We start from the raw sequence: 225,797 nt of genomic DNA on the forward strand, positions 1-225,797 counted from the left end.
GAAAAACGCGGGGCGATGGTCGGCCTGCTCGACGCCGACATTCACGGGCCGAACATCCCGCGAATCCTGCCGGTCGAGAGCGAACCCGGCGTGACGCCCAACGAAGACATCGTCCCGCCCCGTTCGGACGGCGTCCGGGTCATTAGCATGGGAATGATGACGGAACAGGAGGACGATCCGGCGATCCTGCGCGGTCCGATGGTCAACAAGTTCATGCTGAAGTTCTTGGAGGGCGTCGAGTGGGGTCGACTGGACTACCTCATCATCGACCTCCCGCCGGGGACGGGTGATGCGACGCTGAACCTCTTACAGTCGATGCCGGTGACCGGTGCGGTCGTCGTCACGACGCCCCAGGAGATGGCGCTCGACGACACCCGCAAGGGGATTCAGATGTTCAACAAACACGACACGCCGGTGCTCGGCGTCGTCGAGAACATGAGTTCGTTCGTCTGTCCGTCCTGTGGCGACCAGCACGGCCTGTTCGGCACCGAAGGGGCGAAGACGATCGTCGACAAGTACGACGTCCCGCTGCTCGGCCAGATCCCGATCCACCCCGACTTCGGTGCGGAGGGCAGCGAGGGGGCGATCGTCAAGGACGACGAGAGCGAGGTCCAGGAGACCGTCGAGAACCTCGTCGCGGAGGTCTCCGACCGCATCGGCGAAACCAACCGCCGCACGGTCGCCGACAACGTCGAGGGCGGCCCGGAGAACCAGCTCCCAACCGAACTCGAGGACTAACGGCCCCTATCGCGTCGGTTCGAGCGGCGCAGTGGACCGAGAGTATCGGGCGACGGCACTCAGGGCTCTTCTTCGACTTCCCACTCGAGGGTCACCGTAATCTCTTCGCGCGGACCGCCGAGCATCGGTGATCGCTCCTGTACCTCGATGCCGTACTCGAGTTCCGGCGCGGGCGACAGTTTAAGCATCTTGTTGCCGACACGGACTTCGGCAACACCGCCGCTTCGGATCTCCTGTGCGAGCTCCTGTACCAGATCCGCTGCCTCTTCCCGCGAGACCTTCTCTTCGGTGTTCGTTTTCTCTCCCATAGCAAAACGACCACCGAACGAACATAAATAGGTTGGCCGGGAATCGGCAGGCACGACTTTGGTGACGGCCGTTTGCGGCCAGAGCTACCAGATCTCGAGACGGAGTCGAGTCGACAGGAACGAACGAAGCGACGGCGTCGGCAACTCAGGGTGCTGTCGGCGGCTCCGGATCGTCCTCGAGCAGCGAGCGGACGTACTTCGTCACGTGGTCGTCGATTCGGCGCTTGTAGCCGGCCTGTCGGGCGAGGCGGTCGAGTTCGCGAGCGACGAGGCTACCGTACTGGACAGCCTTCTTCTCGCGGGAGGCGACCTCCTCGGGGAGGGAGTCTGCGGCGACGCGACGGAGCGCGCGTTTGCGCTCGGTCTCGTCGGCCAGCAGTTCGTCGGGCAGGCGGAGCGCGGCATCGACGACGGTGTCGTGGAGGAGGGGAGCGACCGGCTCGAGACCGGTCGCTTCGATCGCGTGGACGTCCCGCGGAAGCTGCTCGGAGAGCGTCGCGATCTGTTCGCGGACGGCCTCGCGGGTCGTCTCCGCTTCGACGCGGTGGTCGAGACGGACGACCTTCTCGTAGCCGCCGAACAGTTCGTCGGCACCCTGGCCCACCGCCAGCGCGTCGAAGCCGTCGGCGGCGATGCGCTCCCCGACGAGATATAGGGGGAGGGCGATCTGAATGTCCATCGCGTTCGTACGGCCGGTCGCGCGAGCGAGGTCCGGCACCGCTCCCTCGAGGTCGGCCGGCTCGAGATCGACGACGGTCAACTCCCGCCCCATCGCCTCGGCGGCCGTCCGCGCGGCCTCGATGTCGTGGCAGTCGGGGAAACCGACGACGTACAGGGGGGCGTCGAGTAACTCGGCGACCAGCGCCGAGTCGACGCCACCCGAGAAGGCGACGGCGATATCGCGGTCGGTGTCGAGCGCGTCGTCGGCCGCGGTTTCGATCGCCGCGGCGAGTTGCTCGAGTGCGGCGTCGTGGTTCGTCTCCGGCTCGGGATCGGGGAGCGTCCAGCGACGTTCTGGTTCGGCGTCGGGGATCGTCAGGTCGAGCGCGTTCCCGGCGGGGAGGAGTGTCGGGTTCTCGAGGGACGTCGGTTCGAATGCCCAGTCGGCGGCTGGTGTGTTACTATCTCTCTCGCGGTCGACGTACACGGGCACGCGGCCGAGTACGTCGCGGACAAGCGTGCCGTCGAGTTCGCCGGCGAAACCGGTCGTTCCCGGCAGCGGATCGCCGCTCTCGAGGGCGTCGCGAATGATGTCGGGGTCGGCGCCGCGAAGCATCATTGGAAGAGCCCCAGCACGCCGTTTCGTACGCGGCGGGTGACACCTCCTGCAGCCTGTCGGAAGCTGATATGCCACGGCGTTCGTTTGCCCTCGACGGTGGTCTTCCCCTCGCGAACCGCCTCGAGAATGGCGTCGGCGGAGCGGTCGTCCGCCTCGACGCGGGTGACAGCCTGACCGACCATTTCGCTAATGTGGGCGTCGCTGCCGGCGGTCATCGGCAGGTCGTGGGACTTAGCGAACCGTTCGGCCTGTCGGTTCGCGCGGCCGGTAAGCAGCCGCGAGTTGTAGACCTCGATCGCGTCGCCCTCGGCGAGTTGGTCCCGAGAGATGCGGGCCATCACGCCGTGGCGCGACTCCTGGAAGGGGTGGGGGATCACCGCGAGTCCGCCTTGTTCCCAGATGGCCTCGAGCGTCGATTCGTAGGAGAGGCCGGGCGGCACAGCGTCCTCGAGTCCGAAGCCGAGGATGTGGCCGGCCTTGCTCGAAATCTCCATGGCGGGGATGCCGACCAGTCCGTACTCGGGGGCGCGTTCGGCGGCCTCGAGGCTCGCGTCGATCTCGTCGTGGTCGGTGACGGCGATCGCGTCCAGACCGACGGCCTGGGCCTGTTCGAGGATCAACTCGACCGAGTCTCGGCCGTCGTAGGAGAGCGCGGAGTGAGCGTGGAGTTCAACCGACAGCACGGGTATATCTCGGTAGTTCGTGTGGGCCGATCAAAAACAACTCGGTACATGATAGCTCTGCGAGAACGAAATGAGTGGTGTTCACACGGCTCGGCCGGAACCCCTCGAGACCCTACTCGTCGATGTCGAGTTCGACCAGCTCGAGCGATCGGTCGAGGTGACAGACCTCGTGTGGTGGGTCGCCGAGGATGTTGCGAATGCGGTACTCCTCGTCGAACTCGACGGCGTCGGGTTCGCAGTACTCGTGGCTCGGGCACTCGACGTAGGGACAGGGACCGGAGAGACTCGCTTTGCTGCCGGCGAACGCTCCCTTGGAGGGAATGTTCGCACGAACGGAGACGGGTTCGACCTCGACGGCGCGGACGCCGCCGTCGTGCATGGCGCACTCGAGGGTCTGGGCGTTCTCCCGGACGGACGTGATCTGGTACTTGGTATCGGGCTGGAGGTTGAGACACTGACTGCGATACGGACAGCCGGCGCAGGCGTCGGCCTCGCCGTGGTAGACGAACTCGGTTCCCGGGTCGGCGAGCCGGGTTCCGACGAGCGTAACGGTCGACATACGGATCTCTACTTCGCGACGCCGGTTAAGACTCACGTGTCGACTTGTCGACCAACGGATCGCCGGCCGCCGCGCTCGTCGCGATGGCCGGCTAGGCGAGTCCGCTCTCGGAATCGCCGTCTCCGACCGTGCCCGTCAGCTCGTCCAGTCGATCGAAGTACGCCTCGCGGGGCACCTGATAGAGTCCGCGGTAGTCGACCTCGCCGGCGTCGAACGCTTCGGCGAGGTCGAGCGCACGCTCGAGCGCCTCGCCGCGCGTCTCGAACCGTTCGTTGTCGGCGGAGACGTCCGGCTCGAGATAGAGGGTGACGTACCAGTCGTTGGTCGGACGGCTGGTCGGGTTAGTTCCGGGGCGACGGGTGCGTTTTCCGTGGGTCAGGTACAGTGTGGGGAGACAGGCCGCCGGAAAGTCGTCGGCGTTGAAAACGTCCGGTCGATACGCGAGCACGAGGCGGCCGTCGTCGCCCTGACTCCAGACGGTCCACGCGTCGGGGAGCGACGAACGCAGCGATTCGGGATCCGCGTCGGTCTCCGAGTTCGTCATACGTGGCAGTAGGTCGGGCGGTCCTAAAGCCTCGTCGTCGCTGGGACTCGAGGCAAAGGTATGCGGTGTGTTTACATGACGAGCGCGCACGAGCGAAACCGGCCGCTGCAGGCCCGGAACTTATGCCGTCGATCGACTAAAATGTGGTGTGGTAGCGTGGGACAATATACATTCCACCCAGGTGTTCGGTGGAATAATATTCTGATAAATATCTTTTGGGGCCAAATTTAAGTACCTGGATTACTCACTCATTAAATACTATCGGTATCCGTTCGCCGGACCGATCCACTCCGCGCCCGTCCCCGGCGCGCCGTTGTCCGAGCCTCTGAGGAGGTCGTCGCGCAACGTGAGTGGTGATCGATCACATATGGCACGACAGACCGCCGCCCGCCGCAGTTCGGTTCGTTTCGAGAGCGAGTTACTCCCGAAGCCTGCCGACTGCCGTGACGATGTGTGGTCGATGGTGACACGGCTCGACGGATCCCGACGGTTTGACCGCGACGAGAGTGGTGGTCGAACGACGTCCGCTCCGACCACTCCGTGTGATCACGGACGATGCAGACGGGGGAGATCGCAACTGGCAATGATACCATGACCGGTGACATCGAGACACTCGAGACGCTCAGTACGGATTACAAGGAATCGATGCCCGCAGACCTGCGGGAGACCAAGTCCTTCGACTGGTACTTACAGGAGTGCTACGAGGACGCAAAGATCACCCGCAACGCTCACCAGCGCGTCGCGGACATGTTCGACTACTACGGGACGGCTTACGACGAGACGGAAGGCGTCGTCGAGTACCTGCTCGCGAGCGAGGATCCCCTCGGCGACGGCGAGAACACCTTCTACGGGAAGGTGATCCACCAGTCGATCCACGAGTTCGTGAACAAGGTGAAATCGGGTGCCCGCCGGCTCGGTCCCGAACGGCGTATCAAACTCCTGCTCGGACCGGTCGGCTCCGGGAAGTCCCACTTCGACAAACAGGTCCGCAAGTATTTCGAGGACTACACGCTCCGCGAGGAGGGACGGATGTACACCTTCCGCTGGACCAACCTCTGTGATGTCATCAAGGACCAGGATCCCTCCGACGATACCGTCCGGTCGCCGATGAACCAGGATCCGCTCGTGCTCCTCCCGCTCAAGCAGCGCCAGCGCGTGCTCGATGACCTCAACGAGCGACTCGATGCGCCGTACACGATCCAGAACGAGCAGGCCCTAGACCCCGAGAGCGAGTTCTACATGGACCGACTGCTGGCGTACTACGACGACGACCTCCAGCAGGTCTTAGAGAACCACGTCGAGATCGTCCGCTTTGTCGCAGACGAGAACAAGCGACAGGGCCTCGAGACGTTCGAACCCAAGGACAAAAAGAACCAGGACGAGACGGAGCTCACCGGCGACGTCAACTACTCGAAGATCGCCATCTACGGTGAGAGCGACCCGCGCGCGTTCGACTATTCCGGTGCATTCTGTAACGCGAACCGCGGGATCTTCAGCGGGGAAGAGCTCCTGAAGCTGCAGCGCGAGTTCCTCTACGACTTCCTTCACGCGACCCAGGAGCAGACGATCAAGCCGAAGAACAACCCCCGGATCGACATCGACCAGGTGATCGTCGGCCGGACGAACATGCCCGAGTACAAAGACAAGAAGGGCGACGAGAAGATGGAGGCCTTCAACGACCGCACCAAGCGGATCGACTTCCCCTACGTCCTCTCCTACGAGGACGAGGCCAGCATCTACGAGAAGATGCTGAACAACGCCGACGTGCCGGATATCAACGTCGAGCCCCACACCCTGGAGATGGCGGGGCTGTTCGGCGTCCTCACGCGGGTCGAAGAGCCCGACACCGAGACGGTCGACCTCCTCTCGAAGGCCAAGGCGTACAACGGCGAGATCGACGAGGGCGACGACATCGACATCAAGAAGCTCCGCGACGAGGCCGAACAGAAGGCCGAGATCGGTGAGGGTATGGTCGGCGTCTCGCCCCGGTTCATCGGCGACGAGATCGCCGAGGCGATCATGGACTCCAAACACCGTAGCCGCGGGTTCCTCTCGCCGCTGACGGTGTTCAACTTCTTCGAGGAGAACTTAGAGCACCACGGCTCGATCCCCGAGGAGAACTTCGAGAAGTACTACCGCTACCTCGAGACCGTGCGCGAGGAGTACAAGGAGCGAGCCATCGAGGACGTCCGTCACGCCTTGGCCTACGATATCGACGAGATCCAGCGCCAGGGCGAGAAGTACATGGACCACGTGATGGCCTACATCGACGACGATACCATCGAAGACGAGTTGACCGGCCGCGAGCAGGAACCCGACGAGACGTTCCTCCGTTCGGTCGAGGAGAAACTCGACATTCCCGAGGACCGCAAGGAGGACTTCCGCCAGGAAGTGTCGAACTGGGTCTCCCGTCGCGCACGCGAGGGCGAAGCGTTCAACCCACAAGACAACGAGCGCCTGCGCCGCGCACTCGAGCGCAAACTCTGGGAGGACAAGAAGCACAACATCAACTTCTCCGCGCTGGTCAGCGCCAACGAGTTCGACGACGACGAGCGCTCCTCGTGGATCGACGCGCTGATCGAACAGGGCTACTCCGAAGGCGGCGCGAAGGAAGTGCTCGAGTTCGCCGGTGCGGAGGTTGCCAAAGCCGAGATGGATTGATATGACCGGAAACGACTACGTCACCGAGGCCGACCGCACCTTAGAGGAGACCTACGAGGAGCCGATGGACCTCGCGACCTACGTCGATCGGATCTTCGCGAACCCGACGATCGCCTCCCACGCCTCGAAGTACCTCCTCGAGGCGATCGAGGCGGCGGGCACTCGGACCGTGGTCGAGGAAGGCGAGGAGAAAGAGCGGTATCGCTTCTTCGACGACCCGCACAACGACGGCGAACACGCGATCCTCGGCAACACCGAGGTGTTGAACGGGTTCGTCGACGACCTCAGATCGATCGCTGCGGGCCGAGCGAAAGACGAGAAGATCATCTGGTTCGAGGGTCCCACGGCGACGGGCAAATCCGAACTCAAGCGCTGTCTGGTCAACGGGCTGCGCGAGTACTCGAAGACTCCCGAGGGTCGCCGGTACACGGTCGAGTGGAACGTCACGACGGCCGAAGCCGAAGACCGCGGTCTGAGCTACGGTAGCGGCGACCCCACGGCGAGCGACGACCAACACTGGTACGAGAGCCCCGTCCAGGCCCACCCGCTGTCGGTGTTCCCAGAGGAGGTCCGCGAGCGAGTGCTCGACGACCTCAACGGCGATCTCGATGACCACGTTCCCGTTCGGGTCGACGCGAAACTCGACCCGTTCTCCCGGGAGGCGTACGACTTCCTCGAGGAGCGCTACCGCCGCGACGGTGAGGAAGCGCTATTCTCGGCGATCACCGACGACGACCACCTGCGCGTGAAAAACTACGTCGTCGACGTCGGCCAGGGCGTCGGCGTCCTCCACAGCGAGGACGACGGCCCGCCTAAAGAGCGACTCGTCGGCTCCTGGATGCACGGCATGCTCCAAGAACTCGACTCGCGCGGGCGCAAGAACCCGCAGGCGTTTTCCTACGACGGCGTCCTCTCACAGGGCAACGGCGTCCTCACCATCGTCGAGGACGCGGCCCAACACGCCGACCTGCTGCAGAAACTGTTGAACGTCCCCGACGAACAGTCCGTCAAACTGGACAAGGGAATCGGGATGGACGTCGACACGCAGATGCTGATCATCTCGAACCCCGACCTCGAGGCCCAGCTCAACCAGCACTCCGACCGGAACGGGATGGACCCACTGAAGGCGCTCAAACGCCGGCTGGACAAACACCAGTTTGGCTACCTGACGAACCTGAGCCTCGAGTCGGAGCTGATCCGCCGCGAACTGACCAACGAGTCCGCCGTCTGGGAGGCCGAGAGCTACGAGGAACTCGAGGAGCGGATCCGTGAGCCGGTTCGCGTCTCGGTCAAGGATCAGGGTGGCGACACGCGAACGGAGGAGTTCGCGCCCCACGCGATCGAAGCCGCTGCGCTGTACGCGGTCGTGACGCGACTCGACGAGGAGAACCTGCCCAACGGCCTCGATCTCGTCGACAAGGCGCTGATCTACGATCAGGGCTACCTGCAGGAAGGGGACACGCGACGCGAGAAAGACGACTTCGACTTCAACGGCGAGGCCCACGACGGTGAACACGGGATTCCGGTTACCTACACGCGGGACACGCTCGCGGAACTCATCCAGACCGATCGGGATCGCCACCACTCCGAGCTAGCAGTCGAGGACGTCGTGATGCCGCGAGACGTGCTGAACACGATGGCCGAAGGGCTCGCGGACGCCCCCGTCTTCTCGACGGGTGAGCGCTCGGAGTTCGAGAACCGGATCGTTCCCGTAAAGAACTACATCTTCGATCGCCAGGAGAGCGACGTCATCGAGGCGATCATGCACGACAAGCGCGTCGACGAGGAGACCGTCGCCGACTACGTCGAACAGGTCTACGCCTGGGAGACCGACGAGCCGCTGTACAACGACCGCGGCGAGGAGGTCGAGCCGGATCCGCTGAAGATGAAGCTCTTCGAAATCGAACACCTCGGTCGCTTCTCGGAGGCCGAGTACGAGGGCAACCTCCCCCGCGAGAGCGTCCGGAACTTCCGGCGGGAGAAGGTGATCACGTCGCTGAACCGCCACGCCTGGGAGCACCGCGACGAGGACTTCTCGGTCGAGGACGTCGATCTCACCGCGATTCCGGTGATCAAGAGCGTCCTCGAGAGCCACGACTGGGACGACGTCCAGCGGACATTCGAGGACTTCGACCCACGTCAGTGGGACAACCCGCCGAGCGAGACGGAGACGGCGACCGTCAAAGAGCGAACGATCGACACGATGGTCGACCTCTTCGACTACTCGGCGGCCTCGGCCGAGCTAACCAGCCGACACGTTATGGGACAGGTGAGCTACAGATGGGACTGAGAGACGACCTCGAACGATTCCGTGAGGTGGGCGAACAGCGACGCGAAGATCTGGCTGACTTTATTCAGTACGGCGACCTCGCCGGCGGCCGCGGATCGATCCAGATCCCGGTCAAGATCGTCTCGCTGCCGGAATTCGAGTACGACCAACGCGACAAAGGCGGCGTCGGGCAGGGCGAGGACGGCACGCCCCAGCCCGGCCAGCCGGTCGGAGAGCCCCAGCCCCAGCCGGGAGACGACGACGGCGAGGATGGCGAGCCCGGCGAGGAGGGCGGCGAGCACGAGTACTACGAAATGAACCCCGAGGAGTTCGCCCAAGAGCTCGACGAGGAGTTAGGGCTCGACCTCGATCCGAAGGGGAAGAAAGTCGTCGAGGAGAAGGAAGGCCCCTTCACCGATATGACGCGGACCGGTCCCAACAGCACGCTCGACTTCGAGCGGATGTTCAAGGAGGGACTCAAGCGAAAGCTCGCGATGGACTTCGACGAGGAGTTCTTGAAGGAACTCTGTAAGGTCGAGGGCATCGAGCCGCGCGAGGTCTTCGAGTGGGCTCGCGGCGAGAGCCTGCCTGTCTCGATGGCGTGGGTCGAAGAGGCCCACAGCGAGATTCCCGACGAGGAACGCGGCACGTGGGCCTCGATCGAGGAAGTAGAAGAGAACGTCGAACGCGAGTCGGTCCAGCAGAAGATCCGCCGCGAGGGGATCAAACACGTCCCCTTCCGCCGTGAGGACGAACGCTACCGCCACCCCGAGATCATCGAGGAGAAAGAGAAGAACGTCGTCGTGGTCAACATCCGCGACGTCTCGGGCTCGATGCGCGAGAAGAAACGCGAACTCGTCGAGCGGACGTTCACGCCGCTGGACTGGTACCTCCAGGGCAAGTACGACAACGCCGAGTTCGTCTACATCGCCCACGACGCCGACGCCTGGGAGGTCGAACGCGACGACTTCTTCGGCATCCGTAGCGGCGGCGGGACGAAGATCTCGAGCGCGTACGAACTCGCCAACGAACTGTTAGAGGAGTACCCATGGAGCGACTGGAACCGGTACGTCTTCGCGGCTGGCGACTCGGAGAACTCGAGCAACGACACCGGCGAGCGCGTCATCCCGATGATGGAGCAGATCGACGCCAACCTCCACGCCTACGTCGAGACCCAACCCAGCGGCAACGCGATCAACGCAACCCACGCCGAGGAACTCGAGCGACACTTCGGTACCGACGCCGAGGACGTCGCGGTGGCGTACGTCAACAGCAAGGAGGACGTGACGGACGCGATCTACGAGATCCTCTCCACGGAGAGTGACGACAATGAGTAAACGCAACTCCAACGCGGATCGATTCCGCAAACAGGCGATCGCCGCCGATCTCGAGGAACCGGTCGACGAGGCAAGAAACCTCGCCGTCAAACTCGGCCTCGAGCCGTACCCCGTCAAGTACTGGATCATCGACTACGACGAGATGAACGAACTCATCGCCTACGGCGGCTTCCAGAGTCGCTACCCGCACTGGCGGTGGGGGATGCAGTACGACAAACAACAGAAGCAGGGTCAGTACGGCGGCGGGAAGGCCTTCGAGATCGTCAACAACGACAATCCGGCCCACGCCTTCCTCCAGGAGTCGAACACGATCGCCGACCAGAAGGCCGTGATCACCCACGTCGAGGCCCACTCCGATTTCTTCGCACAAAACGAGTGGTTCGGCCTCTTCACCAGCGGTCGGGCCGACGACGATCAGGTCAACGCAGCCGCGATGTTAGAGCGCCACGCTCGCGCCATCGACGAGTACATGTCCGATCCGGAGATCGACCGCGCGGAGGTCGAGAAGTGGATCGATCACTGCCTGAGCCTCGAGGACAACATCGATCAGCACCAGGTGTTCAGTCGGCGACTGGAGATCGACGGCCCTCGCGACGACCTCGACGACGACATCGCGGAGAAACTCGACGAACTCGGGCTCTCGGACGAAATCAAGGGTGAAGTGTTCGACGAAGAATGGCTCGAGAAACTCGAGGAGCGCGACGAGTCCGTTACCTTCCCCGAAGAGCCCCAGAAGGACGTTCTCTCGTTCGTCCGCGAACACGGCAAGCAGTTCGACGACGAGGCGGGTCGGGCGGCCGAAATGGAAGAGTGGCAACGAGACATCCTCGACATGATGCGTGCGGAGGCGTACTACTTCGCCGCCCAGAAGATGACGAAGGTGATGAACGAGGGCTGGGCTGCCTACTGGGAGTCGACGATGATGACCGACGAGGGGTTCGCCGGCGACGACGAGTTCATGAACTACGCCGACCACATGGCCAAAGTGCTCGGATCCGGCGGGCTCAACCCCTACAGCCTCGGGATGGAGCTCTGGGAGTACGTCGAAAACCGGACGAACCGCCGGGAAGTCTTAGAGCGCCTGCTCCGCGTCGAGGGCGTCTCCTGGCGCAACCTGATGGACGTCGTCGACTTCGAGGCGGTCTTAGAGACGCTCGAGCCGCCGGACGCCATCGCGACGATCACGCCGGAGACGCTCGATCGACTCGAAGAGGTTCCCGACGAGTGGGTCGACCGCGAAGCGCTCGAGCAGGCGCGGGATGGCGAGATCGACGTCGAGCAGTATCCGTGGAAGGTGCTGACTACCGAGGGGTTGGCCCGTCGCCACTACTCGCTGGTCAAGCGCCAGCATCGCGGGTTCCTGACTCGGGTGAATCAGAACGATCTCGAGCAGATCGGTCGCTACCTCTTCGACGACGCGCGCTACGAGACCGTCGAGGAAGCGCTCGCGGACGTGGCGTTCGCTGCTGGCTGGGATCGGATGTACGACATCCGCGAGAGTCACAACGACGTCACGTTCCTCGATGAGTTCCTCACGACGGAGTTCATCACGGAGAACAACTACTTCACCTACGAACACTCCCAGGCCACGGGGCAGTTCCACGTCGCCAGCGACGCTGCCGAGGACGTCAAGAAGAAGCTGCTCTTGCAGTTCACCAACTTCGGGAAGCCGACCATCGCGGTCTACGACGGGAACTACAACAACGCGAACGAACTCCTGTTGGGCCACCAGTACAACGGCGTTATGCTCGATCTCGGGCAGGCCAGGGAGACCTTGAAGCGGATCTTCGAACTCTGGGGCCGTCCCGTGAACCTGCTGACGATCGTCAAGGATGTCGACGAACACGATATCGAGGTGGCGAAACGGCGCAACAGGGAGCCCGAACCCGAAGAGCGCGGCAAACTCATCCGATACGACGGCGAGGATGTGACGATCGACGACGTTCCGTGGGAGGAGGTCGAACACCTCTCGGCCGACGACGTCGATTACGACACGAAACCCGACGAGTGGCTCGCCTGACCGTTCTTTCGACCGTTTTCGACCGCAGTAAACACTCGGAAGGCTTTTGCCGACGATCGCACATGCTCGGGACGTGATGGATGGGGAAGGGGGCGAGGCAGTTGAACAGCGACGAGTCGACGCTGACTCGTTCGATCTGCCGTCAGTCCTCGCACAACTGGATAGACGCGAACCGACCGACCAACGAGCGGCCGTCGAAACGATTCGCGACACGCTCGACGAGCGTCCCGGCGACTGCGTGCCGACAGTCCCGAAGCTCCGCGCACTGCTCGAGCAGCCAGCGCTCGAGTTTCACGAGTCGGTGGCGTACTGCCTGGCCGAACTCGCGGCCGAGTCGCCCGCTGACGTCGCGCCGTCGGTCGGCGTGATCGTGTCCTTCGTCGATGAGCATCCGAACCGGCCGGCGACTCGAGAACTCCTCCGGTGTTTGGCCGTCGTCGCCGACGAGCAGCCGTCGGCCGTGGTCGAGCATACGGCTACGATCGCGGACGTGGTCGACCGCCGGTCCGGCTACGACGACTGGGGACTCCGCGCGATTCAGCAGGTGTCGCGGACGACGCCGACTGCGGTGCACTCCGCGCTCCCGGTACTCACCGACGCGCTGGCGGCGGATCCGGAGACCAACGGCGTTCCCGTCCTCCCGACGCTGGGTCGGTTGACTCGATCGGAGACACCCCCGGAGCGCCTCGAGTTCGTCGAGCAGGCGATCGCTCTCGTCGACCACGACGACCTGCCGCTTCGACGCAACGCCATCGGCTGTCTGGCGGATGTCGCCAACCGCGCACCCGCGGCGGTCGAACCGGTCTGTGACGACCTCGGTGGAGCACTCGAGTCGGCGGATCCGGAGACGCGTGCAAACGCCGCCGTGTTGCTCGCCCGGGTCACCGCGGCAACGGATCGGGAGATCGGTCCCGCCCGAGAGCCGCTGCTCGAACTGCTCTCCGACGAGTCCGACCGAGCGCGGGCGAACGCGTGCGTCGCGCTCGGACACGGGCGCGTCGAGGCGGCCACGGATCGACTCGAGGCACTGGCAGCCGACGATTCGGCGTCGCTCGTCCGCGAGCGGGCCGACTGGGCGCTTGACCGACTCTCCTGATTCCGTCTTCGACTCCGGCGACCGTAACGCAGTGGTGTCTGGCCGACGAGAAGTCGCATATGACACGAGAGCTATTTTCCGTCGAGACCGACGCGCGGCTGACGACCGTCGACGTAACTGATCGGATCGCCGCGGCCGTTCCCGCTGACCTCGAGTCCGGGACGGCGACGGGGTTCGTCGAGCACACGACGGCCGGATTGATCGTCCAGGAGAACGAGTCGCGGTTACGCGGGGACCTCGAGTCGTTCCTCCGGGAGCTGGTTCCCGACGAGGGGCACGCACACGATCAACTGGATGGAAATGCGGATTCACACCTCCGAGCGGCGCTGCTCGGACCGGACGTGACGATACCGGTCGAAGACGGCAAGCTGGCGCTCGGAACGTGGCAGTCGGTACTGCTGGTCGAGTGCGACGGGCCGCGCACGCGGACGGTGTCCGTGACGACCGTCGGCGAGTAGCCTCCCGGGGTGCTCAGACTCGAATCGGTCGGTCCGCCGAGACGCAGTCGACGCCGCGCCACTCGAGCAGCTTCGCCGTAATACGACGCTCGAGCGACCACGCATGAATCTCGAGGTCGACCGACTTCGCTCGCGGGACGAGATTCGTCGTGAGACACCGCCAGTAGTTCGCGCCGATGACGTCGCAGTCGAGTTCGACCGCGGTCGTGACGGGCGTCTCGAGGCGGCGACTCACCAGCAGCCCCGTCGGCTGGCTGCGATCGACCTCGCGGATCGCCTCGAGTTCGGGCAGCAGAAAGGAGGTCGTGACGACGCGATTTTCGACATCTTCGATGGCCTCGAGGACGTCCGCGGCGATTCCGGTGGCCTTTATTTCGAGGTTAACTTCGACCTCCGGCGGAAGGGCCTCGAGCATCGCTTCGAGCGTGGGGACGCGTTCGCCGGAGCCGAGGACGGTGAGGGTCTCGAGTTCCTCGAGTGTGGTGTCGGCGACCGTCCCGTTGCTCCCGGTCACGCGGTCGATCGTGTCGTCGTGGATGACGACGAGTTCGCCCGACCCACACCGTCGAACGTCGAACTCGACGGCGTCCGCGTACTCGGCGGCCGATCGAATCGCTGCGATCGTGTTCTCGGGGGACGTGGCGGCAAAGCCTCGATGAGCGATCAGACGCATTCGGTGGGACAACGGCCGCAAGCGGCTTTAGTGGCTCGTTCGCTTCGAGACGCCGCGGCAGCGCCATCGGCCCGATCGACCGTCGCCCCGGACGGCTGCCGTCCAGCGATTCTCGGCGACACCCCGACGTGAGTTCCAAATTAGTTAGCAAGTACGGTTAAAGGCGTATCGGGGCTACGGGGAAACGATTACACTCCCCGATGCACCAGACACGAGTACGTCGTACTACCGCTAGGTGATGATCGAGTTATGACCGACCGAATCGACGATCCGATCACCGTTCTCCTCGTCGAGGACAATCCGGGCGACGTTCGACTCATACGGGACGCGTTCGAACAGCTCTCGACCGAGACGACGATTCACGTCGCTACCGACGGTGACGAGGCCCTCGAGTTCCTCACCGAGTGCCGGGACAGCGATCCAGACTCCGTCCCCGACCTCGTCCTCCTCGATCTGAACCTCCCTCGGATGACCGGCCTCGAGTTCCTCGAGACGATCAAAGACGACGCGACGCTCGCGCGGATTCCCGTCCTCGTCCTGACGAGTTCCGAGGCCGTCGAGGACGTCCTCGACAGCTACGAACTCTCGGCGAACGCCTATCTGACCAAGCCGACCGATCCGGATGAGTACGCGGCGATGGTCGAGGCTGTCGCGGAGTTCTGGCTCCAGAAGGCGGCGTTGCCACCGATCTTTTCGTAACGCTCGCTGCGGCTGTGCGTCGAGTGCCGTGTTTCCTTTCCGCGCGTCTGCAGTCTTGCCCGGCACCGGCAGGCCACCCCGAGATTAATCCGGCGGGCCGTGGCAGTGACGGTATGCCTTCGACCGAGTTTGATGTCGACTTCGACGGAACCGTTGCGGTGATCACGGGCGCGAGCGGGGCGCTCGGAAGTGCGGCGGTCGACCGCTTTCGGGCGGCCGGCGCGACCGTCTGCGCCGTCGATGTCGTCGCACCCGACGACGAGGACAGCTTGCTCGAGCCGGACGACCGAACCCACTTCTACGAGGGGGATCTGACCGACGAAGCCGACGTCGAGCGACTCGTCTCGGCTATCGTCGACGATCACGGCAGGATCGATCACCTGGTGAACATTGCAGGCACCTGGCGCGGCGGCAACCCGATCGAGGAGACCGAACTCGCCGAGTTCGACCTCCTCATGAACGTCAACCTGAAGACCGCGTTTCTGGCCGCGAAACATGCACTGCCGCACCTACAGGAGAGCGAGGGCTCGATCGTCAGCGTGAGCGCGCGGTCGTCGCTCGAGGGCGGCGAGGGCGATGGTCCCTACCGAATCACCAAGGCGGGAATTCGGCTGCTAACGGAGACGCTGGCCGAAGAGAACCGCGGCACGGTTCGAGCCAACTGCGTGATGCCGAGCGTGATCGACACCCCGATGAACCGCGAGATGATGCCCGATTCGGATCACGACTCGTGGGTCGATCCGTCCGAGATTGCAGAGGTAATGGCCTTTCTCTGTAGCGACGGTGCGTCAGTGACCAGCGGCGCGGCTGTGCCTGTGTACGGCGACGCGTGAAAGAGACGGCTCACTTGATGGCCGTTAGAGGTAGCCTTCCTCCTGCAGCCAGCCGTAGAGCTGATCCGGCTCGGTTCCGGTGAGGAACTCGACGTACTCGACGACGCCCAGCGCCAGCGTGACCACGAGGACGACGAGAATCGGCACGCGAATCGCCCAGATCCAGGCGGTACCGAGGGAGCCGAGGTCGCCGATCCCTTTCTCGAGTTCTCGGACGGCGAGTTTCGGCGTGATCCAGCCGACGAGGATGACCAGCATGAGCGCACCGAACACCAGCAAGACGCCGTCGGCGAAGCCGTCGAGCAGGTCGAGGAAGATCAGGTCGTAGGTGACCGGCACGCCCAGCAGGTAGATGACCCCACCCATCCCGAGCGCCGCCTTCCACCGTTCGACTCCCTTTTCGTCGATGACGTAAGCCGTTACGACCTCGAGCAGGGAGATCGCACTCGAGAGGGCGGCGATGGCGACGGTGCCGAAGAAGAGAAGCCCGATGAGATGGCCGCCGGGAATCGTCGCGAACGCCTCGGTCATCGAGACGAAAATCGCACCGGGACCACCATCGCCCGGCTCGGTGATACCGGCCGAGAAGAAGATGGGGAAGACGACCAGTCCGGTCAGGAACGCGATCCCGGTGTCGAAACCGATGATCGCCGTCCCGTCTTTGGCCAGATTTCGGTCCTCACCGAGGTAGGAGGCGTAGGTAATCATCACGCCCATCCCGAGCGAGAGCGTAAAGAAGGCCTGGCCGGCCGCTGCGGGGAGCAGTTCCATCCAGTTGTCGGCGATGACGCCGAACTCCGGTGAGAGATAGTACTCGTAGCCGGCACCGGCTTCGGGGAGCGTAAAGACCCAGACGGCCATCCCGACAAGCAGGACGACGATTGCGGGAACCATCACCTTCACCGCGAGTTCGATCCCCTGTCGGATCCCAAGCGCGACGACCCCGATGGTCACCGCCATGAAGATGGTGTGGAAGAAGAAGGCGTCCAGTCCGACCGACAGGTCGCCGAACATGAGAAGCGCCGCCGGCTCTCCGACTTCAGCCGCGGCGTCCTCGTAGCCGGCGAGGTGACTCGCGTAGCTCCCGCGCAAGCCCTCGAGGAAGTAGCGGATGAACCAGCCGGCGACGACGCTGTAGAACGAGAGGATGACGAAGCCGGTGACGATGAAGATGCCGCCGACGTACTTCCAGGCGTTACCGCCCAGTTCGATCAGCGCGCCGACCGGGTTTCGTTCGGTCTTCCGGCCGACGACGAACTCGACGAGAATCGCCGGGAAGCCGACCAACGCCACGAACAGAAGGTAGACGAGCAGAAACGCCGCACCGCCGCCTTCTCCCGTAACAAACGGAAACCGCCAGATGTTTCCTAATCCTACCGCGCTCCCGACCGCGGCGAGGATAAAGCCTGTTCGCGTCGCCCAGGTTTCGCGTTCTACCATACGGCAGCCAATCCAACCCACTTTTAAATGCCTTACTAGACATTGGAATTATCATATGAGAGTTGTCACCTCGGGTCGCTCGCTCGAGCGGACGGGACGATTCCGACAGCCCGTTGCAGGCTACTATTTTCATACGACAGGTCTATTGGTACCAATTGGCACGACTGCCAACAGTCGAAGAGCTATCAGTCGTACTATGTCTATTCCCGTCCGGTAAGTTACCGGTGAGTGCATCCCGGGAGCTGTCCGTTTTGAGGGTTCGTCGCCCTTCGATCAGTCGTCTGGCTGAACGAAAACGTCCGATTCGCTTGTCCACCGCCGAATTCAGGCTGTCAGGACGGCGACCACCGACGTGCTACCCCAGAATTTCGGATTGCGTTTCGGCTGTCAACAACAACCGTTCCCCACCACAACATATAACACACCTACGCAGAATCTAGCGACCAGAACGGAGGTTTGTGAATGTCTACCGTCGATACAGTAATCGATCGTGGCCGGGGGATGACCACCGAGCAGTTACTTCTGCTCGTCGTCGGACTCGGCGCGTTCCTGTTGCTCGGAGATCTGATTATCGGAATCCTCAACGGAACGTACAGTATCTCACGTGTCGCTCGATACGTGGTGGAAGGAACGCTTTACGGACTAATCATCGGGCTCGCAGGGATCGGGCTCTCGATGACCTACAGTATCCTCAACTTTGCGAACTTCGCACACGGGGACTACGTTACGTCGGGGGCGTTTTTCGGGTGGGGTGTTACCTATCTCGTTGCCGGCTGGGGGGCCGCTAGTTTCGGTCACTTGGTGCTCGTCGCCCCACAACGCGGCGTCGGTGGCGCACAACTCGAGATCGCGATCACCTCGACACCGTTCGCGATTATCGCGGGGCTACTCGTCGCCGGCGTCGGCACGGCCCTGTTCGTGTATCTGATCGACCGGATCGTCTACAAGCCGATGCGCGGCTCGGGTGGGATTCCGCTATTGATTACGAGTATCGGGGTCGCCTTCGCACTCCGCTATCTCATCGTGTTCGTCTACTCGAACCGCACGCGCGGAACGACCCTCGGTGGACTCCCCTCGTTCGATCTGCTGCTGGTCGACGGCTATGTCTCCATCGACGTCCACGACGGCACGCTGATCGTCGCCGCCGTGGCGCTTATGCTCGGCGTCCACCTGATGCTCCAGCGGACGAAACTCGGGAAGGCGATGCGAGCGATGTCGGACAACCGGGATCTCGCGCTCGTGACCGGGATTCCGACCGAACAGATCATTCGCTGGACCTGGATGATCGGTGGCGGGTTAGCCGGGAGTGCCGGCTACCTCATGGTGCTGTGGACGGGAACGATCGACTGGCAGTTCGGTTGGCTGCTCCTGTTGTTGATCTTCGCCGCGGTGATCCTCGGTGGGATCGGGTCGATCTACGGCGCCATCTTCGGCGGTCTGATTATCGGGATCAGCATGCACCTGTCGATGGTGTGGCTCCCCGGCGGTGACTTTACGACCATCACGGCGTTCCTGATCATGATTCTCGTCTTGATGATCAAACCATCCGGTCTCTTCGGAGGGAAGACAACAGCATGAGTACGAACACAACGGACAGGCGAGCCCAACTGGAATCGCTCTGGGAACACGATGCCGTCAAGATCCTCGCGGTCTTCGGCACGATCTACATCACCTACGCGCTGGTCGGCCTCGCGTTGGGTTACTCGCTCGACGGGATCGTCAACACCCTGCGGCGGATGACGTACCTGATCGCCGTCTACGGGATGGTGACGCTCGCGCTGAACCTCCACTGGGGGTACACCGGCCTCTTCAACATCGGTATCGCCGGCTTCATGGCGGTCGGGTTGTACGTCACGATGATCCTGGCGAAACCCGCCGATCCGACCGGTGCCGCCCAGTACGCCGGACTCGGACTGCCGATGCCGATCGCCATCATTGGCGGCGTCGTCGCCGCCGGACTCGCCGGACTGATCGTCGCGATTCCGGCGCTCAGGTTACGCGCTGACTACTTCGCGATCACGACGATCGCGTTCGCCGAGATCGTTCGGCTCGGGATCACCTCCGGGGCGTTACAGGAGTTTACGATTTTCGGCACCCAACTCGGCACCGGTGGCGGCCGCGGACTCATCCGGAACTACGACGACCCGATGAACGTGATCTTCGAACTCGAGGTGTTCAGTTCGTTCGTCGATCTGACCAACAGTTTGTTCGGGTTCGGGCCGACGCAGGCGCGGGCGCTCGCCTATTCGATGGTGTTGGTGCTGGTGCTCGTCGGGATCTACTGGCTCATCCAGCGAACCAGTCGGTCGCCGTTCGGTCGCGTGCTGAAGGCGATCCGGGAGGACGAGGAGGCGGCCCAGTCGCTCGGCAAGAACACGAACCACTTCAAGATCAAGGTGTTCGTGCTCGGTTGTGCGCTAATGGGGCTGGCCGGCATCCTCTGGCGCTTCCGCCGAACGGGTGTCACGCCGGAGGCGTTCCGCCCGCACGTGACGTTCTACATCTGGATCGCGCTGATCATCGGCGGCGCGGGCTCGAACACCGGCAGCGTGCTCGGGTCCGGGCTGTTCGTCGCCGTCCTCTTCGAGGGGCCGCAGTACTTCCGCAGACTCGTCGATCAGGTCATCACGTTCGGCGACGCGCCGAATACGTTCGCCGGCTCCGTCGCACCGATCCTCTCGGGAGACCCCGCGCCGTTCGTGCGCTACACCTTCGAGGAGTTCCGGACGCTCCAGTTCGTCCTGATGGGCGTCGCACTCATCTTCCTCATGCATCGTCGGCCCGAAGGATTACTGGGCCATCGTGAGGAAACGGCGGCGGCCATACCGTTGACGAGACGGCCAGGCGACGAGAGCACCGCCGGTCGCGGGGGTGATTCGTCGTGAGCGACACCGAAATCGAATCCTCGGAGCTACCGGACGATGCTGTCGATCCGGAACCGCAACGAAACGACGTCGAACTGTCCGTCGACGGACTCGTCAAACGCTTCGGCGGGATTACGGCAGTCGACGGCGCGAGCTTCGAGGTCGAATCCGGCGCGATGACCGGACTGATCGGTCCGAACGGGGCCGGGAAGTCGACGACGTTCCACTGCATCACGGGTATTCACCGCCCGGACGCTGGCACGGTGCGGTTTCAGGGACGGGATATCACGGGTATCAGACCCTACGAGTGTGCCGACTACGGACTCGTCCGAACGTTCCAGATCGCCCGCGAGATGGCCAACATGACGGTCCTCGAGAACCTGATGCTCCCGGCACAGAATCAGTTGGGCGAGCAGCTCTGGCGGTCGGTGCTGCCGTTCGCCCGCCAGGAGGTCGAACGGGAGGAACGCGAACTGCTCGAGCGCGTCTGGGAGGTCCTCGAGTTCTTCGAGATCGAACACATCGCCGAGGAGAAGGCGGGCAACCTCTCGGGCGGGCAGCGGAAACTGCTCGAGATGGCGCGGGCGCTGATGATCGAGCCGGAGATGCTGTTGCTCGACGAGCCGTTCGCAGGGGTCAACCCGACGCTCGAGCACAAACTCCTCGATCACATCCACGAACTCCGCGAAGAGGGCTACACCTTCCTCATCGTCGAACACGACATGGACCTTATTATGGAGAACTGCGAACGCGTTATCGTGATGCATCAGGGGTCGGTGCTGGCCGAAGGGGCACCCGAGACGATCACGTCGAACGAGCAGGTTATCGAGGCTTACCTCGGAGGTGAGGTCTGATGTCGATGCTCGACGTCAGCGGGCTCGACGCAGGCTACGGCGACCTGCAGATCCTGAGCGACATCGACCTCGCGGTCGCCGAAGAGGAGTACGTCGTCATCGTCGGCCCCAACGGGGCCGGGAAGTCGACGGCGATGAAATCCGTCTTCGGGCTGACGACGTACATGGGCGGCTCAGTCGAGTTCCGAGAAGCGGAGATTACCGGCCGCACGCCCGACGAGATCATCCACGAGGGGATCGGCTACGTCCCGCAGAACGACAACGTCTTCGCGTCGTTGACGGTTGAGGAGAACCTCGAGATGGGCGCGTACATCTTAGACGAGGTGCCCGAAGATGCGCTCGAGAGCGTCTACGACCAGTTCCCCATCCTGCGGGAGCGAAAGGACCAGAAGGCGGGCTCGATGAGCGGGGGCCAACAGCAGATGGTCGCGATGGGCCGTGCGCTGATGCTCGATCCGGATCTGCTGTTGCTCGACGAGCCGAGCGCTGGGCTGGCACCGGATCTGGTCGACGAGATGTTCGATCACGTCGACGCGATCAACGACAACGGGACGGCACTGCTCGTCGTCGAGCAGAACGCGAAGAAGGCGCTCCGACGCTGTGACCGGGGCTACGTGCTGGTCCAGGGCCAGAACCGCTACGTCGACTCCGGCGACGCGCTGTTGAACGACGAGGAGGTTCGCCAGCAGTTCCTCGGCGGGTAGTCGTCGTTCGATTCGGCTCATCCTGTTTTAATCGCAGATCGCTCGCTCACCGCGAGTTGCCACGCGGTCCCGCGCTGTAGTCCACCAGTTAACCGCGGTGTCGAAACCGGACGAACGTCGCTGTGGCTCGAGCAAGCCGTACGCCGACGCAAAAGAAATCGGATCTGTTCTCGGTCGTCGCTTACTCCGACAGTGCGGACTCGAGTTCGCCGCTGTAGGAGCCCTGCTCGGATTCGAAGGAGACCTGGTTGAGTCCCTCGCCGCCCTGTTCGTCTTCGAAGGCGCTCACGAACTGCTCGGACAGTTGCTGGCCGTAGTCGTTGTTGACGTACAGTGTCGCGACCGTCTCGGCCTCGAGACGGTTCGCGGCGACTTCGGCCATAACCTGCCCCTGCAGTAGGTCGCTGGGAGCAGTTCGGAAGAAGTAGCCGTCGTCGTCGATGTTCGAGAGGCTGAGCGCCGTACTGGACGGCGAACACTGGACGACGTTCGCACTGCTGCTGTCCCCGACGAACGAGACGGTGTTCCCGGACGACCCCGCGCCGACGATCGACGGATAGCCGGCGTCGATAAGCGCGCCACCGTTGCTGATGGTGGTGTCTTCGTCCGTCTCGGTGTCCTCGGCCTGCAGATCGATGTCGAAATCGGTACCGTCGAACTGGTCTGCGGCGAGTTCGCCAGCTTGAGCCATCGGCGTCCCGAGTTGTCCCAGGTCACCCGTCTCCGGGAGCAACATGGAGACCATCACGTCGTCGCGGTCCGTTCCGCCGGGGGAGTCGTCGGCCATCTCACCGTCGGGATCCGATCCCTCGAACGTGACCGTATCGACCGTCTCGACGCCGTCTCCACCGAGTTCCCAGATGTCGTAGGCCGCCTCCGCCGGGTCGCCGACGTCGTCGAAGTCGACGGTACTCGAGGCACCCTCGTAATTGATATCCTCGCCATCGGCAGCCGCTGCGGCCGCCTCCTCGAGTTCGCCCGGTCCGTACTCGTCGCCGTTGGGGTTCGCGATCCGTCGCATCTGGCCGCGGATCGCTTCGCCGTCGTTCTCGCCGGCCGCGATGTTCGCCAGGATACACACGGCGACGGCGTCGAACGTGTGTGCGGTGAAGACCCCTGGGGTCGCGTCGTACTCGTCCTCGTAGAGGTCGGTGTACGCCGCTTCGTTCGGCCCGTCCGAGGACGGACCCGTCCCGGTGACGTTCTCCATGTCGTTCCCGACTTCGTTCGGGAGGTCGCCGTCTTGCATCCCGTCCGGAACGATGATTTCGGTTCCGTTGTCGTGGTCGGAGTAGAAATCTCGGAAGATCTGAATGCCGCTCTCGGGATAGCCGATGATGTTCAGGACGTCCGGTCCGTCACCGCCGACCTCGTCTTCGTCCCCGATACAGCCGGCGAGGCCGACCGTACCAACAGCGCCGATACTACCGAGCACCCGTCGTCGATTGAGTCGCTGCACCATGGGTAACAGTGGCAACAACTCCTATATATGTCTTTTGTGAACGGTATACATGGTTTCTGAGTGTGGGATTAACATCTCGAATATCTGTACTATTTTCACTTGATCTTCGATAATCGCTCCGAATATCTAATTTAGCTGCGCTGGCTGCCGAATAACTCGCGAAATGGATTCCACGTAGCTTCGTTGTGAACTACCCTACTCTACTCGCTCACGACTGACGCCGTTCGCTCCTTGAGGGGAGGGCTTCCTGCTTCCATGACGCGCTTTGCAGACACAGGCGTATCCACAGGGAGCGCAGTCTCCACAGGCGTTGATTCGGAGTAAACCACTCCTACGTCTTCGAGGCCGCGAGAAAGAATATTCCACGCCGCGTTCGCGTCCCTGTCCGCCTCAAACCCGCATGAGGGACAGGAGTGTTCACGGATCCACAACGGCTTCTCCGTCGAGACACCGCACGACGCACACTCTTTGGTCGTCCCTCTCGGGTTGACCGCGACGAAGTGCGTTCCCTCCCGCTCACACTTGTATTCGAGCAACGAGAGGAAGGTTCGCCATGCGGCGGAGGCGGTATTGCGGCTGTTTGACGGTGACTCCACCATCCCCTTCACGTTCAGGTCTTCGACCGCTACGAAGTCGTACTCCCGAGCGTAGTAGTTCGAGAGTTTGTGCAGGAAGTCGCGGCGCTTCCGGCGGAGGTCAGCATGACACTCCGCAACGCGCCGTCGTTGCTTCTCGTAGTTGTTCGACCCGTGTTGCTTCCGCGAGAGTTTCCGGTGCTCGCGCTCCAAGCGTTCGCGCTCGTCGGAGAGGTCAAGCGACCCGACTGCCGTGCCGTCAGTGTCGTGGGCGTACTTGAGAATCCCCACGTCGATACCGACGCACTTCTCGGGACTCTCGGGCGGTTCGGGTGGCTCGCGGTCCATTTGGATACCGAACGTGGCGAACCACTCGCCCGTCGGTTCCTTTTTCACCGTGACTTGCTTGAGCTTCGCGTCGTCGGGGATGGCGCGGTGAAGCCGAATCGGAATGTCTGCGAGTTTCGAGAGTGACAGGACAGTCTGACCGCCCTTCTTGTCGAGCTTGAAGCCAGACTGACTGTACGTGAAACTGCGAAACTCCCGTGGCGGCTTCCAGTTGAGTTGACCGACACCGTATCCGTTCTTCTTGAGCGCCGAGAGTCCTTTCAGGTTGTCGAACAGGCGTTCCACGACGGTTTGGAGAACCTTCGAGTACACGTCGGAGAGGCCGTCCCACCACTTCTTGAGGTCGGGCAGTTCCGACCGTAGTGTGGTCATGGACGGCAGTTCACCGTGTTCGTCTTGGTACTCGTTGAGGCGGTAGAGCGTGTGGTTGTACAGTTGCCTACAAATATCGCGGTGACGGTCCAACTCCTCGCGGTGGGCGTCAGACGGTTTGAGGCGGTATTTGTAGGCGTAGTACATCCGTTACTCTCGTTCCTCAATCAGTTCGTCCAACTGCTCGCGGACGAACGACGAGAGGTTGAGGTGTTGGTCCTCAATCCACTCATCTTGGTCCTCCCGAATCGTGATTGTCTTCCGTTTCACCGTAATGCACGGTATGCACGTTGCACGCATAATGGTTTTGGCGAGACGTTGGCCTGTGGGCCGAGCGTCGAACGTGTATGAAAACTGTGCGGCGCTGTATTCCCTCCCTGCTCGCGCCTTCCCTTTTCGGTCGGCGCTCGCTGAGGAAAGGGGCTTAGCGCCTCTATTCAGCTAACCCGACAACATGGGTGATATTCACACACATGGCTGGGATAATACTACGAGTTACCGAACGCTTTTGAGGAACGTGGTCGTTTCCTCGGGCAATGAACGGGAGGGTTCATGAATGACCATGGAGGATCGGATCGACGAACTCGAGAAGCTTCGCGAAGAGGCCCGTCTCGGCGGTGGCGAGGAGCGAATCGAGAAACAACACGACAAGGGGAAGATGACCGCTCGCGAGCGGATCGACTACTTCCTCGACGAGGGGACCTTTACCGAGTTCGACCAGCTTCGGACCCACCAGACCAGTCAGTTCGGGATGGAAGAGAAGAAGGTGCCCGGCGACGGCGTCGTCACGGGCTACGGCGAGGTCAACGGGCGCACGGTCTTCGTCTTCGCCCACGACTTCACCGTCTTCGGCGGCTCGCTCGGCGAGGTCTTCGCCGAGAAGATCTGCAAGGTCATGGATATGGCCATGGAAGTGGGCGCGCCCATCGTCGGACTGAACGACTCCGCGGGCGCTCGCATTCAGGAGGGCGTCAAGAGCCTCGCCGGCTTCACCGAAATCTTCCGCCGCAATCAGGAAGCCAGCGGCGTCGTCCCGCAGATCTCCTCTATCATGGGACCCTGTGCCGGCGGCGCGGTCTACTCGCCGTCGATCACCGACTTCATCTTCATGGTGAAAGACACGAGCCACATGTACATCACCGGGCCCGGCGTCACCAAGACCGTCACCGGGGAGGAAGTCACACATGAGGAACTGGGCGGCGCGATGACCCACGCCGGGAAGACCGGCGTCGCCCAGTTCGCCTGCGAGAGCGAGGAACAGGCCTTAGACGATATCAAGCGACTGCTCTCCTATCTCCCCCAGAACAACGTCGAGGACCCGCCACGCGTCGAGCCGTGGGACGACCGCGACCGCCGCGACGAGGAACTCAAGTCGATCGTGCCGCCAAGTCCGCAAAAGCCCTACGACATGACCGACGTCATCGACAGCGTCGTCGACGAGGGCTCGTTCTTCGAGGTCGCGGACAACTTCGCCAAGGAGATCGTCGTCGGCTTTGGCCGTCTGGACGGCCGCTCGGTCGGGCTTGTCGCCAACCAGCCCCGCGTCAACGCCGGCACGCTCACCGTCGACTCCTCGATGAAGGGATCGCGATTCATCCGCTTCTGTGACTCCTTTAACATCCCCATCGTCACCTTCGTCGACGTCCCCGGCTACATGCCCGGGACCGACCAGGAACACCGCGGAATCATCCGACACGGTGCGAAACTCCTCTACGCGTACTCGGAGGCGACCGTCCCGCTGCTTACCGTCATCACCCGGAAGGCCTACGGCGGTGCCTACTGCGTCATGGCCTCTAAAAATCTCGGCGCTGACGTCAACTACGCCTGGCCGACCGCCGAAATCGCGGTCATGGGTCCCCAGGGTGCGGTCAACATCCTCTACCGCAAAGAACTCGCCGAGTCCGACAACCCTGACGAGTTGCGCGACGAACTCATCGAAGAGTACCGCGAGGAGTTCGCCAACCCGTACACTGCAACGGACAAAGGCTTCCTCGACGACGTCATCGTCCCGACCGAGACCCGACCGCGGCTGATCGACGACCTCGAGATGCTCCAAACCAAACGCGAACAGAACCCGGACAAGAAACACGGAAACATTCCCCTGTAACGCATGGCATCCCAGAAACAGGCAGATGCGGCCGGTGCGGGTCAGTCCGCGACGGACGAGGAAAGCGGGACGGCCGCGAGAGTGCTCCCCGCCGACGTCACCCTCGAACTTCCCGACGATGCGAACGACGAGGAGGCCGCGGCCATCGCAGCAGCCGTCGGCGCACATCTCCACGACCACGCGCTGGCGGTCGCCGCAGCGGCGGCCGCGGACGGCGAGGAGACGTGGGACGAGAAGCGCTGGGCGTTCGCGGGTCGGATTCGGGCCCAGCAGTCACGGACCGTCCGCGTCCCGCGTGACGCGCCGACGAACGCCTGGTCGGCTGCCGGACGAACCGATCTGTTCTGACGCGGAGTCAACCGCTGTCTTTCTGTACGCTTGCCCCTCGAGTTCGGCCTCGCGCGTCTACCGTCTTGGGAATCAATGAATGCAATTAAGAGACCCCACACACAACCCCCGAGCATGGCCACGGAAACCGAGTCTACGACGGATATGGGTGTTGGACTGGCGCTCGCGCTCGGCGCAGTCGCGGCGATCGGTGCACTGTTGATGTTTGTCGGTGCACCAGATATGACGGCTGCCTGGGGGTTCGCGGCGGCAATGGTCTTTAGCTCGCTGGCGGTCGTCGGCATCCACCTTTACTGGGACTGACCCTCACACCGGTCGAAACGCCGGTGACAGTCAGCGCAATCGACCTGAAACGGCCTATAAAAGTTAAGAGCAACGACGCCCTAGAGACAACCACGGACGATGACCGACTACTCCAACGAAGAGCAGCGAATTCTCTCACACCTCCGAGAGAGCGCCGCCCGAGGTGAACAGTACTTCCGGGCGAAGAACATCGCGGACGCGATCGGATTGTCCTCGAAACAGGTAGGTGTCCGTCTCCCCCACCTCGCGGAGAAAGCCGACGAGGTCGACATCGAAAAGTGGGGCCGTGCCCGTTCGACGACCTGGAAAGTCACCATTAGTTAAATCCACGTACACACGCGATTTCGCGTGTCCGGACGTCATCCCCGCTCGGTCCACGGTCTTTTTAATAGTGACTCACGCTAGTAGAGCCATGACTGTACGGGTCGACCGTTCGTTCGAGCTGTCGGCATCACCCGAACGCGTCTGGGAGTTCATCGCCGACCCGGAGAACCGGGCTCAGGCAATCAGCGTCGTCCAGGAGTATACCGCCGACGACCCTGAGGGTCGGCGAGTAACCTGGCACGTCGAGTTGCCGATCCCGCTCGTCCGCAAGACCGTCGCCGTCGAGACCGAGGATGTCACGCGCGAGCCACCGGAGTACGTCGAGTTCGTGGGGAAATCGAAGGTAATGCGGGTCACCGGGAAACACGAGATCGTCGAGACGGAAGACGGGGCCCGCCTCGAGAACAACTTCACCGTCGACGGAAAACTCCCCGGCGTCGAGAAGTTCTTCAAGCGGAATCTGGACGGGGAACTCGAGAATCTCCGCCGGGCGCTAGAGCGGGATATCGAGCGGACCCGGTCGGAGGAGTCGTGATGGCGGCCTCGACCGCGGACGGACTCCGGGTCGCGCTCGCCCAGATCGAGGTCGAACCCACCGAGGTCGACGCGAACGTCGAGCGAGCCCTCGAGGCGGTCTCGAGCGCCGCCTCCCGCGGCGCGGATTTGGTCGCGCTCCCGGAACTGTTCAACGTGGGGTACTTCGCGTTCGACAGCTACGAGCGCCTCGCCGAGCCGTTCGAGGGGGAGACGTTCACGCGACTCCAAGAAGCCGCGGCCGAGCACGATATTTCTGTCCTCGCGGGGAGTATCGTCGAGGATCTGGCGGCCACCGAGGCCGTCGCAACGCCCGCCGAAGCGGGACTCGCGAACACGGCCGCGCTGTTCGACTCCAACGGCGACCGTCAACTCGTCTACCGGAAACACCACCTCTTTGGCTACCAGTCCGCCGAGTCGGAACTGCTCGTCCCCGGCGAGCGCATCGAAACCGCCGAAATCGGCGGCGTCACCGTCGGCGCGACCACCTGTTACGATCTGCGATTTCCGGAGCTCTACCGACGGCTGATCGACGCCGGCGCGGAACTGGTGCTCGTGCCGAGCGCGTGGCCCTATCCGCGGATCGAACACTGGGAGACGCTGTCGCGTGCCCGCGCGATCGAAAATCAGTGTTTCGTCGCGACGATCAACGGCTCCGGCGAGTTCGACGACGCCGACGCGACCTTACTCGGCCGCTCGACGGTCTACGATCCCTGGGGAACGACGCTGGCCTCAAGCGGTGACGAGCCGGCGCTGGTCGTGTCCGATATCGATCTCGGCTCGCTCGAGCGCGTGCGCGAGGATTTCCCGGCGCTCCGGGATCGGCGACTGTAGTCTCGAGATGCGCAATCGACGATCGCGACCGACCGAGCGCGGGCGAAACCGTCAGGCGACGAGACGATCCCGCGACCGCTGACTTTTTATCCCGTGGCGGCAATCGTTCAAGTGCCGGTTGACAGGCGCTTTTCACGTCACGACCGGCACTGCGCGTCGCTCCGGCCCGTCGCTCGCTCGTCTCCCGGGAACGAGCGACTCACTCCGCCCCACGTCTCGCCCACTCCCTCGTCCACATCCCTTTCGGACGAACTAACTCGAATTCGAGTACATAGCCGTTGCCCTATCCATCCAGTGGCGACCCGTTGCGAAAAAGTAACGTAGCCGGTTCGCGTCTGTTTTGCCAGGAATGTTCAGGAAGGTTCTCGTCGCGAACCGAGGGGAGATCGCTGTTCGAGTGATGCGAGCGTGCGAGGAGTTGAATATCGGCACGGTTGCCGTCTACTCCGACGCCGACTCGGACGGCGGACACGTCCGCTACGCCGACGAAGCGTACAACGTCGGCCCGGCCCGGGCGGCGGACTCGTATCTCGATCACGAGGCCGTCATCGACGCCGCACGTCGCGCGGACGCCGACGCGATTCACCCCGGCTACGGCTTCCTCGCAGAGAACGCCGAGTTCGCGAGCAAAGTCGAAGCCGCAGAGGGGATCACCTGGATCGGTCCACAGAGCGACGCGATGGAGTCGTTGGGCGAGAAGACCAAGGCGCGGACGATAATGAACGAGGCCGACGTGCCGATCGTTCCCGGCACGACCGACCCCGTCACCGATCCCGAGGAGGTCAAAACGTTCGGCGAGGAACACGGCTACCCGATCGCTATCAAGGCCGAAGGCGGCGGTGGCGGCCGCGGGATGAAGGTCGTCTGGGACGAAAGCGAAGTCGAGGACCAACTCGAGAGCGCCCAGCGCGAGGGCGAGGCCTACTTCGACAACGACTCGGTCTATCTCGAGCGATACCTCGAACAGCCACGTCACATCGAAGTCCAGATCGTCGCCGACCACCACGGCAACGTCCGCCACCTCGGGGAGCGCGACTGTTCGCTCCAGCGGCGTCACCAAAAGGTCATCGAGGAGGGGCCGTCGGCGGCCCTCTCGGACGAACTGCGCGAGAAGATCGGCGAGGCCGCCCGTCGGGGCGTCTCCGCCGCGGAGTACACCAACGCCGGTACCGTCGAGTTCCTCGTCGAGGAGGAAGAGCGCGAGCCGGGCGAACTGCTCGGACCCGACGCCAACTTCTACTTCCTCGAGGTCAACACCCGAATTCAGGTCGAACACACCGTCACCGAGGAGATCACGGGCATCGATATCGTCAAGCGCCAGATTCGAGTCGCCGCCGGCGAGGAGATCGACTTCGAGCAGGACGAAGTCGACATCGACGGCCACGCGATGGAGTTCCGAATCAACGCCGAGAACGCGGCCAACGACTTTGCGCCGGCGACCGGCGGCACGTTAGAGACGTACGACCCACCGGGCGGCGTCGGCGTCCGCATGGATGATGCCCTGCGACAGGGCGACGACCTCGTCACCGACTACGACTCGATGATCGCGAAACTCGTCGTCTGGGGCGAGGACCGCGACGAGTGTATCGAGCGCTCGCTGCGCGCCCTGCGGGAGTACGAGATCGAAGGGATCCCGACGATCATTCCGTTCCACCGTCTGATGCTGACCGACGAGGAGTTCGTCGCGAGCACGCACACGACGAAGTATCTCGACGAGGAGATCGACGAGAGCCGCATCGAGGAGGCCCAGGTACAGTGGGGCGGCGACATCGGCGACGGCGGAAGCGGTGACGACGAGGAGACCGTCGAACGCGAGTTCACCGTCGAGGTCAACGGCAAGCGCTTCGAGGTCGAACTCGAGGAACACGGCGCGCCCGCCATCCCGGCCGGCGACGTCGACGTCGGCGGCGGTGCCCAACCGCCACAGCCCGCGGGCGGGGACAGCGGCGGAGCAGACCTCGAGGGCAGCGGCGAGACGGTCGACGCAGAGATGCAGGGGACGATCCTCGACGTGAACGTCGAGGAAGGCGACGAGGTTGCCGCCGGCGACGTGCTCGTCGTCCTTGAGGCGATGAAGATGGAGAACGACATCGTTGCCTCCAAGGGCGGCACCGTCACCGAGATCGCCGTCGAGGAAGACCAGAGCGTGGATATGGGCGACGTGCTGGTCGTCCTCGAGTAGGGCGATATCGGTCTCGAGTAGCGCGTCTATTTCTCACGAGTTGCGTCGTCTCGATCGATTCGGCGCGTTCGGCCGGCCGATGAGTCGTTCTCGGAATAGAGTGGAATTGGTTTCGGGTTCCGTCAGTGAATATGTGCGGGCCAGCTGTGAAGAGGGGAGGCTCGAAACGGCCGTTGCACGCGGCCTCGAGCGATCTCCGTTCGACGCCGCTGCGACGACACCGTCTCGCCCGGTCGTCTTCGGACGATCGGTGCGCAGGTGACACACCGGACGATCGGTTCGGGTGGATCCGGAGCGACACCGGATTCGGGGTGGTGCCCGACTCCGGCGTCTGACTGGTCAGTCATTGGTGTTCCGGCCACCCGCCGACCCGTCCTCGGTCACGGTTGCGACGGCTGGTATCGTTCGCGGACGCCGAGTGTTCTACTACGAGAACGTCTCGAACGCTACGCGCCGCGTTCCGTTCGCTCTTCCCTCGCGTGGCCGTGAATCGAGCTTCGCCGTACGCTCACGGCTTTGCCGTTCGCGTCTTCGAGACTCTCCCGAGAGTCGGGATTCGCTCTGCTCACCTCGATCCAGCACGTGCCGTTGCACGTGGTTCTGTCCGCGGCGTTTCTCCGGTCAATCGCCGCATATCAGGGCTGGCGGTCGCTCGGCCGTATCGAGGGTACCGAGGCGCATCGTCGGCTATCGACGACGATCGGTTGAATAGCTCTCCGTCGTTCTCGTCGGTCGGGAACACTGCCGAACGGGTTCGGTAGGCGGGTGGGAAGTTCCCACGCGATGGGAGTTTCAGTGAAGGCTCTTCGGCCGGGTTCCCTACGTGTCCGCATGGTCGAGAAGGCACGACGAGAGCGCGTAGCTACCGATGATCGGGGAAATCCGACACAGCAGTGGGACGTGTTCTGCCGGGACGAGCCCGACGAGCCGCTGCGTCACGTCGGCAGTGTGGCCGCCGCAAGCGGGACGGAAGCCCACGAACACGCCTCGAGGCTGTTCGGCTGGTCCGCCGTCGACGTCTGGCTCTGTCCGGCCGACGACGTGGAGCGCTACTCGACGCGGGGGCTCGAGTCGGACGCGGACGAACCGCACGACCGAGACGACCCCGACGAGCGCGACGAACCGCGCGTTTACGAGGAGACCGAAGGCGAAGCGCGCGATGAGGAGAAACGGGTGACCGACGCGTGATCTCGATCAGCAAACTCCTCTGTGACCTCGACGCCGAAGGGGACGGCCTGCGCTACGACGCTGCGGCCGACTCCTCGAAGCCCCAGATCACCGAGGACAAACAGCGCAGGCCGGTCGTCGTCTGGAACGCAACCCGGCGGTGTAACCTCTACTGCTCGCACTGTTACGCCGGCGCGGATCTCGAGGCCGCGCCGGGCGAGTTCTCGACGGGCGAGGCGAAGACGTTCCTCGCACAACTCGCCGACTACGGGGCCCCCGTCGTGCTCTTTTCGGGGGGCGAACCGCTCGTTCGCGAGGATCTGGTCGAACTCGTCGATCACGCCGCGGATCTCGGTCTCCGGCCGGTGCTCTCCTCGAACGGCACGCTGCTCACGCGCGAGAAAGCCGCGGCGCTGCGGGACGCTGGACTCCAGTACGCCGGCATCTCGGTCGACGGACTTCCCGAACGAAACGACCGATTCCGAGGGCAAGACGGCGCGTTCGAGGCCGCCGTCCGCGGCATCGAGAACTGTCTCGAAGTCGGGCTCAAGACCGGGCTACGGTACACGATCACCGAGGCCAACGCGCCCGATCTCGAGGGCGTCGTCGACTTGCTCGCCGAGAAGGGGCTCGACCGGTTCTGTTTCTACCACCTCGATTACGGCGGCCGCGGGGCCGATATCGTCGATATCGATCTCTCTCCCGAAAAGAAACGCGAGGCCGTCGAGCGAGTCGCGGACCTCACGCTCGACTACCACGACCGCGGCGAGGAGATCGAGACCCTGTTGGTGGGCAACTACGCCGACGCCGCCTTCCTCGTCGAGTACGCCCGCGAGGAGTTCGGCGAGGCGAAAGCGCAGGCCGTCTACGACCACCTCGAGCGAAACGGCGGCGACCCGACGGGCGAGCGAATCGCCGACGTCGACTACGCGGGCAACGTCCACCTAACCCAGTTCTGGCAGGGCTACAGCCTCGGCAACGTCCGGGATCGGCCGTTCGGCGAGATCTGGGAGGACGAGTCGAACCCGCTCTTACACGCGCTTCGCAATCGCGAGGAGCACCTCACTGGGACGTGTGCGGACTGTCAGTACCAGTCGATCTGTCGCGGCGGCTCCCGACTGCGTGCGCTGGCAACTACCGGCGATCTGTTCGCCCCCGATCCGCAGTGTTACCTCCACGAGGGCGAACGGCGCGGCGATAACCACGTTTCCGGCGGCGTCGCGGACTGAAATCGGGGCACGAGCGGGGCCGCGTCGGATCCAAACCGTTGCTCCGAACCCGTTCGGAGACCGGCTCAGCAACAGAACATGAACGGGTAGATGAGGGCCACGCGGTCGCCCTCCTCGAGTTCGGTCTCGAGCCCCTCGAAATGTTCGTTGAACCGGCCGTTGATGCAGACGCGAGCGAACGCTCGGGTTTGCTCGCCTTCGGGGTTCTTGCGCCAGGTGCCGGGCAGTTCCTCGGGCGCACGCGCCCAGCCGTGGGCGGTCGCCTCCGCTTCGGTTTCCGCGATAAGCATCTCCTCGACGTCGTACTCGGCGAAAAAGGCCTCGAGGAAATCTCGAAGCCGGTCGCCCGCGAAGGTGTACTCGAGTTCGTGGGTACCCACGGCGTCGCGAACGTGGCCGGTGCAGCGGACGGTGACGGTCGTTTGCCCTCGCTCCTGTTCTCGCGCGTCTTGGTGAACCTGCTCGGCGATCATATCCGTCCGTACGGCCGCGAGCCGCAACCGTCCGTCCCCGAATATGTTCGGACGAAACTGGGCGGCGGTGGATTCCCGATTGTCGGATGTCAACTGCTTTGGGGTCAAGCACCGTGGCATCCGCCTTGCTGATCTGTGAACTCCGCCCGCAGGACGGAGCGGTCGTCGGCGTCGACGGCGTAGCGAAATCGGCCGCTTGGGTGCCGCCGATCGAGGTTGAGGGGCGCGAGGTTGTAGCCGAACGTTGCATCGTAGACGCCGCGTTCTTCGAACAGGGCTCGAGTGAGGCGGTGAAAGGCGGTGCGATCGTCACCCGTGAGTACGGCGTGTCCCTCGAGGACGGATGGATTCCGGAATGTGCTCGGGAGCGAACGCGTCCCAGTTGCCGAACCCGTCGGTGTCACGGTTCATTCCGGCCGTCGAAGATGGATCTGTGGCGAATGGGTTCATCACGACTAATCATGGAGTCGGAGCGTTCCAGTAGTTCGACCCGAACATATTCGCGAAACTGCTATCGCAATGACTCCCTGTATGATGAATATACCTCTCTCGATAGTTTAGGATATTAGTTATATACTTATTCCAAACCTTATTAAACTAGTAATATATGCATTAGTGTACAGTACTGTCCTTTACCCACCACTGCTGTCTAACAAGGAGACGTTGGGGCCAGAGGATTTATAACCAGCGACCGTAAGAGTCTCGCCAATGCTACTCTCAGTCGACCGATCGGATACTGCTGCAGTCCACTCAGTCAGTTTTGATGTAATTGCCGCAATAGCCGACCGTGAGGGTGTCGACCCGATGGATATCGAACCGCCGGAGTACGAAGCGCTGTACGATGCGATCAACCCGGAAGCCCTCGATGCACTTTTTGCACCGCGGGAGGACGGGAGCCCTCGAGCCTCCGGTCGCGTCGAATTCCCGTTCTGTGGCTATCTGGTCGTCGTCTCGAGTGATGGTGACGTGGACGTCGAAGAACTGGACAACGGCCGATAAGGATCGGTATCGAGACGGTTCACCGTCGCCGCTGATCGACGCACCTCAGTCGCCGGCCCCGTCGATTCGAGTCCGCCACTCGCTCGGAATCGGTTCGGACTGCCCCGTCTCTCGATCGACGAGCACCTGGACCGTTCGCGCCGTCGCGGCCGGTTCGCCGTCGGCTCGAATCTCGTACGCCATCGTCAGACTCGAGGTTCCCAGTTTCGACACGCCTACGGCGACGGTGACCTCGGCATCGCTCTCGATCGGCCGAACGTAGTCGATTGTAAGGCTCGCGATCACGGTTCCGATGTCGGTCAGGGAGACGCCGATGATCTCCTCGAAGTACGCCTCTCGGGCCTCCTCGAGGAACGTCGCGTAGATCGCGTTGTTAACGTGGCCCATGAAATCGAGATCGCGGAGGCGAACGTCGATACCGATCTCGCACTCGTAGCCGATGTCTTGATCGTCTTTCTCGTCGAACGCTTCGTTCATCGGTTCCTTCAACCGAGTGCAGCGTCCTATACGTACTTGGTACGATCCAGACGGTCACGACGATTCCCGGAGGCTACAACGACACCTGCTCACTCGCCTGCACAGGCCGCTTCGAAGACGGTCTCGTGAAGCCGATCCGTGACGATCTCCATCAGCGGTTCCATGTTCTTCGTGTCCGCACGGTTGTACTCGACGAGCGTCTCGAGTGCCGCCTCGTCGCCGCGTTCGTACTCGTGCCAGAGCCGAACGGCGTCGCGCCCGGAGAGATCCGGCATGTCTCGATCGATTCCGAGATCCTTCTCGATGGCCTTCAGTCCGCCGTCGAGCCCGATCTTCTTGCAGGGGTACATGAGATCGACGTGTGGCGTCATCACATCGATGTCGTAGCAGGTCTCGAGGAACGGCACGTCGAAGCGCTGGCCGTTGAACGTCACGAGCAGCGAGGACGTTTCGAGTTCGTCCTCGAGCCGTTGCCCCGTCAGGTCCCGCCCCTGGACGAAGGTCTTCGTCTCGCCGCCGCGGTGGACGCTGACGGTCGTGACGTCGTTACGGCTCGCGTCGAGACCGGTCGTCTCGATGTCCAGAAAGCAGGTGTTCTCGCGGACGTTCTCGTAGCACCGCCAGCGACTGGCCGCCGGCAGCGCTTCCGTGAAGACGGAGACGTCGCCGCGCTCGAGGTGGGTTCGGCCCTCCTCGATGAACGACTCGATCCGGTCGGCGACCGTGTCGCCGACGACGCTGCCGTCGAACTCGTCCCAGTGGGTGATCCCCTGTTGCCACAGCTTGCGTTCGGTGGTTTCCCCGACGCCGCGGACGGGAATGAAACTGTTCTCGATTCGCACACCAGTGTCAGGGGGCCGAGCGAACTAAAAGCGATTGGATCGCTCCGAGGGACCGTCGACCGCGGGCCGGACTCGAGTCTGTCGTCCGATATCGAACGTACATGCTGTGGATGGATTGTATACTGGCTCCACTGACATTTTCTCGGGAAAGTTGACTGGAAACTAATCGCGGATTGACTACAGCTGATTTCGATCAGTTACCGTCGGAGTCTGGAATCTCGATGACGATTCGGTTCCGTCCGATACGCACGTCGCCGTCGGGTGTCGACTCGCGGTCCGCAAAGCTCCGCACCTGGTACTGGAGCAACCGTTTCGTCGAGCCGCTGATGTCGACCGTTTCCGTGTCGAACTCGAACAGTAACTTGTCCCCTACGCTTCGGAGTGCGAGGGCGATGTCCCAGAGCACGACGACGCCGAAAAAGATGAGCGCAAGGAAGACAGTTACTGCAGCCCTACGAGAAGCTGAATGTCAAGATCGACCATATATGGCACTCTGTAATTTGATAGGTCGTTCGATATATAGACCCTCTGCCGTAACACCAATAACACTGGACTGAGACCGTTTAGAACGGTCATTACAGGCGATTTCGTTCGGTGAGGATTCGACTTTCGATCCGACGTTTCACACTCGAGCGCCGACTGTCTCGTACGACTAGTATTCGGGCCGGAGTTAACAGCAAGGATTTATTTTCCCCTAATTCACACAATAATATATGAATTCGTCTAAGATAATTGGTTTGGGATTCATGTTAGTTGGCGTTCTAATTCTCATTAGAACTTGGGTTTCAGGGACCATTCACTTGGGAACAGAAACCGGGACTGGATTACTAATTATTATTGCTGGGTTGTCAGTGCTGTTTCAATCACAACGCAATCCACCTTTTTCAGACAATAGTATGACGACATCCGCCATAATCTCTGCAATAATACTGCTTATAATTGTTATTGTGGTTCAGATCATGCTATCGATATGAGGGGATTACCAAAAATGAACGGTAATTGAAAATCGAGTAGGGAGATGAGCGAATCGGCACGGTCCTGAAGCTCGACAGACAACATTCCGCTGATGGACCCGAGTCACAGTCGGCGAGGTGGACTCGACCGACCGGATTTTTGCACCCGGCGTCCGTAGGCCAGCTATGGCCGATCACGACGACGAACTCGAAGACGCCGTCCGCGAGCTCACACGGACGATTGACGACCTCCGGGCGGAACTCGAGTCCACGCAGCGCCGTCCCCGACTCCGGCCGCCGGCACCGCGACCGCCGACGCCGCGGGACCTCCTCCGTTTTGCCGACGAGATCGCCATCCCCGCCGCGATCGCGGTCCTCGAGACCAGCGTGCGGGCGCTCGAGGGGTTCCAGCGGGCGCTCGAACTCACCCGCACCGAACGGGAGGTTCGCGACCGAACCACGGAGGCCGCGGACAGCGCCGGCGAACGGGCGAACGCGTTGCGCCGGACGACGCTCTCACAGCTCGATACCGTATTAGCCCAGCTTCAGCGAGCGACGACCACAGAATCCGATACGTCGAACGAGCAACTCGACGAACTGCTCGCGCGGGCCCGCGCCCTACGGGAGGACGTCGACAGCCGACTTCGGGACGTGGACGACGGCCTCGAGCGAACCGACTCCTCGACGGACGCGATTCGGATCGACATTGACGACGGCGACATCGACGGCGCCGGGAGTGTAGACGAAAACGACGAGTCGACGCGGGACGACCCGGGTTCGCGCGTCGACGTCGACGCCGAACTCGAGACGCTGAAAGATCAGTACGGCTCTGAGAAAGCGGACTCGAGCGATGCGGACCGCGCCAAGGAGGACGAACACGCTGCCGGCGAATCCGATGCTGACGATGGCGACGACGATTCTACCGGGAGCGACGAAGACGACGCGAGCGATTCAGAACGGTCCGATTCTTACGGGGACGATGCTGAGGAGAACAGTGCTGGCGATGATCCCGATGCAAACGGTGGCGGAACCGACAGCGATTCCGACTCGTAGACCGGTTCGAACCACGGTCGGAGCGAAGCTCCTCCCTGATTCGGCTCGGCTTTAGTCTGCGTCTGTCGTTCAGGGGTGTTCGCGACAGAGCACAGGGTTCAGACCGGTTCGAACCGATACCCGTCCCAGTCTTGGCTCTCCGGCTCGCGGATGCCGGCCCCAGGTTCGCGCAGTTCGTCGACGTACACCGGTTCGACCTCGTCGCCAGTTTCGATCTCGTCGGTCGTGGCCTGTCCGATCGCGCGGACCGATTCCCCTTCTATATCGAACTCGACGATCGCGAGCGTGTTCGGTTCCCGGACGCCCGGCGGCGTCGCCATGCTCGTCGTCCAGGTGATTACTTCGGCGCTGTACTCGCTGAGATCGATCGTCTCCACCGGCTCGGAGCCGCCGGGTCCGCGCGGGTGACCGGGGTAGCTGATCGAACCGTCCTCGTATCGCGTGGCTTCCATCGTCATTGTCCTGTCTCCATGATAGTCGTGATAACGCAGTTCCCGAACCCGCCGACGTTACAGCAGAGCCCGACGTCCGCGTCGACCTGTCGCGGCCCGGCCTCACCGACCAGCTGCTCGTAGATTTCGACCGCCTGTGCGACGCCGCTGGCACCGAGCGGGTGCCCCTTCGACTTGAGCCCGCCGGAGGTGTTGATCGGCAGTTCTCCCGTATCTCGCTCCGTATACCCCTCCTCGACTAACTTCCACGCCTCGCCCTGCTCGGCGAAGCCGAGTCCCTCCATCTGTAGGAACTCGAGGATGGTGAACATGTCGTGGAGTTCCGCGACGTCGATGTCGTCGGGGCCGTAGCCACTCATTTCGTAGGCCCCCTTCCCGCTCTCGACGACGCCGCCCATGACGGTCGGATCCTCGCGCTCGTGGACGACGTGCGTATCCGTCGCGCCGTCGATGCCCGAGACGACGACGTAGTTGTCGGTGTACTCCTGAGCCACGTCCTCGGGACAGAGCATCAACGCCGCCGAGCCGTCTGTGATCGGACAGAAGTCGTACAGCCGCAGCGGGTCGGCGACGATCGGCGACTCCAGTGCGGTCTCCTCGTCGATTTCCTTCCGGAACTGCGCGTGGGGGTTGTCCACGCCGTTCTTGTGGTTCTTGACGGCGACCTTCGCGAGACTGTCCCGGGGCGCGTCGAAGCGCTCTAAGTAGTGACGCGCCGTCAGCCCCGCAAAGGAAGGGAGCGTGACGCCCGTTTTGTACTCGACCGGGTGGGTCAGCGACGCGATGACATCCGTTGCTTCGCCGGTGGTCCGGTGGGTCATCTTCTCGCCGCCGACGAGCAGGGTCATGTCGCTGGCCCCGCTGGCGACCGACTGCCAGGCGGCGTAGATGCCGGCCCCGCCGGACGAACTCGTCTGGTCGACGCGCTGGGTGTACGCCGGCATCGCGTCGAGGTCGTGGGCCAGGGCGTTCGGTACGCCCGTCTGTCCTTCGAACTCGCCACTGGCCATGTTCGAGACGTACAGGTGCTCGACGTCCGCGGCGTCGACGCCCGAATCCTCGAGGCAGTCGATCCCGGCCTCCGCGAGGAGATCCATCACCCACTCTCCCTCGCGTTGCCCGAACTGGGTCATCGAGGCTCCGATGATTGCAACACGTTCCATAGTTGTCCAGACTCCGGGATCGCGTTAAAATATTTGGGTAGTAGAATCTTTGGACAGAGGGATACTATCCAAGCAAATACTTTCCGTTAGCCCTGCTATTAGACTCTATTCCAAATGGCGAGATGTTAAAGAATGCTGTGTAGAGGTCGAATAATAGGAATAGATATATTCCAGTATCATGGTGGTGTAGTATTGACAGAAGCCAGCTCTCTATCCAGACGAACTGCTCTGGCCGTTCTCGGTGGTCTTTCAGGTACTGGTGGCGGCTACGCCGTGTGGCGTCACAACCACTCCGACAACGAAGTGCATTTGTTGTTCCTTCGGCTGATCAATTCGTGGAGCGCAGAACGGAGTTTCGAGGTCGAACTCGTCCGGAACGACGAGCGGGTGTTCGACGAGACGTATTACGACGTTCCTGCGTACGGGTCTGACCGGGCGCGTGCTGATGACCAAAACCCCAGCACCCACCTGCTCGAACCGACGTGGGACGAGGGGCCCGCTACGTTCGAGCTTCGTGGTCGGTTTGTCGATCAGGAGGACGACGATTGGCAGACCGTCTCACCTGCCGACGCTGGCGGCGAATACATCGGGATCGACCTCCAGTTCTGGGAGCAACAGATCCTCGGCGGCTTCTACACCTTCGAAACCGAATCCCAGCGAGAGACCGCTCGAGAGTTCGTCGAAACCGAACTCGAGCGCCAATCCGATCGGGACCGGTACGGAAGCGAACCCTGACCGTCTCCTGTGTTCGGCGACGAGTCGGTGATTGTGGGCCGACGAGACTACGCGGATTCGGCGGCGGTCGCCCGCAACTCCGTCGCGCGCGAGCGGGCCTGTTCGATGATCGCAGGCCGGGCCTCGAAGGAGACGACGACATCCTCGTCGCCGTAGGTAACGTCGTCGACGTTCGCGTTGTCGTGGATCCACGAGACCACGCTCATCGTGTCGTCGGTCATCGGCAGGAGAAGGCGTTCTTCCTCCCATTCCGGAAGTTCGCGGTCGATCCGCTCGAGCAGCTCCTCGACGTTCGTCCCCTCCATGCCGCTGACGGTGACCGGGTTCGGCGCGAGCGACGAAAGGGCCTCGCGTTTCTCCGCGAGTTCGTCGTCGTCGACTGTATCGATCTTGTTCAACACCGTGACGATCGGCGCCTCGTTGCGCTCGTAGAGGGTGTCGTGGCAGGTGACGAGCTTCTCGTGGATCTCATCGATCGGTTCGCTGATGTCGACGACGAGCAACACGAGATCGGCCCGGTAGACCGAGTCCAGCGTCGACTTGAACGACTCGACGAGCCAGTGGGGGAGGTCGCTGATGAACCCGACCGTGTCGGTCACCAGCACGTCCCGTGGTTCGATGGACGCGCGTCGGGTCGTCGTCCCGAGCGTCGTGAACAGCTTGTCCTGGGACTCGGCCGTCGCGTCGAGATCGGGGTGGAGGTCCTCGTTCTCCTCGACGGTGAGGTCGTCGGCCAGCTGTCGCAGCAGCGTCGACTTGCCGGCGTTCGTGTAGCCCGCGAGCGCGACCAGATCGAATCCGGAGTCCCGGCGGCGCTCTCGGCGTTGCTCCTCAGTCTGCTCGATCTGCTCGAGTTCGTCTTTGATCCGGCTGATCTGGGCTTTGATGTCCCGTTCGCGGCTCTCGTCGTACTCTCCCAGCCCCATGAAGCCGGGATGTTCGTCGCGCTTGGCGAGGCTGGTTTTGGCCTCGGCGCGGGGTAGTTCGTACCTGAGTTCGGCCAGTTCGACCTGCAACTGGGCCTTGCGCGTCTGGGCGCGCTGGCCGAAGATCTCGAGGATTAGGGTGAACCGATCGATGACCTCGACACCGTCGGGCAGCAGCTGGCCGAGGTTGTACGTCTGGTAGGGCCCGAGTCGGTTGTCGAAGATGACGGTCGTCGCTTCCGTGGCGACAGCGACCTCGGCCAACTCCTCGGCTTTCCCCTCGCCGAGCTGGAGGGCCGCGTCGGCCCGCCGCGACTGGGTGACCTCTCCGACGACGGTGTACCCCGCCGCTGCGGCGAGGTCGCGGATCTCACTCGTGTCGGGCGTTCCGGAGTCGACGCGTTTGGCGATGATGGCGTTCATGCGGATGGGATGACGTGGGGGGAGTTCGGGCGTCGGTGCTCGTCTGCTCGCGAGACGGGACACTCGTCGACCCGGCGAGCCGTCGCTCGTGTGCACTGCTCGCGCCGACGCTGCAGACGACGCGACGGATGCCCGACCACGCTACGGATGCCGGTCGAACACCTCCATTGGCTGGACGATACTCATAACTACCCGTACGCGTCCGATCGTCTTGAATCCCGTGCACGATGCCGTCTTGCGGTTCGCTCGTACTCACTCGACCGATCGCTCGTACTGGTATCAGTTCGGGGTCGAACCGCTGACTACACCTTATATATCAGAATAACAGATCCTCAGCCAACCATAACAGTCATTGTACCGCACTCGAATACGAAGCCGTGATGATAGACGTCGATCCGACGACCCTCGGTCTCGAGTTTGGGGGTGGAGCGGTCATCGGGGCAGTACTGGGATTCGCCACGAAGCAGGTCGCGACGCTCCTCGCCCTCGTCATCGGTGTCCAACTGATGGCGTTTCGCTACCTCGAGTCACAGGAGATCGTGACCGTCGACTGGAGCCGTCTCACGGCCGGCCTCCTCGAGACGCAGGAACATGCACAGAACGAGATTCACTGGCTCGAGTCGGTGCTCTCGATGGTCTCGGTCGGTGCGGGCTTTACCAGCGGCTTCCTGATCGGCTACCACCGGGGCTAGGGCTCGGTTGAGAACGCGACCGTTTTCTCGGTCTATCGCGTCTTCAAATCGTCCTTATCCTTGATGATCTCCGTCTCCGCCTTTCCGCTCGAGTGTTCGTTGACAACGTCGAAGAAGTCGTTTTGCATTCCCGCGGGGAAGGTCACGACGCCGATCCAGGAGCCGTCGGGCTGCCACTCCTCGCGCTCTAAGTCACCGAACTGACGGACCTTCGCCTGCGCGCTGCCGGCGTATTCGGCGGGAATCTGGGCTGCGATCGTCACCTCTTCGAACCGAATCGGAATTACGGGCCGCAGCGCGTCCAGCGCGTCGTCGACCTGCTGTTCGACCGGTTCCATCGGATCGACGGTGAAGCCGGCCTCCTCGAGTGCGTTCTCGATACGATCCGGCGGATGGGGCGCGTTGTCCATCTGCGGGTTAACCGCGTTGCGCGTGATGGTGTCGATCAACTGTCTGCGTTTTTGCTCTTGCATCTCACGGCGCTGGTCGGCCGTGATCTGAATCTCTCCCTGCTTGATCACGTCCGGGATGATCTCGAGCGGGTCCGTCGTCTCGAAGACCTTCTCGAGGTCCTCCTCGGCGGGGCGGTCGCCGCGCGAGGCATCCTCGAAGACGTCTTCGGCGGCGATGACCTCCTCTAGGTCGCCGTCGAACTCGTCGCGTTTGATTGAAAGCGCCGCATCCGGGTCTACGAGCACTTCAAAGCGCGCCCCGTGTGACTCGAGTCGCGCCGTCACCGCCTCGTCGAGCGATATCATACCAGGGAGTACCCCCGGCCGCCTAAAAGAGCTTTTCCTGACGGCATCCGACGCGACGGCCGCCGCGACCGGCGTCGGATCGCTGCGTTCGATCGGGGCCGGGGACGGAGTCTCGATTACTCGGCGTCTTCGTCGTCCTCACCGTCGTCGAGGAGATCGTTCTCCTCGAGGTGGGATTCGATCTTGTCGTGGTCGAACTGCTCGAAGGATTCGCTCTCGATGTCGATCGTCGCGAGCCCGACTTCGTTGGGAAGCAGCGAGCCCTCGTTGACCGACGCGAGCGCGTCGAGGGCGAGCGCGATGCCGCCGTCGAGGTCGGCTTCCTCGTCGTAGTTCTCCTCGAGATACTCCTGCAGTTCGCCGCGGTCCGAGCCGACGGCCAGGGCCTTCCACTCGTATGGGGTCCCCGACGGGTCGGTTTCGAACAGGCGGGGTTCGCCGTTGTCGATGCCGCCGACAATCAGTGCGACGCCGAACGGTCGGGCGCCGCCGACCTGCGTGTACTGCTGGATGTGGTCGGTGACTTCCTTGGTCAGCGTCTCGACGCCGATGGGCTCGCCGTAGCGCAGCTGGTTGACCTGCGTCTGACGGCGGGCGAAGTCGATCAGCTGGCGCGCGTCGGCCACGTGGCCGGCGCTTGCGATCCCGACGTGGTTGTCGGCCTTGTGAATCTTTTCGACGCTCGAGTCCTCGAGCAGCGGGGAGGGGACTCGCTTGTCGACGGCGAGAACGACGCCGTCTTTCGTACGGACGCCGATACTCGCTGTTCCTCGTTTGACCGCCTCGCGGGCGTACTCGACTTGGTAGAGTCGGCCGTCCGGCGAGAAGATCGTGATACCTCGGTCGTATGCCTGCTGTTGTTGTTGTCCCTGCATAGTCTCACACTAAATCGTAATCGAGGTCTGTCGCGCCCGCAAACGCCTCATCGAGTCGCACGTCTGCATCGCATTCCCGCAGGACGGCGACTCGCTCCTCGTTCCCGAACACGACGTTTCTCTCTTTCGAATCTTGCCGGCGTTTACCTAAATAGTTTTCTTCAGCGGCACGGATCGTGCCACTGATACCGCGAAGACGAATTCCGACCGGAGAGCCGTCTATACCGTCGATACAGGCGACGGCCGCGCGAGCCGGTTCGGTCTCCCCCCGTCGGACCCGAACGATCGCTTCGCCGAGTCCGTCGGCGAACTCGAACCTGACGACCGTCATATCGGCGCGAGCGCTGCCCGGATCACCGAGCAGGTTCTGGGCCGCGTACCAGCACTCGCGCTGGAACGTCCGCCGATCGATCGACGCATCGGGCCAACTCTCGATCTCGACGGCGAGGTATCGCCAGCGCGGCTGGAGGTGCTTCGGGAGGTGTTTCATGCGTCCGCAGGGGCCTCGTCGTCCGCGTCGTCACCGGGGACGCCGTCGGACTCCGTCGGCATCCGCTCGGCGACCAGGACGCCGACCTGATCGTGGACGCGTTCGACCGCGGTCAGCGAGAAGCCGGCGTCGGTGAAGGCGTCGGCGAGGGTGCCGACTGTCGCCGGGTCGTCGACCTCGGGCGAGTAGAACGGCTCCTCGGGATCGGGCTCGCCGAAGAACATCACGTCTCCGAGGACGAATTTTCGTGGCTCGAGGCCCGCGATGACTTCGATCGCCTCGCGTTTTTCCTCGTCCGAGAGGTGATGGAGTGCGAAGTTCGAGGTGATCACGTCGACGTTGCCGTCGTAGTCGGGCTTGCGGAAGGTACCGCGGCCGAAATCGAGGTTCTGGAGTCCCTCGGACTCGGCCTTCGCTTCGGCTTTGGCCATCATGCCCTCGCTGATATCCCGGCCGACGACGCGCTTCGCGTCGGGTGCGAGCGCGAGCGCGATCGCACCAGTTCCGGTACCCAGATCGAGGACGATGTCGTCCTCCTCGGGGGCGGCGTGCTCGATCACGAGATTCGCACAGGCCCGATACTCGTCGGAGTTCGAGTCGTCGTACTCGCCCGCTTGCTCGTCGAATCTGGCCGCGTGATCCTCAAGGCTCTTCTTCATATCTCCCTCGTTCGACCCCCGGCTCAATGAACGACTCGGACTGGATCTCTCGATTGCGCTCAGCCAACCGCCCCCACTCTGCGAGCCCGTTCTCGACAAACTCGTTCGAGAACCCCAGTTGCTCCCCCACGGCGATCAGTTCGCGAGGAGCGCGCAACTCGAGGTGCGAAGCGGGGTCCGCGCTGACGACGTACGGCGCGTCGTAGTAGTCGACGATCTCTTTGAGCTTTCGCAGCGACTGAATTTCCCTGACCCGAGCGCCGCCGCTCTTTCGGAGGACGCCCGAGAGGGAGAACTCGAGGCGAACGCCGTTCTCGACGGCGGCTTTCACGAGGACGTGGTTGATATCGCCGCGGTCGGCCATCGGATGGGCGAGCACGTCGAGTTTGTCGTTCTCGACCGCGAACCGATTCATGTCGTTGGTCCCGCCGTGGAGCGCCACGATGGTCTGATCGGTGCGATAGTTTCCGACGGAGCCGCCGGCCTGTTGCGGGCTGTCGGCCCGGATTTCGACGCCCTCGACAACGTCGATGTCGTACTCCTCGCGGATTTCCGCGGCTTCGTACTCGGCCCGCGAGCCGTGGTGGTTGCGGACGACCACGCCCTCGAAGCCGTAGTCGGCCGCCGTCTTGGCGAGTCTGGCGACCGTGCTGTCTCCGTCGGGATGGGCGTGGACGGCCTCGTACATACACGGATCGTCTCACGGCGGCGACTTGGGGTTTGCGCCATGTGCTGAGGAAATTGCAACGGAGTCGAATGGCCGGGAGCACGCCCGAACGACTGTGAGGGCGTGCGACCCGGGGGAGGGCAGGCCGTCACCCGACGCTTACCGCGAGCGGGCCGACGACTGATGTGAGTGAGGACTGAAAGGACGAACGAACGGGAGGAGGAGTGCTTTTCATCGAAGTTTTGCCGAGGGACATCGCGGCCGCAACGGTTTGCGGCCGCGATAGACCGTCGTTCGAGACGGCTTCGCCGTCTCGTGATCACGAAAGACGCTTCGCGTCTTTCGGACGACAGCGCAAAAGTTCGGTTCTAGTTGAGAATCGACTGTGCGACCGTCGCGAGCTGGCCGTTGTCGGCCTCGTTGAGTCGGTCGTCGCCGATCTTGAGACGGAGTCGCGGTCGGCCGACGTCGATCGGGACCTTCTCGGTGTCGATGAGCCCCATATCCTCGAGTTTGGTCTTCGTTCGGCTGAAGGTCGCCTTGGAGGCGATACCGACGTCCTCGCCCCACTTGCTGATGTCGTAGAGGAGCGCTTCGTTCTTCGCCGCGACGAGCAGCGAAATCGTCACTTCGTCGAGCCCGTCGCCGTCACCACGGGCAGTCTCGAGCGAGTTGAGGATCGCCGGGAAGTCGTCTTCGGCTTCGGGGCTGATCTCGTCGGCGAGCGTCTCGCGAACGGCCGTGATCGGCGGTGTTCGGAGATTGAACTGGGAGGCGTCGTCCCAGCGATCGGCGTACGTGTCGAACGTATCGTCGACGAAACTGTCGTCGTCGGTGACGAGGCCGCCGACGCGGTCGCCAGCGTGGACGACGGCGATGACGCGGTCGTCGGTGACGAGCAGCGAGTTCTCGGGGGCCTCCTCGAGCGTTCGCAGCGCGAGTGCGTCCTGGCTGATGAGGTCGGCGGCGTTCGAGGCGACGATGAAGTCGTCCATAACGTCTTTCAGCGTCCGTTCGTCGGCGAGCATGTGTACCGTCGGCAGGTCGCCGTCGAACGCGGTCGCGACTGAAACGAACTCTTCGATCGCATCTGCGGACGGGTTGACCATGTATACGTCCCCTGACGCCTCCTCAAGGATGGAGTCGAGGATATCGTCAATTTGGTGGTTGAGTAAATTCGAGGTCATGTCTATACAGAAGTAAGCGTTAGCAAAGCACTTAATTTTGTTGGCCGATTCACCGCTACAACTTGAACTCTATCGAACTTTGCGGTAGGATTTGTCGATTCTTTCATCGAATTTTCAGTGTGCTTTCAAGATACAATGACGATCGTGTAACACAATTGCGGCGGAGTCGTGCGGTGTGCGACCGTCTCTATCGACTGTGCGGGTCACGCTCGGTTCGATGCCGATCGCGATAAACAGTCGCCGTGCTATTCGGTTAGGGCCCGCTGTAGGTGCTGACCCGGTTGAAAACGTTGAAATCTCCGCCCAATGATGCCATGACTGTCGCTGTATCGTACAGTGCGGTACTGACCTCGAGTATGAGCATCGGTTCCATACGGTATCCAAGTGCATGGCTACCTATTTAACTATACTGTGCTGTTTAAAAAATCGCCACACACTACAAACGAATGATCAGTGGGCCCGTAGTATTGGTCGAAAGCGGCCAGTCGCTGACGGACAGCATTCGATCGGTTGCCGCGAAACGATCGACGCGTCCGGCATCCAAGGATGGAAACTCTGTTCCCCCAAACACGCGGCAGGGTTGGACTCGCCGAAACGTTCTCGGATACGACGGTAAATTGAGCGCGAGCGTGCCAGTTACTGATCCACTATGTATATGATTGTGTCGGCCAAAGGCGGTGGCATGCGTGACACGTACACCTGTTCTCGAGACGTGGCGGTCGATGCCGTTGACCAGTTGTCGCAAGCGACGACGCGGTCGGAGCGGCTACGGGCGAAACGGGTCACGACCTACAGCGGGCCGTGACAGCCTTCCCGGCCAGAAAACGAGTTTTTCGCCCGTCCAGCAGGTGATCAGCGGTCGAACCGCTCTGCGAGTTCTTTCGACCAGTAGAGATCGCCGTCGTAGATGACCGACGCATCGGTTTCGCGGAGTAAGGAGTGGACGCCGGACTCGGAGAGCGTGAAGTTCGACGTCCCACCGGAGAGATACGCATACTCGTTGTCCTCGGTGTGGGGGAAGTAGTACGACCCCGTCACTCGCGTCGAGTAACAGTCGAACGTGGCCAGATACTGGTCGGTATCGAGTTCCTCTAACGTGATGGTGATCGGCAACTGGTGTTCGCCTTGCCCAAGCGAGTGGGTCCCGTCGCCGACGACCGCGTAGTCTTTCCCCATCATAATACGCCGGCGTGCAAGTCCCATCGCGCGCTCGATACTGAATCCGTGGACGAGCAGTTTGGCGAACGTCGACCCGACCTTGATCGCGTGATCGTTCAACACCTTCGTGAACGTGACCGCGCCGGCGACGCTTCCCTTCTCGATCAGCCCCATCCCCTCGTAGTAGGAGCCACACGCGTTGAGGAAGAACGTCTGTACGTTACACTGGCCCAGGCTGTCGGTCGAGAGGTAGCCGTCCGGACAGCGGAGGCCGTCGGTCTCGCAGTGACCGATGTAGTGGACGAAGTCGTGGTCGTTCTCGAAGGCGCGGGCGAGGTCAGCCGTCGTCAGCGACTCCTCGACGGTCACGTCCATTGTCAACTCCTTGGAGCGCTGCCGGTAGATCCTGGCGACGTCGTCGTGCTCGCCGGCCATCTCCGGATCGTTCAGGACGACGCAGATCGAGGTCGAATCGCTCGAGCGCTCGATGAAGTCGAGTCGGTTGTGGTAGGCGTCCAGCGTCGTTTTGAAGACATCGATGGGAACGCCGTCCGCCAGCCACCCGTGTACTCGGCCGTTTCGGAGTTCGGGTTTGATGATATCCACCGATGCGACTTTGCCGGCGCTCGCCCTGTCGAGCCCGGCGGTGCCGGGCCCGGAGTCTCGACTGCCGCCGCGGTAAAAGTCCTCCAGCGATCGTTCGACCAGCTCTCGCCCCTCGAGTTCGGAGGTTCGGGGGGTGTAGATCATGCTCAGGCGATCGAGCAGGAAGGGAAGCGACTCGATGCTCTCGTACGTCGGCGAGACGTACGTCGAGAGGTGCCAGTCGGGGAGTCGGTGCTCGATCGCCGCGTAGGGGACGTCGAGGTAGGTTGCGAGTCGCTCCTGTGGGCCCGCCTCGTACAGTTCGTCGGCGTCGAGTCCGAGCACCTCGAGGACGCTCAGCTCCGCCAGATCGGTTCCGTACGGGCCGGCGTTGCGCACGAGACAGTCGAGGAAGAACACCTTACGGAGCAGCCGCTCGACGTCGCGCTCGAGCCCGGGCATCGGCGAGAGGGGTTTTTCGATCGCGTGCTCCGGAACCCGAAGCGTCGGCCGAACGGGGGTGGTCCCGCGGTGATTGCTAGTCCGGACGGTCGCCTGAAGGTAGTAGGCGAGCGGGGCGGTTACGAACAGCGATTCGTACTCCGGTGGCACGACCAGTTCGATGCCCGACTCGGAGAAGTCGTCGCGAATACAGTCGGGGATCTCGAGCGCGTCGCCACATTCGAGGAGCGACGGATGGCCACGGAGGGTCGGGTAGGTTCGGTCCGGCCCGTCCGTCTTGTGCGAGGCGGCGAGGTGAGAGATCCCCGCTGCGAGCCCGTCCGGTGTGTCCGGGACGGTGATTGTCCCCGCGGGGAGTTCGTGGTGGCTCCGGAAGCCGACGATGACGCGGATCCGATCCGGAAACGTGACGACGGTCTCCTCGAAGCTGTCGGTCTTTTGGATCGTCGCCGCGCCGGAAAAGCGGAGATAGGTCTTGATCTCCGTATCGATGTCGACGACGTACTCGCCGGGCGGGAGCGAGAGTGGCGAGCCGTCGGGGTCGAGTTCGTGTTGCTCGTCCGAGCCGAGCGAGAACGCGTAGACGACGGCGTGGGGGAAACGGAGTTCGTCCGTGGTCACGACCGCGGTTTCGTCGACCGGGCGCTGGATATCCGGACCGGGACCATCGACGACGAGTTCGCCACCCTGGACCGACAACTCGGTGTTATCGGCGTCCGTGACGCGGAGCGTCCCGTCGTCCATCGCCCACTGTATCATTCGGTACGCTGAATGTTCCTCCGGTAAGTTAGTTGTATCGGGTGGGGGAACGAACGGGAAATCGGTCGGTCGTCAGCTGGTCGAAGACGTCCGTCACTCTCGGACTCACGCAGTGGCTCTCGAGCGGTCTTCGACCTGTTCCAGACGCGCGAGTAGTGGCTCCACTTGCCGAAGACGGGTACACTTATGCGGACGCCAGACCGCACATCGAACATGGACCACGAGCACGTTCGGGACGTCGATCCCGCCGTCGCCGATGCACTCGAGGGAGAGGTAGATCGCCAGCGAAACTCGCTGCAGATGATCGCCAGCGAGAACCACGTCAGCGAGGCCGTCATCGACGCGCAGGGAAGCGCGCTGACGAACAAGTACGCCGAAGGCTATCCCGGCTCCCGGTACTACGGCGGCTGCGAGTACGCCGACGAGATCGAACAGCTCGCGATCGACCGCGCCCAGGACCTGTTCGGTGCCGAGCACATCAACGTCCAGCCCCACTCGGGGACACAGGCGAATCAGGCCGTCTACTTCGCGATGCTCGAGCCGGGCGACAAGATCCTCTCGCTGGACCTGACCCACGGCGGCCACCTGAGCCACGGCCATCCGGCAAACTTCGTCGGCCAGTTCTACGAGGTCGAACAGTACGAGGTCGACCCGGACACCGGCTACCTCGACTACGAGGGCCTGGCCGAACAGGCCGAGGAGTTCGAACCCGATATCATCGTCTCGGGCTACTCCGCCTACCCGCGGGAAGTCGAGTGGGAGCGCATCCAGGAGGCCGCCGACAGCGTCGGCGCGCTCCACCTCGCCGACATCGCCCACATCACGGGGCTCGTCGCCGCGGGCGTCCACGACTCACCCGTCGGCACCGCCGACTTCGTCACCGGCTCGACCCACAAGACGATTCGTTCGGGTCGCGGCGGCATCGTCATGTGTGACGAGGAGTACGCCGACGACATCGACTCGGCGGTGTTCCCCGGCGGACAGGGCGGCCCGCTCATGCACAACGTCGCCGGCAAGGCCGTCGGCTTCAAAGAGGCGCTCGAGCCGGAGTTCCTCGAGTACGCCGAGCAGACGATCGCGAACGCGAAGGCGCTCGGCGAGAGCCTCGTCGACAACGGCTTCTCGCTGGTTTCGGACGGCACGGACAACCACCTCGTGCTCGTCGACCTCCGCGAGAGCCACCCCGACACCTCCGGCGGCGACGCGGAGGAGGCGCTCGAGGACGCCGGCATCGTCCTCAACGGGAACACGGTCCCCGGTGAGACGCGCTCGCCGTTCGACCCGTCGGGCATCCGCGCGGGGACGCCCGCGCTGACCACCCGTGGCTTCGACGAAAATGACTGCCGCCAAGTCGGCGATCTGATCGCCCGCGTGATCGACGCGCCGGAGGACGAGTCGGTCATCGACGAGGTCCGCGAGGACGTCCAGTCGCTGTGTGACGCGAACCCGCTATACGAGTAGGAACTCGCGATAGAACCCATTAGTCACGCGAAATTGGATTTTGATTCTCCGAGCCGCGAACGCCCGCTCGTGAGGCTCGCCCGTCCGTTACACGACGGGAGTGAGACGTGTCGATCTCGAATCACCGTTTCTCGAGTATCGCTCGCCACTGAGTCTCTCCGTACCTGGTCGCGACGACAGTCCACGGCGTCCCGATCGTCGCTTCTCGAAGCCGGTCGACGCTGAACACGCGGAAGAGCAGCGTTCGGCCCACGTCTCCTTCGTACTCGCAGTGATACACTCGATGGGCGAGCCCGCGCGCCGGATCGTCCCGGTAGCCGAAGACGTCGCCCGCGGCGTTGGGCCCCGGAACGTAGTTGTCGAGGACGGCCGCGGCGTCCGGCGCGGTCACGTATGCGAGGTCGTCGAGAAATCGACGGACTCCGTCCATCGATCCTGCCAGTCCAACCTGCGTCCCGATCGAGTGGGCCGACCGAAACCGGTCGCGGTCGAAGTGGTCGCGGAGCGAAAACATGTCCACCGGACGGGCGTCGTTCACGCCGCGATCCCGCATGGTTTCGACGAGGTGGTCACTGACATCGATCGCGACGGTCTCGAATCGGTCCTGGTAGTAGAGCGCGTCTCGCCCCGCACCTGCACCTAAATCGAGCAACGGGCCGTCCAGCCATTGGTCTCGCCACGCGCTGTCGTCGTGTTCTCCGAAGTACCAATCCTCGATCGCGTGCTCGCGAACGGCGTCGCCGTCACGGTCGAAGAGCGGCACCTCCTGATCGCCGAGGTGGTGGTCGCGGATCGCGCGACCGAACGGATCAGCTGCCATCACACCGTGTGACACAGACGCAACTGGCGTAAAACCACGCTGAGTTGTGATACCGATTCGCGTCGCATTCGAATTCGTATGGCAGAGTAGACGAAGACTTGGCCGTTAGAGTCGATCCTGTCAGTCGCCGGCACGCGGCTTTTCAGCCGCCTTGCCGTAGCGCGGCCGATGTCGATCGATCCGGCCGGAACGATTCTAGACGACGACCGGCTGCTCGAGTTCCGGAAGACCGAGACGACGACGGTCGGCGAACTCGCCCTCGAGGTGTCGCCGGTCGCCGACGCGATGGGCGCTGAGAGCGACGAGCACGTGACTGGGGGATCGACGAGTACGAGGACGAGTCGATGCTCGTCGTCACCGCCGAGCGCGATACCCACGAGTGGGAGGTCTCGGAGGCGGGCACGTCCGACCGAAGCTAACAGGGGAGAAAACGGCGCTTGAAAGATCACTCCGTCAGTCGCCGCTGTCCGTATCGCTGCTGCCGATCGACTCGTGTTTGTGTAACAGCGCCATCTTGTCACGGAGGTCTTCGCCCTCTTCGCCGTACGTCCGGATCCGATAGACGTACAGCAGCGAGACCAGCGCGATCCAGCCGAACTGCACGCCGAGTGCGGTCGGCGCACCGAGTGCGACGAACACCATGAATATCGCCGAGACGATGACGTTTCCGACGGCGACGACCTTGAGCACCGGCATCGGCAGCTTGTAGAACGAGTACTCGTAGCGATCCGGGAATATCTTTGGCAGATTCCACAGCGCAACGCCGCTGATCATGAAGCTGATGAAGATCCCGGTGACGGTGATCGTCACAAGCCAGTCGAGTACGTCGACCGCGAGTATCCCATCGAGTGGACCGGTCAGTGGCGCGATGAGCAGCGGCGGCGCCGCGAGTAACAACAGCGCGCGGTTCGGCGTGCCGAACCGGTCGCTGATACCGGCGAAGAAGCCAGGGATGACCTCGTCTCGAGCCGCGCGCATGATGGTTCGCGAGTAGGACGTGTACAGCGTGTTGGTCGTCGTTGCTGCGGCGACGAGTGCGCCGAACGCGACGAACGCGATGGCCCAACCGGGCATGATCCCCTCTGCGACGGCCGCGAGTCCGCCTTCGACGGGTTCGCCGTCCTCGCCGATAATCTCCTGCCACGGTACCGCACCGATCAGCGCCACGATGATGCCGATCGTCAGAACCGCGACGAGCGTCATCCCAGCAGCTAACACCCGCGGGATGTTCTTCGCTGGATTCTCGAGTTCCTCGCCGATCTCGATTATCATCGCGAAGCCCTGGAACGGGATGTACAGGGTTACGGCGGCGAGGAAGAACGGTGCGTAGCTGTCGGCGAACGGCTCCCCTTCGCCCTCGGGGAACAGAGGTTGGAAGTTCGAGACGTCGAAGGAGGTCAATCCGCCGGCGATGAACGTGACCATCGCCGCCATCAACAGGCAGACGAGCACGATTTGGACGTTCGCGGCCAGTCGCACGCCGACGTAGTTGAACACCAAAAAGGCCCCGAGAAGGAGGTAGACCGAGAGCAGCGTGGGCAGATCGGCGAAGACGGGGACGTACTCCGCGAAGCCCAGCGCCGCAAACAGGATGTACGCCCACACGGACATGATGGGTACTGCAACCCCCAGGAATCCCCAGTACGGCCCGACGAGCCGGGAGGCGTAGACGTACGCCCCGCCGGCAACCGGAATCGCGCCGCCGAGTTGTAACAGCAACAGGATGCCGAGCACCATCGGGATGATCGACAGTAAAATTGCGACGATGATACTCGGTCCGGCAACGACTGCCATCTGGGTCGGCACGATGAAAATACTCATTCCCACCGCCGTCCCGATCAGCAGTGCAACCGCGGCAATCGGTCCGATCTTCTCGTTGATTAGTTTGAATTCGTCTCCCGACATCGATAGTCTGTCAGAGTATGACACCCAGGGGCTCTTTAAAATACTCATTCTTGGAGAAACACGCTTACCGTTTTTATCCAAACAGCCGCTCGAACGAATCGGTGTTATCTCGTGCGGCGTTGATGACTATTTGCGTTCGAAAAGTATCTGAGGATAGAGAGGAAGCCGGAAGGCGTTGTCCCAGTCGCCGTCTACTGGGATCGTCGGCGGTACCAGCCCGTCCAAAGTCAACCAGCTTGACTCTCCACACCGTCTCTTCATCCACAACTGGGCCTCGAGGAGCCGTTCGGCTGACCGGTTCACGTAGGTTTTTGTAGACGTATCATGTCAGCAACTCTCATGGGAAATGATGTAGCGACGGCGATGTATCGAAACAGAACCGACGCCGTCACGACCGACCGAGGCGACGGACAGGCGGTCGTCTTCGCTCACGGAACGCTGATGGATCGAACGATGTTCCGGCCGCAACTCGAGGCGATCGCTCCCGACTACCGGGCGGTCGCCTACGATTTACGCGCACGGACGGATCAGTACGCGCCGGGATACGATCTCGACGATCTGGTCGCGGACTGTGACGCCCTGCTCGATGGGATCGGCGAGGAGAGTGCCGTCATCGGCGGGATGTCGATGGGCGGATTCATGGCGCTACGGTTTGCGCTTGCCTATCCCGAGCGAGTCGACGGGCTGATCCTGATCGACTCGATGGCATCACCGCACGAGGCCGCAGAACAGGAGACGTACGGCCAACTCGTCGAACCCCTCGAAGGGTCGACCGATCCGACCCCGCGGTCGCTGGCGGAGGGCGTCACCGGCTACCTCTTCGGCGAGACGACCCGCGAGGAAAACCCCGAACTCGTCGAAGAGTGGGTCGATCGCTGGGCGACCTATCCCGGCGCGGCGGTCTACAACGAACTCCACTCCTGGCTCGAGCGGCCCGACGTCACCGAACGACTCTCCGAGGTCGACGTGCCCGTCCTCATCGTCCACGGCGAAGAGGATCCCTCGATCGACCCCTCGCGAGCGGAACCGATGCTCGAGGAACTCCCCGACGCCCGCATGGAGCGGATTCCGGCGGCCGGTCACACCTCGAACCTCGAGTGCCCCGAGCCGGTCAACGAAGCGATTCGATCGTTCCTCGACGAGCGATTCTGACGGCGGAAGTATACACTCATGTGCATATTTCCGGTATTTCGATACTGATTCTGCGCACGAACCCGAGGGTTGATTAGCCTCGCGGACGCCCACTCGAACAATGACGGAGATCATCGACGGCAACGCCGTCGCGAGCCAGATTCGTGACGATCTGACGGACGCGATCGAGACGCTCGCCGACGCAGGGGCACGACCGGGACTGGCGACCGTCCTGATGGGTGACGACCCGGCCAGTCAGACCTACGTGAACATGAAACAGCGCGACTGCGAGGAGGTCGGCATCGAGAGCATTCACGTCGATGTCGACGGGGACGCCCCGCCCGAAGAGCTGTACGAGACGATCGCCGATCTCAACGACGATCCGGAGGTCCACGGCTACATCGTCCAGGCACCCGTTCCAGATCACGTCGACTACCGCGAGGTCATCCGCCGCGTCGATCCCGCGAAGGACGTCGACGGCTTCCACCCCGAAAACGTCGGCCGCGTCGTCGCCGGCGACGCTCGGTTCCGACCCTGTACGCCCCACGGCGTCCAGAAGTTACTCGAGAGCGCCGGCGTCGGAACCGAAGGAAAGGACGTAACGATCGTCGGCCGCTCGGATATCGTCGGCAAACCCCTGGCCAACCTGTTGATCCAGAAAGCCGACGACGGCAACGCGACGGTGACGGTCTGTCACTCCCGGACCGAGAACCTCGCCGAAAAGACCCGGAGCGCGGACATCGTTGTCGCCGCCGCCGGGGTTCCCGAACTGATCGACGGCTCGATGATCGGCGAGGGAAGCGTCGTGATCGACGTGGGTGTCAATCGCGTCGATGCCGACACCGAGAAGGGCTACGAACTCGTCGGCGACGTCGAGTTCGAGAGCGCGAACGAACAGGCCAGCGCGATCACGCCGGTTCCCGGCGGCGTCGGTCCCATGACGCGCGCGATGTTATTGTATAACACGGTCAAGGCCGCGAGCATGCAGGCGGACGTCGACGTCAAGTTGCCCTGAGACGCGGTCAATTCGACTCGGTTTCTCTTACCCGCTTCGAGTTCGTCGCATTCCGGATTCGATCGCTTGCCGGAGTTCGTGTGGCTGTTCCGATCCGAGAAAGATCGCCGGGCCGTTCGTCCGGTGTATTTCGACGCCGTCGCTCGCGTTCGGGCGATATTCCCAGCCCCACCGCGTCCGCCGGAGCCCGTACTGATAGGCGCGACGCTCGCTCCGCCGGACGGCTTCGATCTCCTCGAACGAAATGTAGCGTTCCGACCAGTGGAACGGGGTAAACCGAAAGTACACACCGTCGTCGCGGACCGTCGTTCGGAGCGTCGATCGAAGAATCAGCGGAATCGGCCCCATGACGGCCACGACGACGAGCCCAGCCGCCCGAAGCGTTGGCCCCCCGGTCTCGAGGACCGCGACGAGGGCGACCACGAGCGCCGGTATCGAGAGCGCGACCAGCGCCGGACCGAGCCAGGAGGGGAGCGACTGGTGTTCTTCGAACGTCGGGTCCGTCCCGGTCGGTCCGCGCTCGATCGCCACGCCGATCAGCTACTCCCGTCGAACTCGAGTCCCTCCAGTCGGTCCTGTGCCTGCGAGAACGCCACCTCGTCGCCGCGCAGCCCGTTCGCGAGGTCGCGGGTCGCCTCGATCAGGCGGTCGGCCGTCCGGGGGTCGACGTCGCCCTCGAGCATCCGAATGCGGGTGACGTGTTCGCCGAGGGTCTCGAGAGCGCTGCGCTCGGCGGTCGTCAACTCACGGTCTTCCACCCAGGTTCTGACATCGCGGCGGTACTTGCGGACGGCGTTCGCGTACGCGAGGCCGCGGGCAGCGCGAAGGGAGGGTGGAACCTCCGCGGCGGGCGGGCGCTCGCCAACGTCGGATTGAGGCTCCGACGAGGATCGTTTCGCGTCACTCGACTCACCATCGTCGGCGTCGCGAAGCAGGGAAAGGAAGTAGAGCTCTTCGCGTTCCTCGAGACGCATATCTCGGGCCACGATGTCGGAGACGTGGAGCAGTTCGCTGGCAGCTAGGTAGCTGTCGTCGAGGTCCCGGAGGTCGCCGGCGCTGATGAATCCGCGACGGCGGATGTACTCGCGACACGCCTCGCGGGCGCGATCCGCGAGATCGTCGTTCGAGACCTCGTCGATGGCGTTACGAACCGCCGTGAGGTCGAACACCACTGGCATATCGGTGTGTTCGGTTCGGTCGTCGACGCCGACGCTGCGAAGGTTCCCACAGGCTGGACAGCCGACGCTGCCCGTCTCGTAGTACGACCAGCGGGTCCCACACTCCGTACACTCTCGCTCACCCCGTATTTTCATGCGTGACCGTACGGACAGGACACCAAAAACCACACCGGAGTCGAGCGCTTGGACTTGCAGCGCTCTGGCCTGCGCCCGTCGGCTCGAGTTGAGCACCGCTTTCGACGGGACTACCGCCCCCTGATGAACAATCCGGCCGCGGAGATGCCGCCGACCCCGATCGTGAGCCAGTACGTACTGAGCCGATAGATGAGTGCGACGGTCAGGGCAGCGGCTGGCTCGAGCGACCCGAGTGTGGTGAGTCCGGCCGTCACGATCGCCTCGACACCGCCGGTCCCGCCGGGAGAGGGGACGACTGATCCGAGTTTTCCGAGCGCGACGACGATAGCGACGACGGGAAGCGTGAGGTGATAGCCCAGTGCGATCGCGCCGATATACACCGGGAGCATCAGGAATGCCATGCCGAGGTGGGCGTAGACGGACGCGATTACGAGGGTCCGTTTGTCCGCGGTTATCGTCTCGACCGTCGTATAGAACCCGTCCAGTCGCGACCGAACGGCACCGTCAGAGAGCTGTTGATCGAACCGGTCGGTAAATCGACCGACGATGCGACGACCGACTCCGGCGATCCCGAGGACGAGCCTGTAGACGACGATCGGTCGACGGACGCCGACGAATACGAGTGACGCGACGACGACGAACAGAACAGCGAACGCGGTGAGCTGGGTGCTCATTCCGGTTCCGATTGCGCCACCGGCGGCGATCATCCCGAGGGCCAGAAAGCCGAACGTGTAGTAGGGGACGTAGTTCAGCAGATCGGCGGAGATGATACTCGCGAGTCCGTCCTCGTAGGCCATCTCACCGTCGCGCGAGACCAGATAAGCGACGAACGGCTCCGTCGCGAGCTGGCCGTACGGCGTCGCGTACTTGACGAACATCGCCGTCAGAAAGATGCCGGCGATTCGACTGCGGGGCATCGTATCGTCCACCAGAGAAATAAATCGCTCCCAGACCAGCCCGCGAAAGGTCAGTGCGAGCAGTCCGGAGAGAAGCCCCAGACCCAACAATCGAAAGTTGGCCTTCGACAGTTCCGCGACGATGTCCTGACTACCGACGGCGCGAACGAGGAGGGCGAGGAGGGCGACGGCGAACACGAAACCGAGGGCGATCCGACGCTTCACGACGTGAACATTGCACTGACCCTACAACTATGTTATGAATGCGTCGGCGGTCGTACTCTACGGCGCTAACCGATACTCAATCGATAGACGGCTTCGACATCGATCCACGAACGGAGGCCTCGCGAACGTCGTCTCCTGACTGACGATTTCACCGGTCCAGCGGGAGTTACCCGCCGAACGATTCTCGCCCGATGACGGTCACGCGTTCTGTGGTTACGTTCAACACGTCATTAACGGGCGGCAGTTGCAGGCCGCACTGAAACCAACGGAAAGGTCCTATCCAGAGATATGTCCGATTCAGAACTGAACCGACGCAAGTTCGTTGCCGCAGCAGGTACCGCAAGTGCACTCGTCCTCGCTGGCTGTGCCGATGAGGGCCCCGGTGACGAAGAGGAAGAAGAAGATCCGGAGATGGACGACGACGAGCCTGAGGAGGAAGAGCCGGAAGAAGAAGAAGAAGACGATCCAATGGAGGATGACGAAGAGGAAGAAGAGGACGACGCCGAGACCTATACGTTGACAGTCACCGTCGAAGATGAAGACGGCGAGCCCGCCGAAGGCGCGACCGTCGAACTCGACGAGGCCGACGACGACCTCCTCGACGACGATGACGAGGACGACGAAGAAGACGACGACCTGATGGACGACGACGAGGACGAAGACGACGAAGAGGAAGCCGAAACTGACGCGTCCATTCAGGACGACGACGACGAGGAAGATGACGATCTGATGGACGACGACGAAGACGAGGAGGACGATGACGACGAGGAAGACGACGACCTGATGGACGACGACGAAGAACACGACTTCCCGCTCGAGGAGGAGACCGACGAGGACGGGGAAGTCGAGTTCGAAGATCTCGAGGACGGCGAGTACACGGTCACCGCCGAACACGACGGCGAGGAAGCCGAGGACGACGTCGAGATCGACGGCGACGACGAGGAACTGACGCTGACGCTCGGCGAGGAAGCCGAGGACGACGACGACGATGACGAGGATGACGACGATCTGATGGACGACGACGACGATGACGAGGACGACGACGAAGACGACGGACTCTGATCGGGAGAGCTGTCGACACTCGAGCGCACGTCGCGGAACCGCACGAATTCGGGCAGCCGATTGACTGACCGGCTGCCGTGTCTCATCGATTTTTTCGCACGATCGATCGGCCAGCGGCTGCTGTCTGAATAGCTCCTCGGAACAGACTGTTTCGGGGTCGGAACGGAAGTGGTTCCCGTGACGTTCGAGGCATCGATCGTGAGCCACCCTGCGTCGAACAGTTCTTGTGAACTGTTTGCACAACTGTTGTTGGATCGAAACCGGCGGCTTCAGGGTGAAAGCGACGGGAACAGTCTCGAGGAACGATCCTAATCCGGTGTTGGTCCATCGACACCGACTGTTACTCCCCGTTTCGAACGAGTGATGCTCGTCGCTGGTGACGGCTGTTGCACTGTCATCGAACGCCTGTCGGTGGATTCCGGTCCGGCAAGCCCGGTCACGGCGACCTTTTTTCTGTTCCGCACGCGTATCGACTACCCATGCGAGACGAAGAAGAAATCCGCGAGCAGTACGAGTACCTCACCGAGCACCTCGAGAGCGAGGAAATGCGCCACGACGGTGTCAGAGAGATGTTTACCTACTACAAACGGGCGATCGGCTGGGTCCTCGAGGAGGAGCACATCTAATCGTTCGGAAAAGCAGACGTATCATCAGCCCGGTCGGTGTCGTTACCTTTAAGTACACTCGGCAAAATCGTTCACCTGACGCTTCGCTTGGAGGGCCGAAGCGTCAGCGGGGACCAATTCAGGGCGGCAAGCGATCGCGTGGCATTTTTCCGCCACGCGATTTGCTTTCCTGTTTCAACGGCTACAAACCGAACAGCGCTAGCCTCGTTCGTCGGCGAACGCGCGACGATTCGAGCGGCGAGATTCACGTCTCGCTATTATAATAATACCGAAATGATTTGACTGGACTGTAAACATGAACCGCACGTTACCTAACTTCCGCCGAGAACCCATCATAGCCGTTATCATTCGGTTTTGCTCCAGAAATCGATTCTCGACGGTAATATCCCGGTTTCCATCGAAACAACCCGATAGCCTTATTAAAATTCGACAGTAAGTGCAATTGGTACTTTCCCAATGTACGACCTGACAGGATTCCAGCGCGACCTGCTGTACGTTATCGCCGGCGAGGATGAGCCCCACGGACTGGCAATCAAAGAGGAACTCGAGCAGTATTACGAGAAGGAGATCCATCACGGCCGGCTCTACCCGAACCTCGATACGCTCGTCGACAAAGGACTCGTCGAGAAGGGACGGCGCGACCGGCGGACCAACTTCTACACGCTCACGCGTCGCGGCCGACGCGAACTCGAGGCCCGTCGCGACTGGGAAGGACAGTACGTCGAACTGTAGGCCGTGGTACGGTCACGAACGACCACCGCGACCGTGGGATTGCTGTGCGGACTGGCAGTGAGCGTCGCTGCCTGGGTGTACTTTGAGACAATTCTGTTCTTTCTGTTCCTCCCGTTCGTTCCGTTCGTCTTCGGGTGGGGCCGCTCGAACGGGACGGCCGAGCGGTCCCGTCGGCGAACGACGAAACGGTGTCCGGCGTGTTCGTTCCGGACCACGAAAGCGTCCTTCGAGTACTGTCCGCAGGACGGGCGGCGATTGCACGAGGAGTCAGAGTAGTGCTCGAACGATCCTGTACGTGATCGGTGGCGTAGTGCGACGCTGCCGACCGACCGTCACTATCACTATCGCCGGTTTGCAGCAAGAGGCGTCGACACCGACGACTCCGGCAGGCCGCTTATGTATGCTCGTGGTGAACGTTCGGGAGTGAACGAGGTTACGTTACAGCTCGCGGACGCGCCGCTGGACGAGACCGTCGTCCGGCTTGCGCTGGCCGGAGCGCTCGGGATGTTCCTCGGTCTCGAGCGCGAATGGTCCCAGAAGTCGGCCGGGATCCGGACGTTCTCGCTGATCAGCCTCCTCGGCGCCGTCTTCACCCTGTTAGCATCTGAAACCGAGATCGGTGAAGGACTGCTCGTGCTCGGTGGCCTCCTCGTCATCGTTCAGGGCGTGTTGCTGGCCGTGCAAGGGCTGTTGGACGAGGACGGCGAAACCGGGCTCTCGCTGACGACTTCGGTGTCGATGCTCGTCGCCTATGGGATCGGCGCACTGGTCGCCGCCGGGTTCATCCTCGAGGGCGTCACGGTCGCCGTGCTCTCGTCGCTGTTGCTCGTCCTCAAGCGCGAACTTCACGAGTTCGCGTGGGGCCTCTCCCGCGAGGAGATGCGCTCGACGACCGAGTTCGCCATCCTCGCGTTCGTCGTTTATCCGCTGTTGCCCGCCGAGTGGAGCCCCGAAATCGCCGGGATCGTTATCCCGCTCGAGCCACAGGTGATCTGGCTGATGGTCGTCGCCGTCGCCGGAATCGGGATCGTCAACTACGCGATCGTCTCGACCTACGGCGGCCGAGGGATCGCGGTGACCGGTTTCTTCGGCGGGCTGGCCTCCTCGACGGCCGTCGTCGGGACGATGCTCGATCACGTCCGTCAGCGTCCCGAAGCGGCGTCGTACGCCGTCGCCGCAATCTTACTCGCGAACGCGGCGATGGCCGCGCGAAACCTCGCTATCGCGGTCGGCTTTACGATTGACAGCGGTTCCGACGTTCTCTTCGAGGCGATCATCCCGCTCGGGGCGGTCATCGTAATCGCGTTCACCATCGCGGCCACGACCGCCGACTGGCGCGAGTCAGGGCCGATCGAACTCGAGAGTCCGTTCTCGATGAAGAACGCGCTCGCGTTCGGCGCCGTCTTCCTCGTCGTGCTCGTCTTCGGGTCGCTCGCGGAGACCTGGTTCGGCACGCTCGGCTTCTACGCGACGGCGGTCGCGAGCGGCTTCGTCTCGAGTGCGGGCGCGACAACCTCGGCCGTCGTCCTCTACCGCGGCGGGCAACTGGGTGCGGCCGAGGCGACCATCGCCATCCTACTCGCGACCGTCTCGAGCATCCTGGTCAAGACGCTGCTCGCGTCGACGTCGCCGAACCACGACTTTCGAAAACAGGTCGCAGCCTACAGTGCACTGCTCCTCGTCGGCGGCGCGCTGGCGTCGATTATCGTCGTCATCTAGAACTCGAGTCCGCACGCTGCTCCCGGTCGTCGTACGAAAGCCTCGGCCTCTTTTCGCTCCCGTGTGAACGCGTGGTACGATGCTCGGAGCACTCTCGGTCGGCAAAAAGGCGGTGTCGTTCGGCTACAAACGCTACGGCGTCCCGGGAGCGGTCGCCTCGGGCGGGGCCGTCCTGCTCGGCTACGTCGCCGTCCGGCGCGCCCTGCAGGCCGCGACGGAAGCTGACGAAGACTCACTCGGCGCAGCTATCGACGCCGAATCGCTCGAGGCGGCGATCGATCAGGATGGGGTGCAAGCCGTCACGAATGTCGGAACGATCGACGAGGCGATCGATAGAGAGCAACTGCGCTCGAACGTCGACATCGGCACCGTCCAGTCGGACGTGGAGTCGTCGATCGAAGAGAGAGACGAGTTCGACGACGAGTACGAACAGGGGCCGAGCGAGGAATAGTCCGAATTCTATCGGCGAGACGCCGTCACCGGCCGGTCGAACTATTCTCCGCGGAGTTCGTTCATGTGATCGATCCGCCGCTGGACGAGGTCCGGTTTGCCGATGTCGTGGCGCATGTGCAGTCCCTCGTCGCCGGCGACCGCGAGGGCGTCCTCCGCGATTTCCTCGGCCTCGGTGATCGAGTCCGCGAGACCGACGACGGCGAACGAGCGCGAGGTCGTCGTGTAGATGCCGTCGTCGCGTTCGTCCACGCTGGCGTAGTAGAGTAAGGCGTCGCCGGCGCTCTCTTCATCGACCTGCACCTTCGCTCCCGCCTCGGGGTCCGTCGGATAGCCCTCCGGCACGGCGTACTTGCAGACAGTGGCCTGGTCGGCGAACTCGAGTTCCGGCGGGGCCTCACCGTCTCGAGCGGCCGTCAACACGTCGAGGAAATCGGTCTCGAGGACGGGCAGGGTGTTCATCGCCTCGGGGTCGCCGAAGCGGGCGTTGAACTCGATGACTTTCGGGCCCTCGCTGGTAAGCATGAACTGGCCGTACAGAATTCCGCGATAGTCGTCGAGAGCGTCGACGGTCGCCTCGATGATCGAGACGGCTTCCTCGTAGTCCGCTTCGGTCATGAACGGCAACTCGTTCGTCGCGTCTGAGTAACTGCCCATCCCGCCCGTATTTGGACCCTCGTCGCCCTCGTAGGCGCGTTTGTGGTCCTGGACGGCGGGGGCGGTCTCGAAGGCTTCGTTGGCGACGAGCGCCTGGATAGTAATTTCCTCGCCGATGAGTCGCTCCTCTAAGACGATCCGATCGTAGTCGGAGTCCCGAATGTATGCCTTCCCCTCCTCGGGCGTGACCTGATCGCCGATGACTTTGACGCCCTTCCCACCCGTGAGACCGGCTGGTTTGATAACCAGATCGCCGTCGTAGTCGTCGATGAAGTCACACGCGGCCTCCATATCGTCGAAGGTCTTGAAGTCGGGACAGCCCGGGATGCCGTGTTCTTCCATGAACCGGCGCTGGAAGGCCTTGTCCGTCTCGATCCGAGCGTCATCCTCCTTCGGGCCGAACGGGTAGATGCCCGCGGCCTCGAGTTCGTCCGCGACGCCGGCCTCGAGGGGCGCCTCGGGACCGATGACGGCGATCGTCGCATCGACGTCCTCGGCGTAGTCGACGACGGCCTTCGGGTTCGTCGTCTCGAGCGTCTCGAACTCGGTCGCGATCCGAGCGATCCCCGGGTTTCGGTTCCCCGCGCAGGCGTAGAGGTCGGCCTCACTGTCCGCTAACGCGCGAGCGATAGCGTGTTCGCGGCCACCGCCGCCGATCAGGAGCACGTGCTCTCGCATGGTCGATAGCGGAACGCACGAACCTGTAAGCGTTGCTCTTTCTCCGAGCGAAAACTAGCCACGGTCGTGGATATGTCTGCGTTCTCAGGACTCACTGCCGACCCGATTCGCTATCGTCCACGAGAGGTCGAGGACGACGGCGAACAGAACGGCGGCCCCCAACCCGACGAGGACCTCGTCCGTTACTCGTGCCGCCAGATACACCGCCAGTCCGGCCACGAGGATCCTGCTAACTCGATCCGCATTCCACTCGAGCAGCGCGGAACGGAGGGCGGACATAGCTCATTAATGTGTCTGCGGGGACATTACTTCTGTGATACGAACTCAGGCGTAGAACAGCGGCGGCCGCCGGTCGCCACCGTACTCCTCATCGGGGAGATACTCCTCGAGTGCGTCGACATCCTCGTTCCCGAGCAACTGGTCCAGGACGTCCACCGCAGCCCCGCGATGCAGCGGCTGATTGTCGTTGCCACACTGTTCGTCCATCACGCAGGCCGGACAGCCGCCGGCGTTCCCGCAGTCGCAGTCCGCGATCAGCTCTCGAGCCCGTGTTGCGACGGCCTCGTAGTTCTCGTAGATCGCTCGCGCGAACCCGAGACCGCCCTCGATGCCGTCGTAGATGAACCAGCCGCTCGCGGGCGTTCGCTCGAGGCCACCCGCGATCTCTCGTACCGTCGCCTCGGCGGCGGCGATGTTTTGGGGGGCGTCGCCGTCGCCTCCCGAAGCGCCGAACTGGGGATCCGCGTCGCCGTTCGCGTCGACCTCCTGATCGAGATGCGAGTCGATCGTCAGCGTCGCCAGCCCGCCCAGATCCCGCTTGTCGACCATCAACTCGAGCGGGGCCACGCCGATCGTCGCGTGCTCTGCGGCGTGGAGCCCGCCCGCGTAACCGAGGTGGGCCGTCCCAGCGAGGCCGTCCTCGAGTTCGGGCACCGAGTGAGATCGATATTTCTCTATCAGCGCGCGCTCGACGGTCTGGGGCACCTCGAGCCAGCACAGTTGCGTCTCCATCGACAACGGCGGGTTCTCGGTCGGGATTGACTGCTCTTTCTTTTTCCCGCCGTGGATCGCAACCTTGTCGTAGGTGCCGTGATAGACCAGTACCCGGCCGCTCCCGAAGTGCAGGGTAAAGTCCCCGATATCGCGGGACTCCTCGGAGACGGCGTCGAGGACGGTCACGTCGGTTCGCGTGCGCGTATAGTACTCTACATTCGTCGGCCGGAGCGTGACCGAGGGCCGCGGCGAGCCGTGGTCGACATCGATAATTTCGTACTGCTGGCCCTGATGGAGTCTGACCGCGCCCTCGTGGAAGTCCCGCAGAACGCGTTCCTTCGCGAGCGGTTCCATCTCCGGATCCGCCTCCCTGTCGACGCCGTCGGCGAGTTCCACCTCGTACTCCTCGCCCGCCGTCGCGTACAGCGAGATTGACTGCTGGGGACGTGGCGGCCCCGCGTAGGAAACGCCGGTCTCGAGTGCCCCCGTCAACTGCCCTGCGCGTCGCCACATCTCGACGGCTCGCTCGAGGCGCTCGCGGTCGGCGAACCCGCCAGCGTCCGACTCGTCGACCGCGAGTTCGTCGGCCGCACAGCGCAGGTGCTGAGCGAAGACCGCGTCGTTGTCGATGTCGACCACGGCGTCCTCGACGTCGTTCTCGAGCAGGTAGTCCGGATTGTTCACCACGTACTGGTCGAGCGTGCGGTGTTCGGCGACGAGCACCGAGAGGGCCCGCTTCGCACCCCGGCCCGCCCGACCGATCTGCTGCCAGAACGATTGGCGCTGGCCAGGGTAGCCCAACTGGACCGTCGCGTCCATCGCACCGATGTCGATCCCCAACTCGAGGGCGTTCGTCGAAGCCACGCCGTCAAGAATCCCTGTCTTGAGCTGATGTTCGGTGCCGTGGCGTTTCTTTCGCGAGTGGCCGGCGTGGTAGGGTTCGATTGCACTCCCGCGGTCGGGATTCGTGTAGTAGTGGTTGTCGTGGCGGTGTTTCGACGCGCGCTTGACGGAGAGTTCGGCGAGCTTTCTCGAGGGAGTAAACAGCAGCGTTTGGGCGTCCTGATAGGTCAGATGCGAGAGTAGCCGCGGGGCCTCGACGGTGGCTGGGACGCGCTCGAGAACGGCGTCTTCGGCTTCTCGCTCGTCGTCTGTGTCTTCCTTTCGCCACTCGTCTCGGTCGTCAGTCGAGTCGTCTCGTGCCCGTACCGGTGGATTCCAGAGCACCAGATCCCGCGGGCCCGCCGGGGAGCCGTCCTCGTCGACCACGGTGACGGGTTCGTCGACCAGCGCGGCGGAGTGTTCGCCTGGATTGCCGATCGTCGCGCTCGTGAGGACGTACTGGGGATCGGCGTCGTAGTACGAAAGCACCCGTTTCAGCCGCCGGACGATCCACGCGACGTGCATGCCGTGGACGCCGGTGTAGGTGTGGGACTCGTCGATCACCAGCAACTCACACGACGAGAGAAAGCGCGCCCAGCGGTCGTGGTCGTGGAGGTAGGTGTTCACGCCCGCGAAGTTCGTGATGATGACATCGGCTTCCTCGCGGATCTGCTTGCGATTCTGGCCCCGTTCGGTGTCGCCGTCGTAGACCCGGACCGTGATCTCGAGGCCCAACTCGTCGAAGAGATCGTTCAAACTCCGTTCCTGATCCCTGGAGAGCGCTTTCGTCGGATACAGCAGGTACGCGGTGGACTCCCCGCCTCGAGCCCGCGCCTCGAGGTAGTTCCGAGCAATTTGGACCGCGTAAACGCGTGTCTTTCCGGAGGAGGTACTGGTCGCGACGCAAACGTTTTCGTCGCGTGCGAGCGCCTCGAGCGCGTCGGCCTGGTGGGTGTAGAGATCGTGCTCGAGCGGGCCGGCGAGTTCGGGCCGAAGGACATCCGCACTCGGCACCGTCTTGGCGGGTCGACCGGATCGCTCGAGGAGTGAGATGTCCTGGTCGTTTCGGTAGCCTGGGAAGGTGTCGACCAGTTCGTCGCCGGTGACCGGGACGTTCGCCTGTTCGTCTGGGTGGTGTTCGCTCATCGTTAGAAATCACTCAATCCGGTCTGTTCGCCGTCGTCGGTGTCGTTCGAGGGACGCGAGGCCGCCGGTCTATCCGACGAGTCCGCGTCGGTGGTTTCCGTGGCCGTCCGACGCTCGTTGGCCTCGGAGTCCGAGAGCGAAGGTAATTCGGCCCGCGGCGCGTCCCGAAGACACTCGTAGACGTGCCACAGCGCCCGACAGTCGTCCTCGCAGTAGTCCTCGTGGCGATCCCACTCGAGTGGCTCGCCCGTTCGCACGAATCGCTGGTAGGCCGCCGCCGTCTGGGCGCCGTCGAGCCCGGTACCGGCATCCTCGTAATCGAGCGCGTCCGAAACAGCCTCGAGTTTGTTCGTCCGCCCGGGCAGGAGCGCGTTGTCGTTGGCGACGGCCCAGAGATAGAGATCGAACTTGGGGATCGACTCCCACTCGTCGACGTAGTAGGGAACGTGACGGGCGATGAACGCTCCGAGGTGTCGGTAGTCGAACCGCCAGCCGTTCCACGTGAGCAGCGCTCGATTGGGGTGGACGCCCAGCAGCCAGTCACAGAAGGCTTCGAGAACCGATCCCGGGTCGGACGGATCGTCCCGCTCGACGAACGCGCGGTACTCGTCCGTCGCGGGATCGTAGACGCCGACCTGCCAGATGATCGTCGGTGAGAGCCCGTCGGTCTCGATGTCGACGCAGAGCGGAGGCGTGTGCCAGCTCTCGCCGGGCAGAGATTCGTCCGTGAGCCGATGCGGTTCGCCCGTCTCGAGGACCGTCGCGTGCCGGTGCATCGTCCGCGCTCCTGTCTGGCCCACGCCCGGGAGGGCGGCCAGCGTCTGGACGGGGGTCTCGAGGAGTTCTGTGCGGCTCGTCACTCCGCGATCGGCGAGTCGCTCGGCCGTCTTCGGGCCGATTCCGGAGACGGCCTCGAGGCCGAAGTTGGTGATCTTGTGCGTCTCGACGCCCTCGATTCCGTCGATGGTGAGCGTTAGACTCGCGATCGACTGTCGCTGGTTGTATCCCTCGACGGGACCTGCCCCCTGGACGCGAACGGAGACACAGTCCTCGTCGAGTGGCTCGAGAGCGCCGATCAGGTCGTGATCGACGCCGCGGACAGCGCCCGTTTCCGCCTCAAGGTGCCACAACTCGTCGTATCCCGCCGGCTCGCTGCCCGTCAGGACGGTCGTGACTTGACCAGTCGGCAACGCCGCAGCGAGTGTCGCTGCGCCTTCGAGGGTCGTCTCGAGGGCCGTCGGGCGTACGGTCGTCGTCACGTCGTCGCAGACGAGCGCAACGATACCGGGGTGTTCAGCGAGCACATTCGAGACGCTCTTCGACTGTGGGTCGAGGGACCTGATTCCGGTAGCCACGGCGATCTCGAGGGTACCACCGGCGATTTCCTGTCGGTGAAACGGAGCCTCGCCGCCGGTCTCGAGCGGCGGGTGAAACGCCGGCGCGTCGAACGCGCTGCGAGCCCGGGCGAACGCCTGCGGTTCTCGAGACGGGCCGAGCACCCAGACGGCGTCGGGCTCGAGGGTCGCCTCGAGATCCTCGAGCGTCGCGACGTGTCGGTCGGCGATCGCCGAGGGCGGGAGGGCGAGGAGGGTAGCGCCGTCTCGAGCGGTCATCGCTCGTCGGAACGCGCGGGACGACAAAGAGGGTTTGGACAGCGGAGTGAAAGTGAAGCGACTCGACCGGTGCCGAATCCACTATGTAGGGTCGCTCCAAATGAGGCCACAATGCAACAGTATCTGGATCTCGTCGACTCGGCTCTCAGCGGGGGCGCGTACAAGCCCAATCGGACCGGCGTCGACACGATTTCGGCTTTCAGCGAGCACTACGAGGTCGATCTGCAGGAGGGGTACCCCCTCTTGACGACCAAGCAGATGGACGGCTACCGTTGGAACTCGATGCTCCACGAGGTCTGCTGGTATCTCTCCGGCGAGGAGCACATCAAGACCCTCCGGGAAGAGACCAAGATCTGGGATGCGTGGGCCGACGAGGAGGGGAGACTCGACACCGCGTACGGCCGCTTCTGGCGACGGTATCCGGTTCCCGAACAGAGAGCGCAACTCGAGGGCGAGACGTGGCCCGACGAGAGCCACCAGTGGGTGACTGAGGAGGACGACGGGGGGAAGACCTTCGACCAACTGCAATACATCGTCGACACGCTTTCCGATTCGCCGAACTCGCGCCGACTCGTGGTCAACGCCTGGCATCCGGCCAACGCAGCCGTCTCGACGCTACCGCCGTGTCACTACTCTTTCGTGTTCAACGTGCAAGGCGACCGATTGAACTGCCACCTCACCCAGCGTTCGGGCGACATCGCGCTCGGCGTCCCGTTCAACATCGCGGCCTACGCGCTCCTGACGAAGGTCGTCGCCCAGCAGACCGGTTTCGAACCGGGGACGTTCGCTCACACCGTCGTCGACGCCCACGTCTACTGCGGCCGCGGCGCACGCGGGGAGTGGTACGCCGACAACCTCGAGGGACTCCAGACGCGGCTGGCCGACGCCGACGCCAGCGAGGACTACCTCGCGGTTCGCGAGTGGCTCGAGACCGAGGCACCCGCCGAAGCCGACGGCGACGAGCGCCTCGATCACGTCCCCGGCCTGCTCGAGCAACTGTCTCGAGAGCCGCTCGAGCGCCCGACGCTCGAGGTCGCAGAGACCTCGATCGACGACCTTCGCTACGAGGATGTCCACCTCGAAGACTACGAGTCCCACGACGGACTCGAGTTCGCGGTCGCAGAATGAGCGAGACCGAATCCCCGGCTCTGGAAACTGACCGCGAACTCGTCGGCATCGTCGCGGTCGCCGAAAACGGCGTCATCGGGAAGGACGGGGACATGCCGTGGCACATCCCGGCGGATCTTCAGCACTTCAAGAAGACGACGATGGACCACCCCGTCATTATGGGGCGGGTGACCTACGAGGGCATTCTCGAAGTCCTCGGCGAGCCCTTGCCGGGCCGGACGACGATCGTGTTGACGAGCCGCGATCTCGAGACGCCCGAAAACGCCGTGGTCGCAGGGAGTCTCGAGGAGGCTCTTGAAAAAGCCGACGCCGCCGCGCGCGAGCGTCACGACGACGCCGACCGACTCTTCGTCGCCGGCGGCGCGACCGTCTACGAGCAGTTCCTCCCCGCGCTGGATAGGTTGGTCGTGACCGAGATTCACGACGACCCCGACGGCGACACGCGGTTCCCCGACTGGGATCGAGACGCGTTCGAGACCGTCTCTCGAGACGAACGCGACGGATTCGGGTTTCTCGAGTACGCCCGTCGCGAGTGAGACGGCATCGAATTGGACGGCTCTTTGAAATTTACAGGGAGACCAGGGCGACTGCCTTGGGGTCGTACGGAAATCGAAGATTCCCGTGACTGAGCGAATCAGAGATTCGCGATGTCCGCGAAGCCTACAGCTTCGCTTGATGACGAGACGCTCTACGTCTCGAATCATTTGCCCCGGAGGTACTTTACGATCGAGGATTGCTTTTCGAAGCCGTGCTGAATATAGAGGATGAGTCAGCACACGCTGAATTCACTGTCTGTATCGTGTTACAAACGACGTGGCCGACTCAGAAAATGTGTTCAGCAGCGAGGTCAAGCGGTGTCGGTCGCGGAGCTTGGATTATCCACCACTGGTCAGATAAAGATAAGTCGCACAGACAGCAAGCACTGCTTCAGCAGCTTTTGTGATCACCGCGAATGGGTTGAGGTTTCCTTGCATGTAGAAGGCTTCTACTCCCCATCCTTGTACCGGAAAGAGTGCCAGAATCGTTACGATCGCGTATAGTGCCGCGACGAGGAACAACCACCGTCGCCAAAACCGGGTTACATAAAGAATAGCTCCTCCGATAAACCCGAGGCCGTTGAGGATAAAGAGAACGGCGAGTAGCAGGCTCATTTCGATCGCGTTCGTCGATGCCACCAAATGTAGTATACCCGTTATGAGTGCCATGAAAATGGCGAGATACCCGATCGGGTTGGACGGGCGGTTGAAAACCGATTCTGGATTCGCCGTATGGCTTGTTCCCATATTCACAATACTGTACACACATTGATGTAAAAACTGCTGGTTCAATCATCGAACCACGAAAGTGGTGACTCATTTTGAACGAGAAGTGTACGTATACGGACGGAAAACGCTAAATATCCGTTTCAAAATCACGCTCATAACAAGTTATGAAAATATCCCCGTGTTGCATTCCAGAACCACTCGTACATCGCTATTCAGCCTCCATGTATGACTGCTGACTACGCGCCGTGCATTCAGCACGCTTCATATATCAACTACCAGAAGTTTCAACAGAACCAATTAGACGGGATCGCCCTTTTCAGGACAGCTCCTCCCGATTGCGCATCGGCAGCTCCATATCATAATAGAATATTAAGAATACAACCACACACCAATACCGTCAAATACGGGGGTATTAGTATGTGTTACAGCGGATTCTCGGGAGATTCAAAACCCCCCGGTGCGAAGTCCCCCTATGGCAATTGATGAGTTCTCGGACGCGATCCGGGAGTTTGAACACGACGGCGAGACGTACAAGATGGCAGATCTCACAGTACTCGAGGAGCAGGGGCTCTGTGACCTCGAGAAACTGCCGGTGAGTATCCGCGTGCTGCTCGAGGCGGTCCTCCGAAATGCGGACGGCGACATGATCTCGGCACAGGACGTCGAAAACGCGGCCTCCTGGCAGCCCGAGGTTCCGGACGTCGAGGTTCCTTTCCAGCCGTCCCGCGTGGTTCTTCAGGACCTGACCGGCGTTCCGGCGGTCGTCGACCTCGCGGCGCTCCGATCGGCCGCGGACCGCGCGGACAAGGACCCCTCGATCGTCGAACCCGAAGTGCCCTGTGACCTCGTGATCGACCACAGCGTACAGGTCGACTACTTCGGCAGCGAGGACGCCTACGAACAGAACGTCGAACTCGAGTACGAGCGAAACGAAGAGCGATATCGTGCGATCAAGTGGGCCGAACAGGCCTTCGAGGACTTCAACGTCGTCCCGCCGGGGACGGGGATCGTTCACCAGGTCAACTTGGAGCACCTCGGCGAGGTCGTCCACGCGCGCGAAGAGGACGGCGAGCAGTGGCTCCTGCCCGACACCCTCGTCGGCACGGACAGCCACACGCCGATGATCAACGGCATCGGCGTCGTCGGCTGGGGCGTCGGCGGGATCGAGGCCGAAGCAGCCCTTCTGGGCCAGCCGATCACCATGACCCTCCCCGAGGTCGTCGGAGTCGAACTCACGGGTGAACTCCCCGAGGGCGCAACCGCGACGGACCTCGTGCTCCACATCACGGAGAAGCTCCGCCAAGTCGGCGTCGTCGACAAGTTCGTCGAATTCTACGGCGACGGCGTCTCTCAGCTCTCGGTCGCCGACCGCGCGACCATCTCGAACATGTCGCCCGAGCACGGCTGTACAATCTCTATGTTCCCCGTCGACGAGAAGACGCTCGACTACCTCGAGCTGACCGGTCGCGACGAGGACCACATCGAACTCGTCCGCGAGTATTTGGAAGCACAGGGCCTGTTCGGCGACCACGATCCGGAGTTTACCGAGACGGTCGAGTTCGACCTCGGCTCCGTCGAGCCCAGCCTCGCGGGCCACAAGAAGCCCCACGCTCGCATCCCGATGGGCGACTTAGACGAGCACTTCCCGACGCTGCTCGAAGAGCAGGGCGTCATTCCCTCGGGTGCCGCAGAGAGCGACGGCGGACTCGTCGCGAAAGAACAGCCCGGACTCGACGAGAAGATCCCCGTCACGCTCGAGGACGGCACCGAGGTCGAGATCGGCCACGGCTCCGTCCTCGTCAGCGCGATCACGAGCTGTACGAACACCTCGAACCCGTCCGTAATGGTCGCGGCCGGCCTGCTCGCACGCAACGCACTCGAACAGGGCCTCGACGTCCCCGACTACGTCAAGACCAGTCTCGCACCCGGCAGCAAGGTCGTCACGGAGTACCTCAAACAGGCCGACCTGCTCGAGGACCTCGAGGGCTTGGGCTACCACGTCGTCGGCTACGGCTGTACGACCTGTATCGGTAATGCTGGCCCGCTGGCGGAGCCGATCGAGGCCGCCATCGACGAACACGACCTCTGGACGACCAGCGTCCTCTCGGGTAACCGGAACTTCGAGGCCCGAATCCACCCGAAAATCCGCGCGAACTACCTCGCCAGCCCGCCGCTGGTCGTCGCCTACGGCCTCGCGGGCAAGATGGACATCGACCTCGAGACCGAGCCGATCGGCACGAACGACGACGGCGAGGAAATCTTCCTCGAAGATATCTGGCCGGATCCGGAAGAGGTTCGCCAAACGATCCACGAGAGCGTCTCCGCCGAACTGTTCAAAGACAAGTACGCGAGCGTCTTCGAAGGCGACGACCGCTGGGAAGCGCTCGACGCACCCACCGGCGACGTCTACGAGTGGGATTCGGAGTCGACCTACATCCGCGAGCCGCCGTTCTTCCAGGACTTCCCGCTCGAGGAACCCGGCGTCGAAGACATCGCGGACGCGCGCTGTTTACTCACGCTCGGTGACACGGTCACGACCGACCACATCAGTCCGGCCGGACCGTTCAGCGAGGATCTGCCCGCCGGCCAGTGGCTCTCCGAGCGCGGCGTCGAACCGTACGAGTTCAACACCTACGGCTCCCGCCGCGGGAACCACGAGGTCATGATGCGTGGCACCTTCGCGAACGTCCGCATCGAGAACCAGTTGTTAGACGGGAAGGAGGGTGGCTACACGATTCACCACCCGACCGAAGAAGAGACCACCGTCTTCGAAGCCTCCGAGCGCTACCGCGACGAGGACACGCCGCTCATCGTCATGGCCGGCGAAGAGCTCGGGACCGGCTCGAGTCGCGACTGGGCAGCCAAAGGGACCGACCTGCTCGGCATCCGCGCGACCATCGGTCAGAGCTACGAGCGGATCTACCGTGACAACCTCCTCGGCATGGGCGTCCTGCCGCTGCAGTTCGAGGACGGTGAGGGCTGGGAGGAACTCGGCCTCGACGGCTCGGAGTACTTCGACATCAAGGGACTCGACGACGGCCTCGAGCCGAACGCCGAACTCACCGTCGTCGCCGAGGACGACGACGGCGAGACGACCGAGTTCGACGTGACCGCACAGGTCGGCACCCCCGCCGCAGTCAAGTACGTCGAAAACGGCGGCGTACTTCACCTCGTGCTCCGCCGCATGCTGACGGAGTAAAGGACTCGAGTCTCGGCCTTTCGCGTTCATTTTTCCGCCGATCGATCATCGCGGTATCTTACCGGTCCGTTTCCTGATTTATTCCTAAATAATGAGTGTAGTATATATCCGCTGGAAGCGTTCATACTACCTGAGGAATAATGTCAACAGAAACTACTGAGGAGTCGTACGCCGAGTTCCCGCTCGATGTCGACTGGCAACTGATCGGGATCACCGGCGGTATCGTGGCAGTACTCGGCGTACTCGCAATCGCGTTCCCCCTCGCGACAGGGCTCTCCGTAACCTACGCGCTGAGTGCCCTCCTCATCGTGAGTGGACTCGTTCACGGGGCGGCCGCGTTCTCGAACCGCGGCTGGAGCGGCACGGTCTGGCAACTCGTGCTCGCCGCCGTCGCCGTCCTCGCGGGTATCGTCCTCCTCGCGAATCCGGTCCTCGGACTCGCGTCGCTTACCGTCCTCGTCATCGGCTACTTGCTCGTCGACGGACTGGTGGAACTCGCCGCGAGCATCCGGATGAGCGGGCAGGAGGGGAGAGGCTACATCGCAGCTAGCGGGGTCCTCTCGCTCGTCCTCGCCGGATTCCTCTGGGCCGGATTCCCCGCTGACTCGGCCTGGGTCGTCGGGCTGCTCGTCGGCGTGAGTCTGCTCATGACCGGGTTCTCGATGGTCCTCGTCTCCATGTCCGGTCGCCGGATCGAGAAAGACCTCGATGCGGGCGTGGTCGGATCGCGAAAGGCTTGAATCGCCATTTTTTCGTCGAACCGATTTCGACGTGCCGTCTCGGTTGCTCGTCAGCCAGATTGTTGTCGGCGGGGCGATCGAGCCAAAAATTGATGTCCGGCTCCGTGACGGGTTCGCGTACCCCGCGTTTTTACAATCGCCGTTCGTAGAAGACCCTATGACCAACCCGACCCAGCGCAATCGGCTCGATGAAGAGGAGAGCCCCTATCTGCGCCAGCACGCGGACAACCCCGTCAACTGGCAGCCGTGGGACGACCAGGCCCTCGAGGAAGCCAGAGAACGCGACGTGCCGATCTTCCTCTCGATCGGCTACTCGGCGTGTCACTGGTGTCACGTCATGGAAGACGAGAGCTTCGCGGACGAGGAGGTCGCCGACCTGCTCAACGAGAACTTCGTCCCGATCAAGGTCGATCGCGAGGAGCGCCCGGACGTCGACAGCATCTACATGACCGTCGCCCAGCTCGTCACCGGTCGGGGCGGCTGGCCCCTCTCCGCGTGGCTCACGCCCCAGGGAAAGCCGTTCTACGTCGGGACCTACTTCCCGAAGGAGGCCAAGCGAGGCCAGCCCGGCTTCCTCGACGTCCTCGAGCAACTCGCGAACTCCTGGGAGCAGGACCGAGACGAGGTCGAGAACCGCGCCCAGCAGTGGACCGACGCGGCGAAAGACCGACTCGAGGAGACGCCCGACTCCGTGGCCCAGGCGGAGCCGCCCTCGAGCGAGGTGCTCACTACGGCGGCCGACGCCGCGCTCCGGAGTGCGGACCGCCAGCACGGCGGTTTCGGCTCCGGCGGGCCGAAATTCCCTCAGCCCTCGAGACTCCACGTCCTCGCCCGCGCGTACGACCGGACGGGTCGCGAACAGTTTCGCGAGGTACTCGAGGAGTCCTTAGACGCGATGGCCGCGGGCGGGCTATACGACCACGTCGGCGGTGGCTTTCACCGCTACTGCGTCGACGCCGACTGGACGGTCCCGCACTTCGAGAAGATGCTGTACGACAACGCGGAGATTCCGCGCGCGTTCCTTGCGGGCTATCAGCTGACGGGCGACGACAGGTACGCCGAGGTGACGGCGGAAACCCTCGAGTTCGTCGATCGAGAGCTGACCCACGAGGAGGGCGGCTTCTTCAGTACGCTCGACGCCCAGAGCAAGACGGAAGACGGCGAGAAAGAGGAGGGCGTCTTCTACGTGTGGACACCGGACGAAATAAGCGAGGTGCTCGAGGAAGAGACGGACGCGGAACTGTTCTGCGCCCGCTACGACATTACCGAGTCGGGCAACTTCGAGGGGACGAACCAGCCCAACCGCGTCCGTTCGATTCCGGATCTCGCCGACGAGTTCGACCTCGCGGAAGACGATACCGAACAGCGACTCGAGTCCGCCCGCAAAGCACTGTTCGAAGCCCGCGAACGACGCCCGCGCCCCAACCGCGACGAGAAGGTACTCGCGAGCTGGAACGGCCTGCTGATTAACACCTGCGCCGAAGCGGCGCTCGTCCTGGGCGAGGACGAGTACGCCGAGATGGGCGTTGACGCCCTCGATTTCGTCCGAGAACGGCTCTGGGATGCGGACGAGGGGCGTCTCGCACGGCGCTACAAGGACGGGGATGTCAAGGTCGACGGCTACCTCGAGGACTACGCCTTCCTCGCTCGCGGTGCCCTCCGGTGTTACGAGGCGACCGGAGACGTGGATCACCTCGCGTTCGCGCTCGACCTCGCGCGAACCATCGAGGCCGAGTTCTGGGACGAGGAACGCGGAACGCTCTACTTTACCCCCGAGAGCGGCGAGTCGCTCGTCACCCGACCCCAGGAACTCGACGACCAGTCGACGCCGTCCGCGACCGGCGTCGCGCTCGAAACCCTGCTCGCACTCGACGGTTTTGCCGCCGACGAAAACTTCGAGAAGATCGCGTCGACCGTCCTCGAGACCCACGCAAACCGGATCGAGGCGAACTCGCTCCAGCACGCCTCGCTCTGTCTCGCCGCGGATCGACTCGAGGCGGGCGCACTCGAGATCACCATCGCCGCGGACGAACTCCCCGCGGCGTGGCGCGACCGCTTTGCGGCGGAGTACCGTCCCGATCGGCTGTTCGCCCTTCGACCGCCGACCGCGGAAGGGCTGGAGTCCTGGCTCGAGCAATTAGGACTCGAAGAGGCCCCCGCGATCTGGGCCGGTCGCGAGGCCCGCGACGGCGAGCCAACGCTGTACGTCTGCCGAGATCGGACGTGTTCGCCGCCGACGCACGATATCGAGGACGCGCTCGAGTGGTTGGGCGACAACGCTAACGCTGTCGAATCGGATAGCACATCGCTCGACGAGCCGGAGAGTCCGTTCTAACGTCGATCGCTGCTGTCACTCGCGAGCATGTGAAAAAACGGTACCGAAACGGCGGTCTCGAGTCGAGTCTAGAGCTCTTTCTCAAGTTGCTCGGCTAACCAGATCGCCGGCGGGAGATCCTCCGACTCGACAAATCGCGTCACTGCTTCTCCGTCGTCGGTCTCGACGACGACGGTCGGGATGTACTCGATGTCGTATTCGGAGACGCCGGGGCCCTGTTTGTCCTTGTCGAGCGCAAACTCCTCGATTCGGTCGTCTGGGACGCCGGCAGCCTCGAGTGCGGCCCCCAGATCCGGAAGCAGTTTCCGGCAGTCCTTACACCAGTCGCCGCCCCATACCTTGTATACCAGTTCGTCGTTGTGCGCTGTGAGCGTGTCGACAGCCTCCTGGTAGGAGGCTTCGTCCCACGTCGGATTCGGCTGCATGGTCTCGAGACTCATAGCCGGAGGTAGTGAGTCCGGGGGCTTAACGACGGTGTTTGTGGCAGGCCGTTCGCTCGGGACGACGGCGTTCGTCCGATATCTCGTACGGAAGAGACGGGTCGAGGACCCGACCGACAGTCCGAAGCAATTTTCACACTAACCACAAACATTATCACTATGGTATTCGACTCGACCGCTCACTCGGATCACGAGCAGGTATCGTACTTTACGGACCCCGAAACCGGGCTACAGGCGATCGTTGCGATCCACGACACGACGCTCGGACCGAGCCTCGGCGGGACGCGAATGCTCGATTACGCCTCCGAAGATGCCGCCCTCGAGGACGTGTTGCGACTCTCCCACGCGATGACGTACAAAGCGGCCGCGGCCGACCTCCCGCTGGGCGGCGGAAAAGCGGTTATCCTCGGCGATCCCGACGATCTCTCGAGCGAGGCCCTGTTCGAGGCCTACGGCCGGGCCGTCGACTGTCTCGCGGGCCGCTACATCACGTCGGTCGACGTCAACTCCGGCGTCGAGGATATGGACGTGGTCGCTCGAGAGACCGACCACGTCGTCGGAACGAGCGATGGGTTGGGCGATCCGTCGCCGATCACGGCTCACGGCGTCTTTCACGGAATCAGAGCCTGCGCGGAGTCCGTCTACGGAACGCGGTCGATGGACGGCCGCGATGTCGTGATCCAGGGGCTCGGTAAAGTCGGCCGATCGCTCGCCGAGGAACTGCTCGCCGACGGAGCCTCGGTAACGGTTACCGACGTCGACACCGAGGCCGTCGATGCATTCGCCGAGGAGTACGACGTCGAAACTATCGATCCAGAAGCGGTCTACAGCCAGTCTTGCGATGTCTTTGCACCCTGTGCCGTCGGCGGTGTTGTCAACGACGAGACGATCCCGCAACTCGACTGTGACATCGTCGCAGGCGGGGCGAACAACATCCTCGCCGAACGACGACACGCGGCCGTGCTTCGGGAGCAGGACATTCTGTACGCCCCGGACTACGTGATCAACGGTGCCGGGCTGATCACGGTCGCCAAGGAGTATCTTGGCGGGACCCGCGAGGAAGCCTACGAGGAGGCGGCCGCACTCGGTGACCGGCTGCTCGAGATGATCGAACTCGCCGACGAGCGGGACACGACGGTGCTCGACGCGGCCGACGCGTACGCCGAAAACCGCATCGAGGGCGGCGAACGGATGCCGACGATTCCGACGTAACTCGACTTCATTTTCGCGATCGCGTTTCGAGACCGTGCCGATCCCGATATCCGATACACCGGCACGTCCTGCCAGTGTCCAGCATCGGTTTATGGCTCGACTCCCTAGGTGTTGGCAATGAAAGGGAGTATCCTGGACACGATCGGCTCGCCGCTCGTCCAGGTCGACTCGCCGGAAGGCGTGACCGTCGCCGCGAAGGTCGAATCCTTCAATCCCGGCGGCTCGGCCAAAGATCGGCCGGCCCTCCAGATGATCCGGGCGGCCGAACGCGACGGCACGATCGAACCCGGCGACCGGCTCGTCGAACCGACCAGCGGAAACACTGGAATCGGTCTCGCGCTGGTCTGTGCGGCCCGAGACTACGATCTGACGATCGTGATGCCGTCGGACAAATCCGCGGAACGTCGCCGAATCATGGCAGCCTACGGCGCCGACCTCGAGTTAGTCGACGGCAACATGGAAACGGCCCGCGCTCGAGCCGACGAACTCGAGGCGGAGGGTGCGATCCAGCTAGGCCAGTTCGAGAACCCGGCAAATCCCGAGGCTCATTACCAGACGACCGGGAACGAGATCGTCGAACAGGTCGGCGACCGCGAGATCGACGCCTTCGTCGCCGGCGTCGGCACCGGCGGCACGATTTCGGGCACCGGCCGCCGACTCCGCGAGGAGTTCCCGGAGATGGATATCGTCGCCGTCGAACCGGCCACGAACGCCGTCCTCTCGACGGGCGAGGCCGGCGACGACGACTTCCAGGGGATGGGACCTGGCTTCGTCAGCGACAACCTCGATCTCGACCTGATCGATCGCGTCGAGACCGTCGAACTCGAGGAGGCCGAAGCCGAGTGTCGTCGCCTCGCACGCGAGGAAGGCGTCCTCGTCGGCCAATCCAGCGGCGCGACGAGTCTGATCTCACAACAGATCGCTCGCGAAATCGCCGAGCCTACCCTCGACTGTCCCGAGGTGCCGGGCGCGTTCGACGAACCGGCCGCGACGCCGGAGCCGGACGGTGGCGAACAACTCGACGACTGCCCGCTCGTCGTGACTGTCTTCTGGGACAGCGGCGAGCGATACCTCTCGACGGGGCTGTTCGACTGAAAACGCCTCGAGCGGGGCGAACACCCCCGACTGGTTGCACGATGAAATGGGGTGCCCCAAACACCAAAACCGCTCTTTCACCTTGGCCAACGTACTTTACCCGTCTCCGTCTACGTCATCAGTGATGACGGAGTCCTCCAGACGAACGCTACTGTGTGCTAGTGCCGGCCTGCTCACCCTCTCAGCCGGCTGTCTCGACGAATTCGGCGGCGCGACGAGCGACGACAGCCCGGCGGACGACGATTCCGATGGGAACGGTCCGGGGTCCAGTGGTAATGAGACCGACTCCACTGCTACCGGGGATCTCGAGAGCACGGACAACGTGTCCTTCGACCACACGGACGTGCCGATGGAGCCCGAAGCGACGCTCGTCACCAGCGCGGACCGCGCCGACAGATGGCTCGACGACCACGAGTTCGCCGACGACGTGATTCCCGAGTTCGTCGAGGAAACGTTGTTCGAGGAGTCGGTGCTGATCGCCCTCGAGAGCGACGCGCCGACCCTCTGTTATGAGATGGTACTCGAGGAGGTAACGCTCGAGGAGACCGACGAATCCGACGACGGCGACGCTCAACTCTCGCTCGACGCAGCGGTGATCGACGAATCCGACGACGATGAGGTGTGTGCACAGCAGATGATCGCCGTCGGTCAACTCGTCCGCGCGACGTTCGACGGCGAACCCGCGACCAGCGCGTCGGTGACGATCGACGATGCCGACGGTGAGACACACGAATTTACCATCGACGTCGAGAGCGATAGCGACGAGTCTTGATCGGACCGACTCCGTCTGGATGACAGCTCAAGGTGCGTGTTCGGCTTCGGTGAGTCGAACGACCAGCGTCTCCTCGACATCACGAAGGTCGTACTCCGGAAGTTCGCCGTCGGTTCGGCGGACGTACAGCGGTTCGACGAGACGCCACTGCGAGCCGACGAACCCTACAGTATCGCTCGACTCGGTTCCGTCGGCCGGACTCGAGTCGGACTCGCCGTCGGCATCCGGGTCACTCGTCTCAGCCGACTCGGCCGATGCCGTCGCCGCTCCGGCAGGGGTCCCACCGTCGCTCGCCGCGCTCGACTGTTCCGTGCCGTCCGGCTCCGGTCCGACTCGCTCGAGACCGTAGATCTTGCAGAACTCGGCCGTTTCGGCCGATTCGACGGCGCCGTTGCGGAGTTCCGTGGCGAGCGGCCGCGAGAGCCACTCGTCGTCGCTGACGCTGGGTTCCTGGACGAGCGCTTCGTCGACGAAGCGAGTGAGATACCAGTTCAGGTCGTTCAACAGCGAGATAGCAGCGCCGACGCTGACCGTCTGGAGGGCGATCGAGTTCTCGAAGGGGCGCTCGAGGTCGTACGTCGAGAGCGCCTCGCGGGACGTCTCCCGGGAGAGGAGTTCGTACTGGAGGTTACAGTCGGCCGTCCCGATGAGACAGACGCGCGTCACTGGTTTTCCTTCGGTGCGTCGGCGTAATGTGGGTTTCGCTCCCCGTCGGGAGGGAAGCGAACCGAAGTCGATCAGTCGTCGCTCGCGAACCTGTCGATGTGTTCGACATCGAGGTTGCTGACCGGTACGTCCTGCCCGATCGTGAACTCGGAGGTCGCGCCGCAGTCGTAACATTCGATGACGATCTCGGTTTCGTGAGCGAGAATCCCAGCGTCCGTGTCGCCGCTGCAGGCCGGACACGAAAGCCAGTCCTGAAATCGGTAATCGACTTCTGTCATGCGCTTCTATCGAGCGGGTAATCACTCGAAATCCGAGTAGTCCGCCGTTGACCGATCAATTCGTTTTTGTGGGGTGGGCTACTCAGTCGAAATCCGCGACAGACGATAACAATACTCGCCGAAGAATCTTTTCGTTGCCGCGGCGAATCCGATCGGAGAGCGCTTGACGGCTGATGTCGAGCTCCGCCCCCAGTTCGTCGAGATCGGCCTCGCTCGGCGTCTCGAAGTAGCCGTTTCGGAGCGCGAGGACGAGCGCCTCGCGCTGTTCTTCGGAGAGGCCAAAGCGGTGGCCGCGATCCGAGTCCTCGGTCAGCGTGTACGTTCGCTCGACGTGGACGGTGATCTCGTGGTCCGTCAGATAGTTGTAGAGCGTCGTGAGCTTCTCGTGGTCGTTGAACCGCAGGCGGAACATCCAGTTCCCGTTCGCGCGGCCCTCGAGGACGGTCGCCTCCGTGGCGGCGATGCCCGTCAGCAGGCCGTCGTCGTCGTGGTCCTCCCATTCGATGCGGTAGAGGCCGCTCTTGCCGATCCTGTCGACGGCTAACAGCTCCTTGACGTACTTGCTCCCCCGAACCGTCGACTCGAACGACGGCAGGTCGTTGCCGGTCGCCCAGACGAACGGCATGATCTCGTTCTCGGTCGGGACGATGCGCTCGAGTTCGAGGACGACGTTCGGCGTGCTCGACAGGGCCTGCCCGAGAACGAACTCCTCCGGTTCGATGGAAAACTCCAGAATAACGCTCATACCGACTCAACCCGCGCCACCATCGTAGCCGTTGCTATCGTGGCGATGCGTGAGACTACGGCTCGACCAGTTCGGCGTTTCGAGCGGCTTCTTCGGCCCGCTCGAGCAGGTCCTCGGGTTCCGCGTTCAGGAGCGGCTCCAGACGAGCGTTCGTCTCGACGCGATCCGGTGCGACACGATTACAGCCGGCGTTGATCGTCGAGTCGGTGTAGGTGCCGATCTCACGGGCCCTCGCAACGATGTCCTGCTTGTCCAACGTCAGCAGCGGGCGGTGGATCGGCAGGCGAGCGGCGCGACTCGTCACGCCGAGGTTCCGGACGGTCTGGCTGGACTTCTGTCCCACGGCTTCGCCGGTGACGATCCCGTTAGCGTTGACGCGCTCCGCCAGTGTCTCGGCGGCCCGGTAGAAAAAGCGACGCAGGGAGAGCATTCGCCCCTGCTCCATCTCGCTGACCAGCAGATCCACCGTCTCGCCCCCCGGAATCTTGTACACTTGCATGTCGAAATTGGGCGCGTACCGCGAGAGCTTCCGTACGGTTTCCATCGCACGCGCCTCGTGGTCGATACCGCCGTAGGCCCCGAGATCGACGTACGCCGGCACGATGGGACAGCCGCGTTTCATCATCTCGTAGGCCGCGACCGGCGAGTCGATGCCGCCGCTGACAAGCGCGATCACCGGCTCTTGAGCGCCGAGTGGCAATCCGCCAGGACCCGGAACGTGCTCGAGGTAGACGAACGCGAACTCCTCGCGTACCTCGACGCCGAAGGTGATGTCCGGATCGTCGAGGTCAACTTCGGGGTGGAACTCGTCTTCGACGGCCTTCCAGATGGCCGTCCCGCCCTCGCGGGCGAGGTCCTCGCTGTCGTAGGGGAGCGTCTTATCGGCCCGTCGGGCGTCGATCGCAAAGGTTCCGCCGGTGTACCGTTCGCGGGCCGTCTCGACGAGTGCCTCGAGGATGCGATCCTTTTCGGTACTGACGACCAGTGCGGGGCTCGCGGAGACGATTCCGAACGCGTCCGTTGCGGCCGCGGTCGCCTCCGCGACGGACGCTTCAGTGGTGTGAATCAACGGTCGGTTCCACCGCTGTTCGACGTCGCCGGGGATCGAGCGGTCGGCCAACAGGGCCTCGAGGTTTTCGACGAGGATCTCCTCCATGTACCGCTTGACGGTGTTGCTCTTGGTGTTGACGTCACCGTGACGGAGGAGGACGGTGTCGGCTCCCGGCGGGTGCATAGGCGGAATAGACGGGCGGGGCTATAAGGGGATTACGAGGGACGGACGAGAGCCGAGTCACGGAGTCGAGTCAGCTGACATCTCGGACGGACGGATGACCCGTGAGCTACCGGCGGCCGGTGAGCTTTCGGTAGGCCAGTTTCGGGAGCTGTCCGACGACTGCCGGAAACTCGAGTCCCAACTGGGCGTTTCCGTCCGCCGTATCCCAGTAGGTCCGGCCGGTGGTCAGCTTTCCGCCCTCGAGACGGACGGTCGACATCCCTCTGAGGATCAGCTGACGGCCGGTCGGCGGAATGCCCTCGAGCGGCCCGTCATGGGTTCCCGTGAGCGTCCACTCCACCAGCACGACGTCGTCGTCGGCGACGACCGACTCGGGCAGGACGTGAAAGTCAGGAAAGGCGGCTTCCGTCGCTCGGAGATACTCGCGGAACTCGCGGGGCCCGCGAACTGGTTCTGAGAGCATCGGATCCGTGTACGTGAACGCGTCGTCGACGAACTCCGGGACCCTGTCGAACTCGTGGTCCTGCCAGAGTGCGGTCACGTAGTCGTGGACGATGCGTTCGTTCTGTTGGGGGATAGCGTCTACTTCCATAATTTCATTCGGGTACGTTCGGGTTTCTCGCGGGCTCTCGGCGGCGAACGGCCGCTCGAGGAACGTCACGGGGCGACGAGAACGTACACGTCTACAGGCGCTCTGAAGCGTTAACCCTTCCTTCGGAGAGCCGCATCCGTCGCGTCGGCTAGCTAACCGATTCGCTGATCGTCGGACTCAGGCGTCCGGTGTGGGAGTAAATTCCGACGAGCAAGACGACGCCCGCGAGCATCGGCACGACCGCGCTGACGCCGTAGATAATCTCGAAGCCGACGACGTCGACCAGCGGGAGCGAGACGAGCGGGCCGAGCCCGCCCCCGACGTCGCCGAGGACGTTGTTCGTCCCCATCGCACGACCGACGCGCTCCTCGGGCGTCAGGTCCGCGAGCAACGCTGTCAACGGCCCGCCGACGCCGCCCTGTCCGGCACCGATCAGGAGACACGCGAGGACCAGCACCTCGAAACTCGAGCCGAACGCCAGAATCACGAAGCCGACGCAGGACGTGATCAGAAAGCCGATCATGACGGGGACGCGCGCGCCGACCGAGTCGCTCAGGTAGCCGCCGCCGAGCGTGAACACCGCGCCGGCCAGCACCGTCAGCCCCATCAGCATCCCCGATGAACCCTGCGCGTCGAGTCCGAAGATGGAGACGGCACGGACGTCGAGCAACAGGACGAGCGTCGAGAAGAGGACGCCGATGTACGCGAAGTAGAGCCCGAAGTTGACGAGCCCGATCGTCAGCGCCGGGACGCTCGTATCCACGTCCCAGGGCTTGACCGACGTCTGTTCTTCATCGACGTGGGTCTCGGGAACGATCAGATAGGCGATGATGCTCGCGAAACCGGCGAAGGCGGCCGCGAGGACGAACGCTTCGACGTTTCCCCAGACGTCGCTGACGACGCCGCCGAGGACGAGTCCGGCGGGGAAGCCGAAAGTGATGCCCGCCCGGACGATGCCCATGCTGGTCCCCCTCGAGTCGGCCTCGCTCACGTCGGCGGTGATCGTGTACGCGGTCGCGAAGACGAGCGCACTGCCGATCCCCCAGAGGATGCGGGCGATCATGAACCAGAACTCGGGCATCGGCGAGAGGATCGCGACGACGTACATGAACGTCGCGACGCCCTCGATCGCCAGTCCCGCGACGAACGGTTTTCGGGTGCCGATCCGGTCGACGAGGATCCCGGCCGGCGCGTTCGCGACGAGGCGCGTGAACCGATTCGCGCTCAGAATGAGGCCGACCATGAACGCCGAGATGCCGAGCACCTCGCCCAGATTCGGCAGGATCGGGAAGATGACGCCGCCGCCGAAGCCGACGAAGAAGGTACTCGCGACGACGGCGAGGACGATCCGGTTCGAACTGACAGAGGGGGTGCTCACTGGCGATCGCTCTCGAGTGCTGTGTCGATCCGTAACTCGCTCGGTTGTGCGAACGGGGCTGTGGCTAAAGGGCCTATCGAAACCGGTGATCCCTCGGGGCGAAGGCGTCCTCCTCGTTGTGCTCTCTGTGCCCTCGAGACCGAGTGCAGTGTTGGAGATCCAGCTGCCCGGTCCCAGTCACTCGGAGTCGACTATTCGTTATATACGTTGCCTCGGTGACAGAACGGGTACGATGTTCACACAGCGAGGCGACCGGTTCTGGACCTACGAGGAACCCCTCCGGTTTTTCGGCGTCGAACTCGGGCGGATCATGTCCGTAATGAAGCTCTCGAGCGGCGGCCTCTTCGTCCAGTCGCCGGCGGAACTGACTCCGGAACTGAAAAGAGCGCTCGACGACCTCGGCGAGGTCCGGTTCGTCGCAGCGACGAGCAAACTCCACGGTCACCTGTACATGGAACAGTACAGGGCCGCGTATCCGGACGTCGAACTACTGGCCGCCCCCGGCCTCGCCGCACGTCGGACCGATCTGCAATTCGATCACCTACTGGGCGATACGCCCGATCCGCGGTGGGGTACTGATATCGATCAGGCGGCGATCGTCGGCCACCGGTGGCTCACCGAAATCGCCTTTTTTCACCGTCCGAGCCGGACGCTCATTCTCGGCGATGTCGGCTTCCACATCGGCGAACGCAGCCCACTGAAGACCCGTCTCGTGGCCCGCACCCTGCGCATCTACGAGCGGATCAGCCCGCCGATCGAGCTCCGGCTCACGATCACGAACGAGGCGACGTTCCGGCGTTCGATACGGGACGTTCTCGCGTGGGACTTCGACCGCGTCGTGCCCGGTCACGGCGAGATCGTCGATTCCGGGGGAAAACGGGCGGTTCTCGATGGCTACGACTGGCTGCTCGAGTAACGGTCGGAAAAACGCGACTCTCGGGACCGACGCTTAGAACGTCGTCAGTTCGCCGTCGATCACGCGACGCGTGATTCCGGTGACATCGGCGAGTTCGGCGTCGACGATCGCGTTGACCTCGTCCTCGACGTCGCCGAGCGCGACGCCCTCTTCGGTGACGACGTGGACGTCGGCGACGTGTGGCTGGTCGATCGGACGGCCGATCTGGGAGAGCAATCGGACGCGCAGGTCGCGGATGCCGTCGACCTCGCCGACGACCTCCTCGGCGATTTCGGTCGAGAGCAGGTTGTAGATCTTCCCGATGTGATTGACCGGGTTCTTCCCACTCGTGGCTTCCATCGACATCGAGCGGTTGGGTGTGATGAGTCCGTTCGCGCGGTTGCCGCGGCCGACGGAGCCGTCGTCGCCCTGCTCGGCGGAGGTGCCCGTCACCGTGAGATAAATCGAGCCTTCGTCGTAGTCGTCGGCCGTGTTGACGTGGACGTCGACCGCGCGGTCGGTGTGTTCGTTCGCGACCCCCTCGACGAACTCGCGGACGGACTCGACGGCGTCGATATAGGCGTCCAGATCTGCGATGTGCTCGTCGACCATCGCCGCGGCGACGGTGACGTCGATCTCGTCGCCCTCGCGTTTGCCCATGATTTTGACGTCCGAACCGACGTACGGATTCTTCTCGGCGAACTCGCCGTTGAGTCGGTGTTCGGCCTCGAGGACGATCTGTTCGGTTTCGGTCAGGGGCGCGTGGCCGACGCCGAAACTCGTGTCGTTGGCCATCGGGACGCTCACTTCGTCCTCGCCGAAGACCTCCTGCAGATCGCCGCTTCCCTCGCCGAGTTTAACGTCGACGATGATGTCTTCCCCGAAGGTCAGCTGGGGGATCGTCTCCTCCAGGTACTCGCGTGCGGCGCGCAGCGCGATGGGCTCGGCCGGGATGGTCTGGCCTTCGTAGTGTTTGGTCGCGCGGCCGACGATCAGCAGATAGATGGGATCGACGACTTCACCGCCGCCAAACGCGGGTGCGGCCTCGCCGGCGACGAGCTGTGTCTCGTCGGTGTTGAAGTGCAACACTTCGCCCACGCGGTCGATGTACTCGCGAGCCAGTGCGCCGGCGACGGCCTCGGCGATGCCGTCACAGATCGAGTCCGGGTGTCCGATTCCCTTCCGCTCGACGATCTCGACTTCCTGGTCCTCTACTGCCTGACGGTCGATCGGCTCGACCCGAATATTCCGCTCACTCATTACCGGGAATTGGGGGACAGGCGTTCTATAACTTGCGGAAACAAAATCGAAACGAAAATGTTTGGAAGTAATACGGGTTGCCCGTCCGAGCGCCGGATACGTGCATCTACCGTGACTCGGCGATGTCAGGACTCGAGCAACAGTCCCAAATACGACGTCCGAAGCTGCTCGCCGGGATCCAGTTCGAGTCGCTCGAGGACGTCGTACGCCCCGTCGCGCGCCGACTCGAGGTCGGCCTCCGTCTCCACCTCGGTCTCGACCTCGACGTACTCGCCGACGCCGTCAACGGAGTCGAGGGTGATCGTGTAGTCGTACTCGCCGTTTTCGAGGGCGAAGCGCTCGCGTTCCTTGCGGACCGTCGCGGCGGGCTCGAAGCCGAGGTTCGTCAGGACGGCGTTCATCGTCTCGCCGTCCTCGACTGCCGTTTCGTGTTCCTCGCGGCTCTTGGATTGCTCGTCCAGCAGGGGTCCCTTATACGTGATACGCGTCTCGTCGCTGCCAGCCTCGGGATTCGACTCCCGACGGATTCGAAGGGCTTCGTCGGTCTCGACGAACGAGCGGTGGGGCGCGTCGTAGTACGTATCCTCCTGGACGATTGCCCGCTCGCGGGTTCCATCGCGGGCCTCGAGCCGAGTCCTGACCGCCTCGAGGTCCGCCGGAACCTTCACTTCGACTTCGTACATGGACGGAGAGACGAAAAGCGGTCGTAAGTATCGGTCGCTCTCCGTCTCGCATGAAAACGTGTACCTTAAATGTAGACGGCGGGACGTACAACGTATGACCGAGGAACAGGAGGCCGAGCTCGAGGAGCAGGCCGATGACGCCGACGCAGAAGGAGACGAGAGCGCCGAGGAAGCCGAGGGGCTTCAACACGGCGACTTCGTCGAGATCGACTACACCGCCTACACCGCAGAGGGTGACCAGCTGGTCGACACGACCGACCCCGAAGTCGCCGAGGAGGAGGGTGTCGACGACCAAGGTCAGGAGTTCAAGCCGCGAACGATCGTGCTGGGTGAGGGCCACATCTTCGAGGGCGTCGAAGACGCACTCACCGGCAGCGAAACCGGTGACACCGGTAGCGTAACGATCCCCGCCGAGGAGGCCTTCGGCGAGCACGACCCCGACGACGTCCAGACCGTCAGCGCCGAGAAAATCGACGAGGACGACCGCTACCCCGGTGCGAACGTGCAGATCGACGGCCAACAGGGCTACATCAGCACGATCATCGGCGGTCGCGCCCGCGTCGACTTCAACCACCCGCTGGCCGGCGAGGACGTCGAGTACGAGTTCGAGATTCTCGAGGAAGTCGACGACCGCGAACAGCAGGCCGCCGGCCTGTTCGAGATGTACCTCGGGATGGAGCCCGAACTCTGGATCCAGACCGATGAAGTCGAAGAGGAAGTTCCCGTCGAGCCCGACGAGGACGACGAGGACGCCGAGCCCGAGTTCGAGACCGAGACCGTCGAGAAGGAGACGGTCTACCTCGAGGCCACGCCCCAGATGACCATGAACCAGCAGTGGATGATGGGCAAACAGCAGATCGGCCAGCAGATCATCGACCAGATCGGTGTCGACCGCGTCATCGTCCAGGAGACCATCGACGGGATGGGCATGGGCGGAATGGGCGGCATGATGGGCGGTATGGGTGGCATGGGCGGCGGCGACATCGAGGAGGCCCTCGAAGACGCCGACGTCGACGCTGACGAAATCGTCGAAGAGCTCGAAGGCGCCGAAGAGTAACGTCGTTCGTCCGGTTCGATTTTCGTATAGTAACAACTGGAACTGGTTACACACCGATCGCACTATCCGCGGTTCTCGCTCACTCCGTACGCTCCGAACCGCTTACGCTCCGAACCGCGCGGCCGTCGTGCGATCGGGTGTGCACTGACTTCCAGTGGCTACTATATTTTCCCGCTCGAGCACCGGCTCCCGATCCGATCGGCACTCCGGGCACAGAGTCGAATCGGTTCGCGCCTTCACTCTCGCTTTCGTTGGACCCTGTCACAACCTGAAATCGTTGGTTACTCGATAGCCGATTCTCATGTCGTCCAGTCAGATCGCACAACTCAGCGGCCCTGCTGAAGTAAGCCTCTTTTGTTCACGGAATAAACAATAAGTTGTTTCGTCGGTACCTGTAAGGTCTAATTACTTCAGTGACGAATACCTTGAGTTAATTATATTATCCTACTCGATCAAGGAACAGTCGCAATGTCCGAAAGCAAATCCCAGATCCGAACGTTCTTCGCCGAGCATCCGCGACTGATGGGCGTCCTGTTCGCAGCGTGCGTACTACTTTCACAGGCCGGCACCGCCGTTGCCGGGAACGGTGGCGGAACGTACTGAGAGTCGAGACAGCGTTCTTTTGTCACATGTAGCTAAACCGGTCGTCGGTCGACCAGCAGTGCTCACCGTCGTACTCGACCGCGATCTCCTCGAGTCCTAAAAACCGAGCGAGTGCGTCTCCTGAGAGGTCGATCGGGGGTAGTTCCTTGCCCGCGAGATAGTGTCGATCGACGCCGTCGAGGTAGGGAATGTACTGGGCGCCGACGCCGCTGTCGACGTGGTAGAGCTGGAGGAAGAGCCGATAGCGCCCGTCGTCGATCGGTTCGATGCGACAGCTGTTCGGAACGATGCTTCCGGATTGTCCGACGGCCAGGCCACCGTCTCCGACGACGATGTACTGGTTGCCGACGAGTCGGTACGACCGCGCCATCGCGACCGCGGACCGAAGCGTGAACCCGTTGTTCAGGAGTCGGGCGACGAACTGTCCCACGGCGATCGCGTCCTGATTTCCGACCTCGCTGAGCGTGACGATGCCCCCGACGCCGCCGCTCTCGATCACTTGCGTTCCGATCTCGTACGATTGACAGCCGTTGATGAGAAAGGCGTCGACGCCGACATCCGCGAGGGTACTCGGGTCGAGCATGCCGTCGCGACAGACGAACGCGTCGTCCTCGACGTGGCCGACGTAGTGCAAGAAGTCGACGTCCTCGGCGAAGAGCCGCCGCAGTTCGTCGCCGCTGACGTTCCGATGGACGGTTGCGTCGAAGGGAAGTTCCTCGCGGTCGCCGTACAGGCCGTCGTCGGTCGCCTCGAGTTCGGCCGCCATTCGCTCGTCGTTACAGACGATCGTTACCTCGACGCCGTCACCCGACGGGGTCCTCTCGAGTCCGTTCTCGAAGCCGGCTTGGAGGAGTTTGTTCGCGCCGATCGGGATCCCCTCGCCGAGCCACGCCCGCTCGAAGGCGTCGACCTCGGGGATCGAAACGTACGAATCGATTCCCCGGTCGGCCGCTGACTCGCCCTCTCCGGAGCGGGGAGTCGATCTGGTGAAAGCCTCGATCTCGCTCGGGATCGACGGCGCCGTAGCTGGCTCCGGATTCGTGGGCAGCGACCGAACGCTCGCGAGTTCGTAGGCCAGATACGGGAGCGCGGTCGCGTTCTCGGCAGCTGACGACGTGTACGTGACCAGCCGCCATCGGGGAACGAGATCCGCGACGGCGTCGAACGGAATCGAGAGGGCCGTGGCGAGTCGGTCGGCCAGTGGCTGCTCGTAGAGGTCGTCGAACGCCAGTTCGAGGCGGTCCGCGACGCACTGGCGCTCGTACAGTTCGACCGGATAGAACCCCTCCGTTCGGGTCACGCAGTCGATAAAAAAGACGTGCTTGAGAACGCGGTCGACCAGCCGATCGAACGTGTACTCGGGGCGGTCCAGCGAGTACTCGAAGCCGCGGTCGGTCTCGATTCGCGGCCGAGAACCCGTCTCGACCGTTGCGCCGAGATAGTAGCCGAGCGAGCAGATCGTATAGAGGGCCGATCGCTCCGGTGGAACGACGATCCTGACGCCCGTGTCGGGGGTCTCGAGTGCGTCAGGAATTCGAACGTCGTCGGCCAGTGCGAGCCGCGGCGGGTGACCCCGGAACGACGGCAGCGAGCGCTCGGGGCTGGTCGTCTTCAGCGCGGAGCCAAAGGTCGATACGGCCCGCGCCAGATCGTCCGGATCGGCGGTCGTCTCGACCGTGGTTGCGGGCCGTTCGTGGCGCGAACGCGCACCCAGTCGGACGGTCGTCGCCTCGCCGAAGTGAAACGCCAGGCGGTCGTCGGACGACGCGATGGTCAACTCGCCGTGGACGCGAACGTAGAGTTTGATCGGCGCCATCAACTCGACGAGGTACGTCCCGTCGGGCAGCGTTTCGTAGGCGTAGTGTTCGGTCTCGAGCAGCATCTTCCCCTCCGGATCGCGAACGTACGTCGGAACGACGAAGGGGAGGACCAGTCGTTCGGTCGTCACCGCGACAGCGGCGTCGACCGGGAAGTAGAAGTCGTCCGTTTCGACCGCGGTCGGCGTGACCCGTTCCGACAGCCGGATCGGGCACTGTCGGTTCTCGATCGGATCGACGACCGTGAGTCCCGGTCTGTCGTCGGCCGGCTGAAACGTCGGTGTCAGTGTCATTCGTCGAGGATCGTCGTCTCGTCGGCTTCGGATCGTTCGTTCCGGTCGATCAGCGACCGTCGACGGGCCGGTCGGGTCGTCACGTTGCTACCGCGAGTCCCGCAACGCGAACCAGTCGGTCGTGTAGTTGCTCTCGTGGAGGTGCCAGCGCTGTTCGGCGCCGGACTCCCCGACACGGAGTTCAACCGTCGCGTCGAACAGTGCCTCGAGTTGCCGAACAGTCTTCGACGATCGCTCGATCGGAAGGACGTAGTGTCCCAGCGCTGAGACCGCTTTGACCGACTGGCAGACGGACTCGAGAAACCGCTCGGTCACCTCGACGTCTCGGTCTTCGACGATCGGGCGCAACGAGTCGACGCAGAGACGGATTGTAGCTGGGTTCGGCTCAGTTTCGGCTGCCGTGATCATCCGGAGCGCCGAATCGATGGCGTCCTCGAGACCGTCGATGTCGTCGGGTTCGGCGGCGATTCTGGGCGTCGGACCGATATCAACAGTGGAATGGCTGCCCACAGCAGACCGTGCGGTTGCCGCGTAGTCGACGACCTGCGCCGTCGATGCGTCTTCGGGGGAGAGTCGCGTGTAGACGACGTCGATATCGCGATCGAGCAGGGCGAACAGGCGGCGTCGGTCGCGTCCTCGGTCGCCCATGAGGCTGGTGCTCGCGACGTCGACGAGGTCGTCCGGGACGGCACCGACGACCAGTACGTTGCCCCCGACTCGTTTCAGTCGCCTGAGCGTCGAGCCGGCAGCGATCGTTCCGTCCGGGCGCACGACGACATCGTATCCGAGCGTCGAGAGCCCGACGGTCGCGCCCGACCGCGGTGCGCCGTTCCGTCGGCGTCCGTTGAGTCGTTCGACAGCGTCGAGATCGATGGTGTCCGCAATCGCCGACCGGATGTACGCCCGATCGTGATCGGTCTGCGCGGCGACCGCCGAGACGACCCGAACCGTTGTGTCGTTCTCACGGGCGACGTCGACGTCGGATACGTGGGACCAGTCGTCGATCGCCGGCAGTTCGTCCGAGTCGGAGAGAGTCACTCGGCCGTCGGCGGTCATCCGAACACGCTGGTTCGCGTAGGAAAACGTGACAACCGGCCACGCGCCGCGATTCGACTGGTCGCCGCTCTCGAGGAGGTCGTCGAGCGCGTCCGGATCGACGGTCTCGTTCAACTGCGGGAGTTCCATCGGTGAGACGCCGGTTTCGTCCGCGACCCGTTTCACCACCGCCACACCGGACCGCATCTGCACTCCCCCGTCCATAACCCGGCGACGGGAGAACTGGTCCCTCCCGCCCCGAGAGGTATCCTTCGTCATCTGGATCTGCGTAGGCGTGGCGCGTACGAATAGTTCGTGCATAGTTTCACGGAGAACATGAACCGTGAAAATTAGGAAACGGGTGAAACGTACTGTACGTCACGTCGTTTCGTCTCTTTTCCTTTCGGATACGTCAATTCGGTATTCTCCTAGTACGTTTATTACCGTCCCGGGACTGGCTACGAATATATGGTCGATTTCAGCCCGGAGGATACGGGCGGGCGATCCTCGACGCGTGACCGCCGCTTCGACCCCCCATCCCGGTCCGAACGCGGGTCGCCGATCGACGAGTTGCTCGTCCTCCTCAGTCATCAGCGCCGGCGCGACGTGCTGTACTACCTCAGCGATCATGAGGTCGCCAGTCTCGAGTCGCTGGCGGCGACGATCGCCGCGAACGAAGCGGGGGTGGCTGCGGAACGAGTCTCCGCCGAGCGGCGCGAGTCCGTCCTCATCGATCTCTACCACAACCACCTGCCGAAACTGACGGATCGAAAGCTGGTCGAGTACGACCACCGTAGCGGGGCAATCAGGTGGTCTTCGCCACCGGCGCTGTTCGACGAACTCCTCGAGTGCTGTTACTCCCTCGAGTCGACCGACGGGTCAGCGACGGATGACGGGTCGGAGACGGACGACGAGTCCGACACGAACGGCACCTGACGACCGCTGTCGCCGGCCCGCTCGCTCGGCAGGTACGGCCCAATAGCGACCGGGAGGTGTCCGCGTTAGGTCTACTCAGGCGATATCCCGGCTCGTGTCGATCGCCACCTCTTCGGTCAACTCGAGTTTGATCGCCTCGGTCGGCTGGGCGCCGCCGCGGAACTTGGGAATCGTGAGGTGATTCTCGAGTTCGCTGCCGGCCGTCTTGGTCCGGAGATGGAAAACGGCGTCGGCGGCGTGGATCGTCCGCGTCCGCCCGTTGGGGACATCGGTGCCTTCCAGACAGTGTAACACTGCGATCGAACCGGTCTCGAGCATCTGTGACTTGAGTTCGTTGAGAAAGGTGACGTACTCGTCGGTGTCGGCGTGTTCCAAAACGTCTATCGTGTCGATGATGAGATTTGCCCCGTCGGGGAGTGCACCGATGAGACGGGTCGCCTCCTCGAGCGGGTCGTCGCTGGTGACGTGTCGGACGGTCGGACTGCCGACCTCGGAGGGTGAGGCCTCGATCGCGTGACGGACGGCGTCGTCCGATCGCTCGGTCGAGAGATACAGGGTGCCGCGGGCGGCCGTGAGTTCGTAGAGGAGCAGCTCCGATTGGCTGGCCGGCTGGGCGGTGTATGCGACGATACACCCCGGCGGTAACCCGCCGTCGAGTTTCCGATCCAGCACGTCGATCCCGGTATCCAGTCGACCGACCATACAATTGTGACCAGTAGCCACAGCGCCCGCATAACTCTTTGGCTTCGAATTAGTTCTTAGAAACAAATCAGTTTGTCCTGTAAATATAGTAGCCACTGAAAGGCAATGCGCGCCTGATCGCACGATGGCAGCGCGGTTCGGAGCGAACGAAGTGAGCGAGAACCGCGGGAATGCGAATACGCGGGATCAAAGATCTCGCGGACCATGCGAACGAGCAGTGCGCGGCGCTACGCGCCGCGACTGCCGAGACGAGCGCGGAACCGAAGGTTCCGCGAGCAGTCGAACGGGTGCGTGGCACCCGTGAGACGACAGCGGGGCCGTCTCGCAGCGCCCGTGAGCAGACGATGAGCCCTGCGAGCCGTGAGCTGTGCGATCAGTGTGTAAATTGTTTCAGTTGTTACTATATACTGGTGTTCGCCTCTCCACCGACGCCCGAGCGCAGCGCTGCGGGCTGCCATCGACGCGCTCTGTGGATGTTCGATACGCAGCGAACTGATCGACGGTTGACCCTGCAAGAGATGGTCCGTCCCGGGGTCGTCCTGACGACGCCGAATGGAGAGATTCAAGGGCTCGGCAGGAGCCAACACGAACGAATGCGACACGATCACCTCATCACGAGCAAACAACTCTCGCGGGCGGACATCGAGACCGTCCTCGACCGGGCGGCCGAAATCGACGCCGATCCGTCGGCCGTCGCCGACCGTCACGCGAACCGATTGCTCGGCCTGCTCTTTTTCGAACCGAGTACGCGGACGAAGATGAGCTTCGAAACCGCGATGAAACGCCTCGGCGGCGACGTCGTCGACATGGGTTCGGTCGAATCCTCGAGCGTCAAAAAAGGCGAGACGCTCGCCGACACCGTCCGAGTCATCGAGGGCTACGCCGACGCGCTCGTCTTGCGCCACCCCAAGCAGGGCGCGGCGACGATGGCCAGCGAGTTCGTCGACATCCCGCTGCTGAACGCCGGCGACGGCGCGGGCCACCACCCCACGCAGACGCTGCTCGACCTCTACACGATCCGCGAGAACGCCGGGCTCGACGACCTCACCATCGGCGTCATGGGCGATTTAAAGTACGGTCGGACCGTCCACTCGCTGGCCTACGCGCTGACGAACTTCGACGCGCGCCAGCACTTCGTCAGCCCCGAGAGCCTCCAGTTGCCTCGCGAGGTCGTCTACGACCTCCATCAGGCCGACGGCGCCGGCATCCGCGAACACGACTCGCTCGAGGAGGTCCTCCCCTCGCTCGACGTCCTCTACGTCACCCGCATCCAGCGCGAGCGGTTCCCGGACGAACAGGAGTACCAGAAAGTCGCCGGCGAGTACCAGATTGACATGGAGACGCTCGAGGCCGCAAGCGACGACCTGACCATCATGCATCCGCTGCCGCGGGTCGACGAAATCGCGCCGACAATCGACGAGACCGAGTACGCGGCCTACTTCGAGCAGGCGCACAACGGGGTGCCGGTACGGATGGCGCTGCTCGATCTGTTCCTGCAAGACGGAGGTGATGGCGATGAGTAATGGAGGTGACGAGCGCACGAACGCCGGCGACTCCGACGGCGGCAACGATCACCAGTTGCGCGTCAGCAAGATCCGCAGCGGCACCGTGATCGACCACGTCCGCGGCGGACAGGCGCTGAACGTGCTCGCGATTCTCGGCATCGACGGCAGCGAGGGCGAGGAGCTCTCGGTCGGAATGAACGTCCCGTCGGATCGACTCGCGCGCAAAGATATCGTGAAGGTCGAGGGTCGGGAACTCAGTCAGGACGAGGTCGACGTGCTCTCGTTGATCGCGCCGGACGCGACGATCAACATCGTCCGAGACTACGAAGTGATCGAGAAACACCGCGTCGATCGCCCCGAGATCGTCGAAGACGTGCTCTCCTGTCCCAACGCGGGCTGTATCACGACCGGCGACGAACCGGTGACGTCCCAGTTCGAGGTGCTCGACGACGGCGTTCGCTGTGCGTACTGCGGAACGATCGTCCGCGAGGAGATCGCGTCGCTGATCGACACCTGACGGGTGAAATTTGCCGACGACTGAAATCCGGTAAACCGTTCTTCATTTCTAGAGAACTATCCAGAATATCTAAGTGGGCTGCAATGTAGTGTCTACGTGTACATGTCTCGTACAGTCAAAATCCTGGTCGCCCTGTTCGTTATCGCCGTCCTCTGGAAAGTCGTGCTCAGCGGCTCCTCCGACGTCGATATCGAAGAGGTCGACTACGATCCAGTCGAGTAAGGTATAGTAGCCACTGAACGTCACTGCATATCTGACCGCACGACCGCTGTGCGATCAGCGTGTACATCGTTTCAGTTGGTACTATCGAGAACCGTTCGATTCCGAACGGCTTACGGATGCGGCGCCGTACTCTGAAGTATGTACGGCGTCGTCACGCGCAACGCAGACGAAGTCCGCTGGCCGGAGTTCGACCGCGGCTTTTACGAGGTCAAAGATGTCACCGGCCGGTCCGCCGAACCGATCGAAGACGGCGTGAACATGGTGTCCTGTTTCGGCGACAACGCCGCCGCGGACGCCGACCCGTCGCTGGTCGCCGTCGACGACCTCGGACGGCCGGCCACGCGTGACCGGACGTACTTCGATTGGGCCTACATCTGCCCCAGTCGACAGGACTACCGGGAAGGCCTGTTCGAAATTATCGACGACTGCGTCTCGGCCAACGAGGACGTTCGTCTCGACGATATCGGCTTCCCGCGGGCCGAATACTGTCGCTGTGGCGTCTGCGAGGAATCGTTCAAGGCAAGCGAGTACGACGACCGCTTCGAGTGGCGCGCCGCCGTCATCACCGAGTTCGTCGAGGAAGCCGTCGAGCGCATCCCCGGCACCGTCTACATGACGCTCTACCCCGATCCCTACCCCGGTCACCTCTACGAGCGAGCGGGGATCGACCTCGAGGCGCTCGAAGAACACGTCGACGAGTTCGTCGTCCCGCTGTACGACATGGCCTACGAAACGACCTACTGGCTCGAGACCATCGCTCGGGGCTTTGAGAGCGCGCTCGAGACGCCATTCAATATCGAATTGTACGCGGTAAACATCGATATCGACAACCTGATCCACGCCACCGAAGTCGCTGACGCCTACGGGAAGGACGTGTTCTTCGGCTACGAGGCGAGCAACGCCCGGGGGGCGCTGCGACGCATGCAGGCCGACGAGCGCGACGGCGTCACCCACGGCGAGCCGGATTCGGACTCCTAACCGAGCTATCGAGACGCGTCAACGGACAATTACTGCGTGGTTCGCCCGTGTCGTTCACGGTGACACGCGAGCACGCACGGAATCGCGATGGTTCGAACTGCTCGAAGTGACAGTCGGTGCTCGTGATCATTGTCTATCGTTTCTCGCAGTCTCTGGAGTGTGGCGCGTCGTTTCGATAGTTCGTCTCACTCTTCCGCGTGGAACTGACGGCGACCTTTATTGGAGCCTCCGTCTCCCTGCTGGGTGAGCGAGGATCGACGATCCTCGAGTGATTTCCGATGAGAGACAACCAGCAATCCGCCCAGTCCCAGCACGAACCGACCGAACAGCTTCAGCAGTCGACGATGAACCAGGGCCAGGCGGCCATCGAACAGGCGATCGACCTCCAGCGGAACATCGCGCGAATGACCCTGAGCGCGATGCAGTGGCAGGACACGGCCCAGAAGCAGGGTTTCGAAATCACGAAGTCGATGATGCAGGGGTTCCCAGGCCGGCGGTTCACCCAGTCGATGATGGAGAGCTATCTGCAGGGGCTCGAGGCCGTCATGCCGGAGATGGAACGCGCGATGGAGAAGGGAATGCAGGCGGCCACGCAAGCCCAGCCGGGGCAGGGCCAGCAGATTGGAACTCGGCACCAGTCCAGTCAACGGATGGGGCAATCGGGCCAACAGTACGAAAGCCAGCAGCCGATGGGCGGTCAGCACCAGTCGGGACAGCAGTTCGGCGGCCAGATGGGCGACCAGCGGTCGACTGAACGGATGAGTGGCCAGCAGATGGGCGGCCAACCCCAGTTCAGCCAACCGACGAGCCAGCACACCCACCAGCAAGAGCAGCAGTACCCCCAGACTGGCGAGTGGGTCTCGCAAGCGGGGACGTACGGCGGTGAAGCGTCTGGATCGGCCAGCCAGCAACGATCCCAGCAGATGGGCCCCGGCAGCCACTCCGACCAGGAATCCCAGCCTCACGCCGAGCGTCAATCTCAGCCTCGGCCCGACGAGTCCCAGTCCCAGCCGACCGACGCGGGCTCCCAACAGGGACAGTTCGGCCACGAGACACGACAGGGATCGCAGCCGCAGCAACACGGCGGTGACCAGCCGACTCGAGGACGCGAGCAAGAACACCGTCAGGATCGGGGGTTCGGCCAGTCGATGCCGCCACAGCAGTCGTCGCAGCCTCGCAACGAACGAGGCCGGTACTCACAGCGAATCGATACGGGCCACCATGAGTCCGAGCGGGGTCGGCAGCGACAGCCGATCGCTCAGGGACAGCGCGACGGTGGCTCCGATTCGGGCGAGTTCGACTCGTCCGACGAGGAGATCGACCGCGACTTCGACCAGGAGGAGATGCCACAGGACGACATGGAGGTCTCCGCCGAGCGAGGACGGGACGACACCGACGACGAAGCCGACGAACAGGAAGAGTAGCGACGCCCGCCGCTTCCACCTGCGTTAGTCCTGTCGACGGACTTCCTCGGCTCTCACTCTTTTTTAATGGGCTCGGTGGGTCGAACCGTCATACCGTTCGTCCTCTCGTGAGACGTTAGTCTCCTCGAGCGGTCGATCGACAGTCGTTGTCCAGTCGAACAAAAAGAACGGGTTCGAAGGCGGCTCCCGATGGTGACTCGAAACGATACGGGATCGGAACTACCGGGTGTCTCGGTCGTCGAGGACATCGTCATCGTCGTCGTCCCCGATGAGGTCGTCATCGTCGTCAGTGAGTCCCTCGTCGTCGTCCCCGATCAGATCGTCATCGTCGTCACCAATGAGATCGTCATCGTTGTCGTCGGTGAGGCCATCGTCGTCGTCACCGATCAGGCTGTCATCATCGTCGGTAAGGCCGTCGTCATCGTCACCAATGAGATCGTCATCGTTGTCGTCACCGATCAGACCATCATCGTCGTCGGTGAGCCCATCATCGTCGTCACCGATGAGGTCGTCATCGCTGTCGTCGGTAAGGCCATCGTCGTCGTCACCGATCAGGCTGTCATCATCGTCGGTAAGGCCGTCGTCATCGTCGCCGATGAGATCGTCGTCGCTGTCGTCGGTAAGACCATCATCGTCGTCGCCGATCAGGCTGTCATCGTCGTCAGTGAATCCGTCGTCGTCATCGTCACCGATGAGGCCGTCATCGTCGTCACCGATGAGGTCGTCGTCGCCTGCCCCAGTTCCGTGATCCGTATCGGTGCCGGCGCCCGCCGCGCCAGCACCGGTTCCGGTATCCGTGTCGTCCGATCTGGTCGAGCCGGCGTCCAGGTCCGAGGCGCCGCCGGTACTGGTCGAGCCGCCGCCGGAGCTGCCGGCGAGGTCGCTCTCGAGGTGGACCTCGTCGCTCGTCACCTGGGCTACCGAGCCCTCCTGGAGCGGGTACGTGTCTTCGTCGGTACCACCCCAGCCGAGTTTCGCTTTGATCGTGTCTGCGATTCCGGGGTCCGGTTCGACGTGGGCTGTGCCGTGTTCGACGTCCGCGACGAGACCGACTTCTTCGCCGTTTGCGTTCACAACGGTCTTGCCGATGTCGTCGTCGGTAAACTCTGGAGACATTACACTCTACTAGACGGCGAACCCGTGGAAGTTGGTGGTGCTTGCGGTGGCTTGCGGTTCGAGTAGTGACACGTTCCGTGTCGGCTCCGATCGAACTCCGGATCCGACGTATTGGTCCGTTTACGTATCGAATTCGGGATCGCGGCCTTCGAGGAACGCCGAGACGCCTTCCTCGTGTGCCTCGGAGGTTCGAGCCTGCACCTGCAGGAGGTTCTCGTAGTCGAGGGCCTCCGACCAGTGGCGACCCATGTTCTCGTGCATCGCCTGTTTCATCATGCCGACGATCTCCGTCGGCCGGTTTCGCAGTTGGTCGACGGTCTCCTCGACGTGCTCGTCCAGTTCGTCGGCCGGGACGGTCTCGTTGACTAACTCGAGGTCTGCCGCCCGCTCGGCACCGAAGAACTCGCCGGTGAACGCGAGTTTCTTCGCGGCCCGGAGACCGATAATGTGTGGCAACATGAACGTCCCGCCGGTGTCGGGAATGAGGCCGACGCGGACGAACGCACAGGAGAACGTCGCGTCCTCGGCGGCGTAGGCGATGTCCGCGAGCGCGACGACCGCCAACCCGGCACCGATGGCGTCGCCGTTGACCTTCGCGACGATTGGGACGGACGACTCGAGCATCGCTTCGACGACCCGTCCAAAGCTATCGGTGACGGATTCGTAGGCGTCCCGCGCCGAAGCCGGGCCCTCGGACAGCGCCTGCAGATCGCCGCCGGCGCTGAACGCGTCGCCCTCGCCCGTGAGGACGATCACGTGGTGTTCTTCCGGCGAGGCGTCGTCGATCGTCTCGGCGAGCGTGACGGCGGTCTCTCTCGTCATGGCGTTGAGCGCACCTGGTCGGTCGAACGCGATCCGCAGGATTCCGTCGTCGGTGTCGACGTGCATGACTCGACAGTGATTGGCGCGCGACATAACGGTACTCGTTCGCAGCCGTGGCATCGGCCGCCGGAGCGCAGTCGCTGAGCGATCGGCTGGGAACGAACGTTCGTGAAAACATCGACTGTCGGAATGCCGGATGGAAGCCGGCGTCGTGCAGTCTCGAGCGATAGCTGTCGGCTACCCGGGGTCGGTTCAGTCGGACGGCATCGGCGGGGCGACGGTCTCGTCTTCGGAGACGTTCAGCTCCGAAGTGACGAGGGCCCGGTAGGCGCGGCGGAGTCGCTCCGAGAGCGCCTGATGGGAGATCCCCAACTCCTCGGAAAGCTCCTGCATCGATACCTCGCGCGGGATCTCGAAGTAGCCGTGGTCGATCGCCGCGACGAGCGTCTCGTACTGGCGAGCGGTGAGACCACACTGGGAGTGGCTCTCCTCCGCCAGATCGAACAGCCGAACGATCGTCGGCGCGACATCCTCCTCGTCGAGTCGGTCGTAGAGTGAACTCACGCTCTCCCGGTCGGTGAACCGAATGCTCAGCAGCCACGTGCCATTCGAGGCCGACGCGCTCAGTATCGTCCCGCGCTCCTCGATGACGAGATCGAAGACATCGGCCGTGTCCGGTTCGAACTCGATGTCGTATAGCCACCGATCCTCGTCGCTGTTGATCAACGCGTGGCCACCGATCGCGGTGGCGTCGTCCAGTGCCTCCTCGACGGCGTCCTGTGACGGACCCGACAGCCAGAGGCCGTGACCGCTCGAGGCGATCACTCGCTCCATCTCACAGGTGAGCGATGGGACGGCCTCGAACAGCTCGCCGGCGCCAGTTCCCTCCGCGGGAATCTCGATGTCTGCAATCGATGTCATGATTCTCAATCACTGCTACAACGACGATCCCAATAACCCCACTTCCAAAGGGATTAGCCGCGACGAAGCCGAATTACAGTTCGAATGGTTGGTTCCGAACCGAGGTTATTCACGCTATCTTATCAGAAAACTAGTACTGGTGACGAGACGTCCCGACGCGTGGGAGTACAGCGACGGGTGGGACAGTACCGAACCCCCATCGAATGATCGGGATCTGATCGGTCGCGATAGAGTCGGCTGCCAGAAGGTCCAACCTGAACGAATCGTCGTTAGCGTTCGTCACGTTTGAGCGACTCGTCGTCGGAACGGTCGTGAGCAGAAATCGGCTCGAGCGAGCGGATCGTCGCCACGAGGTCGTCGACGGCATCCGATCCGCGACCGACGATCTCGCCGCCGACGGCGGACGGGTCTCGGTCACCGACGAGAATCGTCGGCAACGGAGCCGCCGAGAAGCCCTCGACGACGACGAACGTGTAGCCCCGGCGCTCGAGGCGCGCGAGCGTGCTCTCGAGCGCTTGCAGTTCGGAGTCGTCGGCGTCGGCATCGTCCGTACCGAAGAGGTCGCTACCGTCGAGCGAATCGAGCGGGTCGCGTTTCCCGCGCGTGCTGATATCGAAGGTGAGTTCGGGGGTAACACCGACGACCGTTTCGGCACCCGCAGTTCTGTGGCGATGCGTATCGGTGCCGGGCGTATCGATCTCGATATCGTGATGGATCGATTTGACGGTCGCGATGCGCCCGTGCTCGGCCAGTTCCGGAACGAGGGCCTCGACGAGCGTCGTCTTGCCGGAATCGCTCGGGCCGGCGAGACAGACGATTCGGAGCGACGACCCGTGACTCATACACTCACACGCTCGATTAGAGACACGAACACAAGAGACGTTCGACAGGACCGTCGGGAAATTGCAAGCTACCTGACTCGAGTGTCCGTGTCGCCCGCTCGGTCAGTACGGCCCGTTGCGATCGCCTCGTGGCGGCTGTGGTTCCGGCGACCCCTGACCGCCCTGTTGTCCGTCCGTCGGCGACGGCGTCGTTCCGCAGATCTCACACGAAATCACCCTCGTCGGTATCGGTGAAGCCCTCGAGCAGTTGCTCACTGATCGGGTCGCTGCTGGGGATCTGGACCTCCCGCACGCGGTCGACGACCGCGCGTCTGATCTCATCGTCGGTCTCGGGTGGCTCGGCAGACATAGGTGAGCGCTCGACCCGGAGCGACCAATCCGCACGCACCCGCTCGGGTAGCCGCGTTCGGTCCCAGCGATCGCTCACGACAGCGATACAAAAAATCGGTAGAACGCGGTCCGTAATCGCTCCCTACGTCGGCGCGAGGTGATCACCGTTGCGAACACAGACGCAGTCGCGGTGGGTGACGACGACTGTGTGATCGTCAGTCGCGAATTCGACGCTGACAGTACTCTCAGTCCCCTCCGCGTGGGTGAGGAGACTGTCCAACGCTTCGGTCTCGACCTGTTCGTAGAGCGGCTCGAGTTCCCTAATCGGAACGTTCTTTATGACAGATAGTCCCCGCAAAATCATGTGTGTGACCGATTCTGATTCGTCACGCACGGTCCGAATCTCCACACGGTCGTCGTCCGGCCGACGGCTGTGGTTGTGGTGGACCATATCACTTCTCGTGACCGTCCGGGAAAGAGGCTTGTCCCAAATTGAACGGGTATCGGTTCGATTCGGGTGACAGAATTGGGAAGCCACAGCGTCAAAACGCCAGCATACCAGTTCCGTTGTGAAGTTAGAACAATTCGACGCGGATGCCGTCGTCCTCGAGTTCCGCGGCGAACGCCTCGGCGTCGGTTTCGATCGGCTCGAAGGTGTCGTAATGCTCCGGCAACACCAGGTCGGGCTCGACGCTGCGAGCGAAGTCCGCGGCCTCGTGGCGGTCCATCGTGAAGTGACCGCCGATCGGCGGCACGAACACGTCCGCCGTGATCGACTCGTGGTGATCGAGGAAGTCCGTGTCCGACGGGCAGAAGATCGTCGTCTCCTCGAGGTTGAGGAGGAGTCCGATCACTTCGCCCTCGGCGTGGAACGGGGAGCCGTCGTCGTCGACGTGTTCGCCCTCAGGGTCGTTGTAGGCGGGTACCGACTGCACGTCGATCCCTTCGACGGTCGTCTCGCCCTCGTGGGGGAGGTCGACTACGTCGTACGAGAGGTCGCTCGTGTCGACGGCCTCGAAGACCGCGACCGTGACGGCGTCGCCGGCGACCGCCTCGATCGCCTCCGGATCGTAGTGATCGAAGTCGTCGTGGGTGACGAAGATGATGTCTCCGTCACCCGGTTCGTCTTCGAGGACTTCGCTCCACGGATCGATGTAGATGATTCGCCCGTCCTCCGTCTCGAGTCGCTTGCTCGCGTGGCCGATCCGCTCGAACGTGAGTCCCTCGTAGGTGGTGGACATGGTCACTCGAGTGTACGCGGGTTTCGGCCTTATAGGTCGGTGGCTCCGGCAGAAGAGTGTGTTCGTGTGCGGATCTGTTATCCCGCTGACCGTCACTCGACAGCTAATCGGGGTGTCGAGCCGAAAAAAGCGAAACTCGAGTGTCAGTCACCGCAGTCGTTCTGCTCGGTGACGATGCATCCGCTTGCGCTGCCGCCTACGGTCGTATCAGCGTCGTCATCGTCGCCGTTACCGCCGCCGATCGGTGGTCCGCTGCCGGCGTCGTCGTCATCTTTGTCGTCTTTCTCGTCTTCGTCACCGTCGTCTTCACCCTTCTCATCGTCGTCCTTCCAGTCGTCTTTGTCCGACTTGGAGTCATCATCCTTCTCGTCGTCATCCTTCGCATCGTCGTCCTTCTCACCATCTGTCGGCTCTACCGTACCGTCCGGGTCCGGTTCGTCGTCCCCATCCGGGCTATCGTCCATCTCCGGTTCCGGGTCGTCAGAACCCGTGATGGTGGTGTAGACAACGGCGCCCGATATCGTGACTAAGACCACGACGAGCCCGACTATCAGGCTCTGTCGTCGCATCTTAACCGTCGTACTCGTCTACTTCAGTCTCGGAGACGTCGACTGTGATGAAGTACTCGCTCGACGTCCAGTCCTTTTCTTCAGACCAGGCGTTCTCTCCGTCGGCAGACACGTTTGCGTGCGTGGATCCACCGTAGCTCGAGTTTGCGACGAAATCGAACGTGTCGCCGTCGAACTCGTCTTCGTCGACGTAGAACACGAGCGTCTCGCCGTCTTTCGTACCATCGAACTCTGGAACCTCGTCGAAGTCGTCCCGCTCTTCGTTTTCGCTGAAGAAGCCTTCTTCAGAGGACCAGTTGACCTGGAAGTCCCAGGTGCCACCCTGATCTACGTCGAATCCGAGGCCGAGGTTGGCTTCGTTTTCGTCTTCATCGGACCATGGCTCTTCGAGTTCGACCGTAAAGACGCGCTCGCCTTCATCGTGACGCCCGTAGACCGAGAGAACGCCCTCTTGATCAGCGTCGTTACCGTTCTCGGATTCGTTGTTCGGCGACGTCCCGATAAACTCGCTACTGACGACTTCACCACTCGCGTCTCCGCCGGTGTTAGCATCCTGATGGAGGTTGTTCATGATGACTTCGAGGTCTGCGTCAGTGTTTCCAACGACGTTATCGTCAGCGTTGGTCGTGACCGTAACCTCGAGGCGGAGATCGACGTCTTCTGTCGTGTTTGATTCGCCGTTGTTGTCTTCCTCGAAGTGATCAGCACTGATTCCGGAGTGTTCGAGAACGTCTCCTTCGAGCGTTTCATCGAGAGAAACATTGTTCTGGCTTTGGCCACCGATACTCGCGATAGTATGGCGCCCGTCTTCGCCACCGATCGCTTCGGCGTTGCCGTCAGGGTCGATAGCCTGGAGTTCGACAGTAGCTTCGACAGCAGGGTCATTGAGCCCTTCGTATGAGAACTCGATGTTGTCTGCCCATACTTTGATCTTGTCGATCGATCCGTCGTCGCTCGTTCCTTCGATTGTTTCTGCGGAGAACGTGTGATCGCCGACTTCTGCGACGGCACTCCCCGGCATGAGGACTGCGCCACCGATTGCTGCTGCGCCAATACTCCCCGTTCCGATCATGAATTTGCGTCTATTCATTGTTTGTTCGGTATTTGTGTCATCGCGCCCCCCAGCGCTCGACAACTCGAGTCCTGCGTGACCAGGGTGGAGTCGAAACCCGCTCGAGCCCACTGCGATCCCGATAGTCAGATTTGGTGACTATCTTTTTCTCATGATTGCCATCGGCGACTAGCAATGGAACGAACCCATACTTATCACTCGGTCTGCAGTTCTGCTGATGATATTCAGGAAAAGATATTAATACAGCTAGCAATGATCGAGCGCGTTTCTGCTTCCGAATCAACGCGAATCGTCGACAGCTGCTACGTACCCGGTAAAAGAGGGTTTGCACTACCGACCGCTACTTGTGGCTGGTTCGCCAGTGGAGGCTGTCCCCCGCTTCGCAATCGCTCGGTGATGCTGTCACTCGAGCGTCTCCTACACCTCCACATCCGTGGTCGACGCGGGCTCGAGTGTCGTCGGCCGGCCACGGACGCCGGGTTCGGGCCGACGAGCAACGGGCCAACGGCCGTCGACCGAACCGTAGGCGGTGCGCTAACCGAGACGTGATTCCTGCTGAATCGGTCCTCCACGTCAGCACAACTGTTTCGTTCCCCGCGTGAGTCCGCCTATTCGCTTAGTGCTGGGGTAAGTGCTCGAGCAACCGCGACGCCGAAATCGCTTCGACCGTCCGAGAACCCACCGGAGACCGTTGTTCGACCCGTTCGAAAACTGCGACAGTTTCGGGACGGATTACGTCGAATATACGTAATAACCCCCGTTGTGGAGCGGTGGACGTGACTTCAGACGATTCACGCAGTCGGCGGATTGGGCGGCGATCGTATCTGAGAGGGAGTCTCGTCGGATTCGGGATGCTATCGGTCACCGGCGTGGCGGTCGCAGACGAGTCCGAGGACCAGTGTCCCGTCGACGAACCGGACGAGTCCGGAGAGCGGGAGGAACCGAACGAAACCGAAGAACGGGAGGAGACCGAGGAGTCGGACGAAACCGAAGACCAAGACGCGATCGAGGCGCAGTACGAGACCGTCGTCGACGTCGTCGAAGCGGGCGCGGATCCCGAGGGGAACGAATCGATCACACCGGTGTTACGGGAGGTCGTCGACGACGATACGCTCCTCGAGTTCCCGAATGGACGATACTACGTGGACGAGCAATTACGGTTCACCGGGTTCGAAAACGTCGGGTTCGTCGGCGAGAACGCGACGCTGGTTCCGGCAACGTACCACGAGTTCGACGGGCCGCAGTATCGCCTGTTCCGACTGGGGACGAGCGACGCTCCCGGTCGCGACCTCCGGTTCGAGGGCTTCGATGTCGACCAGACGGCCGACGAAACGGGGATCCGGGTCATCAACGCCGAAGTCGAAGACGGTCTCCTCGTCCGGGACGTCACCATCCATGGCGTCCACGACAGCGGGACCTGGGGGCCGGGACTGTTCAACGTTACCGAACCCGACGGCGAAGGGGTGGTCACCCGGTTCCGCGCGGAGGACGGTGCCGTCCACGTCGACGAGACGCCAAACGCGGGGAACAGGTGGCGCGGCGCGACCGGCATCATCGTCAACCCGGCCCACCGCGGAACGATCGTCTTTGAGGACTGCAACCTGGGCGGGTTCCCCGACAACGGGTTGTACTCGTCGAACGAGACCGGGCGCGTCGGTGTCGACGGCGGCCGGTTCCGGAACAGCACCACCGCGTCGATCCGCCTCAGCGGGACGGAGGGCCGGATCAGGGACGCGACAGTCATCGTTGACGATGACCCACACGACTCGAAGGGCCAGCACGCGATTCGACTCGACGGCGGGGGTCAGGCACTCGAGAACGTCACCGTCGACGTCCCACAGCCCAACGGCGACGCGATCAGAATCATGAACGACGTCAACAACGCCTCGATCTCGAACTCCGAACTCACCGTCGGCGAGCGGCCGAACGCCGGAGTTCGAATCGATCCCGAAGCGGGAGCGACGACTCTCGAGGACGTCGCTATCGACATCGACGGCAGTGCCAACGCGGTCCGAATCCTCGGCGGGGATGCCGACCCCGTCGTCCTCGAGGACGTCCGGATCACCGGCGACGCGGCGGGAACCCGAAACCGCCACGCGATCTTCTGTGAACGATCCGGCTGCCGGTTCGTCGGTCTCGACGTCGAACAGGTGGGCGGCGACAGTCGACGCGGCCTCGAACTGCGGGGATCGGAGTACGTCGTCGCCGACAGCGAGTTCGTGACGACGCACACGCCGATCGTCGTCAACGGCGGAGACGACGTCACGATCGAGGACACCGTCGGACGATCCGTCGGTGATGGGTACTCCCTTCGTATCACCCGTGATTCCGGGATCGTCGGCCTCGAGGGCAACGAGTTCCCCGACGGCGTTCGAGACGACCGGTAACGGCGGCTCGAATCGCCGTCCCGAGCCGGTGAGTTGCAGTCCCGATTCGGCACCGCTCTGGAGAAATTCGCGGCCTCGTAGAGCGTTGACTGTATCGAGTGGGTGAGGATAATTGTTCGGTTGACACTCATTTTTAGCTGCTATTTGGAGGTAATAGAATCCAGATACAGTCGATTGATTATATAACCGCCGAAGAATTGGACACGCTTTTATAGAAGAATAATGGCGTTAGGACAAGTAGTCATGGAGCCAGAACCACGCCTCGACGCTACCGCCGGAAGTAACTCACCGACCAGCGTCCACCACGATTTCACGGAGGTCCAGACGGCTTCTCTCGCGGTCATCGAGACCGTCGCGGCCGTCACAGGGACGGACCCGATCGAGCTACCGCCTCTCTACGACGCCATCGATCCGGATGCACTGAACTCGCTTTTCGAACCGCACGAGCGTCGAACTGACTCGGATCTCTGCGTCGAATTTTCGTACAACGGGTTCGACCTCGTCGTTCGCGAGGGTCCGGAGGTTGTCGTTCGACTCGAGGACTGAGCAGTTTTGATGCGGTCATCGTAGGTGCCGGATCGCTTTTCGCGTACGTGCTCGAAGCAGGAGCGAGCCAGCTGGGATTGTGAATATGCTCAGCAACGCTCGCTACGCTGTGCCGTTTTCGTCTAGTTCAAATCACGACTGATCCACGACCCGCCCCTCGCGAATTTGTGCGCAGCAGAGTAGCGGGGCGGGCGCGATTATGAACTACGCCGAGACGGTCCTGCTCGCTCGTTTCACTCGCTGCGCGGGCTGCGACTCGTCTAGTTCAAATCGCTCTAGCCGCTTTGCTCCTCGCGTGATTGCTCGGAGCAAAAGCGGGCCGGGCGCGATTATGAACACACGGTCACACGGTCGCTCACTCCGTTCGCGCTGCGTGTTCCCTGCGTTCAAATCACGCCGGTTCCGTTGCTGTCGGCTCACGATTTTGTTCGCCGACAGAAAGCGGGCCGGGCGCGATTTGAACACGCGACCGTCTGATTAAGAGTCAGACGCTCTCCCTAACTGAGCTACCGGCCCTGTACCTGCGACTTTTTCGTGGGCAGGGATATACGTTTCCCTTAGACGGCGTTGTGGCAGGCGTAACCATACGTCAACCGGCTCACAGCGTACGTGCCCGCCGTACGACGGCGGTTCCGCCACGAACGCACATTCGCTACGTAACAATCTTCGGGAGCGTTAAGTGCGGTCGGTCCGACCACACGTTCAATGAGTACGGGGGTTACGATCTCGTCGATCTCTGACTACGCGATCTTGGGCTGTGGGAGCGTCGGCTACGCCGTCGCGGAGGAACTCGTCGAACAGGGCAAGGACGTCCTGATCATCGACCGCGACGAGAGCCGCGTCGAGTCGCTCCGCGATCAGGACTTAGACGCTCGCACGGCCGACATCCGCGAACCCGAAACCGCCGACCTCGTCGCCGACCGCGACGTCGTCCTCATCCTCGCCTCCGACGTCGAATCCAACAAACAGGCGGTCGAACACGTCCGCGCCGTCGACGACACCCAGTTTCTCGTCGCCCGCGCGAGCGATCCCGTCTCCGGCGACGAACTCGAGGAGCTCGGTGCCGACATCGTCATCAACCCCTCCTCGGTGATCGCCGAGTCCGCGCTTCGGGCCCTCGAGTCGGGCGAACTCGAGTACAACGCAGGGAAGCTCGCCCAGTTGTTGGAGGAGACCTCCGAACGTCTGGCCATCGTCACGCAGGACAGTCCGGATCCGGACTCGATCGCGAGCGCGGCGGCCTTACAGGCCATTGCCAGCCATCTCGGCCTCGAGTCCGACATCATCTATCTGGGTGACGTCGGTCACCAGGAGAACCGCGCGTTCGTCAATCTGCTGGGGATTGATCTGGTCCAGTGGGACGAGATCGAGGATCACACGGTGTACGACACCGTCGCGCTGGTGGACCACGCGACGTCCTCGGAGATGGATCTCTCGGTGGACATCATCGTCGACCACCACGAACCCGAGGAGGAGTACGAACCCGAGTTCGTCGACATCCGGCCGAATATGTCCTCGACGTCGACGATCATGACGAAGTACATCCAGGAGTTCGACATGAACGTCTCAGAGGAGGTCGCGACCGCGCTCCTCTACGGCATTCGGGCTGAGACGTTGGATTTCAAACGCGACACTACCCCCGCCGATCTCACCGCTGCGGCGTATCTCTACCCCTTCGCGAACCACGACACGTTAGAGCAGGTCGAGTCGCCGTCGATGTCCCCCGAGACGTTGGACGTTCTCGCCGAGGCGATCACCAACCGGGACGTTCAGGGGAGCCATCTGGTCTCAAATGCCGGACTGGTTCGCGACCGCGAGGCGCTAACCCAGGCCGCCAGCCACCTACTGGACCTCGAGGGTGTCACCACCACGGCGGTCTTCGGCATCGCTGACGAAACCATCTTTCTCGCCGGTCGCTCGAAGGATATCCGCATCAACATCGGCAAAGTGCTCGAGGACGCCTACGGCGAGATGGGCGAGACGGCGGGCCACTCGACGCAGGCCAGCGCGGAGATCCCGCTTGGCATCTTCACCGGCATCGAAATCTCGGAGGATACGCGGGATACGCTGCTCGAGTTAACCGAAGAAGCGGTCAAACGGACGCTGTTCGACGCGATGGGCGTCGAGGGCAGTGAAGGGTCGAACGGGAACTGACGAGTCGATTCCGGTTGAAGTAGCCGTTCTTCGATCTCTCATTGCCGACAGCGGTACGCACGAAACGGATGCGAGTCGCTCACCGTGCTATCGACGGGCAACGAACAGTGTGAACCGCGCTTAAGCGATTAGTTCGTCCTCTTCCTCGTCGGGCTTGCGGACGCGCTCGACGACGTCGTTGATCAGAATAACGTCACCGACGGCACGGACCCAGCGGTAAGGGACGATGACGCCCTGTCCGCCGCGGGATGCGTCGGTGAACAGCTGGTTGTTCAGGTCGCCGAGTGCGAGCCCGGTGACGGTCTGGCCGTCGACGTTCAGGCGGAGGTCCTCGACTTCGCCGACGAAGACGCCGTTGTTCGAGTACACCTCGCGTCCGACGAGAGAGGTAATTTCTTGCGGAGTGTCGTCCATGTCTGGGTTCATGCGTGGTGGACTCTTAACTTTTGGTCAGACATGACAGTCATCGGGAGCGGGTCACACGGGGTGGCCGGCTACCGGTCGGATCGAGTGCTGGCAAAAACGGAGAAGGGGCGTCTCGCTACTCGAGGTCGAGAATCTCGTCGATGGCCGCGTGATCGGACAGCAGGTCCTCCATCCGATCGACCGTCTCCGCGTCGCGCGTGCGCCCGCTCCGGACGATGTCCTCGGCCCGCTCGACCGTCGTAAGCGTGTCCGTCTGCACCGAGAGAATCGGTAGCCCCTGGTCCGTGGCTTGCCCGATGATCGCGCCGGACGGTCGGTGGCCGCCAGTCAGAATGAGACAGCGAACGCCGGGGGCCTCGAGCGCGGCCGTGTGGATCTCCGCGCGGTCGCCACCCGTGATCACGGCCGCGTCCTTCGTCCGCCGGAAGTGACGCAGGGCGCTATCCGGCCCCATCGCGCCGACGCTGAACCGTTCGACGTAGCCGTCCGTGTCACCCTCGACGAGCGTCGTCGCGCCGAGTGCGTCCGCCAGACCGGCGACCGTAACGCCCGACAGCGTCCGTTCGCTCGGCACGACACCGAAGACCGGAACCCCTCGGCTCTCGAGGAATGGGACGACATCGGTCTCGAGCGGATCGTACGCCGCGTCCGCGACATCGTTGAAAACGACGCCTGCCAGCCGGTCGCCGAAGGTATCAGCCGCGGCCAGCACGTCGTCGATGTCCCCGGGAACCGCGTAGGGGGCGACGAGGACGACGCGAGCGTCCAGCAACGCGGCGATGTCGACGTCGGTAAGGTCGACGATCCCACCGATATCGTACTCGCCACCGCCCTCGAGAAACAGCCGGTCGCGGTCGGCCGCGAGCGTCTCGAACGCCTCGACGACGCGCTCGCGGAGCTCAGCGGGATCTTCGCGGCCGCGCATCGCCTGTTCGACAAATGTCGGCGAGTAGACAATCGGCTCAAGATCGTGCATCTCGGCCTCGAGATCGAGCAGCTCTCGAGCGAGCATCGGATCCTCGTCGAGCGTCTTCCCGACGTTGCTCTGCAGTCGGGTCCCCTTGGGCTTCATGTAGCCGACGCTGTCGCCCTCTCGCTGGGCGATGCGGGCCAGCGCGAGCGTGATCGCCGTCTTGCCGGTGCTCTCCGCGAGCGAGGCGACGAGGATCGCGTCGGTGTCTCGCTCGCTCGCGGCGTCGCTCGTTGCGGCCGCGGTCGATTCGTTGTCGGTCGTCTCCGGGTCGGTGCCGGTTTCTGGGTCGGTACGGGTCTCGGGGTCAGTGGGTGGGTCCGTGGGTTCGGTGTCGGTCATGCTTTCTCCGTATCGTCCGTCTCGAGCGTCTCCGTGTCGACGGTTAGTCTGAGATCGATCGCCTGTACGCCGTTCGGTCCTGCCACGAGCGGGTTCACGTCGAGTTCGAGGATCGACGGAAAGTCGGTCACGAGCTGTGAGAGCCGCTGGATCGTCTCGACGACCTGCTCAGTGTCCGCCGGCTCGCGGCCGCGAGCGCCGCGTAACAGCGGAGCGGCCTGAATCTCGTCGACCATCGCCCGAGCTTCGTCGGCTCCGATCGGGGCGACGCGAACCGAGGTGTCCTCCAGGATTTCGACGAAGATGCCGCCGAGACCGAACAGCAGGAGGGGACCGAACTGCGGATCGCGATTCACGCCGACGATCGTCTCCGTAGCGGTGTCGAGATCGACCAGTTCCTGGACCTGTACGCCGAGGATCGCCGCGTCGGGTTGGTAGTTACGCGCTCGAGCGACGAGATCCTCGTAGGCGTCGTAGACGTCGTCGTTCGCGACGCCGACTTTGACGCCGCCGATGTCGGACTTGTGGCTGATGTCGGGGCTGACGATCTTCATGACGACGTCGCCCTCGATCGACGCGGCAATCTCGCGCGCCCGCTCCGGATCGTCGACGATCTCGCCGGCCGGGATTGGAATGCCGTACGCCTCGAGCAGGTCCATCGACTCGACGCCGAGTCGGTTGTCGTCACGTCGCGTGGCCCGCTCGAGGATCTCGCGGGCCCGTTCGCGGTCGACATCGAAGCGTTGGGGGTCGTCGATCGTTCGCTCGCGAATATCCCGGAAGCGGGCGAGCGCGTCGAGCCCCGAAACCGCCCGCGCGGGATCGAAGTAGTTCGGAATGCCAAACTCCCGGAGGACCTCCTCGGCGGCCCGCGCCCGCTCGCCGCCCATCAGACAGGTGACGACGGGCGTGTCGTGGTCTTCGCGTTTCTCGATCACCGTCTCGGCGAGTTTGTCGTACTGGAGGACAGCAGTTGGCGCGCTGACGACGACGGCGCTGCCGACGTTCGGATCGCCGAGTGCGATGTCGAGCGCCTCACCGAAGCGTTCGACGTCCGCGTCCCCGATGGCGTCGATCGGGTTGTAGACGTTGGCCTCCTCGGGCATTCGTTCGGTCAACGCGGCGATCGTCTCGTCGGTAAAGGTCGCCATCTCAAGGCGCGAGTCGCCAACCGCGTCGGTCGTGAGCACGCCGGGGCCGCCCGCGTTCGTGACCACGGCGACGCCGTCGTGGTCGGGTTCGGGAAGCCCCGACAGCGCCCGCGCGTAGTCGAACAGCTCCTGGACGGAGTTCGCGCGGATCACGCCGGCCTGCTCAAGCCCCGCCTCGTAGGCGCGCTCGCTGCCGGCGATCGCACCCGTGTGTGAGGAGGCTGCCTGTGCGCCGGCGTCCGTTCGTCCCGACTTGACGAGGACAATCGGTGTATTGTCGGTTACCTCGCGAGCGGCGTCGATGAACTCGTCGCCGTCGTCGATTCCTTCGAGGTAGCCGATGATGACGTCGGTCTCCGGATCCTCGCCCCACTCGCGGACGAAGTCGGTTTCGTCGAGGACGGCCTTGTTACCGAGCGAGACGACGTCTTGAAAGCCGATCTCCTGTTCGTTGGCCCAGTCGAGGACGGCAGTGATGAACGCCCCCGACTGGCTCATAAAGGAGATCGACCCCTCGAGCGCGTTCTCGGGACCGAACGTGGCGTTCATGCCGTTCGGCGTCGACATGATACCGAGGCTGTTGGGGCCGACAACGTTGAGATCGTACTCGTCGGCGACCGCGCGGAGTTCGCGTTCGCGCGTGGCCCCCTCACTCCCCGTCTCGGCAAAGCCGGCCGTGATAACGACGACGTTCTCCGTTCCGGCCTCGCCGGCGTCCCGCAAGGTTTCGATCACGGCGTCGGGGGGAACCACGACGACCGCCAGATCGATCGGCGGCGCGCTCGACACGTCTGCGTAGCACTCGATCCCCAGTACCTCGTCGCGCGTCGGGTGGATCGGTACGACCTCGCCGTCGAACTCGTCGCGCAAGTTCTCGAGGATCGCACGACCGACGGCACCCTCGCGGTCGGTCGCACCGACTACGGCGACGGATTGGGGATCGAAGAGTGCGGATAACCGTCCCATCGTTCGACGAGTCGGGCCGCGACGGATTAAAAGCGTCCCCTGCTCCCACGGTCGGGGAGTCGGTCCCGATCTGCTGGCGGCTCATGCGGTGTGCTGTACGTCATTTCCGGCGGGACCGCGAGCGTCCTGCGGTTGCACCGATACGTCGGTACAGCAAACCGTATCAGTGCATCGAGAGCGCGGCCGATCGTTCCGAGAAGACGACTGCGAACACGTAGATGAGGATCGCGACGACGATGATCGATCCGCCCGACGGGAGGCTCTGGCTGATCGCGAACGCGAAGCCGCCGAGTACCGAAACCTGTCCGATCAGGATCGAGAGGTAGAGCGTCTCCCGAAAGCTGCGAGCGATCTGCGAGGCCGCTGCGACGGGAATCACGAGCATTCCGGCGACGAGGATCACGCCCAGTACCTGCATCGCGCCGACGACCACGACCGCGGTCATGACGACGAGCAGGGTGTTGTACCAACCGACGTTGAGCTGGGCGACCCGTGCGGCCTGTTCGTCGAACGTGATAAAGAGCAGCTGTTTGTACGTGAGCGCGACCACGCCGACGACGACGACGCTCAACACGGCCATCAGGCGGGCACCGCCCGCGGTGACGACCGCGAGGCTACCGAAGAGGTAGGCCTCGATGTCGATGGAGACCGGAACGGTGCCCCGGCCCCAACTGATGAGCAAGGTCCCGACGGCGAAGCTCCCGCTGAGCATGATCGCGATCGGCACGTCGCCGAACGTATTCGTGCGTTCGGTGAGCCACTGGACGGCCAGCGCGCCGAGGATACTCACGACGAGCGCGATGAACAGCAACGATCCCTCGAGTCCCGTACTCCCCGATCCGAGCCCGGTTACGCCGATTACGATGAGCCCGACTGCGACGCCGGCGAATGCCGTGTGCGCGAGCGTCTCACCGATCAGGGCCATCTGCCGGTGGACCAGATAGGTGCCGACCAGGGGCGCGACGATCCCGATGAGAACGCCGGTCGCGATCGATCGCCACATGAACGGGTGCTGGAAGACGTTCGTTCCGAACCCGTAGTCCATCCACTGGCCGACGATCATGACCTGTTCGAAGACGAACCCGATGCCGGGATCGATCCCCGTCGCCGAGTAGAACGTCTCGACGACGGAGTACGAGTCGGCGTACGGATACAGCCGGAGCCAGTCGAGCGCGATGAACCCGATCATCACCGCTGCCAGTAGGCCAACCACGACGATCCCGAGCAGTTGGAGCAGGCGGAACGGATCGGCCGCAGCAGCCGGTGTCGTAGTGGTCGTACTCGAGACATCGGGGTCGACGGCGTGGTCTTCGCCTTGACTCATTGCTCACTCATCGGTCAGTGGTGGTGGTGGACGACCGTGCCCGTCGTCCCGTACGCTTCGGCCAGCGCGTCGCTCTCGACGAACGACTCGGTGTCGCCGTGGTGGTACAGTTCGGTGTTGATACAGGCGATACGATTCGCGCGGTCCGTGACGACGCCGATGTCGTGTTCGATCAGGACGATCGTGATGCCCGAGTCGTTGAGCGAGTCCAGCAGCTGGTAGAAGGCGTCTCGAGACTCGGCGTCGACGCCGACGGTCGGCTCGTCCAGAGCGAGCAGGTCCGCCTCCGACGCCAGCGCCCGCGCAATGTAGGCGCGCTGGCGTTGGCCGCCCGAAAGCTGGTTGACTCGGCGGTCGGCCAGGTTTGTAATACCGACCGTCTCGAGCGCTTCGTCGGCGATTTCGCGGTCCTCGTGGGTCATTCTCGAGTGACCGACGTGAGCGAATCGACCCATCCGAACGCACTCGCGGACGGTGACCGGCATGGTGCCGCCGCCGCTTGTCGCCTGCTGGGAGACGTAGCCGATCCGTTCGCCCTGATCGAACTCGTCGACGGGCTGGCCGAACAGCTCGATCTCTCCGCTGTCGGGCGAGTGTAGCCCGAGCATGAGGTGTAATAGCGTCGTTTTGCCGGAGCCGTTGGGACCGATCAGGCCAAGGAAGTCGCCCTCCTCGATGGTCAGCGACACGTCCTTGACCGCGGGCTGTGTGCCGTAGGCGAACGACACGTCCCGAACGTCGACGACCGAGTTCACTGTGTATTCACTCCGGTTTCGGACGCGGATGCGCTTAGTTCTTCCAGTTTCGATGCAGCCACCGTTCCGGTCAGTCCGCTCGACCGTCCGACCGTCCCGTGCGACGCCGCGATCATTCCGCACCGAGCGCTTTTCGCAGTGACGGCAGGTTCAGTTCCTCCATCTGTTCGACCCATCCCCAGCCGTCGTCCTCCCACTCCTGGGTCGTCCCCTCCGCGGGGCTGATCGGTTCCGCGTTCTCCGCATCGCTGTTCTCGAGGAGGTGCTCGACGTCGGTCGGCAGGGCCCCCTCGTCGCCCTCGAACGGGTCGTAGAGGATCGTCTCGATGTCGTTGTCGTCGATGATCTCGATCGTGTTGGCGAGATCGCCCGACGTGACGCCGGCGTCCGGCGAGATGTCCTGTGCCGTGTGGATCTCGAACCCGTACCGGTGCTCGATGTACTGGAACGAGTCGTGTCCGGCGAGGACGGCGACGTCGCGCTCTGCGTTCGCGGAGAGCTCGTCGAACTGCTGGTGGACTGCCTCGAGGCGGTCGACGTACTCCGCGGCGTTTTCCTCGTATACCTCGGCACTGTCCGGATCGGCTTCGGCGAGTCCGTCGGCGATCGTCTCGACGATCTCTCCTGCGAGGACTGGATCGACCCAGACGTGCGGGTCGTAGGACTCCGGCGGTTCGGCGTCCTCGACGACGTCCGCGCTCATGTTGTCCGCGCTCGTGTCCCAGACGACCTCCCCGTCGGCGACGAGTTCGAAGACGATCCGCGTTCGCCCGATCTCGAGGCCGCGGAAGACGACGTGATCGCCTTCGGACTCGATCTCGAGGACGTCCTCGTCCGCGCCGTCGACGACTCGCGCGTCGAGCTGGAACGGCTCGTCCTCGCCCAGCGGCAGGACGCGACCGTCGGCGTCCTCGAACACGCCGTCGACCGCGGTCGTGCCGCCGACGGGAATCTCGGGAAGCTCGCCGTGCCAGTGGTCGGCGCTGGTGTGCCAGTAGGCGACCTCGGTGCCCGACGGACGGTGGTAGACATCGAAGGTTCTAACGGAGACATCGGCTGGATCGTCGTCGTACTCGTCGGGCTGGCGGTCGGCACCATCGCTATCGTCGTCGCCGAGCGGCAGCAACTGGCTCTCGAGCCCCGCCATGCCGTCGATCAGCGTGACGTGGTCGTAGTCGGTCTCGATGTCGGCGGCGATGTCCTGTGCCCAGTCGAACTCGACGGTGTCGAGGTAGACGAAGACGTCGCCGTCGACGATGTCGCGCTGGATGTCGGCGGGTGGTTCCTCGCCGTGTCCCATCTCGCCGGTCGGGATGGGGTTCTCGAACGACATCTCGTCGCCGGCAACCTGTTCGGCCCAGTCCTGGAGGGCGAAGAAGGCGGCGTAGCCGCCTCCCGCGGTATCGCTGTCGGGCTCGCTCAAACAGCCGGCGAGCGTACTGAGGGCGAGCACGCCGGCCCCCGATTGCAGCACCGAACGGCGTGTACGGTTCATACCGGACGAAGTCGATGCGTGGTTAAAAGTATTATTATTTCTAGGAAGCCGTTTAATAACTCCTGCTACCGGGTTGTCGAGTGTTAGCAACGAGTAAACTCGGCGGGAGACGCTGGATCGAAACCGAAGCGCGGCTCAGTGAGCGACGACGCTAGTGGTCGTCGTCGTGGTCGTGATCGTCATCGTGGTCGTGATCATCATCATGATCGTCGTCGTGGTCATGGTCGTGATCGTGGTCGTGATCGTCGTCCATGTCGACGTGTTCCTGCTCGCCGTCGCCGACCTCGACCTCGAGTTCGGGCGTCTCGTAGACCACTTCGTCGTCCTCGACTAACTGGAAGACGATGTCGGTGAACCCCTCCTCTTCGCCCTCGACGTGGAGGTGGTCACCGTGGGTGTCGACGGAGACGATCTCGTCAGCCCCCTCGTAGACCTCGGCGTCGAGTTCGATGTCCTCGCCAAGTGCGACCTCGTCGCCGTCGGCGTCTTCGACGTGTGCACCGAGCGAGACGTGGTCGCCGTCCGGGACCATCAGGGGACCGTGGTCCCAGTGGTCGCCGTGGACGTAGGCGATGACGTCCTCGTCGTGGTCTCGGTCGAGCAGGTGGAACTCCTCGATCTCGAGGGATTCCGGCTCGTCCCCACCGTTGTCGCCGTTGTCGCCGTCACCGTTGTCGTCACTCCCGTCGTCATCGTCGCCGCCGAGACAGCCGGCGAGACCAGCGAGTGCGATCGAACCGGACGTTGCGAGCAGTGTTCGGCGAGTCGCCGATCGTGGATCTGCGGTCATGATAGTTACCAACGGAGAGTTGCGACTCATTAGTAATGAAACTGACGATCTTAATAATAGAGAACAACCGAAATCGGGGAGATGCTAAACGCTCGTCGAAACGGATCGCTGTGACCGCGAGGCGCGAATACGAGTGTCGACGGTTCGAAAAGTGGGTTCGGTTCAGTCGGTGACGATCGTTGGCTCGGCGTCCGCGAGCCGTCGTAGCTCGTCGGGGTCGATGGGGAAGACCGCCTCTGGCGTCCCTGCGGCCGCCCAGACGGTCTCGTGCTCGAGCAACGTTTCGTCGACGACGACGGGAACGGATCGGTCGTGACAGAACGGTGGCACGCCGCCGATCGACCAGCCGAGTTCGTCTTTGATCTCCCCGGCGTCGGCCATCGAGACGGCGTCGCCGCGTACGTCGAACGCGTCGCCGAGTGCGGCCTCGTCGACCCGGTTCGCACCGCTCGTCACCGAAACGACGAGCGAGCCGTCGACGTCGAACACGAGCGAACTGGCGATCTGGGCGACGTCACAGCCGACCGCCTCGGCCGCGTCGGCTGCCGTTTTCGTCCCTTCGGGGAACTCCTCGACCTCGGGGTCGAACTCGTACTCGTCGCGGGCGCGTTCTGCGAATGCCGTCGCACGTGGATGCATGGACTCTTGTTACGATCAGGGCCACAAAAACGTTCACTCGAGCGAGACCGAGAGCCGAACCCCGTTTCGGCGTCGGTACGCCGGTAGCTGTCCCGTCTCGTGGTCGCGGACAACGTCGAAGACATCGAATCGGATGACCAGCCGTCCAGGATCGATCGTCGCCCGCAGGACCGGTCCGCGACTCGTGACGACGACGTACGGCGGTGCGGCGACCGGCTGGGCCCGCAGCCTGTAGCCCGTCGCGTCGACGGCGTCGTCGAGCACGAGCGGTAGCTGCTCGAGCAGCGCGGTCGCCTCGAGCGCCCCTCGAAGCCCCTCGACCACGGCGTCGCGGTCGGTCGTGCGGGCCGTGTCCCAGGGGTCGGCGACCTGCGTCGCGCAGTGATCGATCCCGTCGACGATCGCGGCGTGCTCGTCTTGAATCCGGCGTCGAGCGTCTCGGACCGGGTACGACACGGCTACGACTGCGAGTGGGAGTCACTAAGGTGTCCCGACTCGCCCCGGCTACTCTCGCCGACGTTCGACGGTCCCGATCTTCAGCGTCTGCACGCGGTGTGCCACCGTTCGTATCGCCCGTCGCCACGCTGGGTTCTCCGACGCCGTACGCCGGTGGTCCTCGAGTTCGCGTCGCAGGCGTTCGTTCGCGTCCGACAGGTCGCGATTTGTCATCTCGAGATCGTCGACGCGGTCCTCGAGTCGGTAGCGACGATCCCGCTGAGCCTCGAGATCGAGCCGTAACTGATTCCGCTCGCGCTCTAAGTTATCGGCGCGGTCGGCGAGCCGCTCGCGTTCGCGCTTCCCGTCGTCGACGAACGGCTCGCGCTCCGTCGCGGCGATAGACTCTTCGGAGAGATCCACTTCCTCGTCGTCGGTCTCGGACTCCTCCTCGGGGACGAGATAGCCGGCCCCGATGGCGTTGACGACGGCGCCCGAGAGCAGGATGAGGCCACCGAAGTAGAGCCACGTCAGCAACAGGAGGATGGCACCGACTGCTCCACCTCCTGAATCGGCGGCGAAAGCGACGTACACGCGAAAGAGCGACTGCAGTGCCATCCAGCCGACGGCCGCGACGATGACACCGGGAATCACCTCGCGTTTGGAGATTCCTTCGATGTCAGGGAAGTAGTAGTACATCGGATAGAACGCAGCCGCGAGCACGATGACGAGCAGGAGCGACTGCAACAGACCGAAGCCGGGAATGCTCGGCAGGAACGCGAAAACGATCCCCATGCCGGCCGCCGCGACCACCGCGCCGCCGATCGCACCGAAGACGAGCAGAGCGTCGCGCAGCTGTTCGACGAACGAGTTCTCGCCGGCAGTCCCGTAAATCTCGGAGAAAGCCGTGTCCAACCCCCTGAAAATTTTCAACGACCCCCAGACGAGGATGACGACGCCGATGACCGTCGACCCCGCCGTCGCGGGTGAGTCCTCGAGCGACTCCTCGACGAGCAGCTGACCGCTCTCCGGGAGGGTACCCTGGGTCGTCTCCGTAACCTGCGTCGCGAACTGCTCGTCCGGGACAAGCGTCACGAGGAAGAAGACGAGAACGAGCAACGGGATCAGCGAGATGAACGCCTGATACGCGATGCTCGCGGCCATGAAGGGCACATTTTTCTCCTGAATACCGTCGACGATCGTCTTTCCGAAGGCGATGCCGTCCCGAACGTCCGTAGACATACGATAGAAACGGCACCGGACCACGATAGGCCGTTGGCTTGCAGCGACCGTGTCCCTTAACCCGTCTCAGCTATCGCTCGGGGGGCTCTCGGCGCCGTCTTCGAGAATCGAATCGACCGCATCTCGAGTCGGCAGCGATGTCATCGCTCCCGTCCCGGTTGTGGTCGTCGCCGCGACCGCGTTCGCGAACGCGAGTGTCGCCTCGAGCGATCGATCGTCGCGTAACGCGGCGATTACGCCCGCGACGAACGCATCCCCTGCGCCGGTCGTGTCGACGACGTCGACATCGAATCCGGGGTGGCCGGCGAGTCGAAGATCGGTTTCGGCCGCAGTCGACCTCGAACCGGCCGTCGTCCACGGCGCACATGGGGACGAGACCACGACGGCTCCCTCGCCCCCGCGCGTCACGAACACGGTATGCGGGCCGTCTTCCGCTCCACTGTCCTCGAGTACGGCTCGGGCGAGCGCCTCCGGCTTTGCCGACGACTCAGCGTCCGGTGACGAGTCGGACTCCGTCGACGCCGAATCGGCCTCGAATCCGAGCCGTTCGAGCTCCTCGACGGTCGCCTTGCAGACGTCGACGCGGGCGAGCGCGTCGCGGCCGACGCGGGTGAAGGTCTCCGTGTCGGGCCACAGCTCCGGCCGGAAATTCGGATCGAACGAGGTGGTACACCCCGCCGCGGACGCCCGCTCGAGCAGATCCAGCGTCGCCTCCCGCGACGCGCCGCTCGCGAGGGTGACGCCGCCGGTGTGAACCCACTCGAACTCCGCGAGCGTCGCGTCGTCCACTCGTCCGGACTCGAGACGCGTATCCGCGGTTCCATCGCGATAGAAGCTGAACTCGCGGTCGCCCGTCTCGTCGTGGGTGACGAACGCCAGCGTCGTCTTCGCGCCGGGATCACGTTCGACGAATCGGGTCGGAAGCCCCGCCTCCGAGAGCGTCGACTCGAGGTAGCGACCGAACGGATCGTCACCGACGCGGGTCCAGAACTGGGGCGTCTGCTCGAGGCGAGCGAGACCGACGGCGACGTTCGCCGGCGCACCGCCGGGCCGACGCTCGAAGCCCGGGACCTCCTCGAGTGGCCCCGGACGTTCGGGCAAGAAATCGATCAGCGTCTCGCCGGCCACGAGTACGTCGTACGTCATGGCTCTCTTTCTCGCAGCCGGCAAGTTAGGCGTACCTGTGTCGGTCGATCGCTCTCGAGAATGGCGGCGCTGGATGGGGGGATGAACGAGAGCGGAGCGGTCGCAAGCGATCAGCGGGAACGTGCCGACCGGCGAGGACGCGGATGGGAGAGTTCGTCTGCGGTCGGATCAGAGCACGATACTCTTCTTGCGGAGCATCGCGTGGATGGAGGCGTCGAGACCCTCGCGGCCGATACCGGAGTCCTTGTTGCCGCCGAACGGAATGTCGCCGAGTCCGTGACTTGGCGCGCCGTTGATTCGCACCGCACCGGCGTCGACGCGGTTTGCGACGTCCATCGCGCGGTTGTGGTCGCTGGTGAAGACGGCGGCGTCGAGTGCGAGGTCGGAGCCGTTGGCGATCTCGAGTGCTTCCGTCTCGTCTTCAAAGGTCGTGACAACGGCGACGGGACCGAACTGCTCTTCATCGACGATGCGGGCGTCGTGGGGGACGTTCGCGAGCAGCGTCGGTTCGAAGAACTGGTTGCCCAGTTCCTCGGGAACGCCTTCGGGTGCGCGGCGCTCGCCACCGCGGACAAGGTCTGCGCCCTTCTCGATGGCGTCCTCGACGAGTTCCTCGACCCAGTCGGCCTGGTCTTCGCTGATGAGTGGCCCGAGGGCGGTGTCCTCATCGAAGAGGTCGCCGGCCGCCCAGCTATCCATTTCGTCGTCGATCAGTTCGACGAGGTCGTCGTGAACCGACTCGTGGGCGAGCACGCGCGAGACGGCCGAGCAGCGCTGGCCGGCGTACTTGAACGAGCCCTTGGCGCAGTTGCCCGCGACGTCTTCGAGGTCGGCGTCGTCGAAGACGATCGCCGGCGCGTTGCCGCCGAGTTCCATGTGGAGGTTGACCATGCCGCTCTCGCGGGCGACGTGTTTGCCCGCGCCCGAGGAGCCGGTCATCGCGACGGCGTTGATGCGGTCATCGCCCGACAGCACGTCGCCGATCTCGCTGGCTTCGCCGGGGACGAAGTTGAACGCGCCGTCCGGAATGCCGTCGACGTCGGCGATGACGTCCGCGAGGATCGCGGCCGAGATCGGCGTCTTGCTCGCCGGTTTGAGCAGGACGCTGTTGCCGGCGGCGAGTGCAGGGGCAACCTGTAATGCTGTCGTGGCCAGCGGATAGTTGTACGGCGTGATACAGAGCACCGCACCGATCGGCTCGTGTTTGACGATGGCCTGCCAGCCCTCGTGGCCCTCCGTCGAGCCCTCGCGGTACTCGCCTTTGCTAACGATGTTTCGGGCCTCCTCGGCCGCGCGATCGAATCGCTCTGCAGCCTGTCCGACCTCGCCGCGTGCCGAGGAGACCGGTTTGCCGGCCTCGCGGACGATGATCTCCGTCAGTTCCTCCTCGCGTTCCCGAAGCCCGTCGGCGATCTCCTCACACCAGGTAGCGCGCTCGACGACCGACGTCTCGCGCAGCTCCGGTTTGATCTCGTGGGCCGCCTCGAGCGCGGTCTGTGCCGTCGCCGGATCCGCGGCGTCGACCTGTGCGAAGGTGCCGCCGTCGGCGAGATCCGAGACCGTGATTACGTTCTCCATCTCGAGCCACTCCCCGTCGACGTAGATCCGCTCTCTCCGCTGTGCGACTCTCGTTGCCATACTAACGCGTAGGACGCCCACACTAAAAATGTTTACTCACTCTCGAAAAAACTACACTTCGTGGAGTGGTGACAGTTGACGATGGTGGGAATGCTGAACAACCCGAAATATAACGGTGCACTGGGAAACAAATATTCCTGCATACGAAAAAAATATTTTGGCATGGGCAATCTTTAAGTGGAACGCGCGTGTACTAGTGAAATACGATGAGCACCCAGAAGACCGTCCGTCAACAGGCCGACGTCGTCGAGGAGAACGAACTTCGCCTCGATCAGGAGAAGGCCGAACAGATCGTCGAAGCGCTCAACACGGAGCTTGCGAACGCGTACGTGCTGTACCACCAGCTCAAAAAACACCACTGGGTCGTCGAGGGCGCGGAGTTCCTCCCGCTGCACGAATTCTTAGAGGAGGCCTACGAACACGTGGAGGAAGGCGCGGACGTTATCGCCGAGCGCACTCAGGCCCTCGGCGGCGTCCCCGTCTCCGGTCCGACCAACCAGGAGCGCCGCGCCACCGTCGAGTTCGAGGGCGAGGACGTCTACGACGTCCGGACGATGTTCCAGAACGACCTCGAGATGTACGGCGACATCATCGAGTCGATGCGCGACAGCATCGAACTCGCAGAGAACCTCGGCGATTACGCCACCACCGAGATCCTGCGTGAGATCCTCGTGACGCTCGAGGAAGACGGTCACCACTTCGAGCACTACCTCGAGGACGACACCCTCGTGCTCGAAGAGGCGACGAAGTAGCGCGGCCGACGACGACGGTAGTCCGCTTCGATTCTCGTATTTTTACCCGCCGTGAGCGATAGCTGTGCGCTCGAGCGGTCGCCAGCCGTCAGTCGCCCGAGTGCGGTATCGCGCCGCTCATCGACGCCGAGAGATAATTCCCGCAAGGAGGGCGACGCCAACGAGACCGAGCAGCGGCCGGATCGGATCGACGTAGGTCGCCAGCCACGAGACGCTGAAGAGCGCGACGAGCACTGCGTTGCAGTGGGGACAGGCGACGGCGACGAACCCGCCCGCCGCACCACCGTACGCACAGCCGTCGCCGCCGCAGTCGTCGAGCGTCGCTCGCTGCGTGACGTACGCGCCGACCAGAATGGCCGTCAGCGACAGCAGCGCGTAATCGATCGCGGTTCGAGGAACCATGCGGTCGAACAGTGACGTCTGGAGGAGACCAGTGACGATGCCGGTGAATAGGAAGAATCCGCCCGCAGCGAGAGCGCCCTTCAGGAGCGCCGCTCGAGTGGCCTGCATGGGATCCGGTTTGGGAGCGGCGTACAAATCCTCTGTGGCTGTGCGTTCGGGAAGGGGGGAATCGATTCGGGCCGACGAGCGGCGCTCGTTTCGAGCGAACGGGGACGAACGCGTTCGCTGCACACGGTCCCGAAGCGGCTATCGATCAGTGGGAAACAGATTCGGCGCTCCGACTCACCGCTGGAGGTCGACGGCGCAATCGGCGGCGATCCAGCCGTCGGTGTTGCCGCGTTCGGTGATGATGAGTTTGCCGGGGCGGGGCACGTGGCTGCTCACGACCGCCGACGGCTCCTCGAGCGTCTCGGAGTCGGAATCCTTCCTGCGGGCGGGTACGTCCATCACGTGTTGTTAGGTGAGCCTAAATCTAAAAAGGTTTTGGTCGGCCTAAGATCGTGGGAGTCGGCGGGACTGGTTGGCTCGAGCAGTGGCATGGGTTACTTTCACACTGATCGCGACCGTAGCCGCACGCATGGAGTACGACGTCGTCCAGGGCGATATCGCCACACAGCCCGCCGACGCACTCGCCAACGCCGCCGGCACGAGCCTTCGAATGGGGTCGGGCGTCGCCGGCGCGCTCAGGCGGGGCGCGGGCGAAGAGATCACCGAGGAAGCCACGCGGAAGGGACCGGTCGACCTCGGCGCAGTCGCGGTCACCGACGCCTACGGCTTAGACGCCGAGTACGTGATCCATGCGGCCGCGATGCCCCACTACGGAGATGGGCAGGCGACCGCGGAGAGTATTCGTGACGCGACCCGGAACGCACTCGAGTGCGCCGACGACCTCGGCTGTCGGTCGCTCGTGATTCCGGCGCTCGGCTGTGGCGTCGCCGGCTTCGACCTCGCGGACGGAGCCGAGATCATCGACGAGGAGATTCGCAACTACGACCCCGACGCGCTCGAGGACGTCCGGTTCATCGCCTACAGCGACGAGGAGTACGACGCAGTCCGCGCTGCGACCGGAAAGGCGGAGCAGTCGGAACTGAAGGAAGGGAGCAAGGCGGATCGGTGACGGTACGGCCGAACCCCGCCGGCTCGGGGATCGGGCCGTCCGAAGGGACGATGTGCGCCGGTCGAACCGGGCTCGGTCACTCGACCGTAACCTGCGCGGACCCGCCGGTCACCGTCACCTCGTAGTAGCCGTCGGTCGGGATTTCGACCTCGAACGTCTCCTCGCCCTCGACGGTTTCGTCGAGTACCGGTCCGGAGTACGCTCTGGCCCCATCCTCGTCGCCGTCCGCGTTCTCGACCGTTTCGTCGAGATCGTAGCTGATCCAGACGTCGACGGTGCCCCCCTCTTCGACGGTCACACTCACCTCGAGTTCGTCGCCCTCCTCGACCTCGAAGGATTTTCCATCGTCGTCCTCGAGCTCCGCGGATAGCTCCGCTTCGTCTCCGAACGCACAGCCGGCCAGCGCGGCTGTGGCGGCGGTCGCAACGCCTGCCACGAATCGTCGTCGGTCCATGGATCTGTGCTCAACGACGACAGTGTTAATATCACGGTTGTCACTCACGACAGGATACCGACCGATATGGAACGAGACGACGGCAGAACGAGACTGACAGCAGAACCAAACGGTCAGTACCGAAACGGATCGCGATCGCGAGTTACTCGAGCGAGAGGCCGCGAATCTCCACGCTCTCGCCGTCCTCGACGCGACCGATGATCCGGCCGTCGGTGGCCGCGACGAGGTCGTCGGCTCGATCCTCGGGAACGGCGACGACGAAGCCGGTGCCCATATTGAACGTCCGGTGCATCTCTTCGTCGGTCACGTTTCCTTCCTCCTGGACGAACTCGAAGATCGGCTGGGCCGGGAACGGCTCCTCGATCACGTACTCGCGATCGCCCATTCGGAGCAGGTTCGTCCAGCCACCGCCCGTGATGTGGGCCGCCGCACGGACGTCGTGTTCGCGCATCGGCTCGAGCAGATCCGTGTAGATCCGCGTCGGCCGGAGCAGTTCCTCGCCGATCGATCGCTCCGGGTTCGGCGGGAATTCGTCGGTGTACTCGTGTGCGCGCGTGACGGCCTCTCGAGCGAGCGTCAGCCCGTTCGAGTGGATCCCGTTGGAGGCGAAGCCGACGAGCACGTCGCCGACCGCGGCCTCGCCCTCGAGAATGTCGTCTTTCCCGGCGAGGCCGGCGCAGGTGCCAGCGAGGTCGAAGCCCGAGACGACCTCGGGCATGACGGCCGTCTCGCCGCCCAGCAGGGTCATGCCGGACTCCTCGAGACCGACGGCAAGCCCCTCTCCGATCTCGTTCGTCAGGTCGTCGTCCGGTTCGTCGATCGCGAGGTAGTCGACGAACGCGACGGGTTCGACGCCTGCGGCGACGAGATCGTTGACGTTCATCGCGATGCAGTCGATTCCGATCGTCGAGAAGTCCGAGATAGCCTCAGCAACGATGAGTTTCGTTCCAACGCCGTCGGTCGCGAGCGCGAGATAGCGGTCGCCGATGTCGAGCAAGCCGGCGTACTCGGTCGTCAGGTCGCTGCCGAAGGCCTCGAGCAGTGCCGCGGTCGCATCCTCGCTGGCATCGATGTCGACGCCCGTCTCGGCATAGGTAAGCCGTTCCTCCTCGCTCCCGTCGTCCGCTGAGTCGGTCATGTCTGAACGACCTCCCGGCGCGAGCAAAAGGTCACCGGTCCGCTCGAGGCACGGGCTCGTTCGTCGAACTCAGAAGAGACCGACGAACAGCAACACGTATCCCGCGAGCGCCACGCTCGGGACGAAGACGAGCGCGAAGATCCCCTTGTTCCAGTCGTAGACGGACTTGCCATCCAGCGGCCCGAAGGGGATCATGTTGAACGCCGCCAGCAGGAGGTTGATCCAGACGCCCATCTGTCCGATGGTACCGAGCAGACCGGGGAAGAGCATCAGCGGCAGGAACATGAGCGCGAGCAGGTGGTTGGTGATCGGTCCGGCGAGGGCGATCATCGCGTTCTCCTTTTTCGTGATCCGGCCCCGGTGGTAGACGGCTCCCGGCGCGGCGAAGAGGAGCCCGATCAGCGCGCTCATGATCGCCAGAAACAGCATCTGGTAGTCCGCCCGAAACTCGGCGATCTGGCCGTACTCGATCGCGACGACCTTGTGGGCGAGTTCGTGCAACAGGAAGGCGACGCCGACGGTGACGAAGCTCAGTCCGACCATCGCGCCGAAGTAGCCGACTCCGGCCAGTCCACGGTGAATCGGGGCGAACAGCAGCGCGAACGCGACCGAGAGCGTGACCCACGCCACCGCCAGATCGAACAGCTCCTTGCTGCTGAAGGTGATCTCTGGTTCGGGCTGTGTACGGGTTGGCGTACTCATGTCACCAGCGCTCGAATCAATTCGAGCGTGTTCTCGGCGCCCCGAAGCAGTTCGCCCATCAGCGCGTCGACGCCACCGATCTCGGGGGCCAGCCACGGCACGACGACGATGAAGAACAGGAACGTGGCGATCATGCTCCCGATGTTCGTCAGCGCGACGATCATGATGAGCCGGAATAGCGGCACGTCGAACATCTCGGAGAGCGCGTCCTCCATCGGTCGATCGGCGTCGCCGACGATGTCGTTAAGCTGCTGGACGTCCCGTACGTTGACCGGTCGGTGTTTGAGTTCGACGTAGCCGGCGAACCAGCCGGGTGCCAACAGCGGGTTGATACTGGTCAACCAGGCGACGGAGCCACCGACGCCGGCACTGGTCCAGTGCGCACCGGCGAGGCGCGCGAGCGCGAACGCGAAGACGCCGTTGAACAGGAACCACGCGCCGAACAGCTGGAGCAAGAAGGTGTCCTGGACACCGGCCATAATCAGGAGGAAGAAAAAGCCGATGAAGCCGACCATAACCAGGTAGCCGAAAAGCTTGACCGGAGCGAATCGCCGCCCCGAGGCGGCTCCGGAGAGCGACTCGAGCGTCGGGATCTCCGTCGGGTTTGCCAAGTGACGCTCGATACCGGCTTTGTGGCCGGCACCGACGACGGCGACGACGTCGTACCCCTGGGTGCGCAACTGGTGGAGGTGGTTCGCGATGTAGGCGTCGCGTTCGTCGATCAGCGCGTTCGCCCCGCGGGGGCTAAACTGTCGGAACTCCTCCATCATCGCCCTGACGACGTCGCCGTCGGTCATCTCCTCGATGTCGACTTCCTCTATGTCCTCGACGTCGCTGCCGAGGGCGTCGAGGAAGACTCCGAGCACGGCACCGATCGCGACTCCGATACCGAGACCGGCGACGACGCCGACGGTCCCGCGGATCGCGTAGGTACCGGCGCTCTCGAAGGTCCCAGCCGAGAGCGGCCCGACGAACGTCTCGGTCGCGACCAGTGCGAGACAGCCGCCGACGCCCAGTACCGCTCCCGCGATGAGCCGTATCGAGAAGCCGCTGCGTATCCCGGTCGACTCGCCGACCGACTCGAGCGAGGGGAGAAAAAGCAGTCCGACGAGCGCTCCGCCGACGGCCCCGCCGATGGCAGCGCCGGCGTACTGGAGCGTGGTGGCGTCGGAGATACCGAGCAACAGCGCGTCGCCGAGGCCGAGCATGGGTGCGAGGAACGCGGCGAAAACGAACCCGACGAAGAGACCGGCCGCGGCACCGAACGCGAGCCCAATGGTTCGCGGGTCGGTGACGCCGAGGGCGAGTCCGCCGATCATTTTCATCTTCTCGGTGAATGATAACCGACTCCAGAACCGCTGGATCGTCACCTGAATGTCCCGGTCGACGAGTGCGACGCCGCTCCCGTTGCGTTCTGCGGCTTCGATGGCGGCTCGCATGTCCGCACCGGGTTCGATGTCGAACTTCTCGCCGAGTCGCGACTGGACGTAAGAGAGCATCCAGTAAGCCAGAAACTGGAAGACGGTGTTGCCCGAGAGGAGGTCCTTGGCCTCGATATCGTCGGGGGTGCCGCCTTGCATCTGATTGTACCGGTCCTCGTCGAGCTCGACGGCGACGACGTCCGGCTGTTCCCGATCGATCGTTTCGTGGACTTCGTCGACGCTCGCCTGCGAGACGTGTGCGGTCCCGAGAACGTGCACCGAGCCCTGTTCGTCAGCGGGGGGCTCCGGTGGCTCCGGCACGCCGGCGTCGCCTGCATCGCTCATTAGCGGATCAACTCGGCGGGGACTTTTACCAGTATCGAACTACAGAGAAATAATAAATTCGGTTCGCATCCTGTTGTATCTATATACAGGAGGTGAAAACTGCCGGCCGATTGCGGTCCCGTTCGCGAACGGCGACGACAAGAGTGATTGGGGACGTCGCGCAAGAACGACCGATGACGAATCTCATGGAGACGCTGGTCGAGAATCGCGAGATGGTTCAACCCAACCACGCCAACATGCTCGACACGGCCCACGGCGGGAACGTAATGAAGTGGATGGACGAGGTGGGTGCCATGTCGGCCATGCTCTTCTCCGGCGAGACCTGCGTCACCGCACGGGTCAATCAGATGAACTTCGAGCGCCCGATTCGCGTCGGCGATACGGCTTACATCACGGCCTACGTCTACGACTCCGGGACCTCGAGCGTGAAGTTTCGACTGATCACCGAACGCGAGGACCTGCGAACTCGAGAGCGTGAGAAGACCACCGAGTCCTACTTCGTCTACGTTGCCATCGACGAGCACAAGGAGCCGACGACGGTTCCCGACCTGACCGTCAGCAGCGAGGAGGCCGATCGGCTGCGACGGGAGGCGCTCGAGGGGGAAAACGGGAACTGTTGACCACCGCCGTCGCAAATCGGAGCACGGCCGTTCGGCGTCAGTCGAACCGAATCGTCTCGGTCCGCGGATCGATCTCGACGCGACCTCCGATCGGGATCGGCGTCGTCGGATAGGTGTGTCCAAAGTCGACGTCGAAGACGATCGGTGCGTCGGGGTTGTAGCGGGCGAAGATGTCCGCGATCGTCTCGCGCTGAGTCGCCCGGTACCGCTCGCGCTGCTCCGGCGGCTTGTCCGCCAGATGCGAGCGCGCCGCGGGCCGACCGACGAGCACCCCGTCGAAGCGCTCGAGCAGTCCCCGCTGGCCGAACGCCTCGAGGACGCGCGCGACCCAGGAGTGGGGCGGGACCTCCTCGGACGTCTCGAGGGCGAGAATCGCCCCCTCGAGGGCGTCGTCGTCGGGACGGAACCGGTCGGCGAGCAGCCGCTGTGCGAGGATTTCGAGACAGCCGCCCCAGACGCGTCCCTCGACGGGGTCGTGTCCTCGCGGCTGCTCGCTGCTCGTATCGTTCGCGGCTGTCGCCTCGCTTTCGCCGCCGGCCCACTTCCAGCCCGGATTCGGCTCGGTTCCGCGGGGCGTCTCGAGCGAGTCTGGGTCCGCCCAGTCGCCGGGTTCGTCGGTGAACTCGGGAGCCGGCTCGAGTGCCCCGAACGAATCGTCGAAGAACGCGCGCTCGACGTACTCGACCGTGTGCTCGAAGAGCCGACCGTCCATCCCCAGTTCGACGATCACGCTCGGGCCGTAGTAGGAGACGATGCCGAGATTCCACAGCGAGAGTGAGAGGTGTGTGTTATCACTGTAGCCGTAGAACCGGGTCGGATTCTCGCAGAGCACGTCGGGATCGAGGTGCTCGAGGATGCGTATCTGGTCGTTGCCCCCGAACGTGCTGATCACGCCGCCGATTTCGGGATCTTCAAACGCGTCCATCACGTCTCGAGCGCGCTCCGCGGGGTGGTCGGCGAGGGAGTCCGCGCTCTTCGACGCGGTGGGGTACTCGACCGGTTCGAGGTCGAACACTTCGCGCAGGCGCTCGAGCCCCAGTTCGTAAACGTGAGGAAAGTCGGTGGCCCGGTTCGACGCCGGCGCGACGACCGCGATTCGATCGCCGCGCTCGAGCGGCGGGGGCGTGTCGAATTCCGTCATGCACAGATCCTGTCGCTACGCCAGTAAATCAGTTCGGGGAACATTCGCGGCTAGTTCACAGTCCTCATGAACACTCGTATCCGTCTCTATAGGTCTGGAAATCGCAATAAAACGGCCCCTCGTCAAAACTGACTTCAGTTCTGGGGGCTGTCGCCGTCACCGTCGCTCGAGAGGGTTCCGAACTCGACCTCTCTGGCTTCCTCGAGATAGCTACTCGCGGAGTCGCGGGTGTCCGCGACGGTCATCCCAACCATCGCACCGATCGCACCGCCGGTGCTGGCTGCGTTTCGACTGAAGACTGAACCGATCGCGGCCCCGACCGCCGCGCCCATGGCTGCATACCGGGCGCGGAGCAGGACGCGTTTGAGACGTGCTTTCATACGTCTAGTAGCGTTACAGTTGCTGATAAATATGTCTCCCGGATGCACGATCTGCAGCGGATCGGTCGATATCGATGCAGAAACGACAGTCGCCCTTACAGCAGCGTCTCGATTTCGGCGAGGGACTCGAGGACGTGATCCGGTTGAACGGCCGCGGCCTCGAGATCGGCCTGCTCCGTGACGCCGGTACGGACGAGCACTGTCGTCATACCTGCCCGTTCACCCAGCGCGATATCGGTGTTCAGGCGGTCGCCGACGACGAGTGTCCGTTCGGGATCGCTCTCGAGGCGGTTCATCGCCGTCGCGGCGGCGATCGACGAGGGCTTACCCAGAATCGAATCGGCCTCGCGGTCGGCGACGGCTTCCATCGCGGCGATGATCGCGCCGGAACCGGGGATGAGTCCGCCGTCGATCGGAATCGTCGCGTCCGGATCGGTCCCGTAGAACGGCACGTCGCCCTCGAGCGCCCGCAGGGATTCCCAGAGCGTCCCGTAGGAGAACTCCTTGTCGAACGACCCCAGCACGACCTCGGCGGCGTCCGGATCGTCGGTTACCTCGACGGCCGCGTCCTCGAGAATCGTCACGAGTCGGTCGCTGCCGACGAGGTAGACCCGTTCGTTCGGATGGGTCGTCGCGAGATACTCCGCCGACACCGTTGCGGAGGTGAGGACGGCGTTCGGATCGACCTCGATTCCGTAGGGCTCGAGCGTCTCGCCGTAGTGGTCGCTCCCGCGCGTCGGATTGTTCGAAAACAGGAGTCTGTCGATGCCTGCGTCCTCGAGCGCGTGCAGGCCGTCGGTCACGTTCGGCAGCAGTTCCTCGCCGCGGACGATCGTCCCGTCGACATCCAGGATCGCCGCCTCGTAGTCGGTCATCGACCGTCTCTACGGTCGACCGGCGATTGAGTGTTGGGTTTGGGGAGGGTCTCGGTGAACTATCGTAGCAACTGAAAGACAATGCACACCCGACCGCAGAACGGCGTTGCGATCGATGTGCACACCGTTTCAGTTGTTACTATACTCACAACGGTTGCGGTCAGCAGCGGACGAAGCAGTACCGACGCGAACCCTCGTTTCGCGTTCCCCGTTTGCGGACGGAGCCCTTCCTGGCGAATGCTACCGAGAACGCTCGAGTTCGAGTTCCTCCGTCTCGATCCCGGCGGCTTCGGCCTGTTCGTTCGAATCGATCAGTCGGTCCAGTTTCGTCTCGAACTCCTCGTCGGAGAGTTCGCCGGCGGCGTATCGTTCCTGGAGTTTCGTGACGGGGTCAGGTTCGGCTTCCGACTCGTCAACTGTGGCATCGTCCGAACGCATCTCTTCCGTCTCCGAGCGCTCCACGAGATACCAGATGAGAAACGACGTCGCGACGAACAGGAGCGTGATCGCGAGGGCGAACCACGGGCCGGCCAACAGCAAGACGGCGATGATCACGATGTCGGCGAGGACGAACTTGATGGCGAAGATCTCCGTGAGACTGTAACTCCGACCATCGCTCTCACTGCCCATAGCCGACGTTCGGGGCGTCCGGAAATAATTGTAGGGATCGGTCACGACAAGTGACAGTATTGCCCCAAACCGCGATCGACGGGAGCAGCGATCGAGACGTTGCCGCCGACGACCGACAATCCGTGCGAGGTGGGAATTCTTTTGCACGCACCGTCCCTACGGTCGGCTATGACACTCGAGGTCGAAGCCCCCGATCCGCCGGAACTGGACTTCGTCGATCCCAACGAGTACGAGGACGCCACGATCAGTGCCGACGGCAACGAAGAGATCGACTACCGCCGCGAGGAACTTCAGGACTTCCTTGAGGAGGGCGCCTGGGAGGAAGCGATCGAGGAGTGGTTCGAGGACACCGATCTCGACGAGCGCGCGTACGGGATCGCTCGAGACCTCGATCTCTTCGCCGGCTTCGACTTCTTTTGGGACGATTTCGCCGACCGTGTCGGCTATCACGCTCCCGGGATTCCGGAGGACTGGCAGGAACGGGAGTACCATCCCGACCTCGATACGTGGGGCACTGTCTCGTCGATCAACGCCGAACTGACGGAGTTCGGCCAGATCGTCTCGGTGATCCTCAAAGAGGAATACATCGACTGGGAAGCCGAGTACGAACCGCCGGAGGATCTGCCGGATTTCGACTGACGAAGCGAGCGACAACGAGATAGAGACGCCAGCGATACCGCTCGAGCGCTACGATTCGAAAGTGGCGGTGAACTGTTGGGTGAGCTGTGGGCTGGTGTCGGTCGAGCGGACTACTCGCGCCCAACCGCGATACTTTTCGTGGCACCGCCACAGTCCGGACAGAGCGAGTCGGTCGCTTCGCGGTAGCCACAGTCACAGCACTCGTAGTACGATCGAGTCGGGGTGTACGGATCGGAGTAGATCATGTTGTGTTGAGATAACGCACCTCGAAAAAGCCTTCTCCTGATAGTCGTTCGAACAACCAGATCGCGATAAATAACCTAGCATAGTGGACAAAACACAAAACTAGCCGACACTGGCGGACGACGTAGCGGTTGTCGGCCGTTCGATCGCTCGTCACCGACCGTTCAATCGTTCGGGTCGCGTTCACGCGGCCACCTCCCACGGCGGACCGCCTACCCGGACCACTCGCCGGCGAGGTCGCCGCCGACGTTCTTTCGCCAGTGGTCGAACTCGGTGTTACAGTCGGGGCTATCGTCGATGTGATCGACGAATCCGGCACCGGGCGATGCGAGTTTCTCCCCGCAGAACGGGCAGGCGATGGGATCGGTCCAGTCCGTCGTGGTGTTTACTGCCATTGGTACCCGAATCTATCAGGATCGATCATATAGGTTTAGCCGGTTAAGATCTATTATAATTAATGTGCCATATAACCACAATACTAGATCAATACTCGCCGCGTAAAATCCCCCGTTCGATACCACAGCGTCCCGCCGGACCGAGAGATCGCTCATCGTCCGTTGCACCGGTGCGACCTCGAACAGTGATCGAGCCTCGAGTCCGGAATCGGAGACTATTCCCCCGTCGCTTCACGTATCTTCCCTCGAGAACGAGATGTCGGTTCGAGAGCGGGCCGGTCGGCTTACCCACTACGACGTCCTCGTAGTCACCGCAGCGATCTGGTTTCTCGCGAAATTCCTCCGATACGCCTTTCCCCCGCTGTTCGAGTCGTTTCAGCTGAGTTACGGCGTCTCGAACGCCGTACTCGGTGCCGCGTACACCGGATTCATGCTCGTCTACGCCGCGATGCAGTTCCCATCGGGCGTGCTCGCGGACCGGTTCGGATCGGTGGCCATCATCACGACAGGCGCAATCGTCGCGGCAGTCGCCGCACTCGTCCTCGTCGTCGACTCGCCGTTTCTCGTCCTCGTCGCCGCCATGCTCGTGATGGGTGCCGGCACGGGCGCGCACAAGACCGTCGCGGTTCGGCTGCTGTCACAGGCCTATCCCTCTCGAACGGGCCGAGCACTCGGGGTTCTCGATACGTTCGGCGCCTTCGGCGGCGTCGTCGCTCCGGCCGCCGTCGTCGCCGTTGCCGGCATGGGTTTCGCGCTGGGGGCGAGCTGGCGCCTGATCTTTCTGGTCGCCGGAGCCGTCGGGCTCGCGCTCGCCGTTGCCTTCTGGATTCGAGTGCCGAAACGGGTCCCGAGCGCCGCCGAGGGCGACGCCGCCACGAGCGCGCTCTCGGCTGCCGGGCTCTCCCAGTACGCGACGCTCTTTCGCGACTGGCGATTCTCGGTCTTCGCTCTCCTGACGGTGCTGTTTTCGTTCACGTACAACGGCTTCGTCGCGTTCGCGCCGCTGTATCTCACCCAGGAGGCCGGACTGGCCGATTCGACGGCGGGTTTGCTCTACAGCGCGCTCTTCCTCGCGAGTTTGAGCCAGCTCGCGACCGGCGACCTCAGCGACCGCGTCGGAAAGCTCCCGATCATCGTCTTGCTGCTCGGACTCGCCTCCGCCGCGCTGGTCGCGTTCATCTCCCTGACCGACACCGCCGGGCCGATCCTCCTCGGTGCCGCGTTGATCCTCGTCGGCGTCGGATCGCACGGCTTCCGCCCCGTCAGAGGAGCCTACCTGATGGCCGTGATCCCCGACGACGTCGCCGGCGGCGGACTCGGTGTCGTTCGGACACTACTGATGGCCGCCGGTGCGGTCGCCCCGGTGACCGTCGGGGCGCTCTCGGAGGTCGCCGGGTTCCAGCCAGCGTTCTGGCTTCTCGCGGCGTCGATCAGCTCCGCGACGGTGCTCGGCGCGTTGCTCTGGGTTTTTGACTAATGACCCCCGGTTCGATCCGCGCCGAGCACCGATTTACCACGGAAAGAGTTAACACACCTCGTGACGTACTCGTTCGTATGTCGCTCGCCGAATCACTCGAGTACGAGTGTCTGTCCTGTGACCACCGAGAGACGGTCACGGACGCAATCGTGAGCACCTGTCGGCGGTGTGGGGGCGAGATGCGCAACGTGGATCGGGTTCGGTAGTCGGAGTCGCTGCACGGTCGAGTCGTCGCCACAGCGCGGATGTCCGTGAGCAGCGCCACCGATTTTTGCTGCCGTTCGTGACCCCTCGAGAGACGATACTCAGCGGTCAACCGACGAGAACTCGGTGTTCGGTTCCAGAACGTGACTGATACGGTGACCGACTGCGATCACCGTCTCGATCGCCCTACCGGCTGAGGGCGACTGCGGCCCCGAACAGCACGAATCCGAGCACGACCGCGACGGCACCGACGACGGCGTCGCCGGCGAAGAGAAGTGTCCCGCCGGCGACGAGTCCGGCACCGCCACCACCGGCGGCCACCGGGATGCCGAGTTGCTGGACGGTACTCGAGTCGGATCGGCTCTCGTTCTCCGGTTGAGACTGCTGTTGATTCCGTACCTCGTCCAAATCCGCACGGAGGGCTTCGATATCAGCGTCCTGGGTCTCCAACTCCGTCCCGTCGACGGCCGACTCGAGGTCCTCGATCTCTGCTGCGAGCGTGTCGAGTCGAGCGTCGTGGCTCTCGAGGTCGGTCGCGTGGCTCTCGAGTCGGTCCCCGTACTCGCTCGTCCGATCGTCGAGCAGTTCGGTACGGGCAGCGACCTCGTCGACTCGATCTTCCGCGTCGTCGATCTCGTCCGCGAGGCCCTCGATGCGGTCGGGGGCGTCGTCGAGCGCAGCGGTCTCCTCCCGCGTCGAGGTGATTTCGCGCTCGAGAGTTTCGATCGTCTTCTCGAGCGCCGCAACATCGTCTTCGGAGACGGACGTCTCCTCGAGCCTCGTCACGCGTTCGTCGACCGTAGCGACACGCTCGCCAAGGTCATCGACCGTCGTGTCGAAATTCCCGACCGTGTCGTCGAGGTCCCCGAGTTCGGCCTCGACCGTCTCGGTAGTCGTTTCGACGCTCTCGAGTCGGTGCTCGACATCGGTGGAACGGCTGTCGACGGTCTCGAGATGCGACTCAAACTGATCCGTTTCGGCCGCCAACTCCGTCCGGAGATCGGCGACGGCATCCTCGAGGTCGTCCTCGAGCGCGTCGACGCGGTCTGTCAGTGTCGTCTCGACGTCCCCGAGTCGCGTTTCCACTTCCTCCACATCGGTCTCGAGCGTCCCGAGATCGCCGCCCACAGAATCGATCTCGGCAGTGAGCGATTCGACCGTCTCTCGCGTGTCGGTGAGCGAGTCGGACAGTGCTTCGACTGCGTCGTCGCTGACGGTCCCGCCGTCGAGTCGGTCGACGGCCGTCTCGAGCGCCTCGAGATCGTCTGCGACCGCCGTAATATCGTTCGCAACCGCCTCGGTCGCGTCGCCGAGTTCACCCTCCAGATCGGCCATCGTTTCCTCGAGGCGTGACTCAAGCGTCGCTTCGAACGCCTCGACTTCGTCCGTGAGCTCCCCGACATCGCCGTCGATCGCCTCGAAATCGGCTGCGAGATCGTCGACCGTCGACTCGAGCGCCGTTCGGCCCTCGAGTTCGGCCACCGTCTCCGAGACGGCCGTTATCGAGTCCCCGAGTTCGACGAGTTCCGCCTCGAGCGACGCGATTTCAGCTTCCACGTCGTCGACGCGGTCGCCGTCGGCTGCCGTCGAATCGATCTCGTCGATCGTCTCCCGAGCGTCCTCGAGTCGGCTCTCGAGATCCTCGGTGCGATCGGATACTGACTGCCGAACGTCGGCCACGTCGGTTTCGACCGATTCGATGTCGCCTTCGACAGCTTCGACGGTACGGTCGACGCGCTCGACGTCATCTTCGACCGTCTCGACCCGTTCGTCCATCGACTCGAGATCGTCCGTGACGGTTTTGACCTGATCGGCCGTCGACTCGAGATCGGTTTCGACCGACCCGACGCGGTCGTCCGTTTCGGCCAAGCGCTCGTCGACGCGCTCGAGCGTCGTCGCGGTCGCGTCGATCGCGTCGTCGAGTTCGGTGAGGCGGCCGTCGACGTTCTCGATCCGTTCGTCGACGGTCTCGAGTTCGGCATCGACGGCGTCTATCTCGTCCGCGATCGTCGTTTCGACGGCGTCGATGGCGTTTTCGAGTCGCTCGCGTTCGTCGGCCGACCGCTCCGTCGCCTCGTCGAGCCGATCCGAGACGCCGGTGATCTCGACCGACTGCTCTTCGAGCCGCCCGGCGAGCCCTTTGGCTCGAGTCTCGAGTCGGTCGACGTCCTCGTCGACGCGCTCGAGCGCGTCGTCGAGTTTCGAGACGGTCTCCGTGACCGTCTCGAGGTCGGCTTCGGAGGGAGTTTCGGCGTCCAGCGCCTCCAGTTCGGACTCGAGCGCGTCCAGGTCCGTTCGCCGGTTCTCGAGTCGGTCGTCGAGCCGCTCCGTTCGATCGGTAATCGCCTCGAGATCGCCGGCGAGATCACCGATGCGGTCGTCGAGGGCCGCTCGTTCGTCCGCGGTGATTTCCTCGACCGACTCGAGGGTCGCTTCGACCGACTCGAGATCGTTCGTGAGATCCGTTTCGACCGACTCGAGGTCGTCCGTCAGTCCCGCTTCGACCGACTCGATATCCTCCGTCAGTCCCGTTTCGAGGGCGTCGAGATCCCCGTCCAGCCCCGTCTCGAGTGCGTCGAGGTCTCCCGTGATGTCCGCCTCGAGCGACTCGATATCGTCGACGAGCGTTGATTCCACTCCCTCGATATCGTCCTCGAGCGCGTCGAAGGCCGCCGACAGCCCGTCGAGTTCGTCCCGCAGGTTGCTTTCGAGTTCGTCGACCGTTCCCTCGCTCGCGTGCGTCTCGCTTTCGGCTTCGAGGTCCCGCAGGTCGTCGGCGAACGCCTCGAGTCGCTCGTCGAGGTCCGCGACGGTCTCGGCGTCGGCCGCCCGCTCCTCGACGTAGTCGAGTTCCTCGAACGCGGACTCGAGATCGGTGCGGACCGACTGTATCTCCTCGTCGCGGGTTGCGAGTCGGTCGAACAGTTGATCGATGGCGTCGTTCGACCGGTCGCGATCCGTCTCGGCCCCACTGCCGACCGCGTCGTCGAACGCGAGAGTCGTTCGGCTGCCCGCGCCACTCGCCTCGGCCGTGTCTATCGCGGGCTCGTCTCCGTCGGAGCCACCGCCGTCGGAACCGTTCTCCGACCACGTAACGTCCTCGTAGGCGTCGACGTCGTCCTCGGCGGCTGCGAGTGCCCCTCTGGCCGCACTCGAGGCGGGATCGTCGGCCAGACGGACCCCGCGAACCGAGAACGGCAACGGTGCGGCGTCGAACCGGCCGCCGAGCAGGTACTCGAGCCCCTCGACGGTCCCCGGCCCGGCGACTGCGATCGGGACGGCTAACCCCTGTTGGACGTCGTTCTCGTCGGCTTCGGTCTCGAGCGCGTCGACGACGTCGCCGATCAGCGCGTCGAACGCCTGTGCGAGCGCGCTCTCGATATCGCCGGACGCCGCGTCGGGATCGAGCGTAAACTCTTCGAGCACGCTCGCGACCCGTGCGGGCTCGTGGCCGGTATCGCCGGCCGCACGCTGGACGACCCACTCGCTCCCGTTGCCCACTGAGAACGCAAGCGCGGGAACGCCGTAGTAGGCCAGCGAGATGCTCGTCGTCTGCGGGCCGATACAGATCCCCAATCCGGTGTAGTTGTCGCCTGCGAACTGATCGTAGACGACGGCGAAGCCCCTGCTGGTCGGCGTCGCGTCGACACCGAGATCCGTGAACACCGATTCGAGGGCATCGCGGTGTGCGTCCGTCGGTTCCGCCGCGTCGACGACGGTTCCCGGCGTCGTGTAACAGAGTCGGTCGTCGTCGGTCTCGATCTCGAGTACGTCGTCGACGAGCGCCTCGAGGGCCGGTTCGACGTACTCGTCGACGGTGAGAACGCCGTGCGAAAACAGCGACTCGGGGGTTTCACCCGTCGCGTCGGTGACGGCGAGGGCCGCCGCCCCGACCGCGTAGGTGGTCTCGTCGTGTTCGACCAGTAGCTCCTCGTCCACCCCGTTACCGACCGACTCGAGGGTCTCGTCGTCGGTCGAAACGACGACCGGCGGTACCGATTCGATCGCCACCCCATCGGCCGCGTCGGTAGCCGCACGGAGTGCCCCAGGTCCGATATCGAGACCGTGTCCCATGCCGTCGATGAGTCGGAGCGACCTCTTTGAGCTTTGGTCTCGAATACCAGATGTGAAAATCAGCGCGGAGCGCCGACACAGTGCGCGGAGTCGGCGACCGGCTCCCGCGTTCACCTGCCGGCATCCCGTTTTTCGCCGTCGGTCACGACCGTCGACTATGGAACACGAACGCCAACTCGAGGCCGACCTCGAGGCGGCGATTCTGGACGTCCGGCGGGACGACGACGAACTCGAGATCGGGCAGGTCAGCGAGTACCTGCTCTCCGAGGACCGTATCAATCGCTATCTGATCGGGCTTCAAGACGAGTGTACGCGCGCCTCGTTCTACTGTACGGCGACCAGGTCGATCGCCTACAAACCGGTTACGGGTGAGTCGCCGTCGAAACTCGTCGATACGGTTCCGGGTCTCGCCAACCGAAAACAGCTACGCGACTGGATCGTCGATCAGGAGTGGTCGTGGATTCACCCGCGATATCGGTGGCTGATCGAGTCCGAGTGAAGCGAGCGGATCGAACGACGGCAGTTCGGTCGACATCACTCGGCCGGACTCGGATCCACGGCGGTCTCGCCGACGCTGACCGGGTCGCCGACGGAGAGCGTCTCGCCCCACGACGACTCGGGAACGTACGTGTTGACCATCAATCGGAAGTAGTGGTCGAACCACGCCTCGCTCGCCCACTCCGGAAGGGTCGCCTCTCGCTGTTCGACGAACGTCTCGCGAAATCCCTCGGTCGACTCGCCAGTGTCTGGGTCGCGTATCGGGACGACACACCGCTGGCACGGGTTGACACCCTGCAGCGTGACCGAACCGATATCGAAGGGAACGACCTGCCCGGGCGCGTCGTAGAGTCGATCCTCCCAGAACGCCGGCGCGTCGAGCACGAGGTTCGGACGCAGTCGTCGACACATCTCGTCGGTATCGATGTCGTCGTACCACGAGGCGACCGCCTCGAGCGTGCCCGTACTGATGACCGTCGGTCCCGAGGCGTCCGTATCGTCTGGAAACCCGCCCTCGTCGTCGCGAACGACCTCGACCGGGTAGCCGAAGTAGTCCGACAGCCACGAGGCGAAACAGTCCCGATCGAGTTCGAGGTGGAACGTGACGGTTTCGTCGCTCCCGCGTTCGCCCACCGTGACCGTTTCGCGCTCGAGATCGTACGTCGCCTCGAGGTTGTGAATCAGTCGTTCGCGTTTGCCGTTGACGTACTGCCCGACCGAGTCGGTCGTCGAATCGGTCTCCGACGGCTGCTCGACGATCGCGTACCGTCGATCCCACGCGAGTCCACCGTTGTCGACGATCTCGCCCGCTCCGATCGACACCGCGTCGAGGGATTTGATCGGATGGACGCGAATGCGCTCGAGGCGTACCATTGGCCGTACCCTCAGTCCGGCGGCTCTTAGCTGTGTTCGTTTCACGCAACATCGAGTGATATTCGGCTCCGGCGAGTTCGGATACAGCTCGCCCGGAACGCCCCGGTTACGCCTTCGCTTTCGTCGGCGTCGCGTCAGGCGTCGGCTCCGACACGCGAATCTCACCGTCGCCGTCGACTTCAACGGTGTAGCCACAGTAGGTAAACGTCACGGACGCCTCCACTCCCGGCGTCGCGAGTAGCGACTCGAGCGCTTCCGTGTCGATCGCTTCGTGCAGCGAGGACTCTAGTTCGATGATGTCAACGCCTTCTCGTTCGGCGACGGCTTCGGTAATCTCGAGGACGAGTTCGTTGTCTCGGGCCATGTTCAGCGAGCCAATATCGTTCCATATAACAGTAGGGGATCGTATTCTGACGGGCGACAGACGCCCGTCAGACGCTCGGGAGACGCGTGGAACGTATCGCCTCCATGCCGGTCCGCCGAGGCCATACTTTTTGCCGCTCGAAGCCGTCGGTTCGATCGACATGTCAGCCGCGAACGCTCTCGCCGAGGCCGTCGACAACCTCGTCTACGAACCGGTACAGGTCCACGAGCACGGCGTCGATCTGACCGTCGGCGCGATCTACGAGGTCGCCGGTCCCGGCCGACTCGACTTCGGCGGCGACGAACTCGAGGACGCGGATCTCGAGCCGGTGCCCACCGAACTCCGAAACCCCGACGACGAGTACGGCTGGTGGGACCTCGAGGGCGGCCAGTACGTGATCCAGCACAACGAGTTTCTGACCGATCTCGAAGAGCCGGTCCAGCTCCAGCCGCGAAACGAACTCCTCGCTCGCGGCGGCTCGCATCCGTCGGTGCTGGTCGCGTCGCACCTGCCCTTGATGCCGCTAACCGTTTCGGAAGGCGGACTGCGGATCAAGGAGAACGCGCGGGTGTCGACGCTGATATCGACCGGGGGTCAGTCGCGCAACGCCGAGTAATTGATCGGCTCGGTTCGCTCCGATTCGCGCCACGAACGACCTTGGTCGGTCGGATTCTATTAGCCGATTCGGGCAACAATCCATCAGGATCGATAGTTTTGTACATTTCCCATCAAGTCACACAGTTGATGGGGGAGCCCACAGCACAGAATCCGGGGAGAACCGATAGCCGGCGGCTGCTCGTGGCGATCGCCGTCGGCCTCGTACTCGTCGGCGGCGGCACGGTCCTGGCAACCTGGACGACCACCGGTGGTGGCGATGTCGACATCCAGGAGACGACGATCGAGACCGACTCCGGTCTCGAGCTCTCGGCGACGGTGTACGAACCCGAGGGTGTGAGCGCTGACGATCCCGCACCCGCGGTCACGCTGATCCACGGTTACACCGGCGAGCGCGGGACGATGTCGTCGTTCGCCACCGAACTCGCGGATCGGGGGTACGTCGCCGTCACCGTCGACCAGCCCGGCCACGGCCACTCCGATCCGCCGGCGTTCGAGGACGGCTGGGGCGGTCCGGCGACGCTCGAGTACACCCGTTCGCTCGAGACCGTCGACGAGGACCGTATCGCGATGGCGGGCCACTCGATGGGCGGCTTCGCCTCGCTGGCGGCCGCCGAGGAACACCCCGACGGCTACGAGTCGATCGTCCTGATCGGCTCGACGTGGGGCGATGGTGGCGAGTTCGATGACGTGCCCGCGGCCAACGAGACATTCCCTCGAAATATGGCGGTCGTCTTCTCGCCGTACGACGAGTTCAGCCCGGCGATGTGGAACGAGACGGTTCCGGGCGATATCAACGAGGGCGAGAAGCTGGCGAGCGCGTTCGGCACCGAGCCGCCGGTCGAGCCGGGTTCGGTCTACGGGAACGTCGAAGATGGCACCGCACGAACGTACACCGCGCCGCCGACGATCCACACCGGCATGCACCGCTCGACGACGGCGGTCGCGGAGACACTCGAGTGGATCGAACTGACGATCGGCGAACCGGACCAGTACGAGACCGTCTCGGCGGGCGGCCAGTCGTGGTACTGGGCGTCGATCGGCCACGCGATCGCGCTGGCTGGTGGGTTCGTCGTGGCCATCGGAACGACGGCACTCGCGCGGCGTCGACTCGACGGGCCCGCGGTTGTGTCGTCGACGACGCCCGGGACCGACACTGGACTCTCGAGACCGATGCTCCTCGGACTCTCGGTACTCCCGGCGCTGACGATCTATCCCCTGTACGCCATCGGCACAGTTGTCGTCCCGGTGACGCGGCTCACGCACCAGGATCTCACGCACGGCTACGTCGTCTGGGCGCTCGGCACCGTCGCGCTCGCCGCCGGCCTCGTCCGCTGGCGACACGGCGGCGTCGATCGGGCCTCGCTCGAGGGTCTTGTCCCGAACGCGGACGTCGCCGGCCGTGCGCTCGCCAGTGCGGTCGCCGGCGCGCTCGCACTTTACGTCCTCGTGACGCTCGCGAACCTCGTCCCCGGCGGCGCGTTCAACGCCTGGGTCGTCGGGTTCGCCACGCTACCCGGACTGCGGTGGTTCTCGGCCGTCGTCTACGTCGTTCCCGTTACCGTCGCTGCCGTCGGCCTCGCGAGCGGGCTGCATCGTGCCCTCGGCTCGAACGGGTCGCTGCCTCGAGCGCTCGGCACCGGCCTCGCCCTGACCTGCGGTGGACTGCTCGTCTTCCTCGCGGTCCAGTACATCCCGCTGTTCCTTGGCTACGGGATGCCGGTGCCGGATCTCGGGCCGCTGGCGATCACGACGATCAGCGCGACCGGCGTGCTGGCTGCGGCCACGGTCGTCGCGGTCGCCGTGAATCGGCTCACTGGCTCGCCGCTACCGAGCGGGCTGCTGACGGGACTGCTCGTGACGTGGGTGATCGTCGGTACCGGGCCGATTCCCGTGGTTCCGTTCTAGCTCGCTGGTTGCATCGCTTTTGCTCGAGTCGCTTGATCTGCGTACGGTGGCGCGCGCCGTAACGCGGCCAATGTGATCGTCGGTGACGCCGACGGAGAAATTGAGGTCGCGGGTGAAGAAGCCCTCACCTGCAGGATGATTGGTTACGTTTTCCGCTTTCTCTTGATTGGAATTAAGTGTTTTGTATAGATTCTAATGGTGAGAGTTTGCTAAGAGATGGATACGATTCTCGAACTGACCGCTATTCGAGGTCGTAACCCCATCCCCAGAGCTGGTCCGTGCCGTCGTCAATCTGCTTGAGGGCAACAAGAAGTGCAACCTCCCGGATATCGGCCTTCTTGACGGTCTCTTCGAACTCGTCCTGAAGCGTCGCCTTCGCTTTGTGCTCTCGAGCGAGCGAGATCGGAAATCCCTACAGCGGATTATAATACCGCTACCGGCCTTCGAACTTCGGATCCCGATCCTCGAGGAACGCGTTGACGCCCTCCGCGTGGTCCTCCGTGTCGAAGACGATTCCCTGCGCGATCGCCTCGTCGGTCAGAGCCTGTCCGAGGGACTTCTCGAGCCCTTCGCCGACCAGCCGGTTGGCGTGGCGCAGCGCGATCGGCGGGCCGGAGACGATCTTCTCGACGAATTCGTCGACCTTCTCGTCGAACTCGTCGGCACCGTAGACGTGGTTGACCAGTCCAAGCTCCTTCGCGCGATCTGCGCCGAAGATGTCGCCCGTCAGGACGAGTTCCTTGGCGACGTTCTCGCCGACGATCCGCGGGAGGAGGTAGGAGGTTCCGGCGTCGACGCTCAGGCCGACCTGCCGGAAGACGAAGCCGAAGGCGGATCGATCGCTCGCCAGTTGAACGTCACAGCCGATCGCGAGGTTCGCGCCCGCGCCGACTGCGGGGCCGTCGATCGCCGCGATCGTCGGGATCGGGAACTCGACGAGCGTCGTCATCATCTCTTTCGTCCGCTGCTCTAAGCTCCGCGCCCGGTCGTCGGCCGGGAGATCTTTCTCGAGTGCACCCGTCATTCGCTTCACGTCGCCGCCCGCGGAGAACGCACCGCCTGCGCCCTCGATGACCACACAGCGGGCGTCGCTGCCCTCGATCTCTTCTAAGGCCGCGACGAACCCCTCGTGGATCTCAGTGGAGAAGGCGTTGCGCCGATCCGGCTGATTGAGCGTGATCGTCGCCGGGCCGTCGTCCTCGATCTCGAGGAGAACTGCATCGCCGAGCGCCATTATTCGGCCTCCTCCCCGCGGAGTTTGAACTTCTGGACCTTCCCGGTCGTGGTCCGCGGCAGTTCCTCGACGAACTCGACCTCCCGGGGGTGTTTGTACTCCGCGAGGTTGGTCAGGCAGTACTCCCTGATCTCGTCTGCGGTCACGTCTGCGTCAGGCGTGGGGACGATGAACGCCTTGATCGTCTCGCCGCGGCGTTCGTCGGGAATTCCGGCGACGGCGGCGTCGGCGACGGCCTCATGCTCGAAGAGTAACTCTTCGACCTCGCGCGGGTAGACGTTGTAGCCGCCGGTGACGATCATGTGCTTCTCGCGGTCGACGACGTAGTAGAAGCCGTCCTCGTCGTGGTAGCCGATGTCGCCGGTGTGGAACCAGCGTCGGCCGCCCTCCTCGGTAAAGGCCTCCTCGTTGGCCTCCGGCAGGCCGTAGTAGCCTTTCATCACGTTCCGTCCGGCGACGACGATTTCGCCGGTGATCTCGCGGAGATCCGTGGTCTCCTCGTCGACCGGTCCCTCGTCGACCGGCGCGACTTCCTCGAACTCGTCGTCGACAACCTTCGAGTCGACGCCGGGGACCGTTTTGCCCGCGCTTCCGACGCGTCGCCCTTCGACCGGGCTGTTGAAGTGGGTGATCGGGCTCGTCTCGGTCAGGCCGTAGCCCTCGTAGACCTTCGGCTCGTACAGCTCTTCGAACTTGCGCAGGACTTCGACCGGAATCCCGGAGCCACCGACGCCGCAGAGCCGCACCGAAGAGAAGTCGAACTCTTCGGCGTTTGGCTGGTTGATGACGTCGTTGTACATCGCGGGGACGCCGTGCATCAGCGTCAGTTCCTCCTCTTCGATGAGCGAGACAGCCTCCTGTGCGTCCCACGATGGCAGCGGGTAGAACGCGCCGCCGTTGAACAGCGTCGAGTTCATCACGACGGTCATCCCGTAGATGTGGAACAGCGGGAGAACGCCGAGCTGTTTGTCGTCCTCACGGATTCCGTCGGGGATCAGCTCCGAGGCGGCGTTCGCGTTCGATGCGAGATTGTCGTGGGTAAGCTGGACACCCTTGGGCTGGCCCGTCGTCCCCGACGTGTAGGGCTGGACCGCGACGTCGTCGTCGTCTCGGTCGACGATGTCGGGATCGCCCGGCTCGAGGAACTCCGTCAGTTCCGTCGCGCCGTCGGCGTCGCCGCCGACGCTGACCACGTGTTCGACGCTCGTCTCGTCCTGGACCTCTTTGACGAACGGGACGAGATCGGCCAGCGCGACGACCACTTTGGCCTCGCTGTCGGAGAGCAGGTGGCCGATCTCTCGGGCTTTGTACTGCGGGTTCATCGGGACGACGGCCCCGCCGGCTCGAAGCGTCCCGTGGAAGGCGATCAGAAACGGCGGCACGTTCGGCAGATAGATCGCAACGCGATCGTCGGCCCCGACGCCGCGACTCTCGAGTGCGGTCGCGAAGGCGCCGGTTTGCCCCCAGAACTCCTCGTAGTTCGTTTCAGACCCCTGATAGCCGATTGCGGTGTTATCGCCGTATTCCTCGACGGCTGCCGCGAGATTAGTGACAAGATTTGTCATGCTCCGTGCAGTACGTTTCCGTGTACCGTAAAAAAGATTGTTAAACAAGGGGACGGCTGCCCCTTCCTATGGAAACCGAACGTTCGAGCGATCGACACGATTCTCTCGCGCAATGGTCCCCGATTCAGTGTCGGTCCGGCCGCGGGAGAAAACGCACGTTGCAATCCGCCTTCGTGTCCGTTAGCACGAACCGAGGGACTGAACCGATACTCGACGGTCGGATGGTCCTCGAGCGGAGCGACGCGATCGAGGTCGGAGCCCTGAACTCTCGAGAGCGACGGATCGATCGCGCCAACGAGGCGAGCTACGGGTCGGGAACGAATCGCTCGGCAGTCTCCGTATACTCCGCGAGCGATCCGAGGAATCGGGCCGCATCGGCTCCGTCGACGATTCGGTGGTCGAAGCTGAGATCGAAACCGATCCGCTTGCGGAACTCGATCCCGTCGTCGCCCCGTTGTGGCCGTTCTCGGATGCGATTGACGCCGAGAATCGCGATCTCCGGCGGGTTGATGATCGGCGTGAACGAATCGACACCGAGCGCGCCAAGGTTCGTGACGGTAAACGTGCCGCCGCGAAGATCGCTCATAGTATACTCCCCCGACTGCACCGCGTCCGTCAGTCGTCGCCGTTCCGTCGCCACCTCGCCGAGGGACTTCGACCCGATATCGCGGAGTACGGGCGCGACGAGGCCCGCGTCGAGGTCGACGGCGACGCCGACGTTGTGCTCCTCGTACAGCCGATGCGTCTCGTCCTCGAACGTCGCGTTGAACGCCGGATGGTCGGCGAGCGTCGCCGAGACCGCACACAACAGGAGGTCGACGACGGAGACGTCCGCCTCGAGGCGATCGTCCGCGATCTCCGTCGCCCGCAGCAGTTCCTCCGCGTCAACGTCCCGGTTCGCGGTCACGTGAACCGCGCTCCGATAGCTCTCCTGCAGTCGGTTCGCGATGGTCGCTCGCATTCGAGAGAGCGAGTGTTCCTCGCGGACGGTACGTCCCGTCTCGTCTGCGTCCGCCGGCGACTCGTCGTCGTTCCGGTCGGACTCCGTATCGGTCGGTGGCATACGATGTGTCGGTGGGACAGTCGGGGGCGATCAGTCCGGGCGAATCCAGGCGAGGACGGCTCCCCGTTCGAACTCGTCGTTCTCCTCGAGGACGATCTCCTCGAGCGTCCCGGACACCGGTGCCGGAACGTCGACGCTCACCTTCTCGACCTGGAACTCACAGAGGTCCTCGCCGGCGTTGACGCGGCTCCCCTCGCGCAGGAACCAGTTGACGACGACACCTTCGTCCTCGTCCGTATCCTCGGGCCAGACGTCGCCCGTGTCGACGGCGACGCGGTCGTCGTCCGGGCTCATTCGCTGGCGTGAGCGTCGCGGATGGCGTTCGTGATATCCTCCGCGTCCGGGATGACCTCGTTCTCCATCGGCCGCGCGTACGGAATCGGGACGTCCGGCACGGCGACCCGCTCGACGGCTTCCAGATCGGCGAGTCCGTCCTCGGCCTCGACCACGCTCGCGACGATCTCACCGGTGACGCCGAACGAGCGGTAGTCCTCGTCGACGACGACCAGCCGGCCGGTCTTCGCGACGGAGTCGGCGATCGTCTCGGTGTCGAGCGGGACGAGCGTCCGGAGGTCGATCACCTCGACGTCGATTCCGTCGTCGGCGAGGGACTCTGCGGCGGAGAGCGCCCGGTGGACGTGAAGACCGAGCGTGACGACGGTCACGTCCGCCCCCTCGCGCTTGACGTCGGCGCTGCCGAACGGGATCGTGTACTCGTCTTCGGGAACGCCGGTCTTCGGGCCGTCCGGAGCCGGCATCCAGCCGATGCCCATCAGCCGCTTGTGGAACAGGTAGACGACCGGGTCGTCGTTGCGGATGGCGTTGTGCATCAGCCCCTTCGCGTCGTAGGCGGTCGAGGGTACGACGACCTTCATCCCCGGCAGATGTGCGAAGGTCCCGTAGAGGGTCTGGGAGTGCTGGGAGGCGTCGTTATACGTCCCACCGACCGCGGCCGTAAGCACCATCGGAACGCTCACGGAGCCGCCGCTCATGTAGGTGTTCTTCGCCATCTGGTTGTAGATCTGGTCCATGCCGACGCCGAAGAAGTCGACGAACATGAGTTCGGCAATCGGGCGCATTCCGGCCTGTGCCGCGCCTACGGCCGCCCCGATGTAGGCCGTCTCGCTGATGGGGACGTCCATGATCCGGTCGTAGCCGAACTCCTCGAGCAATCCCTGCGTACTGTCGAAGATACCGCCGTAGTCCGCGACATCTTCGCCCATGTAGAAGACGTCGTCGTCCTCGCGCATCTCGTGGGCGATGGCCTCGACCATCGCTCGGCTCATGGTCAACGATCGGTCAGTTCGTCCGCCGCTCGCCGGCTCTTGCTCCTGTTGTGCCATCAGTCGTCACCCCCAGTTTCCGCAACGGACGGCTCGCTATCGGTCACGCCCGAGGGCGGGTTCACGAACACGTCGTCGTAGGCCGCTTCGGGCTCCGGTTTTGGTTGATCTTTCGCCCACTCGATGGCCTCCTCGACGCGTTCGTGAGCGCGGTCGCGGAGGTCGTCGATCGTCTCGTCGTCGATGCCGTGGGCCCGGAGGTCCGCCTCGAGTCGCTCGATCGAATCCCGTTCCATCGCGGCCTCCTCGTCCTCGGCGGGGCGGTACTCCTGTGGGTCGCCCATGAAGTGGCCCATGCGTCGGTGGACCTGCACCTCGAGCAGCGACGGCCCGTTCCTGTCTCGAGCGCGGCCGACGGCCTCCCTCGCCGCCTCGTAGACGGCGACGGCGTCGTCGGCGTCCACGCGAGCGCCCGGCAGACCGAATCCGTCGGCGCGATCGGCCCCATTTGCGACATCGGTGATGCGCTCTTTCGGCATGCTGATGGCCCAGTCGTTGTCCTCGACGACGAAGACGACAGGGAGGTTCTGGACGCTTGCCATGTTGAGCGACTCGAGAAATGCACCCTGATCGATCGCACCCTCGCCGAGGAACGCGACCGCGACGCTGTCGGTGTTTCGCTTCTTCGCGGCCAGTCCGGCCCCGACGGCGGGCGGACAGCCCTCGGCGATGATCCCGCTACACGCGAAGTTGACGTCGGGATCGAAGAGATGCATGTGGCCGCCTTTCCCCTTACTCAAACCGGTCTCGCGGCCGAATATCTCGGCGGTCATCCGCTTCAGATCGACGCCCTTCGCGATGGCGATGTGGTGAGGGCGGTGGGGTGCCGTCACCGTATCGTCGTCCCGTAAGTGTTGACAGACGCCCGCGCCGGACGCCTCGTGGCCCGCGGCCAGATGCAGTTCACCCGGAATGGGGCCGGCGGAGATGTCGAACGCCGGCTGTTTGCCCTCGAGGTACTCCTCTTGCAGGCGCTCCTCGTAGTGACGCGCCGTCACCATGTTCTCGTACATTGATTGAAATTCGTTAACAGACACCATGGTCCGATGCAAATCACACCTCCAATGGACAAATAGCTATGTCCAGTGAGACGGGACTCGAGGCTATATACGTCCGACTCTCGAAGAAGCTACGCAGATGTACGACGACGTGCTCATTCCGACGGACGGAAGCGACGGAACGCGACAGTCGATCACCCACGGGGTGACGATCGCGACGCAGTTCGACGCGACGATTCACGCCCTGTCGATCGTTCCAGAAGGGCCGCTCGGGACGCTGCAGAGCGATGCGGCCGCGCCCGCCGCCCACCGGGCAGTCGAACGCGTCGCGGTCGACGCCGAACGAGCGGGCGTCGACGTCGAGACGGCGGTCGAACAGGGCGTTCCCCACGAGGAGATCCTCGCGTACGCCGACGAACACGATATCGACATGATCGTAATGGGGACGCAGGGTCGCACCGGCCTCGACCGCGTGCTGGTCGGTAGCGTCACCGAACGGATCGTCCGCATGGCCGACGTCCCGGTCGTGACCGTTCGCTTCACGGACGACATTCGAATCGAGGACGCCGAGGAGGCCGACCGAATCGCCCGAGAGGCCCTCGTGGCCGAATCGCCCGATGCCGACGCCGAGGCCATCACCTCACTCGAGGAGCCACATCGGACCAGCGCGTCCTGGATCGTCTCGCTCGAGACCGACAGCGAAACCGCCCACGTTCACGTCGACGCGTTGACTGGAGAGGCACGCGTCGCGAGACGCGAGTAGCCAACCGAGTACACTTCTCGACTGACGACAGTGTCTCGGCCGACGACCGATCGGTTCGTCCGAACGGATCGCCGATCCCGGACCCGTCCGATTTCGACGCCGCTACCGTTGTTAACCGGAGACAACAGCAGGGTAACGTCATCCATCGAATATACGTTGGGAGCGACACGATCCAAATATCCGATTAGTGCGCACAACGGTACTCCCCCTTTTTGCTGTGATTCCGGGTTGACGACCGGTAGGAGGTTAGACACGTGAACAGACGAACGCTATTGAAAGGGGTTGCAGTAGGAAGTATCGTCCCGGCTACGAGTGTCGCTACGACACCGGCCGGTGCACAGGACGGCGGGACGCCGAGTAACGATTCGAACCCGGACGACGCCGAACCGGACGACACCGCTCCTGGACCGGACGGCGGTGATAACGGGCCCGTATCCGTTCGGATCGTCGAAATTCCGGAGGCAGTTACGGGTGGGGCATTGCTCGACTGGACCGTCGAGGTTGAGAACCCGACAGACGAGCCGATCCGACCGACGATCGAGTACACCGTCGACGGCGAGTCACTCGGGACGGTGACGCTGACGGTCGGCCCCGGCGAGACGACCCAGCCGACCGCCCCGAGCTACCAGACCGAGCCCGTCGCGACGGCGGACTCGGTGACGGTCCGGGTCGAGGCAAACGGCGATGCGGACGAGCGAACCGTCCAGCTTCTCCCCGCCCAGGAACTAGATGAGGCGCTCCAGTTCCCTGCGCCCGAACTGACCGTCGAGCCGGAAACGACGGTTCACTTCGAAGTCGGAGCCGTCGATCCCGACGCGTCCCAGACGACCACGTGGTGGGTCGACGGCGAGCGAGTCGGCGACACGTTCGCCGATCCGTGGCAGGGCACCTACTTCTTCGAACAGGACGCCCACTACTGGCAGGAGATGTTCGAGGCCCAGGGCACGTCCGAAGTCGTCGCCGGCGTCGACGTCGACGGCGAGCAGTATCGGGCGGCCTGGACCGTCACCGTCGCACCGGGCGGCCTCTCGGATCCCGCTATCGAGGCCGCCCGTCCGGAGGCGGGCATCCTCGAGGTCGATCGCGAGGATCCGTCGCCGACAACGCTCGAGATCGACGTTGCCGATCCGGACGGCAACCTGGACCGGGTCGTCTGGTGGCTCACGCAGGCCGACACGATCCTCGGTGTAAGCGAGGTATCGGGTGCCAGCGACACGGCGACGCTCACCGTCGACGACGGTCTGTGTCACACCTGCGTCGTCGTTCCGTGGGTAATCACGGGCGACGGGACGTTTGCGTCCGAGTTCCTCTGGGAGGTCGACGACGTCGATATCGATTTCGAGGAGCCGGACGACGATCCGACAGATCCGGACGATCCCAGAGCGGAACCCGACGATCCCGCTGATCCGGACGACCCCGACGAACCGGTGAAAGAGCCGGACAAACCTCGAGACGAACCGAAAGGACCTCGAGACAAACACGACTTGGATCGCGCTGATCCCGAGAAACCAGACGACAGACACGACGAGTACGGATCCGACGGTGGAACGTCTCGAGACGATCACAAGAAGACGAAAGCGTCCGACTCCACCCCGGACGGCGACTGCTCGACCTGATCGCAGCCGCGAACGGTCGAGCGGATTTCCCGCGCATCGATCCCAGCGACAGCATTGAAGTCGTAGTCGGCGCCAGCCTCGGCGACCGTTCCGCTCGTTGTGGGAGGTGGTGTCGCGTCGCCGTCGGGTTCGGTATCGGTGTTCGCGTAGCCACCACCTACATAATTGGGAACCAGAGCTATCAATAGATCCGACGTTCATCGTAGTGACGAGGGGAGAACGCCAGTCGTTGCCACGAAGGGGGTTCGACTATGAGACATCGACCCTCGTCGACCGACTCGTTCCAACGTCGGCCTTCGTCGGCCGGCATTTCGGATACCATACCAAGTAGCGATCGCTGTACGTGCGGTCGAGTAGCACTCGAAACTGCCGCGTTTGCCGCCACCTCCCATCAGCTTCCGCCGCGCAGGGCAGCGACATCGAGCGGCCACCACTCTCGGTTTCTGATCGCGAGGTGAACCTGTGCGATGATCCCCAGTAACGGCAGCTCTAACAGCGGCCCGATGACCAGCGCTAGCGGGATGAGGGGGTCGTTCGGAAACGCGACGACCGCGATTGCGAGGGCCGTCGGGGAGTTCCGCGAGAGGATCGTATTGTTGAAACAGACCATCTCGCGATAGGAGAACGATAGCAGTCGACCGACCCCGAAGCCGACGCCGAGGTTGATCGCGTAGAAGGCGATCACGGGAACGGCAAGGAGGGCGAGGAGTTCGGGATTCTCGAGGATCACCTCTCCCTGGGAGGCGAACATCGCCCCGATCGCGAGGCTCAGAAAGACGATCTGGACCGGGCTCAGTTTTGGGAGGAATCGCCGTGCGACCCATTCTCTCCCCTTCGTTCGGATCAGTCCCCAGCGAGCGAGCCCGCCGAGAACGAGCGGGACGACGAGGACGAGCACCACGCTCTCTACCAACACGCCCAGCGGCAGTTCGACCAGCGTTCCCGCGAACGCGTACAGATACACCGGTAGCAGTACGAGTTGGAGGACGAGGTTGTACGGCAGGATGGAAGTCGCCAGCGGAACGTCGCCGTCGGCGATATCGGTGAAGACGAGATACCAGTCCGTACACGGGGTGACCATGAGCATAATGAGCCCGACCCACAGCGCGGGGTGGTCCCGAAGGAAGACGGCACCGAGTCCGACGGCCAACAGCGGACTCCAGATGAAGTTTATCAGCAGACTCGAGCCGACAACGCGTCGATTCCCGAACGCGTCACGGAGCCGTGACAGCGGAATTCCGGCGAACGCGGCGAACAGCATGACCATCAGAAACGGCAGAATGAGGCGGTCCGCGACGGCGGGGACGCCCGAGACCTGACCGAGCGCGAGTCCGACGACGATGGCGACGAGAACGAACACCGTCTGATACTTCTCGACGACGTCCATCTGGGCAGTTCTTACGCGTGGAGCGTGCTAAGGCTGTGGTTTCGGTAAGGAGAGTGTCTCGAGAAGTCGGTATCGGCGGCCGGAGACAGTGGTCCCTGTTCCGGCGCTCGATTTCGGTCTGGGCGATCGACGGCTGTCGGAACGATCGACGGATGTTCGATCGCTCCGCCCTTTCAGTTTGCAGCGAAGATTCCGGTCGGGCGGGGATTTGAACCACGCCCGAGAACCTGCGCCTACGGCGCAGAACCTCGGTCTGATTCAAACCCCCGCGCTCGTTGCTGACGCTCACGAATGTGTTCGCGTCAGCAAGCCAGGGCGGGGATTTGAACCCCGGGAGTCTCGATTACAAGTCGAGTGCATGAACCACCCATGCTCCCCTGGCGCAACTGGCGATTAGCGATCCTCCTTTGAATGTGTATCGTTTTCGGACCGGTCGTCGTCGTCGAGTTCTCGCTCCATCGCGACCCGGTACGTGTCGTAGCCGTGTCGGTCGTAGAACCGTCGTGCGTCGTCGTTAGCCGCCATCACCTCGAGGATAACCGTCTCGGCACCTTGCTCGGCGAGTTCGGCTTCGGCGGCCTCGAGCAGCGCCGTCCCGATTCCGAGATTCTGGTAGCCGGCATCGACGTAGATGTTCGAGAGGAGTCCGCGGGTCGTATCGAGGGCGAGCGAACCGCGCTCGAGGGTAAACGACGCGAAGCCGACGATCGCGCCACCGACGCGGGCGACGAGCAGGCCGTCGTTGACCTGGTGGGCCGCGAGGGTGTCCCGGATCATCTCGCGATTGGGGTCGGCGAGGACGGCGGAATCGTACCCGCGCTGATCGCGAGCGAGTCGCACCCAGAGGTCCGCGACCGACTCGACGTCGTCTTGGGCGGCGCGTTCAATCGTCGGCTGGCTGTCGTTGGGTGGGTCCATTCTCGAGTGCCGTGACGGCGGGGAGCGGTTCCGCAGTGAGCATCCGCAGGGCGGCCCCGCCACCGGTGCTGACGTGGGAGAAGCCCTCGACGCCGAGTCGGCGGAGCGCCGAAGCGGTGTCGCCGCCGCCGACGATGCTCGTCTCGACATCGGTCGCCGCCTCGTAGAGCTGTCGGGTTCCCTGTTCGAACGCCGCCTCCTCGAAGACGCCGGCGGGACCGTTGAGGATCACCGTGCCCGCGTCCTCGAGAATCCGTTCGTAGTAGGCGAGCGTCGAACTCCCGATATCCATCGCGGCTTCGTCGTTTTTCGGCGGCAACGCATTGACGCCGATCTCGTGTCGCTCGCCGTTGCGTTCGACGGCGACGTCTCGGGGGAGGGCGACGTGCTCGCCGTAGGCGTCGAGCAGGTCCGCGGCGCGGTCGATCTCGTCCCAGTAACCCTGGTCGTAGATGAAGTCCGAACTGGCGTCACCGAGGTCGACGCCGTCGGCGATGAGGAAGACGTTGCCGACGACGCCCGCGGTGAGGACGTGATCCGCGAGCCCCTTCTCGAGGACGGACCAGGCGACATCGATCGAGTCGTTGACTTTCGCCCCGCCGAGGACGTAGACGCGGGGTTCGGGCGTCTCCTCGATCGATCCCAGCACGTCGAGTTCGGACTCCATCACGCGACCCGCGTAGCCGGGTAACACGGTCGGGAAGCCGACCAGCGAGGGCTGCGAGCGGTGGGCCGCGGCGAAGGCGTCGTTGACGTAGGCGTCGAGCACCGGGGCCAACCCCTTCACGAGGTGGGTCTGTGCGGCGCGTTCGGGTTCGAACTCCATGTACTCCTCGCTGTAGAAGCGGGTGTTCTCGAGGACGACGCAGTCGCCGTTTGTGAGGTCGCCGACGATCTCGCGAGCGGCGCTACTGAACGTCACGTCCACGTAGTCGACGGGCTGGCCGAGCAGTTCCGAGAGGCGGTCAGCGTGAGACTCGAGGGAGACGAAGTCGTCGCCGCCGGGCCGTCCCTGGTGGGCGAGGACGGCGACCCGGCCGCCGCGGTCGAGCAGTTCCGAGAGGGTATCGACGTGGGCACGCAGTCGGGCGTCGTCGGCGAGGGTACCGTCGTCGCTGATAGGACTGTTGATATCGACGCGGACGCCGACGGTGGTCCCTTCGACGGCCAGATCGTCGAGGGTATCGGTCATTATCGACCAGTCCACCGCGGCACCCGAAAGGTCTTTCCATCGGAGAAATCGCTGACGGTGACCGTCTACACGGGACGGAACTGTGTCCGCGGGTTTTGCTGGTAGCGGACGGTCGTCGAACCGATCGAAATCGGTGCCGACGGAGTCCGTTCGGGAGCCACGCCGACTCAAACAGTCCGACAGTCCGCACAGACCAACTGACCGTTCGAATCCCACAGCGCGTCCGCGAGCGATCCACAGGTCTCACAGACACCCTGTGTCGTGTACTCGTCGCCGCCGTTGGCGACCAGTCGCGTTTCGAGTTCCTCGCTCGCCGCGGCCGCCGACTGCGGGGCGCGTTCCTCGGGGACGGATCCCTGGTTTTGCTCGAGTGCAGCGTCGCCCGTGCGCACCGGCGTCATCGTCGCCTGGAACGAACCCGCAGCGGCGATGACGTCGCGCTGGGTGACCAGTCCCAGGACGCCATCCTCGTCCTCGACGACGATGTTACGGATGTTCTCGCGGGCCATCACGTCCGCGGCGTCGGTGAGCGACCGGTTCGGGTCGAACGTGATGACCGGCGAACTCATCACGTCGCCGACGGTCGTCTCGTCCGGATCATGGTCGTCGTCGACGACGCCGAGAACGTCCCACTCGGTGACGATGCCGACCGGGTTCGCGCCGCGAACGACGAGGACGCAACTCGCGCGCTCCTCGCGCATGAGTCCCACGACGCCGCGAACGGTGTCCGACTCGCTGACACCGACGTAATCGTTCGTCAGGACATCCCTGACCGACAGTTCCGATTCCATGTGTGAACAATAACCACAGACGGGCTAAAAGCTACCCCCGCCACACTTAAGCAAATTCGCCTCGAAGATTCGTGATTCGGCGTACTGGGGCTTCTACCGTCCGAGTTCTAAAAGAGGTCTAGCGGCGGAGTTCGGGCCGGTTACCACTCGAGTTCGACTCTGGTTCCGTCCGCACGACAGGTCTCGAGGGCGTGTTTTGCGGCGAAGCCGGCATCGTGGGCGCTCTTGCCGCGGCCGACGCCGACCTGGAGTTCGACATCGACGGCCTCCTGGACGTGGTGGATGGCCTCTTCGTACTCGGCTTCGCCGAGATCCGGACAGACGACGATGATGTTGTCGCCGCCGACGAAAAACGAGAGGCTGTCGTGGGCGTAACGCATGTGGCGCATGAGTTCGGCGTAGCCCTGCTCGATCTCGATGAAGGTGTCGAAGGCGTTGAGTTCGTCGGTGTAGTTGCCGGTCGCATCGACGACGTCGAAATGAGCGATCTGGATATCGTCGTCGGCCCGGTGGCCGTCCTCGACGACGCGGCCCTCGAGACACTCGCGTCGATCCTTGTCCTGTGCGCTGCCGGCTTCCTGGACTCGTTCGGTCGCGTCCGCGAGCGCCTGTACGGGACTGGTGCCCGTCGCGACGCCGAGGCTGAGCGTCACGGGGTAGCGGTTGCCGACGGACTCCTGAAGGAGCGCGTGGTCCTCGAGGTCGAGACCGTTCGTGACGGCGACCATGTTGTCGAAGCGAGTGAAGAAGGTGTAGCCGTCTCGGTTGCCGACGAACTGGGAGATGTCGGCGTACAGCCGGGACTGGAGGGTCTGGAGGTCGGCCTCCCGTCGCGGTTCGGGAGTGACGGTCCACGGCCCGTAGTTGTCGATCTGAACGAGCGTCACCTGCGTATTAGTCACGGTGACGGATTCTTTCGAACGCCATCGTATAAGTGATACGTAATCCAGATTCGTGATGGGGCGAAAAACGGGAATCGGGGGACTCGAGTCGACTCATACGGTTTGCTGTACCGAGTTACCGGTGGGATCGCAGGACGGGTCGCGGTCCCACTGGGAACGACGTACAGCAGACTGTATCAGGCCGGTTTCTTCTCTGGGTCCGCGCCCTTCGGGTGGTAGTCCCAGAAGTCGCCGGCACGCATCGCCGCACCGACCGCTTTGTGCATATCGAGGATTGTCTCGAACTCCTCGGGTTCGACGTGCTCGAAGATCTCCCGCATCGGAACGACTCGCTGGTAGTTGATCCGGATCGGATCGTCGCCGTGTTCCTCGACGAACTCGTCCCGGTTCATCGGGAAGTCCTCCTCCTCGTCGACTTTGTCCGCGATGATTCGCATGTCGAACTTGCGCATCCCCTCGCTCCCCTGTTCACCGTCGGGATCGTGTGGCCAGTCCATACGTCGATGTGTGCGGGGACCCCGCAAAAGAGTTACTCTCTATCCCCGAGACGACGGCCGGAACGGACGCACTATTCGAGCCGGGCACGTCGACGCTACATCCGTCCTCGAGTGGCTCATCCGCTATTTTCCCCACAGTTCCGGCAGATATAAGCCACTACAGGTCAACAATTAGACCGGAAGCCACACTCCACGAGGGGGTATCGAAATGCCCCGGGTGGTGATGACACCCGAGACGTGGCTTCCAACCCGCAAGGGTCAAAGCCATGATTGCATACATTCTGTCGGGATATAAACGTCCCGAACGGCAGCCGTACCGATATCGACCAGTAGCAGCGTCCACGACCCGGTGGTCGCCGTGGGGGTGAACAGCGATCTCGAGGAGGGCGACACCGGGTCCGGGTCGTTCCCCGAGTGTCCGCGCTGTGGCTCCGAAATCGTCGCGACCACCGTTATCGGACCGAGCGAGGGGACGGCCTCACCGTGTGGTTGTCGGGTGATTCCGCCGGTGCTCGAGTTCGAGTAGTACGGAATCGCCTCGAGTGAAGAACGAGGTCTCTGACCGATATTCTTGCTTTTCCGACCGGACGATCGAGATATGGAAATGGACGACCTGTGACTAAAGAACACTCGTCTACCAGTTCGTGGCTTCGTATGTCTCTCCCCCTAACCGGTCGCTCGTGCAACAGGATTTATACGACGGTACTGTCTCGAAGCAAGCAATGACGTCTGGGGAACGCGGGTCGTCTGATGGTTCTATCGCTCCTGATCCGACCGTCTATCAGGTGCCAGTGAAAGCGTCGGCTGACGAGCCGATTCGATCGAATTTCGAGCGGACCGTCATCGACGGCGTTCGTCGGAACCGACTCGACCAGTTCTGTGAGATTCCGGTCGACCACGAGTCGCTTCGGGTATGGGGGAACACCGAATCAACGCCAGCCGACACTGGTGATTACCTCCTGTTTGCGGATCGTGACGGACGCCACGGAGGCGACTACACGCTGTTAGCTCGGGTCGCTCATGCGACGATTCTGGATTTGGAGACGGCAACTGCGTTCACGCAGACGATCGGGTGGGGAGAGGATCCGAACGATGCGTACCCTCACGTGATGTTCCTCGAACCAATCTACGAAGCCCGACTTGATCGCGAGACATTCTGGAACACGCTCGGGTTCAAAGGCTGGCCGAACGACACGTTCAGCGGTATCAACTTCGAGCGGCGTGGATCGACGTTCTTCTCGGAATACGACTCGATTCCGGACTTCATCGAGGAAATCCGCGGCGAGAGAATATACCCGGTTGAATCGAGCGACCCTGACGACCAAATCGACCCAGCGGACGAATACCAGACGCTCGAGGCCGCGATCACCGACGTTCGGGCCAGACTCGAAGCGTCCTCGAGGGACCCGGCGTGGCTCGAGCGTCGCCTCGGGGACGTGCTCGTCGCGGAGTGGTCGAGGGCCCTCGAGGGATTCAAACCGTCCGGGACCGTCTCGGCGAGCACCGCCGCAACGTTCGACCAGTTCCGGGAGATCTACGAATTCCTCGAACCCGAACTCGAGGAGGTCGCCGCGGATCTCGGCGTCGGATCGCACCTCTCGTTCTCACCGGCGAAGATGCTGTTTCTCTGTTGGGTGCGGATTCTTCAGGCCGAGATCGGTGACGTCGGCGCACCGTTGAGTCAACCTCGGCTGAACAGCATTCTTCGCGAGACGTACACGGTCGAAGACGAGACGGAAACAGCTGCACGACCAACGCACGTCGACCACCCAATTGTCTCTCACATTCGAGAGACGGAACCGACCGTCTACGCGTTCACCGCGCCGGCTGACTACTGGCTCACGACCGTCGAGTACAGAGCTGTCTCGTTCCACGATGAACACCGTGACCGCTGGGCGGGACTCTCGGATGGCGACGTTGTCGTACTCCACGCTCGAGCGGAACCCGGTGACGACGATCTCGCTTCTCAAGCGGGCGGTATCATCGGCGTTGGAATCCTCGGTAAACGGTTCGAGAAGGACGAACCGTGGTGGCGTGACGAACACGAGCACGGTGAGATGCAGTCGCTGGTCGCGTCGTTCGACCGACTCTTTCTCACGGGGCCGGTCGACGAGATTGATACGTCCAATTCGATCACCGAGAAATTCACTGAGACGATCGACCGCGAAGCCGCCGCACTGACGAGCGATTCCCTTCCGATTGCGCAGGCTGATGAGATTTGCGTCGAGGCGTCAGGAACCGGGTTCCCGACCCAATCGATGCACTCGACGTTTCGGACCGACGACGGAGGCATCGATCGAGATCGGCCGCTCGCACTCGTCGCGGCGATGGCCGATGCGTTGATTGAGGTTTCGACGGTCAACGTTCACAAACCGTACCGGGGCACGATTTCGGTGGACACGCTCGAGGGGCTCTACTTTCCGGAGGATCAGGGAGAACGGATTCTCGAGGGGATCGAGACCGCGTTACGCTCCGGCAAACACGTTCTCCTGACGGGGCCACCAGGGACGGGGAAGACGGAGATCGCTGGGCGGATCTGTGCGGCGCTCGCAGACGACTATCCGTCCCTCTACTCGGGATACGAGACGACAACGGCGACGGCCGACTGGTCGACGTTCGATACTGTCGGCGGCTACATGCCAAACGAATCGAGTGAAGGTGACGGTGACGACCTCGCGTTCACGCCCGGCATCGTGCTCAACCGTCTCAAAGACTCTCGGACGGGTGCTCAGTCGAACGAGTTGATCGTCATCGACGAACTGAACCGCGCCGATATCGACAAGGCGTTCGGACAACTCTTCACGCTCCTCTCTGGTCAGTCCGTCCAGCTTCCCTACACCAAAGACGGACGTGAGGTCGAACTCACGACGACAGCCGACCACTCGGGGTCTGCCGGTCCGGCCGATCATCAGTATCTCGTCCCCGATTCGTGGCGAATCTTCGCGACGATGAACACCTACGACAAGACGTCGCTATACGAGATGAGCTACGCGTTCATGCGACGGTTCGCGTTCGTTCGGGTTCCGGCACCCGAACTTCCTGAGGGACAGACCAGGAACGCGGAACTTCGGTTGGAACGACTCGTCCACGAGTACGCGGACGCGTGGGAACTGGACCTCGATCGGGACGTAGCGATGGCCGTCGGTCGCGTCTGGCGGAAGACGAACCACGCCGTCGACGAGCGATCGATCGGCCCGGCGATCATCGAGGACCTTCTCCGGTACGTGACCCAACATCCCGAATCGGAACTCGAGTACCACCTCACACAGGCGGTCGTCAGCTACGTGTTCCCGCAACTCGAGGGCGTCCCGAAACGCCGGAAGATCGTCCGCGAGATCGCTGCTGTCGAGGAAATCGACGACGCGCTACTCGAGCGAGCGGCCGGAGAAATGCTGCACGTGACGCTGGCGGAGAGCGAGTAGGATGAACAGGGACGATCTCCTCGAGCAAGTGACCGAAGACATCCTCGCACACGTGATGAACGGCTCGTTTCCCGAGCGGGAACTGGCGCAGTCGATCAAACCCGAGCAACTGGACGAGCGGTTCGAGGAGTACGAACTCCTCTTCGATCTGCACTTCATCCTCAAATCCGACGTGGTCGACTTCGTTCGAGACCTCTCGACGCATTTGCGGAGTCTCCGAACCGAAACGCGAACGACCTCGCGGACGCGACGCGGGGCAGTCGACGGCCGCATCGACTGGAACGAGACGATCAAGAAGCGGTATTCCGAGCACCCTCGAGACAGATCGATCTTCGTCTGTAATAATCGAACGGTGGACTACGACATCCCGGAGAACATCGTCCTCAAGCGCCTGGTTTCGATCATCCACACGACGATCCGAGAGGCGGAAGAGTATCTCCGCGGCGAGTACGATTGGGTCCGCGAGACCTGGAAGGGCAGCACGGATCTGATCGACGAACTCCAGCGCATCGTCGAGCGGAACGTCCACATCCGTCGGATTCGCGATCCGGACGCCTACGAGCCGACCGAACGAATGCTCACGACTGCCGCCGACTCGCGTCACGCAGTCTATCGAGAAGCTGCGTCGCTGCTCAAAACTCGAGAGCGACTGTTCGACGGCGACGCCGACGCGATCCGCGACCTCCTCGAAGAGACGGCGATCGCACCCGACGATCAGGACTCACTGTTCGAACTGTTCGTCCTCTTCCGGTTCGTCGCGACCCTCGAGCGAATGCGCGAGACGCAACCGCAGTACAAGACTATCGCGACGGGCCGACAGGAGGTGGCCCGCTTCGAGGACGAGAAAGAGATCGTCCTCTACCACGACAACTCCGCGGGCGACCGCGAGCTATCGTTCGTCGCCGTCCCGGACGAGGGCGCGGAGAACCACTCACGGACGGACAAGGTGCAACTCGAGGCCCAGTCGATCGCCGGCGACTACTTCGATCGGGAGTTCAGAAACCACACGGGTCGACCGGACGTTATCGTCCTCGAGGTCGTCTCCGAAGACGACTCTCAACACGAGTACCTGATCACGGAGGTCAAGAACAGCACCAACGTGGACACTATTCGGCGCGGTATCAAGGAGACACTCGAGTACCTCGCCTTCCTCCGGGTCAACGAGGAGTTCGTCTTTGGTCCTGACGAGGACGAGTACTTCGGCTCGGGGTGGAACGGACTGCTGGTCACGCAGGATCTCGAGGACGAGACGGCATCGCTCGAGGACCAGTCCGAAAATCCGGTGACAATCCTTCAGGCATCGGAGCTCGAACAGCAATTGGAAGTCGTGTTACGCGAAATTCTGTAGGCTCTTCGTGGCCAGGATCTCGCGGTTAGCGTTTGGTAGACGAGGATGATCAAAATACGACGACAACCAAAAGTCACTTCACTAACTGGATACTATTGTTATCCATGGATAGCACGAGTATCCAATCAGGCACCTCGGTCCGGGTCTCGATTCCGGTCCCGGACGACGTCTTCCGTCACTCCGCGTGCGGGCCAGTGCTTTCGCTCCTCGCAGACACTCCCCACGCGGCGTTCGGAATTCGAGACATCGGTCGCGCCATCGAGCGTCCGCACCGATCCGTTTCGCTCGCCGTCGACGACCTCGAGGCGCTGGGTCTCGTGACCACCAGGACCGAAGGCGGCAAGAAGCTCGTTCAGATCGATCGGGGCCGACTCGAGACACCTACCGATCCGATCATCCGAATCCCGCAGGTCGAATTCCACGACCCCGTCCGTCGACTTCGCTCCGAACTGCTGGATCGGCTCGAGAACGTCACGGGAATCCTGTTGTTCGGAAGCGTCGCCCGTGGAGAGGCGGATCGGAAGAGCGACATCGATTGTTTCGTGCTCGTCGGAGCGAACCGCGCGACGAACCAGAAGCACGCACACGAGCTCGTACAGGAACTGAACGACGAGCGATTCGATGGAGACCGATACGATTTCCAGGTACTGGTCGAATCGACCGAGTCCGCGAGTCGTCAGCGGGATCAGCTGCGGGAAATCGTCGTTGACGGGATCACGCTGTACGAAACACAGGAACTGATCGAGCTCAAAGCCGAGGTGATCTCCGATGGACGGGAGTGACGTCGAAGACGCACTCGAGATCACCGAGGCGATGTTTGAGGATACTCGCGGCCAGTCTCCGGAGGTCGGACTCGACGTCGAGGACGAAGCGCTCGTCCAACTTCGAAAGGCGTGTCGTTTGCTCGAGACTGCCACGACGCTTCGCGAGCGAAATGGACACTATACTGTAGTTATCGAAACATCGTTCGTCGCCATCGAGCGCAGTATCCAGTTCTATTTGATCCACCGGAATGCCGCGAGCGGGTCGGACCTTCGTCACGACCACGCGGCGGTCTACGAACGGGTGGCCGAAATGAATCTCTTCAGTCCATCTTTCGGCGACTGATTGCTCGACCTGTCGAAAACCAACCGGGCTGCAGTGTACTATTGGGAAGCAGCCGCGACCGCTGAACAGGCTGATGCGATACTCGAACTCGCGATGGCGGTTCACACGTACGTACTCGAGTTTTCCTCCATCGGCCACAGCTGTATCTGCGATCGATAACCACGTTTGCCACCAGACGAGAGTCAGTCGTCGGCAGCCGTCTCCGCCTCTTTCTCGCCCAGAATCTCCTCGCGATGCTCGTCCAGCAGCGGCGCACGGCCACGCGGCTGTGGCATCGTCTCGCTCATCTTGATCGGGTTGCCCGCAACCTCGACGTCGCGGTCGGCACCGGGCTGTTCGACGGGCACGAGCATGTCTCGAATCCGGACGTGCTCGTCCTCGAAAATCTCCTTCGTAGTCTGGACGGGTGCAGCGGGCACGCGGCCCTCGAGTTGCCCCACCAGTTCGTCGTTGGTCTGCTCGAGCGCCCAGTCGGCGATCACCTCGCGAAGCGAGTCGCGATTCCGGAGGCGTTTGGGCGTCGTTGGGTACTCCTCAGCCAGGTCCTCGCGATCCATGATCTCACAGAGCTGTGCCCAGTGGTTGTTGTTGAACGCGGCGATGACGGCGTAGCCGTCGTCGGTCTCGAAGGCGTTGTAGGGGAATAGCGTCGGGTGGGAGTTGCCCCGACGGGTGGGTGCCTCGCCCGTGTAGGACTGCTGGTAGACGGCGCGCTCGGTGAAGCTGAGCATCGAGTCGTACATCGCGGTGTCGACGTACTGGCCTTCGCCGGTCTGTTCGCGGTGGTTGACCGCAGCCAAAATGCCGATGCAGTTCAGCGTGGCGGTAAAAAGGTCGCCAACGCCGGGACCGGTTTTCGTCGGCGGCCCGTCTGGCTGCCCCGTTGTTTCCATCACGCCGCCCAGCGCCTGGGCGATGAGGTCGAAGGAGGGCTGGCCCTGTCGGTCAGTTGCTCCCGTGCGCGGGTCGCCAAAGCCCCGAATCGAGGAGTAGATGAGATCCTCGTTGTATTCGGTGAGCGTCTCGTAGCCCAGATCGTACTTCTCCATCGTCCCTGCACGGTAGTTCTCGACGACGATGTCGACTTCCTCGACGAGCGAGAGGAAGTCCGCGCGGTCTTCGTCGTCGCCTAAGTTCAGTTCGATGCTCTTCTTGCCGCGGTTGACGCTCTGGAAGTAGCCGCCGTAGGCTTCCGCCTCGGGGTCGTCGACGAACGGGGGGTTCGAGCGAATCATATCGCCGCCCGGACGCTCGATTTTGACCACGTCAGCGCCCATATCCGCGAGTAACATCGTGCAGTACGGCCCGGCGAGGACCTGGGTCAGATCGAGCACGCGTAGATTCGAAAGTGCTCCCATGTACGCTCTCTTTCCCAGACCACGACCAAAATCCTTACCATCGATAATGTACATTGTGACATCGTCCCATAGGGAGCCTGCTAGGATGTTTAAGGAGTATTATCATGGAAGATCATTAGGTTTATAGGCACGTTCCTCATGGTTCCGCATACGATGTCCCAAACGGTCGTCCTCGGCGTGATCGGCTCCGACGCCCACGTCGTTGGAATCACAATCTTAGAGCAGGCCTTCAGTGCAGCGGGCTTCGACGTCATCAACCTCGGTGTTCAGACCTCCCAGGAGGAGTTCGCCGAGGCCGCGGTAGACCACGACGCCGAGGCTGTACTGGTCTCCTCGCTCTACGGTCACGCCGAGCAGGACTGTCAGGGATTCCATGAGGTCCTCGAGACGGCAGAGGTCGACGCAGTCACCTACATCGGTGGCAACCTCGCCGTCGGTCAGGACGAATTCGAGCAGACCCGGCGCACGTTCCGGGAGCTCGGCTTCGACCGCGTCTTCGATTCCGAAACCGATCCCGAAGACGCGATCGAGGCGCTCCGACAGGATCTGCAGATTACACCGACCGAGTCGGAACGCGCTACTATCAGTTCCTAGATGATACGAGACGAACGTATTCCCGCCGACGAGCTACGGCGTATCGACGAAGAGATTCGGTCCGACTGGCACACTGGAGACGAAGTCGACTTCGAGGAGGCCATCGAGTACCACGAGTCGCTGCCCGCACACAAGCGATTCGCAGACGTTCTCGAGTCGGCTGACAAGCCGCTTCTCCAGCCCCGAGCCGGCGTTCCCCGGCTCGACGACCAGATCGAACTCCTCCAGTACCTTCTCGAGGAGGGCCAAGCCGACCTCCTTCCCACCACTATCGACTCGTACACGCGCGACAACGAGTACGAGAAGGCCCAGCAAGGCCTCGAGAAGGCCCGCGAGACGGGCGACGACACACTCAACGGCTTCCCGGCCGTCAACCACGGCATCGACGGCTGCCGAAGACTGATCGACGAGGTCGACGCCCCGATCGAAGTCCGCCACGGCACGCCGGACGCCCGGCTGCTCGCCGCGATCACGTTCGCGGGCGGCTTCCAGAGCTTCGAGGGCGGTCCAATCTCTTACAACATCCCCTACACGAAACGCCACGGGCTCGAAGAGACCATCGAGAAGTGGCAGTTCGTCGACCGGCTGGCGGGGGCTTACACCGAACGCGGTATCCGGATCAACCGCGAGCCGTTCGGCCCGCTCACCGGAACGCTGGTCCCGCCCTCGATCGCGATCGCGGTGATGTTGGTCGAGGGGAAACTCGCCGCCACGCAGGGCGTGCGCTCGATCACCCTCGGCTACGGACAGGTCGGTAACGTCGTCCAGGACGTCGCCGCCTTACACGCCCTCAAGAAACTGGGCAACGAGTATCTGCCGGACGAGGTCGTCGTCACGACGGTCTTCCACGAGTGGATGGGTGGCTTCCCGCCGGACGAAGCTCGCGCCAACGGCGTGATCAGCTTCGGCGGCATGACCGCAGCCATCGCGCAACCGGACAAGGTCATCACCAAGTCCCCACAGGAGTTCCAGGGCGTGCCGACGATGGAAGCGAACTCCGCCGGCCTGCGGACGACGCGACAGGTCATCGATATGGCCATCGAGCAGGATATCCAGATCGACGGCATCGAAGAGGAGCAAGATCTCATCGAACGCGAGACCCGGTGTCTGATGGACACCATCTTCGAGCACGGCGACGGCGACGTCGTCCAGGGAACGCTCAAGGCGTTCGACTCGGGTGCCCTCGACGTTCCGTTCGCACCCAGCGACAGCGCGGCGGGTGCGGTGCTTCCCGCTCGAGACGACGACGGTCGCGTCCGCATCTTCGAGTGGGCCGACCTCGAGATGGACGACGATATCAAGGAGATTCACAAGGCCCGACTCTCTCAGCGGGCCGCGACCGAGGGCCGCGAACAATCGTTCCGCATGGTGGCGGACGACGTCGACGCGATCAGCGACGGCAAACTCATCGGCCGACCACAGGGTGACGTCAAGATATGATGATTACAGGACTATACGCCACGCCCGGCTACTCCGGGTTCTTTTTCGACGACCAGCGCGCGATCAAGCAGGGTGCCGAACACGACGGCTTCACCTACGAGGGCGAGCCCGTCACGGACGGCTTCGACGAGATTCGCCAGGCGGGCGAGTCGATCATCGTCGACATCGAACTCGCGGACGGCACCGTCGTCCGCGGCGACTGCGCCGCGGTCCAGTACTCCGGTGCCGGCGGGCGCGACCCGCTGTTCCAGGCCGAGGAGTACGCGCCCGTCATCGAAGGCCCCGTTGCCGACGAACTCGTCGGTCGCGAGGCGACGGACTTCCTCGAGAACGCACAACTGCTCGAGGAGCTACAGGTAGACGGCGACCGACTCCACACGGCGATCCGATACGGCGTCTCCCAGGCGTTGCTCGCCGCAGCAGCCGAAGCCGGAAACACCACGAAGACGGACGTGATGGCCGACGCCTTAGGCACCGAACCCGCAACGGAGCCGGTGCCCGTCTTCGGCCAGTCCGGCGACGACCGGTACAACAACACGGAGAAAATGTTCGTCAAGGGCGTCCCCGTCCTACCCCACGCGCTCATCAACAGCGTGGAGAAGATCGGCGAGAACGGCGAGACGCTGCTCGAGTACGTCGAGTGGCTCACCGAGCGCTCGCAGGAACTCGGCCCCGACGGCTACGAGCCCCGGTTCCACATCGACGTCTACGGCATGATCGGCGAGATCTTCGGGGCCCCCTACGACCGCGATGAGGTCGTCGACTACTTCGCGGACCTCGAGGCGGCCGCCGCGCCGTACCCGATCCAGATCGAGGGGCCGATGGACGTCGGCAACCGCGAGAAACAGATCGAGGCGATGGTCGAACTTCGCGAGGGGCTGGCCGATGCGGCCGTCTCGGTCGACATCGTCGCCGACGAGTGGTGTAACACGTTCGAGGACGTGCGGGCCTTCGTCGACGCCGAAGCCGCGGACCTCGTCCAGATCAAGACCCCCGACCTGGGCGGCATCCACCGCAGCGGACAGGCGGTTCGCTACTGTGAAGGGACCGACACCCGCGCCTACCTGGGCGGGACTTGCAACGAGACGGAAACCTCCGCGCGTGCCTGCGCCCACGTCGCCCTCGCGACGAACGCGGCGCAGGTGCTCGCAAAGCCCGGCATGGGCTTCGACGAGGGGTACATGATCGTCGAGAACGAGATGCGGAGAACGATCGCCCGCCGCGAGCGGGACCGGCAGGCCGAAACTGACGAGACCGAAACCGACGAAATTACCGCCGATGACTGACTGGACAGATCCCGAGACGTTCGCACAGGCACTCGAACAGGTCGAGACCAAAGAGAAGGGCAACTGCTTCGAGGACTTCGAGGAAGGGGACGTCATCGAACACGACCCGGGCCTCACCCTCACGCAGTTCGGCAACGAGTCCTGGATGAGCCAGACGCTCAACCACGACCCCACCTACTGGCGGGCCGATGCCGCGGAGGAACGAGGGTTCGAGGAACCGCCGGTCCACCCTGACTACCTCACTGCCGCGACGCTCGGCATCACCGTCGAGGACCTCAGTGAGAAGGGCGGCTACTTCCTCGGCCGCACCGACGTCCGATTCCCCGAAGCCCCAGTCTACACTGGAACCGAACTCCACGTCGAGAGCGAAGTCGTCAACCGGGCGACCTCGAGTTCCCGGCCCGAGTACGGCATCGTCTCCTGGCGCACCCGCGGGAAAGACGCCGAGACGGGTGACGTGCTCTGCTCCTACGAGCGTACGAACATGATTCCACGTCGCGAACCGGTCGCGACGGACGGCAGTGGGACGACGGCTGCCGAAGACGACGAGAACGACGGCCCAGACCTTCCCGAGACGTTCGTCGCCCCCGAGGGCGGCTACTTCGAGGACTTCGTCGAGGCCCTCGAGACGGCTGCCGACGAGCACGCGGCCGTCGCCTACCGCCACGAGCGCGGCCGCACGCAAGACGACGTGACCGTCGCCTCCCTGCCGCTGTCGACGCTCAACACGGCCAAACAGCATCACAACGTCGACGTGATGAGTGACTCGCCGTCCGGCGATATCGTCACCTACGGCGACGTGACCCGATCTACTGCGCTGGGCCACGCCCGCTCGGACGAGGAGACCTGGCGCGAGGTCGGCTTCGACGACGAGTCGTTCCACACGTTCGTCGCGGTGGGCGACACCGTCTACGCCTTCACGCGCGTGCTCGAGGCCGACGAAGCGGCCTCGAGCGACGAGGCGGGAACGGTAACGTTCCAGCACATCGCGTTCAACCAGGACGACGAACCCGTCTACTCGGGCACACGCACGGCCGAAATTCGAAAGCGTTCTAACTAACACGAACGAACGTTATAAACGACTGCTGATACCAGCGACTTCGAACTCAGACTCAGATTCATACACATGACCGACGACATCCGACTCTGCCGAACCTTCCAGACTGCACCGGCCGCCGTTCCGAAAGACGACTCGGCGAAATACCTCCGCTCCGGTCTCACCGCCGAGGGCTTCCAGGCCCCTGACTGGCTCGTCCCCGACATGGAAGACGGCACCGCGCCGAATATGAAAGACGAAGGGCTCGAGAACACGATCGACCTCGTCCCCGAACACGAGTTCGCGGGCGAGATCTGGCCCCGCATCGAGTGGAGCTACGAGGACGCCTCGTTCCGCGACCGCGGTCGTGAACAGATCGACCAGCTCGTCGCCGAGATCGGCGACGAGATCGAAGGCGTCGTCGTCCCGAAGGTTGGCCGCGTCGAGGACGTCGAGCGCGCCGCCGACGTTGTCGCCGAGGCCGAGGCCGAGCACGGCTACGACGAGGGTTCGATCAAGCTCTCGATCATCGTCGAAACCGGTCGCGCCCGCTCGGACCTGCGCGAGATCTCGAAGTTCGGTGCCGACTCCCGGCTCACCGCGCTCGTCTTCGGCCCCGTCGACTACGCGGCCGAACTCGGTGCCCGAGACCTCGGCGACGGCCGCCCGCGCTGGGACGGCCTGCTCGAGGCCCTCTCGAACGAGGCCAGCGCCGGGAACCTGCTCTGTATCGGCGGCCCGTTCGACGACCTGTTCAAAGAACGCGCCGGCCTGACTTACTACAACGCCGACGCCTACGCGGACCAGGTCGAACACGAGGCCCACCTCGGACTCGACGGCTCCTGGTCGCTCTATCCGAAACAGACGATTCAGGCGAACACGATCCACATGCCGAACGAGGACGAACTCGAGCGCGACGTGAGCAAGATCGAGCGGTTCAACGAGGCCAAAGCGGAGGGGACCGGCGCGGTCACCTTAGACGGTCAGATGGTCGACGAAGCCACGTTCAAGGTCTTCCGCAACACGGTCCAGCAGGTTCGCTCGATCGACGACACCCGTCCCGAACAGACCGAGGAGTACTACGATGAGAGCCTTCTCGAGCGCGCTCGAGAGCTCGACCTCTCCTACCAATGACATCCTCCTCGCCGTGAACGGCGAGGTTTCCTCTCGCTGGGGGTATCGTTTACCGGCCCACGGAGGCAACTTGCGGGTTCGTATGCTCCTCGTTGAGAACTGAGCGTGGTGACTCTGACGATGAATGGTCGTCCCACTTGAGGCATACAGGCCGTGCCATCGACCGTGTTACCGTCGTCTGCCGTCTCAAGAACGTCTCCGACGCTGTGAGGTCAGCGTGACCCTCGAACCCACACGGACACGTCAGCGTGTCGCGGTGGCGCGTCGTGTCCTCTGTCGAACCACAGTTAGGACACTCCTGACTTGTCCACGCTTCCGACCGACCCTCAACCGAGATACCGTATTCTTCGGCGGTACACGCCAGCCGATTCACGAACGCTCTGAACGCCCAGAAGTTGTGCGTCTTCGCGTTCGTCTCAACCGACCAGTGTGTATCGAGTACGTCAGTTAACGCCCCGACGTACACCGTCCCGACGCCTTCATCGTAGAGGCGTTCGATGAGGTCACGGACGAGTGCGTCTTGGGCGTGGTCGCGCCGTTTCGTGCGCCGGTCGTACAAGCGTCGGATGCGGTGACTACTGTATCGACCGTCCTCCAAGAGCGATTGGAGCCGGGCGATTTCTTGCGTCGTTTCACGGAATCGTTTGAACAGGTCGCGCCCTTCGTACAGGAGTTGCTGGCCGGTCGTGGTTGTGCAGGCGACGAGATTGTTCGCACCGATGTCCAGAGCGGCTTCTTCCGAAGCCAGTGGTTGTGCCAGCCGAGAATTACCGATAGTGACTGACTGAAAGGCCCTGAACGTCTGTGCTTGCTCGTCGTAGAACAACTCTAACCGACCCTGCTTCTCGTACTCCTTCCAGTTGGGGTTGCCTCGAACTTCGAGTCGGAGACGTTCGCGGTGTCCAAGCCCGTACTCGTCTTTCAGGTCTTTACCAACGAGGATTTCGAGTCGGGAGTATTCGCCCCACTCGACCGAGTACGATGTGTTTCGGATATACGTGCGGAGTTCTCGCCCCTCATCTGCGTTACCCCAGAATCCGGGTTTGCCGTTGGCTTCTCCTTTCTTCTTGAGGCTGAAGAACGATTTCCACGCTTCGCGGTTCTTTCGTTCGAGTTGCTGAACCGTGGATGCGCCGAGTGTTCCGCCGTAGCGACCACGATACTCGCTGGTGTCCCACACGTCGCCGTCTGGGTCAGCGTAGTTCTCGCGGCGTTCGTAGTTGATTTCGTTCCAGAGAGCGGCAGAAGCGTCCAACAGGCGTCGAAGCAACTCCTCGTCCTCGTCGGACTGGGGAATCACTTCGAATGTGTTGGCTCGCTTCATCAACTACGGGTTGCATCGGAACACACATAAAGATGCGTTTTATGTGTTACTGTATGGTCGAAGTCCGTATCGAGTTCGATGACGATGAACAGTACGAGCGGTTGAAGGAACTGAAGAAGCATCGTGGATTGACGTGGAAGGGGTTGCTTCTCGAAGGCGAGAAGAAAGTTAGGGAGGATACCCCAGAGTGAGCGTCGAGCGTGGTCTGTGAAGTAGAGTGTCGGATTCACGCCCGCCCTAAAGGGCGGGACTCTCTCCTTGATTCAGGTAGGTTACTGCTCGACGACGACCATGACAGCGGCTGAATCCGCGCCGGTGTCGACCTCGACCGGGAACTCCTCGATCTCGCCCGCGGGGTGTCCGGCCTGGAACGTCAGCGTGAGCGAGGCCGATTCGCCGGCCTCGAGTGTCAGCATCTGGCTGTCCTCGACCGCCGGGTCGTGCCCGACGATGAGCACGACGTCGGTGGTCCCGGTTTCGTCGCCGACGTTTTCGATCGTGGTATCGACCTCGAGCGTCTCCCCGCCGCCAACGGGCGAGTTGGTGTTAATACTCGCCACGTTGAACGTCGCCGGTGTCGGTTCGGCTTCGGATTCGACGACGACCATCTCCGACGCCGTATCCGCGCCGGTGTCGACGACCACCGGGAACTCCTCGGTGTCACCCGCCGGCTGTCCCGTCTGGAACGTGAGCGTGAGGTCGGCGGATTCGCCGGCCTCGAGCGTCAGCATCTCGCTATCCTCGACGACTGGATCGTGACCGACGAGGAGTTCGATATCGGTGGTCCCCGTTTCGTCGCCGACGTTTTCGATCGTGGTATCGACCTCGAGCGTCTCCCCGCCACCGACCGGCGAGTTCGTCGCCATCTCCGCGACTTCGAACGTCGCCGGTGTCGTTCCGTCGGACTCGACGGCAACCGTCTCGGAGGCCGTATCCGCGCCGGTGTCGACCATCACGGGGAACTCCTCGACCTCGCCTGCGGGTTCGCCGGCTTCGAACAGCAGCGTGATCTCGGTCGATTCGCCGGGATCGAGCGTCAGTAGCTGGCCGTCTTCGATCTCGGGGTCGTGGCCGACGACGAGGTCCACGTCGGTCGTCCCGGTTTCGTCACCGATATTGTGAATCGTCGCGGTGACCTCGAGGGTCTCCCCGCCACCGATCGGGGAGTTCGTCGCCATCTCCGCAACCTGGAACGTGGCCGGAACGTCCGCTGCCTCGTGGTCGAGCACCCACGAGTCCGGTCGCAACAGCAGGTTGTCCTCGGTGATCACCCAGCAGGTGATCGCGCAGGTGTGACAGCCCGCGCCGTCGTCCACCGACAGCGTCGCCGTTCCGGAGCCGTCCGGATCGCCGAACTCGAGGACGACGTCCGCCTGACTGAGCCACCAGACGGTCCGCGCGGGATCGCTGTCTGGCGAGGAGACATCGACATCGATCTCGAAGGGCTCGTTCCGACCGACCGTAAGCGTCTCGCCGGGTTCCGGATCCGCGCTTGCGACGGACGGCGGCGCCGCGCCGTCGGACGTGACATGAACGGTCCACCGTATTTCGTCCGCCCCCTCGTACTCCGGATCGTCCCGGTTCCCCGTTTCGGGGTCGTAGAAGACGAAAGCGATGACCTCGTAGGTGCCACTCGAGTCGAACGTTTCGGTGAAGTACGCCGCGCCGTACTGCTCGACGTACTGTAGGTAGTCCTGGGTTCGCATGTCGTAGTGCGCGTCGTACCGGGCACGCTCGCCGTCGATCTGCCACTCCACGTCCCAGTTCGCATCCGGATTCTCGATGTCGGCTTCGAACAGGAGTTCTGCTCCCGATTGTACGGTGCGTTCGCGATCGACGTCCTGTACCCTGCCACGAGGCGTGCGACCACCTACGGCACTCGCACCCAGGACGCCACTGCCGACGGCACCGCCTGCTGCGACTCCCTTGAGAAGCGTTCGCCGTTTCATCTGGTCCCCACTCATACGTGAACCTGCGTCGGCCAGTTTGAGAAAGGCGGAGATTCTTACAGCCGACAATCTATGGTTTCTGCAGAAAACCAGTGCTGAGCGGAGAGTCAGCGACACGTAGTCGCTCCCGCTGCCGTCGGATCGCGAAATCCCCAATCAGACCAGTTTCTCCAGCCGTTGTGACCGTTCTCACTCGAGTGAGAACCGGTCTCCAGCGGTGGGACCGGGCTTGGAGTGGACGTTCGCTCGTGGACACGACGGAAACGCGGTGGGGATGGGGTTGTGAACTACGCCCGAGAACCTGCGCAAAGCGCAGAACCTCAGTCTAGTTCAACTCCCACCGTTTCGTTTTCCACTCGAGAGACTTCTCACTTCGTTCGTCGTACTCTCTCGCGAAAAACGGTGGGGATGGGATTTGAACCCATGAGGCTTGTAGGCCATCTGCTCTCAAGGCAGGCGCGTTAGGCCGCTCTGCCACCCCACCTCACTTCGATCTTTTCCGTCCGTTCAAAAAGGGTTGTCGGTTACGCCCGCTCGAGTGACTCGTCCGCCCCGACCTCGAGCCCCAGTTCGTCCACGACGGCAGCCGTCGCCTCGGCACCCGGCTTCTCGGCGATTCGCTGTGCCTCGAGCAACGCGACCGTCGACCGAAGTCCCGCCGGGGTCGCGACGGTCGGACGCATCGGCGCGAAACCGACACCGAGTCCGGCCTCGCGGGCGCGTTCGGTCAGCGTCGCCACCTCGGGCGCGGCGTACGCGTCGCCGAAATCGATCGGCTCGCCGAAGGCCGCGAGATAGGTTCGCCCCTCCGAGGACGGTCCGAGGACAACGTCGTGGCGACGGGTCGACATCGCGGCGCCGTCGATGTGCGTGCGGCCGACGAGGGGTACCGTCGGCTCGAGGACGCCGACGCTCCCGGCCTCCTCGCGCTCTAACAGATGCGTGACGGTGTTGCCGACTCTGGCCGTTCGACTCGAGCCGACCTGCCGTTCGAATCGGATCTCCCCATCCGTACCGTCTGTGTCCTCGGAAAACTCCCCCAGTGCGGCGGCGGTCAGCCCGCGGACCTCGTTCTCTGGATCGCCGCCGTCGTACTCGTCGGGGAGCGTCTCCGAGTCGCGGTAGTTGACCAGTAGTTCGCCCCCGCTCGAGGCAACCGCCCGGAGCACGTCGACGACGGCGGCCTCGTAGAGGCCGCACGCCTCGGCGTCCGAGAGCGGCGTTCGATCGACGAGCGACGACAGGACGAGCCCTTCTCGGGGCGGATCGACCGGGACGACGACCTTCATACCCGGGTCTCGGTGACCGTCGGTCTTGAACGCGGCGCTTCCGGCGGCGGTCTCGCCGTCGTATACGCCTATCGAATGGGGAAATCGCTGCCACTCACCGGTCCGATGTCGCACGAATTATACTGATGGACCGTCAGGAGTTCGGTATGAACGATCAAACCGTAACCCGATCGATTCCGCGCTCGGTCGGACTGCTCGGAACGCTCTCTATCGCCGCGCTCGTCGCGCTCGGACTCTGGGGATTCGCGGACAGCTATCTGATCGAGTCCGGCGACTACTTCGCGCCGACAGTCGCCGTCTTCGTCGTGACCGTCGTCTTCATCGGCGCGCTAGTCATGCTCGGCGCACGATCTAAAGAGTGGCTCGACGGCCCATACTGGTAGCGTCGCTTCGATCACCGATCCCGTTGTCCCTTCGTCTGGCGGTAGTCCGACGCCATCAGGTCGACGAACGTCTCGAGCCACGCCTGGGTCTGTGCGTCGGACTGGTCGCGTGGCTCCACCATGGGGACGAGTTCGAACCCGCGGCCCCGAATTCGCGTGGCGTGATCCGCCGGCAGCGAGAGTTCGTCGGCCGGCGTCGTCGTGTACTCGACGCCGATTTCCATCAGGGCTCGCTCGCCGACGGGAATGAGGATCTCGGGGTTGATCATCCGAATCTCGGCCGTGAGGTAGGGGTCGCAGTTGCCGATCTCCTCGTCGGTCGGCGGTCGCTCCGGATCGCGACACCGCGTCAGGTTCGTCAGGAAGACGTTTTCGAGGACGGGTTCGTCCACCGGCGAAGTCGAATCGCAGAGCCCGAGTCGCTCGAGGAGCCGACGGAGGCTGGTTCCCGATTCCGATTCCGCGTCCGGGCCGTCGTCGGTCGCCGAGGGCTCGGGGCTCGCAAAGGGCACGCCACGTTCGTCGGCGCTCGCGGTCGGTCGCTCGCCGACGAACAGGAAGTCCGCCGCGACGTCGCCGTAGCCGTGGACCACTTGCGTCCGCGTCTCACAGAGCGCCGGACAGTTTCGACACTCCTCGTCCATCCCGTACGGGTTCGCTCGAGACCGTTGATTCGCGTCCACACTCGCGTTTCGAAGGGGGAAACTAAAAGCGACGCGCCTGTGGAGTGCGTGACCCGCGTCGATCGAAGGCGAAGGGTGACTCTCTCGAGAGTCAGAACAGGCCGAAAACACGCGACGAAAATCGAACTGCGACTGGGACCGCGTTATCGGCAACCGCTCGAGACCGATTACGACTGGGACTGTGCGGCCTGAATCCAGTCGGTCGCACGAACTTGCGAGATCTCTGCGGCCTCCGCGACGGTGTTCGCCTGTGACCGAGAGAGATCCGCGAGGGTCTCAATGCCCGCTTCGGCGAGACGGTCGGCGTACGTCTGCCCGACGCCCTCGAGCGTCTGCAGGTTCTGGACCGCAGCGTCGGCGCTCCGTTTGGTCGCGGTCTCGATCGCGTCCGTCGTCTCGACGGCGAGCTCTTCGGTCGCGTCGGCGGCTTCGTCGACGACCTCTTGAGTGCTCTCCTGGGTCGTCTCGGCGACCGATTCGGCCTGCTGCTGGGTCGTCTGCATAGTCGCTTCGGTCCCCTGCTGGATGGTGTCTGCAACCTCCTCGGTTTGCTGCTGGACGCTCTCGGCGGTCTCCTCGGCTCGTCGAACGCCGTCGACGGCCTGCTGTTCGGTCTCCTGGTGGGCCTCGAGGAGCGATTCGATCGATTCCGACAGCACCTGCTGTTGCTGGTCGGTGAGCTCCGCCACTGCGTCGACGAACTCCATCTCGAACTCGTCCCAGACCTCGTCCTGGCGCTGTTCGAACTCCTCGAACTGCCGGTCGACGGTCGACCGAACGTCGGAGCCGTTTTCGTCGAACGCCGACTCCATCGCGTCGAACTGTGCGTGGAGCAACTGCTGGAACAGGTCGGCGCTTTGCTCGAACCCGTCGTTTAGCAGCCGTTGGGTCTGTTTCGTTCCCTCCTCGAACTGTCGATCGATCGTCGAGCGAACGTCGCCTCCGCTCTCGTTGAGGGACGACTCGAGGGCGTCGAACTGTGCGTCGAAGAGCTGACGGACGAGTTCGGTGCCCTGCCGCTGGGCGCTTCGCTGGGCAGCGAAGCCGTTTCGCAGGAACGATTCGGCGGCGTTCTCCTGGAACTTGAGTCCCTGCTGGACGAACTGCTGGCTCTGTTTGATCGACTGGCGCTGTAGTTCGAACGTGGCTTCGATTGGTGTGGTTGCGTTGGTCATAGTTGGTGGCGGGACGAGCAACGAGGCACGAATGCTTCGCCCCTACTTCCTAACTAACCGAAGGGGCCAGAGACGGATAACGGCTGCCCCTGAAAGGTTTTAGAGACCATTTGATACCACAAAATGGTGTAGAATTTCGACTCATCGCAGGATGCCGGTTTCAGTCTCGACTGTCAATCCGTCGTAAAATCGACCGCGTAGACCGAAGCCGACGTCGGAGCACCGTCTGAGACGACTTCACCTGACGGTCGCTGAGGCTGCTGGGCAGATTCAGCGGACAGGCTGCGTAATCCTCCCGTTCAGCGCTCGAGGCCGCCGCGTTCGGTGACCTCGAGGATGAACTTGACGTTGCGGACGATCTCTTCGGGCGTCGTCTCCTCGTCCGCGTCGTAGAGGTCGCTCGTCCGGTAGAGGATGTTCGCGAGCTGTTTGCTCTCGCTGGAGTCGCTGCGAATCTCGTCGGCGACCTCACGGAGGAACGCGACCCGTTCGGGATCTGGGTCGAACGCCGTCTCCGTGTCGGGATCGCTCCCGTCGTTTCCGCCAGCTCTCCCGTCTTCGCCGTCGGCAGTCATCGGTCCGGAGAGGCGGCTTCGCTTCGTCTGGTCTGGGAGACGCCGCGTCGGTGGACGATCCCGGTGTTGTTCGCGACGTTCTCGGTGATCGTTCGGAACGAGTCGCCGGTGGCCGACTCGTCGGAGAGGACGGTCGGCTTACCTCCGTCGCCACTCTCGCGGACGGCGGAATCGAGCGGGATCGAGCCCAGGAACGGCATCTCGTGTTCGTCGGCGAACTCCCGGCCGCCGCCGGAGCCGAAGATGTCGTGTTCGCCGCCGCAGTCGGGGCAGGCAAACGTCGACATGTTCTCGGCGATGCCCAGCACGACAGTGTCGTGTTTGGCAAACATCTCGAGGCCCTTGCGCGCGTCGTCGAGCGCGACGTCTTGCGGGGTCGTGACGATGACAGCACCCGTGACGGGCATCGTCTGGAGCATCGTCAGCTGGGTGTCGCCGGTCCCCGGCGGGAGGTCGACGACGAGATAATCGAGGTGGCCCCACTCGACGTCCTCCGTCAGCTGGGTGATGACCTTGTGGACCATCGGACCGCGCCAGATGACCGGATCGTCCTCGCCCGTGAGGAAGGCCATGCTCATCAGCTTCACGCCGTACTTTTCGGGCGGCACGAGCGTCTCCTCCTCGGTCGCCATCGGCGGCTCGTCGGCGTCGACCATCCGGGGCACGTTCGGGCCGTAGACGTCGGCGTCGAAGAGGCCGACTTGCGCCCCTAGTTGCGAGAGCCCGGCGGCGAGGTTGACCGCGACCGTCGATTTGCCGACGCCACCCTTCCCGGAGGAGACGGCGATAACGTTCTTGACGTTCGGCAGGACCTGTTCCTCGGTGACGAAATCGTCGCGATCGGGAATGCTTGCCGAGAGGTCTGGCTCGAGACCGTCGTGAAGAAGGAGTTCGCGGATCTCGGCGGCCATACCGCTCTCGGTCGGCGAGTACGGTGCACCCAGTGCGAGGTCGATCTCGACCTGATCCCCGTCGACGCTGATGTCGTTGACGAGTCCGAGCGAGACGATATCGTCGCCGAGTTCCGGATCCTCGACCGTCCGGAGGCGGTCGCGAACGGCGTCTTCGTCCATGTCCGAAGGTAGCACCGGCCGTCGAAAAGGGTTGTGTTCCCACCTTTTTTCTTCGGGCCCTCCCTCGCTACGCTCGGTCGAACCGCTCGAAAAAATCTGGACCAAAAAAGCCGCTCGCTCCCGTCGGTCGCTCGCGGGTGCGACGCTCCCGATTACAGCCTCCTTACGCGTTGAAGTCGAACCGAGGTCCCCCGTAGGTCGGCGGGTCGGGATCGAGTTCGACCCCCTGCTGGAATCGCACGAAATTAAGGTAAAAGGGCCGTCCGCAGCCCTCGACCGATTCGCCCTCGAGGTCGGTAACCGGACCGTCCTCGCCGCAGAGAAACTCGATCCCGTCGGCGGTTTCGCGGTCCGGATCGTCGGGATCCGCGTACTCCCAGCCCGGCTGTCGAACTTTCGTGACCGACCGATCCGCGAGATCCGGCGGTCGCTCGAGGCTCACGACCGCGTTGCAGTGGGGACAGGTGTAGCGAACGGTGACTGACATTGCGGTCTCTAAGCGGCTCGAGCACGTAAGCCTGCGGCCGAACCGTCGGAAGTCCGCAGTCCGAACCGTTTACTCGTTCGGGGAGTCACGAACTGACATGACCGAGTTCGACCCCGAGAAGTTCGAGGAAAAGTACGTCTACTACTTCGAGGAACTCGAGGAGGCCTACTCGAACGCCTACAACCAGCTTCACGGCCGGTACGACTCGCAGGTCCTCAAAGCGATCGACCGGAAGGTGCTGAGCGAGAGCGAGCCGTTCTATGAGGGAGACGGTGAATTCCGTGTGGAAATACCGGACGACGTTCGAGAACGCGTCGGTGCGGTCGCCGACCACGAGCAGTTCGACATCGTCCTCGAGGAACTCGTCGAGCGAATCGAGCGGGAGTTGCGGAGGGTTTTCGGTTTTGGCCCCCGCAAGTGACTGCGATACGTACCGGTGCCGTTTCAACCAAAATAGCGTACATTAAAAACACCGTGAACAATAGTTAATCCGAAGCGATGCGTGTCTCCTACCAGAACGCGAACCTCCACGGGGGGAACGAGTCGACACTACTGCGGTTTACTGAGGACGGGACACGTGTCTGTATTCTCGTCGACGCCGGCGACGGCGTCGACCTCGACGAACTCCTCGAGCCTGACGAGTACCTGAACGCAATTTTGCTCACCCACGCCCACATCGACCACTACCGGAGTCTTGGGGCGAATCTCCGACACAACGCGCCGATCTACGTCTCGCCCGCGACCGCGGCAGTGCTCGAGCAGTCGCTGCCCGAAGCGCGGAAGGACAACGATCTCGGCGATGTCAACGCGGTTCTCGAGGCACTCGAGCCGATCGAAGAGTGGACCGCGATTCTCGACGATCTCGCGGTTCGGCCGGTTCCCGCCGGCCACGCTCCCGGCGCGGCAGGTTTTCTGATCCGGTTTCGCGATCGGACTGACCCAACGGGCGTCGATCTCCCGACGGCCGACAACCACATCCTCGTTACGGGCGATTTCACGGTGCGTCCCTGCGCCGGGTTTCTGCCGATTCCGAGCGCGTATCCGTTCGATATCGACGCCGTCTTCCTCAACGCGTCGACGAACGAATCCGTCACCGAGACGCTCACCGACTCGATCGAAACCATCCTCGAACGGGCGTACGGCGGTTCCCGCGTCGTCGTCGCCTCGAGTTCGCTCACCGGCGTCCACTACGCCGTCCTGCTTGGACGGGTCGCGGCGATCCTCGAGCGACCGCTACCGCTGACGCTCGTCGGACAGACGGCCCGAGTCTACGAGGCGCTCGGACTCGACGTCCCCGGTGTCGAGACGCGCGAAGTGTTCGACGATCCGGCAACGGTCGTCGAACAGGGGCGGGTTGCCGTTGCGGGACCCGACTCACCGACGCGAGGAAGCGCGAAACGACTGTTGCTCGAACTCCACGACGATCCGGCCGCCGTCTTCGTCCAACTCGCGACCGGCAGCGCGGACATCGTGTCCAACGTACGTTGTACGACTCACTACTACGAGGCGCAAAATCATCCGCCGCAGGCGGCAATCGACGAGTTCGTTCGGGGGCTTGCACCGACACAGGTCGTCGTCAAACACGCCCGCGGATACGCGCTCAACCAGTTCCAGTGCCGATACGACAGCTGTTTCACGTGGGGAACCGACGACGAGAAGGTCCACCGCCTCTACGACGACGAGTGGGTTGCACCGGGCTGGCTCGGCGATGCGACCGTCAAGAAGATTCGGCAGAAACAGTGGGAAGCAAATCGAGATCGAGCGCTCGATCCGACGGTCTCGTTACGTCTCGAGCGACAGTCTCTGGAGCCCGCTGCGGAGGGTGTCGATATCGAGGCGCTCGAAGCGACGTTTTTGGCGTCCGTCTCGAACCCCTACGCCGTGGATTCGACGGGATCCGCCGTCACAGAACAGAGCGAGTCGAGGACAGAGAGTGACGACGGCGATACCGCCGTCGCCGAATCGTCGCCACTCGACGATTCCTCGACGGTTCGGGCCCGCGTGTTCGGTGACGGCGGCGGAAAAACGCTGTTACAACTCCTTGAGCGAACGGAGCTATCGCCGGGCGAACTGGTCGACGTTTCGATCTCACGACCGGACGACGACGAATGAGCCGCCGCCGTCGAACCGGCGCGTTCCCTCGGTAGATGACTACCCGGAACACCTTTGCCGCTGACGGGAATCTGTGCAGGTATGATCGACGAGACAGTCGAGGAGATCCAGGAGATGCAGAGTCACAGCTCCTCGGTGGTTGCCGTGCGCGCGACACGGGCTCTCGAGGAGCTGCTCGAGCGGGAGTTCGCCACCGTCGAGGAGTATATTCGCTCGCTCGAGCGCAACGGCTCGGTGCTCCGGCGAGCCAACCACTCTCACGCCTCGCTGCAGAACGCGGTTCGGGCCGTTGTCGACGACGTTACCGACGCCGATCCTGGGAGCGTCGAGGAGGCGAAGCGACTCACCCAGGAGCGGATCGACGCGGTCGTCTCGCGAGTCGAATCCGGCAAACGGCTGGCGGCCGAAAACGCCGCCGAGATCCTCGACGACGGCGCGACGCTGCTTACGCACGACTACTCCTCGACGGTGCTCGAGGCCCTCGAGCAGGCGACCGAGGCGGGCAAGCGCTTCGACGTCTACATCACGGAGGCGCGGCCCCGCTACATCGGCCGCAAGACGGCCCGGACGCTCGCCGAGATGGACGGCGTCGACGCCACGCTGATCACGGACAGCGCACACGGCGTCTACCTCGAGGACTGCGACCGCGTCGTCGTCGGCATGGACTGTATCGTCGACGAGACGCTGTACAACCGCGTGGGGACGTTCCCGATCGCCGCCACGGCCGCCCAACTCGACGTGCCGGTGACCGTGCTGGGATCGGCGTCGAAGATCGTCAGCGAGGGATTCGTCTTCGAAAACGAGTTCCGGACCGGCAGCGAGGTCATGCCGGAACCCGCCGAGGGCTTCGCCGTCGAGAACCCGAACTACGACGCGACGCCGATCGAACTGCTCGAGAGCGTCGTCACGGACGAGGGTCGGCGGGAGTTCTGACGCCCGTTTTTCCGATCGTCACCCGTTGAATCCTCGGTGGGAACAGGTCGTTGAGCACTGACAACGAGAGCGGTTCGATCAGTACTGACGTCGGGTGCTGTCTATTCGGTACTGACAACGGGTGCTGTCTATTCGATACTGACGCCGGATGTAGTCCGCCAAGTACCGGCTGAAACTGATCCGTTCAGCACCGTCACGGGGACCTGACAGTCGCTCCCCTGTGGCGACAGCCTATCCCTGTTTCCGTCGTATCACTCGTATGCGTCTCGTTCAGGTGTTCGTTCCACGCGGCGATCTGGATCTCGTCCTCGAGACAGCGGAAGCGACTGGCGTCGATTACGCCGTCTCCGAACAGACGTGTCGTGGCGAGTTCGAGGCACTCGTTTCGGTTCCCGTTCCGCCAGCCGCGGTCGAACCGTTCCTCTCGGAGCTTCGCGCTTCCGGTCTTGACGAAGGGTCGTACACGGTCGTTACAGCTGCTGAAACGGTCGTCTCGGATCGAGCGGACGAACTGCACGGCGAGTTCGCCGGAACCAGAATTTCCCGGGAGGAGCTCCAATCGCGGGCCGCTGACCTCGCACCCGCCGCGTCGACCTATTTCATCCTGCTCGTGGTGAGCACCGCCATCGCGACTGCCGGCCTGTTGCTCGACTCCGCGGCGACTATCATCGGAGCGATGGTCGTCGCGCCGCTGATGGGACCGGCGCTCTCCGCGAGCGTCGGCGTCGTCGTCGACGACGATATGCTCGCAAGGCGCGGCGTGGTCCTGCAGGTCACCGGAATTTGCGTCGCCGTCGCGACGGCGGCAGCGATCGGGTGGCTCCTGCGAGGAACGGTGTTGCTCCCGCCTGGGTTCGACATTACGACCGTTCCCGAAGTCAGAGAGCGGACCACACCGAGCGTCCTCGCGCTGTTTCTCGCGCTTGGCTCGGGCGTCGCCGGCGTCGTCAGCCTCGTTCGTAACGTCGGTTCAGTGCTCGTCGGTGTCGCCATCGCCGTTGCACTCGTGCCGCCGGCTGCCACCGCCGGACTTGGCATCGCCTGGGGACACCCCACCGTCGTCGTCACTGCCGGCACGCTCGTGCTCATCAACCTGCTCTCGATCAATTTGACCGCGTTGATCCTGTTGTGGCTCTCCGGCTACCGCCCGCATCGAACGGACCGGATCGATCACGCCTACGGTCAGTTGCGCTCACGAGTCGTCATGCTCGTCGTCGCGATCGCCATCCTCTCGCTCGTCCTCGGCGGCGTCACCTACGGGAGCTATCAGACCGCCGCGGTCGAACACGATATCCAGACGGAGCTCGAGGCGATGACCGACGACCCGACCTTCGACGAGTTCGCCTTCCACGAGCGCACCGTCGACTACGAACTCGTCGACGTCTACACCGGTGGACAGCCGTCAGTAACCGTACTCGTCGAACGACCGCCCGGCGACCAGGAGCCTCCCGATTTCGCCGACATCGTACGGGAACGGCTGGAAACGGCGACCGGAACTGACCTCGAGGTCGCCGTCGAACTGGTCGACACCCAGCGAAGCGGGTGACCGTCGCGTACCGGAGCCGTCGGTCGATTCAGTCCCGTTCGCCGAAGGTCCGCGGCGCGCCCTCCGTCGGTGTTGCCCACTCGACGGCGTTACGGAGCACCCGCCGTACGTCGCTGTTCTCGTAGATCGGGTACGTCTCGTGGCCCGGTCGGAAGTAGAAAATTCGGCCGTTCCCGCGGCGGTAACAGCAGCCGCTGCGAAACACCTCGCCGCCTTCGAACCAGCTGTTGAACACCAGTCGATCCGGTTCGGGAACGTCGAACGGTTCGCCGTACATCTCGGTTCGGGGCAGTTCGATGCACTCGCCGAGTCCGTCGGCGATCGGGTGGCCGGGGTCGACGACCCAGAGCCGCTCCTTCGCGCCGTCCTCGCGGTACTGCAGGCTACACGTGGTCCCCATGAGCCGCTTGAACGGCTTCGAGTAGTGGCCGGAGTGGAGGACGATCAGTCCCATTCCCTCGAGCACCCGTTCCTGGACGCGCTGGGCGACCGCATCCGAGACTTCGTCGTGAGCCTCGTGGCCCCACCACAGCAGGACATCCGTGCGCTCGAGCACACCCTCGGTGAGTCCGTGTTCGGGTTCGTCAAGCGTCGCGGTGCGGACATCGTGTCCGGACTCACCGCCGCGCTCGTGATCGGTGAGTCCGTCGGCAATCGTCTCGTGCATGCCGTCCGGATAGACGGCTGCGACCTCGTCGTCCTCGCGTTCGTGTCGGAACTCGTTCCAGATCGTAACTGCAACCATCGACTAGTCCTCAGCGGCTAGCCGCTTAGCGTGGCTGATACGAAAGCGCGACAGTCACACAAAATTATAAAAGTATTACTGCCATTTCCAAAACATACTTTCAGTAATATTGTAATTATCGAGGAATTATAAATATACTGTACAGATTAATCGGTCACAACCCTTATTTTGATCGCTACCTCCTTTTCCCTATGGACTGGAATCGCACACAAACGAGATCGAAATGGGTTGTTTCTCAGCGTACCTGCGTCCCAACGGTTCAACAATCGAGGGTTTCGCGATGAACGGCGCCGGAATCGGTGTCGGGATCGTCGGTCTCGGCGGAATGGGCCACCTCCACGCGCGAAGTATCACCGAACTCGGTGCCGATGTCGTCGCCGGTGCCGACCTCGTCGAAGCACAGCGCCAGCGCTTCGCCACGGAGTTCGACGCGGCGACGTACGAAACCCACGAGGGGCTGGTCGAAGACGATGTCGTCGACGCCGTCATCGTGACCACCCCTAACCGATTCCACGAACCGATTACCGTCGACGCCCTCGAGGCCGGCTGTCACGTCCTCGTCGAGAAACCGCTCGCACACACCTTAGAGAGTGCAGAGCGGGTCGCACGGGCGGCGGCGAAAGCGGACGGTATCTGTATGGTGGGCTTTCACAACCGTCACGCTGCGTCGATGGCCATGTTCAGCGAGCACCACGCTCGCGGCCGCTTCGGCGATCTCACCCACGTCGAGGCGAACTACGTCCGGCGACGGGGCGTTCCCGGACCCGGCTCCTGGTTTACCGACTCCGAACTCGCCGGCGGCGGTGCTCTGCTCGATATCGGCGTCCACGCGGTCGATCTTGCCCTCTACGCGCTCGACTTCCCGGAGATTACGGAGGTCTCGGGCGTCACCAGAACGACGTTCGGAACGACCGAAGAGTACGCGGATCCCGACGGCTTCGGCGACAACTGGGACGCCGAGAGCGAGACCTACGAGGTCGACGACTCCGTCAGCGCCTTCATCCGCTGTGCGAGCGGCGAAACCATCTCGCTCGAGGCCGCGTGGGCGACCAACCGCGAGGAGAGCATGGACTTCCGCGTGCGCGGCACGGACGCCGGCGCGCAGTTCGAGATCGGTGACACGAGCCTCGACATCCTCGAGACGGGAACCGCCGGTGGCGATCACTACGCCGACGTGGCGCTCACGGGCGACTCGTCGCTAACCGGCTACACGAAACAGGACGAACAGTTCCTCGCGGCCGTCGCCGCCGGCACCCCGCCCGAGACGAACACCGTCGAGGAGGCTCTCACCGTCCAGCGCGTGATCGAGGCGATCTACCGCTCGAGCGAGACCGGACGTGCGACGCAACTGACGGAGCCGGAACTCGAGGCCGATCAGCGCGCACGGCTCAACTGACGGTTTTCGGAGCGTCCAGTCGTCGGTGGATTTGCTGTGTTCGATCGGCGGTCGACTGTCCCAACCGATTCTGAGCAACAGCGACTGACGATCAAAGAGTGTGAAGTCGTCGCTGTCGAATCGAACGGGTCGAAAAAACGGAATCGATCGTGGCGGGAGCCGCCTTAGATGACTTCTTCGAAGTCGTGGTGTCCGTGGATGTCGACGCCCTCGTCGGTGATCTCACAGAGGAAGACACCGTTACCGGAGCCGGTGTCGCGTTCGGCGGCGGACTTGATACTGCGTGCGGCGATGGTCTTCGCCTCGTCGTTCGAGAGGCCGTCCTCGTAGGCCTGCTCTAAGTGACCGTAGGCGAGTTGCATCCCGGAACCGGTGACGGTGTAGTCGTCTTTCATGACGCCGCCGGCAGGGTCGATGCTGTAGACGTGGGAGCCCTCGTCGTCGACGCCGCCCAGGATCGGGTGGATGGCGAAGAACGGACCGCCACGGGCGAAGTTGCCCGCGAGCGTGGCGAGGGCGTCGATGCTCATGTCCTCGCCGCGTCGGGCCTCGTAGAGGTTGACTTCGGCGCGGAGACTCGAGATGAACGACTGTGCGCCGCCGACGCTGCCGACGAGGGTCAACGCGCCGGTCGGGTGAATCTGTTCGACCTTCTGGACGTTCTTGTTCGAGACGAAGCGGCCGCCGAGGCTGGCGCGCATGTCCGTCGCGATGACGACGCCGTCGGTCGTCGTGATTCCGATCGTCGTTGTACCGGTCTTGTTGACGTTGTCGAGATCGGCACGCGAGAGGTCGTTCTGAGGCGTCGAACCGATCTCCGGCCCGTAGGGGTCCGGGTCGTCGGCCAGTTGGTCGACGGTGCGGGAGAAGTCCGAGTTATGTTGGGGCGCTCGCATTGACCGAAGGGTACGGCTGGCACGATATAAAACCCCGGCGGTCACCGCCGGGGTTTCCGGTTTTATCCTCCCCAATGAACGTCGATGCAGACTCCATCTACGGCGGCCGTACGTCGGCGTGTGAATCGTTTCAGCGGGGACGACTGCAAAAGCGGCTCTCGAGTCGATTTGCGAGAGAAACAGTGGTTGGGGACGGGTCAGTCAGGGACGACTCTGTCGGGGACGGGTCAATCAGGCGTCAGTGGGTTGCGTGGTTTCGTAAACTGCCTCGACGGTTTCGAGCATGCGGTGGATCGGGATGGTAACTCCAGCCTGGCGGGCGGCCATTGCGAGTGGCATCGCGGCGATACCGATCACAATGCACAGCTGGTACAGTGCGAACAGCGTCGCGCGGAAGACGCGGGATATCATCGGCGTTCAACCGGGCACAGTTCAGGGGTGTATATAAGCTTTCCTGACGAGCGCAATTCGTAACGATCGTTAGTTGTTCAGGAGGTCGACGCAGTGTTGCGATTCAACTCAGCTTTCAGTCGGAGCAACTCGAGGAGAACTCGAGGCGATGTACAGCTAAGCGGGCGGCAATCGATCCGGACAATTCTCGTAACTTATGAGGATTATCCGGCTCACGTGCGCACCTCGAGCGCGCGGATGACAGGCGGTATCGTCTCTCACTCGCTGGAACAACCCGCGTCTGCCGGCGACGAACCGCAAGACAGGAAACCCCCCGGAACGACCACGACGTATGGCCAACTATCTCGTCGCGATGGAAGCCGCGTGGCTCGTTCGTGACGTCCAAGAGATCGACGACGCCATCGGCGTCGCCGTCAGCGAAGCGGGGAAACGACTCAACAGCGAAAACATGGACTACGTCGAGGTCGAGGTCGGCGCGACGGGCTGTCCCGCCTGCGGCGAACCCTTCGACTCCGCGTTCATCGCAGCCGAAACCGCACTCGTCGGACTCGGACTCGAGATGGAGGTGTTCAACGCCGAGGGCGAGGAACACGCCTCCCGGATCGCAAAGAGCGAGGTCGGCGGTGCACTGCGAGACGTGCCCCTCTCCGTCGTCGAAATCTTCGAAACGGAAGAAGACGAGTAGGTTCCGCCGAGACCGAAGCGGACCTGTCACCGCGGCAGTAACTCAACCCGAAACATTTTCTATAACCCGCAGTTATTGTGGCGTATGGAACTTCCGACGCCCGCGGACTTGCGCCAGCGCCGAACCGAACTCGGGCTGACCCAGAGCGAACTCGCGGATACGGCCGACGTTTCCCAGCCGCTGATCGCCCGAATCGAGGGCGGTGACGTCGATCCCCGACTGTCGACGCTGCGACGGATCGTCAACGCCCTCGAGAAAGCGGAGGGCGACGTCGTCCGCGCGAAGGACCTGATGAACGAGGCCGTCGTCAACGTCGCGCCGGACGACGCAGTCAAGGCGGCCGCCCGAAAGATGGAGGAGGAGGCCTACTCCCAGTTAGCGGTCATTCAGGACGGCATCCCCGTCGGCTCGATCAGCCAGAGCGACCTCGTCCACCTCGACTCCGAGGCGCGGGACGAACCCGTCGAGGAACACATGAGCGAGAGTTTCCCCACGGTGTCGAAAGACGCCACGCTGGACGAGATTAGCAACCTGCTCGAGCACTACAAGGCCGTGATGATCACCGAAGCCGGCGAGACGGTCGGGATCATCACCGAGGCGGACATCGCCTCGCGGTTCTCCTAAGTCGACTCGACGACCGTCGACTCCTCCTGCCCAGACGGTACCTCGAAAGCGGTAGATTGAGGGGCCCAAACTGCGAACGTCGCGGTATACATGATGGATACACTACTGCACGCCGGAACGGAACACCCCAGTCTGCTGTGGGTACTCATCCCCAGCCTCCTCACGTTCTTCGCGGGACTGGGTATCGGAACGTTCTCCGAGCGGGTCCGAAACTGGATTCACGCACAGACCGAGCCATCGCCCGAATAGGTCGCTCGAATTACTTGCGTTCGGCGTCGGGTCGCGGCGCGTTCTCGTATTTGACCATCTTCTCGGGTTTATCGGAAATCGTCTCGTAGATCCGCCGGAGCGTCTCCTCGGCCGCGAGCACGTCGTGTGTTTCGAGGAACGCCCGGCCCTCGTCGGTGAGGCCGTAGAACTTCCAGGGGTAGCCCTGCCGTCGCTCTCCGTCGGGGAGGGCGACCTCGCGGACGACGCCGGCGTCGATCAATTTCTGGACGTGCTTGTAGACCGTCGCCTCGCTTACGCTCGGGTTCAGTTCCTCGAGTTCGTACATCGAGGGCAGTTGCTCGGGGTGTTGCAGAATGTTGGTGAGCAAGGCGAACCGGGTCTCCTGGGTGACAAAATGGAGGAGTTCGCGCGTCTCCGTTCCCGCCACCGGCCCCACGTCGGTACTCATGCGGCCATCTACGCGGTCATTCACCAAGTAGTTTACTCTGGGGTGATGTACCCTGGAGTAATTCACCTCAAAGTAACCCACTGGCGGTAGCGAATCACTTTCGGAAACGGAAACGGGGTAGTAAATCCTATTGTCGTCTCCTGTGAAACGTCGGGTATGACCGACGAGTCGCCGCCAGTCCCCGACGAGGTGCTCACGAGCGCGACGGAGCGACTCGAGGCCGACGACCTCACGCTCGCGGAGAACGAGGACCTCCTCCGCGCGCTGAGCGAGCTGACGCCGATCTACGAGCGCGACCGGTCGTACTTCGTTCTCGGGAACTACGATCCGGCACCGCTGGGCCGGCTCGAGTGCGTCGTCGACCGATTGAATCGGCGGGAGGACGCCTACGCCTTCCGTATGAGCGATGTTCGCGGCGGCTGGGAGAACGGCATCCAGAAGTTCTGCCTGATCGCGGATCTCGTCACGCACATCGTCGGCGTTGCCGAGCGGGAGCCGAGTGGCTTCCTCGTCGAGCAGGGCCTGCTCGTCGGCAGCGAGGAGTACTTCGAGAAGAGCTACGTGCTCAAGCGGACGTACCCCGATGCCGACGAAGACCACCCCTACGGCTGGATGGAAGACGGCGTCTTCGAGTTACTCGAGGACGAGGGACGGCTCCACGAGTGGCGGACGGACGAGGAGTTGCTCGAATCAGTGGCGGACCTCCCGTGAGCCACGCTGGGGTGACGACCAGCCGACGACGGGTCAGTTCGGCTCGACAGAGCCGTCTCCGGCCTGGAGTTCGAGCAACTCCTGGTATCTGTTTCGGATCGTGACCTTACTGATATCGGTTGCCGCCGAGACGTCGTCCTGGGTCAGTCCGGCGTCGGTGAGTCGGTTGGCCGCGTAGATCGCGGCTGCGGCGAGGCCGACCGGGTGTTTGCCGCTGTGAAGCCCGGCGTCGATACCGTCCTCGAGTAGGCTGTGAGCCTGCCGTTCGGTTTCGTTTGATATCTCGAGCAGCGAGGCGTACCGTGGGAGGTACTCGAGGGGATCCGGCGGGGCCATCGGGAGGTCGAGTTCCCTGACGAGGTACCGATAGCTGCGGGCGACCTCGAGGTACGGAACGCGGCTGACGGTTGCGAGTTCGTCGATCGACCGCGGCAGTCCGGCCTGTCGGACGGCAGCGTAGAGCGCGGCCGTAGCCATCCCTTCGATAGAACGACCCGGGAGGAGATCCTCCTCGAGGGCGCGACGGTAGATCACGCTGGCGGTCTCACGGACGTTCTCCGGGAGGCCCAGTGCGCTGGCCATCCGATCGATCTCGCCGAGGGCTTGCTTGAGATTCCGATCGGTCGCGTCTCGCGTCCGAAACCGCTCGTTCCACGTGCGCAAACGCTGGATCTGCTGGCGCTTCCGACTCGAGAGGGCTCGGCCGTAGGCGTCCTTGTTCTGCCAACCGATGTTGGTCGAGAGCCCCCGGTCGTGCATGGTATTCGTCGTCGGGGCACCGACGCGAGATTTTTCGTCCTTTTCGGCGGCGTCGAACGCTCGCCATTCCGGACCGTGGTCGATGCGCCCCTCCTCGAGGACGAGACCGCAGTCCTCGCAGTGGACTTGTGCGGCCCGCGTGACCAGATTACCGTCGCACTCGGGGCAGATCGTCTCTCCCTCCGGCTTTGTCGCCGAGACCTGGTCGTCAGTCGTGCGGTCGTCGGCTCGCTCGCTCGTCGTTCGCGTGTCGGTTTGTGTCGGTGGCATGCTGATGGCTGTCCGGTGACCGGCCGGTCGCGCCGGTCGCAGTCAACACAGTACGGTTTCAACCACTCCTACTTACTACTTCCCCAAATAGAGTTTTCATGTAACCACTATCGGTTTACTTCTGACAAAATTTGACCAAGTCCGCTCACCTTCCGAACTGCCGACGCCGGCGAGTGGTTACTCGTGACCGGAGACGGGAACCGGCTCGTACGGCTCCTCGAGGTACGCCATATCCGACTCCGACAACGAAATCTCGAGGGCCTCGACGGCCTGCTCTAAATGTTCGACGCTGGTTGTGCCGATGATCGGTGTGTCGACCCACGCTTTGTGCAACAGCCACGCGAGCGAGATCTGGGCCATCGTGACGCCCTTTTCGGCGGCAACCTCCGCCACGCGCTCGTTGATCTCCTGCCCGCCACCCTCCCGGTAGGGGTGTTCGTACATGTGCTCCTCCGTCTCCCCGCGTTTCGTGGCGTCGATTTCCTCGTGCGGACGCGTGAGGTAGCCGCGAGCCAGCGGGGACCACGGCATCACGCCGACGCCCTCCTTCCCACAGAGGGGCAGCATCTCCCGTTCCTCCTCACGGTAGACGAGGTTGTAGTGGTTCTGCATCGTCTGGAATCGCTCGAGTCCCAGCCTATCGCTCGCGTGCAACGCGTCGGCGAACTGGTGGGCCCACATCGAGGAGGCCCCGATGTAGCGGACGTGACCGCGACGGACGGCGTCGTCGAGCGCTCGCAGTGTCTGGTCGATAGGTGTCTTGGAATCCCAGCGGTGTGGCTGGTAGAGATCGATCGTCTCCACCCCGAGTCGCTCGCGGCTGGCCGCGAGCTCCTGTTCGATCGCCTTTCGAGAGAGCCCGCCCGAGTTCGGGTCGTCCTCGCGCATCCGAAAGAATCCCTTCGTCGCGACGACCTGTGCGTCCCGGTCGTAGCCCTCGAGCGCCTCCCCCAGCACGCGTTCAGACTCGCCTCGCGAGTACATGTTCGCCGTATCGAAGAAGTTGATCCCGAGGTCGATCGCGCGCTCGATGATCTCCTCGCTCTCCTCCTCGTCGAGCACCCACTCGCGCCAGTCGCTCGAGCCGAAACTCATACAGCCCAGACAGAGGCGGCTGACTTTCATGCCGGTTGAACCGAGTGTCGTGTACTCCATACCCTCGAGACGCTCCCCGAACAAAAAACAGTACGTGGTACGGCAACGTGGAACGTGGCTGTCCTCCATGACGGCCCGCGAACCGACTGATCGTCTCAAAACCCGTTATTTTTAGTTATTTCAACCAAAACCCTCGGTCGAGGTATGACGGAAGAAACGAACGACCGAGACGCGAATCGCAACGACGACGGTGGGATCGTCTCGCGAATCAAAGGCGTGTTCAGTCGCGACGACTGAAGACGGCCGCGCTCGGCCGTCGCCGTCCGTCACCGCCGTTTTTTCACGCGCAAACGAACAGTCACGTCTCCGCCGATCGATTGGCGACCCCGTCGACTCCGTCGGCAACTGGTGGCCCCGTCGATTCAGACGATCCCTCTGACCAACGACCCGAGTACGGGCAACCCGAACGCGCTCGCGACGACGAGATAGACGACCGGCGTCGTCTCGAGGACGGTCCACGCCGATCCCCCGAGCGCGAGCGCGAAGACGACGAGGACGAGGAGTCCGAAGCCGACCGCGCCGACGACGCCCCGTCGCAGAGACGGCGAGACGAACGCCACGAACGCCCCGCCGAGGACGAGACCGAACCAGTGGAGCCACGACGCCAGCAGTCCGAGGACGACCGCGACGACGACGGCGACGGCGTGTGTCCGCGGCTCGGTTCTGGCCCGCTCGAGGACGGCCCGGCTGCGCTCGAGGACAGTCCCGTCGTGTTCGACGGTCCCGTTTTCGGAACCGTCGTCCTCGAGCGGCCCGTCGGCGGCCTCCGTCTCGGTCGCCTCGTTCGTCCCGTTCTCGTCCGATCCGCTCGTGCTCACGACGATCCCTCCGTGAACGAGACGGTGACGTCGGCTTCAGTCGTCAGCGCCATCGGTTTCTGGTCGTTGTCGATCCAGCGCTCGAACTGGTCACCGTAGTGGGCGGAGAAGTAGTCGCCCGAGTTTCCGCCGGGGAGAATCGCCGTCGCCTCGCCGCCGGGTTCGACGACCATCCGCCAACTCGAGCCGACGGCGCTCCCGACGCGGTAGTTGTCGACCGTCGCGCGCGAGCCGTCGAGCGGCCGTTCGTCGTAGTTGAGAAACGCGGCCTCAACGCCGAAGGGATGTTCGATCGCCCGCGTCGTGTTCCAGTCGCCGTAGCGCTCCCACCCCTCGTCGTCGATCTCGTCCAGCGCGGCGTCGAGTGCCTCGAACATCGTCTCCTCGCGCGACCGGCCCGCGTAGAGGTCGCTGTCGGCCGAGAGCGTTGCGACCACCCAGTCGTTCGGATAGTACGAGTCGTCGAGATCTGCCTCCTCGAACTGAGGCTCGACCGTCAGTCGCCGGAAGTAATCCATCCATCGGGCGAACAGGAGTGCGCCCTCCTCGCCGCGGTCCATTCGCCGGTTCCAATCCTCGAGCGTCGCTGCGGCGTCCGCGAGTCGGTCGGCGGGGTCCCGATCCTCGACGACCTCGAGCAGTTCGGGAAGGAGTTGATCCGCTCGACCGTCGCGGGTGTCGGACTGGAGGTCGCGGTGGAACTCGAGATCCGTCCCCTCACCGTTCTCGACCGCCTCGTCCAGTCGGTCGTAGATGCGAGCGCCGCGATAGGGCGAGGCGTAGGCCACGCCGATGTAGTGTTCGGGGTCGTCGACGACGCGCTGGTTGGCCGTCGCGAGTACGTCGGGATCAATCGCGTGGGGCTTCTCTTCGAAGGGGACGAAGCCGTCCCACGAAGACTCGCCGAACGGGGTGAATCCCTCCCACTCGCCCTCGCCCACGGAGCCGTCGAAGAGCCGGTTGCCGGCTACCTCCTCCCCGTCGATCGTTCGGATCGGGAGCTGTCCCGTCGCGTAGTACAGCGTCCGCCCGTCGACATCCGCGTAGACGAGGTTTTGCGTCGGGAGGTCGAACTTGCGGGTCGACTCGAGCAACTCTTCGAGCCCGTCGCTACGGCCGAACTCGTCGATCGCCTCGGTCGTCCGCGTGGCGGTGTGGCCGGTCCAGGCGATGCCGACGGTCCGTTCCTCGCGCTCGAGCACCGGTCCGTGGACGGTCTTTCTGATCGTGATCGTCCAGTTCTCCGAACCGGCGACGGCGAGTTCGCGCTCCTCGCGGTCGAACTCCCGCCACTCGTCGTCGTATAGATACCGTTCACCAGCTTCGTCGAGATCGTACCGATAACAGTCGAGGACATCCGCGCCGACGTTGGTAAACGACCACGTCCCCGAGTCGTTGGCGCCCGCAATAACGAACGGCACGCCCGGGAACGTCGCGCCCCGAACCGATCGCTCGGGCGTCTCGACGCGCTGTTCGTACCACAGCGGCGGCGTCATCAGGGTGAGGTGGGGATCGTAGGCGACGATCGGTCGGCCGCTCTCCGTGTGCATTCCCGAGACGACCCAGCTGTTCGAACCCACGCCGGTCGGCGACTCGTATCTCGAGAGCCAGTTCGTCAGACCGTCGCCTACGGCACCGGCCGTCTCGGATCCGTCATCGTCACCATCGCCATCGCTGCCGTCCTCATCGGCTCCGTCGCCATCGTGGTCAGTTGCGCTGTCTCCGTCGTCCGCCTCGAGCCGGTCCGCGTCGACGGCGTCGCGCAGAATCGGTACGTCGTGGTCCATCCGCTCGGGGAACAGTTCGTCGGTGACGGTCTCGCCGAGTCGGTCGGCAACCAGCGCCCGCCGGAGTTCGCCGAAGTTCCCCGTCAGATCCCACGAGATCTGTTTCTCCATCAGCATCGAGTCCACCGGCGTCCACTCGCGGGGCTCGTAGCCGAGGAGTTCGAACTCGAGGGGGAGCTGTCCGTCCGCGATCATCGCGTTGACGCCGTCAGCGTAGGCTTCGACGAGTTCGCCCGCTGGCGTCTCGGCGATCGACTCCCAGGTCGCTTCGGCGGCGCCCGCGAAGTCCATTCGGACGTGGAACTCGTCGTCCTCGACGGTGGCCTCGCCGACGATTTCGGAGAGCTGGCCCCGCATGACTCGTCGCTGGAGGTCGAGCTGAAAGAGCCGATCGTACGCCTGCACGTAGCCGACAGCGAAGTACGCCGCGGGCTCGTCATCGGCCTCGACGTGCGGAACGCCGTGGTCGTCGACCCGGAGGCTCGCCTCGCCGTAGGGGCTCTCGACGGACTCCGGAAGCGACCGGTCGGCCGCGTTCCAGGCCTGCCCCGACAGCGGCGCGAACTGCGAGAGGAGCTCTCGAGCCCCAGTCAGCGTCAGTCCGCCGATTCCGGCCGCGAGCGTTCCCGCGAGCAATCCTCGGCGTGTGGTGTCTGCTGGCACAGTTCAGACGATTCGCTGCTGCCGACTTAACTGTCACGCTGTGTGAAGTTTGGAGGTGGATGGTCGGTTCGCTCGGCGAACATTGGCGAGGAGCGATCCGTGGACGACGGCTCGCCAGTCGATGGTCCGCAACGATCCGTCGGTCAGAGCGAATCGGTGTCGAGCCGAGTGATCCCCGCCCGAACCCCGAGGAAGACGACGACCGCGACCAGACAGTAACCGACGAGCGAGAGCCAGGTCGTCGCCGTCGGACTCCCGATCGCGAACTTCGCGACCGTGTTCGCGGGATGTTCGGGCAGCAGGGTCGCGATCACCAGCGCGGCGACGATGCCGACGGAGTACCCGATTTGGGCCTGCCGTCGATCGGGGGCGACGAGCGCGATCGCAGTTCCAGCCGCGGTGACCAGCAACGCGAGCGCCGAGACCAGGACGACGAGGGCCGTCGGTGACGCGATCCCGGTCCCGTTGACCGCGAGGAGAACGAGCCAGGCGGCCGCCTGCAGCGGTGCCAGCGCGGCGATCGCGAGCAGTTTCGCGTCGGCGACGTCGACGAGCGACAGCGGGCTGACTCGGAGCAACTCGAGCGTCCCGCGCGAGCGCTCTTCGATCAGCGAGTCGACGACGATCGAGCCGCTGATGAACACCGGCAGGAACAGCAACAGCGGCACCAGTACGGTGTAGGTGAACTCGACGTACGGACTCGCCTCGGTCTCAGCCGGGACGGAAAGCGGCGGTGCGTCGAGGGCGTCAACGTTGGCGACGCGCTCCTCGTGTTCGAGCGCCTCGAGGAGGTCCTGCAACTGGACGACAAGCAGCGTCGTCTCGAGGCCGTCGTCGGCCGCAGTCACCCCGACGACGAGCCGATTCTCGGCGTCTCTGGTCACCTCGAGGATGGCCTCGAACTGCCCGTCGTCGAACGCCTGGATAGCCTCGTCGCGATCGCCGGCGACGGACGGCTCGAGTCCGTCGCGCTCGTCCGCGAGCGCCCGAAGCTGCTGGACGTCGTCGGCGTCCTCGCCGACAATGACGATCTCGGCGCCGTAACCCTCCGCGGAGCCGGGATCGTACAGCGAGACCAGTCCGACGACGAGAAACGAGGAGAAGCCGGCGATGACCAGTTGGATCGCCAGCGCGAGAACGATCGTCTTCTCGGAGCGAAGCGAGCCGAGTTCACGGCGGGCGACAGCCCAGCGGGGACCGAAAAGCGAGCCGATCGGCCCGGGCAGCGAGCCGAGACGGGAGTCTGCGCTAGACGTGTTGTCGGCGCGTCGCGGCGGATTCGGGCCGCGCTGGACGGGTACCTGGTCGTCGCCCGGTCGGTCGGCGCTCGAGTTACGTGCTCCGTTTCGCCCGCTTCGCCGGTCGCGATCACGCGACAAGCGCGATCACCCCGAGATTGTAGGCCGCGTGAACGAACGTCGCGATCACGAACGCGACCGCGTACGCGTTCTCCCCGCGACTCGCGCCGAGCGCGGAGATCACGGCGGTCACAACGTGCAAAACCAGCGGTGCGAAAAAGAGCGCGAGGAGGAGCAGCGGATCGCTCGAGAGCGCGGGACCGAAGGCAGCGACGCCGACCGTAAGTTCCGGGAGTCCCACGAACTGGGCGACGTGAGTAAGCTTCTCGCCGACGAAGAAGCCGATCCCCGAGAGGACGCCGAGGAGGACGGCGATCCGAAGGGAGGACTCGAATTTCGAGCGGGCGAAGCCGGCGTAGACGTGGATGCTTTTGGCGAACTCCTCGATAGCCGCCGCGAGGACGAATATGACGGGGAGGGCGACCGTCTCCGGGACGGCGAACAGCAGCGCGACGGCGAGCAACTGGGCCGTGAAGACGAACGGGATAAAGAGCATCGACAGGGTCGGGACGCTCCGGTAGCCGTGGAGTCGGCTCGCGAGGGCGTCGATCACCTTCACGGGGATCGCCTTCTGAGCGAACATGTCCTCCTCGCGGTAGACGCCGAGTCCGAGCAGGAAGCAGACGCCCGCGCTGGCGAGGAACGGCCCCGTCGAGAAGAGGTACTCGCCCAGCCGGGCAGACTCACCCTGTAGGTCCATCACGATCAGCGTCAGCGGCGAAATCAGCGCGATCGGCGTCACGTCGGTGAAGACCGCCGGGATGAACGTATAGGTGGTCAGGAAGACGCTGATCGTGACCGTTACGAACGTGAGTTCCTTGTACGAGCGCGCGAGCATCGCGCCGACGAACGTGGCCGCCAGAAAGAGCAACGCGATCGGGATCGCCGCGGCGACCGACAACAGCCCGCCGCCAACGGCCACCGTGATCGCGACGGCGATAGCGACGAGACCGGCCAGATACGGCAGCGTCTTGCCGGCGACGATCTCGTGGCTCGAGGCCGGCGACACGAGCAACAGTTCGCCGCGGCGTTTGATTCGCTCGTCCATGATCGTGCTCCCGTAGGCCTGGATAACGAAGTTCATCGGCACGACGAACAGGAAGGCGAGCAGCAGTGACTGGAAGGGAAACGGCGGCGAGATCGATCCCGGCGTCCCCGAGGTGTCTTCGACGGCGCCGCCGACATCGGGAACGTGGAGACTGCCGTCAGTCCCGCCGCCCGAACCGGTTCCATCACCGGTTTCGTCGTCGCTCGAGTTGTCGGTGCCACTGCCGGAATCGTCGCCGGAACCGGTGGTCGAGTCGTCGTTGGTGCCGTCCGTCGTCTCACCCGTTCCGTTCTCGTCGGTGCTCGAGTCGTCGTCGCCAGTCCCGCTATCGTCAGTGTCAGTTCCATCACCGGCAGCCGTCGCCCCGTCGAGGTCGCGGTCCCGGTACTCGAGGTCGACCAGCACGGGATAGGCCGCGGTTTGATTCGCCTCCTGACTCAACCGTTGCTCGTTGTACCCCTCGACCGCGTCTCGGAACGCGTCGTAGGCGACCGCCCCGTTCGGCCCGACGTGGCCGATCTGGCCCCGTTGTGTGACCACCACGTCGGCGTTCGCGTCCTCCCCGTCGTCGGTGATCTCGAGGTCCTCGAGTCCGATCACCCGAAAGGAGTCGCTCTCGACGGCGACGTCGTGGTACTGGCTGTCCTCGTCGACGGCCATCACGTAGAGTTCGTCCTCGAGACCGAGTCCCTCGTCGGCGACGGAGATTCCGACGATTCCGACGGTCAGGAGCAGTCCCACGAGCACGAGCGCCGTCTTTCGGTCGATCGTGCCGGTGCTTCGGGAGACCTCCCAGCGGGCGATCCGCGCCGTCCGGGCGAGCGCGCGGCGGAGTCGCACGGTGCTGGAGCGCGTGTCCCGCTCGCGCTCGTCGCTCACGTCCGCGCCTCCGCCGCGTCCTCGTTGGAATCCGATCTACTGGATTCGTCACCGTCTCGGCCGTCGCGTTCGGAACCGTTTCGCCCCTCGTTGTTCTCGCGGCTTTCGCTGTTTTCGCGGCTCTCGCTTGCGACCTCAAGGAAGATGTCCTCGAGCGTGGGCGTCTCTGTCTGGATATCCGTAATCCGACCGCCCTCGCGTTCGACGACTTCGCGGATGCTCTCGACGGCGTCCATATCCGCGACGACGTGGCGAAACTCGTCGTCGTTGTCGTCGGTCAGGGCTCCGTTTCCGGCGTCGACCGTCGCGTAGACGTGGTACTCAGTGCCGCCGTGGGCCTCCCGGATCGCGTCGATGGTCCCGCGGGCGACGATCCGCCCATCGTTCATGATGATGATCCGGTCGCAGACGCTCTCGACGTGAAAGAGGTTGTGCGCGCTAAAGACGATCGTCTTCCCCTCGTCGCTCAACTCCTGTGTGAACTCGATAATGTAGTTGGTCGTCAGCGGATCCAGCCCGGAGGCGGGTTCGTCGAAGATCAGCACGTCGGGATCGTTCACCAGCGCCCGCGCGATGGCCACCTTGCGTTTCATCCCCTTCGACATGTTGCCGAGTCGGCGGTCGCGGTGTTCGAGATCGAGGCGCTCGAGCGTGCGGTCGATCCGGTCGCGAGCGACGCTTCGGGGGACGTCGTAGAGGTCCGCGAAGAACTCGAGGTAGTCGGTCGCGGTCATCTCCTCGTACAGGGGAGATTCCTCGGGGAGGAAGCCGAGTTGGCGGGCCATCTCGGGGTCGCCGGGGGTGTGGCCGGCGACCACGGCGGTTCCGGCGGTCGGCTCGATCAGTCCGGCGAGCATCTTCAGCGTCGTCGTCTTGCCCGCGCCGTTGGGACCGACGACGCCGAAGACCTCGCCGCGCTCGATCGCAAACGAACTGCCGTCGACGGCGGTGAAGCCGCCGTACTCCTTTCGGAGGTCGTCCACTTCGAGTATCGCCATTCGTTACTCGAGCCTCGAAGAGGCGCCAGTAAAGTGTAGCGGCTAGTGACTGTCGCCGTTACCAGGGGGTTTGGAACGGCGCTGGCGATTGGATCGACTACCGCCAGTTATCGGCGCCGATAGCCGCCGAACGGAGCTCCGAGACGTCTCGAGCACTCGAGTCGCCCCTACCAAACCTCCATACCTCCTGAAACCGTACCCTCGAGACACATGACTAGCCTCCGGACTGCACACACCCCGGACGGTCGCCGCCTCGAGGCCTCGCACGTCCTCGAGGCCCCCGCAGCGGACGCCTGGGAGCTACTGGTCGACACCACTCGGTGGCCCGAGTGGTCGCCGCTCGTCAACGGCGTCGAATCGACCGACCGGCGGCTTCGTCCGGGGACCACCGGTCGCGTACGGATCTCGGGTGTCTGGGTCCCGTTTCGGATTACCGATTGTTCGGACCGGCGGTGGAGTTGGCGTATTTCGGGCGTTCCGATCGCGGCCCATCGGGTCGACGACCTCGGCGAGAATCGGTGTCGGATCGTCTTCGAACTCCTGCCCCACGCCGTCGGCTCCGTCCCGGTTTGTCTGCGCACGCTCGAGCGACTCGAAGCGGTGCTCGTCGAATAGACGCGTCTCGGTCGTCACTGCTTCGGATTCGGCTTCAGGGTCGACTCCGACACCACCCGCATGCCCCTGATCGGGGCGCGTGAGACGGCCAGCTACGGCGGTCGCTCGAGCCCGAACCGATCGTCCGTCCGCGTGTACAGACTCCCCGCCAACCGACCGACCGCGTCGACGTCGTTTACGTCGATCTTCCCCTCAGTGGTCACAGATTCTTCCAGGTGGACGTACCGGACGTCGCCTAGCACGAGCGTCGACCCGCCGATATCGAGCAGATCCCGCAGCGTACACTCGAAGGCGATCTTCGCGTCGGCGACTCGAGGCGCATCGACCACGCTCGAGGCGGCGCGGTCGATCTCCGCGTGGTCGAACTCGCTTTCGCCCGCTGGCAAACTCGCACTGGTCTCGTTCATCCTTTCTTCGAGGCCGTCGGTGACGATATTGACGACGAACTCGCCCGATTCGCGGGCGTTTCGCGGCGTGTCCTTGAGTCCCTCCGCGCCGTCCACGGGGGCGAACAGCAGGACCGGCGGCTCGACCGAGGCGACGGTGAAGAAGCTGTACGGCGCGAGATTGTCGACGCCGTCGACGCTGCGGGTACTTACCCACGCGATGGGGCGCGGGACGACCGCACTCGAGAGCACGCGATAGAGCGATCCCGAGTGAGTCTCAGGGTCGATCTCGAGGGGAGCGTTGCGGTCGTTCGATTCGGTGCTGTCGTCGGTCTCGTTCAGTTCGGGCTCGTCTCTCCCAGGTGAGTCTGTCATGTGAATGGCTGTCTGTTTGGCGCCCGCACCGAAACTGCTAACGTCGTGTTAGCTGGTTCGGACCCGAACTGCTAAAGCGATTCGTGCCGTAGCCAGACCAGATTCAGTCGATGTCTTCCCAACAGCCGCACTCGCAGGAGGAACAGTCCCCGTCCCGCGACGACCAGCCCAACGCCTGCCCCGTCATCGAGTCGCTCGAGCAGATCGGCTCCCAGTGGCGACTGGCCGTCCTCCACGAACTCCTCTCCGGCGAACAGCGGTTCAACGAACTCAAGCGCTCGACCGACGCGAACGCGCGCACCCTCTCGCGCGTGCTCGACGACCTCGGCGAGATGGGCTTTGTCGAACGCCGGATCGAGGAGGACGCTCCCATCGCAACGTACTACAGTCTGACGGCGAAGGGACGGTCCCTCGAGCCCGTCTTCGACGAAATTGAGTGCTGGGCCGGGAGCTGGCTCGAGGACTGCGAGGTCTGAGTTCGCCCTCGTCTCTCTTTCTCTCTCGCGCGATAGCTGGGAGCGGCGAACCGTTCTCGAGCCAGCACATACTTGGCCGCTGAACACTTCTCTCTGGCATGTCCGATCGTCGCCTAACTGATCGAGGAAGCGGAACGCTTTCTCGGCGCAGCTTCGTTGCTGGCGGGCTTCTCGTTGGCCTCGGTGGGGCGATGATCGTCGGCGACTCGTATGCGTTCTCTCAGACTCGAGCGAGCCGTGTTACCAGTGTTTCGACGGCGAACGACGAGGCTGGACTACTCGGTGTCGCTCAGGCTTCGAGCCTCGAGGCCGGGAGCAGTGACCAGCCACTCGCGACGGTGACCAACAATACGGCGACCACGTTGACGGTCTCGGTAACACTCGTCGACCCGTCTCAGGGAACTGTTACCCCGTCGACTCAGTCGCTCGCGAGCGGTGTCTCGAACACGGTCTCGGTATCGGTGGCGGAGGGGAGTGCGACCGGGACGAACGCACTGCCATTCGAAATTACTGCAACCGATGGCGACGGCATTTCGATCGCCCTCACTCGGGCGGTCGACGTCGATGCAGGGTCGTCTCTGGTTCGATCGGTCAGCGACCGGTCACAGAACAATAACGCTGAGTATCGGGTTACCTATCAGGTCAACGGCGTCAGCGATTTCGACAGTATCAGCGTCACGTTCGAAAATCTCGATCTGGGCTGGGTCGATACCGTTACCGAATCACGGACCGCGACTGAGGGAGTAATCGAGTACGATCGAGGCGGGGCCGGAAACAGCGAGTACCGGATTACGTTCGACGTGTACGATTCGACCGGGTCGGTCGTACTCACAGAGTCGGTTACAGACGTCGCCGACGGTAACGAACCGCCGGGGAATCAACAGCCGACCGATCCGGATGGGCCACGACTCGAGTCGTTCACCGTCACCGACGAGACCCTGAACAACAACACCGACTATGCGGTCGCATACGAGGTATCCAGGCCGGACCGGTTCGAGGAGGTCCGCGTGACGTTTACGAACACCGAACCGAACAAGGGGTGGGCGACGAGAGAAGAAGCGACCGATGCGTTCCCGACGGGAACGGTCACGTACAGACAGGGCGGGACGGAGGGGGACACGTACGAGATCACCGTCGATATCGTCAATACGAACGAGATCGTCGTCGACTCGGGTACGGTGACACACGTGGCGGGGACGGACGGAACCGTCTCGTTCCCGGGATGAGTCCATTTTCACTCCGGCTATCGATTGTGGATCCGTATTCTCCCCGATCGATACACGAACGTGCATATAGAAACCCCTTTACTACCCGACTTCCATCACCGACATGAATGAGTCTTGCCGATTCGGACCGCGAACTCGTCGTCGAAGAGTTGGAGCGAGAGCCGACTCCAGCCGAGGCGGCGCTGTTCGAGAACCTCTGGAGCGAACACTGCGCGTACCGCTCCTCGAGACCGCTGCTTTCGGCCTTCGACAGCGAGGGCGAGCAGGTCGTCATCGGGCCGGGTGACGACGCGGCGGTCGTCGCGCTGCCCGGGAGCGAGGACGGCGGCGCCGAGGAGGGGTCGACCTACATCACGATGGGCATCGAGAGCCACAACCACCCGTCCTACGTCGATCCGTTCGACGGGGCTGCCACGGGCGTCGGCGGGATCGTCCGGGACACTCTCTCGATGGGGGCCTACCCCATCGCGCTGGCGGACTCGCTGTACTTCGGCGAGTTCGACGACGAGCACTCGAAGTACCTCTTCGAGGGCGTCGTCGAGGGAATCAGCCACTACGGCAACTGTATCGGCGTTCCGACGGTCGCCGGCAGCGTCGACTTTCACCCGGACTACGAGGGCAACCCCCTCGTGAACGTCGCCTGCGTCGGCCTGACGAACGAGGAGCGACTCGTCACCGCCGTCGCACAAGAGCCCGGAAACAAACTCGTCCTCGTCGGCAACGGCACCGGCCGCGACGGGCTGGGCGGCGCCTCCTTCGCCAGCGAAGACCTTGCGGAGGATGCCGAAACCGAAGACCGACCTGCCGTTCAGGTTGGCGATCCCTACGCGGAAAAGCTGCTCATCGAGGCCAACGAACAACTCGTCGACGAAGGGCTGATCGAGTCCGCTCGCGACCTCGGCGCTGCCGGTCTTGGCGGTGCCTCGAGCGAACTCGTCGCCAAGGGCGGCCTCGGCGCACAGATCGAACTCGAGCGCGTCCACCAACGCGAGCCGAATATGAACGCCTTAGAGATCCTGCTCGCCGAATCGCAGGAGCGGATGTGTTACGAGGTCGAACCGGAGAACGTCGACCGCGTCGCGGAAATCGCCGAGCGATTCGATCTCGGCTGTTCCGTTATCGGCGAGGTTACCGAACAGAACTATACCTGTACCTTCGAAGGCGAAACAGTCGTCGATGTCGATGCCTACTTCCTCGGCGAGGGCGCGCCGATGAACGACCTCGAGAGCGAGCAACCAGCACAGCCCGAGACCGACCTTCCCGACGCGGATCTCGAGGACGCATTCGAAACCGTCCTCTCGAGTCCCAACACCGCCTCGAAGCGCTGGGTCTACCGGCAGTACGACCACGAAGTCGGCGTCCGCACGAGCGTCGGGCCGGGCGACGACGCGGCGATCATCGCGGTTCGAGAAGCCGAGCAAGGGCTCGCGATTTCGTCGGGTGCGGCGCCGAGCTGGACCAGTGCCGCGCCCTACGAGGGGGCGAAAGCAATTGCCCTCGAGAACGCGACGAACGTCGCGGCCAAGGGTGCGACCCCCCTGGCTGCGGTCGACTGCCTCAACGGCGGCAACCCCGAGAAACCCGACGTCTACGGCGGCTTCACGGCAATCGTCGACGGTCTCGCGGACATGTGTGAAACGCTCTCGGCGCCGGTCGTCGGCGGCAACGTCTCGCTGTACAACGACTCCGTAACCGGCCCGATCCCGCCGACGCCGACGCTCGCGATGGTCGGGACCAAGGAGGGGTACGACGCCCCGCCGCTGTCGGTCGAGGCCGATTCGGACAGCACGCTCCTGCTCGTCGGCGACCTCGGCCTCGAGAGCGGTGACGCCCGCCTCGGCGGTTCCGAGTATCTCGCCCGCCACGGCGGCAGCGACCAGTTCCCCGAACTCCCCGCCGATCCCGCGGCCCTCGTCGAGACGCTCGCGGACGTTGCGAACGACGGCGATACCCTCGCGGTCCACGACGTCAGCCACGGCGGTCTCGCCGTCGCGCTGGCGGAGATGGTCACTGAAGAGGCGGGACTCGAAGTCTCACTCCCGATCCCAGACGACGCCGACGAGGCCGTTGCTGCAGCCCTCTTCCACGAACAGCCCGGCCGCGCGCTGGTCCAGACCGAGTCACCCGAGACCGTCAGCGCGGCGTTCGACGGCGTCGCCCCGGTCGTCGAACTCGGCTCGACGACCGACGACGGTACCCTCGCGCTCACCATCGGTAATCGAACGATCACAACGGATGCAGGCGAGATTAGAGACCATCGTGCGACGATCGAGCGGGAACTCGAGTAGCCGACGCCCGCTCGAGCGGTCTGCCATCGAATCGGCAATTATCTGACGCCCGATATATTGATATACCCGCGGTACGATTCATCCAACGAACTGCTAGCCCGGAGGATACCGTTCGATGGCCACTACCACCCCGTCCGTCCTGATCGTCGAAGACGAACCGGACCTCGCGGATCTCTACGCCGCGTGGCTCGGAGAGTCGTGCGAGATCGAGACGGCCTACGACGGAGAGACGGCACTGAACGCCATCGACGACTGTATCGACATCGTCCTCCTCGATCGACGCATGCCCGGGCTCTCCGGCGATCGAATTCTCACGACCATTCGTGACCGCGGTCTCGACTGTCGGGTCGCGATGGTGACGGCCGTCGAACCGGATTTCGACATCATCGGCATGGGGTTCGACGATTATCTCGTCAAGCCGGTCTCGAAGGACGAACTGCGCCGAATCGTCGAACAGTTACAGCTCCGATCGAGTTACGACGAACAGCTCCAGGAGTTCTTCGCGCTCGCCTCGAAGAAGGCGCTGCTCGACGCCGAGAAGACCGACGCCGAACTGAAATCGAGTCAGGAGTACGCCCGGCTGCAGGACCGACTCGCGGTGCTCCGCGTTGAGGTCAACGAAACGATGTCGGAACTGCTCAAGCAGGACGGCTATCGACAGCTCTGTCGGGACCTCACCCGAGACTCGATTCTACAGGAGTCGAGCTGACTCGTCGGCCGGAACTCGATTCCGCAGGAGTCACACTGTCCGGTTAGCCGGACCTCGCAGACTCGCGCTCGAGCGTCGTCACGTCGCGGATCTCGAGCCGCGTGCCGCCGTTGGTCCCGTTGTCGACCGTCAGCGACCAGTCGTGGGCCTCTGCGATCGCTCTGACGAGCGCCAGCCCCAGCCCGTCGATATTCGTCTCGACGCCGGTGTGCGCCTCGCCGTCGTCGGTCGTAACGTCGAGCACCCGGTCGTGAGCGGTCGGCGGGATTTCGGTCGCGTCGTCTAATAGGAAAAAGCCCCGCGAGCGGTCGCTCGTGCCGAAGCCGACCTGAATCGTCACCTCGCCGTCGGCGCGGGCCGCAGCGTCGTCGAACGCCGTCTCGAGGAGGTGGACGAACCGGTCCGCGTCGGCTCTGAGCGTCGCAGACTGCTCGACGACGACGCGCTCACTGTCCAGTCGCGATCGCTCGAGGGCGTCCTCGATCGCCGACTCGAGGTCGATTCGGCTTCGGGGGCCGACGGCCGACGCGTTCCGGGCGAACTCCCGGATGTCGTCGACGAGCCGTTCGGTCCGATCGAGCGTCGCTTCGACCGAGTCCTCCGCGAGCGGGAACTCCCAGTTGTCCGGCGTCCCCCCTCGAGAGGCCGACATCCCGCCGCCTTCCGCCTCGAGCGCGTCCGCGAGGGTCGACAGCTGCGCTTTCAGATCGCTCGAGAGGACGTCGGCGACGGACTCGAGTCGCTCGGTCTGGCGCTCGAGTTCGGCGGTCCGTTCCCGGAGCACCTGCTCGCGGTCGGCCCGGTCGAGCGCCGCCCGGGTGTTTTCGACCAGCGTCGAGATGAGGTCGACGTCGGTCTCGTCGAACTGGTGGGCGTCGAACGAGCCGGTCATGAGGACGCCGTGGGTTCCGATCGGAGCGATGATCTCCGAGCGAATCGGCGTGTCGGGGTTGTAGATGTCGTCGACCGTCGCGAGGTCGTCGAACCGCTCGATGTCGCCGGACTCGAACGTCTCCCAGACGAGCCCTTCGCCGGGGTAGAACCGCGGGAGGCCGCCGAACTCGTCGTGTGCGCCGGCGGTTCCGGCGACCGGCTCGAGGTAGCCCTGTTCCTCCTCGAGCAGCCAAACGCCGCTGATCGGGAGATTGAGCAGGTCGCTGCCGGCGTGGACGGCGATTGCACAGATCTCTTCGGGGTCGTCGGACTCGAGCAGCCAGCGAGTGATCTCGTGGAGCGAGGTGACGACGCGTTCGTACTCGCGCCGGTCGGTCACGTCGCGGACGACGGCGGCGACGGTCGCGAGGTCGTCCTCGATCGGGACGAACCGGAACTCGCCGATCCGGTCGGTGCCGTTGGCGTCGGTAAACGGCAACTCGAGCTGTCGCTCGGCGGCGTTGCCGACGTCAACGTCGGTGATCGCCCGTCCGATCTCGACGGCGTGCTCGTCGGAGATCCCGGCCCGGCTGGTGAGCACTTCGACGTGTTCGCCGACGAACTCCTGCCGATCGGCGTCGAGTACGTCCTCGAGAGCCCCGTTGACGGTGACGATCTCCCGATTGCGATCGAGCGTGATCACAGCGTCCCGGACGGCTTCGACGACAGCCGCGTGCTGGGCGATGGTCGTCTCCTGAGATTTTCGCTCGGTGACATCGCGCATGTACACCGAGAGGCCGCTTTCGGAGGGGTAGGCGCGAGCCTCGAACCAGGTTTCGAGGTGGGCGTGGTACACCTCGAAGGAGACGGGAACCTGTTCGTCCATGGCGCGGTGGAATCGGTCCGGGAACTGCGTCTCGACCGTTTGGGGGAACTCGTCCCACATGACGCGGCCGATCAGCTCCGCTCGAGACCGCTTCAACAGCGTCTCGGCGCGCTCGTTGAGGTAGGTAAACCGGAAATCCGGGTCGAGCGCGAAGAAGGCGTCTGTAACCCGATCGGCGATCGGAACGGATCGCAGCGTCACGGCTCCACACCCCGATCGTCGCTCGAGATCGCGGTCGCGAGTGGGTCCCCTCGGAGCCGACTGACTCGCAGTGTCGCTGTGTTCATCGAGAGCTAGCTACCGCGTACTTTGCAGGGCGGCTATTTCAGTGTCGTGGCTGATCGGCCGGCAGGGCCGGCCGTCGCCGACTACAGGATGTCGTCGTCCCGCTCTCGTTCGACGGCGCGGTCGAAGACGAATTCGGCGGCCGCAGCGTCGAGCACCGATGCGACATCCTCGTCGGAGAACACGGGAACCATACGCGAAACTCATTGCAGGCCCACTTCAGTGGTGCCGTCGTTCGGGCCGCAGGAAAGATCCCGTAGCCCGTCGGCGGAGCGTGTTTGTATCTAGTCGTAGTACAGGTGGACATGAAAGTAGTCATCGCCGGTGGGGGTATCGTCGGGTGTGCGATCGCGGCGCGACTCGGCGAGACCGACCACGACGTCACGCTCCTCGAGCGCTCGCGGATCGGCAGCGAGACGACGGCGGCCTCCGCGGGTATCCTGATGGAGAACGTGATCGATCCGACGCCGTTCGACCTGCGGTTTCGAATGCGCGCCCGCTCGGTCTACGACGAACTGTTCGATCGCGGCCCGCTCGAATCGACTCGAATCGGCGTGTGCTACCTCGCCGAAACGGACCAGTTCGCGGAGCGACTCGAGGCGTCCGCGGCGACGCTCGGCGAACACGGTGTCGACGCGTCGTACCTCAAGGCGGACGAACTATCCAGACTCGGCGTCGATCCCGACGGCTTTGTCGGCGGACTGTACACGCCGAACGACCGGCTCTGCGAACCGGTCGCCGTCGCGAACTGGTTCGCCGACTGCGCGCGCCGGACGGGTGTCGACGTTCGGACGGGGGCAACCGTCACCGACGTTCGGACCCACGACGGAGCCGTCTCGAGCGTCGAGACCGAGACGGACCGGTTCGACGCCGACTGTGTGATCAACGCGACCGGTCCGTGGGCCCCGAAACTGAACGAGACGGTCGGCGTTTCGCTCCCGCTCAGACAGACGCTCGGGCCGATGGCGGCCCTCGAAACCGACCACCCGCTCGAGAGTCCGGTGACGATCCTCGAGTCCAAGCGGTACGTTCGTCCGACCGGCGGCAACGACGGACCCGGCGCATGGGTCGGCGAGTACCGAACGGCGTACGAAGACGGCCAGCAGTATGATCCGGACGACTGTGCCGTCCCGGACGGGTTCGCGGACTCCGCATCGGACCTCGCAGCCGTCGTCCCGGGACTCGAGGGCGCGACGGTTGTCAACGAGTGGCTCGGCTGTCGAACCGTCACGCCGGACGGCAGACCCATCGTCGGCGAGACGAGCGTCGACGGGTTTGTCGTCGCCTGTGGACTGTCCGGGCAGGGGATTACGCTCGCCCCGGCCGTCGCCGACGTGGTTCATGACGCACTCGAGGGGACCCTCGAAGACGAGTATCGAAAACACCTCTCGCCGGATCGGTTCTGAAGGTATCGTCCGTATCGACGACTCGAGAGAACGACACCGAGGGCGAGTTTCAGTGTCGCGTAGCCGAACGAATCCTTATACCGAGACCTGTTGTTCGGTATCGTATGACTGTAGTCGTGATCGGTGGGGGAATCGTCGGTCTCTCGAGTGCGTACGAACTCGCCGCTCGCGGCGTCGACGTCGTCGTCTGCGAAGGGGGATCGATCGGTTCGGGGAGCACCGAGCGATCCGCGGGCGGTATCCGCGCGCAGTTCTCGACGCCGGTCAACGTCGACCTCTCGCTCGAGAGCATGCGCGTCTGGAACGCATTCGAGGAGCGGTTCGGGACCGATATCGATTACCGACGGCCGGGGTACCTCTTTCTCGCCCGGACCGAGGAGACCGCGGCGGGGTTCGACGAGGCCGTCACGATGCAGAACGACCGCGGTGTTCCGAGCGAGGTGCTCACGCCCGAGGAAGCGAGCGAGCACTGCCCGGGAATCGATCCCGAACAATTCGTCGCGGCGACGTACGCCCCGACGGACGGCTTCGCGGACCCGCACCTCGCCCTGCAGGGATACGCGCGAGCGGCGGCCGACGCGGGGGTCGACGTGCGAACGAAGACGCCCGTCGTGGACGTGATCCGTGAGGAATCCGGCGCTCGAGACGACGAGGAATCGCGGCGGGTGGTCGGCGTCGAGACGTCCGAGGGCCGACTCGACGCCGACTACGTCGTCAACGCCGCGGGTCCGTGGGCCAGCGAGGTCGCAGCGTTGGCCGACGTATCGCTGCCGATCGTTCCGAAACGGCGCCAGATCGCCGTCGCCCAACCCGAGACACCGGTTCCAGCCTCGGATCCGCTGACGATCGATCTCGAGAGCGGCTCCTACTTCCGGCCCGAGCGAGACGGCGACGCGCTGGTCGGCGGCCACCTCGGTGCGTCGGATGCCGCCGCTGATCCGGACGCGTACGCCCGATCGATGGACTTCGAGTGGAGCGTCGACGCCCTCGAGACCGTCTCGGAGTGGACGACCTACTTCGGCCCCGAGTCGGCGGTCAAACGCGGCTGGGCGGGACTCTACGCGGTGACGCCGGACGACAGCGCGATTCTCGAGGAGACGGTTCCCGGCTATATCACCGCCGCCGGCTTCTCGGGTCACGGCTTCCAACACGCACCCGCGACAGGGAAGCTGGTCGCCGAACTCGTCGCCGACGGCGAGGCGTCGCTGGTCGACATCGAGGCGCTCTCGAGCGATCGATTCGAGGACGAGGCGACGCGAACGGAGCGGAACGTCGTCTGACTATTTCCAGCCCGCAACGTCCGCGAGACCCCGACTTTATTCCTACTGGACTGTTCACATTCACCATGAGTATCGATACCACTGCCTCGGCGCGAGAGTTGGCGACGGCGATCCGCGACGGCGAACGCTCTTCGGAAACCGTCGTCGACAGCTGCCTCGAGCGAACCAGGGACACCGAAGCGCTGAATGCCTTCGTAACGGTACTCGAGGAATCCGCACGCGAGCGAGCTCGCGAGGCCGACCGCGTAGCCGCGGCCGGCGAGGATCTCGGGCCCCTCCACGGCGTGCCGGTCGCGATCAAGGATCTCCGGGACCGTAAGGCCGGCGTCCGGAATACACTCGGACTCACAGCGCTATCGGGCAACGTCGCCGAGACGGACTCGATCGTCGTCGAACGCCTCGAGGCTGCTGGCGCAGTGATCGTCGGGACGACCAATACGCCCGCGCTGGGACATACGATCAAAACGGACAACCGACTCGTCGGCGCGACGGCGACGCCGTTCGATCTCGAGCGCTCGGCCGGCGGCTCCTCTGGCGGCTCCGCGGCGGCGGTCGCCGCGGGCTGTGCGACCATCGCGACCGGGTCCGATATCGGCGGCTCACTGCGGGTGCCGGCGTCCTGTTGTAACGTCGTAGGGCTGAAGCCGTCCCACGGACGAGTCCCATCGAATTCTCGACTCGACGCCTTCGACACTCACTCACCGTTCATGATGGGCGGGCCGGTCGCGCGCTCTCTGGACGACGTCGCACTCGCACTCGAGGTGATGGCGGGCCCGGACCACCGGGATCCGTTCAGCGTGCCGGCGGGGAAGGACGGATTTCTCGAGGCCTTCGATCGACCAGCCACGGAGCTATCGATTGCCTACAGTCCGGATCTGAACCTCCAGCCCGTCGACCCCACCGTCCGCGAAACGGTCGGCAGCGCCGTCGACGATCTCGCAGATGCTGGCGTCACAGTCGGCGATGTCGACGTCTCGCTACCGGAGTATGACGACCTCCGCCAGGCGTACTACACACAGGTCGGCGGCTACTTTGCCGCCGTTGCCAAGCGGGTCGAATCGCACTACGGGATCGACCTCGAAACGGCAGATGTCGAGGAAACCGTTCGTTCGACTGTCGCACTTGGTCAGCGCCTCGACTCTCTCGAGGAGCGACTGGCCAACGGGCCGCGCACCAAGGCCTACGACGCGATCGAGGCCGCGCTTGACGATGCCGACGCGCTCGTGACCCCGACGCTAACCGTGCCGCCGTACGGCAAGCACCTGCGTGATCGCTACCCAACGACGATCAACGGCCACGATGTGGCCGGGATTCCCACCGACGCGATGCTTACCTGGGTGTTCAACCTCACTGGGCACCCTGTCGCGTCGGTCCCCGCAGGGCTCACCGACGACGGGTTGCCGATCGGACTGCAAGTGGTCGGCCGCCGGTACGCCGAGTCGGACGTCATAGCTGTCGCTGCGGCCCTCGAGCGAGCGCGACCGTGGGAGAATTATTACCCCGATGGCTGCGTACCGTGACCGGTATCGCTCCCTCAGTGTCCGAATGGAAAGTACGACCCCGGTGGTCCCATCAGAAGTGGTGACCGAGGTAGACGGCCGTTTCCGGGAAGAGCGTCGACAGCGTTTCGAGGACGTTCGAGTCCGTGACCGTCAGTCGCCCGGTTCGCTCGAGGGTGCTTGCGGACTGAGCACCGACGACGAGCTGTGAGAGCGCGGTGACATCGAGACGAACGTTGGCTCCGGCCGTTCCAGCGGTCTCCTCGAGACGCGTACACGTTGCGTTCATGCCTGCCACCTCGAGTTCAAACACGCCTTCGTTCCAGTCGACCAGCGGATCCTCGACGGCGATCGTCAGGCTGGCCTCGTGCTCCGGATACGAGAGGTGTGACAGCGTCTCGGCAACGTCGACGATTCGGACCATCGGCCCGTCGGTAACCTCGGTGTCGATCTCGTCGGGGTCGCGAGCGATGTCGCGGATCGGAACGTCCGTGGGCACCCGAAGCCGAACGCGCTGGACCTGCGAACCGTGGTCGTGGCAGAACGACAGGAGAGCCAGCAGGGCGTCGTGATCGGCGGCGACGAGTTCGGAAACCGACAACGTCCGGTCGCCCATTTCGCCGTCGATCGTGTAGACGAGGTATCCCACCACCCGGCCGTCGCGCTCGGAGGCGTAGACGAACGGATCGCGATCGTGGCCGCCGAAGACGCGATGTCGCCACCAGGTCTCGTCGCGCTCGAGGGCGAGTCCGTACCGTTCGCGGTGGGTCTCGTACGTCGACTCGAGTCGATCGTAGTCGTCGGCCTCGAGTCTGCGAACGGCCGTCCTATCGGCGTCGGCACCGTCCATCGCATCCGTCGCGAACGACAGCACGTCGGGCGCGCACTCGTGCGTCGCGATCCGATTGCTGGTGTCCCAGCCGTACCGTCGGTAGAACCGGTACTGGAACGGCCACAGCACCGAAAACCGGACGTCGTGGTCGCGGTACTCCGCGAGGGAGTGAGCGAGTAACTGCCGGACGTGGCCTTGCCGGCGATACTCGGGCGGCGTCGCGACGGACGCCAGCCCCGCGGTTCGGTGGGTGTCGCCGCGCACGCGGGCCTCGAGCCAGTAGTGCCGACAGACACAGCGCGGATTCGCGTCGTCGGTCGCCTCGGTGGCGTAGAGGCCGCGCCGAGAGCCGAGCGTGTCTCGCGGCCCCTCGTGCTCGTCAGGATCGTACGCTGGAACACCTAACTCCGGTCGAAAGGCGTAACTTCGATACTCGTGAAACACATCCCGTTCGTCCGGGATGGGGCGGTAGTCGACCATGAGACGGAGAGCGTGTGCGACCGAGAAAACTGTTGATATCGCGGGCTGTTCGCGGGGACCGTCTCGAGGACGGTATCGCGATCGGACCAGTGCAAAGATTGAACAGACACGGTTCACTATTCGTTGCGTATGGTCGACAGGAACACGGTTCGCCGGGGATACGACGAACTGATCGGGGCCTACGATGCGGAACGTGCGGAAGACGACCGCGGAAAGGCGATACTCGACGACTTTTTCGACTCGATCGAGACCCCGGCGCGAATCCTCGATGTCGGCTGCGGTCCGGGCGTCCCAGTCCTTCGGAGACTGAGTGCGGAAGCGACCGCCCTTGGATTCGATCTCTCCCGCGAACAACTCAATTTGGCCGCGGCGAACGTTCCCGAAGCGGTGCACTTACAGGGAGAGATGACGAGCGTTCCCCTCCGTGACGATACGTGCGATGCCATTACCGCCTTTCATTCGCTGATTCACGTCCCGCTCGAGGACCACGGGACGGTTATCGACGAGTTCGCACGCGTCTTGCGTCCCGGCGGTCGCGTACTCCTCTCAGAAGGCCCGGAGGAGTGGTGCGGGACGAATCCGGACTGGCTCGAGCGCGGCGTCGAAATGCAGTGGAACATCGCCGGCGTAGACGCCACGCGGGACCAACTGCGGGACGCCGGGTTCACGATCACCGACGAATGGGGCACCGACGGTACGTTCGCCGACAACGACGAGCGATGGATTTTCATCGCCGCCACGCTCGAGGCGTAACCGGTCGACTGCGTTACCGTGTCGGCTCTCGGCCGGATGATACGAGGCGACCATCGACCGCGATTCGGACCGATTCGCAGGCTGTCCTCGGCGACGGCGTCGACAGTTCGTCCACCGTGAATTCGAGTGCCGAACGAGGCGAGAACCGAAACGTTCTGCAACGAGAACAGGTCCGTCGAACGAAACAACGTCGTTCCAAAGACGTATGACTACCGTCACCAGACCAGTGGCAAGCGCGACGACACCCTGACGGCGGACCACCGGCGTCGTCTCCGTCCCCTGCGCGGACAGCGCACACACGCCTGCTACCCATGGATTCACTCTCCCAACTCTGGAAGCGATACGTCGCTCGTAACCCCGACCCGGACGCGTACCGCGTCTACGCATCGTTCCCTTCCCGGCCGTCCGACGGCCCACCGCTCGGCGCACTCCGCGATCGGATCGACGACCTCGAGTACGCCTTCGGGGGGCGACTCGACGTCACCGTCACGAGGAAACGGATGGTTGTCACGACGGATACGGTCGCAATCGAGCAGTTCGATCGGACCGCGTTCGAGCGGTTCGTCGCGGGAATCGAGAACCTGTACGGCGACGTCTACGACGTCGTCCACTACACGAAATCCCGGCAGTCCGATCACGGATTCGAAAAATCGCACGTTCTCGTCCCGGTCAAACCCCTCTTCTCGAAACCGAACGAGCCGGCAGGGCTGGATCGAGTGGTTTCGGGGGACCAGTCCGGTTGAGCTGTCGTCAGTCGTCGTCGGTGGAACTCGCGCCCGCGTCGGATCCCCGTTGCTGGTCGGACTGGGAAAGCGACGGCGTGCGGCTCGCCCAGTCCCCGATGTTCTCCGAGACGTACTCGCGGCCACCGAGACCGAACGCGACACCAAAGCCGATTGCAACGGCGGCGGCGAGCCCCCACGCGAGCGCTCGAGCGAACACGTAGAGGATCCCGACGTCGATCCCCATCGTGTCGAGGCCGATCACGATCGCGGTGAAGTACAGGAAGATCCTGACGCCGCTGGCGAACAGTTTCGTGGCTCCGGAGCCCGTCGTTGCCTGGGTCCGTTCGATGACGTCGCCGATGAAATCGGCAACGACGAACCCGACGACGATGACGGCGATCCCGGCGATGAGCAGCGGCAGGTACGTGACCGCGGTGGCGACCCACGCTGACAGTTCCGGAATCGCGAGCACGTTCGACGCTGCGAGGATCGCGATGGCGTAGACGAACCACTTCGCGAGCGTCCCGAACGCGTGCGAGACCGCGCTCTCGGTTCCGCCGAGCATTCGCCCGAGCGGCGTCTCGAGAACCATTCGGTCGAGTTCGATTCCGTCGGCAATCCGCATGACGACGCCAGCTACGACGCGGCCAATGATCCATCCGATGAGGAGGATCAGGAGCGCACCGATCAATCGGGGCACGAATGCCACCATACTGGCGACGGTGTCTTGAAGGAATTCTGGCAGCTGTATCTGCTGCAGCGGCAGTTGTTGAACCATCGTCTCAGCGGAGGCTCTGGACGCGCTTTGTAATGAACCTGATACAATGATGTCTGGAATCTATCTGTTCTACGGCGGGGTTGCCAGCTTCGAGGAACTGTTCGTTACCGCGATTTACAGGGGAACGAACCATAGCGCACGAGGCACAGACCACGCCACGCTCGAGTTCTCGTGAAGCGCATATTTTCGACCCACCTCTCCGCTGTCGTCGATAACAGGAAGTTGCTATCCGATCTGGTTTCGTGGTTTCTGGCAATTCTGTTGTAACTCGTTCGACACCAATACGACGGCTGAAGACCTTTCTCCTGGTTGCCAGTCCCTGTTTACTGACAGAGCCTGAAGAATCACGCGTACTCACGGCTGGGAAACCGATCTGAACGTCCTCGCTCTCGGAACGTCGTGTCACTCACCCTGACTACCAGCGAGTTCTCGGTTTCGGGGATAATGGGCCCATAGAACCAGCGAAACAGCCGAATCACCGAATATCGAATCGGTGCGGTATCGGTGCTGTAGGTAATCCACTGTTACACGACGACCAGTATACGAGGGTGTCGAAGAGGGGTGAAAACTGGATGACTTGCCTCCGTAACACGTGTCGCGTTCCGACTGAGCAGCCGTTTCCGACGGTCACACGGTCGAAATCGAAAACCCAACAGAGTGCCACTCAGGCGTGCTCGTCGACGAACGCTTCGATCCTCGCGAGCGCCTGCCGGAGGTCGTCGAGTCCGGTCGCGTACGAAATGCGCAGGTGGCCCTCGCCGCCCTCGCCGAAGACGTCGCCGGGGACGACCGCGACGCCCTCCTCGCGGAGGACTCCCTCTGCGAACTCCTCCGCGGTAAAGCCCTCGGGCACCTCGGGGAAGCAGTAGAACGCCCCCTTGGCCTCGAAGACGTCCATCCCGATCTCGCGGAACCGCGAGAGGACGAACTGCCGACGACGGTCGTACTGGTTTACCATCTCCCGAACGTCGTTGTCACAGGACTCGAGGGCCTCGAGGGCCGCGTGCTGGGCCGTCGTCGGCGCCGAGAGCATCGTGTACTGGTGGATCTTGTTCATCGCGCCGATGGCCTCGGCGGGACCGAGCGCGTAGCCGAGTCGCAGCCCGGTCATCGCGTGGGCCTTCGAGAAGCCGTTGAAGACGATGGTGCGCTCGCGCATGCCCTCGAGGCTCGCGATGGAAACGTGTTCGTTCCCGTCGTAGGTCAACTCGGCGTAGATCTCGTCCGAGAGAACCATCAGATCGTGCTGGCGGGCGAAGTCGGCGATCGGCTCGAGATCCGCTTCGGTCATGATCGCCCCCGTCGGGTTGTTGGGATAGCAGAGCACGAGCATGTCGGCCTCGTCGGCGCCGGCGTCCTCGAGTGCCTCCACCGTCAGCCGAAAGTCGTCTTCCTGTTTCGTCGGAACGGAGAGTACCTCGCCACCGGCGAAGATGACGCCGGGTTCGTAGGAGATGTACGACGGCTGGGCGATGGCGACCGTGTCGCCGGGGTCGACGAACGCTCGAAACGCCAGATCGACCGCCTCGCTCGCGCCAGCGGTGACGATGATCTCCTCGTCCGGGCCGTAGCCGAGGTCGAACCGGTCGGCGACGTAGTCCGCGATAGCCTCGCGGAGTTCGCGTTTGCCACGGTTGGCCGTATAGGACGTCTTTCCCTGCTCTAAGGAGGCGATCGCGGCGTCGCGGGCCGCCCACGGCGTCGCGAAGTCAGGTTCGCCGACACCCAGCGAGATGACGTCGTCGCGCTCCTCGGCGATCTCGAAAAACCGCCGGATACCCGAGGGCGGTACCGTCTGGACGCGATCGGCAAGTTCGAACGTCATGATCAGGGTGAAAACGAGAGTCGCTCGTCGTCTTCGCCGTCGCCGAGTTCGATCCCGTTCTCCTTGTAGGAGGTCATCACGTAGTGGGTGACCGTCTGGGTGATCTCGGGGACCGGCGCGACCTTCTCGCTGATAAACTGCGAGACCTCGCGGATGGAGTCGCCCTCGACTTCCATATCGAAGTCGTAGTCACCGCTGACAAGTCTGAGGGCTGTGACCTGCGGGAACCGTGCGAGGCGCTCTGCGATGTCGCCGTAGCCCGTCTCGCGGTCGAGGTGGACGTTTAACTCGACTTCGGCACGGACGCGTTCGTCTTCCAGTTTGTCCCAATCGACGACCGCCTGGTAGCCGCGGACGACGCCTGCTGCCTCGAGTTCCTCGATCGCCGCCTCGACTTCCTGCTCGTCGAGACCGGTCATTCGCGCGATATCGTCGGTCGAGTATCGTGCGTTCTCACGAAGCAACTCGAGCACCTCGCGTTCGCTCATACAAACGCGAAGCGCGAGCGCGAGTAAAGGTCTACCGTTGTTCGGTCGGCAACGCGTCGCGCGCAGATTTCCAGCAGTTCCTAATGAAGCGACGATTCACACTGAGGACAGATACGCGATTGCATCGGTACGCTTCGCTGGCAGTCCGGGCAGGTGATATCCTCCTCCTGTTGAAATGGGTGTGCTCGGCTCATTTTTGATCCCGTCTAGAAATTCACCCACTACTACCATAAAGTGCATCGAAATGCGACTGTACTGTCACGATTGCTGTTCGTTCTCAAATGCCGCGGTACTCGATACCGATATTTGATCGCTCCGATCAACCGATGCCGTCTCGAGTTCGGGTCGCGGGTCGGTCGGCAACGGTGGCGACCAACCGGTCGAGAACTGGCAGGCAACGGTAGCTGCGAACCGATCGTCGACAGATGACTGCAAATCGACCGACCGCAACCACCAGCAGCGATCGATCAGCAGTCGTCGCTCCCGGACCGCGCCGCCGTTGTTATCGATAGTTCTTGAACAGCAGCGCCCGAACGTCGTCTTTCGTCTGGACGTCCTCCGTCGTGCCGTCCGGGAGGTCAACGCTGTAGCGGTAGTCCGCGGAGCTAGACTCCGACCACTTGTCGTCGTGGGTCTCGAGCAGGCTCATCATCTCGTCTAACATATCGTCGTCGTCGGCCGAGCCATCTCCGCCGCTGTCGCCATCGTCGGCTGTCGTCTCCGTATCGGCTGCCGGCTCGCCGTCTCCGGCGGCGTCCTCGCTCGAGTCCTCGGCATCGTCGTCGGTCTCGCCGCCTTCTCCGTCGGCGTCCTCAGAACCCGTATCGGACTCCGAACCGTCGTCCTCGTCGACCGAGTCGTCTTCGATGTAGGAGACCTCCTCGAGGTCCTCCGGAGTCGACTCGCCATCGATCGCGGCGCCGACGGAGGCGGCGACGTCGTCGGTCGCCGAGGAGTCGAGGTCCGCGTCGAGTTCGATCTCGAGTTCGGTCTCGCCGTCGAGGTTGTCGATCAAGTACTGGACGGCGTCGCGTTCGCGGACGAAGCCGTACTTGCCGACGACCTGTTCGGAGATCTCTTCGCGGAGTTGCTGGATGACTGCGTACTGTTCGTCGGTGACCTCGAGCGTCTTCATACCACATCGATGTCGCGGGGGGTACAAATAGGTGGGTCGTGCTTCGCGCCTCGGCCTGGTGTGCGACGGTCCACCCCGGTGGGACTCCCGTACAGTTGGTCAGTGACCCACGGCTAAAGCCGTGAGCTTCCTGCTTGTCTCTCTGTGATTTGGGGAGGGGATCAAGTTAGTCAGATTGAACGACGTTGGAGGGGGCGGAAGAAGCGGTTCCTAAGCGATCCTCGGTCTGTGTTCCAAGCAGTAATCGAACGAATTGACCAACGTTGGTGATTAATTTATTCTCAGCTTTTCGCAAGTGCTCTTCGTAGGTGGAGCGAGCGACAGACGTTTGTTCGGCCAATTCGCTTACTGACGCTTTCCGTGGTTGTTCGTAATAGCCACTATCGAGCGCGAGTCTGATAGCAGCTAATTGCCGGTCGGTTAATCCGTCGAACAGTTGATCGACTGGGGCTAACAGACTGTGCGGGATGTGTGTTTCCTCAAGGCCCCGCTTCGAGAGAACCTCGATATCACGATCGGCGTCCAACTCGTCATACAGTTCCCGGATGTTCCGCTCGTCGAACGCGATTACTGTGTAGTGTTCCCATCCTTGTCGATGGACTGTCGGCGGTTGGTACAGACAGTTGTGATCTTCGAACCGCTGGATGATCGATTCCTCTAATGCACAGAGACAGGACTGCATTACGACGTGCAATCCCGACTCGTCCATATTCTGGTGAAGAACCGTCCCCAGTTGCTCAATATCGTCGAGTAAGTTCTCAGTTGAGGTCTCCTGAGACGTGATTTCGAGGACCTGGCAATCGCTCAGGTACCACTCTCTTATCGTGAGATCTGGATACTGTTCGGAAAGTTCCCGATACGGACACTCGTGGCGAATCCGAAACGACGCCTGGTACAGTCCCATGAAGCGAAGCAAGGGAGCGACAACAATAGGGATGCCGGTTATAACCTGCAGTTGCCATATGCCCGATTAGCTCCTTGATTATGTACGATGTCGGAAATCGAACCCACGGAGCTCGGAACGCGATTGAATAACGGAGATGATCTCTTCATTCTGGACATCCGTCACGAGAATGAGTACGAAGACTGGCACATCCCTGGCAGCGAGAATATCGATGTCTACGACGAATTGACAGAGAGTGAAGACGAGGCGGCCGAAGAGGCGCTCTCCGAGATTTCTGAAGACAATGAAATTGTGACGGTATGTACTGCTGGAATCGTCTCTGGGAGGGCGACGGACGTTCTCCAAGACATGGGTTACGAGGCGAAAACGCTCGTTGACGGAATGAACGGGTGGAGTCGTGTTCATCGGAGTGCTCCCATCGATACCGACATCGATGGAACCCTTCTCCAAGTCGCTCGACCAGGGAAAGGGTGTCTCTCGTACGTCCTCGTCTCTGATGGGGAAGCAGCCGTCTTCGATCCCTCACAGTACACCGAGGAGTTCGATGCGCTCCTGAACGACTACGACGCTGAACTCGTTGGCGTGTATGACACGCACGCTCATGCGGACCACGTTTCTGGTGGACGAGAGTTTGCCGAGGACCACGACGTCCCGTACTATCTCCATCCTGCCGATGCACTTTCGATCGATGTCACGCCGCTCGAAGATGGACAGACTCACGCGATCGGACGCGTTGATGTAACGGTTATCGACACTCCCGGTCATAGCCAGGGAAGCGTCACGTTCGCTATTGATGAGAAGGCACTCCTCACGGGAGACACGCTCTTCCACAGGAGCGTGGGTCGCGTCGAGCTCGGTGTCGAAGCGGGGATCGAAGACACTGACGTCGAATCGAACGCAGCGACGCTCTATGAAAGTCTTCGACGTCTCCGAAACCAACCCGGGGATCCGCTTGTTCTCCCATCACACGATCCAGGATCGCCAGAGCCGCCCGTTTCTGCCCGAATGAGCGAGGTGGAAACCGAGAATGCCGATCTGAACCGCGACCGTGAATCGTTCATCGAGTCGCTCGCCAACGACGTTCCCGACCACCCGCCGAACTTCCAGCGTGTCAAGGGAGTAAACGTCGGTAACGAGACCGTTACCGATGAGGAGCTTTCGACGCTCGAACTGGGCCCCAACAACTGCGCAGCTGAGTAACCATGGGACGGGAATACAAGCAAGGGATCAAGCGAAACTGGCAGCAGTTCCTCCTCCAGATACTGACGGTATTCGCCGTCGGCCTCACGATGGGGTCTCAGCGGACCGTCGTCCCCCTCATGGGCGAGGAGACGTTCGGAGTCACGTCGTTCCTCGTTATCGGCTCGTTCGTAATCAGTTTCGGGATCGTCAAGGCACTGTTGAACCTCTATTCGGGGAAGTGGGCCGATTCGTACGGACGGAAGCCGATCTTGCTCCTCGGGTGGCTCTCGGCAGTTCCGATCCCATTTATTTTAATTTTCGCTCCGAGCTGGTCCTGGATCGTCGTCGGTAACGTCCTACTCGGCGTGAACCAGGGGGTGGCCTGGAGCATGAGTATGATCTCGAAGATCGAACTCGCCGGACCGAGCGAGCGAGGATTAGCCGCTGGACTCGACGAAGCGTTCGGCTACACCGGCGT

At 63.4% G+C, this 225,797-nt stretch carries 220 protein-coding genes and 3 tRNA genes (2 of these 223 only partly in view); 98 read left to right on the forward strand and 125 right to left on the reverse strand.

The genetic code is table 11. The features are described 5' to 3' along the window. Window positions 1–738: the 3' portion of an Mrp/NBP35 family ATP-binding protein gene (locus NATTI_RS0100580; protein ID WP_006091471.1), read on the forward strand. It extends 354 nt beyond the left edge of the window; the window shows 738 of its 1,092 coding nt (coding positions 355–1,092); its start codon lies beyond the left edge, outside the window; the stop codon is at window positions 736–738. A 59-nt stretch (window positions 739–797) separates the two neighbouring features. On the opposite strand, the gene NATTI_RS0100585 is transcribed toward NATTI_RS0100580, so the two are convergent. The 5 genes from NATTI_RS0100585 to NATTI_RS0100605 form a co-directional block, all read right to left on the reverse strand. Then, on the reverse strand, window positions 798–1,046 hold the full coding sequence (locus tag NATTI_RS0100585) for an amphi-Trp domain-containing protein (RefSeq protein WP_006091472.1): 249 nt from the start codon (window positions 1,044–1,046) through the stop codon (window positions 798–800). A 145-nt stretch (window positions 1,047–1,191) separates the two neighbouring features. Then, entirely contained in the window at window positions 1,192–2,325 is a 1,134-nt protein-coding gene (locus NATTI_RS0100590; RefSeq protein WP_006091473.1) for an asparagine synthase C-terminal domain-containing protein, read from the reverse strand. Further along, on the reverse strand, window positions 2,322–3,008 hold the full coding sequence (locus NATTI_RS0100595; RefSeq protein WP_006091474.1) for a PHP domain-containing protein: 687 nt from the start codon (window positions 3,006–3,008) through the stop codon (window positions 2,322–2,324). The genes NATTI_RS0100590 and NATTI_RS0100595 overlap by 4 nt, the downstream gene beginning before the upstream one ends. A gap of 112 nt (window positions 3,009–3,120) precedes the next feature. Further along, on the reverse strand, window positions 3,121–3,567 hold the full coding sequence (locus tag NATTI_RS0100600; protein ID WP_006091475.1) for a UPF0179 family protein: 447 nt from the start codon (window positions 3,565–3,567) through the stop codon (window positions 3,121–3,123). A gap of 91 nt (window positions 3,568–3,658) precedes the next feature. After that, a complete protein-coding gene (locus NATTI_RS0100605) occupies window positions 3,659–4,111 on the reverse strand; it encodes a DUF5820 family protein (RefSeq protein ID WP_006091476.1) in 453 nt (150 codons plus the stop codon). A gap of 591 nt (window positions 4,112–4,702) precedes the next feature. On the opposite strand from NATTI_RS0100605, the gene NATTI_RS0100615 reads away from it, so the two are divergent. From NATTI_RS0100615 to NATTI_RS0100640, 6 genes are all read left to right on the forward strand, one after another. After that, on the forward strand, window positions 4,703–6,772 hold the full coding sequence (locus tag NATTI_RS0100615) for a PrkA family serine protein kinase (RefSeq protein ID WP_006091478.1): 2,070 nt from the start codon (window positions 4,703–4,705) through the stop codon (window positions 6,770–6,772). A gap of 1 nt (window position 6,773) precedes the next feature. Further along, window positions 6,774–9,062: a PrkA family serine protein kinase gene (locus NATTI_RS0100620; RefSeq protein ID WP_006091479.1), complete on the forward strand. Its 2,289-nt coding sequence runs from the start codon at window positions 6,774–6,776 to the stop codon at window positions 9,060–9,062. Next, window positions 9,053–10,378: a YeaH/YhbH family protein gene (locus NATTI_RS0100625; RefSeq protein ID WP_006091480.1), complete on the forward strand. Its 1,326-nt coding sequence runs from the start codon at window positions 9,053–9,055 to the stop codon at window positions 10,376–10,378. The genes NATTI_RS0100620 and NATTI_RS0100625 overlap by 10 nt, the downstream gene beginning before the upstream one ends. Further along, the gene (locus tag NATTI_RS0100630; RefSeq protein ID WP_006091481.1) at window positions 10,371–12,398 is read left to right on the forward strand and encodes a SpoVR family protein; all 2,028 of its coding nucleotides are present in this window, start codon (window positions 10,371–10,373) and stop codon (window positions 12,396–12,398) included. The genes NATTI_RS0100625 and NATTI_RS0100630 overlap by 8 nt, the downstream gene beginning before the upstream one ends. A gap of 76 nt (window positions 12,399–12,474) precedes the next feature. Next, entirely contained in the window at window positions 12,475–13,494 is a 1,020-nt protein-coding gene (locus tag NATTI_RS0100635; protein WP_006091482.1) for a HEAT repeat domain-containing protein, read from the forward strand. Window positions 13,495–13,553: 59 nt separating this feature from the next. Beyond that, window positions 13,554–13,952: a secondary thiamine-phosphate synthase enzyme YjbQ gene (locus tag NATTI_RS0100640; RefSeq protein ID WP_006091483.1), complete on the forward strand. Its 399-nt coding sequence runs from the start codon at window positions 13,554–13,556 to the stop codon at window positions 13,950–13,952. Between the two features lie 13 nt (window positions 13,953–13,965). Here the strand turns inward: NATTI_RS0100640 and NATTI_RS0100645 are convergent, their stop codons facing one another. Then, the gene (locus tag NATTI_RS0100645; RefSeq protein ID WP_006091484.1) at window positions 13,966–14,625 is read right to left on the reverse strand and encodes a glycerophosphodiester phosphodiesterase; all 660 of its coding nucleotides are present in this window, start codon (window positions 14,623–14,625) and stop codon (window positions 13,966–13,968) included. 249 nt (window positions 14,626–14,874) lie between these two features. Between NATTI_RS0100645 and NATTI_RS0100650 the strand changes: the two genes are divergently transcribed. Continuing rightward, entirely contained in the window at window positions 14,875–15,324 is a 450-nt protein-coding gene (locus tag NATTI_RS0100650; RefSeq protein ID WP_006091485.1) for a response regulator, read from the forward strand. Between the two features lie 113 nt (window positions 15,325–15,437). After that, window positions 15,438–16,157 (forward strand): SDR family oxidoreductase, encoded by a 720-nt coding sequence (locus tag NATTI_RS0100655; protein ID WP_006091486.1) that lies wholly within the window; start codon window positions 15,438–15,440, stop codon window positions 16,155–16,157. 24 nt (window positions 16,158–16,181) lie between these two features. Here NATTI_RS0100655 and NATTI_RS0100660 read toward each other — a convergent pair whose 3' ends face one another. Then, window positions 16,182–17,597, reverse strand: coding sequence for a sodium-dependent transporter (locus NATTI_RS0100660; protein ID WP_006091487.1), 1,416 nt, complete (start codon window positions 17,595–17,597; stop codon window positions 16,182–16,184). Between the two features lie 462 nt (window positions 17,598–18,059). Here NATTI_RS0100660 and NATTI_RS0100665 point away from each other — a divergent pair, with 462 nt between their 5' ends. From NATTI_RS0100665 to NATTI_RS0100680, 4 genes are all read left to right on the forward strand, one after another. Continuing rightward, window positions 18,060–19,175 carry a branched-chain amino acid ABC transporter permease gene (locus NATTI_RS0100665; protein ID WP_027119016.1) on the forward strand — a complete coding sequence of 372 codons (1,116 nt, stop codon included), beginning with the start codon at window positions 18,060–18,062 and terminating at the stop codon, window positions 19,173–19,175. Further along, window positions 19,172–20,482, forward strand: coding sequence for a branched-chain amino acid ABC transporter permease (locus NATTI_RS0100670; protein ID WP_006091489.1), 1,311 nt, complete (start codon window positions 19,172–19,174; stop codon window positions 20,480–20,482). The genes NATTI_RS0100665 and NATTI_RS0100670 overlap by 4 nt, the downstream gene beginning before the upstream one ends. 74 nt (window positions 20,483–20,556) lie before the next feature. Then, on the forward strand, window positions 20,557–21,315 hold the full coding sequence (locus NATTI_RS0100675; RefSeq protein WP_394296418.1) for an ABC transporter ATP-binding protein: 759 nt from the start codon (window positions 20,557–20,559) through the stop codon (window positions 21,313–21,315). Beyond that, window positions 21,315–22,019: an ABC transporter ATP-binding protein gene (locus NATTI_RS0100680; protein ID WP_006091491.1), complete on the forward strand. Its 705-nt coding sequence runs from the start codon at window positions 21,315–21,317 to the stop codon at window positions 22,017–22,019. The genes NATTI_RS0100675 and NATTI_RS0100680 overlap by 1 nt, the downstream gene beginning before the upstream one ends. 181 nt (window positions 22,020–22,200) lie before the next feature. On the opposite strand, the gene NATTI_RS0100685 is transcribed toward NATTI_RS0100680, so the two are convergent. Beyond that, complete coding sequence (locus tag NATTI_RS0100685; RefSeq protein WP_006091492.1) at window positions 22,201–23,481, reverse strand: ABC transporter substrate-binding protein; 1,281 nt, start codon at window positions 23,479–23,481, stop codon at window positions 22,201–22,203. 200 nt (window positions 23,482–23,681) lie between these two features. Continuing rightward, entirely contained in the window at window positions 23,682–24,923 is a 1,242-nt protein-coding gene (locus NATTI_RS0100690) for an RNA-guided endonuclease InsQ/TnpB family protein (RefSeq protein ID WP_006091493.1), read from the reverse strand. Window positions 24,924–25,338: 415 nt separating this feature from the next. Here NATTI_RS0100690 and NATTI_RS0100700 point away from each other — a divergent pair, with 415 nt between their 5' ends. From NATTI_RS0100700 to NATTI_RS0100750, 9 genes are all read left to right on the forward strand, one after another. Then, window positions 25,339–26,883, forward strand: coding sequence for an acyl-CoA carboxylase subunit beta (locus tag NATTI_RS0100700; RefSeq protein WP_006091495.1), 1,545 nt, complete (start codon window positions 25,339–25,341; stop codon window positions 26,881–26,883). Window positions 26,884–26,886: 3 nt separating this feature from the next. Further along, entirely contained in the window at window positions 26,887–27,231 is a 345-nt protein-coding gene (locus tag NATTI_RS0100705; RefSeq protein ID WP_006091496.1) for a hypothetical protein, read from the forward strand. Between the two features lie 114 nt (window positions 27,232–27,345). Then, window positions 27,346–27,534, forward strand: a complete 189-nt coding sequence (locus NATTI_RS0100710) for a DUF7525 family protein (protein ID WP_006091497.1) — start codon at window positions 27,346–27,348, stop codon at window positions 27,532–27,534. Between the two features lie 99 nt (window positions 27,535–27,633). After that, a complete protein-coding gene (locus tag NATTI_RS0100715; protein WP_006091498.1) occupies window positions 27,634–27,858 on the forward strand; it encodes a DUF7123 family protein in 225 nt (74 codons plus the stop codon). Window positions 27,859–27,946: 88 nt separating this feature from the next. Next, a complete protein-coding gene (locus NATTI_RS0100720; protein WP_006091499.1) occupies window positions 27,947–28,393 on the forward strand; it encodes an SRPBCC family protein in 447 nt (148 codons plus the stop codon). Further along, entirely contained in the window at window positions 28,393–29,226 is an 834-nt protein-coding gene (locus NATTI_RS0100725; protein WP_006091500.1) for a carbon-nitrogen family hydrolase, read from the forward strand. Before NATTI_RS0100720 ends, NATTI_RS0100725 begins: the two co-directional genes overlap by 1 nt. A 349-nt stretch (window positions 29,227–29,575) precedes the next feature. Then, window positions 29,576–31,408: an acetyl-CoA carboxylase biotin carboxylase subunit gene (locus NATTI_RS0100730; RefSeq protein WP_006091501.1), complete on the forward strand. Its 1,833-nt coding sequence runs from the start codon at window positions 29,576–29,578 to the stop codon at window positions 31,406–31,408. 831 nt (window positions 31,409–32,239) lie between these two features. After that, window positions 32,240–32,596 (forward strand): Htur_1727 family rSAM-partnered candidate RiPP, encoded by a 357-nt coding sequence (locus NATTI_RS0100745; RefSeq protein ID WP_006091503.1) that lies wholly within the window; start codon window positions 32,240–32,242, stop codon window positions 32,594–32,596. Then, window positions 32,593–33,804, forward strand: coding sequence for a TIGR04347 family pseudo-SAM/SPASM protein (locus NATTI_RS0100750; protein ID WP_006091504.1), 1,212 nt, complete (start codon window positions 32,593–32,595; stop codon window positions 33,802–33,804). Before NATTI_RS0100745 ends, NATTI_RS0100750 begins: the two co-directional genes overlap by 4 nt. 65 nt (window positions 33,805–33,869) lie before the next feature. On the opposite strand, the gene NATTI_RS0100755 is transcribed toward NATTI_RS0100750, so the two are convergent. Both NATTI_RS0100755 and NATTI_RS0100760 read right to left on the reverse strand, forming a co-directional pair. Continuing rightward, window positions 33,870–34,277 carry a MoaD/ThiS family protein gene (locus NATTI_RS0100755; RefSeq protein ID WP_006091505.1) on the reverse strand — a complete coding sequence of 136 codons (408 nt, stop codon included), beginning with the start codon at window positions 34,275–34,277 and terminating at the stop codon, window positions 33,870–33,872. A 104-nt stretch (window positions 34,278–34,381) separates the two neighbouring features. Next, a complete protein-coding gene (locus NATTI_RS0100760) occupies window positions 34,382–34,681 on the reverse strand; it encodes a hypothetical protein (RefSeq protein ID WP_006091506.1) in 300 nt (99 codons plus the stop codon). A gap of 304 nt (window positions 34,682–34,985) precedes the next feature. Here NATTI_RS0100760 and NATTI_RS0100765 point away from each other — a divergent pair, with 304 nt between their 5' ends. Further along, on the forward strand, window positions 34,986–35,276 hold the full coding sequence (locus NATTI_RS0100765; RefSeq protein ID WP_027119017.1) for a HalOD1 output domain-containing protein: 291 nt from the start codon (window positions 34,986–34,988) through the stop codon (window positions 35,274–35,276). Window positions 35,277–35,321: 45 nt separating this feature from the next. On the opposite strand, the gene NATTI_RS0100770 is transcribed toward NATTI_RS0100765, so the two are convergent. The 3 genes from NATTI_RS0100770 to NATTI_RS0100780 form a co-directional block, all read right to left on the reverse strand. Beyond that, entirely contained in the window at window positions 35,322–35,753 is a 432-nt protein-coding gene (locus tag NATTI_RS0100770; protein WP_006091508.1) for an acyl-CoA thioesterase, read from the reverse strand. A gap of 89 nt (window positions 35,754–35,842) precedes the next feature. After that, a complete protein-coding gene (locus NATTI_RS0100775) occupies window positions 35,843–36,595 on the reverse strand; it encodes a ribonuclease H-like domain-containing protein (protein WP_006091509.1) in 753 nt (250 codons plus the stop codon). 193 nt (window positions 36,596–36,788) lie between these two features. Then, the gene (locus tag NATTI_RS0100780; RefSeq protein ID WP_006091510.1) at window positions 36,789–37,001 is read right to left on the reverse strand and encodes a hypothetical protein; all 213 of its coding nucleotides are present in this window, start codon (window positions 36,999–37,001) and stop codon (window positions 36,789–36,791) included. Between the two features lie 733 nt (window positions 37,002–37,734). On the opposite strand from NATTI_RS0100780, the gene NATTI_RS0100790 reads away from it, so the two are divergent. Further along, on the forward strand, window positions 37,735–38,601 hold the full coding sequence (locus NATTI_RS0100790) for a DUF7547 family protein (RefSeq protein WP_006091511.1): 867 nt from the start codon (window positions 37,735–37,737) through the stop codon (window positions 38,599–38,601). Between the two features lie 98 nt (window positions 38,602–38,699). Here the strand turns inward: NATTI_RS0100790 and NATTI_RS0100795 are convergent, their stop codons facing one another. Both NATTI_RS0100795 and NATTI_RS0100800 read right to left on the reverse strand, forming a co-directional pair. Next, complete coding sequence (locus tag NATTI_RS0100795) at window positions 38,700–39,059, reverse strand: PhlB family protein (RefSeq protein ID WP_006091512.1); 360 nt, start codon at window positions 39,057–39,059, stop codon at window positions 38,700–38,702. Then, entirely contained in the window at window positions 39,056–40,216 is a 1,161-nt protein-coding gene (locus tag NATTI_RS0100800) for a thiolase family protein (protein WP_006091513.1), read from the reverse strand. The genes NATTI_RS0100795 and NATTI_RS0100800 overlap by 4 nt, the downstream gene beginning before the upstream one ends. Window positions 40,217–40,489: 273 nt before the next feature. Between NATTI_RS0100800 and NATTI_RS0100805 the strand changes: the two genes are divergently transcribed. Beyond that, a complete protein-coding gene (locus tag NATTI_RS0100805; RefSeq protein ID WP_152423969.1) occupies window positions 40,490–40,951 on the forward strand; it encodes a hypothetical protein in 462 nt (153 codons plus the stop codon). A 47-nt stretch (window positions 40,952–40,998) separates the two neighbouring features. Here NATTI_RS0100805 and hflX read toward each other — a convergent pair whose 3' ends face one another. After that, entirely contained in the window at window positions 40,999–42,300 is a 1,302-nt protein-coding gene (gene hflX, locus NATTI_RS0100810) for a GTPase HflX (protein ID WP_006091515.1), read from the reverse strand. 380 nt (window positions 42,301–42,680) lie between these two features. Between hflX and NATTI_RS0100820 the strand changes: the two genes are divergently transcribed. After that, complete coding sequence (locus tag NATTI_RS0100820) at window positions 42,681–42,992, forward strand: FUN14 domain-containing protein (RefSeq protein WP_006091516.1); 312 nt, start codon at window positions 42,681–42,683, stop codon at window positions 42,990–42,992. A gap of 32 nt (window positions 42,993–43,024) precedes the next feature. On the opposite strand, the gene NATTI_RS0100825 is transcribed toward NATTI_RS0100820, so the two are convergent. From NATTI_RS0100825 to NATTI_RS0100855, 7 genes are all read right to left on the reverse strand, one after another. Then, window positions 43,025–43,750: a ribosome assembly factor SBDS gene (locus tag NATTI_RS0100825; RefSeq protein ID WP_006091517.1), complete on the reverse strand. Its 726-nt coding sequence runs from the start codon at window positions 43,748–43,750 to the stop codon at window positions 43,025–43,027. Between the two features lie 116 nt (window positions 43,751–43,866). Then, window positions 43,867–44,625, reverse strand: a complete 759-nt coding sequence (psmA, locus tag NATTI_RS0100830) for an archaeal proteasome endopeptidase complex subunit alpha (RefSeq protein ID WP_006091518.1) — start codon at window positions 44,623–44,625, stop codon at window positions 43,867–43,869. A 4-nt stretch (window positions 44,626–44,629) separates the two neighbouring features. After that, on the reverse strand, window positions 44,630–45,115 hold the full coding sequence (locus NATTI_RS0100835) for an Rpp14/Pop5 family protein (RefSeq protein ID WP_006091519.1): 486 nt from the start codon (window positions 45,113–45,115) through the stop codon (window positions 44,630–44,632). Beyond that, on the reverse strand, window positions 45,112–45,774 hold the full coding sequence (locus NATTI_RS0100840; protein WP_006091520.1) for a class I SAM-dependent methyltransferase: 663 nt from the start codon (window positions 45,772–45,774) through the stop codon (window positions 45,112–45,114). Before NATTI_RS0100840 ends, NATTI_RS0100835 begins: the two co-directional genes overlap by 4 nt. After that, window positions 45,758–46,462 carry an RNase P subunit p30 family protein gene (locus NATTI_RS0100845; RefSeq protein WP_006091521.1) on the reverse strand — a complete coding sequence of 235 codons (705 nt, stop codon included), beginning with the start codon at window positions 46,460–46,462 and terminating at the stop codon, window positions 45,758–45,760. The genes NATTI_RS0100840 and NATTI_RS0100845 overlap by 17 nt, the downstream gene beginning before the upstream one ends. A 347-nt stretch (window positions 46,463–46,809) precedes the next feature. Beyond that, the gene (gene tbsP, locus NATTI_RS0100850; RefSeq protein ID WP_027119018.1) at window positions 46,810–47,628 is read right to left on the reverse strand and encodes a transcriptional regulator TbsP; all 819 of its coding nucleotides are present in this window, start codon (window positions 47,626–47,628) and stop codon (window positions 46,810–46,812) included. Between the two features lie 852 nt (window positions 47,629–48,480). Continuing rightward, window positions 48,481–50,592, reverse strand: coding sequence for a hypothetical protein (locus NATTI_RS0100855; protein ID WP_027119019.1), 2,112 nt, complete (start codon window positions 50,590–50,592; stop codon window positions 48,481–48,483). A 213-nt stretch (window positions 50,593–50,805) separates the two neighbouring features. Between NATTI_RS0100855 and glyA the strand changes: the two genes are divergently transcribed. Then, window positions 50,806–52,053, forward strand: a complete 1,248-nt coding sequence (gene glyA / locus NATTI_RS0100860) for a serine hydroxymethyltransferase (protein WP_006091524.1) — start codon at window positions 50,806–50,808, stop codon at window positions 52,051–52,053. Window positions 52,054–52,174: 121 nt separating this feature from the next. Here glyA and NATTI_RS0100865 read toward each other — a convergent pair whose 3' ends face one another. Next, window positions 52,175–52,873, reverse strand: coding sequence for a hypothetical protein (locus tag NATTI_RS0100865; RefSeq protein WP_006091525.1), 699 nt, complete (start codon window positions 52,871–52,873; stop codon window positions 52,175–52,177). A gap of 168 nt (window positions 52,874–53,041) precedes the next feature. On the opposite strand from NATTI_RS0100865, the gene NATTI_RS25925 reads away from it, so the two are divergent. After that, window positions 53,042–53,314, forward strand: coding sequence for a hypothetical protein (locus NATTI_RS25925; RefSeq protein WP_152423970.1), 273 nt, complete (start codon window positions 53,042–53,044; stop codon window positions 53,312–53,314). Window positions 53,315–53,326: 12 nt separating this feature from the next. On the opposite strand, the gene NATTI_RS0100875 is transcribed toward NATTI_RS25925, so the two are convergent. Next, window positions 53,327–54,778, reverse strand: coding sequence for an APC family permease (locus NATTI_RS0100875; RefSeq protein ID WP_006091526.1), 1,452 nt, complete (start codon window positions 54,776–54,778; stop codon window positions 53,327–53,329). Between the two features lie 339 nt (window positions 54,779–55,117). Between NATTI_RS0100875 and NATTI_RS0100880 the strand changes: the two genes are divergently transcribed. Together NATTI_RS0100880 and NATTI_RS0100885 are read left to right on the forward strand one after the other, a co-directional pair. Next, window positions 55,118–55,930, forward strand: coding sequence for an alpha/beta fold hydrolase (locus tag NATTI_RS0100880; protein ID WP_006091528.1), 813 nt, complete (start codon window positions 55,118–55,120; stop codon window positions 55,928–55,930). A 100-nt stretch (window positions 55,931–56,030) separates the two neighbouring features. Beyond that, window positions 56,031–56,924: a bifunctional methylenetetrahydrofolate dehydrogenase/methenyltetrahydrofolate cyclohydrolase gene (locus tag NATTI_RS0100885; protein ID WP_006091530.1), complete on the forward strand. Its 894-nt coding sequence runs from the start codon at window positions 56,031–56,033 to the stop codon at window positions 56,922–56,924. Window positions 56,925–56,951: 27 nt separating this feature from the next. Here the strand turns inward: NATTI_RS0100885 and NATTI_RS0100890 are convergent, their stop codons facing one another. The 3 genes from NATTI_RS0100890 to NATTI_RS0100900 all read right to left on the reverse strand — a co-directional run bounded on the left by NATTI_RS0100890 (window position 56,952) and on the right by NATTI_RS0100900 (window position 59,358). Further along, window positions 56,952–57,455, reverse strand: a complete 504-nt coding sequence (locus NATTI_RS0100890; RefSeq protein ID WP_006091532.1) for a hypothetical protein — start codon at window positions 57,453–57,455, stop codon at window positions 56,952–56,954. A gap of 5 nt (window positions 57,456–57,460) precedes the next feature. Continuing rightward, the gene (locus tag NATTI_RS0100895) at window positions 57,461–58,237 is read right to left on the reverse strand and encodes a DUF7117 family protein (RefSeq protein ID WP_006091534.1); all 777 of its coding nucleotides are present in this window, start codon (window positions 58,235–58,237) and stop codon (window positions 57,461–57,463) included. A 110-nt stretch (window positions 58,238–58,347) separates the two neighbouring features. After that, window positions 58,348–59,358 (reverse strand): lysylphosphatidylglycerol synthase transmembrane domain-containing protein, encoded by a 1,011-nt coding sequence (locus NATTI_RS0100900; protein ID WP_019991532.1) that lies wholly within the window; start codon window positions 59,356–59,358, stop codon window positions 58,348–58,350. 288 nt (window positions 59,359–59,646) lie between these two features. Here NATTI_RS0100900 and NATTI_RS26350 point away from each other — a divergent pair, with 288 nt between their 5' ends. The 5 genes from NATTI_RS26350 (at window position 59,647) to NATTI_RS0100935 (ending at window position 63,948) form a co-directional block, all read left to right on the forward strand. Beyond that, window positions 59,647–60,420: a hypothetical protein gene (locus NATTI_RS26350; protein WP_006091537.1), complete on the forward strand. Its 774-nt coding sequence runs from the start codon at window positions 59,647–59,649 to the stop codon at window positions 60,418–60,420. A gap of 479 nt (window positions 60,421–60,899) precedes the next feature. Continuing rightward, a complete protein-coding gene (locus NATTI_RS26355; protein ID WP_006091539.1) occupies window positions 60,900–61,046 on the forward strand; it encodes a hypothetical protein in 147 nt (48 codons plus the stop codon). Between the two features lie 456 nt (window positions 61,047–61,502). After that, window positions 61,503–61,778, forward strand: coding sequence for a PadR family transcriptional regulator (locus tag NATTI_RS0100920; RefSeq protein ID WP_006091540.1), 276 nt, complete (start codon window positions 61,503–61,505; stop codon window positions 61,776–61,778). Window positions 61,779–62,201: 423 nt separating this feature from the next. Beyond that, window positions 62,202–63,497, forward strand: coding sequence for an MgtC/SapB family protein (locus NATTI_RS0100930; protein ID WP_006091543.1), 1,296 nt, complete (start codon window positions 62,202–62,204; stop codon window positions 63,495–63,497). Window positions 63,498–63,576: 79 nt separating this feature from the next. Beyond that, window positions 63,577–63,948 (forward strand): hypothetical protein, encoded by a 372-nt coding sequence (locus NATTI_RS0100935; RefSeq protein WP_006091545.1) that lies wholly within the window; start codon window positions 63,577–63,579, stop codon window positions 63,946–63,948. Between the two features lie 41 nt (window positions 63,949–63,989). Here the strand turns inward: NATTI_RS0100935 and purD are convergent, their stop codons facing one another. From purD to NATTI_RS0100955, 4 genes are all read right to left on the reverse strand, one after another. Further along, the gene (purD, locus tag NATTI_RS0100940; RefSeq protein ID WP_006091547.1) at window positions 63,990–65,282 is read right to left on the reverse strand and encodes a phosphoribosylamine--glycine ligase; all 1,293 of its coding nucleotides are present in this window, start codon (window positions 65,280–65,282) and stop codon (window positions 63,990–63,992) included. A gap of 84 nt (window positions 65,283–65,366) precedes the next feature. Continuing rightward, the gene (locus NATTI_RS0100945; RefSeq protein ID WP_006091549.1) at window positions 65,367–65,561 is read right to left on the reverse strand and encodes a hypothetical protein; all 195 of its coding nucleotides are present in this window, start codon (window positions 65,559–65,561) and stop codon (window positions 65,367–65,369) included. 45 nt (window positions 65,562–65,606) lie between these two features. Next, the gene (locus tag NATTI_RS0100950; RefSeq protein WP_006091551.1) at window positions 65,607–68,303 is read right to left on the reverse strand and encodes a DEAD/DEAH box helicase; all 2,697 of its coding nucleotides are present in this window, start codon (window positions 68,301–68,303) and stop codon (window positions 65,607–65,609) included. A 2-nt stretch (window positions 68,304–68,305) separates the two neighbouring features. Then, window positions 68,306–69,916, reverse strand: coding sequence for a ribonuclease H-like domain-containing protein (locus NATTI_RS0100955; protein WP_006091553.1), 1,611 nt, complete (start codon window positions 69,914–69,916; stop codon window positions 68,306–68,308). Between the two features lie 111 nt (window positions 69,917–70,027). On the opposite strand from NATTI_RS0100955, the gene thyA reads away from it, so the two are divergent. Continuing rightward, a complete protein-coding gene (gene thyA / locus NATTI_RS0100960) occupies window positions 70,028–71,044 on the forward strand; it encodes a thymidylate synthase (RefSeq protein ID WP_006091556.1) in 1,017 nt (338 codons plus the stop codon). Continuing rightward, window positions 71,041–71,580 (forward strand): dihydrofolate reductase, encoded by a 540-nt coding sequence (locus tag NATTI_RS0100965; protein WP_006091558.1) that lies wholly within the window; start codon window positions 71,041–71,043, stop codon window positions 71,578–71,580. Before thyA ends, NATTI_RS0100965 begins: the two co-directional genes overlap by 4 nt. Window positions 71,581–71,919: 339 nt before the next feature. Here the strand turns inward: NATTI_RS0100965 and NATTI_RS0100970 are convergent, their stop codons facing one another. Next, the gene (locus NATTI_RS0100970) at window positions 71,920–72,327 is read right to left on the reverse strand and encodes a DUF7475 family protein (protein WP_027119020.1); all 408 of its coding nucleotides are present in this window, start codon (window positions 72,325–72,327) and stop codon (window positions 71,920–71,922) included. A 454-nt stretch (window positions 72,328–72,781) separates the two neighbouring features. On the opposite strand from NATTI_RS0100970, the gene acnA reads away from it, so the two are divergent. The 3 genes from acnA to NATTI_RS0100985 all read left to right on the forward strand — a co-directional run bounded on the left by acnA (window position 72,782) and on the right by NATTI_RS0100985 (window position 78,583). Then, on the forward strand, window positions 72,782–75,508 hold the full coding sequence (gene acnA / locus NATTI_RS0100975; protein ID WP_006091562.1) for an aconitate hydratase AcnA: 2,727 nt from the start codon (window positions 72,782–72,784) through the stop codon (window positions 75,506–75,508). Between the two features lie 140 nt (window positions 75,509–75,648). Beyond that, window positions 75,649–76,248 (forward strand): HdeD family acid-resistance protein, encoded by a 600-nt coding sequence (locus tag NATTI_RS0100980; RefSeq protein WP_006091564.1) that lies wholly within the window; start codon window positions 75,649–75,651, stop codon window positions 76,246–76,248. A gap of 157 nt (window positions 76,249–76,405) precedes the next feature. Continuing rightward, complete coding sequence (locus NATTI_RS0100985; RefSeq protein WP_019991536.1) at window positions 76,406–78,583, forward strand: thioredoxin domain-containing protein; 2,178 nt, start codon at window positions 76,406–76,408, stop codon at window positions 78,581–78,583. Between the two features lie 68 nt (window positions 78,584–78,651). On the opposite strand, the gene NATTI_RS0100990 is transcribed toward NATTI_RS0100985, so the two are convergent. Next, entirely contained in the window at window positions 78,652–79,023 is a 372-nt protein-coding gene (locus NATTI_RS0100990; RefSeq protein WP_019991537.1) for a TlpA family protein disulfide reductase, read from the reverse strand. Window positions 79,024–79,182: 159 nt separating this feature from the next. Here NATTI_RS0100990 and NATTI_RS0100995 point away from each other — a divergent pair, with 159 nt between their 5' ends. The 3 genes from NATTI_RS0100995 (at window position 79,183) to NATTI_RS0101005 (ending at window position 82,102) form a co-directional block, all read left to right on the forward strand. Further along, complete coding sequence (locus NATTI_RS0100995) at window positions 79,183–80,235, forward strand: Leu/Phe/Val dehydrogenase (protein ID WP_006091570.1); 1,053 nt, start codon at window positions 79,183–79,185, stop codon at window positions 80,233–80,235. Window positions 80,236–80,352: 117 nt separating this feature from the next. Next, complete coding sequence (locus NATTI_RS0101000) at window positions 80,353–81,330, forward strand: PLP-dependent cysteine synthase family protein (protein ID WP_006091571.1); 978 nt, start codon at window positions 80,353–80,355, stop codon at window positions 81,328–81,330. Window positions 81,331–81,454: 124 nt separating this feature from the next. After that, complete coding sequence (locus NATTI_RS0101005; RefSeq protein WP_006091573.1) at window positions 81,455–82,102, forward strand: hypothetical protein; 648 nt, start codon at window positions 81,455–81,457, stop codon at window positions 82,100–82,102. Between the two features lie 27 nt (window positions 82,103–82,129). Here NATTI_RS0101005 and NATTI_RS0101010 read toward each other — a convergent pair whose 3' ends face one another. From NATTI_RS0101010 to NATTI_RS0101035, 6 genes are all read right to left on the reverse strand, one after another. Beyond that, the gene (locus tag NATTI_RS0101010) at window positions 82,130–82,768 is read right to left on the reverse strand and encodes a DUF5804 family protein (protein WP_006091575.1); all 639 of its coding nucleotides are present in this window, start codon (window positions 82,766–82,768) and stop codon (window positions 82,130–82,132) included. 71 nt (window positions 82,769–82,839) lie between these two features. Continuing rightward, complete coding sequence (locus tag NATTI_RS0101015) at window positions 82,840–83,046, reverse strand: hypothetical protein (protein ID WP_006091577.1); 207 nt, start codon at window positions 83,044–83,046, stop codon at window positions 82,840–82,842. Window positions 83,047–83,128: 82 nt separating this feature from the next. Continuing rightward, complete coding sequence (locus NATTI_RS0101020; protein ID WP_006091579.1) at window positions 83,129–83,791, reverse strand: helix-turn-helix domain-containing protein; 663 nt, start codon at window positions 83,789–83,791, stop codon at window positions 83,129–83,131. Between the two features lie 55 nt (window positions 83,792–83,846). Next, window positions 83,847–85,025, reverse strand: coding sequence for a tRNA sulfurtransferase (locus tag NATTI_RS0101025; protein ID WP_006091581.1), 1,179 nt, complete (start codon window positions 85,023–85,025; stop codon window positions 83,847–83,849). A 106-nt stretch (window positions 85,026–85,131) separates the two neighbouring features. Next, window positions 85,132–85,617 carry an ester cyclase gene (locus NATTI_RS0101030; RefSeq protein ID WP_241434377.1) on the reverse strand — a complete coding sequence of 162 codons (486 nt, stop codon included), beginning with the start codon at window positions 85,615–85,617 and terminating at the stop codon, window positions 85,132–85,134. Window positions 85,618–85,765: 148 nt separating this feature from the next. Continuing rightward, window positions 85,766–86,995, reverse strand: coding sequence for an MFS transporter (locus NATTI_RS0101035; protein ID WP_006091584.1), 1,230 nt, complete (start codon window positions 86,993–86,995; stop codon window positions 85,766–85,768). A gap of 232 nt (window positions 86,996–87,227) precedes the next feature. Here NATTI_RS0101035 and NATTI_RS0101040 point away from each other — a divergent pair, with 232 nt between their 5' ends. Further along, complete coding sequence (locus tag NATTI_RS0101040; protein WP_006091585.1) at window positions 87,228–87,911, forward strand: DUF4336 domain-containing protein; 684 nt, start codon at window positions 87,228–87,230, stop codon at window positions 87,909–87,911. 33 nt (window positions 87,912–87,944) lie between these two features. Here the strand turns inward: NATTI_RS0101040 and NATTI_RS0101045 are convergent, their stop codons facing one another. Together NATTI_RS0101045 and cyaB are read right to left on the reverse strand one after the other, a co-directional pair. Beyond that, window positions 87,945–89,150, reverse strand: coding sequence for a methionine adenosyltransferase (locus NATTI_RS0101045; RefSeq protein ID WP_006091587.1), 1,206 nt, complete (start codon window positions 89,148–89,150; stop codon window positions 87,945–87,947). Between the two features lie 125 nt (window positions 89,151–89,275). Beyond that, window positions 89,276–89,833 carry a class IV adenylate cyclase gene (cyaB, locus tag NATTI_RS0101050; protein ID WP_006091588.1) on the reverse strand — a complete coding sequence of 186 codons (558 nt, stop codon included), beginning with the start codon at window positions 89,831–89,833 and terminating at the stop codon, window positions 89,276–89,278. A 94-nt stretch (window positions 89,834–89,927) separates the two neighbouring features. Between cyaB and NATTI_RS0101055 the strand changes: the two genes are divergently transcribed. Both NATTI_RS0101055 and NATTI_RS27275 read left to right on the forward strand, forming a co-directional pair. Beyond that, window positions 89,928–90,890 (forward strand): FKBP-type peptidyl-prolyl cis-trans isomerase, encoded by a 963-nt coding sequence (locus tag NATTI_RS0101055; RefSeq protein ID WP_006091590.1) that lies wholly within the window; start codon window positions 89,928–89,930, stop codon window positions 90,888–90,890. Window positions 90,891–91,358: 468 nt separating this feature from the next. Then, the gene (locus NATTI_RS27275) at window positions 91,359–91,493 is read left to right on the forward strand and encodes a DUF7503 family protein (RefSeq protein WP_006091591.1); all 135 of its coding nucleotides are present in this window, start codon (window positions 91,359–91,361) and stop codon (window positions 91,491–91,493) included. A gap of 22 nt (window positions 91,494–91,515) precedes the next feature. Here the strand turns inward: NATTI_RS27275 and NATTI_RS0101065 are convergent, their stop codons facing one another. Together NATTI_RS0101065 and NATTI_RS0101075 are read right to left on the reverse strand one after the other, a co-directional pair. Then, entirely contained in the window at window positions 91,516–93,603 is a 2,088-nt protein-coding gene (locus tag NATTI_RS0101065) for a hypothetical protein (protein WP_006091592.1), read from the reverse strand. 87 nt (window positions 93,604–93,690) lie between these two features. Next, a complete protein-coding gene (locus NATTI_RS0101075) occupies window positions 93,691–94,917 on the reverse strand; it encodes a DUF7504 family protein (protein ID WP_241434378.1) in 1,227 nt (408 codons plus the stop codon). Between the two features lie 189 nt (window positions 94,918–95,106). Between NATTI_RS0101075 and NATTI_RS0101080 the strand changes: the two genes are divergently transcribed. Continuing rightward, window positions 95,107–95,574: a DUF7344 domain-containing protein gene (locus NATTI_RS0101080; RefSeq protein WP_006091596.1), complete on the forward strand. Its 468-nt coding sequence runs from the start codon at window positions 95,107–95,109 to the stop codon at window positions 95,572–95,574. A gap of 75 nt (window positions 95,575–95,649) precedes the next feature. Here the strand turns inward: NATTI_RS0101080 and NATTI_RS0101085 are convergent, their stop codons facing one another. Further along, the gene (locus NATTI_RS0101085) at window positions 95,650–96,276 is read right to left on the reverse strand and encodes an RAD55 family ATPase (RefSeq protein WP_006091598.1); all 627 of its coding nucleotides are present in this window, start codon (window positions 96,274–96,276) and stop codon (window positions 95,650–95,652) included. A 593-nt stretch (window positions 96,277–96,869) separates the two neighbouring features. Here NATTI_RS0101085 and pyrB point away from each other — a divergent pair. From pyrB to NATTI_RS0101110, 4 genes are all read left to right on the forward strand, one after another. After that, window positions 96,870–97,799 (forward strand): aspartate carbamoyltransferase, encoded by a 930-nt coding sequence (gene pyrB, locus NATTI_RS0101090; protein WP_006091600.1) that lies wholly within the window; start codon window positions 96,870–96,872, stop codon window positions 97,797–97,799. Next, on the forward strand, window positions 97,786–98,298 hold the full coding sequence (gene pyrI, locus NATTI_RS0101095; protein WP_006091601.1) for an aspartate carbamoyltransferase regulatory subunit: 513 nt from the start codon (window positions 97,786–97,788) through the stop codon (window positions 98,296–98,298). The genes pyrB and pyrI overlap by 14 nt, the downstream gene beginning before the upstream one ends. Window positions 98,299–98,658: 360 nt before the next feature. Next, window positions 98,659–99,498: a hypothetical protein gene (locus NATTI_RS0101105; RefSeq protein ID WP_006091605.1), complete on the forward strand. Its 840-nt coding sequence runs from the start codon at window positions 98,659–98,661 to the stop codon at window positions 99,496–99,498. A 278-nt stretch (window positions 99,499–99,776) separates the two neighbouring features. Continuing rightward, a complete protein-coding gene (locus NATTI_RS0101110) occupies window positions 99,777–100,922 on the forward strand; it encodes a hypothetical protein (RefSeq protein ID WP_006091606.1) in 1,146 nt (381 codons plus the stop codon). A 219-nt stretch (window positions 100,923–101,141) separates the two neighbouring features. On the opposite strand, the gene NATTI_RS0101120 is transcribed toward NATTI_RS0101110, so the two are convergent. The 9 genes from NATTI_RS0101120 to NATTI_RS0101160 all read right to left on the reverse strand — a co-directional run bounded on the left by NATTI_RS0101120 (window position 101,142) and on the right by NATTI_RS0101160 (window position 107,835). Beyond that, on the reverse strand, window positions 101,142–102,038 hold the full coding sequence (locus NATTI_RS0101120; protein WP_006091608.1) for a hypothetical protein: 897 nt from the start codon (window positions 102,036–102,038) through the stop codon (window positions 101,142–101,144). A 120-nt stretch (window positions 102,039–102,158) separates the two neighbouring features. Next, window positions 102,159–102,926, reverse strand: coding sequence for an enoyl-CoA hydratase/isomerase family protein (locus tag NATTI_RS0101125; RefSeq protein WP_006091610.1), 768 nt, complete (start codon window positions 102,924–102,926; stop codon window positions 102,159–102,161). Window positions 102,927–103,112: 186 nt separating this feature from the next. Further along, the gene (locus NATTI_RS0101130; RefSeq protein ID WP_006091612.1) at window positions 103,113–103,781 is read right to left on the reverse strand and encodes a helix-turn-helix domain-containing protein; all 669 of its coding nucleotides are present in this window, start codon (window positions 103,779–103,781) and stop codon (window positions 103,113–103,115) included. A 269-nt stretch (window positions 103,782–104,050) separates the two neighbouring features. Continuing rightward, window positions 104,051–104,623 (reverse strand): molybdopterin-guanine dinucleotide biosynthesis protein B, encoded by a 573-nt coding sequence (gene mobB / locus NATTI_RS0101135; protein WP_006091614.1) that lies wholly within the window; start codon window positions 104,621–104,623, stop codon window positions 104,051–104,053. A gap of 202 nt (window positions 104,624–104,825) precedes the next feature. Next, window positions 104,826–104,972: a hypothetical protein gene (locus NATTI_RS0101140; protein WP_006091615.1), complete on the reverse strand. Its 147-nt coding sequence runs from the start codon at window positions 104,970–104,972 to the stop codon at window positions 104,826–104,828. Window positions 104,973–105,095: 123 nt separating this feature from the next. Further along, window positions 105,096–105,404 (reverse strand): HalOD1 output domain-containing protein, encoded by a 309-nt coding sequence (locus tag NATTI_RS0101145; RefSeq protein ID WP_006091617.1) that lies wholly within the window; start codon window positions 105,402–105,404, stop codon window positions 105,096–105,098. A gap of 124 nt (window positions 105,405–105,528) precedes the next feature. Continuing rightward, window positions 105,529–106,194 (reverse strand): MBL fold metallo-hydrolase, encoded by a 666-nt coding sequence (locus NATTI_RS0101150; protein WP_006091618.1) that lies wholly within the window; start codon window positions 106,192–106,194, stop codon window positions 105,529–105,531. A 143-nt stretch (window positions 106,195–106,337) separates the two neighbouring features. Then, on the reverse strand, window positions 106,338–106,763 hold the full coding sequence (locus tag NATTI_RS0101155; protein WP_006091619.1) for a hypothetical protein: 426 nt from the start codon (window positions 106,761–106,763) through the stop codon (window positions 106,338–106,340). Between the two features lies 1 nt (window position 106,764). Further along, window positions 106,765–107,835 carry a hypothetical protein gene (locus tag NATTI_RS0101160; protein ID WP_006091621.1) on the reverse strand — a complete coding sequence of 357 codons (1,071 nt, stop codon included), beginning with the start codon at window positions 107,833–107,835 and terminating at the stop codon, window positions 106,765–106,767. Between the two features lie 851 nt (window positions 107,836–108,686). Here NATTI_RS0101160 and NATTI_RS0101170 point away from each other — a divergent pair. Together NATTI_RS0101170 and NATTI_RS0101175 are read left to right on the forward strand one after the other, a co-directional pair. Continuing rightward, entirely contained in the window at window positions 108,687–110,222 is a 1,536-nt protein-coding gene (locus NATTI_RS0101170) for a hypothetical protein (protein WP_006091622.1), read from the forward strand. A gap of 243 nt (window positions 110,223–110,465) precedes the next feature. Continuing rightward, entirely contained in the window at window positions 110,466–110,768 is a 303-nt protein-coding gene (locus NATTI_RS0101175; protein WP_006091624.1) for a HalOD1 output domain-containing protein, read from the forward strand. 442 nt (window positions 110,769–111,210) lie between these two features. On the opposite strand, the gene NATTI_RS0101180 is transcribed toward NATTI_RS0101175, so the two are convergent. Continuing rightward, window positions 111,211–111,284 (reverse strand) — tRNA-Lys (locus NATTI_RS0101180). A 189-nt stretch (window positions 111,285–111,473) separates the two neighbouring features. On the opposite strand from NATTI_RS0101180, the gene NATTI_RS0101185 reads away from it, so the two are divergent. Then, complete coding sequence (locus tag NATTI_RS0101185; RefSeq protein WP_006091625.1) at window positions 111,474–112,922, forward strand: DHH family phosphoesterase; 1,449 nt, start codon at window positions 111,474–111,476, stop codon at window positions 112,920–112,922. 120 nt (window positions 112,923–113,042) lie between these two features. Here the strand turns inward: NATTI_RS0101185 and NATTI_RS0101190 are convergent, their stop codons facing one another. The 12 genes from NATTI_RS0101190 to NATTI_RS0101250 all read right to left on the reverse strand — a co-directional run bounded on the left by NATTI_RS0101190 (window position 113,043) and on the right by NATTI_RS0101250 (window position 126,241). Beyond that, complete coding sequence (locus NATTI_RS0101190) at window positions 113,043–113,336, reverse strand: PRC-barrel domain-containing protein (protein WP_006091627.1); 294 nt, start codon at window positions 113,334–113,336, stop codon at window positions 113,043–113,045. A 127-nt stretch (window positions 113,337–113,463) separates the two neighbouring features. After that, a complete protein-coding gene (locus NATTI_RS0101195) occupies window positions 113,464–114,660 on the reverse strand; it encodes a phosphotransacetylase family protein (protein ID WP_006091628.1) in 1,197 nt (398 codons plus the stop codon). After that, entirely contained in the window at window positions 114,657–116,777 is a 2,121-nt protein-coding gene (locus tag NATTI_RS0101200) for an acetate--CoA ligase family protein (RefSeq protein ID WP_006091630.1), read from the reverse strand. The genes NATTI_RS0101195 and NATTI_RS0101200 overlap by 4 nt, the downstream gene beginning before the upstream one ends. A 163-nt stretch (window positions 116,778–116,940) precedes the next feature. Beyond that, a complete protein-coding gene (locus NATTI_RS0101205) occupies window positions 116,941–118,101 on the reverse strand; it encodes a metal ABC transporter permease (protein ID WP_006091632.1) in 1,161 nt (386 codons plus the stop codon). A gap of 14 nt (window positions 118,102–118,115) precedes the next feature. Beyond that, the gene (locus NATTI_RS0101210) at window positions 118,116–118,856 is read right to left on the reverse strand and encodes a metal ABC transporter ATP-binding protein (protein ID WP_006091633.1); all 741 of its coding nucleotides are present in this window, start codon (window positions 118,854–118,856) and stop codon (window positions 118,116–118,118) included. 112 nt (window positions 118,857–118,968) lie between these two features. Then, the gene (locus NATTI_RS0101220) at window positions 118,969–120,351 is read right to left on the reverse strand and encodes a metal ABC transporter solute-binding protein, Zn/Mn family (RefSeq protein ID WP_006091635.1); all 1,383 of its coding nucleotides are present in this window, start codon (window positions 120,349–120,351) and stop codon (window positions 118,969–118,971) included. Window positions 120,352–120,502: 151 nt separating this feature from the next. Continuing rightward, the gene (locus tag NATTI_RS0101225) at window positions 120,503–121,141 is read right to left on the reverse strand and encodes a hypothetical protein (protein WP_006091636.1); all 639 of its coding nucleotides are present in this window, start codon (window positions 121,139–121,141) and stop codon (window positions 120,503–120,505) included. 162 nt (window positions 121,142–121,303) lie between these two features. After that, window positions 121,304–121,780, reverse strand: a complete 477-nt coding sequence (locus NATTI_RS0101230; protein ID WP_006091638.1) for a YbaK/EbsC family protein — start codon at window positions 121,778–121,780, stop codon at window positions 121,304–121,306. A gap of 33 nt (window positions 121,781–121,813) precedes the next feature. After that, window positions 121,814–122,236: a hypothetical protein gene (locus tag NATTI_RS0101235; RefSeq protein ID WP_006091639.1), complete on the reverse strand. Its 423-nt coding sequence runs from the start codon at window positions 122,234–122,236 to the stop codon at window positions 121,814–121,816. 48 nt (window positions 122,237–122,284) lie between these two features. Beyond that, window positions 122,285–123,457 carry a YhjD/YihY/BrkB family envelope integrity protein gene (locus NATTI_RS0101240; protein WP_006091640.1) on the reverse strand — a complete coding sequence of 391 codons (1,173 nt, stop codon included), beginning with the start codon at window positions 123,455–123,457 and terminating at the stop codon, window positions 122,285–122,287. Window positions 123,458–123,523: 66 nt separating this feature from the next. After that, window positions 123,524–124,603, reverse strand: a complete 1,080-nt coding sequence (locus tag NATTI_RS0101245; protein WP_006091642.1) for a carbohydrate kinase family protein — start codon at window positions 124,601–124,603, stop codon at window positions 123,524–123,526. Between the two features lie 168 nt (window positions 124,604–124,771). After that, window positions 124,772–126,241, reverse strand: coding sequence for an aldehyde dehydrogenase family protein (locus NATTI_RS0101250; RefSeq protein WP_006091644.1), 1,470 nt, complete (start codon window positions 126,239–126,241; stop codon window positions 124,772–124,774). 206 nt (window positions 126,242–126,447) lie between these two features. Between NATTI_RS0101250 and dpsA the strand changes: the two genes are divergently transcribed. Continuing rightward, window positions 126,448–126,993, forward strand: coding sequence for a DNA starvation/stationary phase protection protein DpsA (gene dpsA, locus NATTI_RS0101255; protein ID WP_006091645.1), 546 nt, complete (start codon window positions 126,448–126,450; stop codon window positions 126,991–126,993). Between the two features lie 117 nt (window positions 126,994–127,110). On the opposite strand, the gene NATTI_RS0101260 is transcribed toward dpsA, so the two are convergent. Beyond that, the gene (locus tag NATTI_RS0101260; protein WP_006091647.1) at window positions 127,111–127,503 is read right to left on the reverse strand and encodes a hypothetical protein; all 393 of its coding nucleotides are present in this window, start codon (window positions 127,501–127,503) and stop codon (window positions 127,111–127,113) included. 174 nt (window positions 127,504–127,677) lie between these two features. Beyond that, window positions 127,678–127,842, reverse strand: coding sequence for a hypothetical protein (locus NATTI_RS26360; RefSeq protein WP_006091649.1), 165 nt, complete (start codon window positions 127,840–127,842; stop codon window positions 127,678–127,680). Between the two features lie 130 nt (window positions 127,843–127,972). Between NATTI_RS26360 and NATTI_RS0101270 the strand changes: the two genes are divergently transcribed. Then, on the forward strand, window positions 127,973–128,512 hold the full coding sequence (locus NATTI_RS0101270) for a macro domain-containing protein (protein ID WP_006091651.1): 540 nt from the start codon (window positions 127,973–127,975) through the stop codon (window positions 128,510–128,512). A gap of 76 nt (window positions 128,513–128,588) precedes the next feature. Here the strand turns inward: NATTI_RS0101270 and NATTI_RS0101275 are convergent, their stop codons facing one another. From NATTI_RS0101275 to NATTI_RS0101290, 4 genes are all read right to left on the reverse strand, one after another. Continuing rightward, a complete protein-coding gene (locus tag NATTI_RS0101275) occupies window positions 128,589–128,966 on the reverse strand; it encodes a hypothetical protein (protein ID WP_006091653.1) in 378 nt (125 codons plus the stop codon). A gap of 142 nt (window positions 128,967–129,108) precedes the next feature. Beyond that, entirely contained in the window at window positions 129,109–130,104 is a 996-nt protein-coding gene (gene purM / locus NATTI_RS0101280) for a phosphoribosylformylglycinamidine cyclo-ligase (protein WP_006091655.1), read from the reverse strand. Between the two features lie 69 nt (window positions 130,105–130,173). Continuing rightward, window positions 130,174–130,806, reverse strand: coding sequence for a zinc metalloprotease (locus NATTI_RS0101285; protein WP_006091657.1), 633 nt, complete (start codon window positions 130,804–130,806; stop codon window positions 130,174–130,176). Next, entirely contained in the window at window positions 130,803–132,572 is a 1,770-nt protein-coding gene (locus tag NATTI_RS0101290) for a TraB/GumN family protein (RefSeq protein WP_006091659.1), read from the reverse strand. Before NATTI_RS0101290 ends, NATTI_RS0101285 begins: the two co-directional genes overlap by 4 nt. A 173-nt stretch (window positions 132,573–132,745) precedes the next feature. Here NATTI_RS0101290 and NATTI_RS0101295 point away from each other — a divergent pair, with 173 nt between their 5' ends. After that, window positions 132,746–133,192 (forward strand): acyl-CoA thioesterase, encoded by a 447-nt coding sequence (locus NATTI_RS0101295; protein WP_019991543.1) that lies wholly within the window; start codon window positions 132,746–132,748, stop codon window positions 133,190–133,192. A 37-nt stretch (window positions 133,193–133,229) separates the two neighbouring features. Here the strand turns inward: NATTI_RS0101295 and NATTI_RS0101300 are convergent, their stop codons facing one another. The 4 genes from NATTI_RS0101300 to NATTI_RS0101315 all read right to left on the reverse strand — a co-directional run bounded on the left by NATTI_RS0101300 (window position 133,230) and on the right by NATTI_RS0101315 (window position 136,218). Further along, window positions 133,230–134,333 carry a S66 family peptidase gene (locus NATTI_RS0101300; protein ID WP_006091661.1) on the reverse strand — a complete coding sequence of 368 codons (1,104 nt, stop codon included), beginning with the start codon at window positions 134,331–134,333 and terminating at the stop codon, window positions 133,230–133,232. 134 nt (window positions 134,334–134,467) lie between these two features. Beyond that, window positions 134,468–134,713, reverse strand: a complete 246-nt coding sequence (locus NATTI_RS0101305; RefSeq protein ID WP_027119023.1) for a glycine zipper 2TM domain-containing protein — start codon at window positions 134,711–134,713, stop codon at window positions 134,468–134,470. Between the two features lie 95 nt (window positions 134,714–134,808). Beyond that, on the reverse strand, window positions 134,809–135,588 hold the full coding sequence (locus NATTI_RS0101310; protein ID WP_006091664.1) for an HAD-IIA family hydrolase: 780 nt from the start codon (window positions 135,586–135,588) through the stop codon (window positions 134,809–134,811). 240 nt (window positions 135,589–135,828) lie between these two features. Continuing rightward, window positions 135,829–136,218: an SHOCT domain-containing protein gene (locus NATTI_RS0101315; protein ID WP_006091666.1), complete on the reverse strand. Its 390-nt coding sequence runs from the start codon at window positions 136,216–136,218 to the stop codon at window positions 135,829–135,831. Between the two features lie 168 nt (window positions 136,219–136,386). Between NATTI_RS0101315 and NATTI_RS0101320 the strand changes: the two genes are divergently transcribed. After that, window positions 136,387–136,857: a hypothetical protein gene (locus tag NATTI_RS0101320; RefSeq protein ID WP_006091668.1), complete on the forward strand. Its 471-nt coding sequence runs from the start codon at window positions 136,387–136,389 to the stop codon at window positions 136,855–136,857. 110 nt (window positions 136,858–136,967) lie between these two features. Here the strand turns inward: NATTI_RS0101320 and NATTI_RS25940 are convergent, their stop codons facing one another. Next, complete coding sequence (locus tag NATTI_RS25940) at window positions 136,968–137,102, reverse strand: rubrerythrin-like domain-containing protein (protein WP_006091670.1); 135 nt, start codon at window positions 137,100–137,102, stop codon at window positions 136,968–136,970. Window positions 137,103–137,312: 210 nt separating this feature from the next. Then, entirely contained in the window at window positions 137,313–137,495 is a 183-nt protein-coding gene (locus tag NATTI_RS0101330; protein ID WP_006091672.1) for a DUF7501 family protein, read from the reverse strand. A gap of 256 nt (window positions 137,496–137,751) precedes the next feature. Between NATTI_RS0101330 and NATTI_RS0101335 the strand changes: the two genes are divergently transcribed. Continuing rightward, on the forward strand, window positions 137,752–138,972 hold the full coding sequence (locus tag NATTI_RS0101335) for an MFS transporter (RefSeq protein WP_006091674.1): 1,221 nt from the start codon (window positions 137,752–137,754) through the stop codon (window positions 138,970–138,972). 77 nt (window positions 138,973–139,049) lie between these two features. Continuing rightward, window positions 139,050–139,178 carry a rubrerythrin-like domain-containing protein gene (locus tag NATTI_RS25945; RefSeq protein ID WP_006091675.1) on the forward strand — a complete coding sequence of 43 codons (129 nt, stop codon included), beginning with the start codon at window positions 139,050–139,052 and terminating at the stop codon, window positions 139,176–139,178. Between the two features lie 184 nt (window positions 139,179–139,362). Here NATTI_RS25945 and NATTI_RS0101345 read toward each other — a convergent pair whose 3' ends face one another. Then, window positions 139,363–143,250, reverse strand: a complete 3,888-nt coding sequence (locus NATTI_RS0101345; protein ID WP_006091677.1) for a disk-shape morphogenesis protein volactin — start codon at window positions 143,248–143,250, stop codon at window positions 139,363–139,365. Between the two features lie 157 nt (window positions 143,251–143,407). On the opposite strand from NATTI_RS0101345, the gene NATTI_RS0101350 reads away from it, so the two are divergent. Continuing rightward, on the forward strand, window positions 143,408–143,749 hold the full coding sequence (locus tag NATTI_RS0101350) for a hypothetical protein (RefSeq protein ID WP_006091678.1): 342 nt from the start codon (window positions 143,408–143,410) through the stop codon (window positions 143,747–143,749). A 35-nt stretch (window positions 143,750–143,784) separates the two neighbouring features. On the opposite strand, the gene NATTI_RS0101355 is transcribed toward NATTI_RS0101350, so the two are convergent. Both NATTI_RS0101355 and NATTI_RS0101360 read right to left on the reverse strand, forming a co-directional pair. Continuing rightward, entirely contained in the window at window positions 143,785–144,621 is an 837-nt protein-coding gene (locus tag NATTI_RS0101355; protein WP_006091680.1) for an MOSC domain-containing protein, read from the reverse strand. Between the two features lie 106 nt (window positions 144,622–144,727). Further along, the gene (locus tag NATTI_RS0101360) at window positions 144,728–144,985 is read right to left on the reverse strand and encodes a HalOD1 output domain-containing protein (protein WP_006091683.1); all 258 of its coding nucleotides are present in this window, start codon (window positions 144,983–144,985) and stop codon (window positions 144,728–144,730) included. 160 nt (window positions 144,986–145,145) lie between these two features. Here NATTI_RS0101360 and NATTI_RS0101365 point away from each other — a divergent pair, with 160 nt between their 5' ends. Then, window positions 145,146–145,601 (forward strand): dCTP deaminase/dUTPase family protein, encoded by a 456-nt coding sequence (locus NATTI_RS0101365; RefSeq protein ID WP_027119024.1) that lies wholly within the window; start codon window positions 145,146–145,148, stop codon window positions 145,599–145,601. 128 nt (window positions 145,602–145,729) lie between these two features. Then, complete coding sequence (locus NATTI_RS0101370) at window positions 145,730–147,508, forward strand: alpha/beta hydrolase family protein (RefSeq protein WP_019991544.1); 1,779 nt, start codon at window positions 145,730–145,732, stop codon at window positions 147,506–147,508. Window positions 147,509–147,941: 433 nt separating this feature from the next. Here the strand turns inward: NATTI_RS0101370 and NATTI_RS0101375 are convergent, their stop codons facing one another. The 6 genes from NATTI_RS0101375 to NATTI_RS0101400 all read right to left on the reverse strand — a co-directional run bounded on the left by NATTI_RS0101375 (window position 147,942) and on the right by NATTI_RS0101400 (window position 153,726). Continuing rightward, window positions 147,942–148,742, reverse strand: a complete 801-nt coding sequence (locus tag NATTI_RS0101375; protein WP_006091688.1) for an enoyl-CoA hydratase/isomerase family protein — start codon at window positions 148,740–148,742, stop codon at window positions 147,942–147,944. After that, window positions 148,742–150,307: a long-chain-fatty-acid--CoA ligase gene (locus tag NATTI_RS0101380; RefSeq protein WP_006091690.1), complete on the reverse strand. Its 1,566-nt coding sequence runs from the start codon at window positions 150,305–150,307 to the stop codon at window positions 148,742–148,744. Before NATTI_RS0101380 ends, NATTI_RS0101375 begins: the two co-directional genes overlap by 1 nt. Before the next feature lie 304 nt (window positions 150,308–150,611). Further along, window positions 150,612–151,370, reverse strand: coding sequence for a 2-oxo acid dehydrogenase subunit E2 (locus tag NATTI_RS0101385; RefSeq protein WP_006091692.1), 759 nt, complete (start codon window positions 151,368–151,370; stop codon window positions 150,612–150,614). A gap of 30 nt (window positions 151,371–151,400) precedes the next feature. Continuing rightward, window positions 151,401–151,664 carry a lipoyl domain-containing protein gene (locus tag NATTI_RS0101390; protein WP_006091694.1) on the reverse strand — a complete coding sequence of 88 codons (264 nt, stop codon included), beginning with the start codon at window positions 151,662–151,664 and terminating at the stop codon, window positions 151,401–151,403. Next, a complete protein-coding gene (locus tag NATTI_RS0101395; protein ID WP_006091695.1) occupies window positions 151,661–152,713 on the reverse strand; it encodes an alpha-ketoacid dehydrogenase subunit beta in 1,053 nt (350 codons plus the stop codon). Before NATTI_RS0101395 ends, NATTI_RS0101390 begins: the two co-directional genes overlap by 4 nt. Continuing rightward, window positions 152,713–153,726: a thiamine pyrophosphate-dependent dehydrogenase E1 component subunit alpha gene (locus tag NATTI_RS0101400; RefSeq protein WP_006091696.1), complete on the reverse strand. Its 1,014-nt coding sequence runs from the start codon at window positions 153,724–153,726 to the stop codon at window positions 152,713–152,715. The genes NATTI_RS0101395 and NATTI_RS0101400 overlap by 1 nt, the downstream gene beginning before the upstream one ends. Window positions 153,727–153,850: 124 nt before the next feature. Here NATTI_RS0101400 and NATTI_RS0101405 point away from each other — a divergent pair, with 124 nt between their 5' ends. Both NATTI_RS0101405 and NATTI_RS0101410 read left to right on the forward strand, forming a co-directional pair. Further along, window positions 153,851–154,474 (forward strand): universal stress protein, encoded by a 624-nt coding sequence (locus NATTI_RS0101405; protein ID WP_006091698.1) that lies wholly within the window; start codon window positions 153,851–153,853, stop codon window positions 154,472–154,474. A gap of 254 nt (window positions 154,475–154,728) precedes the next feature. Further along, window positions 154,729–156,090 (forward strand): hypothetical protein, encoded by a 1,362-nt coding sequence (locus NATTI_RS0101410; RefSeq protein WP_241434381.1) that lies wholly within the window; start codon window positions 154,729–154,731, stop codon window positions 156,088–156,090. A 391-nt stretch (window positions 156,091–156,481) separates the two neighbouring features. Here the strand turns inward: NATTI_RS0101410 and NATTI_RS0101415 are convergent, their stop codons facing one another. The 7 genes from NATTI_RS0101415 to NATTI_RS0101445 form a co-directional block, all read right to left on the reverse strand. Further along, complete coding sequence (locus NATTI_RS0101415) at window positions 156,482–157,477, reverse strand: arsenic resistance protein (protein WP_006091701.1); 996 nt, start codon at window positions 157,475–157,477, stop codon at window positions 156,482–156,484. 308 nt (window positions 157,478–157,785) lie between these two features. Next, window positions 157,786–157,859 (reverse strand) — tRNA-Thr (locus NATTI_RS0101420). A gap of 11 nt (window positions 157,860–157,870) precedes the next feature. Beyond that, complete coding sequence (locus NATTI_RS0101425) at window positions 157,871–158,395, reverse strand: GNAT family N-acetyltransferase (RefSeq protein WP_006091703.1); 525 nt, start codon at window positions 158,393–158,395, stop codon at window positions 157,871–157,873. Next, entirely contained in the window at window positions 158,361–159,587 is a 1,227-nt protein-coding gene (locus tag NATTI_RS0101430; protein WP_006091705.1) for a phosphoglycerate kinase, read from the reverse strand. Before NATTI_RS0101430 ends, NATTI_RS0101425 begins: the two co-directional genes overlap by 35 nt. A gap of 167 nt (window positions 159,588–159,754) precedes the next feature. Further along, window positions 159,755–160,378 carry a CBS domain-containing protein gene (locus NATTI_RS0101435; RefSeq protein ID WP_006091707.1) on the reverse strand — a complete coding sequence of 208 codons (624 nt, stop codon included), beginning with the start codon at window positions 160,376–160,378 and terminating at the stop codon, window positions 159,755–159,757. Between the two features lie 140 nt (window positions 160,379–160,518). Further along, entirely contained in the window at window positions 160,519–161,280 is a 762-nt protein-coding gene (locus NATTI_RS0101440) for a GTP cyclohydrolase III (RefSeq protein ID WP_006091708.1), read from the reverse strand. A 176-nt stretch (window positions 161,281–161,456) separates the two neighbouring features. Then, a complete protein-coding gene (locus NATTI_RS0101445) occupies window positions 161,457–161,777 on the reverse strand; it encodes a DUF5785 family protein (protein ID WP_006091710.1) in 321 nt (106 codons plus the stop codon). Between the two features lie 358 nt (window positions 161,778–162,135). Between NATTI_RS0101445 and NATTI_RS26365 the strand changes: the two genes are divergently transcribed. The 5 genes from NATTI_RS26365 (at window position 162,136) to NATTI_RS0101470 (ending at window position 167,654) form a co-directional block, all read left to right on the forward strand. Then, window positions 162,136–162,303, forward strand: coding sequence for a hypothetical protein (locus NATTI_RS26365; protein ID WP_162531101.1), 168 nt, complete (start codon window positions 162,136–162,138; stop codon window positions 162,301–162,303). 196 nt (window positions 162,304–162,499) lie between these two features. Beyond that, window positions 162,500–165,199 (forward strand): AAA family ATPase, encoded by a 2,700-nt coding sequence (locus NATTI_RS0101455; protein WP_241434382.1) that lies wholly within the window; start codon window positions 162,500–162,502, stop codon window positions 165,197–165,199. A 1-nt stretch (window position 165,200) separates the two neighbouring features. Then, window positions 165,201–166,547, forward strand: coding sequence for a hypothetical protein (locus tag NATTI_RS0101460; RefSeq protein ID WP_006091715.1), 1,347 nt, complete (start codon window positions 165,201–165,203; stop codon window positions 166,545–166,547). A 104-nt stretch (window positions 166,548–166,651) separates the two neighbouring features. Continuing rightward, the gene (locus tag NATTI_RS0101465) at window positions 166,652–167,329 is read left to right on the forward strand and encodes a nucleotidyltransferase domain-containing protein (protein WP_006091717.1); all 678 of its coding nucleotides are present in this window, start codon (window positions 166,652–166,654) and stop codon (window positions 167,327–167,329) included. After that, a complete protein-coding gene (locus NATTI_RS0101470; RefSeq protein ID WP_006091719.1) occupies window positions 167,316–167,654 on the forward strand; it encodes a hypothetical protein in 339 nt (112 codons plus the stop codon). Before NATTI_RS0101465 ends, NATTI_RS0101470 begins: the two co-directional genes overlap by 14 nt. Window positions 167,655–167,836: 182 nt before the next feature. On the opposite strand, the gene mct is transcribed toward NATTI_RS0101470, so the two are convergent. After that, the gene (mct, locus tag NATTI_RS0101480) at window positions 167,837–169,012 is read right to left on the reverse strand and encodes a succinyl-CoA:mesaconate CoA-transferase (RefSeq protein WP_027119025.1); all 1,176 of its coding nucleotides are present in this window, start codon (window positions 169,010–169,012) and stop codon (window positions 167,837–167,839) included. Window positions 169,013–169,150: 138 nt separating this feature from the next. On the opposite strand from mct, the gene glmS reads away from it, so the two are divergent. The 5 genes from glmS to citE all read left to right on the forward strand — a co-directional run bounded on the left by glmS (window position 169,151) and on the right by citE (window position 174,502). Then, complete coding sequence (gene glmS / locus NATTI_RS0101485) at window positions 169,151–169,606, forward strand: methylaspartate mutase subunit S (protein WP_006091724.1); 456 nt, start codon at window positions 169,151–169,153, stop codon at window positions 169,604–169,606. Further along, on the forward strand, window positions 169,607–171,046 hold the full coding sequence (locus tag NATTI_RS0101490; protein ID WP_006091725.1) for a methylaspartate mutase subunit E: 1,440 nt from the start codon (window positions 169,607–169,609) through the stop codon (window positions 171,044–171,046). It begins immediately after the preceding gene. Further along, on the forward strand, window positions 171,043–172,332 hold the full coding sequence (locus NATTI_RS0101495) for a methylaspartate ammonia-lyase (RefSeq protein ID WP_019991547.1): 1,290 nt from the start codon (window positions 171,043–171,045) through the stop codon (window positions 172,330–172,332). Before NATTI_RS0101490 ends, NATTI_RS0101495 begins: the two co-directional genes overlap by 4 nt. Further along, on the forward strand, window positions 172,325–173,392 hold the full coding sequence (mch, locus tag NATTI_RS0101500) for a 2-methylfumaryl-CoA hydratase (RefSeq protein ID WP_006091730.1): 1,068 nt from the start codon (window positions 172,325–172,327) through the stop codon (window positions 173,390–173,392). Before NATTI_RS0101495 ends, mch begins: the two co-directional genes overlap by 8 nt. 66 nt (window positions 173,393–173,458) lie before the next feature. Then, entirely contained in the window at window positions 173,459–174,502 is a 1,044-nt protein-coding gene (gene citE / locus NATTI_RS0101505) for an L-malyl-CoA/beta-methylmalyl-CoA lyase (protein WP_006091732.1), read from the forward strand. A gap of 49 nt (window positions 174,503–174,551) precedes the next feature. Here the strand turns inward: citE and NATTI_RS0101510 are convergent, their stop codons facing one another. Beyond that, the gene (locus tag NATTI_RS0101510; RefSeq protein ID WP_006091734.1) at window positions 174,552–175,826 is read right to left on the reverse strand and encodes an IS200/IS605 family transposon protein TnpB; all 1,275 of its coding nucleotides are present in this window, start codon (window positions 175,824–175,826) and stop codon (window positions 174,552–174,554) included. A gap of 53 nt (window positions 175,827–175,879) precedes the next feature. Here NATTI_RS0101510 and NATTI_RS26370 point away from each other — a divergent pair, with 53 nt between their 5' ends. Then, entirely contained in the window at window positions 175,880–176,017 is a 138-nt protein-coding gene (locus NATTI_RS26370; protein WP_013440500.1) for a hypothetical protein, read from the forward strand. An 81-nt stretch (window positions 176,018–176,098) separates the two neighbouring features. Here NATTI_RS26370 and NATTI_RS0101520 read toward each other — a convergent pair whose 3' ends face one another. The 3 genes from NATTI_RS0101520 to NATTI_RS0101530 form a co-directional block, all read right to left on the reverse strand. Then, window positions 176,099–177,790: a COG1361 family protein gene (locus NATTI_RS0101520; RefSeq protein WP_019991548.1), complete on the reverse strand. Its 1,692-nt coding sequence runs from the start codon at window positions 177,788–177,790 to the stop codon at window positions 176,099–176,101. 385 nt (window positions 177,791–178,175) lie between these two features. Then, a tRNA-Ser gene (locus NATTI_RS0101525) sits at window positions 178,176–178,259 on the reverse strand. 40 nt (window positions 178,260–178,299) lie between these two features. Continuing rightward, on the reverse strand, window positions 178,300–179,064 hold the full coding sequence (locus tag NATTI_RS0101530; RefSeq protein WP_027119026.1) for a hypothetical protein: 765 nt from the start codon (window positions 179,062–179,064) through the stop codon (window positions 178,300–178,302). A gap of 146 nt (window positions 179,065–179,210) precedes the next feature. On the opposite strand from NATTI_RS0101530, the gene NATTI_RS0101535 reads away from it, so the two are divergent. Next, window positions 179,211–179,447, forward strand: coding sequence for a hypothetical protein (locus NATTI_RS0101535; RefSeq protein WP_027119027.1), 237 nt, complete (start codon window positions 179,211–179,213; stop codon window positions 179,445–179,447). A gap of 11 nt (window positions 179,448–179,458) precedes the next feature. Here the strand turns inward: NATTI_RS0101535 and NATTI_RS0101540 are convergent, their stop codons facing one another. The 5 genes from NATTI_RS0101540 to NATTI_RS0101560 form a co-directional block, all read right to left on the reverse strand. Beyond that, the gene (locus NATTI_RS0101540; RefSeq protein ID WP_241434383.1) at window positions 179,459–180,130 is read right to left on the reverse strand and encodes a uracil-DNA glycosylase; all 672 of its coding nucleotides are present in this window, start codon (window positions 180,128–180,130) and stop codon (window positions 179,459–179,461) included. 167 nt (window positions 180,131–180,297) lie between these two features. Further along, window positions 180,298–181,305, reverse strand: a complete 1,008-nt coding sequence (locus tag NATTI_RS0101545; RefSeq protein ID WP_006091742.1) for a helix-hairpin-helix domain-containing protein — start codon at window positions 181,303–181,305, stop codon at window positions 180,298–180,300. Between the two features lie 299 nt (window positions 181,306–181,604). Beyond that, on the reverse strand, window positions 181,605–181,880 hold the full coding sequence (locus NATTI_RS0101550) for a hypothetical protein (RefSeq protein ID WP_006091744.1): 276 nt from the start codon (window positions 181,878–181,880) through the stop codon (window positions 181,605–181,607). Beyond that, entirely contained in the window at window positions 181,877–182,953 is a 1,077-nt protein-coding gene (locus tag NATTI_RS0101555) for an Mrp/NBP35 family ATP-binding protein (RefSeq protein WP_006091746.1), read from the reverse strand. Before NATTI_RS0101555 ends, NATTI_RS0101550 begins: the two co-directional genes overlap by 4 nt. 163 nt (window positions 182,954–183,116) lie before the next feature. After that, entirely contained in the window at window positions 183,117–183,440 is a 324-nt protein-coding gene (locus NATTI_RS0101560) for a hypothetical protein (RefSeq protein ID WP_006091748.1), read from the reverse strand. Window positions 183,441–183,537: 97 nt separating this feature from the next. On the opposite strand from NATTI_RS0101560, the gene NATTI_RS0101565 reads away from it, so the two are divergent. The 4 genes from NATTI_RS0101565 (at window position 183,538) to NATTI_RS0101580 (ending at window position 188,031) form a co-directional block, all read left to right on the forward strand. Beyond that, complete coding sequence (locus tag NATTI_RS0101565) at window positions 183,538–183,861, forward strand: DUF5783 family protein (protein WP_006091750.1); 324 nt, start codon at window positions 183,538–183,540, stop codon at window positions 183,859–183,861. Window positions 183,862–183,938: 77 nt separating this feature from the next. Next, entirely contained in the window at window positions 183,939–185,552 is a 1,614-nt protein-coding gene (locus tag NATTI_RS0101570; RefSeq protein ID WP_006091752.1) for an MBL fold metallo-hydrolase, read from the forward strand. Window positions 185,553–185,633: 81 nt separating this feature from the next. Further along, window positions 185,634–186,485: a translation initiation factor eIF-2B gene (locus tag NATTI_RS0101575; protein ID WP_006091754.1), complete on the forward strand. Its 852-nt coding sequence runs from the start codon at window positions 185,634–185,636 to the stop codon at window positions 186,483–186,485. A gap of 259 nt (window positions 186,486–186,744) precedes the next feature. After that, window positions 186,745–188,031, forward strand: coding sequence for a TIGR00341 family protein (locus NATTI_RS0101580; protein WP_006091756.1), 1,287 nt, complete (start codon window positions 186,745–186,747; stop codon window positions 188,029–188,031). Between the two features lie 28 nt (window positions 188,032–188,059). Here NATTI_RS0101580 and NATTI_RS0101585 read toward each other — a convergent pair whose 3' ends face one another. Further along, entirely contained in the window at window positions 188,060–188,776 is a 717-nt protein-coding gene (locus NATTI_RS0101585) for a ThuA domain-containing protein (protein ID WP_006091757.1), read from the reverse strand. Window positions 188,777–189,056: 280 nt separating this feature from the next. On the opposite strand from NATTI_RS0101585, the gene NATTI_RS0101590 reads away from it, so the two are divergent. After that, on the forward strand, window positions 189,057–190,172 hold the full coding sequence (locus NATTI_RS0101590) for a Gfo/Idh/MocA family protein (protein ID WP_006091759.1): 1,116 nt from the start codon (window positions 189,057–189,059) through the stop codon (window positions 190,170–190,172). Between the two features lie 164 nt (window positions 190,173–190,336). Here NATTI_RS0101590 and psmB read toward each other — a convergent pair whose 3' ends face one another. Together psmB and NATTI_RS0101605 are read right to left on the reverse strand one after the other, a co-directional pair. Next, window positions 190,337–191,068, reverse strand: coding sequence for an archaeal proteasome endopeptidase complex subunit beta (psmB, locus tag NATTI_RS0101600; RefSeq protein WP_006091761.1), 732 nt, complete (start codon window positions 191,066–191,068; stop codon window positions 190,337–190,339). Window positions 191,069–191,299: 231 nt separating this feature from the next. Next, window positions 191,300–191,479 carry a hypothetical protein gene (locus NATTI_RS0101605; RefSeq protein WP_006091765.1) on the reverse strand — a complete coding sequence of 60 codons (180 nt, stop codon included), beginning with the start codon at window positions 191,477–191,479 and terminating at the stop codon, window positions 191,300–191,302. 331 nt (window positions 191,480–191,810) lie between these two features. Here NATTI_RS0101605 and NATTI_RS0101610 point away from each other — a divergent pair, with 331 nt between their 5' ends. The 3 genes from NATTI_RS0101610 (at window position 191,811) to NATTI_RS25955 (ending at window position 193,037) form a co-directional block, all read left to right on the forward strand. Then, the gene (locus NATTI_RS0101610; RefSeq protein WP_006091767.1) at window positions 191,811–192,164 is read left to right on the forward strand and encodes a DUF555 domain-containing protein; all 354 of its coding nucleotides are present in this window, start codon (window positions 191,811–191,813) and stop codon (window positions 192,162–192,164) included. 84 nt (window positions 192,165–192,248) lie between these two features. Next, on the forward strand, window positions 192,249–192,788 hold the full coding sequence (locus NATTI_RS0101615) for a CBS domain-containing protein (RefSeq protein WP_006091769.1): 540 nt from the start codon (window positions 192,249–192,251) through the stop codon (window positions 192,786–192,788). A gap of 90 nt (window positions 192,789–192,878) precedes the next feature. Next, complete coding sequence (locus NATTI_RS25955; RefSeq protein ID WP_154658234.1) at window positions 192,879–193,037, forward strand: hypothetical protein; 159 nt, start codon at window positions 192,879–192,881, stop codon at window positions 193,035–193,037. A gap of 10 nt (window positions 193,038–193,047) precedes the next feature. On the opposite strand, the gene NATTI_RS0101625 is transcribed toward NATTI_RS25955, so the two are convergent. Further along, the gene (locus tag NATTI_RS0101625; RefSeq protein WP_006091773.1) at window positions 193,048–193,467 is read right to left on the reverse strand and encodes a helix-turn-helix domain-containing protein; all 420 of its coding nucleotides are present in this window, start codon (window positions 193,465–193,467) and stop codon (window positions 193,048–193,050) included. Between the two features lie 156 nt (window positions 193,468–193,623). On the opposite strand from NATTI_RS0101625, the gene NATTI_RS0101630 reads away from it, so the two are divergent. Next, window positions 193,624–194,178, forward strand: a complete 555-nt coding sequence (locus NATTI_RS0101630) for a hypothetical protein (RefSeq protein WP_006091774.1) — start codon at window positions 193,624–193,626, stop codon at window positions 194,176–194,178. A 33-nt stretch (window positions 194,179–194,211) separates the two neighbouring features. On the opposite strand, the gene NATTI_RS0101635 is transcribed toward NATTI_RS0101630, so the two are convergent. The 7 genes from NATTI_RS0101635 to NATTI_RS0101670 all read right to left on the reverse strand — a co-directional run bounded on the left by NATTI_RS0101635 (window position 194,212) and on the right by NATTI_RS0101670 (window position 203,913). Beyond that, window positions 194,212–195,207: a transcription initiation factor IIB gene (locus NATTI_RS0101635; RefSeq protein WP_006091776.1), complete on the reverse strand. Its 996-nt coding sequence runs from the start codon at window positions 195,205–195,207 to the stop codon at window positions 194,212–194,214. Between the two features lie 177 nt (window positions 195,208–195,384). Further along, complete coding sequence (locus NATTI_RS0101640; RefSeq protein ID WP_006091777.1) at window positions 195,385–196,362, reverse strand: aldo/keto reductase; 978 nt, start codon at window positions 196,360–196,362, stop codon at window positions 195,385–195,387. Window positions 196,363–196,724: 362 nt separating this feature from the next. Then, window positions 196,725–197,180 carry a hypothetical protein gene (locus NATTI_RS0101650; RefSeq protein WP_006091780.1) on the reverse strand — a complete coding sequence of 152 codons (456 nt, stop codon included), beginning with the start codon at window positions 197,178–197,180 and terminating at the stop codon, window positions 196,725–196,727. Next, window positions 197,177–199,630, reverse strand: a complete 2,454-nt coding sequence (locus NATTI_RS0101655; RefSeq protein WP_027119028.1) for a penicillin acylase family protein — start codon at window positions 199,628–199,630, stop codon at window positions 197,177–197,179. The genes NATTI_RS0101650 and NATTI_RS0101655 overlap by 4 nt, the downstream gene beginning before the upstream one ends. A 143-nt stretch (window positions 199,631–199,773) precedes the next feature. After that, on the reverse strand, window positions 199,774–201,009 hold the full coding sequence (locus NATTI_RS0101660; RefSeq protein WP_006091782.1) for an ABC transporter permease: 1,236 nt from the start codon (window positions 201,007–201,009) through the stop codon (window positions 199,774–199,776). Beyond that, window positions 200,999–202,915 (reverse strand): ABC transporter permease, encoded by a 1,917-nt coding sequence (locus NATTI_RS0101665; protein WP_006091783.1) that lies wholly within the window; start codon window positions 202,913–202,915, stop codon window positions 200,999–201,001. The genes NATTI_RS0101660 and NATTI_RS0101665 overlap by 11 nt, the downstream gene beginning before the upstream one ends. Further along, window positions 202,912–203,913 (reverse strand): ABC transporter ATP-binding protein, encoded by a 1,002-nt coding sequence (locus tag NATTI_RS0101670; protein WP_006091784.1) that lies wholly within the window; start codon window positions 203,911–203,913, stop codon window positions 202,912–202,914. Before NATTI_RS0101670 ends, NATTI_RS0101665 begins: the two co-directional genes overlap by 4 nt. A gap of 210 nt (window positions 203,914–204,123) precedes the next feature. Here NATTI_RS0101670 and NATTI_RS0101675 point away from each other — a divergent pair, with 210 nt between their 5' ends. Continuing rightward, window positions 204,124–204,528, forward strand: a complete 405-nt coding sequence (locus NATTI_RS0101675) for an SRPBCC family protein (protein WP_006091785.1) — start codon at window positions 204,124–204,126, stop codon at window positions 204,526–204,528. A gap of 92 nt (window positions 204,529–204,620) precedes the next feature. Here NATTI_RS0101675 and NATTI_RS0101680 read toward each other — a convergent pair whose 3' ends face one another. Then, complete coding sequence (locus NATTI_RS0101680; protein ID WP_006091786.1) at window positions 204,621–205,289, reverse strand: flavin reductase family protein; 669 nt, start codon at window positions 205,287–205,289, stop codon at window positions 204,621–204,623. A gap of 110 nt (window positions 205,290–205,399) precedes the next feature. Here NATTI_RS0101680 and NATTI_RS0101685 point away from each other — a divergent pair, with 110 nt between their 5' ends. The 4 genes from NATTI_RS0101685 (at window position 205,400) to NATTI_RS0101700 (ending at window position 209,988) form a co-directional block, all read left to right on the forward strand. Beyond that, a complete protein-coding gene (locus NATTI_RS0101685) occupies window positions 205,400–205,765 on the forward strand; it encodes a winged helix-turn-helix transcriptional regulator (protein WP_006091787.1) in 366 nt (121 codons plus the stop codon). A gap of 98 nt (window positions 205,766–205,863) precedes the next feature. Beyond that, window positions 205,864–206,991 (forward strand): hypothetical protein, encoded by a 1,128-nt coding sequence (locus tag NATTI_RS0101690; RefSeq protein WP_241434384.1) that lies wholly within the window; start codon window positions 205,864–205,866, stop codon window positions 206,989–206,991. A gap of 107 nt (window positions 206,992–207,098) precedes the next feature. Next, the gene (gene purL, locus NATTI_RS0101695) at window positions 207,099–209,279 is read left to right on the forward strand and encodes a phosphoribosylformylglycinamidine synthase subunit PurL (RefSeq protein ID WP_006091789.1); all 2,181 of its coding nucleotides are present in this window, start codon (window positions 207,099–207,101) and stop codon (window positions 209,277–209,279) included. Window positions 209,280–209,394: 115 nt separating this feature from the next. Further along, a complete protein-coding gene (locus NATTI_RS0101700; protein WP_006091790.1) occupies window positions 209,395–209,988 on the forward strand; it encodes a HalX domain-containing protein in 594 nt (197 codons plus the stop codon). A gap of 43 nt (window positions 209,989–210,031) precedes the next feature. Here the strand turns inward: NATTI_RS0101700 and NATTI_RS0101705 are convergent, their stop codons facing one another. Continuing rightward, a complete protein-coding gene (locus NATTI_RS0101705; protein ID WP_006091791.1) occupies window positions 210,032–211,948 on the reverse strand; it encodes a PAS domain-containing sensor histidine kinase in 1,917 nt (638 codons plus the stop codon). Window positions 211,949–212,337: 389 nt separating this feature from the next. Between NATTI_RS0101705 and NATTI_RS0101715 the strand changes: the two genes are divergently transcribed. The 3 genes from NATTI_RS0101715 to NATTI_RS0101725 all read left to right on the forward strand — a co-directional run bounded on the left by NATTI_RS0101715 (window position 212,338) and on the right by NATTI_RS0101725 (window position 216,238). Then, complete coding sequence (locus NATTI_RS0101715; protein WP_006091792.1) at window positions 212,338–213,438, forward strand: NAD(P)/FAD-dependent oxidoreductase; 1,101 nt, start codon at window positions 212,338–212,340, stop codon at window positions 213,436–213,438. A gap of 104 nt (window positions 213,439–213,542) precedes the next feature. Beyond that, complete coding sequence (locus NATTI_RS0101720) at window positions 213,543–214,718, forward strand: NAD(P)/FAD-dependent oxidoreductase (protein ID WP_019991552.1); 1,176 nt, start codon at window positions 213,543–213,545, stop codon at window positions 214,716–214,718. A gap of 65 nt (window positions 214,719–214,783) precedes the next feature. Next, complete coding sequence (locus tag NATTI_RS0101725; RefSeq protein ID WP_006091795.1) at window positions 214,784–216,238, forward strand: amidase; 1,455 nt, start codon at window positions 214,784–214,786, stop codon at window positions 216,236–216,238. A gap of 52 nt (window positions 216,239–216,290) precedes the next feature. Here NATTI_RS0101725 and NATTI_RS0101730 read toward each other — a convergent pair whose 3' ends face one another. Next, window positions 216,291–217,529 carry a GNAT family N-acetyltransferase gene (locus NATTI_RS0101730; protein WP_006091796.1) on the reverse strand — a complete coding sequence of 413 codons (1,239 nt, stop codon included), beginning with the start codon at window positions 217,527–217,529 and terminating at the stop codon, window positions 216,291–216,293. 129 nt (window positions 217,530–217,658) lie between these two features. Between NATTI_RS0101730 and NATTI_RS0101735 the strand changes: the two genes are divergently transcribed. Further along, window positions 217,659–218,282 (forward strand): class I SAM-dependent methyltransferase, encoded by a 624-nt coding sequence (locus NATTI_RS0101735; protein ID WP_006091797.1) that lies wholly within the window; start codon window positions 217,659–217,661, stop codon window positions 218,280–218,282. Between the two features lie 311 nt (window positions 218,283–218,593). Next, window positions 218,594–219,025 (forward strand): hypothetical protein, encoded by a 432-nt coding sequence (locus NATTI_RS0101740; protein WP_006091799.1) that lies wholly within the window; start codon window positions 218,594–218,596, stop codon window positions 219,023–219,025. Between the two features lie 7 nt (window positions 219,026–219,032). Here NATTI_RS0101740 and NATTI_RS0101745 read toward each other — a convergent pair whose 3' ends face one another. The 5 genes from NATTI_RS0101745 to NATTI_RS0101770 form a co-directional block, all read right to left on the reverse strand. After that, window positions 219,033–219,785, reverse strand: coding sequence for a mechanosensitive ion channel family protein (locus tag NATTI_RS0101745; RefSeq protein WP_006091800.1), 753 nt, complete (start codon window positions 219,783–219,785; stop codon window positions 219,033–219,035). A 664-nt stretch (window positions 219,786–220,449) separates the two neighbouring features. Next, on the reverse strand, window positions 220,450–221,610 hold the full coding sequence (locus NATTI_RS0101755) for a pyridoxal phosphate-dependent aminotransferase (protein WP_006091801.1): 1,161 nt from the start codon (window positions 221,608–221,610) through the stop codon (window positions 220,450–220,452). A 2-nt stretch (window positions 221,611–221,612) separates the two neighbouring features. Continuing rightward, complete coding sequence (locus NATTI_RS0101760; RefSeq protein WP_006091802.1) at window positions 221,613–222,098, reverse strand: Lrp/AsnC family transcriptional regulator; 486 nt, start codon at window positions 222,096–222,098, stop codon at window positions 221,613–221,615. A gap of 502 nt (window positions 222,099–222,600) precedes the next feature. After that, the gene (locus tag NATTI_RS0101765; RefSeq protein ID WP_006091803.1) at window positions 222,601–223,233 is read right to left on the reverse strand and encodes a hypothetical protein; all 633 of its coding nucleotides are present in this window, start codon (window positions 223,231–223,233) and stop codon (window positions 222,601–222,603) included. A gap of 166 nt (window positions 223,234–223,399) precedes the next feature. Beyond that, window positions 223,400–224,137, reverse strand: coding sequence for a helix-turn-helix domain-containing protein (locus tag NATTI_RS0101770; RefSeq protein ID WP_006091804.1), 738 nt, complete (start codon window positions 224,135–224,137; stop codon window positions 223,400–223,402). Between the two features lie 87 nt (window positions 224,138–224,224). Here NATTI_RS0101770 and NATTI_RS0101775 point away from each other — a divergent pair, with 87 nt between their 5' ends. Further along, a complete protein-coding gene (locus NATTI_RS0101775) occupies window positions 224,225–225,337 on the forward strand; it encodes an MBL fold metallo-hydrolase (RefSeq protein ID WP_006091805.1) in 1,113 nt (370 codons plus the stop codon). A 2-nt stretch (window positions 225,338–225,339) separates the two neighbouring features. Next, window positions 225,340–225,797, forward strand: partial view of an MFS transporter gene (locus NATTI_RS0101780; protein ID WP_006091806.1) — the beginning only. Its footprint extends 823 nt past the window's final position; the window shows 458 of its 1,281 coding nt (coding positions 1–458); it begins with the start codon at window positions 225,340–225,342; its stop codon lies beyond the right edge, outside the window.

Source organism: Natronorubrum tibetense GA33, assembly GCF_000383975.1.
Classification (GTDB): Archaea; Halobacteriota; Halobacteria; order Halobacteriales; family Natrialbaceae; genus Natronorubrum; species Natronorubrum tibetense.

Bases quoted from the DNA above. Each gene is read 5' to 3' on its own strand.
- glyA (WP_006091524.1), top strand. From the start codon at position 50,806: ATGGACCACGAGCACGTTCGGGACGTCGATCCCGCCGTCGCCGATGCA.
- NATTI_RS0100920 (WP_006091540.1), top strand. From the start codon at position 61,503: ATGTACGACCTGACAGGATTCCAGCGCGACCTGCTGTACGTTATCGCC.
- NATTI_RS0100600 (WP_006091475.1), bottom strand. From the start codon at position 3,567: ATGTCGACCGTTACGCTCGTCGGAACCCGGCTCGCCGACCCGGGAACC.
- NATTI_RS0101585 (WP_006091757.1), bottom strand. From the start codon at position 188,776: ATGGTTGCAGTTACGATCTGGAACGAGTTCCGACACGAACGCGAGGAC.
- NATTI_RS0101245 (WP_006091642.1), bottom strand. From the start codon at position 124,603: ATGACGTACGACGTACTCGTGGCCGGCGAGACGCTGATCGATTTCTTG.
- NATTI_RS0100875 (WP_006091526.1), bottom strand. From the start codon at position 54,778: ATGTCGGGAGACGAATTCAAACTAATCAACGAGAAGATCGGACCGATT.
- NATTI_RS0101635 (WP_006091776.1), bottom strand. From the start codon at position 195,207: ATGCCACCGACACAAACCGACACGCGAACGACGAGCGAGCGAGCCGAC.
- NATTI_RS0101730 (WP_006091796.1), bottom strand. From the start codon at position 217,529: ATGGTCGACTACCGCCCCATCCCGGACGAACGGGATGTGTTTCACGAG.
- NATTI_RS0101545 (WP_006091742.1), bottom strand. From the start codon at position 181,305: ATGACCAACGCAACCACACCAATCGAAGCCACGTTCGAACTACAGCGC.
- NATTI_RS0101735 (WP_006091797.1), top strand. From the start codon at position 217,659: ATGGTCGACAGGAACACGGTTCGCCGGGGATACGACGAACTGATCGGG.
- NATTI_RS0100590 (WP_006091473.1), bottom strand. From the start codon at position 2,325: ATGATGCTTCGCGGCGCCGACCCCGACATCATTCGCGACGCCCTCGAG.
- NATTI_RS0100985 (WP_019991536.1), top strand. From the start codon at position 76,406: ATGACCAACCCGACCCAGCGCAATCGGCTCGATGAAGAGGAGAGCCCC.
- NATTI_RS0100585 (WP_006091472.1), bottom strand. From the start codon at position 1,046: ATGGGAGAGAAAACGAACACCGAAGAGAAGGTCTCGCGGGAAGAGGCA.
- cyaB (WP_006091588.1), bottom strand. From the start codon at position 89,833: ATGTACGAAGTCGAAGTGAAGGTTCCGGCGGACCTCGAGGCGGTCAGG.
- thyA (WP_006091556.1), top strand. From the start codon at position 70,028: ATGCAACAGTATCTGGATCTCGTCGACTCGGCTCTCAGCGGGGGCGCG.
- NATTI_RS0101510 (WP_006091734.1), bottom strand. From the start codon at position 175,826: ATGAAGCGAGCCAACACATTCGAAGTGATTCCCCAGTCCGACGAGGAC.
- NATTI_RS0100795 (WP_006091512.1), bottom strand. From the start codon at position 39,059: ATGACGATGGAAGCCACGCGATACGAGGACGGTTCGATCAGCTACCCC.
- NATTI_RS26360 (WP_006091649.1), bottom strand. From the start codon at position 127,842: ATGGACGTACCCGCCCGCAGGAAGGATTCCGACTCCGAGACGCTCGAG.
- mch (WP_006091730.1), top strand. From the start codon at position 172,325: ATGACTGACTGGACAGATCCCGAGACGTTCGCACAGGCACTCGAACAG.
- NATTI_RS0101365 (WP_027119024.1), top strand. From the start codon at position 145,146: ATGTCAGCCGCGAACGCTCTCGCCGAGGCCGTCGACAACCTCGTCTAC.
- NATTI_RS0101175 (WP_006091624.1), top strand. From the start codon at position 110,466: ATGGAGCCAGAACCACGCCTCGACGCTACCGCCGGAAGTAACTCACCG.
- NATTI_RS0101685 (WP_006091787.1), top strand. From the start codon at position 205,400: ATGTCTTCCCAACAGCCGCACTCGCAGGAGGAACAGTCCCCGTCCCGC.
- NATTI_RS0101445 (WP_006091710.1), bottom strand. From the start codon at position 161,777: ATGGACTGGCCACACGATCCCGACGGTGAACAGGGGAGCGAGGGGATG.
- NATTI_RS0100635 (WP_006091482.1), top strand. From the start codon at position 12,475: ATGGATGGGGAAGGGGGCGAGGCAGTTGAACAGCGACGAGTCGACGCT.
- NATTI_RS0101225 (WP_006091636.1), bottom strand. From the start codon at position 121,141: ATGACCGCAGATCCACGATCGGCGACTCGCCGAACACTGCTCGCAACG.
- NATTI_RS0101610 (WP_006091767.1), top strand. From the start codon at position 191,811: ATGGCCAACTATCTCGTCGCGATGGAAGCCGCGTGGCTCGTTCGTGAC.
- NATTI_RS0101400 (WP_006091696.1), bottom strand. From the start codon at position 153,726: ATGTACGAGAACATGGTGACGGCGCGTCACTACGAGGAGCGCCTGCAA.
- NATTI_RS0101185 (WP_006091625.1), top strand. From the start codon at position 111,474: ATGAGTACGGGGGTTACGATCTCGTCGATCTCTGACTACGCGATCTTG.
- NATTI_RS0100880 (WP_006091528.1), top strand. From the start codon at position 55,118: ATGGGAAATGATGTAGCGACGGCGATGTATCGAAACAGAACCGACGCC.
- NATTI_RS0100645 (WP_006091484.1), bottom strand. From the start codon at position 14,625: ATGCGTCTGATCGCTCATCGAGGCTTTGCCGCCACGTCCCCCGAGAAC.
- acnA (WP_006091562.1), top strand. From the start codon at position 72,782: ATGGCAATTGATGAGTTCTCGGACGCGATCCGGGAGTTTGAACACGAC.
- pyrB (WP_006091600.1), top strand. From the start codon at position 96,870: ATGCGACACGATCACCTCATCACGAGCAAACAACTCTCGCGGGCGGAC.
- NATTI_RS0101575 (WP_006091754.1), top strand. From the start codon at position 185,634: ATGATCGACGAGACAGTCGAGGAGATCCAGGAGATGCAGAGTCACAGC.
- NATTI_RS0100620 (WP_006091479.1), top strand. From the start codon at position 6,774: ATGACCGGAAACGACTACGTCACCGAGGCCGACCGCACCTTAGAGGAG.
- NATTI_RS0100720 (WP_006091499.1), top strand. From the start codon at position 27,947: ATGACTGTACGGGTCGACCGTTCGTTCGAGCTGTCGGCATCACCCGAA.
- NATTI_RS0101345 (WP_006091677.1), bottom strand. From the start codon at position 143,250: ATGGGACACGGTCTCGATATCGGACCTGGGGCACTCCGTGCGGCTACC.
- NATTI_RS0100615 (WP_006091478.1), top strand. From the start codon at position 4,703: ATGACCGGTGACATCGAGACACTCGAGACGCTCAGTACGGATTACAAG.
- NATTI_RS0101530 (WP_027119026.1), bottom strand. From the start codon at position 179,064: ATGAAGGTCGTCGTCCCGGTCGATCCGCCCCGAGAAGGGCTCGTCCTG.
- NATTI_RS0101160 (WP_006091621.1), bottom strand. From the start codon at position 107,835: ATGATCGGAACGGGGAGTATTGGCGCAGCAGCAATCGGTGGCGCAGTC.
- purD (WP_006091547.1), bottom strand. From the start codon at position 65,282: ATGCGAGAGCACGTGCTCCTGATCGGCGGCGGTGGCCGCGAACACGCT.
- hflX (WP_006091515.1), bottom strand. From the start codon at position 42,300: ATGAACGCCATCATCGCCAAACGCGTCGACTCCGGAACGCCCGACACG.
- NATTI_RS0100630 (WP_006091481.1), top strand. From the start codon at position 10,371: ATGAGTAAACGCAACTCCAACGCGGATCGATTCCGCAAACAGGCGATC.
- NATTI_RS0101195 (WP_006091628.1), bottom strand. From the start codon at position 114,660: ATGACCGACACCGAACCCACGGACCCACCCACTGACCCCGAGACCCGT.
- NATTI_RS0101470 (WP_006091719.1), top strand. From the start codon at position 167,316: ATGGACGGGAGTGACGTCGAAGACGCACTCGAGATCACCGAGGCGATG.
- NATTI_RS0100755 (WP_006091505.1), bottom strand. From the start codon at position 34,277: ATGATCGCCGAGCAGGTTCACCAAGACGCGCGAGAACAGGAGCGAGGG.
- NATTI_RS0101415 (WP_006091701.1), bottom strand. From the start codon at position 157,477: ATGGACGTCGTCGAGAAGTATCAGACGGTGTTCGTTCTCGTCGCCATC.
- glmS (WP_006091724.1), top strand. From the start codon at position 169,151: ATGGTTCCGCATACGATGTCCCAAACGGTCGTCCTCGGCGTGATCGGC.
- NATTI_RS0101330 (WP_006091672.1), bottom strand. From the start codon at position 137,495: ATGGCAGTAAACACCACGACGGACTGGACCGATCCCATCGCCTGCCCG.
- NATTI_RS0100730 (WP_006091501.1), top strand. From the start codon at position 29,576: ATGTTCAGGAAGGTTCTCGTCGCGAACCGAGGGGAGATCGCTGTTCGA.
- NATTI_RS0100705 (WP_006091496.1), top strand. From the start codon at position 26,887: ATGGCATCCCAGAAACAGGCAGATGCGGCCGGTGCGGGTCAGTCCGCG.
- psmA (WP_006091518.1), bottom strand. From the start codon at position 44,625: ATGCAGGGACAACAACAACAGCAGGCATACGACCGAGGTATCACGATC.
- NATTI_RS0100840 (WP_006091520.1), bottom strand. From the start codon at position 45,774: ATGAAGAAGAGCCTTGAGGATCACGCGGCCAGATTCGACGAGCAAGCG.
- NATTI_RS25925 (WP_152423970.1), top strand. From the start codon at position 53,042: ATGTCGATCGATCCGGCCGGAACGATTCTAGACGACGACCGGCTGCTC.
- NATTI_RS0101740 (WP_006091799.1), top strand. From the start codon at position 218,594: ATGGATTCACTCTCCCAACTCTGGAAGCGATACGTCGCTCGTAACCCC.
- NATTI_RS0100935 (WP_006091545.1), top strand. From the start codon at position 63,577: ATGCTCGGAGCACTCTCGGTCGGCAAAAAGGCGGTGTCGTTCGGCTAC.
- NATTI_RS0100945 (WP_006091549.1), bottom strand. From the start codon at position 65,561: ATGTCCGCCCTCCGTTCCGCGCTGCTCGAGTGGAATGCGGATCGAGTT.
- NATTI_RS0100825 (WP_006091517.1), bottom strand. From the start codon at position 43,750: ATGATATCGCTCGACGAGGCGGTGACGGCGCGACTCGAGTCACACGGG.
- NATTI_RS0100790 (WP_006091511.1), top strand. From the start codon at position 37,735: ATGGCCGATCACGACGACGAACTCGAAGACGCCGTCCGCGAGCTCACA.
- NATTI_RS0101305 (WP_027119023.1), bottom strand. From the start codon at position 134,713: ATGAAAGCACGTCTCAAACGCGTCCTGCTCCGCGCCCGGTATGCAGCC.
- NATTI_RS0101760 (WP_006091802.1), bottom strand. From the start codon at position 222,098: ATGAGCGAACGCGAGGTGCTCGAGTTGCTTCGTGAGAACGCACGATAC.
- NATTI_RS0101565 (WP_006091750.1), top strand. From the start codon at position 183,538: ATGACCGAGTTCGACCCCGAGAAGTTCGAGGAAAAGTACGTCTACTAC.
- NATTI_RS0101110 (WP_006091606.1), top strand. From the start codon at position 99,777: ATGAGAGACAACCAGCAATCCGCCCAGTCCCAGCACGAACCGACCGAA.
- NATTI_RS0101375 (WP_006091688.1), bottom strand. From the start codon at position 148,742: ATGGCGCTCGGCGATGCAGTTCTCCTCGAGATCGAGGACGACGGCCCG.
- NATTI_RS0100670 (WP_006091489.1), top strand. From the start codon at position 19,172: ATGAGTACGAACACAACGGACAGGCGAGCCCAACTGGAATCGCTCTGG.
- NATTI_RS0101240 (WP_006091640.1), bottom strand. From the start codon at position 123,457: ATGTCTACGGACGTTCGGGACGGCATCGCCTTCGGAAAGACGATCGTC.
- NATTI_RS0101720 (WP_019991552.1), top strand. From the start codon at position 213,543: ATGACTGTAGTCGTGATCGGTGGGGGAATCGTCGGTCTCTCGAGTGCG.
- NATTI_RS0101520 (WP_019991548.1), bottom strand. From the start codon at position 177,790: ATGAGTGGGGACCAGATGAAACGGCGAACGCTTCTCAAGGGAGTCGCA.
- NATTI_RS0101310 (WP_006091664.1), bottom strand. From the start codon at position 135,588: ATGACCGACTACGAGGCGGCGATCCTGGATGTCGACGGGACGATCGTC.
- NATTI_RS0100660 (WP_006091487.1), bottom strand. From the start codon at position 17,597: ATGGTAGAACGCGAAACCTGGGCGACGCGAACAGGCTTTATCCTCGCC.
- NATTI_RS26370 (WP_013440500.1), top strand. From the start codon at position 175,880: ATGGTCGAAGTCCGTATCGAGTTCGATGACGATGAACAGTACGAGCGG.
- NATTI_RS0100680 (WP_006091491.1), top strand. From the start codon at position 21,315: ATGTCGATGCTCGACGTCAGCGGGCTCGACGCAGGCTACGGCGACCTG.
- NATTI_RS0100665 (WP_027119016.1), top strand. From the start codon at position 18,060: ATGTCTACCGTCGATACAGTAATCGATCGTGGCCGGGGGATGACCACC.
- NATTI_RS0101320 (WP_006091668.1), top strand. From the start codon at position 136,387: ATGACACTCGAGGTCGAAGCCCCCGATCCGCCGGAACTGGACTTCGTC.
- NATTI_RS0100855 (WP_027119019.1), bottom strand. From the start codon at position 50,592: ATGATACAGTGGGCGATGGACGACGGGACGCTCCGCGTCACGGACGCC.
- NATTI_RS0101670 (WP_006091784.1), bottom strand. From the start codon at position 203,913: ATGGCGATACTCGAAGTGGACGACCTCCGAAAGGAGTACGGCGGCTTC.
- NATTI_RS0101285 (WP_006091657.1), bottom strand. From the start codon at position 130,806: ATGAGTACGCCAACCCGTACACAGCCCGAACCAGAGATCACCTTCAGC.
- NATTI_RS0101075 (WP_241434378.1), bottom strand. From the start codon at position 94,917: ATGACGAAGGATACCTCTCGGGGCGGGAGGGACCAGTTCTCCCGTCGC.
- NATTI_RS0101080 (WP_006091596.1), top strand. From the start codon at position 95,107: ATGGTCGATTTCAGCCCGGAGGATACGGGCGGGCGATCCTCGACGCGT.
- NATTI_RS0100715 (WP_006091498.1), top strand. From the start codon at position 27,634: ATGACCGACTACTCCAACGAAGAGCAGCGAATTCTCTCACACCTCCGA.
- NATTI_RS0100970 (WP_027119020.1), bottom strand. From the start codon at position 72,327: ATGGGAACAAGCCATACGGCGAATCCAGAATCGGTTTTCAACCGCCCG.
- NATTI_RS0101700 (WP_006091790.1), top strand. From the start codon at position 209,395: ATGGCCACTACCACCCCGTCCGTCCTGATCGTCGAAGACGAACCGGAC.
- NATTI_RS0101625 (WP_006091773.1), bottom strand. From the start codon at position 193,467: ATGAGTACCGACGTGGGGCCGGTGGCGGGAACGGAGACGCGCGAACTC.
- NATTI_RS0101140 (WP_006091615.1), bottom strand. From the start codon at position 104,972: ATGTCTGCCGAGCCACCCGAGACCGACGATGAGATCAGACGCGCGGTC.
- NATTI_RS0100605 (WP_006091476.1), bottom strand. From the start codon at position 4,111: ATGACGAACTCGGAGACCGACGCGGATCCCGAATCGCTGCGTTCGTCG.
- NATTI_RS0101550 (WP_006091744.1), bottom strand. From the start codon at position 181,880: ATGACTGCCGACGGCGAAGACGGGAGAGCTGGCGGAAACGACGGGAGC.
- NATTI_RS0101630 (WP_006091774.1), top strand. From the start codon at position 193,624: ATGACCGACGAGTCGCCGCCAGTCCCCGACGAGGTGCTCACGAGCGCG.
- citE (WP_006091732.1), top strand. From the start codon at position 173,459: ATGACCGACGACATCCGACTCTGCCGAACCTTCCAGACTGCACCGGCC.
- NATTI_RS25940 (WP_006091670.1), bottom strand. From the start codon at position 137,102: ATGATCTACTCCGATCCGTACACCCCGACTCGATCGTACTACGAGTGC.
- NATTI_RS0100835 (WP_006091519.1), bottom strand. From the start codon at position 45,115: ATGAAACACCTCCCGAAGCACCTCCAGCCGCGCTGGCGATACCTCGCC.
- NATTI_RS0101490 (WP_006091725.1), top strand. From the start codon at position 169,607: ATGATACGAGACGAACGTATTCCCGCCGACGAGCTACGGCGTATCGAC.
- NATTI_RS0101065 (WP_006091592.1), bottom strand. From the start codon at position 93,603: ATGACACTGACACCGACGTTTCAGCCGGCCGACGACAGACCGGGACTC.
- NATTI_RS0101045 (WP_006091587.1), bottom strand. From the start codon at position 89,150: ATGAGTGAGCGGAATATTCGGGTCGAGCCGATCGACCGTCAGGCAGTA.
- NATTI_RS0101535 (WP_027119027.1), top strand. From the start codon at position 179,211: ATGAACGATCAAACCGTAACCCGATCGATTCCGCGCTCGGTCGGACTG.
- NATTI_RS0101370 (WP_019991544.1), top strand. From the start codon at position 145,730: ATGGGGGAGCCCACAGCACAGAATCCGGGGAGAACCGATAGCCGGCGG.
- pyrI (WP_006091601.1), top strand. From the start codon at position 97,786: ATGGCGATGAGTAATGGAGGTGACGAGCGCACGAACGCCGGCGACTCC.
- dpsA (WP_006091645.1), top strand. From the start codon at position 126,448: ATGAGCACCCAGAAGACCGTCCGTCAACAGGCCGACGTCGTCGAGGAG.
- NATTI_RS0101775 (WP_006091805.1), top strand. From the start codon at position 224,225: ATGTCGGAAATCGAACCCACGGAGCTCGGAACGCGATTGAATAACGGA.
- NATTI_RS0100950 (WP_006091551.1), bottom strand. From the start codon at position 68,303: ATGAGCGAACACCACCCAGACGAACAGGCGAACGTCCCGGTCACCGGC.
- NATTI_RS0101055 (WP_006091590.1), top strand. From the start codon at position 89,928: ATGACCGAGGAACAGGAGGCCGAGCTCGAGGAGCAGGCCGATGACGCC.
- NATTI_RS0101460 (WP_006091715.1), top strand. From the start codon at position 165,201: ATGAACAGGGACGATCTCCTCGAGCAAGTGACCGAAGACATCCTCGCA.
- NATTI_RS0100895 (WP_006091534.1), bottom strand. From the start codon at position 58,237: ATGAAAATACGGGGTGAGCGAGAGTGTACGGAGTGTGGGACCCGCTGG.
- psmB (WP_006091761.1), bottom strand. From the start codon at position 191,068: ATGCGAGCGCCCCAACATAACTCGGACTTCTCCCGCACCGTCGACCAA.
- NATTI_RS0101250 (WP_006091644.1), bottom strand. From the start codon at position 126,241: ATGGCAACGAGAGTCGCACAGCGGAGAGAGCGGATCTACGTCGACGGG.
- NATTI_RS0100655 (WP_006091486.1), top strand. From the start codon at position 15,438: ATGCCTTCGACCGAGTTTGATGTCGACTTCGACGGAACCGTTGCGGTG.
- purM (WP_006091655.1), bottom strand. From the start codon at position 130,104: ATGACCGACTCAGCGGACGACGGGAGCGAGGAGGAACGGCTTACCTAT.
- NATTI_RS0100955 (WP_006091553.1), bottom strand. From the start codon at position 69,916: ATGACCGCTCGAGACGGCGCTACCCTCCTCGCCCTCCCGCCCTCGGCG.
- NATTI_RS0101395 (WP_006091695.1), bottom strand. From the start codon at position 152,713: ATGGCACAACAGGAGCAAGAGCCGGCGAGCGGCGGACGAACTGACCGA.
- NATTI_RS0101350 (WP_006091678.1), top strand. From the start codon at position 143,408: ATGGAACACGAACGCCAACTCGAGGCCGACCTCGAGGCGGCGATTCTG.
- NATTI_RS0101755 (WP_006091801.1), bottom strand. From the start codon at position 221,610: ATGACGTTCGAACTTGCCGATCGCGTCCAGACGGTACCGCCCTCGGGT.
- NATTI_RS0100685 (WP_006091492.1), bottom strand. From the start codon at position 23,481: ATGGTGCAGCGACTCAATCGACGACGGGTGCTCGGTAGTATCGGCGCT.
- NATTI_RS0101040 (WP_006091585.1), top strand. From the start codon at position 87,228: ATGTTCACACAGCGAGGCGACCGGTTCTGGACCTACGAGGAACCCCTC.
- NATTI_RS0101270 (WP_006091651.1), top strand. From the start codon at position 127,973: ATGGAGTACGACGTCGTCCAGGGCGATATCGCCACACAGCCCGCCGAC.
- NATTI_RS0101155 (WP_006091619.1), bottom strand. From the start codon at position 106,763: ATGCGACGACAGAGCCTGATAGTCGGGCTCGTCGTGGTCTTAGTCACG.
- NATTI_RS0101000 (WP_006091571.1), top strand. From the start codon at position 80,353: ATGAAAGGGAGTATCCTGGACACGATCGGCTCGCCGCTCGTCCAGGTC.
- NATTI_RS0101300 (WP_006091661.1), bottom strand. From the start codon at position 134,333: ATGACGGAATTCGACACGCCCCCGCCGCTCGAGCGCGGCGATCGAATC.
- NATTI_RS0101025 (WP_006091581.1), bottom strand. From the start codon at position 85,025: ATGCACCCGCCGGGAGCCGACACCGTCCTCCTCCGTCACGGTGACGTC.
- NATTI_RS0100625 (WP_006091480.1), top strand. From the start codon at position 9,053: ATGGGACTGAGAGACGACCTCGAACGATTCCGTGAGGTGGGCGAACAG.
- NATTI_RS0100965 (WP_006091558.1), top strand. From the start codon at position 71,041: ATGAGCGAGACCGAATCCCCGGCTCTGGAAACTGACCGCGAACTCGTC.
- NATTI_RS0101030 (WP_241434377.1), bottom strand. From the start codon at position 85,617: ATGGAAGTAGACGCTATCCCCCAACAGAACGAACGCATCGTCCACGAC.
- NATTI_RS0101290 (WP_006091659.1), bottom strand. From the start codon at position 132,572: ATGAGCGATGCAGGCGACGCCGGCGTGCCGGAGCCACCGGAGCCCCCC.
- NATTI_RS0101150 (WP_006091618.1), bottom strand. From the start codon at position 106,194: ATGTCCACCACCTACGAGGGACTCACGTTCGAGCGGATCGGCCACGCG.
- NATTI_RS0100710 (WP_006091497.1), top strand. From the start codon at position 27,346: ATGGCCACGGAAACCGAGTCTACGACGGATATGGGTGTTGGACTGGCG.
- NATTI_RS25955 (WP_154658234.1), top strand. From the start codon at position 192,879: ATGATGGATACACTACTGCACGCCGGAACGGAACACCCCAGTCTGCTG.
- NATTI_RS0101580 (WP_006091756.1), top strand. From the start codon at position 186,745: ATGCGTCTCGTTCAGGTGTTCGTTCCACGCGGCGATCTGGATCTCGTC.
- NATTI_RS0101435 (WP_006091707.1), bottom strand. From the start codon at position 160,378: ATGGAATCGGAACTGTCGGTCAGGGATGTCCTGACGAACGATTACGTC.
- NATTI_RS0101230 (WP_006091638.1), bottom strand. From the start codon at position 121,780: ATGCATCCACGTGCGACGGCATTCGCAGAACGCGCCCGCGACGAGTAC.
- NATTI_RS0101675 (WP_006091785.1), top strand. From the start codon at position 204,124: ATGACTAGCCTCCGGACTGCACACACCCCGGACGGTCGCCGCCTCGAG.
- NATTI_RS0101615 (WP_006091769.1), top strand. From the start codon at position 192,249: ATGGAACTTCCGACGCCCGCGGACTTGCGCCAGCGCCGAACCGAACTC.
- NATTI_RS0101390 (WP_006091694.1), bottom strand. From the start codon at position 151,664: ATGAGCCCGGACGACGACCGCGTCGCCGTCGACACGGGCGACGTCTGG.
- NATTI_RS0101355 (WP_006091680.1), bottom strand. From the start codon at position 144,621: ATGGTACGCCTCGAGCGCATTCGCGTCCATCCGATCAAATCCCTCGAC.
- NATTI_RS0100820 (WP_006091516.1), top strand. From the start codon at position 42,681: ATGATAGACGTCGATCCGACGACCCTCGGTCTCGAGTTTGGGGGTGGA.
- NATTI_RS0101380 (WP_006091690.1), bottom strand. From the start codon at position 150,307: ATGACAAATCTTGTCACTAATCTCGCGGCAGCCGTCGAGGAATACGGC.
- NATTI_RS0101425 (WP_006091703.1), bottom strand. From the start codon at position 158,395: ATGGACCCACCCAACGACAGCCAGCCGACGATTGAACGCGCCGCCCAA.
- NATTI_RS0101335 (WP_006091674.1), top strand. From the start codon at position 137,752: ATGTCGGTTCGAGAGCGGGCCGGTCGGCTTACCCACTACGACGTCCTC.
- NATTI_RS0101120 (WP_006091608.1), bottom strand. From the start codon at position 102,038: ATGTCTCCAGAGTTTACCGACGACGACATCGGCAAGACCGTTGTGAAC.
- NATTI_RS0101005 (WP_006091573.1), top strand. From the start codon at position 81,455: ATGACGGAGTCCTCCAGACGAACGCTACTGTGTGCTAGTGCCGGCCTG.
- NATTI_RS0101105 (WP_006091605.1), top strand. From the start codon at position 98,659: ATGTACGGCGTCGTCACGCGCAACGCAGACGAAGTCCGCTGGCCGGAG.
- NATTI_RS0101260 (WP_006091647.1), bottom strand. From the start codon at position 127,503: ATGCAGGCCACTCGAGCGGCGCTCCTGAAGGGCGCTCTCGCTGCGGGC.
- NATTI_RS0101015 (WP_006091577.1), bottom strand. From the start codon at position 83,046: ATGACAGAAGTCGATTACCGATTTCAGGACTGGCTTTCGTGTCCGGCC.
- NATTI_RS0101560 (WP_006091748.1), bottom strand. From the start codon at position 183,440: ATGTCAGTCACCGTTCGCTACACCTGTCCCCACTGCAACGCGGTCGTG.
- NATTI_RS0101405 (WP_006091698.1), top strand. From the start codon at position 153,851: ATGTACGACGACGTGCTCATTCCGACGGACGGAAGCGACGGAACGCGA.
- NATTI_RS25945 (WP_006091675.1), top strand. From the start codon at position 139,050: ATGTCGCTCGCCGAATCACTCGAGTACGAGTGTCTGTCCTGTGACCAC.
- NATTI_RS0101360 (WP_006091683.1), bottom strand. From the start codon at position 144,985: ATGGCCCGAGACAACGAACTCGTCCTCGAGATTACCGAAGCCGTCGCC.
- NATTI_RS0101555 (WP_006091746.1), bottom strand. From the start codon at position 182,953: ATGGACGAAGACGCCGTTCGCGACCGCCTCCGGACGGTCGAGGATCCG.
- NATTI_RS0100800 (WP_006091513.1), bottom strand. From the start codon at position 40,216: ATGGAACGTGTTGCAATCATCGGAGCCTCGATGACCCAGTTCGGGCAA.
- NATTI_RS0101690 (WP_241434384.1), top strand. From the start codon at position 205,864: ATGTCCGATCGTCGCCTAACTGATCGAGGAAGCGGAACGCTTTCTCGG.
- NATTI_RS0101020 (WP_006091579.1), bottom strand. From the start codon at position 83,791: ATGAGCGTTATTCTGGAGTTTTCCATCGAACCGGAGGAGTTCGTTCTC.
- NATTI_RS0101130 (WP_006091612.1), bottom strand. From the start codon at position 103,781: ATGACATCGATTGCAGACATCGAGATTCCCGCGGAGGGAACTGGCGCC.
- NATTI_RS26355 (WP_006091539.1), top strand. From the start codon at position 60,900: ATGCGAGACGAAGAAGAAATCCGCGAGCAGTACGAGTACCTCACCGAG.
- NATTI_RS0101220 (WP_006091635.1), bottom strand. From the start codon at position 120,351: ATGAACCGTACACGCCGTTCGGTGCTGCAATCGGGGGCCGGCGTGCTC.
- NATTI_RS0101385 (WP_006091692.1), bottom strand. From the start codon at position 151,370: ATGCCACCGACCGATACGGAGTCCGACCGGAACGACGACGAGTCGCCG.
- NATTI_RS0100725 (WP_006091500.1), top strand. From the start codon at position 28,393: ATGGCGGCCTCGACCGCGGACGGACTCCGGGTCGCGCTCGCCCAGATC.
- mct (WP_027119025.1), bottom strand. From the start codon at position 169,012: ATGGGAGCACTTTCGAATCTACGCGTGCTCGATCTGACCCAGGTCCTC.
- NATTI_RS0101125 (WP_006091610.1), bottom strand. From the start codon at position 102,926: ATGCACGTCGACACCGACGACGGAATCCTGCGGATCGCGTTCGACCGA.
- NATTI_RS0100650 (WP_006091485.1), top strand. From the start codon at position 14,875: ATGACCGACCGAATCGACGATCCGATCACCGTTCTCCTCGTCGAGGAC.
- purL (WP_006091789.1), top strand. From the start codon at position 207,099: ATGAGTCTTGCCGATTCGGACCGCGAACTCGTCGTCGAAGAGTTGGAG.
- NATTI_RS0101275 (WP_006091653.1), bottom strand. From the start codon at position 128,966: ATGGACCGACGACGATTCGTGGCAGGCGTTGCGACCGCCGCCACAGCC.
- NATTI_RS0101205 (WP_006091632.1), bottom strand. From the start codon at position 118,101: ATGAGTCAAGGCGAAGACCACGCCGTCGACCCCGATGTCTCGAGTACG.
- NATTI_RS0101765 (WP_006091803.1), bottom strand. From the start codon at position 223,233: ATGAAGACGCTCGAGGTCACCGACGAACAGTACGCAGTCATCCAGCAA.
- NATTI_RS0101640 (WP_006091777.1), bottom strand. From the start codon at position 196,362: ATGGAGTACACGACACTCGGTTCAACCGGCATGAAAGTCAGCCGCCTC.
- NATTI_RS0101590 (WP_006091759.1), top strand. From the start codon at position 189,057: ATGAACGGCGCCGGAATCGGTGTCGGGATCGTCGGTCTCGGCGGAATG.
- NATTI_RS0100845 (WP_006091521.1), bottom strand. From the start codon at position 46,462: ATGTACGAGGCCGTCCACGCCCATCCCGACGGAGACAGCACGGTCGCC.
- NATTI_RS0101190 (WP_006091627.1), bottom strand. From the start codon at position 113,336: ATGGACGACACTCCGCAAGAAATTACCTCTCTCGTCGGACGCGAGGTG.
- NATTI_RS26350 (WP_006091537.1), top strand. From the start codon at position 59,647: ATGTCCGATTCAGAACTGAACCGACGCAAGTTCGTTGCCGCAGCAGGT.
- NATTI_RS0100980 (WP_006091564.1), top strand. From the start codon at position 75,649: ATGTCAACAGAAACTACTGAGGAGTCGTACGCCGAGTTCCCGCTCGAT.
- NATTI_RS0101170 (WP_006091622.1), top strand. From the start codon at position 108,687: ATGCTATCGGTCACCGGCGTGGCGGTCGCAGACGAGTCCGAGGACCAG.
- NATTI_RS0101465 (WP_006091717.1), top strand. From the start codon at position 166,652: ATGGATAGCACGAGTATCCAATCAGGCACCTCGGTCCGGGTCTCGATT.
- NATTI_RS0100690 (WP_006091493.1), bottom strand. From the start codon at position 24,923: ATGTACTACGCCTACAAATACCGCCTCAAACCGTCTGACGCCCACCGC.
- NATTI_RS0100770 (WP_006091508.1), bottom strand. From the start codon at position 35,753: ATGAACGAAGCGTTCGACGAGAAAGACGATCAAGACATCGGCTACGAG.
- NATTI_RS0100765 (WP_027119017.1), top strand. From the start codon at position 34,986: ATGCTACTCTCAGTCGACCGATCGGATACTGCTGCAGTCCACTCAGTC.
- NATTI_RS0101725 (WP_006091795.1), top strand. From the start codon at position 214,784: ATGAGTATCGATACCACTGCCTCGGCGCGAGAGTTGGCGACGGCGATC.
- NATTI_RS0101085 (WP_006091598.1), bottom strand. From the start codon at position 96,276: ATGGTCGGTCGACTGGATACCGGGATCGACGTGCTGGATCGGAAACTC.
- NATTI_RS0101770 (WP_006091804.1), bottom strand. From the start codon at position 224,137: ATGGGACTGTACCAGGCGTCGTTTCGGATTCGCCACGAGTGTCCGTAT.
- NATTI_RS0100865 (WP_006091525.1), bottom strand. From the start codon at position 52,873: ATGGCAGCTGATCCGTTCGGTCGCGCGATCCGCGACCACCACCTCGGC.
- NATTI_RS27275 (WP_006091591.1), top strand. From the start codon at position 91,359: ATGTCCGAAAGCAAATCCCAGATCCGAACGTTCTTCGCCGAGCATCCG.
- NATTI_RS0101605 (WP_006091765.1), bottom strand. From the start codon at position 191,479: ATGATATCCCGCGTCTTCCGCGCGACGCTGTTCGCACTGTACCAGCTG.
- NATTI_RS0101495 (WP_019991547.1), top strand. From the start codon at position 171,043: ATGATGATTACAGGACTATACGCCACGCCCGGCTACTCCGGGTTCTTT.
- NATTI_RS0101680 (WP_006091786.1), bottom strand. From the start codon at position 205,289: ATGACAGACTCACCTGGGAGAGACGAGCCCGAACTGAACGAGACCGAC.
- NATTI_RS0101145 (WP_006091617.1), bottom strand. From the start codon at position 105,404: ATGGTCCACCACAACCACAGCCGTCGGCCGGACGACGACCGTGTGGAG.
- NATTI_RS0101455 (WP_241434382.1), top strand. From the start codon at position 162,500: ATGACGTCTGGGGAACGCGGGTCGTCTGATGGTTCTATCGCTCCTGAT.
- NATTI_RS0101295 (WP_019991543.1), top strand. From the start codon at position 132,746: ATGACGAATCTCATGGAGACGCTGGTCGAGAATCGCGAGATGGTTCAA.
- NATTI_RS0100700 (WP_006091495.1), top strand. From the start codon at position 25,339: ATGGAGGATCGGATCGACGAACTCGAGAAGCTTCGCGAAGAGGCCCGT.
- NATTI_RS0101570 (WP_006091752.1), top strand. From the start codon at position 183,939: ATGCGTGTCTCCTACCAGAACGCGAACCTCCACGGGGGGAACGAGTCG.
- tbsP (WP_027119018.1), bottom strand. From the start codon at position 47,628: ATGACCTCGAATTTACTCAACCACCAAATTGACGATATCCTCGACTCC.
- mobB (WP_006091614.1), bottom strand. From the start codon at position 104,623: ATGAGTCACGGGTCGTCGCTCCGAATCGTCTGTCTCGCCGGCCCGAGC.
- NATTI_RS0100885 (WP_006091530.1), top strand. From the start codon at position 56,031: ATGACGGAGATCATCGACGGCAACGCCGTCGCGAGCCAGATTCGTGAC.
- NATTI_RS0100995 (WP_006091570.1), top strand. From the start codon at position 79,183: ATGGTATTCGACTCGACCGCTCACTCGGATCACGAGCAGGTATCGTAC.
- NATTI_RS0101200 (WP_006091630.1), bottom strand. From the start codon at position 116,777: ATGGGACGGTTATCCGCACTCTTCGATCCCCAATCCGTCGCCGTAGTC.
- NATTI_RS0101715 (WP_006091792.1), top strand. From the start codon at position 212,338: ATGAAAGTAGTCATCGCCGGTGGGGGTATCGTCGGGTGTGCGATCGCG.
- NATTI_RS0100990 (WP_019991537.1), bottom strand. From the start codon at position 79,023: ATGAGTCTCGAGACCATGCAGCCGAATCCGACGTGGGACGAAGCCTCC.
- NATTI_RS0101745 (WP_006091800.1), bottom strand. From the start codon at position 219,785: ATGGTTCAACAACTGCCGCTGCAGCAGATACAGCTGCCAGAATTCCTT.
- NATTI_RS0100640 (WP_006091483.1), top strand. From the start codon at position 13,554: ATGACACGAGAGCTATTTTCCGTCGAGACCGACGCGCGGCTGACGACC.
- NATTI_RS0101315 (WP_006091666.1), bottom strand. From the start codon at position 136,218: ATGGGCAGTGAGAGCGATGGTCGGAGTTACAGTCTCACGGAGATCTTC.
- NATTI_RS0101430 (WP_006091705.1), bottom strand. From the start codon at position 159,587: ATGACCGATACCCTCGACGATCTGGCCGTCGAAGGGACCACCGTCGGC.
- NATTI_RS0100745 (WP_006091503.1), top strand. From the start codon at position 32,240: ATGGTCGAGAAGGCACGACGAGAGCGCGTAGCTACCGATGATCGGGGA.